Below are 230,686 nucleotides of genomic sequence, written 5' to 3'. Positions count from 1 at the left end.
AGTTGGGGCAGGGATTTTTGGTAACATTGGGCATTGCTATCCGGGGCGTTCTCTGCTACAATATATTCCTGTTGAGATTTGTTAGAAACACAATATATAGTGAAAGGTAGGGAGACGGGACACGCATATAGTATGGGGCAGGGAGGCCCTGTGCTGATGGGGCGTGCCCTTCGCAGCAGCATGAACCTAAAGACAGTGACCAAGCGTTCCGGGCTTATCGTTGATTATGACAGGTCAAAGATTCGCAATGCCATTGCCGGTGCCAACAGGGATTCTGTCCAGCAGATGAGCGAAAAAGATATCGACGCTGTGACGGAGCAGGTAGAGCGCGTCGTAGCGGACCGCGATTCCATCGGTGTGGAGGAAATCCAGGACGTGGTGGAACAGGAACTCATGAAGTTTGACTTCTATGAGGTGGCCAAGAAGTACATCACCTACCGCCAGAAGCATACTGAGCGCCGCAAAGCTCAGAAACACCTGATGGAAAGCTATCGGGATATTTTCTTTGCCGATGCGGTGGACTCTGATTTGAAGCGCGACAACGCCAACATCAATACTGACGCTTCCATGGGCATCATGCTGAAGCTGGGTGCCGAGGGTGCCAAGCACTTTGTGGACAACTATGTGCTGGATGAGGAGTTCCGCGAGGCAGACAAGGAGAACTGGATTCATATCCATGACAAGGACTTCTCCCTTATTACCTTCAACTGCTGCCAGATTGACCTGCTGAAGCTCTTCAAGGGGGGCTTCTCCACGGGGCACGGCTTCCTGCGTGAGCCCAACTCCATCCGTGCCTATGCAAGCCTTGCCTGCATTGCCATCCAGAGCAACCAGAACGATATGTTCGGCGGACAGAGCATCAACTGCTTTGACTTTGCCATGGCAGAGGGCGTGAAGAAGTCCTTCCGCAAGGCCCTGCTGGATGAGGCCTATCGTGCCCTGCGCTACCGTTGTGGCCTGGTGGGCAGGGAGACGGAGAAGGAGTTCAAGCGGCTGCTGAAGGAGAAGCTGGACTTTGAAGTTTGCTCTTATGAGGAGAGCCGGGAGGCTAATGCTGCCCATTACGATGCAGCTTTGAATGAGCTGGGGCGTGCTCTCAATGAGACTGTCTCTGCCATGGTGAGCCTGCCTGCCGGGGAGCTTGATGTGGAAGTCATCTATCAGCTGTCCTGCGAGGATGTGGTGGAGGAGACCCATCAGGCCATGGAGGCGCTGATCCACAACTTCAACACCCTGCACAGCCGTGCTGGTGCCCAAGTGCCCTTCTCCTCTATCAACTACGGTATGGATACCACCCCTGAGGGCCGTTTGGTGACCCGGGAGGTGCTGAACGCCATCTGGGCGGGACTGGGCAACGGGGAGACCCCGATTTTCCCCATTTCCGTGTTCCAGCTCAAGGCCGGGGTGAACTATAACCCCGATGACCGCAACTACGACCTCTTCATGAAGGCCTGCAAGGTCAGCGCCAAGCGCCTGTTCCCCAACTTCGTGAACCTTGACGCACCCTACAACCTCCAGTATTACAAGGAGGGGGACTATAATTCCTATGTGGCAACCATGGGCTGCCGCACCCGGGTCATGAGCAACGTCAATGGTCCGGAGGAATCCGGCAGCCGCGGCAACTTTGCCTTCACCACCATCAACCTGCCCAAGATGGCTCTGGAAGCCAAGGGTGATATGGAGACGTTCTGGGAGCTTCTGGACAAGTACATCCAGGTCAGCCATGATTATTTGCTGGCCCGCCTCAGTGTCATTCAGCAGAAGCATGTTTATAACTACCCCTTCCTTATGGGGCAGGGGGTCTGGATGGGCAGTGAGAACCTGCGTCCCGAGGACAGCATCAAGGAGGTGCTGAAGCACGCCTCCTACTCCATTGGCTTCTGCGGTCTGGCCGAGTGCCTGGTGGCCCTTACAGGCAGCCATCATGGCGAAAGTGCCGCAGCTCAGGAACTGGGGCTGAAAATCGTGGGACACATCAGGGAGAAGACTGATGCGTACAGCAAGGCAGAGCACATGAACTGGACCTGCTTCGGTACCCCTGCCGAGTCCACTGCCGGACAGTTCCAGCGTTCCAACCGCAAGAACTATGGCGTCATCAAGGGAGTTACTGACAGGCCCTATATGACCAACTCCAGCCATGTGCCGGTGTACTATCCCATCAAGGCTATCGACAAGATCAAGATTGAGGCGCCCTACCATGCCCTGGAGAATGCAGGCCATATCGCCTACATTGAAATGGACGGCGACCCCACCAAGAATGTCAAGGCTTTCGAGGCTGTGGTGCGGGCTATGCACGACAACGACATGGGATATTTCTCCATTAACCACCCCGTTGACCGTGATCCCGTCTGCGGCTATACGGGCATCATCGAGAATGAGTGCCCCCATTGCCACCGCAAAGAGGTGGAGACGGGCAGCTTCACAATCAAACGAATGAAGAAATGAAAAATGGCACTGAACTTCGTAAAAAGAGGTTCAGTGCCATTTTGTTTTTTGCGCACAAAAATGGCGGAGAGGGTGGGATTCGAACCCACGGTGCCTTGCGACATCACCGGTTTTCAAGACCGGCTCCTTAAACCACTCGGACACCTCTCCGCAATATTCATATTGTAGCAGGTAGGCGCAGGTTTGTCAAATTGTCCTTTTACTTGACAGATGTCATACGTCTTAGTAAAGTAGAAGTGACAATCGTAATATTGAAGATATGCAATCTGCCTGAGGAAGGGCAGTATTTAGAGGATTTAGGGGGGATTCTATGGGAAGTTTGTTCAAGAGGCTTCAGGAAATCGGCAAGGCGCTGATGCTGCCCATTGCTGTGCTGCCGGCGGCAGCTCTTTTGCTGCGTCTGGGAGCACCTGATGTTTTGGACATTCCTTTCATCACCAAAGGCGGTGGGGCGGTCTTTGACAACCTGCCCCTGATTTTCTCCATCGGCATTGCTGTGGGTATAGCCAGGGATAACAGCGGGGCTGCTGGCCTTTCTGGCGGTATTGGCTATCTGGTGCTGGTGGGGGCCATGGGGGCGATTGATGCCGAACTCAATATGGGAGTTCTGGCGGGAATCATTTCCGGTCTTGAGGCAGGTTATCTCTATAACCGTTTCCACAAAATAAGACTGCCAGAATTTCTGGGTTTTTTCGGCGGTGCCCGCTTTGTACCGATTGTAACTGCAGCCGCTTCCATTTTGCTGGCCTTGTGTTTTGGGACGGTCTGGGGGTCCTGTCAGGCAGTGATACAAGGCGTAGGTGAATGGATTATTGGCGCTGGGGCTGTAGGAACCTTTGTCTACGGCGTCTTGAACAGGCTGCTTATTCCCATGGGCCTGCACCATATCCTCAACAGCTTTATCTGGTTTGTTTTTGGGGAATATACCACGCCGGCTGGCGTGGTGGCCACCGGTGATCTTAACCGCTTCTTTTCCGGGGATCCCCATGCAGGTATGTTCATGGCGGGCTTTTTCATCATGATGATGTTTGGCATGCCGGCGGTGGCTCTGGCTATGTACTATGCAGCTCCTGCGGACAGGAGACCCCAGATTGCAGGGGCGCTGGCATCAGTGGCTTTTACGTCTTTCCTGACGGGCATTACGGAACCCATCGAATTCATGTTCATGTTTATTTCCCCGCTGCTGTTCGGCATTCATGCGGTGCTTACGGGGCTGGCCATGGCTGTGACCTATAGCTTTGGTATCCTGCACGGTTTTGGCTTTTCGGCAGGCTTCATAGATTATATCCTCAATTATGGCTTGGCTACCAGACCGCTCTTTATCCTGCCCCTCGGTCTGGTCTTTGGGGTGGTGTATTATGTCACTTTCAGCTGGGCAATCAGGCATTACGACCTGCCCACTATCGGGCGCTATGAGGAGGAAGAAGGAGAAGCCTTGCAGGAGCCAGCCAAGGCAAAGGATATTGAGACAGAGGAGCGCCGCCATGCCAGGCAGGTAGTTGCCGCGCTGGGAGGCTTTGAGAATCTCCTGACCATAGGCAACTGTGCTACCAGGCTCAGGCTGGAGGTGGCTGATCCTGCGGCGGTGGACGAAAAGGCCTTGAAGGCACTGGGGGCCAGAGGAGTTTTCCGGGCAGGGAAAAATCTACAGGTGGTAATTGGCACCCAGGTGGAATTCCTGGCAGGAGAAATGAGGAGTTTGAAGAATAGCTAAATAAGGTGTTGAGCAAAAGGCAGGAGGAGAGTCAATGTTAGCAATAGTGAATGGCAGGCTTATCCTGCCGGATGAGCGCGTAGGGGGCCATTTTGAGGCTATTTCCGGACTGGCCCTGCTGATAGAGGACGGGCGCATCAAGGATGTGGTGCCTGAGGTGCGGCTGCGGGCAGATTATGCCAAGTACCAGACCTGGGATGCTGGCGGGCGTTATGTATCTCCGGGCTTTATCAATATCCATATCCACGGCTGCTTTGGGGCAGATACCATGGACAAGAAGCCCGAGGCCATCAAGACCATGTGCCAGAATCTACCCGCTCATGGCGTGACTTCCTTCCTGCCTACTACCATTACCGCTTCCATGGATGATATTCAGGCAGCTTTGGATCGGGTGAGGGATTTCATGAAGAATCCCTGGCTGGCCAGGGGGGCAGAGGTGCTGGGGGCCAATATGGAAGGGCCCTTCATAAGTCCTGCCCACAGGGGAAGCCATCAGGTAAGGCATGTTGTCCCCGCTCGTTTCTCCCTGGTGGAGCCTTATGCTGATGTGGTGAAATATATCACGGTTGCCCCTGAGGAAATGGACGGCTTCAGCTTCGTGGATAAATGCCGGGAGGCAGGCATTATCGTCTCCATAGGCCATAGTGGCGCCATCTACGAGGAAGCGGTGGATTTCTTCCAGCAGGGAGTGTCCCATGCTACCCATCTCTACAATGCCATGAGCCCCCTGCATCACAGGGAGCCGGGGGTAGTGGGGGCGGTGCTGGATGTGGATAACGTGGTGGCGGAACTCATCACTGATGATGTCCACTGCCATCCTGCCGCCCAAAGGCTGGCCTGCCGTCTGAAGGGGGACAAGCTGGTGCTCATTACCGATTCCTGCCGGGCCTGCGGCCTGGGGGACGGTGTCTCAGAGCTGGGAGGACAGCAGATTTACGTGGAGGGCGGTCTTGCCACTCTGGCTGACGGCACCATTGCCGCCAGTGTAGCTTCCATGAATGAGGTGGTGCGGAACTTTGCCCGCAATACAGGCCTTAGTCTTCCCCGTGTGGTGGAACTGGTGACCAAAGTTCCTGCCCAGGAACTGGACTGCCTCTGGCAGCGGGGCGTATTGGAGCCGGAGCGCCTGGCCAATATCACGGTGTTTGATGATGATGTGAATATCTTTGCCACCTTCGTGAGAGGGCAGCTTTGTTATGGCAGCTGAAATAGGAAGATAAAAATAAGGCAGACAAGCCGCCGAAAAGGCGGCGGGTCTGCCTCATTTGTTTTTAGATACGCGAAGAGGGACTGCCGCATGCAGCAATCCCTCTTCAAAGCAGGGGTCCAAAATGCCGTTCGCTTTAAATGTCTAAAACCTGCGGATAGCAGGTGGGTGCCCTAAGCCTGACTTCAGCATTTCGCCGTGGCGAACCTCCACCAGGATCAAATCGGATTCCCTATGAAATATGTAGGTTAGACATTGTTAAAGCCCGCGCACATTCCAGGCTTGTCCTTCTTTATTGGTATGATAGCACAAAAAAACACGCCTTGCAAGACTTGACAAGCCTTGAAAAGGCAATATTAGAAAGAAAAATATAAATTTTTCCCAGATTTTTACGATTTGCAAGGCTATATAGCTGCCTGGCCTTTTTGCCTGTGGCAAAACTTGAACTATGGCCTTGAGTTGCGCTATAATAAGGAGGATAAAAGAGAAATTTGATCTTACGCATAAAGGAGAAATCAACATGGCAGTTACCTACAGCGTAGCCATCAGCTACGGCAAGGACCTGGGCTGGATAGATTACGATGCAGAGGCCAAGAAGGCTACTGTAAACCTGAATAACGAAGAAGGACGCAAGCTGACGGAGGAATATCTGAACCAGACCCACGAAATCAACGTGCCGCATCAGACCCTCATGGACTTCACGGCAAAGACCGTTGATCCCCAGGCTGACGAGGAAAGCTTCAAGCTGGCACTTACCCGTCTGTGGAACAAGACCAAGGTACACGTGGACTGGTCCAGGCCGGTAGACTATGTAAAAAAGAATCCCCGTTATTGATTTCAAGGCAGGCAGATTCCTTTGGGAATGCCTGCCTTTTGTGGAGATGAAGCTATGGCTGTAAAAGCACCAAATCCACCCACGCTGCCCACACCTCCCACGGTGCCAGGGGTGACGCTCTCTGAGGGGGGCTCTGTAACCCAGTCCAATGCACCTCCCGCTAATGGAACGACCAGCAAATCCACGGATAATGAGAAGCAGATGGAGGAGCAGGCTAAGGAAGCTGTGGTAAATGGCAGCGGCGGGCTATCCCGCACTACGCATAAAAATCCCACGGCAGAGGCCAAGGCAGCCAGGGAGGCACAGCAAAGCGGCCAGAATCAGGCTCAAGCCACCATTGACACAGGCCGCAGCCAGGCCGCTCAGGCGGCGAATCTGGGGGGGAGTGGAGGAGTTCCTCAGGAAAATGGCAGGAATTTGCAGGGACAGGAAACGGAGGCTGCTTCCCTGCAGGCCAATCCTGCTCCGAAGTTTGACTATCAGGGGCTCACCTATTGGCTGCCCATGCTGGTGGCGGCCTTTGTGGCAGCTGCCTTGCTGGTGAAGAAATTCCTGCACCGGCAGGGTCGGAAGGGCGAGCTGACCAGGGCAGATATAGAGGCTGATGTTTTGGGGGCAGTTGACAGCCGGGAACTGCGGGGGCTCACTCCGGATGAGGTGCTGGCAAGACTGGCCGTTGAAGAACAGCCCCCACCGACCAGGCCGACTGCACCTGCCAGACCGGCAAAGCTCAAGCCCAAAGAAGCAGCCTCTGTCCCCAAGGCAAAGAAAAAGCCTCCTGCTCCTGCCAGGGCCAAGGCGCCTGAGGAGGAGAGGAAGCATTTCGAGGTGCGTATTTAATTTGTTTTTGCCTGGGCCTTTTGCCATTTGGCAGCAGCACGGTCAGCCAGATGCTTGGCTCTGGCCAGCTTGGCACTCTGCTTGCGCCATAACTGCCAGAGCTGTTTTTCCAGTGCATCCCGCTCTGTATCAGCTGCATCAATCCATTCAAAGAGTTCCTCTGCGTCCTGCAGGGGGCCTTTTTTTTCGTTAAAGCTGGTGACGGCGGTGTCGTTTCTTTCAAAGGCTGTTTTCAAATCCTGAAACTCCGGGGTGTCTGCCTTAGCAGTGCAAAGGCGTAGATAATGGGCAGCGTGGCCCTTGGGGGAGTACATTTTGATAAGTTCCTGGGTTTCAGCATCTATCCGTTCATATTCGGCCTGCTTGTCGAGATAATCCTGGTACTCTTTGGTATCATGACTGCTGGAAACAGGCTGGCTAGTGATGACGCTGGGGGATTTTTCGTCATTTGCAGCCAAAGACTGGTTGCCTGCATTCAGAGAGGCGGCTGCCGGATGATTTTCAGCGGCTTCTTCTATGACGGCTTTTTCTTCAATGGCTGCAGTTTCCTTCTGCTCTGGAGTGACTGCAGGGGAAAGCGCGGCTTCGGTATCCAGCAAAGGTGCATAGAGGGAAGCAGAATTGGGGTCCGGGCGTCCGTCTGGCAGTGTCCAGCCGAAGCGGGCATAATCCCTGGCAAGACCGGTCACAGGTTCGTAAGCCTGGGCGGCAAAGATGCTGTCGCTTTTACCTGCAACTCCCATCGCATACAGGTAGGGCTTATAGATGGCCTGGTCGGCAGAGGCTGCCAGCTGCAGGGCCAGGCTGCCGGAGAGACCCTCGCCGCTGACTACGATGCGGTTGGTGTCCCCTGCAGGCAGGCTGCGCTGATTGCGGCGCAGGTAGCGGATGGCTGCCTTGTAAGAAAGGATGGGCTGGGGCGCCTTGCCCAGGCGTTCGCTGGCAGGCGGAGTGAGGCTCTGGGCGGCAGGGACTGCGACCACATAGCCGTGTGCCAGGGCCAGCAGGGCGAGATTGGGCTGGCCACTTTCGTTGCTGGCATCTGCCGGGGCGTCAAAAGTTCCCTCTGCTGCTCCATCTGCGGCCAGGGGCATGAAGATGGGGGCGGTTTTTGCGGTGAAGCGTCCTGTGCTCTTTTTCTGGAAGTAGGCTTCAGGAATGTAGATGTTCAGCTGTTCTTTATAGTCAGCAACAGGGTAAGCTGTGTAGTGGCAGCCTTCAAAGGCGCGGAAAGCCACGGGCTGACCATGCAGATTAAGTGTTTCCCGGGTGTAGCTGTCAGCATCGAAGTTCAGGTCATAGAAGGAAGGGGCAGCTGTTTCTGTGGAAGCTGCCGTGACGTCTTCGGCAGCCCAGGCAGGAATGGAGGAGAAAAGCAGGGAGAAGGTCAGCAGTCCTGCTATTTTTTTCTTGTTCAGATATTTTCGCATATTGAAAGTCCTTTCAAGCCCGTGAGCTATTTTTCATTATAGAACAATAAAGATTATACACTTTTATGGGGATTTTGTCGCGGGAAAATCTTTGCCTTTGGATTGACAATGGTTTTGACGAATGATATGATTAGTCCTGTAAATGAAAAGAGAATATGTTTGGATTGGGTGTCAATGACTTAATAGGGAAGCCGGTATAAGCCGGCGCGGTCCCGCCACTGTAACAGGGAGCGTTTCGCAAAGTATGTCACTGGGGGAAACCTTGGGAAGGCGCGAAGATGCTATGAACTGGAGCCAGGAGAACTGCCCAATCAACAGTCACCGCTTGACCTGCGAGCGATGGGGATGGGGACTTTGCGACATTCGCTAGATATAGCCGGGAAAGACCCGGCAGTACATAGAACTGAATGTTTTTGGCAGAGCCCTTCTTCCCCGCCGAAGAAGGGCTTTGTGGCGTGATTAGCAGTGTCGGAAGGTTTTTCCTTGTGGGGATTCCCATGGGGAGAAAGTTGCTCATACATTTCATTCAGTTCTATTAGCTGCTATTTTTGCGGCTGCCCCGGAGTGATAACCGGGGCTATTTTTTTTTTGACTTTTTGGGCTTGTACTGTCACTGTACTGTCACGGGTGTGGGAGTTTTTTCTGATGTTTTGTCGGTTTTTCCCATGAGTTCGGTGAGGCCTTTTTCCAACCACTGGCCGACTTTTTCCTGCTGGGCTCCTTCGTCGATGTGGGTGTAGATGTCCATGGTGATCTTGATGGAGCTGTGGCCCAGCTGTTCCTGGATGTCCTTGAGGTCGAAGCAGTCGGAGTTTTTCATGCGGCTGGCCATGTCGTGGCGGAGCATGTGGAAGGTGGAGCCTACGCCCAGCTTCTTGCGGATGCGGAGAAAGTAGTTGCTGAGGATGGTGGGGCGGATGGGGGTGCCGTCCCATTTGGTGAAGATGAATCCCTGTTCCTGCCAGTTGGGCACCAGCAGGCGGTGCTCAAGCTGGATTTTGCGGTAGCGCTGGATTTCCTGGCAGTAGTAGAGGGGGAGGGCCAGGATCCTGTTGCCCCGGGCGGTTTTTGTGTCGCCTAGGCAGACAGGGGGACGTGGTTCTCCCTCTTTTTTGGTGCCTGTGTAGAGGGCGTGGCGGATGTGGAGGGTGCCGCCTGTGACTTTGTTGCTGGCGTCGCGGGTGAGGGTGAGGTCTTCCCAGCGGAGGGCCAGAAGTTCGCTGAGGCGGGCACCGGTGATATATTCGGTGAGAATGAGCCAGTACCAGCAGTAGTAGACGTCACTTTTGTGTTCAAGGATTTTCTTCCAGTCCCCGGCGCTGGGCTTGACGAAGCTGCGTTTCCGGGGGCGTTTCGGCAGTTCGAGGTTTTCGGCGGGGGAGTAGCGCAGGAGGTGGCATTTCACGGCCCGCTTCATCATGGAGGTCATGAGCAGGCGGAAGATGGAGGCGGTGCGATATTTGTCCCGCAGAGGGCCGAAGATGATGGCCTGGATGTCCATTTCTGTGAGTCTGGAGAGGGGAATCTGGCCAAGGGCGGGGATGGCGTGCTTCGTCAGAACGCCCCGGTAGAGTTTCTGGGTGCTGGGGCGGACTTTGGGGATGACGTAGACGGAAAGCCATTTTTCAATCCACTGCCCGGTGGTCATCTTGTCTGCTTCAAGGCTTTCGGCAAAGGCGTATTTTTCCTTGAGCTGGGCCAGGGCTTCCAGCGCTCCCTGCTGGGTGTGGGCGTACTTGAATTTGCGGATGGCCTTGCCCTTTTCGTCATAGCCCAGACGGATGCAGGCGGCCCAGAGGTTCCGGGCCTTCATGAAGTAGATGGTTCCTTCGTGGTCGGCGCGTTTGCCGCCGCGTTTTTTGGTGGTTTTCTTTTTGAGGTCGCTAAGATTGGTTGTCATTTTCCTTCCACTCCTTTGATGTTCAAAGTGAGCTTCGGGAACGGTGTGATGTTTCTTTTTTGTGGATAAGTCTGTGGAAAAGCCTGTTTACAAGCTGTGGATAAAATGTGGATAACTTCGGTGTGGGTACATTTGCGGGTACTGATTCGGGTACACTTTCGGGTACAACTGCGGTTCTATTATATCCGCTGTGGACGGGGAAAGCCTTGCGGGGCAAGGGCTTCTGGGCTTCCTAAGATATAGAATAAGACATAGACAAAGACTTTTAGTAACCGTAAGGTCAGCTGCGTTTCTTTTCCAAGAGTTCGTCGATGAGGGCCAGGACGATGTTCCGGGATTTTTCGGACAGGCCCCCCATGCGCTCCATGAGTTCTTCGGCAGCCTGTTTTTTGGACACGCCCAGGAGGTAGTCTGCGCTCACGCCGAAGAAGTCCGCCAGGACGGGTATCTTGTTGATGGGAGGCAGGGCCCTGCCCTGTTCCCAGTTGGCATAGGAGGCCACGGCCACGCCGCAGGCTTTGGCCAGGTCGTTCTGGCGAAGGTCGCGGCTTTCGCGCAGTTCCTTGAGGCGCTTGCCGAAGGTGCTGCCGTAGCTGGCCTTTTCTGGTGAGTCTTTTTCGTTCAAGGTTTGCACCTCACTTTCTTTGCTGGTCCCACCCTTTGAGGCGGGGAGTGTATTCCTTGCTTACATTGTAACACAAGGCGGTACAAAAAGCTATTTGTTTAATAAATTATAGCAAGTTAGACTAGACAAAAGGGAACAATGGTGCTATTATCATAGCTAGTGAAGCTAATAAAAGCCTATATGAGTAGCAAGACATACTATACAACAAACCAAAAGCAAGGGCGGGGCGTTCATCTGAGTGTGTACGTTTGTTTTTTCAGCCTGAGAAATAAGGTCGTAGCCATGTGTACAATATCTAAGAAAATAAGGATTGTTGTGTAGTATGAAAGGACAACTTTAGTTTCACTGTTTCGGGAAGGGTGTGATTTCTGTGGAAGATGAAAAGATTTTGCTGACGGTGAAGGAGTTTGCGGCTCTTTCGGGGCTGGGGGTGAACTGTGTGCGGAGCCTTGTGCATGTGGACGGCTTCCCTGCCCTGAAGAATGGCAGGAAGTACATGATTCATCGCCGGGCCGCCTCTGACTGGCTGGAGCAGCAGGCCCGCTGCGCTTCGGTGGGCTGATGGATACGGTGGGCGGGTGGCTGAATGAAATCCGCTATTTCTACAAGCGTCAGGTGGCAGCTCCTATCTCACCTCACGCCCAGGCGCTCTGGCATTGGCTCATGTGGCGGGCCAACAATGTTTTCTGGCAGTTTCCGCTGCGGCTGTCGGTGCCGGAGATGGCCGGGGGCACGAAGATGAGCACGGCCATGGTGAAAAGGGCCAGGGCGGAGCTGGTGCAGGGAGGGTATCTTTTGCATGAGGCTTACGGGGGCAACCGTGCCGGGGGCTACTGGCTCATGTCCTGCGTGTGCCCCGGCAAGGCGCTGGCGGCAAAGTGCAGGATCAAGGAAGATGAAAAGGATTGAGAGGAGGTATGCGGTTGGAAATGTGTTTTCACGGGGGATACTAGAAAAGAGGGATACCAATGTTTTCAAAGGCTGACCCGGAGCTTGTCGGGGCTGATTTGATGGAAAGTCTTTTGCTGCTTTGCATGGCAGATTCGTCCGCTGTCTTTGAGCTTGATGAAAGAGGCGCGGGGCTTGATGGGAAATGTATCGTCCGCCGCGGGGATTCTGCGGCAGAGAGGAAGGGAGATGGCGGAAATGGGGAGTGCGTTGCAGGCAGGGGCGGAAGTCCCCGCAGGGCTGGTGGAAATGCGGCTGGACGCGGTGCAGGTGCTCACCCTTGACCGGGCGCTGGGGAAAGTGCCGGGGCGGGGGCTTATCCGTGCCAGCTGGTACAGGCTTGGCCTTGAGCACAGGCGGGAGCTTATGTCGGGAAAGCCTGTAGTGCTCACACTGCCCGCCCTGATGGGGGCGCCGCCCAGGGGATTGGGCGTGTTGCCTGACCTCAGGGCCGAGTGGCTGCCTGTCTTTATCCATGCGCTGGAGCAGGACGGAGAGGAGCGGCTGGCAGGGCTTCTGAGGGCGGTCTATGAGGCCGTGGCGTGGGGCTATGCGGAGGAACTTTATTTCTATGACGGTATCTTTGACCTTGCCACCATTGGAGGACGGCAGAGGATTCAGAGGCGGCAGAGGGTCATGGAGGAAATGCACGGTCTGCCCGCTTTGCCTTGCGGGCAGGGACTTGTGAAGGGGGCCTAAACAATGCTGTCGGAGAAAGCGGAAAGGCTTTTGCAGGATTTTCGGAAGAACGGGGGCGGGGCGCTGATGGAGTGGGAGATTCTGAAGCGCACGGGGCTGTCCCACGGCACCTTCAGCACTGCCAGAAAGGAGCTGGTGCAGGCGGGGCTGCTGGTATTGGGCAAGGACGGGAAGCAGACGGTCTACACGCTGAGGGAGGGCTGAGCATGAAGGTGTTCGTGAATCCGGGACACGCCCCAGGCGGGGAGCCTGACCCGGGGGCGGTGAATGGAGAACTGGGCCTGCGGGAGTGCGACCTTGCCCGGGCCATCGGGGAACGTGCGGCAGAGTTTTTGGAAATGGCAGGGTGTGAGGTGCGCTTGCTCCAGTCACATAATCTGGCGGGAGAAAGCCCGGGCTACCAGAATGTGACGGAGTGCGCCAACAGCTGGGGGGCGGACCTCTTTGTGTCCATTCACTGCAACGCCTCCAGGCTCCACAACGCCAGGGGCTTCGAGACCTTCTGCTATGACGCCGACGGGGAAGGGGGCAAGGCGGCCTTCTTTATCCAGCAGGAGATTTTCAAAGGAGTGCGGCCCTTCGACCCGGGCTTTTGGGACAGGGGGGTGAAGGTTAACCGCAGCTTTGCCGTGCTCAGGTGTACGGTCATGCCCGCGGTGCTGGTGGAGACTGGCTTTATCGACAACCCGCAGGACGCAAGGCTGCTGGTGGAGCACAGGGAGGAATTTGCCGCCGCCATCGCCAGAGGGGTGACGGACTGGGGGCAGGTCAAGGCTTGAAGCACGGGGGCGCAAGGCCCCTTTTTCCTTGCCTTTTCATGGGCAAAGTCATAGAATATAGGTAACGAAACAGGAGGAACCCACATGGCAGCATTTCGCATAAACCGCACCAATGACGCGGTATTCAAAGCAATTTTCGCAAAGTACCCCAAGATTACCCTGGCCCTTATCAACGCTTTCCTTGAGTTCCAGGGCACGGAGCAGCTGGTGGACATTGAGTTCATTGACCGGGAAATTGATTCTGACGAGTACGACGGCAAGGAATCCCGGCTGGACATTCTGGGGATTACCGCCAGTGGCGTGAAGGTCAATATCGAGATGCAGGTCAACTCCCTTGCCGCCATGGGCGAGCGTTCCCTGTTCTACTGGGCAAGGAATTATGCTGATCTGAAGCGTGGCGATGAATATGACCAGCTGAAGCGCACCATTGCCATCAACATTCTGGGCTTCAACCTTTTCAATGCAAAGCAGTACCCGGATATGCACAGCTGTTTCGGCATTTACGACATCAAGACAAAATGCCAGCTGACGGACAAGCTGGAAATACACTTCCTTGAACTGCCAAAGTTCAGGAGCAAGAGCGTGAAAGACATGAACCGTATGGAAAAATGGGCGGCCTACTTCTCCCCCAGCACCACTGATGAGGAACTGGAAGAAATCGCCGCCGGTGAAGAAGCCATTCGGGAAGCGATGGAGGTGGAGGACGTGTTCACCAAAGATGAAGTGGCAAAGAGGTCTTACGAGAAGGCCGAGAAATTCCGCCGCGACCAGGCGGCGCAGCTGAGCTTTGCACGACAGGAAGGCAGGAATGAGGAGCGGGTCAAGGCTGTTGCCATGCTCAAACGCCTTAAACTCACCAAAGACGCTGCAATACAGGAGATTATGGAAAGTTATTCCCTGCCCGATAAAGAAGCTGCGGCGCTGGTGAACAGCAACTGGTAAAATCCCCCTTGCAATCATAATGTCAACCTGCTAGGATAAACTCAACAATAAAACATTGCTGCGTGGAATGACAGCAACCCCATACTACGGTATCACGCCCCTGCAGACAGGGGTTGATATATTTGGTTGTCATTCCGTCAGAGGCCCGGGGCGAAGTGGCAGCCCCGGGCCTTTGGCATTCTATGGAATTCCCAGAAAGGAGAATCACGATGGCAGCAGTAGCAAATGGCAGCACCACCGAGCTGAAGCTCATGGTGGAAAACGGTATCGGCAAGTCCGGCCAGCCCCTCTATGCCACCCGCAGCATTTCCGGCATTTCTCCGGCACTCACGGACGATGATGCCTATGACATCGGCAAAGACCTTGCCAGCCTCCAGAGCCACACTCTGGGGAGCGTCAAGCGTATCAATGCTTATACCCTGATTGAAGCGTGAGGAGGGCTAGACCATGCGTACACTTACCATGACGTTCAAGCTGGAAGCAGGCGGCACCAAGACCTACTCCCTGCAGGATCCCGTAGAGGGTCTGACTGATGCAGAGGTCAGAAATGTTATGCAGAGGATGATTGACAAGAAAGCCGTGGTCTCCGGCGAGGACGTGGCCACGGAAATCAAGGAAGCCTATATCCGCATCAGCGACCGCGAGGAGCTGGCGTGAATTAGGAAGGGATAGCAGGGAGGCCCCGAGGAATCGGGGCTTTTCTTGTACGGGGGTGAGGAAATGGAGCAGACAGCACTCACGGCGATTTCCACGGTGGGATTCCCTATCGTGGTGACGTTCTACCTATTGACCAGCTTTCAGAAGTCCATGGACAGGCTGAGCGGGGAGATTGCAAGGCTCACGGAGTTCTTGCAAGTGATGGAGCGGGAGCACAAAGCAAAATAACGAGGCCGGGCAACCGGCCTTTGATTTTTATAGCCCTTAAAAAGACTTATCAAATGGTTCCATTCCTCCGATATATTAACTAGAGGGATTCTGTACGGAGAAAATCCAAGGAGGAAAATGCTATGTTTGAAGGAATCGGACGCATAGGTGCTTATACAGCACAGCAACAGCTGAGACTGGAAGCCAAATACAAAATCAAGAAAGGTCAAAGCCTAAAAGAAATGAAGGAGAGTATTGACCGAACCACAAGAGAAGCCTTGACTCCCAAAACCAGGAAAGCCTCTATGTCGGACTCCACCAAGATTTCAATTATAAGGCAGAAGCTTCGCCAGGGGCACAAGCTATCTGCGAGTGAACTGAAATTCCTCAAAGACACAGACGAGCGACTTTATGAAAAAGCAAAGAAAGCCGAAGAAGCCAGAGAAGAACTACAACATGCCCTGAAACATGCCAAAAGCAAAGAAGAAGCCCGCAGAGCGTTGGTACAGGCCCAGATGAAAGTGGCGTCTGAAGCCCAGCTGGACGCTAAGGGCGCAGGTGGCAATGTCAGCTTCGGTAGCGGAGGCGCAGGAGATTTTGGAGCAGCCTTGTCAGGTGCAGGGAATGAAGCAGCTTCCTTTGAAGGCGACAATATAAATGCCCAGACAGGCGGAGAAGAAAATGCTTCTGTTACTGTCCAAGACGCAACCGCCAATGCCAATAATAGCAGCACCGCGCCGAATGATAACAATGCCAACAATCTCAACCAAGCCAACCCAAACCTTGAAGCAAGATCAGACACGGCAGAAAAATATTCAGAAGAGAGCGCCCCAAAATCATCATTCAAGGAAAGTCCTATCGACACTGACCACAAATCAGACGGAGAACTCCCAGGAGAAAAATACCTCTTCATGTTGGCTGCTATCCAGGACGAGTGGAAAAAATTTGTCAACAGCAATGAATACGATGAACTGCAAGAATGGGATATAAACATGGACGAAGAAAAGAAGCAATCCGGGAAATCGCGCTACAGAGAAGAAAAAGCGGCAGCCGATAATATCATAAGCTATCGGAACAGTCCCATAGATTTGCTACCTGGAGACTTATTAGATTTACGTGTGACAAAGGATGATGAATAGCTAGTAGTACGCAATATCTTCCCATTGGCGTGGCTTTCTGTACTGAAACATGGGCAACATCTGTATTCGTACTGTCCCTGCCGTGAATATCAAAGATGACAAAGACAGAAACACAGGAGCACTTGTTCTTATAATGGCTATTGACAGTGCTGCTTGTTGGGGAAATGATACATCTAAAAGTGACTGTGAAGGCCAGGGCGTGGTGGTGCTTTAGGACAAATGGTTGAAACTCACACCGAAAATTTGTATGTTGGTGCCAAGCTACTTAAGTTTTTGCGAATTTTTCCGATATATAGAATAACGGTTAGAAGATTTTGGTATGTATATGTCGTAATAAAGAGAAGCGTCATATTGATATGAAAGCAGCTTCACTAGGCAAAAGCCCTGTTCGAGTAAAGTATTGACATGCCATTAAATGGGACGAAATCAAACAAGGAGTAACAAACTATGGTTACTATTCAAAGCATGGGAAGCGGTTATTATAATTACTACCATGATAAACATCGTTATGAAACTCCTGATGGAAAGGCCAGCGAAGTATGGTATCACCGCGATTTGTCCAAGGAAGAAATTGCAAGCACCAATTCAGGGGAGTGGAACCGCGAATCGAAAAACGCTGACCTGTTCAGAAAGTTAGAGTCCACCTACGCTGACATTGCTGTACGAAATCGGGCAAAATATCAAACGGTTGATGAACTGTATAGCGGAGTTTATTGGAAGTACTTCGACAAGGACTCTTCTTACTCTGGTTACAGCCATGAAGAAAAAATGGCTATGTTTAATAACGAGATGAGCATGACTAGATGGGGAACCATAAGAACTGAACACACGGACATTCCCACCTTGCTGAAAGACCCGCATTTGAATGGTGAAGTAACAACTAACAAGTCCACTGATACACGCGAGTTTAATTCCAGAATGCTTAGTGCACAGATTGGCAATGTATTCAAGAACAATGGCATTGACCTGTCGTTGTTAGGCAATAGTTCTTTTCGTTTCTCTGTCAACGGTATGACCAATATGCTTACGGTGTCTTTGCTGTCCGGGAATACAGGAAGTACAGCAGATGCCAATTTGTTGAAAAAGATGACAGAAGCGTTAAATTCAAATAACAACGCCCAAAAACTCTTTTACAATTTGTTGTATGACGGTACAAAGCAAGGAACAACCCCGAAAGACCAACTTGCAAAATGGGGGTTATGGAACAATTTCCAAAGTGTCACAGGCGAAGATATTCGCACTTATCAGCAAACCGCGGATGGTTTTGTGAACAAAAATGGCGAAAAGGCACGGGATATTTTCAAAGAAGGATTGAAAACAACAACCACGGTACCTGCACAGTTCAAAGGTGCAGCTTATGACTATTTCCTTGAACAGGAGAAAAAGGCAATGCAGTATGACATAGCCAGTACAGCCGATTTGACTTTCTCCATGATATATCAAAATGCAACGGCTATCTTGTCACCTTCATCAGATAGCCAATTTGAAGCCTTTGCTTAAAGCGAGGGGGAGTATGATATGAGTAATGCTTGCACCTATTACAGTGGAATTAACGGACTTAGTTCCATGCAGAATGTGGTATCGAGTTTGCAGAAGAAAACCGAAAATATTGTGGGTAAAGTATCTTATAAAGACATATTAGCTTCTTTGCAAACAGAGAATACTTCTAAAGTAGACGCTGTAAAATCTACTGCTGAAATGACCATGGAGGAATATCAAACCTACATTTGGGAAAAAATAGATTCCTTCCCGTTTAGTCCAACCCGGCCCTATGATGAAGAAACAATCAAAATATCCGATAAATGTTGGGAACGTATGAAAAATGACCCTAAGTATGAAGATAAAATGATGAACATCATCAAGGATGGACGCATGTACCAGGATCCATTCTTTGGCACGGGCATGAATAGTGGCGGAGTTTATTGGATTTTGGAATTTGATGGTGGCGAAGGTTGCTACTCTCACGGTTTTAGCAAAAATTTTGGTGGAAGTGCTTCGTCGGCTAGAAGCCAGTTTGACAGAGAATCAGAAGGTGGTTTTTGGAGCACAAGAAGCCAAAAGAGAAAAAAGCAAGCCGAAATGGATGAAATACTCTTTGCAAAACGCAAAATGTTGCAGGAAATAAACAACGAGATTGCCTATAATCGCCATATAAATCTAAAAGCAGCTTCTTTGGGAGAAAAATCGGAATATATTATTAGCGGTATGCCGGCAAAGTTTTTGTTAGATGGATTGATGGGACCATTATAATGGTTGCCCTCTTCCATGAGGGCATAGTATCAATAGTGCCCGTCCTTGGGCACGTCCGTCCATGGTGGCCTGTGGTGCCCCCGTCCCTGGGGGCACGCTGACGCACACCGCCACGCTTCTCACCGCAAAGCCTGGTCCGCCTCCGTCCTCCGATAATGTCCTTACGGCTATCATTGCCGGAACACAGAAGCGGAGGGGAGAGGGGGCAGCACCCGTCACCGATAGCCAACATTATCGTAGGACTAAAGGCGCTTCACGCTTAGGTTAGCCCTGCGAAGCCCACCGGCCCGCCATCACGGCGGGCCTTTTCTGCTGGCTGCGTTTCTTGCCGGACAGCACCCCAGCCATGACAGGGCTCCGGCGGCAGCATCGCTGCCAACTGCGCCCCGCCACGGCTGGCGTGCTTGCCGTATTTCACCCGGTCGCCTTCCTTCCGGCTTCGGTGGCCTGCCTGCCCGGGGGCTCCTTTGTCGCCCTCTTTCCGGGCAGGTAGGCCGCCTCCCCCTCCAGTCAGGTCTCCCTCATTACCCCTGCTCACGTTACCAGGGCACCGGTTCAGGGTGGGGTTCTGTCTCCGCTTCGCTACGCCATTCAGCCCACCATTCACCCGTGCCAGTACGCACCATCTTTCTATTGGTCGCGCATCGGCAAAGCGGGGAACGCTGGCCCTGCTGATCCAGAACGCCATAAAACTGATAAGCCCGGCGGAGGTGTCCGCCGGGGGCAGACCAGCTTATAGGTTACGGAGGCGAGAGGGGCGGGACCGTCAAGGGCTGCGCCGCCATTGGCGGTGGCTTTCAGCCACCCTTGACCGCCCCGCAGTTTCCCATAGATAGGTAGCGGCAGGGGGGTGAAATCACCAGCAAACCCTTGAAAAAAAAGGCTTCTGACATATTGACAGAACAAATGAAACCCGCCACCCTCACAAGGCGGCTCACCGCCATCGGCACCGTCCACGAAGAAGCGAAACTGCAAAATCCCGTCCATGCTTCCATCGTCCGCCTGACGCTGGCGGGCATAAAGCGGGAGAAGGGAACGCGGCAGACCGCTAAAGCCCCCATCAGAGTGGAAGACCTGCGCCGCCTCATGGCCATGAATGTTTTCCACGGCTTAACTGGCCTGCGGGACAGGGCACTCCTGCTCCTGGGCTTCGCGGCAGCCCTTCGCCGTTCTGAGCTTGCCAATGTGCGGGCGGAAGACCTGACCTTCACCGGCGCGGGGGCGGTGTTGCTCTTGCCACGCTCCAAAGCTGACCAGCAGGGGAAGGGTACGGAAATCGCCCTGCCATACGCTGAAGACCCAGCCCTTTGCCCCGTCCGCGCCCTCATGGCGTGGATGAGCGCCGCCCACCTCCAGCAAGGTCCCATCTTCCAGTCCATCGACCTGCGGGCCAATCTTAGCGGCAAGGCCATCAGCCCCCGCACCGTAGCGGAGATAGTGAAGCGCTACGCCGCAAAGCTGGGCTACGATGAAAGCCAGTTCAGTGGTCATTCCCTGCGGCGCGGTTTTGCCACCGAGGCCTCACGAAGCGGAGCCAGCCTTCCCGCCATCATGCACCACACCCGCCACAAGTCGGAAAGGCAAGCACTGAGATATGTGGAGACGGGCAGAAATTTCATGGATAGTCCCCTTAAAAGGATTATATAACCCCTTAGATTTGCCACCCTTTTCCTGTGGGTGGCTTTTTCTTTGGGCTGGTACCCCGCCCCCAGCCGAAGCCTTACAACGAGCCGAGCGGAGCGGTCAAGGGTGGCGTAGCCACCGCCAGAGGCGGCTTGCCCTTGACGGCACCGCCCTCCCCGATAGTAACGAACCCAAAAGCTATTTTGAACCCGGCGGATACCTCCGCCGGGCTTATCAGTTTTATGGCGACCTTCTGAGCCGTGCTCACAGATCAGCACAAGTGCCCCCTCTCCCGTCCCCCGATGGTGCGTATTGGCACGGGTGAAGGGCGGGCTGAATGGCGTAGCGAAGCGGAGACAGAACCCCGCCCTGAACCTGTGCCCGGCAACCTGTGAGTGCAGCTGAGTGAGACCCTCCTGCAGTGGGAGGCGGCCTACCTGACTGGAAAAAGGGCGACAAAGGAGCCCCCAGCCAGGCAGGCCACCGAGCACGGAAGGAGTGCGAACGGAGCAAAAACGGCAGCACTCCAGCCGTGGCGGGGCGTAGTTGGCAGCCATAGCTGCCGCCGGAGAACCGTCATGGCTGGTGTGCTGTCCGGCAAGAAAGCCATGAGGGAAGCCAGCAGGGAGAAACTGCAATGAGCACGGCAGAGGCCCGTCGTGATGGCGGGCCGTATAACTATGCGGGGCAACCTCAAGCGTGAAGCGCCAGCCGTCCGCCGATAATGCTGCCTATCGGGGGCGAATCGTAACTGGCCAGCGAAAGCCCCTGCACTCCCGCCTCTGATAGGCGTAAAGGCATTATCGGCGGACGAACCACAAAGCCGTGACGCGGAGGGAACTGCAATGCGCCGCCGCAGCCCCGTACCCCGGAGGGCATGAGGGCAAGCGACTGGACAGCAAAGCTGTCCTCAAAGTACGCCGTCATGCCCGGAGGCGAACTCCCGCCCTCCGAAGCGTGGCTATCGGCAGGGCTGTGACGGAGCGACGTGGGCGACGTGCCCACCAAAGCCCCGTGACAGCCCTGCCGCGGGCCAGCTGCGGGCCGTGCACCCCTCACCCGCTTCGCTCAGGAAGCGACTCACACACCGCTAAAGCGGTGGTTCGCTGCTTTACGGACGGGGGCACCAAAAGCCGTCAAGGATGACCGTGCCCACGGATGGGCACTATTCATAATCGCCCCTCAAGGACGAGGGCGACCATCGAACCCCATAGCGGGAGGCAGCTTCCCAAGGTGGTGAGATTTGGTAGGCTTTATTATGGTAGGTATTTATTGCATGGAGTGCTTCTTGCATAAATATTCAATAGACCTTTGTTCAAAAGAAAAAGGGGCTGTTGCACGTAATCCAAACGTGCAGCAGCCTCATTTTTTATGCAAAAAGATAATCCCGGGACATTCAAGCCCCGGGATTAGGTGTAGAATTTAGGTATGCAAAAACCAAATTCACAGAAAGAGTATACGTCTTTAGGAGAGAATTATCAACTGTTTCTCCCCTTAAATCTTGAATTTCAGGTTAGCAAAGATGACCCCGTCCGCCTGCTTCGCCACTGCATTGGAGGTATGGATATAAAGTCACTGGAGGAGACCTATCAAAGGATAGATCGAAATCTGGCGTCGCCCAGGCAGATGCTGGCCATCCTTGTTTATGCCGGAATGAACCATATTTTCAGCTCACGCAGGATCGAGACTGCCTGCCGAAGGGACATCAACTTCATGTACCTGCTGGAAGGCAAGCCGGCCCCTGACCATGTTACCATCTCAAGATTCCGTTCCAAACATCTGGCCCCCTGCATCAAGGAACTGTTTGCCCAGATGGACTTCCTGCTTGAACAGTTCGGTGTCATTTCCCTTAAAGACATCTTCATTGACGGAACAAAGATTGAGTCTTTCTCCAACAAGTATAAATTTGTCTGGAAGAAGGCTGTCCTTAAAAACAAAGCCAAGCTCATGGCAAAGCTTCCTGCCTTTGTCAGCAAAGCCAGGGAAGCGTTCACGCTTTCTCTGCATTACGGCGATGAAATCCATGTCAGGCACCTCAAAAAGCTCCGCCGCAAGCTCAAGGCATGCCAGAAGGCGCAGGACATCATCTTCGTCAAGGGAACGGGCAAGCGCAAGACTGCCCTGCAGAAAACAATGGAGCAGCTGGACGAGTTCATTGCCCGGCTCAAAAAATACAATACATATCTGCACATTCTAGGCAACCGCAATAGCTTTGCCAAGACAGACACGGATGCCACCTTCATGCGCATGAAGGAAGATGCCATGAAGAACGGCCAGCTTAAGCCCGCCTACAACATCCAGTGCGGTACGGACTCTGAATTCATCACATGGGCATCGGTCGGTCCCCAGCCTACAGATACAACCACACTCATTCCTTTCCTTCAGGATATGGAGAAACATCTGCAGCGCCGCTATCCCAATGTGGTTGCGGATGCAGGATACGAAAGCGAAGAGAACTACCTCTATCTTGAGACCAACGGGCAGCGCGCCTTCATAAAGCCCAGCAATTATGAGAAGAGCAAGACAAGAAAATGGAAAAAGGATATCGGGCGCAGGGAGAATATGACCTATCTGCCAGAAGAAGATGCCTATTTATGCGCCCAGGGCAGGAAGCTTGCAGCTGCAAAGGAATTCGTACGCAGCAGCCGGACAGGATTCAAAAGAAATATAACCCTTTACAGTTCTGCGGATTGCGGCAATTGCCCGCTGAAGAGCCAGTGCATACACGGAAACCATTGCAAGACCCCGCTGGAGGAGAGAACCAAGCACTTTGAAGTATCCAAACAGTTTCTGCGCCAACGTCAGGAAGATTTGGAACGTATAACCTCAAAAGAAGGAGTACAACTGCGCATAAACCGAAGCATACAGGCAGAAGGTGCATTTGCAATGATGAAGGCGGACATGAATTTCCGAAGGTTCCTGAGCCGCGGCACAGCAAATGTCCTTGTTGAGATCATGCTGGTGGCTATGGCTTACAATATTCAAAAGCTGCACTGCAAAATCCAGTCAGACAGAGCAGGCCAGCACCTGTTCCCTGTGAATAACGCAGCCTGAATACAAAATAAGAGCACAAGAAAAAAGGCGATTTTTAGACCGCCTGGTATCTTGTGCTCATTTTTAGTGGATTTTACAACGAATAGGAACTTCTTATACATCAACAAGGAAAAGGGGCTGTGCATAAGTGGAATTACACTCATGCAACAGCCCCCGTATATACATAACACCGTTTCCGAAGCAAAACCTGTACTGTCAGTGTACTGTCACCGACATATTAAACCATGTGAAAATGAGGTAAGCAATAAATTTAGAGATAGGTAAAAACCTACTGAATAAGGTGGGGCGGGAAGTGATAATAAATTACGTGACCTACAGAGTTAGCCCAATCAACAGTCACCGCTTGACCTGCGAGCGATGGGGATGGGGACTTTGCGACATTCGCTAGATATAGCCGGGAAAGACCCGGCAGTACATAGAACTGAATGTTTTTGGCAGAGCCCTTCTTCCCCGCCGAAGAAGGGCTTTGTGGCGTCATTACTTGTGTCGGAAGGTTTTTCCTTGTGGGAATTCCCATGGGGAGAAAGTTGCTCATACATTTCATTCAGTTCTATTAGCTGCCCATTTGGCGGCTGCCCCGGAGTGATAACCGGGGCTATTTTTTTGGACTTTCCTGGGAAAACTTGATATAATATAAGCTATGTGATTATTTATCCCCTGGCAGGGATTTATTAAAATATGGAGTGTGAGTATCGTGCTGGATATTAAATTTGTGCGTGAGCATCTGGAAGAAGTCAAAACCATGCTGAAGAATCGTTGCAACAGCCTGGACCTTTCTGAGTTCGAGGGACTGGAGCAGAAGCGTCGTGAGCTTTTGCAGGAGACTGAGACTTTGAAGGCCCGCCGCAACACTGTTTCCAAGCAGGTGGGCCAGATGAAGAAGAACGGCGAGGATGCCTCTGAGGTCATGGCTGAGATGCGCGAGGTGGGGGCCCAGATCTCTGCTCTTGACGCTGACCTGAAGGATGTGGAGGAGAAGCTTCGCGACATCATGCTGCACATCCCCAATATGCCCAAGGAAGATGTGCCTATCGGCAAGGACGATACGGAAAACCCCGAGGTGCGCAAGTGGGGCGAGCCTAAGTCATTTTCCTTCGAGCCCAAGGCTCACTGGGATATCGGCGTGGATCTGGATATCCTGGATGCTGACCGGGCAGCCAAGGTGGCTGGCGCCCGCTTCATGTTCTACAAGGGTCTGGGTGCCCGTCTGGAGCGTGCCTGCATTGCTTTCATGATGGATATGCACGCTGACAAGCATGGCTATACGGAGATGCTGGCTCCTTACATCGCCAACAAGGACAGCATGGTGGGAACCGGCCAGCTGCCCAAGTTTGCCGAGGATATGTTCAAGCTGGAGGGCCTTGACTACTATCTGGTGCCCACCGGCGAGGTGCCCATGACCAACTATCACCGCGATGAGATCCTGGACGGCAGCAAGCTCCCTGAGCGCTACAGCTGCTACACTGCCTGCTTCCGGGCCGAGGCCGGCAGCGCTGGCCGTGATACCCGTGGTCTCATCCGCCAGCACCAGTTCAACAAGGTGGAGATGATCAAGTTCACCAAGCCTGAGGAGAGCTGGGACGAGCTGGAGAGCATGGTGGAGGCTGCCGAGGATATTCTGAAGGCCCTGGAGCTGCCGTACCATGTGGTGATGCTCTGCACCGGTGACATGAGCTTCACCTCTGCCAAGACCTATGACCTTGAGGTTTGGTTCCCCAGCCAGGGCAAGTACAGGGAGATTTCTTCCTGCTCCAACTGCCTTGACTATCAGGCCCGCCGTGCCAACATCAAGTTCCGCCGGGATGCCAAGTCCAAGCCCGAGTTCGTTCACACCCTGAACGGCTCCGGTCTGGCTGTGGGCCGCACGGTGGCTGCCATCCTGGAGAACTACCAGCAGGAGGATGGCTCCGTGGTGATTCCGAAGGCACTGGTTCCCTATATGGGCGGCGTAGAGGTCATCAGGCCTGCAGAGTAAGCATACCTGTTAAGGCGTTCGGGCCACAGGCATAGCAACGCTTCACTTGGAATTTTACCATAGAATCTAAGCTCCCACTGCACCGCCTGTGGCGGTTTGTGCTCGCTAAGATTTATGGTAAAATTCCACACGTTCCGCTTATGCTATGCCTGTGGCCCTCACTTACTTACCGACTATAATAAAGGGGACGCTTTGAGCGTCCCTTTTCCTATAAATATTTAGCGAGCACAAGCCGAGGGGGCAATGGGGCTTGCTGTAAATTTGCGAAGGAGATATGAATGGCAAAAAAAGTTTATGCGGTGAAAGTGGGACGGCAAACGGGGCTTTTCAATACCTGGGCGGAATGCGAAGCTCAGGTGAAAGGTTTTATGGGGGCTAAGTTCAAAGGGTTTATGACAGCCCAGGAGGCTATGGCCTGGTTGGCAGGGGAGGAAACACCTGCGGCTGTGCCTTTGGGTGAGCAGTTCCTCTTCAGCCCGGGGGCTGCTCCTGTCAGGAAAAAGCCTGTTGCCGGAGTGAAGGAAGCTCCCGCTTTCGTGGGGGAAGCCGACTACATCATCTACACAGACGGCTCCTGCCTGCGCAATCCTGACGGTCCCGGGGGCTGGGCGGCGGTGCTGACCAACCAGGCTACGGGACATGTGCAGGAGCTCTCCGGGGGTGACTCTTCCACTACCAACAACCGCATGGAGCTTACGGCGGCCATCAAGGCCTTGTCTGCCGTGCCGGCAGGTTCAAAGATCGCCCTTTATACCGACAGCCAGTACATGAAGAACGGCTTTACCAAGCACTGGCTGGAGGGGTGGAAGAAGAAGGGCTGGATAACTTCCAAGGGGACACCGGTGCTGAACAAGGAACTTTGGCTGGCTCTTGATGAGGCGTTCCACGCTAGGCAGGTTGAGTTCCACTGGGTAAAGGGCCATGTGGGGGTGGAGGCCAATGAGCGCTGCGACCAGCTGGCCAAGGCGGAAGCTATGAAATTTATGTGATATTCAAATAGTAAATAAGACTTTACTATTCGGGATAAAATTGCTAGAATCGAAGGGTGAGAATGTGGAGGGAGGCCGGGCATGGCAACCAGGATACTTGAGACACTAGGTGCATTTATCATCAAGCGCTGTGCCGAGCTGGGCACTATGGTGCTCCTCTATGTGAGCATTGTGAGGCAGCTCAGGGGCCGCCTGCGCTGGCGTTCCATTATTGCCCAGATGTCACATCTGGGGGTGGACTCCCTCACCATCGTGAGCCTGACCCTGCTTTTTACCGGGGTGGTAATCACCCTGCAGACGGCGGCGAAGTTCATCGAGTTCGGCGCCCAGAGCACCATCGGCGGCGTGGTAGCTATGGCCATTGGCCGTGAGCTTGGTCCTGTGCTGGTGGGTGTGGTATGTGCAGGTCGGGTGGGGGCTGCCATTACGGCGGAGATTGCCACCATGAAGGTCACGGAGCAGATAGATGCCCTGAGGGTCATGGCGGTGAATCCAGAAGGATATTTGATCCTTCCCCGCATGATAGCCTGCATGGTGGTGGTACCCATCCTCACGGTTTTCGGAGACATCATCGGGGTGGCAGGAGGCTGGGCTACGGCGGTTTATTACTCTGGCATCAGTTCCTACACCTTTATGAACGGCATCCACACTTTCGTGGAGGTTTTTGACCTTACGGGGGGCATGGTGAAGGCCGTGTTCTTCGGCAACGTCATTGCTGTGCTGGGGTGCTATTACGGCCTTACCTGCCCCGAGGGGGCAGAGGGTGTTGGCCGGGCCACCACCCGCACGGTGGTGACTTCCATCATCGTCATCTTTATGCTCAATGCCGTATTGACTTTCATTTTATTTTGATGGATGTAAGTTATCATGATAGAATTAGTTGATGTCTGCAAGTCTTTTGACAAGAATATGGCTCTCTCCCATATAAATCTGAATATCAGGGAAGGGGAAACCCTGGCTATCATTGGCGGTTCAGGCTCTGGCAAGAGCACCCTGCTGCGGCTGCTGATCGGCCTTATCCGCCCCACCTCCGGCCAGATTCTGGTGCGGGGGCGGGATGTGGCAAATCTCAGCGAAGCGGAGTGGGACAAAATCCGCCTGCGCATGGGCATGGTGTTCCAGTATTCAGCTCTCTTTGACTCCATGACCGTGGGGGATAATGTGGCCTTTGGCCTTAGGGAGCACACGGATAAGAGCGAGGCAGAAATAGGCCGCATCGTCAGGGAAAAGCTGGCTTTGGTGGGCCTTGAGGGCGTGGAGCAAATGATGCCCAATGAACTTTCCGGTGGCATGAAGAAGCGGGTGGGCCTTGCCCGGGCTATTGCCTGTGAGCCTTCGGTGATTTTTTACGATGAGCCCAGTTCCGGCCTTGACCCCATCATGACGGCCCGCATAGATGAGCTCATTGTGAGCACCCAGCGGAAATTGGGTGTTACTTCGGTGGTGGTGACCCACGATATGGCCAGCGCCTGCCGCATTGCAGACCGCATAGCCATGATTTATGCAGGAGAACTCATTGCCGTGGATACGGTGGAAAAGTTCAAGAAGATACAGGACGAAAGGGTGCAGGCGTTCTTCAGAACACTTAGCACTGCGGAGAAGGAGGGGGCGGCATGAGTACAGAGGCCAAGGTGGGAGCCTTTACACTGGCGGGACTGGCACTTTTGGTGTCGGCGGTGCTGCTCCTCTCCGGCGTGAGTCTGGGAGGAAGCAAGGGGTACGCCCTCTATGCCGGTTTCCGGCAAGTGGTGGGCATAGAGCCACAGTCTACGGTGCGTCTTTCCGGTGTGCCGGTAGGCTCTGTGCGCAAGGTGGTCAATGATGGCGGCGGTGTCACTGTCACCATGGATATAAAGGGGGATGTGAAGATTCCCCGGGGGTCCCGGGTCACCATTGGTTCGGCAGGCGTCATGGGAGAAAAGTTCATCAATATCCTGCCTGCCGGGGCAGAAAACGGCTGGGTCTCTGATGGAGACTATCTCATCGGGGAAGATGAGAAGGGCATGGACACTCTCATGGCGGGCATAGACAAGACGCTGGCCCAGGTACAGGAGCTTCTGGGGTCTGTCAATGACGTTCTGGGCAACAAAGACCTGCAGCACTCCCTGGTGCAGAGCATGGTGAATATCCAGGATGTGACCAAGCGCATTGACCGCACCATGGCGGTGCTGGAAAATCTGGCTGTGAGCAATCAGGGACAGGTGAATGATATCATTTCCCAGCTGAACTCGGCCACGGCGGGCATGGACCGCACTATGCAGAGCGTGGAAGCCATGGTGGCTAATCTGGAAACTGTGGGAGCCGACCCCCAGACGGCTGAGAATCTGCGGCAGACCCTCAGCAATATGGCGGATGCCTCTGCCCGGGTGGTGCGCATCACCCAGGGGCTGGAAAATGTGGTGGCAGATGAAAAGACCCAGGAGGATCTGAAGGCGACCATCAGCAATGCCAGGAAGCTCACTGAGCGGGCCGATGGCATGCTGAAGAAGGTGAGCGAGATAGAGGTGAAGCCACAGGTTGATGTGCTCTACAGCGGCGGCGCCCATGACTGGAAGACTGATTTGAATGTAGATGTGGGCAAGAAGGATGGCCCCTATCTGAGGCTGGGGGTTGATGACATCGGTGATGAGAACAAATTCAATGCCCAGATTGGCAAGAAGTTTTCCAAGGGGCACTTCGGTGTCCGGGGAGGCGTCATAAACGGCAAACCCGGGGTGGGCCTTGATATTTATGGAGGCAAGCGCTTTCAGCTGGCGGTGGACGGATATGATCCAAATGACATGCAGCTGAGACTGGACGCATCCTACGATATTACGGGCAAAGGCACTGCCTTGGCAGCCCAGTGGGATCACGTCAATGATCATGAGCGTCGTCGTGCCTACTTCGGCATCAGGCAGAGTTTTTGAACATGATAATCCCGGTCGGCAGGAACCGGCCTTTTTATAGAGAACAATAAAATTGCAATCATTACAGTAATTCAAGGGAGGACATTGTCTTGAATAACAAGAGGAATTTCCATAAAAAACTTACGGCCCTGGTACTGGGCGGGCTGATGGCTATCAGCACTTCCCCTGCCCTGGCTGCCGATACGGTGCAGCTTGACCTGAAGGATACTGTGCGCATGGCCCTGGAGAACAATCTCACTCTCAAGCAGTATTATGCCAATGTGGACAATGCCCGTTGGAGCTTGTCAAAGGCCCGTCGCCAGATGGGGCCGACCCTTACCTGGAATACCGGGGCTAACCGTATCGGTGGCAGGGCGTACAGCGGCGCTTATGATCCTGCTTATGACTATAATTTCAGCAACACGGGCAGTGTTACCGTGCCCTTGTATAACGAGTCACTGCGGGCCAGCCGCGATTCTGCCAAGTATGCTCTGAATGCAGCAGATATGAATCTGGAGGACACCAAGCAGACTACTGTAAAAACTGCTACTACTCATTACTACAATATCCTGCAGTGCCGCAATCTCATCAAGGTATATCAGGATAATGTGGAGACCCTTCAGGCCCACTTGGATCAGGTAAATGCCCAGTACCGGGTGGGGACTGTGGCCAAGTCTGATGTGCTGGCCTCCGAGGTGCAGCTGGCCAATGCCCAGCAGTCCCTGGTGACGGCTCAGAACGATTACGATGTGGCAATGGCAACCCTCAATAACTATCTCGACCTGCCTACGGACACAGTGCTGGAAATCAAGGATGAGCTGAAGTACACCAAATATGATTTTGACATTGATGCCTGCACCAATTTTGCTCTGCTGAACAGAGCAGACGGTCTGGCTGCCTACTACAACGTGAAGCAGGCTGAGGCAGGTGTGAACTCTGCCAAAGCTGGCTTCCTGCCTACGATAAACGCCAGCGGCAGCGATGCCATTGCCGGTGAGCGTCCCTTCAAGACCAACCACACCAGCAGCGATGTATGGTCCGTGGGCCTTACTGCCACCTGGAATATCTTTGATAATGGCGTGACTTCTGCCAATATCCATGCGGCAGAGGCCAGCCTGCTGAAGGCACAGGAGGCATCTGCCCAGACTGACGAGCAGATCCGTCTTGATGTGCGCAAGGCTATTCTGAGCCTACAGGCAGCTGAGAAGAATATCCAGACTACCAAGGTATCCGTTACCAAGGCTGAGGAAGACTACAAGATTGCCCAAGTAAGCTATAATGCAGGTGTGGGCACCAACCTCAGCGTCATGGATGCAGAGGAGAAGCTCACCTCTGCCCGTACCAACTATTACACTGCTCTCTACAAGTACAACGTCAGCAAGGCCGAGCTGGACAAAGCTATGGGCATTCCCGTGGATCTTGATACAGTGAAGTACAGTGATGCTGCCATGGCCGGCGAGACGGCTGTCAAGGCACGTGAAGCAGGCCGCCTCAACGAAGGCGCTGTCTTTGAGACTCCGAAGGAGATCATCAAGGATGTATTGAAGGAAGGCCGGGCAGAGCGCAAGGCCAGGGAAAAGGCTGCCAAGGAGAAGTACAAGGAAGAAAAGGCTGCGGCCAAGGCCAAGAAGCAGAAGGAGAAGGCTGAGGCCAAAGAGGAAACCGTGGAAGAAAAGCGGGCAGAGGAAGCCAAGGCTATGGAGAAGAGGGCAGAGCCTGACACCGCAGAGATTGTGGCTGAATCCATGGCCAAGTAAGAGATGATGGCAAAAAGGGTGGGTTTATGAAGGGGTTATTGAAAGTCGGGATTGGGCTGGCCCTGTCTGCTGCGCTTTTAGGGGGAGGCGTGTTTTTTGCCGCCCGCACGGAAACTTTCATGCAGGAAGCAGGAAAGGCAGCAGGCAGCATAGCAGCCGACTCCCTGGGGACTGTGGCAGAGGTGGGCTCTGTTGAAGTCAGCTCCCTTCATGAACTTACCATACGCGACATAGATATTTATGACAAGCAGGCGGAAACCATGCTCCATGCCGATGAGGCGCGGGTGGGCTTCCGCCTGCTTGACGTATTTGAAGAGCCTGCTGAAGGTGTGAGCACTGTAACCCTGAAAGGCGTGGAGGCTGTGCTCACGGAAAAAGATGACGGCAGCTGGAATGTGCAGGAGCTAGTTTCCTCCACCGGAGAGAAAAAGAAATTCACTGGCAAGGTGCAGGTGGAGGATGCCCGTGTGCAGGTGAAAAGCTTCCACCTGCCCGAGGCACTTTCCTTTACGCAGGTGACGGGCTCTCTAGACTTTGGGGAATATCCTGTGCTGCAACTGGAGGGCAGGGCCTGCCAGGGAGAAACTGACTTGGAGTTTGCTGGCACCATTGGCAGCGACCGGCAGATTATCCGGGTGAAAGCAGGAGAGGCAGAGCTGGATAAATACCTGCCCCTGTTGCCGGCAGGACTTTTGCCCGAAGAAATAGAGCTTGAAGGCGGACATCTGAACCGGGGCGAGGCTGCGGTGGTCTATCAGGGGGGGCTCATAAGCCTTACTGGTTCCGCTGACATCAAAGCAGGCAAGCTGAAGGCTCTGGGTACGGAAGTGGAGGACATAGAAGGCACAGCCTTCTTTACCGACAGCCAGGTGATGTTTGATGCCAAAGCCCAGGCAGCAGGACAGCAGGCCAGGGCTCATGGCAAGGTGACCTTCCTTGAAGGAACTCCTTATCTTGACATAGAGGCATCCTCTGATGCCTTTGATCCATCTGCCATCCTGAAGGATATTCCCTGCCATGGCACGGCTGCCTTTGAGGCCAGGATTTCTGGTACGGCAGCCGCTCCGCTGGTAAACGCCCGGATAAGCAAGGCTTCAGGCGAGGCCTATGGCTTCTCTTTTGAGAATGGCGGCGCTAAAGTGCGCTACGAAGATGGCAGGGTCTATGTGCAGGAAGGGAAGGTCAGCTCCCTGGGGGGCACGGTACAGGGGGAACTGGAACTCAGTGCTGCTGACTGGTCCTTTACGGGACATGCCAAAGTCCAGGGCGTAGATCTGAAAAGTGCCGCCGCTGCCTTGCCGGAAGTTGCTGTCCTCAGGGACCTTACGGGCAGGGCCTCCCTGGATGTGGGCTTCAACGGCAAGGGGACTGACTATGAGAAAATGGCATATTATGGCAGCCTGAAGCTGGAGCAGGGTTCTTATCAGGGGCTGCCCATAGAGAGAGCAGGGACTTCCTTTGCCCTGCTGGGGGATGAACTCACCATTGATGCCCTCAGTGTACGTCTGCCACAGCATGGCGATGTGGGGCTGGAGGGAAAGATAACAAACCTTTACGGTGACTCCCGGCTGGAGATGGAACTTTACGGGGGACATGTGGAGCTGTCGCTCCTGCAGGCCCTTCTGCCTCAGGCAGATGTGAGCGGCTTCTCTGATTTCAAGGGCACTCTTTCCGGTACCCGGAGCAACCCCGACCTTGACCTTTCATTTTCTGCCACCCGGGGGGAGCTTTTCAAGCAGCCCTTTGATTCACTGCGCTTTCATGCTCTGGGGAGCCTGGACAGGGTAGCCATAGAAGACTTCTCACTGGAGAAAGATGGGAAGCAGACATGGTATGTGGATGGCTTCGTGGGCCTTACGGGGGAAAAGAAAATCAACCTTCGTGCCGATACGGTGGGTGTGCGCATGGAGGATCTGGCAGCCCTGGTGGCCCCGGACCAGCCCATCACCGGTAATGTGGACAATACCATCAGATTCACCGGCACGCTGGACAATCCCCAGGCTGTTGGCTACATTCATTTCTATCTGGGCAGCTATATGGGAGTATTGCTCTCCGGCATGGATGGCGACTACTATCTGCAGGATGGCAAAGTGCGGCTGCAGGATTTCCACATCTACTCACCTATGGTGGATATGGATGTAAACGGCATGGTGGACAGGTCTGGCAATCTTGATTTGCTGGCCCAGGTGCATGACATTGACATGAAGCGCATACAGCACAAGCTGCCTTATGAGGTCAGCGGTCATGGCACTTTTGACGGCAGCATCAGGGGCAGCCTGTCTGCGCCTGTTTTCCATGGCACCCTGAATGCGCCCAGCCTGACTTTGAACGGTCAGGAAATAGACAAAATCCACGGTTTGGTGGAATATGCTGCGCACAGGATATCCCTGTCGGAGTTTGGCTTTTTCCAGGGGGAGAATGGCTATTGCGGCCTGGAGGCCTCCTTCGGCACCGAGGATGAAAGCCTTTCCGGCAATGCCGTGGTTCAGGATTTTGACATCGAGGCCCTTTGCGACCTCCTGAATCAGCATAATGACAAGCTGGCAGGAAAGATTTCCATGGGAGTGAAGCTGGGAGGCTCATTGGGAAATCCTGATCTTACTATGCAGGGAGAAATTGCCCAGGGCACGGCAGCGGGCTATGATATCAGCAATGTGATTCTCAAGGGACATTTGCAGAACAGGGTGCTTTCCCTGAAGGAGCTTTCCGGCTCACAGGGGGAGGGCACGTTCTCTGCCAGGGGAACGGTTGATTTCAATCATGACGGTGAGATAGCTGCCAATCTTTCGGCCCAGGATCTTTCCTTGGGAATGTTTTCCAAGCTGGGGGGAATCAAGGCTGATATCACAGGTCGGGCTGATATTAAGGCGACTTTTGGTGGCTATCTGCATAATCCGTCCCTTGATGCAGAAATCAAGGGACGCGACGGCGGTGTGGCAGGTTCCACCTTTGACACGCTGGAGACAGTGCTGCAGGTGCGCAATGGACTTTGCGACATCAAGAGCATGCAGGTGCAGAAGACCGTGGGGGAGAGAACATATCAGGCCAGTGCCCGGGGCATTGTGCCCTCCAGGGCCCTTCAGGTGGATGATCCCGCTGCCCTGAATGACTATGAGCAGATAAGGCTGGAACTTTCCCTGGACAATGCAGATCTGTCCCTGCTGCCTGCCCTTTACAAGCAGGTGGATTGGGCCATGGGCCCCACCCAGGGCAAACTCCTTATTACAGGTACGGCAGCCCATCCCTTGTTTGATGGTGCGATGACCATCACTGGCGGGGCTGTGAAGCTGAAGGAGCTGCGCCTGCCTATCACCGAGATGACGGCGAAGCTTGATTTTAATGGGACTCAAATGACAGTCAGTGACTTTTCTGGTAAAATGGGCGAAGGGAGCTACCAAGGCTCTGGAGGCCTTCAGCTGGAAGGCTTGACGCCTGTTAATTACAATTTTGATTTTACGGCCAGCAGGCTGGATGTTCAAAGCAGTTTCTTCCAGGGACCTCTGGACGGGGAGCTCCACTTGCAGGAGGGTGAGATTTACGGCATGGTCATGCCCAAGCTCTCGGGCAAACTGGATCTTCATGACTGCACCGTCTCAGTGCCCACCATCCCTGATACCGAAGGGGAGCTGCCGGATGTCATTCTCGATTTCCAGCTGAATGTGAACAAGAAGGTTCATTTCTACAGCTCTTATCTCTATGATATGCACCTGAAAGGCGCTGTTCATTTTGGCGGCACCACCAGGCACCCCAGGACCAGCGGCAAGGTGGAGGTAGAGAAAGGCGGCACGGTCAGCTATCTGAAGACCCCCTTCAAGATACGCCAGGGAGTGGCATATTTCAATCAGGTGGATTCCTTCCTGCCCAGTCTGGACTTCGTGGCTGATGCCACAGTGGGGCGCACAAAGATTTTCCTGAATCTGGATGGTCCCCTGGGGGAGATGGAGCTGAAGCTTTCCTCCTTGCCGGAACTGAGCCAGACGGAAATCATGCAGGTGCTGACTCTGGGGCGTGACTACGAGGCGGGAAAGCGCAATATCACCGCCGGGGATATGCTTTCCCTGGGCCTCCAGCTGACGGTGCTTTCGGAGCTGGAGCAGGCAGTGAGGAATGTCTTTTTCCTTGACTACTTCAGCATACACCGGGGCGGGCCTATGTCCGATTTCGTGTCTTCGTCTTCTGAGAGCAACAGCCGGGAAGATGAGTACAGTGTGGAAATTGGCAAGTACGTCACCAAGGGACTTATGCTGAAATTCAGCCAGGGCATCGGCGCTGCTCACAAGCAGCGCTACGGTGTGGAGTATGATGTCAATGACCATTTCAGCCTGGTGGTAGAGCGTGAAGGCCACGATACTGTGGTTGGCTTTACCAGCCGTTTCCAATTCTGACTTTGAGAGAAAGGAGCAGGCTTATGAATTTCGGAGAATATCTGTCAGCTATCGCTGATGTCAAGCTGCTTGCTCCTGAGGAGGAGCGTCAGCTTTGGCGCCAGTGCAAGGCAGGAGACAGAAAGGCCAGGCAGCGTCTCATAGAATCATATCAGCCTTTGGTCTGTCGCGAAGCTATGCCCTGGCGCAGCCGTCCTGATATCATGGACGCTGTGCAGGAGGGGACGGTGGGGCTGATTGAAGCGGTGGAGACTTATGACCCTGAAAGGGGCGTGGCTTTCAGCCTTTATGGCATGCACCGCATCAGAGGCAGGATACTTGACTTCCTGAGGAAAGAGGGCGGGGCAGATACCCCCTGCCTGGAGTCCCTCGCCACAGAGGAGGGGGAAGAACTTAACCTCAAGGAAAGCCTGGCTGACAGATCTGCGCTGACGGTGCCTGAGCAAGTGGAAAACGCTGTTTTTTCCGAGCGCCTGCACCATGCCCTCGACCGGTTGCCAGGTAATGAGAAAGCGGTACTGGAAGGCATGTATCTGGGGACGGCTGATGCCAGGGAGATGGCGGCTGATCTCAGTGTCTCGCTGGCTCATGTCTACAGGCTGAGGGATAAGGGCATAAGAAGAGTCAGGGGAATGCTGGCCCGCTTCAAGAGCGGCTGGACATGAAAAAAGAAGGAAATGTGTTGTTTAGGCAAGAATAAAATAGTTTTCGCTGCCAGATAGAGCGCAAAGCCCGGATATGCTGATTTTTGCTTTGCAAAATCACTTTTGCTCCCTGGGATTATATAGATGAAAGGGGGCGGGAGCATGGATAAGGAAAGCAAGCGTGCGCGTATACAGGCGGCCCGGGACTGGCTGGGTCAGGCTGATGATTCGCTGGAGCGGGCCGATGAGCTGCAGGGGGACCTGAAGCTTATGCTGGCCAAGGCAGAGCTTGAAGGAGCTTCTCCGGGCAGGAAAACCCTCAGACTGCGCAAATGGTTATCCAGGGGGGCGGCCCTTGCTGTGGCGGTGCTTATAGTGCTGGCCATAGAAAACTGGCCCTTCGGGCTGGAGCCCGTGCAGGAAGATATTTCTCCGCCGGTGCCTGTCAGGAGTCTGGAAAGCCAGCCACAGGAGGATAAGACTGTTGCAGGGCAGGCTGAGGAAGAAATACATGGCACAGGGGAAAATCCCCCCTCCCCGGGGGAACCGGTGGAGGAAAGTGCTGCTGTGCCCCTTCAGGTGCAGGAGCGTGCTGAAGCAAGGGAGGGCACCTTTGAGGCTGGCACCCCCCAGTCTGCAGCCAGTCCTCACCTTACTTATGCGCCCTCAAGGGTGCCTTCTGCTGACCAGCAGAGATTGATGCAGGAGGCGGGGGAAGTATTAAGGCGATAAAAAGTTCTTTGTATTTCCAAGGAATTTTGATATATTATTATTGATTGCAGGGAGCAAGGGGAGAGAAAGGAAAACTTTTGGCCCCAAGGGAAATGTTTAGGAGGTCTGACTTTTGAAGAAAAAGCGATACAGATATTTGGCTGCTGCGGTGGCTATGGCCACTAGTGCAGCTGTGCTGCCCGGTTATGCCTATGCAGCGGAAGAAGTGGCTGCCCAGCAGGAAACGGTACCTGCAGAAGGCAGTGTTCAGGCTGATAATGTGGCTGCTGATATGGCAGCTGTCAGTCCGGAAGAAGCTGTGGAGACAAAGGCAGCAGACGGGGCTGAAAATGAGACGGCCGCAACGGAGGAAAGTGCTCAGGCACCGGTTCAGGTAGACGAGCGCACCGAAAATTGGAATAAGAACCGCCCGGATGAAAAGGCTATAGAGGACCTGCTGGGCCAGTTCGAAGGCCAGACAATCGTGGATATCCGCTTTGAAGGAGCTACGGAAAAGACGGAGCCCACGGCCAAGGCAGCTGTGTCCATGCATGCAGGTGATATGTTCACCTCAAAATTGCTCTATGAGGCCAGGGACACCATTTACAACACGGGCTATTTCTATGATATTTTCCCCTCTTTTGAGAAAGTGCCGGAAGGTGTCATTGTCACCTTCCATGTGCTGGAAAATCCCGTGCTGACGGATATTGAAATCACTGGCAACACCGTGGAGAAGTCTGAGGAACTCTATGATCGCATGGGCGTGAAGAAGGGGGAAATCCTCAACAGCCGCATCCTGCATGAAAATATCCAGGCCATTCAGGAGCTTTACCATAAGGATGGCTACATACTCATGAAGGTCTCCGATATGAATATAGATCCTTCTGGCAAGCTGGTCATCAAGATCAATGAGGGCAAGCTGGAAGGTTATGCAGTCAAGGGCAATAAGAAGACCAAGGACAGGGTTATCCTGCGTGAAATGCGTCAGAAGCCTGGTGAGCCCTTCAACTCCAAGCTGGCCCGTCGCAGCGTTCAGCGCGTCTACAACCTGGGGTTCTTTGAAGATGTGAACATCAAGATGAATCCAGGCGTGGAGCCCAACGCTGTGATCATGGAAGTGGATGTCAAGGAACAGCGCACGGGTACCTTCGGCGTGGGTGCCGGCTACAGCAGCTCTGATGGCATACTGGGTATGATAAATGTGGGGGACAAGAACTTCCTGGGCACTGGTGATGCTGTTACCCTTACTTATCAGAGGTCTGGCAGCGAAAGCGATGCTCAGGGCTTTGTGTTCTCTTACAGGCGTCCCTGGATTGATAAAAAAGAAACTGTGGGTACCCTGAAAATTTATAACCGCACTTATGAGTATTCAGATTATGATACTAACGGTGATAAGAAAGAGAGCTATATGCGCAAGTATGCAGGGGGAGAAATCACCTTTGGACGCCCTGCCAGCGAGTATTCTACCAATTACCTCACACTTAGGAACCGCAAGGACACATATGTAAGGCATGAGGATGACGGTAACGTGGTCTGGACAAATCCTGATGGCAGCATCCATTGGGGCTATCATGATGAGGCATGGAAGGAGTACAACTTCGGCACTACCCGTTCCATTACTTTTCAGCATGTGACGGATACCCGCGACAATGTCTATAACCCAACCGAGGGCGGCAAGGTCAGTCTTACTGCTGAGGTGGCAGGCTTTGGCGGAGACTTTGACTTCCAGAAGGCTTCCATTGAGGATACCCGTTACTTCAAGGTGAGCAGCAACCGCGTTATTGCTGTCCGGGGCATGTATGGCTACGGCCATGGGCATCTTTCTGAGTTCAACCAGTATCGCGTCGGTGGTCAGGATACCCTGCGCGGTTATCGTGATGACCAGTTCCGCGGTGACCGCATGGCACTTTTGTCCATAGAGTACAGATTCCCTCTGGCCAACAAAGTCCAGGGTGCTGTTTTTGCTGATGGCGGCGGTGCCTGGAGTGACAGATTCCTGCCGCACTCCAACGAGCTTCACGCCAGCGTGGGTGTAGGCATTTCCTTCAATACGCCTATCGGTCCTGTACGTCTCGACTACGGTCGTGGCGATCAGGGCGGCCGTGTCCACTTCACCGTAGGCGGTGCCTTCTAAGGCGGTGAATAGAGCCGTGCCATTGCAGGCGATAAGGTTATTTTGCGTTTGCCTTATGTTGGGCGTACTCCTTGGCGGCCGGGGGGAGGCTTCTGCCCGGGTGGAAACAGTACGGGCAGAGGTCACGTCACCACATTCCCTGCCGAAGCTTGCCGGGGAGCGCATGGAAAAGAGCGTAGAGGCCATTGCGGTTCAGCTGCTGGCAGGTCAGGATATAGCAGAGCTTCAGGGGAGAAAAGCTCAGGATGAAGCCCTGATCATGGAGGTATTTGACAAGGTGCTCATAGGCTACACTGTTGTGGGGGCAGCCATTGAGCCGGGAGAAAATACCGTTGTCAGGATAAGCCTGGTCCCCTGGGACGCAACTATCGAAAACGTGGAACCAGTCATCGCTGTGGAGGGGATGCCTCCCATGGTGGAAGAACTGGTGCGCCAGGATGCTGCAGGGCTGGGGGAGGTCTTCCAGCAGGCCCTGCTGGGGCTGCCTGTGGCGGCAGGTGACTGGACTGCGGGACTTATCCGGCAGGAAGTCAAAAGATATTTGGACAAGCACCTGCCGGAGTTCAGGGCGGATTTTGAAGTCAGCCCGGGCAGACAGACCAGGGTTGAGATTGTTCTTTATCCTCGTTTGCCGGTGGTGCGTACCATAGACCTTGCCATGCGCTCAGATACCATACCCAATATGACCTTGCTGGCCCATCGCAGCGAAATGCAGGATAAATGCAATATGCTGGTAGGGGTGCCCGTGAACTTTGTCGCAAGGCACAGGGATACTTTTGAAAAGGCCCTGGCCCGGGATTTGGACGCAAAGGGCGGCCTTGGCCGCTGGAAACTTGCCACCCAGGTTGAGATCCAGCCTGGGGAAAACACCCAGATAATGAGCCGTTCCAACACGGAACGATACAGGGTGCGTCTGGAAGGCTGGCTGGATGTGGGACACAGGACAGAGAAGGACCGCAACAGGGATTTGACCCTGCGGCTTCATGCGGGAGCTATGCTCTCAAGACAGGACGAGGTCTTTACCCTGCTTGATGTCTACCCGGAAAAGCCTGACTGGGGCTGGCAGCTGGGCTATGGACGCGGCCTGAGCTCCAAGGGGCGGGCAGAGATACGCTATGATATGCGTGACCATAACTGGCTCATGTTCGCAAGCCAGCAGCTGTCCAAACGCTGGCTCCTGCGCTATGAGTACCGCTGGGGAAGCCGCGTGTGGGAAACTGCCCTGCGCTACCAGCTCCATGATTTCATGGCTTTGGAGTATGTGGTGGACAGGAATGACAGCTGGGTAAGGGTGATAGGATATTTTTAGAGCACGAAACGCGTGTGAGGCTGCATTTGCCACTGGCAAAATTTCCTCACATGAGGTATAATATCCTTGTTTCTGTGCAAGTTTGATGGAAATTTTGCAGCCCTCAAAGGGTAAAGGAGAAATGAAACATGGTTAAATTGGAAAAGAAACAGGTTAAGATTGTAAGCGTACTTATCGCTTTGGCTTTCATCGGCTCTGTGGTGGCTCTGGCCCTGACCCAGTCCGGTTCCGGCCTGGCTTCCGCTGCCAGCTCCAGCGTGGGTGTGATTGACTACCGCACGGTTGCAGCTCAGCATCCCCAGCTCCAGCAGGCTGAGCAGACCATGCAGAACGAAGTGCAGAATGCTCAGAAGGATTTCGAGGAGAAATCTGCCAGCATGAACGATCAGGAGAAGGGCGACTATTATCAGCAGACCCAGCAGCGTCTCCAGCAGAAGAACAACGAGCTCATGGAGCCTATCCGCCAGAACATCGAGGAAACGGTGAAGAAGGTGGCCGAGGCCAAGGGCCTGCAGGTTGTCCTTGACAAGGGCGCTGTGGTTTATGGCGGCCAGGACATTACCCAGGACGTTGTGTCCAAGCTGGGCAAGTAAGGAAGATAGCCGAATGGCATAAGAGCAAATACCGGGCCTTGGTGCTCGGTATTTGTCGTAGTGGGTGCAATCAGAGGAGGGCAGGCTTTGAAGGATAAAGAAGATTCATCCCTCAAGGGAAGTTCTCCGGGCAGTGAGGAAGAAGTAAGTCTCAAGGGGCTTTGGCAGGAACACCGTCGCCAGGTACTGGCAGGGGCTGCTGTCCTCGTGCTGCTGCTGACGGCAGGCACGGGATTGGTGCTTAAAAGTGTGCTGGACAGAAATGAACCACAGGAAAATGTGGAGCCGGTCAGCGAAATAGCATTTGCGGATGCCCGCAAGGTGTGGCCGGCCCATCCGGATTACGAAAGGCTGCAGCAGCTCCGGGCACAGGCCCTCAGCCTGGAAATGGAACTGGAGGACTTGCAGGAGCTGCCATTGCTCACAGTGCAGCCCCCGGAAACTGACAGTCAGCCCTTCAAGGATTCTGTCTGGCAGAAGAACGCCCAGACCGTCATCGGCGGCCGGGTGCAGCTGGACAGGGAGCGCAAGGCCATAGAGCAGGATTATCGGGAATCGACCCGTGCTGCTTATGAGGCTCAGCGGGCAGCCCTTGATGATGAGTATCTAAATGCCATCCTCAACATCAATCTAAAGCTGGATAACCAGCAGCAGATGCACCATCCCTGGACCAAACAGGAGGAACTGGATGAGGAGCGGGCGGCCTGGGAGCAGGAAGCCCTGCAGCTGAAGCAGGAGCGCGGAGAGCGCCAGTATCAGCTGAAGCTCGCCTGGGACAAACAGGTGCAGGATTATGTGGATTCTGTCATGGCCCCCAAGCTGGCTGAGTGGGACAAGAAGTCCAAGGAGGCCCTGGAACAGCAAAAGGCTGAGGCTGTGGCTGCCGAGGCAGCGGCCCAGGCCAGGAATGCGGAGCTCATGTCAAGGCAGATGGCTCTTTCCCTGCAAGTGCAGCAGCACTTGGAAAAGCAGCGGCAGCTGGTGCAGGTGAAGCAGGAGCTGGCGGCGTTGGAAAACCACATAGCCAATGACATTGAGGGCAAGGGAGCGAAGGTAGCAATCCTTCACCACTACACCATGATACTTTCCGTGCCTATGCCCAAGCTGCAGGGGATTTTCCCCGGTGCCCTGGGCAGGGATTTTTCGGAATCCTTCTACGGAGAAGTCACGGGGAATCCTGATGATGTGACTGAGGAACTGGCGGCCGAGGTCCGTACCCTTGAGAGTTCGAGTAAATAGTAACAGATAAAGGAAGCTGAGCAAGAGATGAATTTGAAGAAAAAAGCCCTGCTGGCAGCAGGGATCCTGATGGCATCTGCCCTGCTGGGCGGCTGTGGTCAAGCCAAGATTGGTTATATAGATGCAGAGAGGGTGCTGAAGGAAGCTCCCCAGATCAAGGCCCTTGACGAGGAAGGAAGCCAGAAGTACAAGGAAGCTGTAGAAGAAGCAGAAAAGAAGCTGCAGGAGAGCCAGGACATGACACAGGAAGATGCCCAGAAGGCACAGATGGATGTGCAGAGGAAACTCCAGGGCATCAACCAGTCCTACGCTTTGCAGATGCGCCAGAAGCTGGATGTAGCTCTGGGCGACATTGCCCGTGATGAGAAATTGGATGCCGTGGTGCAGAATGTTCCTGATCAGCCTGTAGCAGTATCTGGCTGCATCGACATCACGGACAAGGCCATCGAGAAGTTGCAGTAAGAGCCACGGAGGAGCATGCCATGAAGAAGACTTTGCAGGAGATTGCCTCTCTGGTGGGGGGCCGGGTGGCAGGTGATGGGGAAATCCTCATTTCCGGTCTGGATAATATAGCCGGGGCCGGGGAAAGTGACCTGACCTTTGCTGTTGACCCTCATATCGAAGAAGCCAAGGAATCCCGTGCGGCAGCAGTGATGCTGCCGGAGGGGGAGGCTGCGGCGAAGGACTTCCCCAAGGCTGCCATCTATGTTGAGGACCCCAGGGCGGCTTTTGCGAAGCTGTTGGAAATTTTCACCCCGAAGCTGGATTTCCCTGTGGGAGTAAGCGATAAGGCGCATATCGGTCAGGATGTGAAAATCGGAGAAGGGGTCATCGTCATGCCCTTCGCAGTGGTGGATGACCATGCTGTGCTGGGTGACAGGGTTGTTATCTACCCTCACACTTATGTGGGGCAGTATGCTGAGATTAGCGATGATACAGTTATCTATTCTTCCGCTACTGTGCGGGAATATTGCCGGGTGGGCAAGCGCTGCGTCATTCATGCTTCTGCCGTCATCGGTTCCGATGGCTTCGGATTCACCACCAAGGATGGCATACACACCAAGGTGCCCCAGGTGGGCAATGTGGTGCTGGAAGATGATGTGGAGATTGGCTCCCATGTGGGGGTTGACCGTGCTGCTATGGGGTCTACGGTCATTGGCAAAGGCACGAAGATTGACAATCTGGTGCATATCGGCCACAACTGCAAGATTGGGGCAAACTGCCTTATTGTGGCCCAGACGGGCATCTCAGGCTCCACGGAAGTAGGACATAACGTGACCTTCGGCGGCCAGACAGGCACTGTAGGACATATCAAGATCGGTGCCAACTCTGTCTACGCGGCCCGCTCAGGTATCATCAGCGATATGCCCGAGGGACAGTTCTGTGCAGGTTTCCCGGTGCAGTCCCACACGGAATGGTTGCGTATGCAGGCAGCCATGAAGAAACTGCCGGAGCTTTTGAAGAAGGTCAAGAAACTGGAAAAAGAGCTGGCGAACAAGTAATTGATAAAGGAGCTGCCCGGGGCGGCTCCTTTTTTGAAGGACGGCGGAGGTTGCTGCTGCCGTTGTGAGTTGTAAGCACTGAGGTTGATTATGTTAGCATATTATCTGGTAAAGGCGTTAAGCCATATCCTGTGCCTTGTTCCCCAGGGTATGAGCGACAGCCTGGGCAGGGGGCTTGCTCTGATGCTCTGGCCCTTTGTGCCGAAGAAAAGGAAGCTGCTGGCCAAACAGCAGATCATGGACTGCTTGCAGGTGGATGAAAGGGAAGCAGAGCGCATTGCCAAAGAGAGCACCCTGCGTTTCGGCCCTATGCTATTTGAGGTGCTGCGCTCCCCTGTCATCAAGGAGCGTATGGACGAATATGTGACCCTCACCGGGGCGGTGGACGAGCTGAAAGCCCAGGCCGCCTCCGGGCAGGGCTGTGTCTTTGCTACCTCCCATTCCGGCAACTGGGAACTGGAGGGAGGAGCCCTGGCCCATCATGGCATACCCCTGGTGGCGGTGGCCAAGAAGCAGACCTCCCGGGGCATGGATAAGTTCATCAATGAGTACCGAGCTCTTATGGGCATGCACGTCACCTACAGCAAGGGGGTGCGGGAAATGTACGACATGCTGGGTCAGGGCTGGTTCATCGGCCTGCTCTCAGACCAGGACCCCAGCCGCAAAGACGGCATGGTGATGGATTTCTTCGGCCGCCCCACCAACTGCGTGGTGGGAGCCGCCACCATGGCCCGCTTCAAGGATGTGCCTGTCTTCATGGTGCAGATCCACAAGGAAAAGGACGGCCGCCACACCCTGCATATCTATCCTCCCCTGCGGGTGGAGAGGACCAAAAACAAGAAAGAGGATATCAGGAACACCACCCAGCAGTTGAATCACATGCTGGAAGAGCATATCCGCCGCTATCCCGAGGACTGGTTCTGGCTCCACGACAGATGGAAGTCCATGCGGGAGGAGTACTGAAAATATGAAAAAACCGCTTTCCCGAGTGAGGGAGGGCGGTTTTTTAGCAGGAAAATCCATTGTGTACTTGTGTGGCGCACAATGGATTTCGGCTACCATATCAAATCCCTGCTATACTTTTTCAAAATTTTCATGTATGATAGAATTGTCGTTAAAATATATTTTTAATAGCATTTTATATGGGTTCTCTGCCATGCGGGCCTGGGGAGGTCAGCTCGGCTTGTGCAAGAGAGGTCAGGTTCCAAGAAAGGATGTGGAGGTAATGAGGAGATTTTCGAGGCTTGTTTCCCTGTTGGCAGTAATGGCGGCGGTGCTGGTCTTTTCCGTGGCCAGCGTGCTGGCATCTCCGGCTGACAGCTTGAACTGGCAGGATTCCACCATCACTGTGACAGGCATGGGGGCACCCCCGGCCAATGCCAGGAACAGTGCCCAGGCCCGCATGATGGCCCGCCGGGCAGCTGTGGTGGACGGCTACCGCCAGCTGGCAGAAATCGTGAAGGGCGTCAATGTGGATGCTGAGAGCACCGTGGAAAACTTCATGGTTACCAGCGATGTAGTCCGCACCAAGGTCAGCGCCCTGGTGCAGGGCGCCCAGGTAGTTAGCGAGCGCGCCACTTCCGATGGGGGCTATGAAGTCACCATGAAGATCGCCATGTTCGGCGTGAGCAACTCTCTGGCCGAAGCCGTCATGCCCAAACCTCCTGTGCAGGAAGTTTTCCCGGAGCCGGTGCAATCCGTAGCTCCTTCCCAGCCTGCTTATGATGCCGGGGCTTCCGTCAGCGTGCGCATTGATGTGACTGCCAAGGCGCCTGCTCCCCCCGCTGCCAATTCCAATGCCATCGGCGGCTACACGGGCCTGATCGTTGACTGCCGCGGCCTGGGCCTCCGGCCTGTCATGAGCCCGGTCATTAAGAATGCTGGTGGCGAAAACATCTATGGACATAAGAATCTGAATCCTGATTTCGTCATTGCCAACGGCATGGCCAGCTATACCACGGATATTGCTAATGGCACCAGGCGTGCAGGCAGCAATCCCCTGGTGGTGAAGGCAGTTTCTCTGGATAGCCACAACAGCTATCCTGTGCTTTCCGTGGCAGATGCCAACCGTGTCCTCATTGAAAACAAGACCGCAGGCTTCCTTGAGAAGACCAACGTGGTGTTCATCCGCTGAGTTATGCTTCCCGCCTCCCCCTTTTTGGGGGAGACGGGATTTTTCCAAAAACGGGGCTGACCTTCCCAAGCTCGCATGATTATCACAAGGACGTATGGATGGCTCATTCCGAAAGGGGGATAAAGATGTACGCGGAAATTATTGGCAAAAAAATTGTTTCGTTGACAATGGCTGCAGCCTTGTTGCTGACGGCTCAGACCACCCTGGCCCAGAGCAGGGTGGACTGGGAGCGGCAGGTGGTGGCTGCTACAGGCACGGGCATAGCGCCGCCTACGGCCATAAATGCGGCCCAGGCTGAGATGCTGGCCCGCCGGGCAGCGGTGGCAGATGCCTACCGCCAGCTGGCCGAGGAAGTGGCCGGAGTGCAGGTGGATGCGGAGAGCACCGTGCAAAATTACATGGTGATGTCGGATGTGGTGCGCACGAAAGTCTCTGCCTGCGTACAGGGGGCAAGGGTGCTGGAGGAGAGAGCTATACCCGGCGGCGCCTATGAGGTGACCATGGAAGTGCCTATGTTTGGTGTGAGTAATTCCCTGGCCGCTGCCGTGCTGACCAGGAATACGGTGCGCCAGCCCTTCCCTGCGCCCAATTGGGGCTATGAGGAGGACTACGATTATGCCGGTCCTGCCGTGCAGCAGCCTGCAGCCGGTTCTGCTGTCAGCATAGAGGTGAATATCAATCAGACACCGCCTCTGGTCATGAATGCGGCAGCTTACGGCACTGGAGCTTATGGGGACTATGGCACTCCCTCCTCATCAAGCTACAGCCAGCCCCAGTCTGTCACGAATCCTGCCGCAGGGCAGACTGCTGCCATCAAGAAGAAAAAGAAGGAAAAGATGCCAAAGATTGAGGGGGACTACACCAGCCTGGTGGTGGACTGCACAGGCCTTAGCCTGCGCCCGGCCATGAGCCCTGTCATCAAGAATGAGCAGGGAGAGGCCATCTACGGCGCCAGCAATCTGGACTATGACCTGGTCTCCACCAAGGGCATGGCGGCCTATTGCAGGGGACTGGATGTTTCCGGGGTGTCGCGGGCAGGGGACAAGCCCCTGCTGGTGAAATGCGAGTCCCTGTCGGGCAACGGAGTCAATCCCGTGTTGGCCCTCGCAGATGCCAATCGGGTGCTGCTGGAAAATGAGCAGAGCCATTTCCTCGATTACATGAATGTGATTCTGGTGCGGTAACTTCCACGCTATTGCCAATCTGGGGGACGAGGGCGCCATATTTTACTGTCAATGACAGGTGATGTCGTATTCCTCTATCAGACATTAATGATGGCGGGGTTACTTGTCGCAGCTGACTCCTACGGCAAGAATCATGCCGGTGTATTTTTCAGCGCCTTGCCGTAGCGGCGGTCTTTTATTTGCCGCAGAGCTGCTGCCACATACAGGCGGCGGCTCTGCTTTTTTGCGGGCAGATGGCATAAGTGCTTGCATTTCTCATGGAAGTCTTATAAAATATATACGGAAAAATTTCGGATTTAATGGACACGCAGGGGCACCTGCGTGTTTTTATAGCAAGTCGGGAGGAATTACTGTTGCAGAAGCAGACAACGCTGGCCAGTGAGGCTGCCTATACGGGGGTGGGCCTTCATTCCGGGCGTGAGGTACATATGGTGTTATGCCCGGCCGGGGCGGATACGGGACTGGTTTTTGTGCGGACGGATTTGCCAGGGCAGCCGGAGATTCATGCGCTGGCGGAGAACGTCACTTCTACTCTGCGGGCTACCACCGTGGAGGAGAAGGGTTGCAAGGTATTTACCATCGAGCACCTCATGAGTGCCTTCCATGCAGCTGGCATTGACAACTGCCGCATTGAGATGGACTCGGAGGAGCCGCCGGTGGCGGATGGTTCAGCACTTGCTTTCTTTGAGCTTATCCAGGAGGCCGGGAAGAAGGAGCTTGATGCTCCCCGCCATGAAGTGGTGGTGGACAAGGTCTACCGCATTGACGATGAGAAGAAAGAGCGCTTTGTCATGGTCGTGCCTTACGATGGCTTCAGAGTGAGTTTCACCTCTGTCAATCCCCACAAGCTCATTGGTATCCAGTATGAGGACTTTGAGATTGACGAGGAGACCTATCATAAGGAAATCGCTCCTGCCCGTACCATTGCTTACGAAAAGGAAATCGAGGCTCTGCGGCAGATGGGACTGGGACTTGGCGGCACCATTGAGAGTGTCATCGTCTACAATGACGACGGCTGGGTGAATCCCCTGCATTTTGAAGATGAGCTGGTTCGCCATAAAATTCTTGATGTCATCGGGGATCTGCGGCTGGCAGGTCCTGTCCGGGGGCATGTCATTGCGGCAGCTTCAGGCCATGCCCTGAATACGGCTTTAGCAAAACTTCTTGCGGCAGCGCCGCGAGGCTGAGTATAGAAAGAGGGATATGTTTATGGAACTCGATATCAATGAAATCATGAAAATCCTGCCCCATCGTCCGCCCCTCCTGCTGGTGGACCGCATTGTGGAGATTGAGCCTTTCAAGTCTGCCACTGGCATCAAGTGCATCACCATGAATGAGCCCCAGTTCGGCGGCCATTTCCCGGGGCATCCCATCATGCCCGGGGTCCTGCTCCTTGAGGCTATGGCCCAGGTGGGCGGCGTGGCTATGCTCTACCCGAAGGAGCACCGCGGCAAGCTGGCTTTCTTCGGCGGCATGGACAACGTGCGCTTCAAGCAGCCCGTGGTGCCCGGCGATGTGCTGGTGACCAAGGCTGAGATCGTGAAGGTGCGTGGCAACTTCGGCGTGCTTCATGCTGACGGCTATGTCAATGACAAGCTGGTGGCTCAGGCTGACTTCAAGTTTGCCTTGATTGAGGATGAAAACCATAAAGCAGAATCCGGTGAAAGCACGGAAGCCTGAGCCTTCCAAAGCGCAAAACAGAGGATTTTGTTGTAAATAACTGATTTTAGCAAGTAAAACAGACCTAGTCTTTGTTCAATTCGAAGAATGCCCGGATTTGCTGTCATATTGCATACTAAGATTGAAAGTTTATTTGGGAGTATAAATAAAAGATGAGCAAAGCCGTTGGTGTCGGGAATTGCTCACCCTGGCACGTGGGTTTCGGGAACAGAGGAGTTGGAGCAGATGAGCGCTGAAAGCAAAGTAGTGGCTTATATACATGATACTGCTGTCATAGCACCGGGGGCACGGATTGCCAAGAATGTGGAGATTGGGCCGTACTCGGTGATTGGGGAGCATGTGGAAATCGGTGAGGGCACGAAGATTGGCCCCCATGTGGTTATCACTGGCTGGACCCAGATTGGCAAGGATTGCAAGATTTTCCAGGGGGCTTCCATAGGCGAGGAACCCCAGGATTTGAAATTCAAGGGTGAGAAGAGCTATGTCTTCATCGGTGACCGCACCACCATACGTGAGGGTGTCACCGTCCACCGCGCCACCGGCGAAGGGGAGGAAACCCGCATCGGCAATGACTGCCTGCTGATGGCACTCACCCATGTGGCACATAATTGTGTGATTGGCAATAATGTCATCATGTCCAACCTGGCCAGCGTGGCGGGTCATGTGGTGGTGGAAGACCGTGCCGTCATCGGCGGCATGGCAGGTGTGCATCAGTTCGTGAAGATTGGCCGCAATGCCATGGTGGCAGGTATGTCCCGCCTGGTGCAGGATGTGGTGCCGTACACTATCGTCGCTGGTCATCCGGCGAAGGCTGCGGGCCTCAACAGCGTGGGCATTGCCCGTGCGGGCATTCCCCTGGATGTGCGCCGCAATATCAAGCGGGCTTACAAGATACTCTACCGTTCGGGGCTGAGCCTCAAGGAAGCTATTTCTGTCATTGAACAGGATGTGGATTCCTGTGAAGAGATCGAGCATTTCCTCCGCTTCCTGCGCAATGCGGATCGGGGAATTTGCAGAGGCCGTCGGGATGGGGATAAAGAGCTGGACTAAAATTTAGAGATAGGGAGCAAAGTTTATGGAAAAGATTGGACTGCTGGCAGGCGTAGGCAAGCTGCCTGTGGAATGCGCAAGGGCTGCAAAGCTTTTGGGCTATGAGGTTTATGCTGTGGCCCTGCTGGACGAGACGGACCCTGAGCTGGACGAGGCAGCTACTGAGTGTGCCCATATCAGCATTGCCAAGCTGGGTGAACTGCTGGCTTACTTGAAGGAAAAGCAGGTAGAGAAGGTGACCATGATTGGCAAAGTCACCAAGGAACTGCTTTTCTCCGGGAAACTCATCCCGGATGCTATGGCCATGCAGCTTATCATGTCTCTGCCGGACAGGAAGGACGATACCATCATGCTGGCTTTCGTCCAGGCGCTGGCCCGGGCTGGCTTCACTGCCTTTGACCAGACAGCCCTTATCCATAAGCTGATGCCCCATCGCGGCACCCTCACCAGCCGTGAGCCGGATGAGCGGGAGAAGAAGGACATGGAGTTCGGCTTCCGCATGGCCAAGGAAATCGGCCGTTTGGATGTGGGACAGACCGTGGTGGTGAAGGAAGCCGCTGTCATGGCCCTGGAGGCCATTGAGGGCACCGATGCCTGCATCAGGCGCGGCGGCGAGCTGGCCCGTGGCGGCGCAGTGGTGGTCAAGGTGGCCAAGCCTGAGCAGGATAACCGCTTTGATGTGCCTACGGTGGGCAAGGCTACCATTGAGTCCATGATTGCTGCAGGCGCTACGGCCCTGGCTATCGAGGCTGACAAGACCCTGCTGGTAGAGCGGGAAGCTGTGGTAAAGCTGGCCGAAGAACACGGTATTGCTATCGTGGCTATGTGAAGATGAAGATATGAGATGCGGCAGTTACTTCGGTCTGCCGCATTTCTTTTTTGCGGGCTTCGGCGTTATATGATAAAATGATAGATTGATGGACGGAGGGATGGCCAGTGAAGATTATGCTCTCAGCAGGAGAGGTTTCGGGGGACTTGCACGGCAAGAAGCTGGCAGAGGCCCTTTTAAGCATTGACCCTTCCGTGCAGCTCATGGGCTTTGGCGGCAGGGAAATGGAGGGCGCCGGCGTGCGCCTGCTCAGAGACTTTGCCGACTACAATGTTATGGGAGTCTGGGAAGTCCTGAAGAATCTGGGCAGGATACTGGGGCTTTTGCGTGAGCTGGAAAATGCCATGCGGGAGGAAAAGCCAGACCTGCTGGTGCTCATAGATTACCCGGACTTTAACTGGCGGCTGGCGAAAAAGGCCAGAGCCCTGGGGATTCCGGTGTTTTCCTATATCCCACCTTCTGCCTGGGCCTGGCGCAAGGGACGAGCCAAAGACTGCGCTATGATCGCAGAGGAATTTGTGGCTATCTTTCCCCATGAGCTGCCGCCTTATGAAGCGGCCGGGGCGAAGATTTCCTTTGTGGGCAATCCCCTGGTGGATACGGTAAAGGCAGAGATCCCTCTGCAACAGGCTGAACGGGAGTTTGGCCTGCAGGAGGGAGAAGTGCCTATCCTGCTGCTGCCCGGCAGCCGCCGTCAGGAAATAGAGATGCTCCTGCCTGATATGCTGGGGGCGGCGAAGCTTTTGAGGGAAAAGCGGCCTGAAAGCCGCTTCTACCTGCCTGTGGCAGATGAGGGACTGAGGGAGCTGATAGAAGATAAAATCGCTGCGGCAGGTGTGCCAGTCACCCTTACGGGCACGGAACACCGCTATGCTCTCATGGGCATGGGGGCGGCGGCTATGGCCACCTCAGGCACGGTGGTGATGGAGGCGGCCCTTATGGGACTGCCCTGTGTGGTGCTCTATCGCTTGTCCAGGCTGTCAGCCTTCATTGGCAGGCGCCTGGTCCATGTGGATAATTTCAGCCTGCCCAATATTCTTTTGGGAGAAGGCTTCCAGCCGGAGCTGCTGCAGGAGCAGGTGACACCAGAGAATATAGCAGGAAAGATGCTGCCGCTCTATCCCGGTGAAGAAAAGAGGCAGGTCACCTGCGAAAAGCTCAGGGAAGCCTGCGCAAAGCTGGGGGCACCCGGGGCGGCTTATCGTGTAGCGGAAAAAGTAATGGCCTGTGCCAGACGATATATTTCATAGATTTTGAGGGAAGATCATCCATGAAGAATTACAAGCGGCTGCTGCAATATATGCGGCCTTATACAAGGCGTTTTATCCTGGCTGTTTTTTGCATCATCATGGCGGCAGCCGCCAATCTTTACTTGCCTTGGATCATCAAGGACATGGTGGACAAGGTGCTGACGGAAAAGGATATGTTCATGCTGAATGTCATTTCGGCAGGCATTGTCATAACCTTCCTCATCAGGGGTGTTTTCTACTATGGCCAGTCCTATCTGGTATCCTACATTGGCGAGCGTGTGATCATCGACGTCCGCGAGGTCATGTTCAAAAAGTTCCAGCGCCTGCCCATGTCTTATTTTGACAGGCATCAGACGGGCGAGACCATGAGTTATATCACCAACGACGTGGCGGCTATCCAGTCCGCTCTGGTGAGCCAGCTCATAGAGATGGTGACGGAAGGATCAATTCTCATCGGTTCCCTGGTCATGATGTTGTATCTTGACTGGAAACTCTCCCTGCTGACACTGGTGATTATCCCGCTGGTGGGACAGGCTATGAAGATTTTCGGCCGCAAGCTCAAGCGCAATGGTACGGTGATTCAGGAGCGCATGGCAGACATTACCTCCCTTTTGCAGGAAAGCGTGTCTTCTGTGCGGGTAGTTAAGACCTTTGTTCGTGAGGATTACGAAATCAACCGCTTCCAGAAGCAGAATATCCTGAACTTCCAGGCCGCCATGAAGAATGTGCAGCTAACCAGCTTGCTGACGCCGACGGTGGAGTTCCTGGCGGCGGTATCAGTGACCTTCATTGTCTGGTTTGGTGGTTATGAGGTGTTGAATGGTGAGCTCACTGCTGGTGCGCTCATAGCATTCCTTACTTACGCTGTGAATCTGGCCAATCCCGTCAAGCGCCTTTCCCGTGTCTACGGCTCCATGCAGAAGGCCATGGCGGCAGTGGACAGGGTGTTTGAGATCATTGACCTGCCTGAGCCACTTTCTGACAAGCCAGAGGCCAAGCCACTGCCTGAAATTCAGGGGCATGTGGTAGTGGACCATGTTTCCTTTGGCTATAAGAAGGATGTGCTGGCTCTGGATGATGTGACGCTGGAGGCAAGGCCTGGGCAGATGATTGCTTTTGTAGGGCCGTCAGGGGCAGGCAAGTCCACCATTGCTAATCTATTGCCGCGCTTCTATGAGATAGATAGTGGTTCCATCAGCATTGATGGCTATGATATACGGGATGTGACCATCAAGTCCCTGCGGGAGCAAATTGGCATTGTTCCACAGGAAACCATGCTTTTTTCTACCACGGTGCGGGAAAATATCCGTTATGGCAGACTGGATGCAACTGACGAGGAAGTGGAAGCAGCAGCCAGGGCAGCCAATGCCGATGGCTTTATACGTGAACTGCCCCAGGGTTATGACACTCCTATTGGGGAACGGGGACTTAATCTTTCTGGTGGTCAGCGTCAGCGCATGGCCATTGCCCGGGCTATACTCAAAAATCCTCGCATCCTCATCCTGGATGAAGCCACTTCGGCCCTGGATACGGAGAGTGAGAAAGTGGTGCAGGCGGCCCTCGACCAGCTCATGGTGGGGCGTACTTCCTTTGTCATTGCTCATCGCCTTTCCACCATTTTCAATGCCGACCAGATTTATGTCATTGACGGAGGCAAAATCAAGGAGCATGGCACACATGAGGAGCTTCTGAAGAAGAACGGGCTTTACAGTTATCTATATAATATTCAGTTTAGCAAGAAGAACGTTGAGTAAAGGGGATAAGACATGCAGTTGCTTTATAACATAGCGGCCATCATCGTCGTGGTGCTCATCATCCCGATGTTTATGATCCGCGCGGTGCGTGAACGGGGGTTCGTGGAGCGCATCAAGCAGAGCCTGGGCATTTTCCCGGACCATGTTCTTGAACCGGTGGCGAAAAAGGGCTGTATCTGGGTTCATGCGGCTTCGGTAGGGGAAATCGTAGCTACCAGCCCCCTGATCAAGGAATTCCGCAAGGAGTTCCCCACCAGCCCCATTCTTGTTTCTGTAGTCACTACCAGTGGCTATGAGATGGCCAACCGCATCATCAAGGATGCAGATGCCATCATCTACTTCCCCTTGGATCTGCCCTGGCTGGCTTCCCACGTCTTCAGGCGCATCGGGCCACGGGTTTTCCTGCCGGTGGAAACGGAGCTCTGGCCGAATTTCCTGAAGACCGCCCGCCGCTGCCAGGTGCCCGTGATGATGGTGAACGGCCGCATCAGCGACAAGAGCGTCAAGCGCTACAAGTATATGCGCGGCCTCCTGCGGGACATGATTGGCACGGTGAAGAAGTTTGCCATGCAGTCCCCCATTGATGCCGAGTATATCCAGCGGCTGGGCGCCCCTCCGGAACTTGTGACGGTGACGGGCAATACCAAGTTTGACCAGACCTATACAGATGTAAGCGCAGAAGAAAAGGCACAGATTCTCCAGGAGATGAACCTGGAGGATAACGGCGGCATCTTCCTGGCAGGTTCCACCCATCGCGGTGAGGAGGAGTTCGTGCTGCAGGCCTTCAAGGAGGTCAGGAAGAACCATCCCAGGGCCAGGCTGGTGATTGCCCCCCGCGAGTTGCTGCGCACTACGGAAGTCACGCATATTTGCAAGCGGGCAGGCTTCAAGGTGGCCCTGCGCACAGAGCTGCAGAAAGAGCAGCAGCACGGAGAGCCGGCTGACATTGTGATTCTCGACACCATTGGCGAGCTGGGCAGAGTTTACAGCATAGGCGATGTGGTGTACGTAGGCGGCAGCCTGATCACCCACGGCGGCCACAACATCCTTGAGCCGGCGGCTCATGGCAAGGCCATCATCGTGGGCCATTATATGTTCAATTTCAAGGACACCCATGCCCTCTTCAGGAAGCGCAATGCCTGCATTACTGTGGAGAACGCTGAGGGGCTGGCCAGGGAAACCGCCCGCCTTTTTGATGAGCCCGAGGAACGCCACCGCATGGAGGCGGAGACTCTGGCTATCGTGGCCGAGAACAAGGGGGCTTCCCGCAAGTCTGCCCTGATCCTGCGGGAGACCATCGAGCGCTTTGAGCGGGAGCAGGCTTCCAAGGGTTCCAGCGTCAAGTCCACCCAGAAGATTGCCAACCTCCAGACCTACTTCGTGGATCTGGTGCACAGCAAGGATGTGGACGGCATAGGGCAGAACATCCTCATGGGAATCCTCTATCTGCTGTCCCTGGTTTATCGCGGGCTGGTGAATTTCAAGCTGGCGCTTTTCAAGCTGGGGGTATTCCGCACCAGGAGCCTTGACTGCTTTGTCATCAGCCTGGGCAACATCACCGTGGGCGGCACGGGCAAGACGCCTACCGCCCAGAGATTGGCCCGGGATATCCGGGATATGGGCTACCGGGTGGTAATCCTCAACAGGGGCTACCGGGCTAAATGGCATGGCAAGGTGGGCATTGTGTCTGACGGCAGCAACCTGCACATGAGCGCTGCTGAGGCAGGCGACGAGGCCTTCATGCTTGCCAAGCATCTGCCCGAAGTTCCCGTGCTGATCGGTGCTGAAAGAGCTGAGACTGGCCGCTATGCCATCGAGCACTTCGGCGCTGAGGTGGCTATCCTGGACGACGGCTATCAGCACTGGCAGCTGGCAAGAGATATGGACATCATCCTCATTGATGCGGTGAATGTCTTCGGCAATGGCTATATGTTGCCGCGAGGCACTCTGCGCGAGCCTATGCCTCACCTGAACCGCAGCCATGTCTGCCTGATGACCAAAGTGGATCAGGCGGCGGCAGGTTCCCGCGAGTATATCCGGGAAACCATGGAGAGCTATAATCCTGAGGCCAAGATTGTGGAGAGCATCCATCAGCCCCGCTGCTTTATCCCCCTGCCGGACTGGTATGTGGATATTGCAGGTGATGGCATTCCGGTGACGGAAATGAAGGGCAAGCGCATCGTGGCGGTGTCAGCCATCGGCAATCCCGCTTCCTTTGAGCAGACCCTGGAGGATCTGGGCACGGAGATCATCGAGAGCCTCCGCTATCCCGACCACCACGATTACACCATGCAGGAAATGCAGGATGTGCTGAGGCGCGCTGAGAGCCAGGGAGCTGAAGCCATTGTCATTACAGAAAAGGATGCGGTGAAGATTCCCGCAGAAGTCATACAGTCCCGCTGGCCCATTCCCGTCTACGTCATCTGCGTGGAGGTCAATTTCCAGGAAGGCGGGGAGGAGTTCTACAGCCTGCTGAAGGCAAAATTGCAGGATAAATTGGGGAACCGCTAAAGGAGATATCAGTTATGAAGGTACTTTGCGTGATACCAGCCCGCTACGCCTCAACCAGGCTGCCGGGCAAACCGCTGAAGGATATTGCGGGCAAGCCCATGGTGGTGCGGGTCTACGAGAGGGCAAGTCTTGCCAGCCTGGTTGATGAAACCATGGTGGCAACCGATGATGAGCGCATCAAGAGCGCTGTGGAGGCCGCCGGCGGCAAGGCCATGCTCACCAGAGCTGACCATGCCACTGGCACTGACAGGCTGGCAGAGGTGGCAGAGGCTTACCCGGAGATTGACCTGATTGTCAATGTGCAGGGAGATGAGCCTTTGATAGAGCCGGGACTCATAGACGAATTGGCGGCGCTCTTCAAGGATGACCCGGCCCTTGCCATGGCTACGGTCAAGACCGAGATGAAAGACGCTGAGGAGCAGAAGAATCCCAACAATGTCAAGGTGGTCTGTGACAAGGAGGGCTACGCGCTGTACTTCTCAAGGTCGCTTATGCCTTATCCGCGCAAAAGCGGCTGCCCGGTTTACAAGCATATCGGCATTTACGCTTACCGCCGGGATTTCCTGCTGAATTATGCCAGGATGGAGCCGACTCCGCTGGAGCAGGCTGAGTCCCTGGAGCAGCTTCGCGCCCTGGAAAACGGCTATCGCATCAAGGTAGTGGAGACTCATGCCAGCTTCGTGGGCGTGGACACGGCAGAGGACCTGGAAAGGGTCAATGAAATTTACAGGAATATGTGATAAAATAAACACTAGGTTTGTGTTTATGAAATAATGGAAGGAGAATCATCATGAATAAAGTCAAGGTCGGCAGCTTCGAGATCGGCGGCGGCGAGCCTTTGGCCCTGCTGGCAGGCCCCTGCGTGCTGGAGAGCCTGGACCGTTGTCTCTACATTGGCCGCACCATCAAGGATATCTGCGGCAGGCTGGGGATTCCTTATGTGTTCAAGGCTTCCTTTGACAAGGCCAACCGTTCCTCCTTCCACAGCTTCCGCGGCCCGGGTATGAAGAAGGGCCTGGAGATGCTGGAGACTATCAAGAAGGAACTGGATGTGCCGGTGGTGACTGATATCCACGAGCAGAATCAGGCCAAGCCCGTGGCGAAAGTGGCTGATATCCTGCAGATTCCCGCCTTCCTTTCCCGTCAGACTGACCTGCTGCACGCTGCTGCCCAGACAGGCCGGGTGGTGAATGTGAAGAAGGGCCAGTTCCTGGCTCCAAAGGATATGCGCAATGTGGTGGACAAGCTCCACGAATCCGGTTGTGACCAGATGATGCTTACGGAGCGCGGCGCTTCCTTTGGCTACAATAATCTGGTAGTGGATATGCGTTCCCTGCCCATCATGCGTTCCTTTGGCTATCCCGTGGTTTTTGACGGCACCCATAGTGTGCAGCTTCCCGGTGGGGCAGGCACCACTTCTTCTGGCAACCGGGAGTATGTGGAGTATCTGGTGCGGGCTGCTGTAGGCGTGGGCATTGACGCACTCTTCCTGGAAGTCCATGACAATCCGGAAGAGGCACTGTCCGATGGTGCCAATATGGTATATCTGGACAAGCTGGAAGACCTCTTGAAGGATGCTCTGGCTATCCATGAAATCGTGCGCAAGAAACTTTAAGATATAGTCCTGTCATAGAAGGAGACACAGCCATGTCCATGATAACGGAGAAAGCTATAGAGACCCTTGAGATAGAGGCAGGGGCAGTGGAGGCTCTGAAGGAACGCATCGACGCTGAGTTTGAGGCAGCAGTCCAGTGCATACTGGACTGCCAGGCCAGGGTGGTGGTTACAGGCATGGGCAAGTCCGGCCATATCGGCAGGAAGATTGCCGCCACTCTCGCCAGCACCGGCACCCCCTCTTTCTTCATGCACCCCGGTGAGGCTTTCCACGGAGATCTGGGCATGGTGACGGAAAAGGACGTTGTCATTGCCATTTCCAATAGCGGCGAAAGCTCTGAGGTAGTGAATATCCTGCCCATTATCCGCCGCATCGGGGCCACCATTGTTGCCTTCTGTGGGCGCAGGGATTCCAACCTGGGCCGTCATGCCGACCATTTCATTGATATCGGTGTGGAAAGGGAAGCCTGTCCTCTGGGGCTGGCTCCCACGGCCAGCACCACGGCTACCCTGGCCATGGGTGATGCCATGGCCATGGCCCTTATGAGCGCCCGCAACTTCACCAGCCAGGATTTTGCCATGTTCCACCCTGGCGGGGCTTTGGGCCGGAAGCTCTTGCTGAAGGTGGAGAATGTCATGCACACTGGGGAGGACAATCCTATCATCACGGCGGACAAAACGGCCAAGGATGCCCTGTTCATCATGACGGACAAGGGCCTGGGGGCTGTTTCTGTGGTGGACGCAGATGGCAAGTTCATCGGCTTGATTACAGACGGCATTATCCGCCGTGCTCTGGCCAAGGATTACAAATTCCTGGATGAGCCGGTGAAGGCCATCATGTTTGAGACGCCTCTTACCATTTCCAAGGACAAGCTGGCGGCTGCAGCCCTCTCCGTCATGGAGAAGCACAAGCCCCGCCCGGTTACGGTGCTGCCGGTTATCGACAGCGACAACACACCTGTGGGCATTGTCCATCTGACGGATTTGCTGCGCCAGGGCGTTGTGTGATAAGTCTTGGTTACGCTAAGGCGTTCGGGAAAGGGGCATGACAACGCTTCACTTGGACTTTTTCCATAGAATCTAAGCTCCCGCTGCACTTTGCTCTGCTTCGCAGAGCGAAGCTTGCGCTCGCTAAGATTTATGGAAAAATTCCACACGTTCCGCTTATGCCATGCCCCTGTCCCTCACTTACTTTGGATAAGCGAGGCATAAAGCTATGGAAATAAAAGCAGAAGCTCTGGAAAGGGCAAAGAAAATAAAGATCATCATCTTCGATGTAGACGGCGTTATGACTGATGGCGGCATTTATGTGGGGGCCGAAGGGGAACTTTACAAGCCCTTCAACTGCAAGGATGGGCTGGGCATTACCCTGGCTCATCGCTCCGGACTGCGCACGGCCATAATCACCGGGCGCGAGTCTAAACAGCTGGCCTATCGGGCTGGCGAGCTCCATATAACGGAAGTCATGCAGGGGCACCGCAACAAGCGGGGGGCCTACAAGGAGCTCAAGGACAGGCAGGGGCTGAAAGATGAGGAAATCGCTTATGTTGGTGATGATCTCATTGACTTGCCCGTCATGCTCCAAGTGGGCTTGCCTATGGCTGTAGCTGATGCCGTGACTGAAGTGCAGGAGGCTTCACTGGTGATTTCCAGCAAGCCGGGAGGGCACGGTGCCATCCGCCAGCTCTTGGAGTTCATTTTGAAGTCTCAGGGAAAATGGGAAGCTATTGTGGCGTCCTTTCAGGATGTAAATGAACAGATTGATAATATTGCAACCCCTACGGAGGCGTTGCAGCAGTGATGGGAGAGTTCGGTCCATGCAGTATAAATTGGTAATGTTCATGAGCAAGGTCTGCTGTCACCTCCCCTATGGCCTGCTTATGGCAGTGGGAAGGGTGCTGGGGAACCTTTACTACCTCCTGATAAAAAAACAGAGGGAGCGTGCGGTGGCCCAGATGATGCCCGCCCTGGGAATAGATGAGGCGGCGGCAAGGCGTCTGGTCAGGGAATCCTTTGTGAATCTGGCCAGGAACGTGCTGGAAATCCTCTACATGCCTGCGCTGAAGAACAAGGAGAATTTTTCCAGGTTTGTGGAAATCGATCATCTTGAGCGTATGCAGGCGGCTATTGCCGAGGGCAAAGGTGTGGTAGTTCTTACTGGGCATATCGGCACCTGGGAGTGGCTGTCTGCTGCCTTTACCATGAATGACCTGCCCGTCACTGCCATTGCCAAGCCCCAGCCCAATATCCAGTACACCAATGCGCTGGATGACCTCAGAAAGACCATCAACGTGCAGATTTTTTCCCGTGGCACCAGCGAGCTCATGGCGGCAGCCAGGGCTTTGAAGGCTGGCAAGATTCTGGGGTTCCTGGCCGATCAGGACGGCGGCCCGGGCGGAGCGCTGATAGATTTTTTGGGAAAGCCTGCTGCCACTCCTATGGGGCCTGCGGTCTTTGCCCGGAAGTTCCATGCTCCTGTACTGCCAGCTTTTATCATCAGGCAGCCGAATGGCAAGCATAAGGTCATTATCAAAGAAGTCATGCGCTATAAGGATACGGGGGATCCTGATAAGGACCTCTATGATTTTACCGTTGAGATGACCAGGATCTTGGAGAGTGTCATTCGTGAGAATCCCACCCAGTGGCTCTGGTTCCAGAAGCGCTGGAACACTGCCCCGGAGCAGATGAAATCAGGCAAGCACCACACGTCTCTGTCCAAGGAGGAAAAGGCATGAATAATAAAGCCAAGGCTCTGGTGGCAGTCATTGCCATACTGGCAGTGGGGCTGATTGTGTGGGCGGTGGCCACGGTGCCGGAGGTACCCAAAGAAGTGCCCAAGCCTGAGAAAAAAGTTATGAGTTATGATGGCAACACCATCAGCGAGGAAAAGAATGGCAGGAAGCTCTGGGATTTGACCTCTGAGCATATTGAAGTGGATGTGGATACCCAGGATGTGACCATGCAGGGCATCACTGGCCACTTCTACGCCGAGGACGGCAAGGTGGCGGAGCTGAAGGCCGATGGCGGTGTCTATGGAGGCAAGTCTAGAGACGTAAAGCTCGCTGGCAATATTGTTATCACTTACAGTGACGGTGCCATTCTCACCAGCAAGGAATTGGAGTGGAAGAATAAGGAAGAGATCCTTACTGCTCTGGGAGATGTGAAATCTGTCCGTGAAGACCTGCTGATCACCGCTGACAAAATCGAGAGCAGCGAGAGCTTCAATAAAGTAAAGGCCATAGGTCATGCCCATTTGGAACGCAATGAGGAAAAGGCCAAAGCTATGGCGGAGGAAATGAAGAAGTCGGGAGGCAAAGCTGATGAATAAAATGAAAATAATAGGAGCAGGGCTGGCCTTCAGCCTGCTGGCAAGTTCCCTGGCGCTGGCGGCAGACAACAAGGAGCCTGCTTCCCTGGATGCTGATACCGTGGAATACGATATGCGCACCGGCGAAGTGGTAGCCACGGATAATGTGCTGATGAAGCGCGGTGATGCCAAGGTTACGGGAACAAAGGCCACCTACAATATCAAGACCATGGCCGGCTCTGTCATCGGCAATGTCATTGCTGTCAAGGGTGATATGCGCATTACCTGCGACCAATTGATTTCTGAGGGACAGGATCACATGATGGCAATGGGCAGCGTTCACGGCACACAGCAGGACAGGGAGTTCAAAGGGGAAAGGGTAGATTACTATCCCACCCAGAATGATTACATCAGGCTGGATAATGGCGGCACTGCCAGCAGCAAGGATGGCTTCTTCAGGGCAGATTTCCTGGAGGGCTGGCTGAAGGATGAGCACTATGTTGGGGTAGGCAATGCCTATGTCAACAGTCCTACCAAGGATTTGGAAGCCGGCGGCGACCGGGTGGATTATTATGGCAAGGATGAAGGCAAGGCCGTCATGACTGGTCATGCCTGGGCCGTGCAGGATAACAACACCCTGCGTGGCAACAAGCTGACCCTTTACATGGCAAAGGACGGCTCGGCCAAGGCAGCACAGTAACAGTATTGGAGTGGAGGACTTAGCTTTGCATATCGAAGCCAAGAACCTGGTGAAAAGGTTCAAGGACCGTACCGTAGTTGACCGTGTGTCCCTGCGGGTGGAAAAAGGCGAGATAGTTGGTCTTTTGGGCCCTAACGGTGCCGGCAAAACCACCAGCTTTTACATGATAGTGGGCCTTGAGAAGCCCGATTCCGGAGAGGTGAATCTGTCCGGGGTCAATATTGCCGGTATGCCCATGTACCGCCGTGCGCGGCTGGGCATTTCTTATCTGCCTCAGGAGGCGTCTATTTTCCGCAAGCTGACGGTTGAGGAAAATATCATGGCCATTCTTGAGACCACAGAACTTTCCAAGGCAGAACAGCGTCACAAGTACGAATCCCTTTTGGAGGAATTCCATATCGGCCATGTGCGGGAAAGGAAGGGCACAGAGCTTTCCGGTGGTGAGCGCCGCCGGGTGGAGATAGCAAGGTGCCTGGCCTTGGAACCGCAGTTTATCCTGCTGGACGAGCCCTTTGCGGGGGTTGACCCCCTGGCTGTGGCAGATATTCAGGAGATTGTCCAGTATCTCAAGCAGCGGGGCATGGGCATCCTCATTACGGATCACAACGTCCGCGAGACACTGCAGATTGTGGACAGGGCTTACATTCTCAACAACGGCAAGATCCTTCTGGAAGGTGACAGCGACACCATAGCCAACAGTCCCATCGCCAGGAAATTCTATCTGGGCGATAATTTCAGTATGTAAGGAGAGGCAGGATGAAGCTGAGAATATTAGACAAATACATATTCAGGGAGATCTTCCTGTCCTTCCTCTTTGGCATCTGTGCTTTTTCTGCCGTGTTCATCGGCTCAGGCACGCTCTTTAAGATTGCCAGGTTCATTACGGATTATGGTGCTTCCCTTTCGGCGGTGCTGAAAGTATTTGTGTTCAGCATGCCCAGTGTCATTATCTGGACATTTCCCATGTCCATGCTTTTGGCTACGCTTTTGACTTTTGGCAAGCTGTCCGGTTCTTCGGAAATAACCGCTATGAAATCCTGCGGTGTGGGCTTTACACGCATTGCTACCCCCGCTATTCTTATGGGGCTGGTGGTGAGCATTGGCGCAATTGCCTTCAATGAATACGTGGTGCCTTGGGCCAACAGCGCTTACCGCAATGTAATCTACTATGAGATTGAGGGCAATACTACCTTGCAATCCCAGGAGCACGTTATCCTGAAGGAAATCAGGGACGGTAAAATACAGCGCCTTGTCTATGCCCGCCTTTATGAAGCTGAGACGGAGCATTTGACAGGTGTCACCATGCAGGAATTCGGCGTGGACGGCAAGGTAACCCATGTGGAGAATGCTGAGTACGCTGAGTGGAATGGCCAGGAGTGGACCATGCACAACGGCATTATCTATGATATGGCCGAAGGCGAGGACAAGAAGGCGCATACCCTGCGCTTTGACAAGCAGACCCTGCCTGTGGCTTCCGCTCCCAAGCAGATAGTCAGGGCACAGAAGGAGCCTTCAGAGCTCACCATGAAGGAGCTGCGGGCTGAGATTGACATTATGAAGACCCAGTTTGTAAACACCAACAAGCTGGAAGCAGAGCTTTATCAGCGCGTAAGCGTGCCCATGGCGAGCCTGGTATTTGCCCTGGTCGGCATACCGCTGGGGCTGCAGCCTAACCGCAATTCTTCCTCTGCCGGTTTTGCTATGAGCGTCATCATCATCTTTTTCTACTATGCGCTCATGACTATGGGCAATGCCCTGGCAAGAAGCGGGGCTCTGGCTCCCATGCTGGCAGTCTGGATACCGAACATCGTGGGCCTGCTGGCAGGAGGATTCCTTATCAGGCGGGCTTCCAAATAACACAGCAAGATAAGCAGCAGGAAATCTAACCAGGAAAGGTGGCAATAGCAGATGTATGGCGTATTTCTCATAGCAGTCTTGATACTGACAGGTGGGGCTATTGCCTTTATTGGCGACAGACTTGGCACCAAGATAGGCAAAAAGCGCTTGTCTATTTTTGGTCTGCGTCCCCGGCACACCTCCATCATCGTCACCATCATCACCGGGGCCCTGATTACCACCATGACTTTTGCAGTATTGGCGGCTACCTCTGAAAATGTCCGCACGGCGCTCTTTGGCATGGAAAAGCTCAAGCGTCACATGGCGGAAATGCAGGCGGGCATTGAGCAGGCTACAGGCGAGCTGCAGGCTGCCCGGGTGGAGAAGGAAGCAGCTGACAGCGCTCTGGATAAGGCCAAAGTGGATGTGGAAAAACTCCAGAACCAGCAGAAGGAATTAGAGGCTGTATCCCGTGAACTGCAGGCAGGCAATGATCTTCTGCAGCAGGAAAAGGAAAACCTGCAAAGAGAGAGGGACAGCCTGAGCAGTGAAAACCAGTCCCTATTGGCAGATAATGACAGCCTGGCAGAGAATAATGAAAAGCTCAGCAAGGATAACAAGAATCTTGAGCAGAATGCAGAGCGTCTCAGGGATGGTCTCATTACCATGCGTGAGGGTGACATAACCTTCAGGGCAGGGGAAATCCTGGCCAGCGGAGTAATCCAGGGGGGCCGCAGCGAGGAAGCTGTGGAGGCAGACCTTCAGTCGCTGGCCCAGCTGGCTAACCGCAATGTGTCTGCCCGCCTGGGCATCAATCAGACAGATCAGGGCCTTTGGATATATCAGCCAGAAGCTGAGGCAGCCATCAAGGCTATTGCTGAAAGTTCCCAGGATATGGTAGTGCGCATCGTTGCCGCTGGCAATCTGGTGCGCGGGGAAGTTGTCCGCGCTTCTCTGGAACTTTATAAGAACAGCATCATCTATGGCAGCAAGGAGCTCATTCTCGCCAAACCGTATACTCTCAGGAAGCATGATGAGGAAGAGGCAGAGATGGTGGCCATGGATTTCTTGATGAATGTCAATCAGGCAGCGGTGGCCAAGGGCATACTGCCCGATCCTATCCGCGGTTCCGTAGGTGTCATCGAAGGGGCGCAGTTCTACAATCTGGTGGAAAACCTTCGGAGCTGCACTGACCACATCGTGCTTACTGCCTATGCCCGCGATGCCACGGATGCCCTGGGGCCGTTGAGACTTGACTTCAAGCTGGAGCCTGCCCAGGACAGTGATGGTATTTATACTGCAAAATGAAAGGTGTATCGAGCATGAATATCATGGCACTGGATCCGGGTCGGGATAAATGCGGTCTGGCAGTATTGAATGACCAGGGGGAAATCCTTTGGCGGCAGGTGATTGAAACAAAAGCCTTGGAAGAGTTTGCCATAGCCAGGGCCAGGGAACATGATCCTGTTTGTTTGATAATGGGCAATGGCACCACCAGCAAGGAGGCGGAGGGGCGCTTGAAGAAAGTTTTGCCGGGAATGACTCTGAAGGTGGTGGATGAATACCGCACCACGGAGGAAGCCAAAAAGCTTTACTGGCAGGTAAATCCGCCTAAAGGATGGCGACGGTTCCTGCCTGTCACCATGCAGGTGCCTCCGGAGCCAGTGGATGACCTGGTGGCGGTGATACTTGCCCGCCGGGAAATTGATAAAGGACCTGTGTGAGGAGGAAGCCAAATGGGAGAGCAGCAGAGCCGTCCTGACTGGACGGAGTATTTTCTTGACATTGCCAAAGCGGTTGGCCGCCGTGCCACCTGCCTGCGCCGGCGCTACGGAGCCATCATAGTCAAGGACAAGATCATCATCAGCACCGGCTACAACGGCGCCCCCAGAGGCGAGGCCAACTGCATCGATACGGGTCTCTGCGAGCGCGAGCGGCTGAAAGTCCCAAAGGGGCAGAACTACGAGCTCTGCGTGGCTGTCCACGCGGAGCAGAACGCCATCATCAATGCCGACCCGGCTCTCATGGAAGGTGCCACCATCTACATCGTAGGCTACAACGCCGACGGCACACTGGCCTCCGGCAAGCCTTGTCTCCTTTGCAGGCGCATGCTGCGCAATGCGAAGCTTTCCCAGGTGGTCTACTACGAGACAGACGGCAGCATCATCACTTGCAGGCCGGATGAAATTGCATAAGGAACTGTTCATAAGAATCTAAGGGAGTCCGCAGGACTCCTTTTTATATGCTTTCAGCTTTTTTTCATGCTTGTCAAGGGATAAGATACATTATTGACACTGCCATGGGCATGGGGTAGAATAGGATTGTTATTTAGGCAGGAGTGCCTTTTCGTTTGAATTTGAAGGAGTGCGACTTAAGTTATGCCGGATTATATGTTGGCGTTCATCATTGCCGCCGGAATGGCTCTGCTGGTGACGCCTGGGGTTATCTTTTTGGCAAAGAAAACCGGGGCTCTTGACAAGCCCGATGCCCGCAAAGTGCATAAGAATCCCATTCCCCGCATTGGGGGGCTGGGCATTTACCTGGCCTTCATGGCAGCTATGACGGCTGTGCTGGTGCTGGTGAGCGTGGATGCTGAGGTACAGCAGGAAATCATTGGCCTGATGGTCAGCGGCACGCTGATTGTGGTCATTGGCCTTATCGATGATTATACCAATTTGCCTGCCAAGGTGAAGCTCTTGGGACAGATTATCGCCGCCTGCGTGCTGGTGATTGGCTTTGATGTGAGGATTGATTTCATTACTGACCCCTTTGGGGATTATCTCTTCCTTGAGTATCTGGCTGTGCCTGCTACCTTGTTCTGGATTGTGGGCCTGACCAATACGGTGAATCTGATTGACGGCCTGGACGGCCTGGCAGCGGGGGTCTCCTCCATTGCGGCTGTCACCATCTTCCTGGTGGCCCTGCAGCAGGGCTTCATGCTGGTGGCCGTGCTGACGGCGGCTCTGGCCGGGGCTGCCTTTGGCTTCCTTTACTATAACTTCAATCCTGCCCGCATCTTCATGGGGGATTCTGGCAGCATGTTCCTGGGCTTTATGTTGGCTGGCATTTCCGTCATCGGGGCGGTGAAGAGCGCAGCTACCATCGCCCTCATCGTGCCCATCCTGGCATTGGGGCTGCCCATCATGGACACCACTTTTGCCATTGTGCGCCGCTACCGTGGGGGAGTGCCCATCTTCAAGCCGGACAAGGGTCATCTGCATCATCGTCTGCTGGATCTGGGCTTCACCCAGCGTCAGGCAGTGCTCTTGATGTACGTCATCAGCGCCCTGCTGGGTCTCAGCGCTGTGGCTCTCACGGAGGTCAGCCCCCAGATGTCCATCGCTATTGTGTGCGTGGTTATTTCGGCAGTGCTCTTTGGGGCCAAGAAAATCGGTATTTTCCATTTGAATGATTCTGCCCAGCAGCACTGAGCAGTTAATAGGGAATCCCAATGAAGGCAGGCTCGTTCCCTGCCTTTATCTGTATGGGGAAAGGTGATAGATTTATGGCAAACAAGAAAATCAAGGTGATGACTGTATTTGGCACCCGTCCGGAGGCCATCAAGATGGCTCCTATCGTGCTGGAACTCCAGAAGCACCCGGAGGAGATTACGCCGGTGGTGGCTGTGACAGCCCAGCACAGGGATATGCTTGACCAGGTACTGAACCTCTTCGAAATCAAGCCGGACCACGATCTGGACATCATGTCTGCCGGCCAGACCCTTTTTGACATCACCTCCAAGGCCATGATGGGCCTTGACAAGGTGCTGCAGGAGGAGAAGCCGGATATCGTGCTGGTACACGGTGATACCACCACTACCTTTGCAGGCGCCCTGGCGGCCTACTACCACCAGATTCCCGTGGGCCATGTGGAGGCAGGCCTCCGCACCCACAATATCTATTCTCCCTTCCCGGAGGAAATGAACCGCAAGCTCACGGGCTGCATCGCAGCTCTGGATTTTGCGCCCACGGAGACTTCTGAGCGCAATCTGCTGGCAGAGAATGTGCCTGCCGAGCAGATTTTCGTCACGGGCAATACGGTTATCGATGCCCTGCACCATACGGTGCGGGAGGATTTCCAGTTTGAAGATGAGCTACTGAAGAAAATCGACTTCCAGAACAAGCGCATCATCCTTGTAACTACCCATCGCCGTGAGAATCTGGGTGAGCCCATGCGTCATGTGTACAAGGCACTTAAGCAGCTCACCGAGGAGTTCGCCGATGTGGAGGTAGTCTTCCCCGTGCACAAGAACCCCAAGGTGCGGGAAGTGGTCAATGAAGAACTGGGGGGGCTTGAGAAAGTACACCTTATCGACCCCTTGGATTATGAGCCCTTTGCCAACCTCATGAGCAGGGCGCATCTGATCCTCACGGATTCCGGCGGAGTTCAGGAGGAGGCTCCGGCTCTGGGCAAGCCTGTGCTGGTGCTGCGGGATACCACCGAGCGCCCCGAGGCTGTGGCCGCAGGCACGGTTAAGCTCATCGGCACCGACCGTGAGCGCGTCTATGAGGAAGCAAAACTTCTCCTCACCGATGAAAAAGAATACAGCCGCATGGCTGAGTCCTGCAATCCCTATGGTGATGGCGAGGCCAGCCGCCGCATCATCCAGGCTATCCTCTATCATTATGGCCTGGCTGACGAGCGCCCGGACGTTTTCATGGGCAGCGATAAATAAGGTTCACTGGCTCCCTGCCCGGCAGGGGGCCTCTTTGTTGTGGAGGGAAAAAGATGAGCGAAGAACCCGGAAAGAATGAGGGCCTCAGGCAGGCTGTCAGAGCCTTTGCCCTGCTGTCCGGTGTAGGCATTTATTTTGTCGTGTTTGTGGGCATCTGCCTCTGGCTGGGCAATCTGGCTGACGAAAATCTTGGATTGGGGTACGCAGGGAAGCTGGTGGGAATCATCATAGGCTTTCCGGGGGCTATTTATACCCTTTACCGGCAAATCAAGGAAAACGGCGTGGTTTGAATTATGCTCATTTTATGTCAGGGCGTGTTGATTAATTCACTCACCCCATCTTTACTGGTCTTGACTGTCCCTGCTGCGTTGACAAATCCTCGACATAGCACCGCTATGCCTCCGGTTTGTCGCCTTGCAATGGACAGCCTATCCCAGCAAATCTGGGGCAAGCTCATTTAATCAACACGCCCTAGTTATGATACAATAGGAATAATTCATGGCGATTATGATAATCTTCACTTGCGATAAACAAAGTAATATCTTATAATAAAAACTGCGTGCAAGTGGGAAAATGCTTATTTTCTTTGCTGCAGGCAGGAATAAAGTGCATTGTGTAGAATAATGCACTTGTGGGAGAATTTGCGAATGGATACCTCTGTTTTGAAAGAAGCACTGGGAGAAATCAAAAGGCCCTTTTGCCTGACCCTGGCGGTCTTCACGGCCATGCTCTGCCTGAGCCTCATGGCATCCGGCGGGGCGCAGCTGATAGGAGCCCTGTTCATCGGGTATCTGGCAGCGGGAGCCTACCTTTGGACTTTGGTCTACCGCACCTTCCGCAGCGCGGGGATGAGCGCGCAAGGTGCCAAGAAGGAAATGCTCTTTGGCCTTATTCTGAGGCTTCTTACCCTGGCACTTATCTTTGGCGTAGCGGCCAGGATCGGCACCCAGGTCTTTGCGGTGACGGTGCTGGGATTTCTCACGGTCTATCTGACGGCTCTGGTGTTGATGATAGGCAATAATCTCAAGAAGGGAAAACGGAGCTGAAAGGCGCCGGTTCTCATAAGGAATTGAAAGTAAGTAAAGCAAAAATTTACGGACAGTTCCAAATGGCGGAGCAATCCGCCCTAAAAATATTGGGGCAAAGCCCTGGAGGAGGTAGAGGTTTATGCATGAAATCGGTGTTCGCGAAGTTGTGCAATGGGCTGGTATGACCTTTAACTGGGAAACCCTCTGCATGACTTGGCTCACCATGGCGATCGTCCTCATCATTGCCTTCCTGGCTGTTCGGAACCTTTCTTTGGTACCCAGCGGCTGGCAGAATGTGATAGAGATGGTCGTTGAAGGTCTGCAGGCGCAGATGAAAGGCACCATGGGCAAGGGCGGCATGTTTTTGGCTCCCTTCATCATCTCGCTTTTCATGTTCCTGCTGGTGTCAAACTGGCTGGGACTCATCCCTGGGATGGCGTCTCCTACCAATGACCTGAACACCACTTTGGGCCTGGCCCTGCTGGTCATCGTGATGGTGCACGTGCTGGGTGTGGCAAGGAAGGGCGGCCATTATATCGGCCATTTCTTCAAGCCAACGCCGGTCTTTGTCATCATCAACGCCATTGAAGAGATTGCGAAGCCAATCACATTGTCCTTCCGTCTCTTCGGCAACATCCTGGCAGGTGAGATCCTCATCATCATCCTGCTGAAACTCATGCCGATCTGGATGCCGGTGCCGTCAGTTATCTGGTTGGCTTTCAGTATCTTCATCGGTGCCGTGCAGGCGTTCATCTTTACGATGCTGTCCATGGCGTATTTCGCCAACGCAGTCAAAGAGGATGAAGAGTAATTTTCTTATCTTTCATTATTTAAGGAGGATTTTTTCATGGAAAACGCAATTATGGTAGCCGCTGCTCTGGTTGGCGCAGGTATTACGATGGGTCTTGCCGCTATTGGCGCTGGCGTAGGTGATGGTCTTGTCACCAGCCGTTTCATCGAGGGTCTTTCCCGTCAGCCTGAGGCAGGCAGCAAGCTCTTCACCAATACCCTGATCTCCGTCGGCCTCATCGAGTCCATGGCCATCATCGCAACGGTCGTGGCTCTGATCATGCTCTATGCTAACCCGCTGATCAAATAAGACTCTTATCTTGTTTGATGATTGAAGGGAGGCATAGGAATTGATAGATCTGAACATGACGCTGGTTGCGCAGATCCTGAACTTCCTGATCCTGGTGGCCCTGCTCCACTGGCTGGCTTACAAGCCGGTCGTGAGCATGCTGAAGGCCCGTGAGAACCGCATTGCCGACAGCATTCAGCGTGCTGATGACGATGCGGCAGCTGCTGAGGCTGTGCTGGCTGACTACAAGGCAAAGCTTGCAGAAGCCAGCGCTCGTGCCCAGGAGATACAGGCGAGAGCCGAGGAACGTGCGGAAGAGTACCGTGCAGCCCGCAAAGCCGATACGGAGCGGGAGATTGAGCAGATGAAGAAGGCCGCCAAGGCTGAGATCGAGCGCGACAGGGAGCGTGCAGTGGAAGAGCTGCGCACCCAGATGGTGGCTCTGTCCATGGCTGCTGCTGGCAAAATCATCTCCAAGAACCTGGACGCTGCCGAGAACGAGCAGCTTATCGGCGATTTTGTGGCAAAGCTCGATAAAAATAAGATTGGTGATTTGTCATGCTGAATTTACAGTTAGCGCGCAAGTACTCCAAGGCTATGTTCGAGCTGGCGCAGGAAGAGGGAAAGCTCATCCCCTACGGTGAGGAGCTTGCCTCTGTGCGAAAGGACCTGGACAGCGCTCCGCAGCTGAAAAGCTATCTTGCCAATCCCCAGATTCAGAGGGAGGACAAGAAGGAACTGCTGCGGAAGCTTTTTGACGGGGAACTTTCCAAGACTGTACTTAATTTCCTCTACCTTTTGGTGGACAAGCGTCGCATAGAGCTCTTCGAGGCTATCGAGGATATCTACCGCAGCCTGTCCAATGAGGCCCGGGGCATTGTGGTGGCTGATGTTACCAGCGCCCAGGAGCTGACCTCCTCACAGCAGGAGAAGATCCAGAAGAAGTTGGCTTCCGTCACGGGCAAGGAGATCACTCTCCGCACCCACAAGGACGAGAGCCTGATCGGCGGCGTGGTGGTGCGCATTGGCGACAAGCGCATTGACGGCTCCGTGAAGGGACGCCTGCAGGAAATGACAGCACAGCTCCTAGGAAGCTGAAATAAATAACGTGCTAGATATGCGCAGGATAAATTTTCTCAGTCAAGGCGAAGGAGCGAGACGTAGCGGTGCTACGTCGAACGACGACAACGCAGGCTGAGGAGATTTAGACAAGCATAGCAGCAGGTTATTTATGGAAGGTTCCGTGGCCAATTGAACTGTTCGTGTTTTGTGCGGACAGAGGATAAAGAAACTGGGGTGACAGCGAAATATGAAAATGAATCCGGAAGAAATAACCGCGATCATCAAAGACCAGATCAAGAACTACAATGTAGATCTGAATGTGGATGATGTTGGCACGGTTATCGAAATCGGCGACGGCATCGCCCATATCCATGGCCTGGACAAGGCTATGGCAGGCGAGCTCCTCGATTTCGGCAATGATATATATGGTTTGGTCCTGAACCTTGAGCAGGACAACGTCGGTGCCGTTATCCTGGGCGGCGACGTGGAAATCAAGGAAGGCGACACCGTCAAGCGTACGGGCAGGATCATGCAGGTGCCCGTGGGCAAGGCCATGATTGGCCGCGTGGTGGATGCCCTGGGCCGTCCCATCGACGGCAAGGGCCCCATCAAGACTACGGAGTCCCGCCCTGTAGAGTTCAAGGCACCGGGCATTGCAGACCGCAAGTCCGTCCATGAGCCTCTCCAGACCGGCCTCAAGGCTATCGATGCCCTGGTGCCCATCGGGCGCGGCCAGCGCGAGCTCATCATCGGCGACCGCGGTACCGGCAAGACGGCTATCGCCACCGATACCATCATCAACCAGAAGGGCCAGAACTGCATCTGCGTCTACGTGGCTATCGGCCAGAAGGCCTCCACTGTAGCTCGTGTGGTGAAGACCCTGGAAGACCACGGCGCTATGGAGTATTCCATCGTGGTGGCAGCTACCGCTTCTGACAGCGCACCGCTGCAGTATCTGGCACCTTATGCCGGCGTAGCCATGGCTGAGTACTTCATGTACACCAAGGATGAGAATGGCCACGGCGGCCACTGCCTCTGCGTGTACGATGACCTTACCAAGCACGCTGCAGCTTACCGTGCCATGTCCCTGCTGCTTCGCCGTCCCCCCGGACGTGAGGCATATCCGGGCGATGTCTTCTACCTCCACTCCCGCCTCCTGGAGCGCGCAGCCAAGCTCTCCGACGAGCTGGGTGCAGGTTCCATCACGGCGCTGCCCATCATCGAGACTCTGGCAGGCGACGTTTCGGCCTACATTCCTACCAACGTCATCTCCATCACCGACGGCCAGATCATGCTGGAGACGGATGCTTTCTATTCCGGTATCCGCCCGGCTATCAGCGTGGGCCTTTCCGTCTCCCGCGTAGGCGGTTCCGCCCAGATCAAGGCCATGAAGCAGGTGGCTGGTACCATGCGTCTGGACCTGGCCCAGTACCGCGAGCTGGCAGCTTTCGCCCAGTTCGCCTCCGACCTGGACAAGGCTACCAAGGCACAGCTGGACCGCGGCGTGCGCATGGTTGAGACCTTGAAGCAGGCCCAGTATTCACCTCTTTCCGTTGAGGATCAGGTGCTGACCATCTTCACCGCTGTCCGCGGCTTCCTGACGGATATCCCCGTGGACAAGGTCGTGAAGTTCCAGGATGACTTCATCAAGTTCATGCACACTTCCCATCCCGACACCGGCAAGAAGATTGCAGAGCAGAAGAAACTGGATGATGCTCTTGAGAAGGAAATCTCCCAGGCTATCGAGGAGTTCAAGGAAACCGTGGACTACAAGATGGCGTAAGGAGGGATTTTCATGCCTAGCTTACAAGACATCAAGCGCCGTACCAAGAGCGTCAAGAGCATCCAGCAGATCACCAACGCCATGGACATGGTGGCTACGTCCCGTATGCGCCATGCCAAGGAGGCAGCCCAGGCCAACCGTCCCTATGCGGAAAAGGTGTCTGAGGTGGTGAAGGAGATTGCCGTGACCGTGGGTGGCGAGTTCTCCCATCCTCTGCTTGAAACCCATGAGGAGGGACACCGCCTGGTGCTGGTGATGGCAGCTGACAAGGGCCTGGCTGGAGCATATTCCAGCAATGCCTGCAAGGAAGCTCTCCAGTCCATCGAGGATAAGGCGACCACCGAAGTAGTCACTGTGGGCCGCAAGCCCCGGGATTTCTTCAAGCACAGAAATTATAACGTGGCCGAGACCTTCACGGGCTTTTCTGAGAAGCCTCATTTTGAGCATGCCCAGAAGATTGCCCGCCACATCATAGAGAGATTCGAAAGCGGAGAAATCTCTGATGTGCAGATGGTCTACACCCGCTTCGTATCGGCTATTTCCTGCGTGCCCGAGACAGTGCAGCTGCTGCCTTTCGTGGCACCGGAGGGGGAAGCCGGTGAGGCGAAGGGCCCCGGCACCGAGTACATCTATGAGCCTTCGGCGGAGGCGGTGCTTGGGCACATGCTGCCCCAGTACCTCTACACTACTGTCTATGCAGCCCTGCTGCAGGCGGCAGCCAGTGAGTTGTCCTCCCGCATGAATGCAATGAGCAACGCTACCGACAATGCGGCAGAGCTTATCTCCAAGCTGGAGCTGCATTACAACAAGGTACGTCAGGCAGGCATCACCACGGAGCTCAACGAGATCGTCAGCGGCGCAGAAGCCCTGAAGTAATTACGGTGCACAATATTATCCTCAGGAGTGGAAACTCCGGAAGGAGGAGGTTTTACATTGGCAAAAGGTAAAGTCGTACAGGTCATCGGACCTGTCGTAGATATCGAGTTCCCGGCAGGCGAGCTGCCGGAGATACTCAATGCAATCACCATCAAGGGCAAAGCCGACAAGGTGGATATCGACCTGGTGGTAGAGGTCATGCAGCATCTGGGTGACAGCGTCACCCGCTGCATCGCCATGAGCTCCACCGATGGTCTCCAGCGTGGCATGGACGCTGAGGATACCGGCGCTCCCATCAAGGTGCCCGTGGGCAACGAGTGCCTGGGCCGCGTGTTCAACGTGCTGGGACAGACCGTTGACCACAACCCGAAACCAGTTGGCAACAAGGAGTTCTGGCCCATCCATCGCCCGGCTCCGAAGTTCGACGAGCAGGAGACTGCCACCAGCATCCTGGAGACAGGCATCAAGGTGGTTGACCTGATTGCTCCCTATTCCAAGGGCGGCAAGATCGGCCTCTTCGGCGGCGCAGGCGTGGGCAAGACCGTGCTTATCATGGAGCTGATCCACAACATCGCCACCGAGCACGGCGGCTACTCCGTCTTCGCAGGCGTGGGCGAGCGTACCCGTGAAGGCAATGACCTTTGGAACGAAATGACCGAGTCCGGGGTTATCGACAAGACGGCCCTCATCTACGGCCAGATGAATGAGCCCCCCGGAGCACGTATGCGCGTGGGCCTCACGGGCCTCACCATGGCAGAGTACTTCCGCGATGTGCAGCATCAGGATGTGCTGCTCTTCATCGACAACATCTTCCGTTTCATCCAGGCAGGTTCCGAGGTGTCCGCATTGCTGGGCCGCATGCCTTCCGCAGTTGGTTATCAGCCCACCCTGTCCACGGATATCGGTGCCCTTCAGGAGCGCATCACCTCCACCAAGGAAGGCTCCATCACTTCCGTGCAGGCAGTATATGTGCCGGCAGACGACCTGACTGACCCGGCACCGGCAGGCACCTTCACCCATTTGGATGCCACCACGGTGCTTTCCCGCCAGATTGCAGAGCTGGGCATCTATCCGGCAGTGGACCCCCTGGATTCCACTTCCCGTATCCTTGACCCCCATGTCATCGGCGAGGAACATTACGAAGTGGCCCGCGGTGTGCAGGCTGTGCTGCAGAAGTACAAGGACCTGCAGGATATCATCGCCATCCTGGGTATGGAAGAGCTTTCCGACGATGATAAGCTCACCGTGTCCCGCGCCCGCAAGATCCAGCGTTTCCTCTCCCAGCCCTTCGCTGTGGCAGAGGTCTTCACCGGCACCCCAGGCAAGTACGTGCCCCTGAAGGAGACTATCCGCGGCTTCAAGGAAATCCTTGAGGGCAAGCATGACGAGCTGCCCGAGGCTGCTTTCTACATGGTAGGCGGCATTGACGAGGTCATTGAGAAGGCCAAGAAGCTGAAAGCGGAGGAGGCCTGATTTAGATGGCGTTAGCTACAACCAGGCTGGAGATAGTTTCCCCTGACAAGGTGGTCTATTCAGAGGACGTCCGCATGGTCATCGTCCGTTCCACTGGCGGCGAGCTGGGCATCCTGCCCAAGCACGCCCCCCTGGTCACCGGCCTTGAGCCCCACGCCCTGAGGGTGAAGTTCGAGGACGGCAGGGACGAGCAGCTCATAGCCTGCGCCGGCGGCTTCATGGAGGTAACTCCTGAAAAAGTCACGGTACTGGCAACGGCGGCAGAAGCCCCCGTGGACATTGACGTAAACCGCGCCCAGCGGGCTTTCGACCGCGCCAGGGAGCGTCTGGAAAAATTCAAGACCGGCACTCCCGAGGTCAAGCAAAGCATTGACGAAAAGCGCGCCGAACTGGCTCTCATGAGAGCCATGGCCAGACTCAAGGCCAGCGGAACTGAATATAGCCTTTAAGACGATTAAAATGGCTGTTGCATAATAATTGCACAGCCATTTTTTAGTGGAGAAGTGTTGTTTTTCAAAAGGCAAAGTCATAAAATAAAAGAAGAAATGGGAGGAATGACCATGGCGGCTTTTCGCATCAACCGCACCAATGATGCGGTTTTCAAAGCAATCTTCGCAAAGTATCCTAAGATTACTCTTGCACTTATCAATGCTTTCCTTGAGTTTCAGGGCACTGAGCAACTGGTGGACATTGAGTTCATCGACCGGGAGATTGACTCTGATGAGTATGAGGGCAAGGAGTCGCGCCTTGACATACTGGGGCGTACGGCTTCCGGCACTAAGGTCAATATCGAAATGCAGGTCAATGCTCTGGCTGCCATGGGGGAGCGTTCCCTGTTCTACTGGGCGCGAAACTATGCCGATTTGAAGCGCGGCGAGGAATACGACCAGCTAAAGCGTACCATTGCCATCAACATTCTGGGCTTCAACCTGTTCAATGAAAAGCAGTACACCGATATGCACAGTTGTTTTGGCATCTACGATATCAAGACCCAGTGCCAGCTGACGGACAAGCTGGAAATACACTTCCTTGAACTGCCGAAGTTCAAGAGCAAGAGCGTAAAGGACATGAACCGCATGGAAAAATGGGCGGCATATTTTTCTCCTGCTACCTCTGATGAGGAACTGGAGGAAATAGCCGCCGGTGAAGAGGCCATAAAAGAGGCAATGGAGGTGGAAGACATGTTCACCAAAGACGAAGTGGCCAGAAGGTCTTATGAGAAGGCAGAGAAATTCCGTCGCGACCAGGCAGCACAATTGAGTTATGCCGAAAAAAGGGGCGAAGAACGAGGCGAAAAGAAAGGCATCAGGGGCACGGTAGTTGCACTGAAAAGCCTTAACCTGGACAAGAAAACCATTGCCCTCAAGTTGGCAGAAGTTTTCGGACTCGATGACAAAACGGCAAATAAGTATGTGGAAGCAAATTGGTAAGGCAAGTCGGTAAGCGAAAAATACTTTCATGACATTTTGTACGTCTGGCATTCATTCTGCCAGCCGTATTTCAGATCCAGCGACAGGAGGCAAAACATGGACATACGCATGGACGCTGACCTGGGGGCAGCTTACCACAGTCCACAACAGCAAGCCAGAGTCATTACGGAAGCCTGGGCCGCTGAAAACATGTACTGTGTCATGTGTGGAGCGCCCCGCCTTGAGCATCTGCAAAACAACAAGCCCGTGGCAGACCTCTGCTGCCCCCATTGCCGGAACACCTTCGAACTGAAAAGCCATAATGGGCGCTTCGGCTCGGTAATTGCAGACGGAGCCTATGAAACCATGATGGGAAGGCTCAGGGATGACAATAACCCGCACCTGTTCGTCATGGAATACACGCGCCCTGAATACATGGTAGAAAACCTCTGGATAATCCCCAGCTACTTCTTCACCTCGGAAATCATCATCAAGAGGAAGCCCCTGCCGCCTACAGCCCGCCGGGCGGGGTGGACAGGGTGCAATATCGCCTGGAAGAATATTCCCGCTCAAGGAAAAATCTCTGTCATCAGTCAAAGAGAAATCCTTGACCCTAAAGCCGTTTGTGAAAAAGTCTCCGCCACCACAGCCCTTGCCACCAGCAGAATACAGGCTAGGGGCTGGCTCATGGACGTACTCTACTGCTTAGAGCAAATAGGCAGGGAACACTTCACCCTGCAGGACGTGTATGCCTTCACCGATTATCTGCAAGAGCGCCACAGGGAAAATCACAATGTTCAGCCAAAAATCCGCCAGCAACTACAATATCTGCGTGACAAGGGCTTTGTAGAATTCTTGGGCCGAGGCGAGTATAGATTAAAACAATAATAAACAAGAAAGAGACAACAGCAATATAAAAACCATCAAGGTCAGTTTTCCAGCTGGCCTTTTTTAGTGCACAACGCTAATAAAATCAAGCTTCTAAGCCGTTTTGAAATATGCGGGAGAATTGCCCGCAAAGGGGAAAGATGAAACAATACTTGCCAAGATTTGTGATCCTGTGCTATATTATTCAATACAAAACGATCGAAAATGATCGAAAATAATAATTATAGGAGGATTGCTGTTGGACACAATTACGGCTGAAAAGCCTGCAAATAAAAAGCCAAAAAAGATTATAAAATGGGAGCCAGAGGACTTTGAACTTAGAATGACCACCCACTGGACATTCCCAAAACGTGGCGACTGGGCCACACATGACGCAAAATGGCGGGGTAACTGGTCGCCCTATATCCCCCGCAACATCATGCTCCGTTACTCCAAAGAAGGAGATTGTGTCCTTGACCAATTCGCCGGAGGCGGCACTACGCTGGTGGAAGCAAAACTTTTGAACCGCAACATTATTGGCGTGGACGTCAATGATATGGCCCTGGAAAGATGCCGTGAAAAGACAGACTTCGAGCACGAAGGGGCAGAGGGCAGGGTTACCCTGCAAAAAGGAGACGCCAGAAACCTTGACTTTCTGAAAGACGAACAAATAGACTTGATATGCACCCACCCGCCCTATGCTAACATTATTCAGTACAGCGAAGATATTCCGGCAGACCTATCCCGCATGGCAATAGCAGACTTTCTGGAGGAAATGAAAAAGGTGGCGAAAGAAAGCTACAGAGTTCTGAAAAAGGACAAATTCTGCGCTATCCTTATGGGAGACACCAGAAAGAAAGGGTGCATGGTGCCAATGTCCTTCGATGTAATGAAAATCTTCGAGGAAGCAGGCTTCACCCTGAAGGAGCTTATTATCAAAGAACAGCACAACTGCAGAGCCACAGGCTACTGGAAAACTAACAGCGTGAAATATAATTTCTTGCTCATTGCCCATGAATATCTTTTTGTATTTAGAAAATAATGTATATGAGTCCTGCAGGCGTGCATCACCTTCGCGTCCTCTCCCAGCCCTTCGCTGTGGCAGAGGTCTTCACTGGCACTCCGGGCAAATACGTGCCTCTGAAGGAAACCTTCGCGGCTTCAAGGAAATCCTTGAAGGCAAGCATGACGACCTGCCTGAGGCTGCTTTCTACATGGTAGGCGGCATTGACGAGATCATTGAGAAGGCCAAGAAGCTGAAAGCGGAGGAGGCCTGATTTAGATGGCTTTAGCTACAACCAGGCTGGAGATAGTTTCCCCTGACAAGGTGGTCTATTCAGAGGACGTCCGCATGGTCATCGTCCGTTCCACCGGCGGCGAGCTGGGCATCCTGCCCAAGCACGCCCCCCTGGTCACCGGCCTTGAGCCCCACGCCCTGAGGGTGAAGTTCGAGGACGGCAGGGACGAGCAGCTCATAGCCTGCGCCGGCGGCTTCATGGAGGTAACTCCTGAAAAAGTCACGGTACTGGCAACGGCGGCAGAAGCCCCCGTGGACATTGACGTAAACCGCGCCCAGAGAGCCTTTGACAGGGCCAGGGAGCGCCTGGAAAAATTCAAGACCGGCACGCCGGAAGTCAAGCAGAGCATAGACGAAAAGCGCGCCGAGCTTGCCCTCCTGCGCGCTATGGCCAGACTCAAGGCTAGCGGAACTGAATATAGCCTTTGATTCAAACAGCAAGCCCCTCGGAAGAAACCTTTCGAGGGGCTTATTTTGGACGCAATTTTTGTTACCAGCCACCCGAGGAGCCGCCGCCGCCGGAGCTGCCGCCGCCGTAGCCGCCTGAGCTGCTGGAGCTGCTGGAGCTGCTGGAACTGTCGCTTGAACTGTAGCTTGAGCTGCCACCGGAACCGCCGCTCCAGAAGTTGTCATCATTGTCGTCATTATCGTTATTGGTATAGGATTGCCATTTCAGGCTGCCCAGGTGTCCCATTGTGATGATATAAAGCAGGACGCCCAGGATATTCATAAAGATATTTATGGCAAGAAGCATGGCCATGCTGACCAGTGGACCGATTACACCGTAGAACAGGAAAGCTACCACCAGAACCAGAATGATTGATATGCCCCAGTAGAGTATATCCTCCCACCATTCTGTTTCCATCTCTGCTACCGGTGGCGTTTCTGCCGGTATAGCAGGTTGGGGAGCAGTGAGCACACTGGACGGTACCTCTGTCCCGTAGTTTTCATAGACCTTGCGGGCAAGTTTTTGATAGGCTTCATAGATGCCGGCAGAATACGCTTCGCTGCGGAATTTGCCTTTCATGCCGTCCAGCACTTCCCCGGCATAGCCATCGGTGATGGCGCCCTCCAGCCCGTAGCCCACCTCGATGCGAAACTTCCGGTCACCTTTGGCAATGAGCAACAGTACGCCGTTGTTTTTTTCTGCATCGCCAATGCCCCAGGTGCGGAACAGGCGATTGGCGTAGCTTTCTATATCTTCCTCGTTCAGCGTGTCGATAGTCACCACCACCAGTTGTGCCCCAAAATGGTTATCCAGATCCTGACCGATGGAAAGGATTTTTTGTCGTTCCGCAGGCTCTACCATGTTCTCGAAGTCTGCCACATATATATCCTGGGTGGGGGCTGAAGGGATATCAGGGGGTGTGGTGTCCTCGTTCAGCCACAGGAAAGCCATGCAAGCTATGACTACTAGGCAGACGACTGCCCGTACTGCCGCCTTCAAAATGCCACCTGGGGCACGCTGTGTGCCGCCTCATCAGCCGCAAAGGGGGCAAGAGGACCATAGCCCATCATGCCTGCAAAGATATTGCCAGGGAAGGTGCTGACGGTGATATTGTACTCACGGACGGCGTTGTTGTAGTCGCGCCTGGCCACGGCAATGCGGTTCTCTGAACCGGCAATTTCCCGCATAAGTTCTGTGAAATGAGCATCTGACTTCAGGGTGGGATAATTTTCCACCACAGCCAGCAGCCTGCCAAGGGCTCCAGTAAGCTCCTGGTCTGCCACTGCCATTTCCTCTGGCGAAGCGGCACCTGCCACTTTGGCCCGGGCTGCTGTTACCTCAGTCAGGACCTTTTCCTCATATTGCATATAGCCCTTGACGGTGTTCACCAGATTGGGAATCAGATCCGCCCGCCGTTGGATTTGGTTTTCCACTTGCCCGTATTGGGTATCTACTTCGATTTTGGCACTTTTTACGGAATTGTACAAGCCGATGCCGCTGAAGACCATGATAAGGGCCAGAACAAGCGGGATTATTGCTAAATTTTTCATGTGTTCCCCCTAAACAAAAAATATATATAATGACTTTGCAAATATTCGTCACCTGTTCTGATATTCCTGCTGGAGTTTAGGAAAATAGCGAATTGATATGAAATTACAGTTCTGTTTCTCCCTTTCTGCAAAAGAAGGGGATTTTCTTTTGCACAGCGAATATCATGGGCAAAGAGGGGGCGGGAGTATGAGGATTTCGGCTTGCTATATTGTAAAGGATGAGGCGGCAGAGCTTAGAAAGTCGCTTGAAAGCATAGAGGGTCAGGTGGATGAGATAATCGTGGTACAGACGGCGGTGTGCTCTCCTGTCAAGGCTGTGGGAGAGGAGTTTGGGGCGCGGCTGCTGTTTTTTGCCTGGGAGAATGACTTTGCCAAGGCTCGTAATGCTGCCCTGAGGGAAGCAACAGGGGATTGGCTGGTGCTTTTGGATGCGGATGAGTATTTCACTGAGGATACTTCTCGAAATTTACGAAAAATCGTGGAAAAGTATGGGGAAAACGAAGCATTGCTGGTGCCGCTTACCAATCTGGGCACGGATGGTATGGACGTGACGGCTCCGGCCTTGCGCTTGGTGCGGAACCAGCAAGGGCTTGCCTATGTGGGACGCATACATGAGGAATTGTGCATCAATGGCCGTCCTTTGCAGTCCTTGCAACTTCTGGGGGAGCAGGAACTTCACATAGAGCATACGGGATATCGTAAGGAACTCAGCCGGGAGAAAGCCGAGAGAAATTATGCCCTTTTGCAGGAGGAGATGAAGCAGCGGCAGGCGGAGGGGAAGGAGACGGGGAGCCTCTATATGTACCTGGCCGAGGCTGCTTATGGGCTGGATGATACTGCTGAAGCGGAGCGCTATGCCAGGCTGGATATTGCCCAGGGGCGCAGGCAGGTGGTGTATGCCAGCCGCTCTTATCATCTGTTGCTGGAAATCCTGGGGCAGGATCCTTTGCGCAGGGAGGAACGGGCAGCTGTGGCCAGGCGGGCGGTGCAGGACTTCCCGGAACTGCCGGAGCTTTGGGCAGAGCTTTCCCTGAGCCTGGGGGCAGTTTATGATATTCGGGGGGCGGAGGAAGCCATGACAAGAGCTCTGGACCTGCCTGAGCCACAGGGACTGGAGCCTGTGCTTTTTACTGATGAGTTAAGGAAAACAGCGCAGGCACAGCTGAAAGTATGGCGGGAAGTTTTGGCAGAGGCGGAGATGCTTGATATTTCCGCTTGTGTAATTGTGAAGAATGAGGAACGGGAACTGCCACTTTGGCTGGAAAAGAGCAAGGTTTATGCAAATGAAATGATTGTAGTGGACACGGGCTCCACCGACAGGACGAAGGAAATTGCACAGGAAGCCGGTGCCAAGGTATTTGATTTTGTCTGGTGCGATGACTTTGCCGCTGCCAAGAATAGGGCTATAGATTGTGCCCAGGGAGATTGGCTTGTCTTCCTTGATGCGGATGAAACCTTTGACCGTCCGGAGCTCTTGCGGAATTTCCTGGCTATGAGAAACCGGGAAAATTTCAGCGGGGCCATTTCCGTGCTGGTGCGGGCGGTGGATGAGGAGGCGGGGGAGCAGCCTATCCTGGATTATCCTGCCGTACGAGTATGGAAGAATCTGCCTCAGCGCCGCTATGTGGGCAATATCCATGAAATGCTGAAGGATGGTGAGAAGGAAGTGCGCCTCTATGACGGCAGTTTCCTCACCGTGCGCCATACGGGGTATTCCTCGGGACGGGTGCGGGCAAAGTATGAGCGCAATTTGAAATTGCTTTGGCAAAAAATTGAAAAACAGGGCGGTGAGCAGCCGGAGGATTACCGCTACCTCATGGATTGTTGCTATGGCCTGGGGGAGTTTGCTTTGGCAGAGCACTATGGGAAACTGGCTCTTGAGAAAGGCCCCATGGCCATAGATGGCAACAGGGAAGTGTACTGGCGCTTGCTGGACTGCCTAAAGGAGCAGGGGAAGGACCGGGAGGAAAAGCTGTCCTGGCTCAGGCATTGCGAAGCAGCGTTTCAGGAAGATGGGGATTTCAAGGGTGAAGAGGGGCTGTTGCTGACGGAAGAGGGCTGGCAGGATGATGGCATCAAGCTCCTGATGGATTTTGCCGGGGGCGGCCCTTGCCAGGGAGGTCAGCTGGTCAAGCACGTGATGAAGCGTGCCCTGCCACGTCTGGGTCTGCGGCTGGCAGAGGCGGGCCGCAGGGAGGAGGCGCTGAGTTGGCTGGAGCCTGTCTTATCAAGCAATCCTTATAATCCTGAAATGTGGCAGGGACTGCGCCTGCTTATGCCACCGGGGGCGTTCATGACGAAAATTATGCCGAACTTCAAGGAACGTGCACAGGCCTTGCGGGAGCTTTGGCACTGGGCAGGAGAGAAGATGGATTTGGAACTGCTGGCAGCCTTGCAGGAAGAGTTCAGTGTGGCAGGAATTCCTGTGCCACAGCAGGAGCTTTGGGGCAGGGTGCTGGCAGGTGATAAAGCAGGAGCGTTGGAGGCGGCCGGGAAGATGGAAAATACGGCGGCAGAAACGCTTTTCATCTCGCTGATGCAGCTGCCTGCGGGAAGCAAGCTGGAAGGAATAGAGTTTTTGCCTGAAGGGCTGGCGGCTGTAATCAAGGCTTACCGTGGTGAAGGTGGAATGCCTCATGACAAGAGAGCGGTTGTGCAGGGGCTGCTGACCTGCCGGAAGTATTGGCACAGCTGGCAGGAGGAGTACAGGCATTACTTGCAGGTGTTCGGCATAGATGAAGGCGGCAGGCTGTACTGAGCTATCCCTGAATCCGCGAAGTTGGCATAGATTCCCTATGGCAGCTTCGCTGCTGCTTCCCTCTGGGAGGGGCGTTTAATGACTTCCTCTTAGGAGGGAATCATCGATGGAAAACGTTTACAAAAAATCATTGACAAAGGAGTAAATCGGTAGTAAACTTATATACAACAAGAGGAAATACAGTGCAAGTTCGGACAGTTTTTGGCTTGCACTATATTTTAAAGCAAACAGGAAAACGTTTACGATAAAGCGGGAGGAAATGTCATGGCACAAGAGATTCTGGCAGAGATGAAAAAGGTTTTTGAGGAGAAGTTTGGCAAGGCTGAGACTAGGGCGTTCTTTTCTCCGGGCCGGGTTAACCTGATTGGCGAGCATACGGACTACAACGGCGGGCATGTTTTCCCCTGTGCCATTTCCCTGGGCACCTACGCTTTGGTGGCTGACCGCGCAGATAATATGACCCGTATCTACTCCATGAATCAGGAAGGGGCGGGCATTATCGAGTTTGAGATGTCAGGTCTTGCATATGACAGGGACAAGGGGTGGGCTAATTATCCCATGGGGGTGGTAAAGGTTTTCGAGGATGCAGGGCATAAATGCGCCCATGGCTTCGATATCCTCATTTATGGCACCCTGCCCAATGGATCCGGCCTTTCTTCCTCCGCTTCGCTGGAAGTGCTGACAGCAGTGATCCTGAATGATGCTTTTTGCTTTGGCCTGGATATGGTGGAGATGGTGAAGCTGAGCCAGAAGGCTGAGAACACCTTCGTAGGAGTGAACTGCGGCATCATGGATCAGTTTGCCGTGGGCATGGGCAAGAAGGATTGCGCAATTCTCCTTGACTGCAGCACCCTTGAGTACCGTTATAGCAAGCTTGCTCTGGATGGTGCCAGCATTGTCATCACTAATACCAACAAGCCCCATTCGCTGGCTTCTTCTGCTTATAATGTGCGCCGTGCCCAGTGCGAGCACGCTCTGAATGAGCTGAAGGAAGTGCGCCCTGAGCTGGCAACCCTTGGTGAAATGACCAATCTTGAGTATGACAAGCTGGCCGGGCATATTTCCGACCATGTGGAGCGCCAGCGGGCCCGCCATGCGGTCTATGAGAACCAGCGTACCATGGAGGCTGTGCAGGCTTTGGAGGCCGATGATGTGCAGCGCTTTGGCGAGCTCATGTATATGAGCCATGTTTCCCTGCGTGATGATTACGATGTGACGGGAGTGGAGCTTGACACTCTGGCAGAGCTGGCCTGGGAGCAGGAGGGCGTGATTGGCTCCCGCATGACCGGGGCAGGCTTCGGCGGATGCACCGTTAGCCTGGTGAAGGATGAGTGCATCGAGGCATTCAAGAAGAACGTCGAGGATGGTTATGAGAAGAAGATAGGGTATAAGCCTAGCTTCTATGTGGCTAATATCGCTGATGGAACGCATAAGCTGAACTGAATCGTGTTATAATATTATAGCCGTTAAGATTTAATATTGAAGGGAGTTTTTAACATGGCTATTCTGGTTTGCGGTGGTGCAGGCTATATCGGTTCTCATGCTGTCCATCAGTTGGTGGAGAAGGGAGAGGAAGTTGTCATCGTGGACAACCTCCAGACTGGGCACCTGGATGCAGTGAATCCTGCCGCAAAATTCTATGAGGGGGATATCCGCGAGGCTGCGGTGCTGGACAAGATTTTCACGGAAAACAAGATTGAGGCGGTTATCCACTTCGCTGCCAATTCCCTGGTGGGGGAGAGCATGGAGAAGCCCCTGAAGTATTTCAACAACAATGTCTACGGTATGCAGGTGCTGTTGGAAGCTATGGTGCGCCATGGGGTGGACAAGATTGTTTTCTCCTCCACGGCGGCTGTGTACGGCGAACCCAAGCGGGTGCCCATCATGGAAGATGATGAGACCAACCCCACCAATACTTACGGTGAGACCAAACGCACCATGGAGCGCATGATGAAGTGGGTCAGCAAGGCTGACGGCATACGCTTTGTGTCCCTGCGTTACTTCAACGCGGCTGGTGCTCTGCCGGATGGTTCCATCGGCGAGGACCATCACCCGGAGACCCATCTGATTCCCCTGATTCTCCAGGTTCCTTTGGGCAAGCGCGACCATATCACTGTGTTCGGCGATGATTATGACACTCCGGATGGCACTTGCCTGCGGGACTACATCCACGTCATCGACCTGGCAGATGCCCATGTGCTGGCGCTCGATTATCTGCGCAAGGGCGGCGAGAGCAATATCTTCAATCTGGGCAATGGCCAGGGGTTCTCTGTGAAGGAAATGATTGAGGCAGCCAAGGAAGCCACGGGCCTTGATATCAAGGTGGAAATGGGGGCCCGCCGTGCTGGTGACCCGGCCCAGCTCATTGCTTCCAGCGAGAAGGCTCGCAAGATCCTGGGCTGGCAGCCGAAGTTCACCGATGTGAAGCAGGTCATCGGCACTGCCTGGAACTGGCATCAGAAGCATCCGGAAGGGTACGAGAAGTAATAACTTGCTAAGGCGTTCAGGGCACAGGCATAGCAACGCTTCACTCGGAATTTTACCAAGGAATCTAAGCTCATCTGCGCCCTGTGGGCTTGATTCGCTAAGATTCATGGTAAAATTCCGAACGTTACGCTTATGCTATGCCTGTGCCCTTCACTCAATGGGGCAGGATAAGGCATACTCAATTTGGGAAGGAAGACCATAGATGTCCATTAACTACGAAATAAACCGCCTGCTGAATTTTGCTGTGCAGCAGGAACTGATGAATGCAGAGGATTTCTACTATAGTGTCAACCGTCTGGTGGATGTGCTTAGACTCTCGGAGTTTGAGCCGGAGGAAATGGCAGAGGAGCTGGCTTCTCCCATGCCTATCCTGGAAAATATGCTGGACTACGCTGTGGAGCAGGGGCTGATTGAGGACACGGTGAATGAGCGCGACCTTTTCGACACCCGCCTCATGGACTGCGTCATGCCCCGTCCGTCTGAGGTTATCCGCCGCTTTCATAGCGACTATGCCCGCAGCCCCAAGGCGGCTACTGACAGGTTCTACAAAATGAGCCGCGCCTCCAATTACATCAGAAGCGACAGGATTGCCAAGAATCTCCAGTGGAAGACCCCAACTGAGTATGGCGATTTGGACATCACCATCAACCTTTCCAAACCAGAGAAAGATCCCAGGGATATTGCCAAGGCCAAACTGGTGAAATCCACCAGTTACCCCAAGTGCCTGCTGTGCCGTGAGAATGAGGGCTTTGCAGGCCATGCCGGGCACCCGGCCCGTGAGACGCACCGCCTTATCCCTCTGAGGCTTTCCGGGCACCGCTGGTTCCTGCAGTATTCCCCTTACACTTACTATAATGAGCATTGCATTGTGCTGAACCGCAAGCATGTGCCCATGAAGATTTCCCGCCGCAGCTTTGAGAACCTGCTGGATTTTGTCACCATCTTCCCCCATTATTTCGTGGGGTCCAATGCTGACCTGCCCATTGTGGGTGGCTCCATTCTCTCTCATGACCACTATCAGGGAGGGCGGTACGACTTCGCCATGGCCAAGGCTCCCATCGAGAAGCACTATAAGTTTGAGGCCTTCGAAAATATTGAAGCTGGGCGGGTGAAGTGGCCTATGTCCACCATACGCCTCCGTGGTGAAGACCGTGAGGAACTTATAGAGCTGGCTGACAAGATCCAGCTGGCCTGGAGGGGCTACAGCGATGAGAAGGCAGAGATTTTGGCTGAGACAGAGGGCAATCCCCACAATACGGTGACCCCCATTGCCCGCCGCAGAGGCAGTCTCTACGAGCTTGACCTGGTGCTCAGGAACAACCGTACTACGGAGGAGCACCCTCTGGGCTTGTTCCATCCCCATGCGGAGGTGCACCATATCAAGAAGGAAAATATCGGCCTTATCGAGGTCATGGGACTGGCGGTGCTGCCTGCCCGCCTGAAGAGTGAAATGAAGCGGGTGGGCGAGGAACTGTCCAAAGGCACGGAGGATATTTCTGGCATTGAGGAAGTCAGGAGCCATGCTGACTGGTACAGGAAGCTCCGCAGCAAGTATCCTGCCGTGAAGGCTGAGGAAACGGAAAAGATCCTCCAGCGGGAAATCGGCAAGGTCTTTGAGAAGGTGCTGACCCACGCCGGTGTTTACAAACGCACAGAGGAAGGCATGGCAGCCTTTGACCGTTTTGTGGCAGCAGTAAAATGATTTTGAAGAAAAGACAACACGGCTCACCCCGTATTGTCTTTTCTTTTATTTACTGCTATGCTAGTAGAAAAGAAAACGTTGAAACTCTCTAAGGAAGGGTGTTCTATATGATGGGAAAGAAAAACGCCACCATTGTGGATGTGGCGAAGGAAGCCGGGGTGTCTGTGGCTACCGTGTCCCGGGTGGTGAATGGCAACTATCCCGTGAAGCCGGAGACCAAGGTGGCGGTATCTGCTGCCATTGAAAAGCTCCACTATGTGCCCAATGTGCAGGCCAGGGAGCTGAACCAGAGGCGTTCCACCACCATCGGCGTGGTGGTGCCCAGTCTATACAATATGTTCTTTGCAGAAGTTATTGACGGCATTGAGGCCACGGTGAGGAAGGATAAATACTCACTGCTTCTAAATTGCGCCCAGAATGACCCGGAGCAGGAGCAGGCCTGCATCAGGGCTCTGGTAGCCCGCAATGTGGCGGGGCTTATCGTCATTAGTCCCAATACCAGCAATATGCAGGAGGACTTTTACCAGCGTTTGGCAGAGCGCACTCCCCTTGTCTTCATCAACGGCTATCATCAGATAGAGGGGGCTTCCTATGTCAGCAATGACGAGGCAGGAGGCATGAGGACGGCCCTGACCAGCCTCAGGAAACTGGGGCATGAGCGGATCCTGCTGGTGCGGGGCAGCCATTCCGATTCCTACGAGGTGAAGGAAAAGGTCTACAGAAACTTCATGGAGGAACAGGGCTGTCTGGATGAAAACCTTATCCTGGACATAGGTGCAGGCAACAGCGTGGACACGGTGGACAATACGGCTGACTACCTGCTGGCCAGGCTGCCTGAAGTCAGGCCTACGGCGGTCTGCTGCTGCAATGACTTGATGGCAGTGGGGGCGCTGAACGCCTGCAAGGCTTTGGAACTTTCTGTGCCAGAGGATATTTCCATCATGGGCTTTGATAACATATCCCTTTCCCGTTATGTGGCGCCCAAGCTCACCACCATGGATCAGAACATGTTCCAGCTGGGGGAGAGCGCCGCAGCGCTGGTGGTGGAAAAAATCCGCTATGGCAGGAGCAAGAAGATAGTGCTGGGCAATATGCTCATTCAGCGCGAGTCTGTGGCTGAGGCAAAAAAGTAAAGATGGCATACGTCCCCTGTCCTTATGGACGGGGGATTTTTCATGAGAATTTCATTAAAAATATTTAAGTGCACAGGCTTATACAGGGCAGGAAAATAAGCTGTAGTGGCGAACTAAAGCACCAAGAGTTATGCTCCTAAAAAAATGGTTATGTTCAAAGAGGAGAAGTAAGTTTAATTTGGCACGGATGGCCGTAGCCGGGCAAAGGAGAGTGAGGCAAGTGGAAGAATTGCTAAGCAGGTTAAGCGTCCGCAAGAAAATCATGGTGCTCATTTCAGGGGTATTCATCATTGTCATGCTTGTGCTGGGAATTGTGCTTGACCGGGTCATCACCAGCAATACACTGGCCTCCTTCCAGGAGGAAACGGATCTGCAGGCCAGCCAGGTGGACAATACCATGAATATCCTCCTCACGACTTTGAGGGATGAGTTGGTGAACATGGCTGAAGACCCGGTGCTGAAGGCCGGGGGGCAGATTACCGTCTACAAGGATGGCGTGACTGATGGGGAAGGCATGATTGCCATGGACCCACAGGCCAAGGGCGGTTTTGAACTGGCGGCTTACAACATTTTCGAACGCTTCGGAAAGGCCAACAAGTCAAGTGTTTCCGTCATCAGCTATGGCACCCCGGACGGAGGCTTCCTCCAGTATCCTGCTGTCAAGCGCAAGAAGGGCTACGATTCAACCAGCCGCGACTGGTATAAGGAAAGCATGGCAGACGTCAATGCCGTGCGCATCACCAAGCCTTTCAAGACTTCCAAGGGAACTCCCACCGTGGGCATCTTTGCCGTGGTGAAATCCGAGAGCGGCACCCCGCTTGGCGTCCTGGGCTTCAACATCGACCTGCCTGTGGTAACTGACATGATAGGCAAGATCAAGCTGGGGGAGACCGGCTACATCATGGTGCTGGACAGCGACAATGTGATCATCGCCGACCCCAGGCACCCGGAAGCAGACTTCAAGAAGCTGTCAGAGGCGGAACTGGGAGAACTGTCGTCTTTGAACATTGATAATGTGAATGATGAACTGGTACAGGTTGATGTAGATGATACTGCCAAATATGTGAATGTCTATAAGTCTGAGAAGACGGGTTACAAGTATCTGACGCTGGTAGACAAGTCACAGCTGATGGCCAGTGTCAATAACATGCGGCTCTTGCTGCTGGCAGCCTTTGTGATTGCCCTGGTGCTGATTTTCCTGGCCACCTTCAGCATTTCCAACATGATTGCCAAGCCCTTGAAGGCTCTGGAACGTTCCGCTGGCAAGATTGCCGAGGGAGATTTGCGGGATTCTGAGCAGGTGGTGGAGACAGACGATGAAATCGGCTCCCTGTCCGAGTCCTTCCACAAGATGACTACGGAGCTCACAAGCTTGTTGAAGCAGATCAAGGGCAGCAGCGACGAGGTAGCCAACACCGCCTCCACCATGACCCAGGGGGTCACCCAGGTGGCAGAGACCATTACCCATGTGGCCGAGCAGGTGGGCGACATCTCCGAGGCAGCTACCCGCCAGAATGAAACCCTGGGCCAGGTGGTAGACCATGTGCGGAATATGTCCGAGGATGTGGCAACTATCGCCGAGGCATCCAAGAATATCAGCGAGGCGTCCGGCAAGGCGGGCAAGGCTGCGGATGAAGGCGGCCTGGCTGTCAGCGGTGCCGTGGAGCAGATGGAAAAGATCCGCCAGGCGGTGGCAGAGTCTGCCCAGGCCGTCACCGACCTTGGCAAGAGCTCTGAGCGCATTGGCGAGATCATCGGTACCATCCAGAGCATTGCCGAGCAGACCAACCTGTTGGCCCTGAACGCCGCCATTGAGGCTGCCCGGGCCGGTGAGCATGGCCGTGGCTTTGCCGTAGTGGCAGACGAGGTGCGGAAGCTGGCCGAGCAGTCCGGCACCGCCGCCACGGAAATTGCCCAGACCATCAGCACCGTCCAGCAGGTTACGGGAGTGGCTGTGTCCACCATGCAGGCAGGTTCCGAGGAAGTCACCACCGGTTCCAAGGTAGTGAATCAGGCCGGCCAGCAGTTCAAGGAAATTGCCCAGTACATCTCAGAAGTTGACCGTCTGGTGAAAGATGCCACGGTCAATGCCCAGCGGGTGGCCGAGCGCGGACAGGATGTGCTGAAAGCTTCTGAGCAGGTTTCCGGCGCCACCAGGCAGGTCACGGAAAACATCGCCTCCATCTCTGCCGCCACCGAGGAACAGTCCGCCTCCATGCAGGAACTGGCTGCTTCCAGCCAGCATCTGGCCAGGATGGCAGACGACCTCCAGCAGGAGTCGGCAAGGTTCAAGTTCTGAGCTTAGATAAAAAAGATAAAGCAAGGGCTTCCGAAGGTTCATGTTGAACGCTTCAGAAGCCCTTGCATGTTTTGCAGGTTTCTTTTTGGGAAACCTACTCTAAGCAGGCTTCAAACACATACTGGTTACCCAGTACGGTCATATTGGTGTTGTTGATTTCTGCGGCCCTGTGCAGGAGTTTCCAGGCCTCCTCATATTTCCCCTGTGCCACCCGGCAGAGGGCGAGGTTGCTGCAGGCATCGGCCTGCTGGGGAATGAGTTCCAGCACCTTTTCGAAGTCTTTGGCGGCTTCTTTGTGCTTGTTGGCCTTCAGGAGCAAGAGCCCCCGGTTGTACCAGGCCTGAGGAAGGGTTGGGGTGTCCTTGATGAGCTGATTATAGGTTTTGAGAGCATCTTTTTCCCTGCCCTGCTGAGTCTCCATAAGGGCCAGGTTGTATCTGGCGGCGGTGCTTTTGGGGGCGTGCCTGAGGGCTGAAGTGAAGTCTGCCATGGCCTTGTCAGTCTCACCGCGCTTGCTGTAGACTATGCCCCGGTAGACATAGGCACTGGCGTCTTTGCTGGCTTTGAGCTTCTGTTCTGCTGCCCGCATGGAGGTGTCGCTTCCGTCAGGGGCCTGGGCTTGCTGCCAGAGGTTCAGGATATCCTCTCCGTAGGTAGTGCCGGGGACGGCCCAGTTGCCGTTGAGTCCCGTCCAGTATTTGATCTTGCCGTAGAGGTCCGGGCGGCTCTGGATCAGAAGCTCATAGCGGGGGTCGACGATCTTCTCCTGGGGACGCTTGGTGCTGGTGTAGGCCAGGAGGTGCTGTATATGGGCCCGCACGCCGATGGCGGCAGTGGGGAAGGCAGCGCCTTTCACCTTGTTGCCTGTGGCTCCCAGGCCGCAGTAGTTGTTCTGGCTGGGCAGCACATCCCCGCCGTAGGCAAAGAAGCCTGTTTCCTTCAAGGCCTGGCATAGGGCGACATCCGGGCGTATGCCCTCCCTGCCAGCTTCTTTATAATAATTGCTCACTATCTCTTCCACAGAGCAGGTGAGTTTGGGGCTGGGATTGCGCTTCTTGATAAAGGCAACCATCTGCTCTTGGGTGGCTTCCGCCTGCCCCAGGATGGTGATGCTGGAAGCCTGGGCGGCAGTTTCTGTCAAAGGTTCCGCATAGGCGGGGGCAAGGAGGAAGTGGACAGCTTTGATGGCTTTCTGGTTTGCCTTGCCAGGCATTTTCTCTGGGAAGACAGGGCGTGAAAGCGTGAGGTTTTGGGCGGGCAGGTTGTTCTCATGATAGGAGGGAGCCGCCTCTTTGGCGCAGGCCGTGAAGGAGGGCAGGATAAACAGGCAGGCAAGGCCTGCAGCCAGATGTCTTGCGTTTGAGTTCATGGGCAAATCTTCCTTTCTTGTGAGTATGACTATATTCTACGCCTTTTCCTCTTGTTTGTATATGTGTATTCAAGGGGGATTCTATTGCCCGTGAACGGTTCCCTGTGATAGAATAGACATAAGAATCTCTATTTTTTGTTATTTATTGGCATTGGTTAGGGTGGGATAAATATGAAACAAATGCCATATCTTATACATGAGGAAGCTGATTATCTGGCCATGCAGTGGGAAGTTCGGGTGGCCCTGGGGGAGATGGAGGTCAGCCAGCTGCTCATCTCCGTCTTTGGCACGGAGCGTGATGAGGAGAGCACGGAAGTCATCATGCGGCGGCTTCACAGGGATTTTCCCAATGCGGAAATCCTGGCCTGCATGGCGGCGGAAGCGGTGATGGAGGGCAGCGTGGCCTGTGACGGGATTCTCGTGGGCTTTTCTGCTTTTGAAAGTGCCCAGGTGGAAATCCTGGGGATGCCCGCAGATAAAATGACGCCCAAGGAAATGGGACAGAAGCTGCTTGCCCGACTGGATGAGATAGAGCACCCCAAGGCCGTGTGGGTGCTGCTTTCCGATGTGACCCTGGATATCACTGATTTTCTGGCAGAGGCCAGCAAGTGCAGCCCGGAAATCAAGTTTTTCGGCGGGATTTCCGATGAGGGGCGGATGGGTACCAAGGGAAAGTTTTTCCTGACGGATGGCTCTTTTTCTTCGGGGCTGGCCCTGGTGATATACTCCGGCGAGAACCTGCATGTGGATACTTTCTACAGTTTCGGCTGGCGTCCTTTGGGACGGGCCATGACCATCACGAAACTGGAGACGCCCTATATTGTGCAGGAAATAGACCGGCGGCCTGCCGTGGAGGTCTATGAGAAATATCTGGATATCCACAATAGCGATAATCTCTTCTGGGATGCCCTTACTTTCCCCATCTGTGCCCAGCGTGACGGGGAAATGATGGCCCGGCATCCCCGCAGTGCCCGGAGCGATGGTGCTTTGGTTTTTGGTGCGGATTTCCGCCTGGGGGAGCAGGTGCGCCTGACTTATGGCGATCCGGAGGGCATCATCAAGTATGCCCGGGTTCTGAGAAAGGAAATCCAGGCTTTCCAGCCCCAGGGCATCTTCATTATTTCCTGTGTGGCCCGCTGGCTGCTGCTGCAGCATGATGTGGCCTTTGAGCTGGAAGCCTGCCGGGGTGTGGCACCAGACTTTGGCTTCTATGGCTATGGAGAATTCGTGCGCAAGGGCAAGGAACTGGTGCTGGCCAATATGAATCTGGCTGTTGTATGCCTACGTGAAGGTGAGGCTGGAGAGCCCCGGGAGTATGAGGAGCTGGGAGAGGAACGCCAGCTCACCAGCCAAACCAGCATCATGCGTCATTTGGTGTATTTCGTCAATGCCATGTCCTATGAGACAGAGAAGACCACGGCGCGGCTGAAGAATCTTGCCACTACCGACTGGTTCACCAATCTCATGAACAGGAATGAGATGGAAAAGGCCATCAAGAAAGGCCTGTCCTATGTCCAGTCCTCTGGCCAGCAGCTGGCTGTCATCATGCTGGATATGGATGATTTCAAGGCCCTCAACGATAAATATGGGCATGACGTGGGAGATCAGATCCTGCAGCAGGTGGCTGCCATTCTCCGCTCCAAGATGAGGAAGGTAGACAGTCCAGGCCGCTGGGGCGGCGATGAGTTCTTCGCCATCCTCATTGGCACCACGGTGGAAAAGGCCTATGCCCTGGCTGAGGAAATCAGGCAGGAGATAAGCAGCCTGGAGATTGTCGCCGGGGGTGAAAAACTCACTGTCAGCCTGGGGCTGACGGTGTCCGGCCAGGAGGATGATGAGACAGATGTCTTCAAGCGGGCAGACAAGGCCCTCCATATGGCCAAGCGCAAGAAGGGCAAGGACTGCACGACGGCCTTGGACGAAACGGGGCTGAAGTGGGTGCCAAAGAAGAAGGCTGCCAAAAAGGAGGCCGGGGCGGAAGACAAGCCCAAGAAAGCAGGCCGGAAGGAGACAGCAAGAAAGAACAAAGATGCATGAATTTCAGGGAGTCGCAGACGCTGCAGCCAAGTGTTTGCAACTCCCTTTAATTTTGTCCTGTTTGGAAGTGGACAAAGGCGTATTTCTTCCGCTTGCTTTAAGTTTATGCTCAATCTATAATGAATTCATCGAAAGCAAGAAGAAAGACTTGCGATTAGATATTGCTTCTGAGTGATCATAGGAGGCAGCCATGATAGCTATCAAAGAACGCACAGCATCTATCCTTTCCCTGCTGGCAGAGGCCAAGGCTTATCTGCCGGTGGGGGAAGTAGCCGACAGGCTCCGGGTCAGCGCCAAGACCGTGACCCGGGACCTGCCGGAGGCCGAAGAGTTCCTGGCATCTTTCAGCCGGAACCTTCGACTGGAAAAGAAAAAGGGAGCAGGTCTCAGGCTCGAGGGAAGTCCCGAAGCACTTGAGGAGCTCCTGGCAAAACTTGGGAAGGTGAAAAATCACAACTACACCCCGGAGGAGAGGCTTGCCATCATCGTCAGCCGCCTCCTGCCGGAAAGTGAGCCTGTGAAACTCTTCTATCTTTCCTCCCTGCTGGGCGTGACGGACAGCACCGTCAGCAACGACCTTGATAAGCTTGAGGGCTGGTTTAAGGGACACGGCCTGAAGCTCATCAGGAAGCCCGGGCTGGGCGTCTACGTGGCAGGGGAAGAGAGAAGGATTCGCCAGGCTATCGTAGCTTTCATCTACGATCACGTCACAGAAGAAGAACTCTTGGAATTAGTACAGGAGAGCCTGCAGGAGGACGAAAGCGCACGGCATGTCAGCCGGGCGGGAGCCTACCTGCTGGACCTGGTAGATAAGGAAATAATTCATTCGTTAGAAATAATCATCAGAAAAGCTGAAAGAGAGATGGACCGGCGCCTGTCGGACCAGGCTTTCATCGGCGTGCTGGTACACCTGGCCCTGGCTGTGCAGCGCCTCCGCAAGGGGGAGCGCATCGCCCTGCAGCCGGAGTATCTGGAAAAACTTAGCAAGAAGCAGGAATTTGCTGTGGCTTCCCGCATGGGAGAGGCCATCAGCGGGGAGTTCGGCCTCACCGTCAGCGAAGATGAAGTTGGCTATATTGCCATGCATCTCTTAGGCGCCCGCAGCCGCTATCAGGAAGAAAGCATGGCGGGCACGGTGCTGGACAACTTCCATCTGGTACGTCTTTCAAAGTCAATCATGAAGGCTGCAGAGGAAAGGAGCGGGGAACCGCTCTACCGCAATGGCGAACTGCTGGCAGGGCTGGTTAATCATCTGGGCCCTTCCATCAGCCGCATGGAGCTGCATATGGCCATCAGGAATCCCTTGCTTTCGGAAATGAAGGAAAAGTTCCCTGAGCTTATGGAGCTGGCCAGATACAGTGTCCGGGAAGTGGAAAAGGAACTGGAACTGGAATTTCCCGAAGCGGAGATTGCCTACATCGCCATGCATCTTTCTGCCGCCCTTATGGGCACCAATCTTTTGGAAAAACTCACCGCGAGAGTCATCGTGGCCTGCCCCACGGGGATGGGCACCAGCCGCCTGCTGGCGGGCCAGCTGAAGAAGTATTATGCCGAAAGCCTGGTTATCGTGGACCAGGCAGCTGCCTTGCAGCTGGCGCCCGGCTATTTCGAGCTGCACAAGGCAGACTTCATTATCTCCACCGTGCCGGTGCCTGAGGTGCCGCTGCCAGTGGTGACAGTGAATGCCCTGCTGACAGAGGCTGACCGCCGGGAGATTGACGAGGCTGTGCGCCTTATCGGCGAGAAGCAGGTGGAGAAGAAGGCTCAGCACAAGAAGGTGCAGGTGGATTTCCAGTCTGCCCTGCGGGTGCTCTCCGTTTATAGCGGTGCCATCCTGAGCCTGCTGGACAATTTCTTTTTCCTGGATGAGCAGAAGGCTATGACCGTACAGGAAGCAGCCGCTGCCATCGGCAAGAGGGTCGCGGAAGACCATGCACAGGCAAAGGAAATAGAAAAGGCCCTGCTGGCCCGTGAGGATCAGGGCAGCACTGCCATCCTGGGCAGCCACATGATCATGCTTCATTGCAGGAGCAAGGCGGTGGAAAGCCTGCGGTTGGGCATCGTGCACCTGGGGGAGTATTTCCTCTATCCCGCAGAGCCGGGGGAGAAGATCCGCACCGCCATCGTGTTGCTGGCGCCGGAGTCCTGCTCCTGCTATGAGCTGGAGACCATCGGCCATCTTTCCTCCATCCTGCTGGAAAGATGGGGACTGCTGGAAGTGCTCCACGAGGGAGACGAAAGGCATATCCACGGGGAGCTTATCCGTATCTTCAAGGAATTCTATGAGGAAAAGAGTCGAGAATTGATAGATAGTTAGTTGATTACTGGAGGTTTGACATATGAGCGCAAACGCAGCAACGGCTGCCAGCGGCGGCTTTCAGGAAGCCATGCAGAAATTCGGACGTTTCCTGTCCGGCATGGTGCTGCCCAATATCGGTGCCTTCATAGCCTGGGGCCTGCTCACGGCCCTCTTCATTCCCACGGGCTGGCTGCCCAATGAATACCTGGCCCAGGTGGGCGGGCCCATGAGCAAGTGGCTCATCCCCCTGCTGCTGGGCTACAGCGGCGGCGCGGCTGTCTACGGCCATCGCGGCGGCGTGCTGGGGGCCATTGCCACCTCCGGTGTCATCGCTGGCGCAGACATTCCCATGTTCCTGGGAGCCATGATCATGGGCCCGCTGGGAGGTTTTGTCATCAAGAAGTTTGATGCTTTCATTGAGGACAAGATTCCCACAGGCTTTGAGATGCTGGTGAACAATTTCTCCGCCGGCATCATCGGCGGCATTCTTTCAGTGCTGGCTTTCGTAGCCGTAGGCCCTGTGGTGCTGGCTGCCAATGGCGTGCTCCGGGCAGGGGTTGAGGGCATTGTGGGCGTAGGCCTGCTGCCCTTGGCCTCCATCATCATCGAGCCTGCCAAGATCCTCTTCCTGAACAACGCCATCAACCACGGGGTGCTGAGCCCCTTGGGCATCCAGCAGGCTGAGGAATTCGGCAAGTCCATGTTCTTCCTGCTGGAAGCAAATCCCGGCCCCGGTCTGGGCATTCTCCTGGCTTACTGGTTCTTCGGCAAGGGCGCAGCCAAGGAATCCACTCCCGGCGCCATCATCATCCACTTCCTGGGAGGCATCCATGAGATTTACTTCCCCTATGTGCTCATGAAGCCCGTGCTGCTGCTGGCTGTCATCGCCGGCGGCATGGCAGGTGTCTTCACTCTGAATCTCCTGGGAGGCGGCCTCATTGCTCCCTCCTCTCCCGGTTCCATTCTGGCAGTTCTGGCCATGACTCCGAAAGGCGCTTTCCTGGCCAATATAGCTGATGTTATCGTTTCCACCTGCGTTTCCTGCGCTGTGGCTTCCGTCTTCGTGAAGGCTTCTGCTGAGGAAGGGGCCGAGGAGCTGGAAAAGGCTCAGGCTGAGATGAAGAGCATGAAGAATCGTGGCAAGGTTGTTCCCCAGCCACAGATTGTGGGCAGCGAGCTTCGCACCATCGTCTACGCCTGCGATGCAGGCATGGGCTCCAGCGCCTTGGGGGCCGCTTCCCTGCGCAAGAAGCTGAAGAAGGCTGGCGTAGAGGGCATCACCGTGGCCAACTTCGCCATCGGGAATATCCCCAAGGATGCCCAGATTGTGGTTACTCATGAGAAATTGGCTGAGCGTGCCCGTGAGGACGCACCTCAGGCCGAGCATATCCTGGTGAGCAACTTCACCCAGAACGATGTCTTCGAACAGATTATGGCCCGCCTGCAGGGGGGCGCTGTGCAGACGGCTGAGGCCAGCCTGTTGGAACTGAAAGATGTGAAGCTGGGCCTCAAGAGCGTCAGCAAGGAAGAGGCTATCCGCTCCGCAGGCGAAGCTCTGGTAGCTGCAGGCTGTGTGGACCATGACTATGTAGAGGGCATGCTCCGCCGTGAGGAGGACATCAGCACCTATGTAGGCAAGGGCATCGCCATCCCCCACGGCGAGAACGCTGTGAAGGAATCCATCCACCGCTCCGGCATCGTGGTGCAGCAGTATCCTGAGGGCGTGAAGTTCGGCAAGGATACAGCTCACATCATCGTGGGCATCGCCGGCAAGGACAATGACCATCTCTCCATCCTGGCAGGCATCGCCTCCACCATGGACGAGTGCAGCGATGAAGAACTGGAAGAGCTCTACACTACTGATGATCCGGAGAAGCTCTACAGCATGTTCGTTACTACCTGATAACTTGATATTTGATTGATGAATGTCCCTTTTCGTCAAAAACTGCTCTATGGCAGTCTTTTGGCGGGGAGGGACTTTTTCTTGCGAAATTATGGAGGATTTGAACTTGGGACATATCATCACAGGACGAGTTTTGTGGTTTGGGTCATTGGTCTTGGGTTCGGTAATGTTTTTGGGCTTTAACGTTTATCTGATGATGGCTGGTTTGGCCAGATATATACGGAGGTTTTGACAATGAAGAAAGCAGTGCATTTTGGGGCAGGAAATATTGGCCGCGGTTTTATCGGTGAGCTTTTGGTGCGCTCCGGCTATGAAGTGGCCTTTGTAGATGTGAACAAGGAACTGGTAGACCTTATCAACGAGAAAAAATCTTATAATATTGAAGTGGTAGGGGAGGAGCCCAAGAAAATCCATGTGGAGCATGTCCGGGCCATCAACAGCAATGAGCACCCGGAGGAGCTTTTCCAGGCTATTGCCGAAGCGGATATCGTCACCACCGCCATTGGCCCCAATATCCTCAAGTTCATTGCGCCCAACATTGCCAAGGGCCTTGCTGAAAGGCTTAAAACTAACAAGCAGCCTCTGAACATCATCGCCTGCGAGAACATGGTGGGGGGCTCCACGGTGCTGAAGGGCTTTGTCTATGAGCATCTGCCTGAGGATCTGAAGGCAGAGGTGGAGGATTTCATTGGCTTCCCGGATGCTGCCGTGGACCGCATCGTGCCTTTGCAGAAAAATGAGGAGCCCCTGCTGGTGAAGGTGGAGCCCTATGCGGAGTGGGATGTGAACGCCAAGGGGGCCAAGGGAGAGTTGCCCCGGATTGAGGGACTGACCTGGGTGGACAACCTTGAGGCCTATATCGAGCGCAAACTCTTTACTGTCAACACCGGTCATGCCTCTATTGCCTATCTGGCCTACCGCAAGGGCATCACGGACATCTACAGCGCCATGCAGGATGAGGAAATCGTGGAGCAGGCCAGGAAGGTCTGGGCAGAGACAGGGAGCCTCTTGGTGCAGAAGTTCGGCTTCGACCCCAAGAAGCATGCTGAGTACGTGGCAACCACGGAGCGCCGTTTCCACAACCCTCATCTCTCCGACGCCGTCACAAGAGTGGCAAGAGGCCCCAAGCGCAAGCTGGGCAGGAAAGACCGTCTGGTAAGCCCCGCCCTGCAGCTTATGTCTGAAGGGCGCAAACCCAGCGCTCTGGCTGATGTCATCGGTGCCGCCTTGCACTTTGACTATCAGGAAGATAAAGAAGCCTGCGAGGTGCAGGAAACCATTCAGAGCGAAGGCCTTCACAAGGCCATTATCAAGCTCACGGAAATCCCCGAGGATTCGGAACTTTTGAGGCTGGTGGAGAACAAAGCAGCAGGATTTTAAAGGATAACAAACATAAAGCAGGCATAGGAAGCTGTCATGACTTCCTATGCCTGCTTTTACGCTATATCGCCAAACAGTGGCTTCTGTGGTACCATCTTAGTCTGGTACTCTTCCTGACCATTATTCTTGATGATGGTGGGCCGTGAAAGGTCTGGCTTTTCCACCATGATGGGCTTGGTGCGGTGTTGGTCGATGATTTTCCCGTCCTGGTAGGTAAGGACCAGGAAGGAGCCGTCCGGCATATACTTCCTGATGATTTCCGTGTCGGTGCTCATCTTTTTGGCTGCCTTGTTCTCTTCGGCGGTGTTCTCATCCTTGGTGAAGAGGGAGGAGCCGCTTTCCTCCAGATCCTTCTTGGCCTGAAGGGCTTCCTCGCCTCCGGCAGCCTTCAGGGCCTGTTCGCTGGCAGTCAGTCCCGTTTCCCGGTAATCCTGCCACATCTGTGTGAGCTGGCTGGCGAAAAGGGCCTTGAAGTCCTTCATTTCTTCTTTGCTGCCCGGCATATTCAGCACGTTGCCTGAAGCCGAGGCCGCAGCTTTGAGATTGGGCCAGTTGATATTCATGAAAATCCTCCTTTCCGAAGATATCTCTAGTTGATATATCGTAAGAAAAGGAGGATTGCTTAACTTATTTTCTGAGAATATGGGGAATATATCCCACATGGGGCACAATAACCCTGTGGGGCAGTCCCTGGAACGCATAACTGTTGGTATTTCCCGTCAGCACCGCCGCAAAATCCACCCCTGCCGCCTGGGCGGCCTTGGCATCCACCAGATGGTCCCCCGTGTAGAGGGTGTCTTCCTTGGGCACGCCGAAATATGCCAGAGCCTTCAGCAGCCCCTCTGGGTCTGGCTTGTGGGCAGCCACCTCATGACAGCCTATCACATGGTCAATCAGGTCTTCGCATTGGGAGAGTTTGAGCCTTTCTTCAATGCGGCTGGCAGTCTTGCTGGACACAATGCCGACTTTTGCCCCCTGCGCTTTCAGTTTACTGAGGGCGGGCAGGGACTCAGGATAAAAGTGGGTGCCGGCAGTCATGTATTTGTCGGCAATGCCGGTATAAATCTGGCAGAAGCGGTCAATCAGCTCTTCGTCCTGAGTGTTAAGAGCGATGCCCACGGCTTCTTTCATAGGCAGGCCAATGAGCCTGGCCAGTGCCTTGTTATTGTTCCTGGGAAATCCCATGCTTTCCATGGTCTTGTGGAAGCATTTGACGATGACGTCTCTGGTATCCACCAGGGTCAGGTCGAAGTCAAAGAGGTAGAGGGAATATCTTTTCATGTTATGCTCCTTCAAAGAAAGTAATAGCTATTTCAACAGTATATCACGTTTGGCAAATGAGATTATCCCAGCATGTCCTTTTCTCCCAGGCTGTAAAGCAGGTTGTTGGCATCCTTCACGGAAAGACCGCGTTCCAAAGCGGAGATGATGATTGAATCCCAGGGATGACGCGGATAGAGGAGGCCAAGCCCTGCATAGCGCAGGAGATATTGCGTTTCTGCCAGGCTGAGGTGCATGGCCATAGCTAGAGCCAGCAGCTTGGGGCGGGAGGGATTTTTCTTGTCGCCAGAGAAAATATGGTAGGCATAGGTTCTTTCCAGAAGGGAAGCCTGCACCACTTCACTCTTGTTGAGTTGTTTTTGGGTAAGCAGGTCTTCCAGATAAACATGGAGCGGTTGGGCCATTTCTCCTTCGTTTTCTGACAGGAAGCGGCTGATGTCTGCGTCCTCCTTCAGCTGGGAAAAGAGTTCTTCTGTTTCTTTTTCGTACATAATTGCCCACACCTTTCCTTTCTGCTAGAATCATCATAGTGTATTGTGCGGGGAAAGGCAAGGTTATCATGGAAAGATGGGAGCTGGCTTTAGGCAGCCTTTACGAACCAGTGGACAAGTTGGAAACCAGTGGGGGCAGTGCCAACTGGCTTATATATGATAAGCTTGGCAAGCGTGTCTGCCTGCTGAAGCAAAGAGGGCTGGCTGCCAAAGCTGTCTACGAAAAGCTGAAGGACATGAAAAATCCCCACCTGCCGGAAATCTACCGTTTGGTGGAACTGGATGGGAAGCTTTGGGTCATAGAGGAATATATTGAGGGAAGCACGCTGGCTGAGAAACTGGAGCAGGAACGCTGCCTGGAGGAAAAGCTGGCCCTGTATATACTGAAAGAGCTGTGTACCTGCTTGGGCCATTTGCATGATGCAGAGATCATTCACAGGGATATCAAGCCTGCCAATATCATGCTGACGAAAACCGGGCAGGTAAAGCTCATCGACTTCGGCATTGCCCGCCAGACGAAGGAAGGCGGCGCCAGAGATACAGAATCTCTGGGCACCAAAGGCTATGCGCCGCCGGAGCAGTATGGCTTCGGGCAGACAGATGCCAGAAGCGACATCTATTCTCTGGGGGTGACCCTGCAGAGGATGCTGGGCAAGGATTACCGGGGAGTGCTAAAAGGAATAATCGCCAGATGCACGGCCCTTGATCCTGCTGACCGTTATGGCTGCGTAGAGGAAATAATGGCAGATCTGAGCCGCAGGCAGAGGGGCAGGGCACTGCAGCGAAAGACAGCAGCGGCAGCTCTGGTATTGGCAATTCTGCTGCCGATATTTTGGTGGCAGCAGCAGTCTGCTGAGAAAATGCTGCCTGTGCAGGAGGTCGTTGTGATGGAAGACGGGCAGAAAGAAGATGAAGCAGCGCAGCCTGTCACAGCAGACAGGCCTTATCTGCCGGAGCCAGAGCCGTTGGCAAAGGAACCAGAGAATCCGGTGGCAAATGATAGTCCTGCCGAACATCCAAAGGAAAAAGACCCGCCATCTTTCACCTACCCCTTCCTGCAGAGATCACAATGCACCTTCTACCTGAACGGCAGTCCTTTTGAAGAAGGACTTGGCATACCAGCATCCATCTGGCAAAATTGGGCAGGCAATGAGGAGAGCAGAACTTTCCCTGATGAATGGACGCTCAACCTGCACATAGAGAACGAATCCGCTGCAGATTTTGTTTCCCCAAGATTGGAAATAACTTACGATAGAGAGGTCGCCAGCCAGACGCTCCCTACTATCCCTTCCGGCGTAGCCCGTGATATCGCCATTCCTCTGGGAGGTAGAAACATTCGCGGCAGGTTCTGCAATATGGGAGTGCGGCTGGAGGATGCCGGGGGAACGTCTATGTACTGGAATTTCCAGTTTTATTTGGAGAGGTGAGGTTTTCTTCTACACATGAAAGAAGGAAAAGCATCAGGCATTACTGCGGAAATCTTTTTCTGGTCTGTCATGGCGAGCGTAGTCGGCTACTACATCTGCAAGTGGTTGGACAGGCTTTGAGGATTACGGCTAGCCCACAAGTGCATGGAATACAGGTCTGGTTAACCTTGTCAGGCGTGCGCAGCCGCTCTTCGGAGCGGCTTTTTTGCGATTGTGTATACTGTGTCTGCATTTTAGGTGTGTCCTGGCAGGACACCAAAAATTGGAGGGATTGTGGTACTATAAGCAAATACAACTGTGGAGGTGGGGAAAAATTTTCTGGAAATGAAAAATTGATACTGTGAGTGATAGTTTTATAACTGAAAGTCACAACAAGATATTTTGAAATGTTCTATAATGTAAATATCTATACATTGGAGGGATGGAAAGATGGAGCCAACTGTTGACGAGAAGAAAGCTATGGTAGGGCTGAATATAGGCTACTATCGTAGGTCTCGTAACATGACGCAGGCTGAACTGGCGGAGCAGATAGAGGTTAGCAGCAATTTCTTATCTCAGGTTGAGCGTGGATTGAAGCATCTTTCTATGGACAAATTCTTCAAGGTAGCAGAGATTTTGAAGATTGATGAGCGATTACTGCTGGATTTCAGTAGGAAGCAGGATTTTGTTTGATGTGTCCAGCCAAAGGTATGTTATTGAAGTTGTAGTTGTTTTTTGTAACCATAAAAGTCAGAAAAAATATCTAATTCAAAAAAATATAGCAATGCGAGGTGAATTGACAAGCAGTGTGGTTGATAGGACTTTGAGGTTTTATGAATTAGGGAGCTGTGCTTAGAAAGCGCAGTGTAACATCAAGGAGGGGCTTATCATGAGTGATTCATACGTAAAAGTTTCATTAAGCGATTCGCTTTTACAGAATTATGATACCGGGAGCACTGTAAACTTCTATTCTGAATATCCAAATGGAGATTATAAAGATAGTTCATTGACAGTTTCTTCTTCGTCTATAACTGAAGCATTTCCCTCATCTAGTTCTCATAATAGTTATTATAGAACTGGAGAAATGACACGCTATAAGAATTATGATTATTATAGACTAAGTAACGACGACTTATCCTCATATAATAAACAGCAGCCCAAGTATAAAGTATCTCAATATATCACAACTAATGATAGAAATTGGACTGTTCGTAACAGCTCATATCATACTACTAAAGATACAGTAGTTAGTGGTGCTGGTAACGATTTGATTATATATGCCGATGTGGTTTTTGCAGGTGCTGGCAATGATGAAATCGTTGTGTGCGGAGGAACTGTACGTGGGGGATTAGGCAATGACTCCATCCAGTGTTATAGTACAAATTCTATCAACAATCCTAATACTGTAGTTTTTGAGGCTCAAAATGGTAATGATATTATAACCGGTAGTGTTGATGTAATACAATGGGAGGCTGGATATACAGGAATATCAGTAGGAAGATATTATGATAGTTGCTATAAAAGTTATTTAGGACTGCATTCAGGCAATGATTCTATACTGCTGGGAACAAATGATCAATTTGTAAAAATAGTAAGTAGTACTGGCGATGAAATTGCTCAAGTTTATCTTGAAAGTGACAGTGACTACATAAATTCACGTTCTATTGATGGAAGTAAGTATAGCTCTCTGGAAGTATTGATAGGAAACAAAAGAAGTGATACAATCACGGCAGGGACTGGTGGCTCATCTCTTTGGGGTGGTGTAGCCGGAGACGACAGTCTGATTGGCGGAGCAGGATCGGATTATTTCTTTTATGGTGACAATGATGGCATAGACTACGTTATGAATAGCAATGCTGCTGATCGAGTTGTCCTATATGGTTCTTTGTCATTTCAGTCTATATCGCAGACAGGTAACGACCTTGTTATCCAGTATGCACCTGACAGAAAACTAACTGTCCAAAACTGGTCGGAAAATGGCATGAACAGTTTCCAGATTTTTGATGGCAGCGTCTGGGGAATCCATTTTGAGAATGGTACCCCCACATATTATCGTAAAGGTTAATAACAAATCAAACTTCCCACATATAAAATACAATGCTATTTTATGGTGTGGGAAGTTTGAATTATGCAGTTTTGTCGTAGAAATTGCCTGTGTTTGTCAAGCTGATGTGATAGTGGGAGAGGTTGAAATGAGTGAACTCAAAGGTATAGTACAAGCGGATTTGACTGGTATAGAGAATAAACTAAAAGATATCCATGGACGTTTAGGTAATATAGATGCAGGCATAGATACTGTAGATGACCATGTTAAAGTGGTCGATAAGCATATTGACAGGTTAACGCAGGACTTACATCATTTCATTGCCTATCAAATGGGCAGAAATAATGTGCAGGAAGCAAAAGCGGATCTTATTGATATAAAATTGGAGCTGGAGCAGAAATTTGGCAAATACAAAACAGTGCGTGAACATGCATTGGGGATTCTGCAGGCAGATGACTTGGGAATTGTTAGAAAAGAAACCATAAGCACAGCTACGGAAGAGTTGATGCTGGCCACGCCAGGGTATTGGTTGGCTCCCTGTTTGGTGGCACTTGCTGCTTGGATTAGCAATCAGCAGGATTTGGCGGACAAGGCGGTAAAAGAGGGACTTAGACGCAATGATGAAAAAACATCATTATTTTTTGCCTTGGTATGTAGGCGGGCAAATCGTAAAAATGCGTGTTTGAAATGGGCACAACGATATTTGGCAGGTCAGAATGAAGAAAGTTTGGACAGGAATGCAATTATCATCTTAGATGCTTATGCAAGTGGATTATTGGGGGCAGATTCAGAAGGCTTGATTGCCAAGCAGATTGATAAGTGGCTGGAGCACTTGGCTGAAAAAACGGGATTCGTTGAACAACAAAGGGAGCAGTGGTCAAAGGCAATTTTGGCCAAACGTGAACCTGTGGATACATCTTCGTATACTTATTTGCGGAGGTATAGCCCCACATGGCCGGTATTAGAGGATATTTTAGAAGGGGCAAATCTACATGAGCATATTTTTGATTATTTTGCAAACATATTTGAACAGGAAGCAACAAATAATTCTCTCAAGGAGCAATTAGATGATATTTTGCATAGTTTAGTGACGGATTTCGATGATGAGGAATTACCGTTAAAGAAAAGAGAACGTTATAATGAATTGGTCATACAATTTGAGGGTGATAAGGAGCGGGCTAAGAAAAATTTGGACATAGAGGAAAAGTTATTTGAAACCCACAAGGATTTTACGCAACTGTTGACAGAGGCGGCCATGAATCCAGAGGAATCACATGCTAGTGTATCTACGCAGAAATTTGCTATTGCTTTGTCACGTGATTGGATAAATGAGGCCTATAACGATGTTATTGCCAAGAATCGCATGAAAATTCCTCATAAAATATTAATTCAAGTGGACGTATTAGACGATAATACCATAGCAGGTGAAAATGAAGAGAAACTGTTAGAAAAGTATCGGGATTTATTATTAGATGAAAAAAAGAAAGCTCTAGAAAAATGTGTGCTGACAGGGTTTGATACTTTTTGTCTTTATGGAGGCGGTGCCATAGCGGCAATGGGCGGAATTATGGCGTTGACCGGCAGCAAGGGGATGGGCATAATTGCTGTTATAGCTGGCATTGGTTGCGTGATTCGTCATTTTAGTCGAAAAAATGAGATTGTGGAATTGAAGAATAAGATTGAGACAGATTTCGCCCAAAGATTAGAGACGGGGCTGGAGGTTATACGTGCCTTCATGGCAGAAGTTGTTGATTTTCGGGAAGAGTTTACTGAAAAAGATAAAAATAGTCAGGATGTATTGGATTTCTTAAATCAAATCACACCAGAACAGTATGTCAGAAAACTGACAGATAGCAATCGTAAGATTATGTTGTAAGGGAGAGTGGATTTATGGCTGAATCGTTAAATGACAACGAAACTGATATGTTGAAAGAGAGCAATAAAATTATATGCCCTAATTGTTCAAGTGAGAATGAAAGTGATTGGGCTTTTTGTTATTCCTGTGGGACAAAATTACCCAATGGGAATGAGGAGCAGTCAGGTACACAGATAAATATGGCAGGAATGACTGTTCCACAAGTGGCAGTAAATAAGTATAAGCCATTAAAGAGACATATAGAAATACACGTGCCTACGATAGAGGTGGAGGAAGAAAGTGTTTTTGCCAAGGATCTTCCAAGCTGGAGTATAGAGCCACCACAATTACCAGTGAGGAGGGTGAGAGACAAATGATAGCAATACCAAAAAGCTATGCTGAATGGATAAATCTTCTGGCAATGATTAAAGAGAAAAAGGAAGATAATGAAGTGCTGGAAGCAATGCATCAAGGAGAACTGATATGGCAGCCAGGCATAGCGGAAAGATTTATGAAGAAGTTTATAGAAGTGATTAATTTTCGTATGAATGCTGCTACAGACAGGTTTCAGCTGGAAATGAAACGATCAGGCAATAGTGACAGTATGATTGTGCAGTCAATTTTGCATTTGAGAAAGGAAATGCAGTTCCTTCTTAAGTTGTCTGATTTGAATGTACTACCTGAGGTACAGCGCAATACGCTTAGGGATATGATAGATGAGCAGATTGTGAGCATGCAGAAATCATTGGAGGACTCTGCTAAGAGCGACCGCACGGGGAAAATGCTGAGTATCGTAAGAAAGAACAGATTGGACAGTATTATTAGGGAGAGAAGAAAATGAGTGATGCAATAAAAAGTAGAGAATTATTGAAAAAATATTCCCTAGCTAGAATTCCATTGATTACAATCAATACCATTGAGCATGGACGTACATTAGATATATTAAAGGAAACGGCGATAGAGTTGCAATTACCCTTTTATGTGCATACTTCTTCTAAAGGTGTATATGATATTGTCACAGAAAAAATTGTAAACGAAGACAAATCCTTTTATGGGGCAATTGATTATATGACAGAACAGATGCAACGCAGACAATACTTGACAATTGTATTGACAGAAACCCCGGATTTAAGTTCGGAGAATAACGAATCGAAACAGATTTTGGCATTAGTAAATCTAGCCAATGAATCTGGCGGTGTTGTTATTATTATGACTAATAATACGGTTTGGAATCAGTTGCAGCGTCAGGGGTTGATTGTAAAGATAGGCTTGCCTGATGAAGAAGAGATGTATTCCATTATCAAGGAATATATAGATGATTATAGAAACGAGATTACGATAGAGTGGGATAATTCGGATATCAGAGAGGCGGCTTCGGCCTTAGCCGGAGTCAGTAAGATTGAAGCGGAAAATGTAATTGCGGTTTTAATAGCGAATAAATGTATTAAAAAGTCTGATATGGATGAGATAAGGTTTGCCAAGAACAGGTTGTTTTCAGATATTTCAGGCTTGGAAAAAATAGACGTTGACCGCAGTGTGGAAAATGTCGGCGGATTAGAGGGGCTACGCAGGTGGCTGGAAGAAAAGAAAGAATTATTGAAGCCGGAAAAACGAGATATGCTGCGTGCGAAGGGGCTTCAGCCACCGCGGGGAATATTATTGGTAGGTGTGCCTGGTTGCGGCAAGTCATTGTCTGCTAAATCAATTGCTGCTAATTGGCATTTGCCGCTCTATCGCTTGGACTTTGCCACGGTGCAGGGGAGCTACGTTGGTCAGTCTGAGCAGCAGTTGAAAGATGCTCTGACAACGGCAGAGAATGTGTCTCCATGTATACTGTGGATTGATGAGATAGAAAAGGGATTATCTGGCGCAACAGGTGGTGCAGGTGATGGCGGAGTATCTACTAGAATGGTAGGCCAGTTCTTATTTTGGATGCAGGAATGTAAAAAACAGGTGTTTGTAGTAGCCACTGCGAATGATGTATCAATGTTACCGTCAGAATTGTTGCGTAGAGGACGTTTCGATGAGCTGTTTTTTGTGGACTTGCCTACTGCAGATGAAAGAAAAGATATTTTGTCATTATACATGAAGAAATATTTGAATGTGGATTTTAGTGGGGATTTGGCTGATAAAATAATTCAGCTCACTGATGGGTTTACTGGTGCTGATTTAGAGTCGACAGTAAGGGATTTGGCTTATCGTACGATAGCGAATCCTAATTTTATTATGACTCCAGAGCAACTGATTACAGCATTCAATAATGTGGTTCCTTTATCCCAGACAAGCCCTGAAAAAATAGAATCTATACGTGAGTGGGGAAAAGAGAGAGCAGTACCTGCTTCTGGCAAGCCAATCGGTGGTGAAAAACTGGCGCAATCATCAGGTGTTAAGACAAGAAAGGTGCTTTTGTGATACTTAATTTCGCAGGGAGGTAACAATAGATGCCGAAACCTTTATTTATGCAAAAGCAGGCAGAGCAGACAATAAATACGTTGGACCTAAAAAGAAAAGAGCCAGTAAAAAAGCAATATACGGAAATGCAAATGGCCAAAATATTGCGCCAAAGAAGATCGAAAGAATACATGGAGACATTGCACAATTTGGATGCAGGTGGACATGTGCACAATCAGGAAAAGGTTAGCCGCGTGCTGGAGGCCTTGAGTAAAGAATTTCCTGAAGTAGAATTAGCGGGAATTTTGCTAGGAGTTGTTGCTGTATGCTATTTGGGGAAACCATATGAAGTACATATGCTGGATTTTGTAGGTAATATAATAGAACATTATAAGACAGGGGAAGAATTGCCACAAGGTCTGGAGAGGGTACGCGGGATTGCTATTCATGGCGGTTATGAATATATAGAGGTTTATACTGATTGCTGTCGTGCAATCAGTGCAGACGGAACTGTTTCACTGATTGCTAATTAGGGAAATGGGGGACAGTGGTTATGGAAACAAAGGACAAGGCAGTTGGTGGCAATGGAAAGGATGCGAATTGGCTTTGTGAATGTGGAAGGGTTAATTTTGGAAATTTTTGTGTTGCATGTGGCAAGCCGAGGCCGGTAGTGTCAGCTGAGCAAGAGCAGGCAGAGGAGCAAGCTTTGGAGGTGAAGGAAGAGAATAATAGTCCGCAATTGGAAAGACCATTATCTATAGAGGATACGCAGCAAATGTCAGTGGTACAACCCACAAAAGCTACATCAAGTGAAGATAAGTCTAAATCAAGAAAAAACGCAATCATAGCTGCAGGTATTGTTATTAGTTTATTCGCTTGTATAGCTTTAGGGGTGTTCTTGGCTAATATGTCGGGAAAAGGTGCCAATGAACCACAGGCAGTAGAAGAAAATGTTCAGGAAAACAAGGAGAATAATTTTTTTTCGATAGAGGAACAGGCTGCCAAAGCCTCTGAATTGTCCATAAATGGTCTGGATTTGGGAGCTGATATAGAGAAAATGCATGCCTTGTTTGGACAAGAACGCAGTCTCCAAGCTAAAGGTGAGAAACAATATTATCAGTATGATGATGTGAGAGTAGTGGTAAATAATAATGTGGTTATAGGTTTGGTGTCGGAAAGTGCTCATGCATATTCTAAGCGCGGCCTGCATGAAGGTGCTACATTGCAGGATGTTCGTTTGATGTATGGCGATAATTTTATCAAATCAAAATATGAAAATTTGGAGCTTTATGAGTATAAATTTACAACAGTGAACAATAAAGATGGATTGTTGAGGTTTGCTTTTAACAAAGGAGATGATAAGGTTCAGTATATAAGTGCCAGGATGGATGAAAAAGCATCAGCTAATAAGCCGACCAAGGCTGAAGCACAAAATCCTGCCATACAGGTGCTATATAACTATCATGCAAATATTACTAACAAGAAGTATAGGGAGGCGTATGATTGTCTAAGCGAGAATTTCAAAAAGCGTATGTCATATGAAGGTTGGGTTCCTGGCTTCAAGACGACAGTAAGTAGTGTGCCTTCTGATGTAATGATTTATTCCCAAACGGCAAAAAAAATAATTTTAACATTTAATCTTAGAGCTGTAGATAATCCGGGTGGCACTAGAGATTTTAGCGGTACTGCTGAAGTGATAAACACAAAAAACGGATGGAAAATAGATAAACTTTATCATAACTTGAAATGACTTGTGTTAGTTGTTTGGGAGGTGGGAGAATGGAAATACTAAAGACAATCGCTGGCATATTTGAGTTGATTATTTTTGTTATTTATATATATGCTGGTGTCAAGGCTATATATTATCTCAAGTATCATATTTTGAACACCAGGGCAGAAATATACAGTAATACTGGTGACTACATCATAAGCAGGATAATATGGGCGTTGCTATTAGGATGGGTGGCAATACCGTTAGCATTGTTGCATAGAGTCCTAACACAAAAGTGAAATCAGCAACCATTAGAACATGCTAGAGGAAAAAATTATTGTAGTGAGTTGGTATGGGATTTAGGAGGAATTTAATATGAGAATAATTGCAAGATATATTGGTACTATGATTGTTGCCTTTGCAATAATCTTTCCTGTTCAGAAAATTGCAGTTGCATCTGATTATTATCTGTGTGCCTATGGTAATGGTAGTTATTATGTGGTGACTGAAACAGTTTCTCCTACAGAGGCGGCTGCATCTTATGCTTATGAAGCTAAAGTTAAATTTGTTCCTGCAAATTATCCAAGTGAATACCGTCTTTTAGATGCAACCATTTTATATAAAAATAACCAATGGCTGATATTAAGGTGGGATTCGTCTAGTGGCTGGAAAACTTCGAGGGTAACGTATGATTACGACTACTCTGGATACTTAAAAGACTATATCGTAAATACATATAATATACGTGTTTAAGTGGGCGGAGGAATGTAAAAGTTATAGTGTTTAGTAAAATTCCAGGTCACATGTCCTTTCCATTTTTCTGATAATCCCATAAAATAATAATAAACAATTAAAATAAAGATAGAGGGGATTGTATGAGACAGTTGGGAAAGGCTATTCTTGATATCAATCAGACGGATTTCGTGGTGGCGGGTGTTTCGGCGCTGGCTTGCCTGGGGACTTTGGCAGGGATGCCGGTGTGGGCGCTTTTCATTGGCTGGGCGTGGTATCTGGCCATTGGGGCAAATAAAACGGCCATCAGGGAAGGTTCTGTCACCTGCGTGGCGGCGGCAGTCCTGGCCCTGACGGCTGTGGTTCTGACGGATGCGTTCGCTGTGTTCATGCCAGGGATGCAGGCTTCCATGCTGGCGGTGTTCCTGATGATCATGGCCTTGATGGTAGCCCTGAAGCTGCCCTGTATCAAGCATTCACTGGTGGGTTTTAATTCCTTTTCCTGCATCTTTGCAGGCTATTACCTGGGCGCTTTTCCCGCTCAGTCTGACTATATTTTGAACCTGGTTGTTGCTTTCGTCTACATCACCGGCGCCAACATCCTGGGCCTTTTTGTAGGCTGGGCCAGCCAGCAACTGGCAGGTTTTTCCTTCCGCAGGCGTGACCAGCAGGGGGATTTGGAAATATCGTAAAAACAGCCCGCCAAGGCTTTGCGTAGCCTTGGCGGGCCATTTTTATCCTTTTATGTTGTTCTTACACCAGCCCGTGTGCCAGCATGACGTTGGCCACCTTCAGGAAGGCGGTGATGTTGGCGCCAGCTACGAGATCATCAGGATCTGCGTATGCTTCAGCGTTCTTCTTGGACTGTTCGTAGATGTTCTTCATGATGCCCTGGAGGCGGCCGTCAACTTCTTCGAAGGTCCACTGGAGACGCTCGGAGTTCTGGGCCATTTCAAGGGCGGAGACTGCCACGCCGCCGGCGTTGGCTGCCTTGGCGGGGGCGAAGAGGACGCCGTGGCTCTGGAAGTAATCGATGGCCTCGATGACGGAAGGCATGTTGGCGCCTTCGCCTACGGCCTTGACCCCGTTCTCCACCAGAATCTTGGCGGATTCCAGGCTGATTTCACCCTGGGTAGCGCAGGGGAGGGCCACGTCGCACTTCACGGTCCAGACGCCGGAGCAGCCCTCATGGTACTCGGCATTGGGATGAGTCTCCACATATTCCTTGATGCGGCCGCGGCGCACCTGCTTGATTTCCTTCACAGCATCCAGGTCGATGCCATTGGGGTCATAGACATAGCCGTTGGAGTCGGAGCAGGTAACCACCTTGGCGCCGAAGGACTGGGCCTTCTCGATGGCATAGGTGGCCACGTTGCCGGAGCCGGAGACTACCAGCACCTTGTCTTTCAGGTCGATGCCCTTGGCATCCAGCATGTTCTTGACGAAATACAGGAGGCCGTAGCCCGTAGCTTCGGGGCGGGCCAGGCTGCCCCAGTAATCCACGCGCTTGCCCGTGAGGACGCCTGCGTCGTAGGAGTTCCTGATGCGCTTGTACTGGCCGAAGAGATAGCCTACCTCGCGGCCGCCTACGCCGATATCACCTGCCGGTACATCCACATCCGGTCCGATATGGCGGTAAAGCTCAGTCATGAAGCTCTGGCAGAAGCGCATGACCTCTGCATCGCTCTTGCCGTGGGGGTCAAAGTCGGAGCCGCCCTTGGCACCGCCGATGGGCAGGCCCGTGAGGGCGTTCTTGTAAACCTGTTCGAAGGCCAGGAATTTCAGGATATCCAGGTTCACGCTGGGGTGGAAGCGCAGACCGCCCTTATAGGGGCCGATGGCAGAGGACATCTGCACGCGGAAGCCGCGGTTGATCTGGATCTCGCCCTTGTCATCTGTCCAGGGAACACGGAAGGAAATGACGCGCTCCGGTTCTACCATGCGCTCGAGGATTTTGTTTGCCTGGTATTCGGGATGCTGCGAGAGCACCGGTTCGACGGATTCCAGGACTTTGCCTGCGGTGTGGAGGAACTGGGGCTGGTCAGGGTCACGCTTTGCCACCAGGTCCAAGACTTCTTTGACGTACGCTTTGCTGTCTGCCATTTGGATCTCTCCTTTGCCTGCGGCCTGCTGCCGTTTTTGTAATTTGACGGCATCTTTGGCCGGTTTACAATGTTATATATGTTTCACAAGTTACAGTATACTATATTATCAGAGAATTGTATACAGGGGAGGTGAAAGTATTCACAGGATAAATATCCTATCAGATATGTCATGTTTCTTATTGATAAAGTTTATAATCAATCTTTTAATATTATTGTTGCAAAATTAGGAGGGTGCAGGTATAATACTAATATAGGACTATGTACCTATTTGAGTTGGTCAACCAAAGGAAATCAAGCAATGGAGTGAGCGCAAGTTCTAAGGAAAGTGGGGGATTACTATGGGCATGAGCATCAGCAATGTTCCAAGCTTCCCTGAGCTTAACAAGCAGGTAAGTGTTACAGGGCAGCAAAAAGCCGCAGAGGGGTTTGCCAAGGCGAGTTCTTATTATGAGTCTTCGAACCTGGGCAATGACACCAAGGTGGGTACGGGAGCTATTTCCCGGGAGAGCCGTACTATTGTGAGCATCGGTGAGCAAAAGACCGCCGAAATCATGGACAGGGCGAAAGCTATCTATTCGGTATCCAATTTTGGCAATCAGACCAAGATAGGTACCAGCAAATTCCAGCAAGGCAACAAGCAGACTACTGCGATTGGTGAACATCAGACCTCGAAGATTATGGATAAGACTCGTTCCTATTACGAGGTTTCTAATTTTGGCAATGAGACCAAGGTTGGCAAGAGCAGATTCCAGCAGCAGATTCGCCAGGATTACAATCAGGGCATGCAGAACATGGGCAAGGGCATGAGCGCTGCCCGTAAGAATGGCACCACTGGTTCTAATTTTGGCAACAGCACTAAATTGGGCAGCAGCGCCTTCCAGCAGGTGAATGCACAGATCAAGCAGCACAATGCACATGCGGCTTATGCTGCTCAGAAGAAGGCTGCCGGATCATCTATGGAAGTAGCAGCATAATTGTGTATGTAGACCGCACAGGTTTTGAAGAGACTGTGCGGTCTTTTCGTTTGCTTAAAAAGGAAAAGAGGGGGCGGATATAGAATAATTGCAACTTGATAGGCAATGGGGGAGGTGGGCTCATGGCAGAAAAAAAACTCTTGCCTTATCAGAAGGTACATAAGTGCTATCTGGCTCTGATGGATGCTCTGGAAAGATGCCGCTACCAGGAAGCGGTGGCTCTAGCAGAGGAAATCCGGGAGATTGGCACCCGGGACAGGAAAATTTGGCATACGGTATTGGCGGCTTACATAGACGGCAACGATAAGGATGGGGCTTTAGCTGCTGCAGCTGACTACGAAGGACTCTTTGATATGAAGGAAGATGGCACAGGTCATTTCCTTCTGGGGCGCATAAAGATGCTTAGTGGGGACTGGGAAAGTGCGGAAGCGGAGGTGCGCCATGCCTTGAACCTGCCCATGGAAGACTGGTATCGGGGGGCGGCCTACAGCATCCTGGCCAATCTTGAACGGAAGCTGGCCCGGCCCCGGGAGGCAGCCGGTCATTATCTGAAATCCGTGGAGTACAAGACTTTGGCCACGGGTAGTCTGGCAGATTACAGCAATTATCTCTTCAATCTGCACTATCTGAATGAGCCTCAGTCCTTTATGCTGGCAGAAGCCCAAAAGTATGGGGAAATGCTCTCTCGGGTGGAGCAGTACAGCCACAAGCCCCATGGCCGTGCGAAAATGCGCATCGGCTATATATCCCCGGACTTACGCTTTCATGTGGTAGCTTTTTTCAGCTATGCCTTGCTTAAGGATTACAACCGGGAACGATTTGAGGTCTATTGCTACACCAACTGCATAGAGGACAGTGCCAGTGCCGAGTTTGCCTCCTGGGTGGATGGCTGGCGCAATGTGCGAGGGATGGCTCCGGTGGAGATTGCCCAGGCCGTGTACGAGGATGAGATAGATATACTCTTTGACCTTGCAGGCCACACTGCTCAGAATATGCTGCCTGTGCTGGCCTGCAAGCCTGCTCCTGTGCAGCTTTCAGGCATTGGTTATTTTGATACCACGGGCCTGCCGGCAGTGGATTACTTTTTGACTGACCACTATCTTGACCCGGAGGACGGGGGAAATGAACATTATTTTACAGAAAAGCTTCTGAGGCTTCCCAAGTCTCATTTCTGCTATATGTGGCATGATGCTCCGGGAGAGGTGGGGGAAGCCCCCTGCCTTGCCAAAGGCTTTGTCACCTTTGGCTGTCTGAATAATTTTGCCAAGGTCACGGACGAAGTCCTGCGGGTTTGGGCGAAGATTCTGCGGCAGGTACAGGGCAGCCGTCTCCATCTGCGGGCTCAGATTTTCAACAGCGAGTATGGCAGGAAGCTGGCCTTTGCCCGCATAGAAGCGGCAGGGATTGACCTGGCACGGGTGGAAGCATATCCCTTTGCACCTGATTATTTAAAGGACTACCATGAGATTGATATTGCCCTTGATACCTGGCCTTATCCCGGTGGGGGCACCACTTGCGATGCGCTTTACATGGGGGTGCCTGTAGTGACTTTGGCAGGCGAGCGGCACAATTCTCGTTTTGGTTACAGTTTGCTTATGAATATGGGCTTGGCGGAGCTGTGCACCTTTTCTGAGGGGGAATATGCAGAGCGGGCTGTGTCACTGGCAGAAGACAAAGAGTGCCTGAAGGCCCTGCATAAGAAGCTGCGTCCGATGATGGAGCGTTCTCCTGTTATGGCAAGCGGTCCTTATGTGGCGGCGGTGGAGCAGGCTTATGCGGAAATTTATGTCAAGTGGCTGGAGAAGTCCGGCTTTACCATAGAGGAATCCGGGCTTCTTTGGTTGAATACTCCTGTAAAGGAAAATAATGAGGCAGCCGAGCCTGTGGGTGATGCTGCGGGAGAAAGGACGGTAAATATGAGCAAGAGCAGCCGCAAGCTGAATAAAAAGAAAGAAAAGGCCAATAAGATGGAAATCCGCCGCAGGGATGCGGGTTTGCGGGAGCAGATGAAGGAACAGATGGAGGCAGGTGACTACGCCGAGGCACTGGGCTCTTTGGCAGAACTTGTCAAGGACAACAGCTATGACCCGGATCTTCTGTATGACGGGGCCTACTGCTATTTCATGGTGGGGGATTACGAAAGGTCTACCAAATGGGTGGACATGGTGATGGACCTGGCTCCTTACCATATCCCTGCCCGCATTCTTCTGGCCCGTCTCTGTATTCTCAATGAGCGTGAGGAAGGAGCTCTTTCCCTGTCAGATGTCCTGCTGGCCAGCAACAGGGAACTGCTTACGGAAGAACAGTCCCAGGATTTGAATGATATTTTGGAATATTATTATAGGTGCGAGCCTGAGCGCATCAGGGCTGAATATCCCCATGTGGCAGCTTTTGTGGCAGGGGAGGACGAAGAAAAGACACCTGTGGTGGAGAAAACTGCCCCGCCTGCAGCTCCGGCAGCACCTGCTCCTGAGCCGCATGTGGTGCAGGAAATTGCTCCGCAGGAAGTACCGGCTTGTGAGGCTCCTGCGCCGGCAGCACCAGTGGCAGATATTGAAGCAGAGCTGAAGGCCATTGCGGAAAAGCCCGTGCCGCTGCAGGCGAAAATCCATCTTTACAATGTCTTTGCAGGCGGATATTTCTACCAGAAAAATTATGGGGAGGCACGTCGTTTCCTTGAGGAAGCCTTGAAGATTGATCCGCTGGACGGAGAAAGCCTGCGGAATATGGCTGTGCTCTGCCATGAGCAGGGGGAGAAGGAAAAGGCTCAGGAGTTTGCTTCCAGGCTGCCCCAGACGGATTTCCTGCTGCTGGCTGCCCTGCGCTGAGGTTTTTATTATGAGTCTTATTGCAGTAGTTTCCATGGTCCGCAATGAAGCGGATGTAATAGAAAGTTTTGTGCGCCACAATCTGGGTTGGGCTGATAAGCTTTATGTGGCTGTGCACGAGAGCAGTGACGAGACCCTGTCCATCCTGCAGGCCCTCCAGCAGGATGGCTTGCCTATTGTCCTTTCTGAGGTTAAGGGGGCGGCCCAACTCCAGTCCGAAGTGGTGACAGCGCTGATGCGGCAGGCGGTGGCTGAGGGGGCAGGTTTTGTGGTGCCACTTGATGCTGATGAATTTCTGCTGCCGGATGGGAGTGGCAATGCAGGACAGAGCGTAGGCAATTATTGCCGCTCGGTCTTTGCCGCCATGGACGAGGGAAAAGTCTATGCCATCCCCTGGGTCAGGTATGTGCCCAGAAGCGGCCAGGGCTTCCTGCTGTCCCGGCGTGCATATCGGGAGAAGTGGCCCGACAGCCTTACCAAGGCCGTGTTGGGAGCCGGGGCGGTGAAGGAAGCCCAGCTGGAGATTTCCCAAGGGAGCCATCGGGCTCTGCTGCCTGGCAATGAGGGGGACAGGCAGGCTGTGGTGCCGGAGGTGGTAAAAGGCGTCCACATCGCTCATTATCCCTGGCGCAGTGAGGAACAGGCTGCCAAGAAAGCCGCCGTGGGTTGGCTGGGCAATGTGGCAAAGTATACCCGCTACACCCGCACCGCCCATCAGTGGCGGGAGGGATACAGGGAGCTTATGAAGGGCAGGAGCCTGCAGCCTGAAAACCTCAGACAGCCGGTGAAGGCGCCACGGCTGCCCGGCAGTGATGTGGTGAGGCTTTGCTATACGCCGGACTACGACAAGGAAAGCCTGCTGGAAGTTGTCATGCTGGCAGCAGAGCAGCTGGCAGAGGAATGTGCAGAACTTAGAGCCAGGCTCTTTGTCCAGCCTGTCAGCATTGTCATGCAGTACAGGGGAAATCTTGAGCTTTTTGCCAGGACCATGGCATCTGCCCTGTCTGACGACTATCCTTTCAAGGAATACATTGTGCTGGCTCCGGAAATTTCGCCAGAGGGAGAAGCTGCGCTGGTAGAGCTTTTGGAGCAGCAGCCTGTGGAGTGCATTTCCCTGCTGTCAGGGCCTGAGGCCTGGGAACTTCTGCCTGAGGGCATGAAGGGGGAGTTTGTGCAGTGGCTGCCTGAGGGCTTCATTATGCTGCCGGACAGGCTTATCAAGATGGTCTCTGCCCTTTCTGCCCAGGAAGAACTGAGCCTGATGGTGTCGGCGGTGGAGGAGGGGGATTACCTCTCAGACAAGATCATGCGGCAGGAAGTTTTCGATATTGACACAGGCAAGGAAATCTTTATGCCCGGTGATGGCAGCCAGGCGGCCCAGAGCATCTGGGATGCCCGTCAGTGCTTCCCCGGTGGGCTGGCCTCCGCCATCTTCCGCAGGCGGCAGCTGGAGGCGCTGAAGTGGCCTCCAGGGAAGGAATGGCAGGAATATGAGGGCAGGGAGCTTTTGGCTTCCCTTTTGGCAGGTCATGCTTACGGCTACATAGCGGAACCGCTGCTTAGGGTTGAAAGATAGAAAAATTTTGCCGGGCAGCAGGTTTTTTTCCTTGCTTGTGGAATAAGAACAAAAGGAATTTATCAAGGGAAATGGACCCGAAGGGCATAATCAACAATATTCATGATTGAGGAGGAATATCTATGGCTGAGGAATTCAAGCAAAATGAGGAGGTAACCAACAAGCTGGCTGCTTCTATCGAGGAAATTGCAACATCCACACAGACGGTCTATGAGGCTGTTGAGCAGGTGGCGAAAAGCGCCAGCGCCCTCGCCAAGGCCGGGCAGGAGTCCGTGGAGCAGGCGAAATTCCTGCAGGAGAAGAATGCTGACACTATCAAGGTCATCGACTTCATCACGAATATTGCTGGTCAGACCAACCTTCTGGGCCTCAATGCCGCCATCGAGGCAGCCCGTGCCGGTGAGCAGGGCCGCGGCTTCGCTGTGGTGGCTGAGGAAGTGAGAAAACTTGCCGAGCAGTCCCGTGAGGCAACTGAGAAAATCCAGTCCACTCTGACTGAAATGAACAAGGCAGTTGAAGGCATCTCCAAGTCCATTGAGAACACCGGCTCCATCAGTGAGGAGCAGGCCGCTTCCACCGAAGAAATCACGGCCAACCTCTCCCGCGTCACCAAGGCGGCAGAGGAACTCAAGCGCTATGTGGAGTCCTTGAAATAATAACAGACACAAAAGCAGGGCAGTCCCTCGGGGGGCTGCCCTTTTAGCGTCTGTATTGCAGGTATGATTTTAAGGTTCGTTTTTCCACACAGCTCTGAGACGGGCCTGCTGCTCACGGTTCAGGGTAATCTTGCCGTGGAGCAGGGAGAGGTCACCGTCATCCCGCATCTTGGTGACGCAGCGGTTGACGGTTTTGACGCTGGTGCCGATGTCATCGGCTATCTGCTGGCGGCTGGTGTGGAGGATGAAGAGGTCTGTCTCGATATCGCCCAGGCGCTTGGCCAGGTATTCCTCGAAGCGCTCCTGGCTGGGCTGGAATTTTACCCGGCCAGCCTCGTTGGAAGTGGGGTACATCTTGGCAGCCAGCAGCTTTGCCACTGCTACGGCAAAGTCATTGTCGGTTTTCATCCAGTGCAGGAAGGTGTCAGCTGTCAGTGACAATACCTGGCACTCAGTGACGGCCTCATTAGTGGCGGCAAAGTGTTCCTGTTCTGCCAGGACTTCCAGATCTCCAATCATATCCGGCACTTCCAAAGAGGCAAATGTATAGCGCTGGCCGCTTTCAAACTCATTGCTGACCCGGAGCTTGCCTGCTGTCAGTATGTATACATGGTCGGCCTTTTCACCTTTCCTCACCACCACATCCCCTGGCTGGAAGGTGCGTTTGGTGGTATGCTGCCGGATATTTTCCGGAATATGATCCAGCATATAGTCCAGTTTCATATCTATATCCCTTTCTGTTGACAATAATCCTATGAGGAGATTATAGCACATTGGTTATGCCTTGTGTAGCTGTATAAATCTGAATATTTAATTTTGAAAGTAATTGGGACATTAACGGACGGATGTCCTTTTTTTGTACGGAAGAAAGGAATAGAATATGGGAGCAATATGGATAAAAGACTCAGGGAGGCGTTAGCCATGGATAAGCTCTTTGGCGGAGCACTAAAGGACAAGAAAATTTTGCAGAGGGAAATACTGGCAGGCATTACCGCTTTTTTTGCCATTTCCTACATCATCATCGTCAATCCGTTGATTTTGGCAGATGCTGGCATTCCTGTGGGGATGAGCGTCTTTGCCACCATCTTTTCTTCGGTGATTGGCTGCCTCATCATGGCCTTTGTGGCAGATGCGCCCATCATACTTACCCCGGGCATGGGCATCAACGCCTTCTTCACCTATACGGTCTGCGCCCACATGGGACTTAGCTGGCAGGAAGCCATTGCCATTTCCCTGGTGTCCGGCCTTATCTTTGCCTATGTGGCCTGCACCAGATGGGCAAAGCGGCTTTCGGAGGCGGTGCCTCCTTCCATCAAATGTGCCATCACCGCAGGCATTGGCCTGTTCCTGGTGGAAATCGGGCTGGAAAAAGCGGAGCTTATCCGCCGCGGCAGCAGCTCCATCATCGAGCTGGGCAGCCTGACTAATCCTGTGGCTCTGCTTTCCATCTTCGGACTGGTGCTGAGCCTGGCCCTTTATCTCAGAAATGTGATGGGCAGCTTCTTCATCGCTATTATTGTTACCAGCGTAGTTGGCAATATCCTGGGCATTGGCATTGGCGCGCCTTTGGAAATCAGCGTGAGAGGGCTGGTGGATTATCCCTCTATGCTGCTTCAGGCGGATTTCAGCCATATCCTGAGCATTCCTTTCCTGCTGTCTGTGTTTTCCATGTCCATGATCATGATCTTTGAGACCATGGGGCTCCTGCAGGGAATCTTGCCAGAGAAAGAGAAGTTCGGCAGGACTTACAAGGGGTCGGCTTTCACTACGCTCATTTCCAGTGTGCTGGGCACCAGCCCCACAGTGGCGGCGGCGGAAAGTGCCGCAGGCATTGCCAGCGGCGGGCGCACCGGGCTGATGGCTCTGGTGAGCGCTCTGCTTTTCAGCGTGTCAGTCTTCCTCATACCCTTCCTTTCCTATGTACCCCAGGCGGCCATTGCCCCGGTGATCATCATCACTGGCGCCATGATGATGCAGCAGTTGCAGTTCGTGGAGTTGCAGGATTTTGCTGAGTGGTTCCCGGCCTTTCTCATTGTGGTGCTGATTCCCCTGTCCGGCAGCATTTCCACGGGCCTGGCCTTTGGTTTCACTGCCTATCCCCTGCTGAAGCTGATGGATGGCAGCAGGAGGGAAGTATCCTCTTTGGGCTTCGGCCTGGGGGTCCTGTTCCTGATGAACCTGGTATTCCAGGCAGGGTTCTGATATAGCTTTCCCAAAAATCATCATATATACAAAAACACGTTGCTAGAATTGGCAACGTGTTTTTGCATGAGTGAGAGGGGGGCGGCAGCCCGAAGGGCTGACGGAGGGAGTCTTCAGCTGAGTCTTCCTATAATCTGCAGCACAAAGTAGGTCACGCCCCCGGCAATCAGCGGTCCTACGGCCACTCCGTGGAAGAAGATGACCCCTGCCATAGTGCCGATGATGAGGGCCGGAATCACATCAGGAGTGCTCTTGAGTAACTCCACACCGCTGCCCCCGGCCAGCGCCGCCAGGAGGCCTGCCACAATAGCTATGATGCCCGCATGGGTGCGGAAGGCATCAATCATGGTGTGGATGGTGATGGTGCCGTTGGCAATGGGCACCAGTATGGCAGCGGTGAGGATGATGATGCCCCAGTTGAGGCCCTGGGTGCCCAGGGCTTCGAGGGCCGGGGTGAGGCCAAGCACCTTCAGCAGCAGCACGATGCCTGTCGCATAGACTACGGTCATATTGTGTCCGAAATAACTAAGCAGCAGGACAGCGATGAGGGTGATATATTCTATGTACAATGCAAATCCTCCTTATCATGGCTTGCTAAGATTTTCTAATTATAACGCCAATGCACATTCCTTGTCGACATAAAAGCTGAACGATATAGTGGAAAATGTTTGACAAAATGAAATACGTGCTATAAAATGAAGGTGTACTTGAGTGCTTATGCTTATAATGGTTTAATAGCCCCATGGTAGTACGCCCTCCGATTATACAGGAGTGGAGGAATCCTTGGGGCTCTTATATTTTGGGTGATAATCATGATAAAGACAGCGATTTTGGTTGATGGTGGATTTTACAGGAAAAGAGCCAAGCATCAGTGGGGAATGAAGACTGCTGAGGAACGTGCCAGAGAATTGAACGCCTATTGCTTGGCACATTTGGATAAGAAAGATGGCAATGTAGAGCGTCAGCTATATAGAATTTTTTATTATGATTGTGCTCCAAGCAGACGAAGTGTCTATCATCCACTTACGAAGAAGAATGTAGATTTAGAAAAATCTGATACTAGTACGTGGACAACTTCTTTTATGGATGAACTGAAAAGAAGACGCAAGTACGCACTTCGATTAGGTGTTTTGGCAGAACGACCTAATTATAATTTGCGGGCAAGCGTTACCAAGGATTTATTGGCAGGAAAGCGTACGCTTGAAAGTTTAACTGAAGGTGATTTTGAATTCAATGCCCAGCAAAAGGGTGTTGACATGCGCATAGGGATAGATATAGTTTCGTTGGCACTTAAAAGACTGGTTGATCAAATAATCTTAATTGCTGGTGACAGTGATTTTGTTCCCGCTGCAAAACTTGCAAGAAGAGAGGGGATAGATTTTATTCTAGACCCTATGGGAGCGGATATAAAGGCAGATTTATTTGAGCATATTGATGGTTTGGAGACTCCATGGAAAAAAAATAACCAGGATTCGTTAAATGAATTAGCCTAAATGAACTAGCCGCTGACGGGGACAGCAATGCCCTGCCAACGGCTGGTGCTGTATATGTGACGTGGATGCATGTAGTATATTAGGGGGATATGCGATGAGAACGCTGTTTGATCTGTGCAAGCCTCGTCAGAGTGTGTTTGACGAGAATAAACGGGATGATGTACTTCATCTCATGAATCTCATCGAAAAGAAGATAGACCCAGAGGATTTTTTTGCAGAGAACTATCTGACTGATGGCATGAAAGAACTGCTGACGGTTGCTTTTCAGCGTTTTATGGGCATTGGCGCTACAGGGCTGGTTAAGCTCACGCAGGCTATGGGCGGCGGCAAGACACATAATATGATAGCGTTGGGGCTTCTCTCTATGTATCCCTCTTATCGTGCTGAGGTACTGCCCGAGGCAGGTGAATACAGGAAGCTTGGGGCTGTTCGTGTGGTAGCTTTCAATGGACGTGAATCTGATGCCAAGTTTGGCATTTGGGGAGCTATAGCAGAGCAGCTGGGGAAGAAGGATGTTTTCAGGGATTATTATTCACCATTGCAGGCTCCGGGGGAAACAGCCTGGGTGAATTTGCTGCAGGGAGAGCCGTTGCTGATTCTGCTGGATGAAATTCCCCCTTATTTGGAGAATGCCAAGGCTACTACCGTGGGCAATTCTGACTTGTCGGTGGTTACAGCTACAGCCTTGTCTAATTTGTTTTCGGCTCTGAGCAAGGACAAACTGACCAATGTCTGTGTGGTTATCTCGGATTTGGAGGCGACCTATGAGAGTGGCAGTGAACTGATTCGCAGTTCTTTCAAGAACCTTTCCAATGAGGTGAATCGCACAAGCCGAGATATTGAGCCCGTGGGCAGCGCTTCTGATGAAGTTTACCACATATTGAGGAAGCGTTTATTTGCAGAACTTCCGGTGGATGAAGAAGTCAATGAAATAGCCATAGCCTATCAAAAGGCTGTGCTGGAAGCCAAGCAGATGGGCTATACTAATGAGCAGCCCGACAGAATCTATACGGGTATCAAAGAGGCATATCCTTTTCACCCCGCTATGCGGAACCTCTATGCCCGATTCAAGGAAAACCCAGGTTTTCAGCAGACACGAGGCCTTATTCGCTTTATGAGGCGTATTGTGGCAGGGCTTTATGAGAACGATGGGGAACGGGCTAAGAAAAAATATCTCGTACACGTTTATGACTTTGACCTCAACAACAGGGGGATGTTGGGAGAGATTCAGGGAATCAAGAGTTCGCTGACCCAGGCTATAGCTACGGACATAGCTTCCGGCGGCAAGGCTTTTGCGGAGGAGATTGACCAGCAGTACCAAAATACCAATGCCAGCGATGCCGCCAAGCTTATCCTTGTAGCTTCTCTGGCTGATGTGCCCAATGCCCTTTTGGGACTTGATCCCAAGGAAGTGGTAGGGTATCTCTGCTCTCCTGACCGTGACATAACTCTGCTGAAACGTGCCATGGACGACTTCAGCATGAAGTCTTGGTATATGCAGAATGACAAGAAGGGACATATCTTCTTCCAGAATACCCGCAATATGATTGCTGAGATGCAGTCCCTGACAGGCAGTTATAGCAACGAGGACATCAAGGCAACTACTCTGCGGAAATTCCTGCAGAACTGCTTTCAGCCCAAACAGGGGAATTGCTATCAAAAGCTGCTGATATTCCCGGCAGTGGACGAAATACAGCTTTCCCGTGATGAGGTTACTTTGGTAGTATTTGAGCCACATAGGGGTGGTCTGCACCCTGAGTTGCAGGCTTTTTATGAGGCGACCAATTACAAGAACCGCGTCATGTTCCTCTCTGGCAATCGTGATACTATGGAGAGGCTTTATACCTCTGCCAAGGAGTTGAAGGCCATAGAGCAGATAATAAGCAATATCCGCGCCCAAGGCAATGTGGCGGAGGACAATCCCCAGTTGCAGATGGCTAAGGATACCCAGATAAAGAAGAAGACTGCTATCCTGAGTGCGGCACGGGAGACTTTTACTCTGCTCCATTATCCTTTGAAGGAGAGACTGCGGGATGCGGCTTTCATGATGGAGTTCAGGGATAATGATTACAATGGAGAAGAGCAGGTCATAAACACGCTCTTAGCCAAGCATAAATTTTCCAATGACCAGGTTTCAGAAAAGGTGCAGGGGCTTTGCGAAAAAAATATCTTCACCCGCAAGCAGATGATGATTAGCGAGATAAGGGAGCGCACGGCTACAGAAACAAGCTGGCTGTGGTATTATCCTGGTATGCTGGACGATTTGCAGGAGTATTGCTTTGAGCGTGATTTGTGGCGACAGGATGGCGAATATATAGAAAAAGGACCTTTCCCCAAGGAGCCTACCAGCCTTAACGTCACTATGCAGAGCGATGAACATGAGACAGGGCCAGCACATCTGAAACTGCGTCCTCAATATGGCGACAGAGTTCTTTATGATGAGGGAGCGCAGGCTACTGAGAGTTCCCTGACTGTGGAAAACCTCAATGATTTTGTCACGGAGGCGTTGGAAATATCCTTCCTCTGTGTTGACAGCACAGGTGAGCACCCTGCTGGAGACCCGGTGAAATGGCAGCGGCCCATTACCATCAAACATAAGATAAATCAACTGAACACGGTCTATGAGTGCACACTGGAAAGTCAGAAGGGGGTAGAGCTTCGCTATACCACCGATGGCTCCGAGCCTGGGGAAAATGGCGGTCTTTATGACGGTACCTTTGCTATGCCGGACACCTGCCAGCACGTACTGGTTGCGGCCATGGTAAAGGGGGAGGTGCGCGCCAGAGATGATATAAAGGTGGAGCAGGCTGCGAAGAAGCAGGGAATTGTGGTAAAAGAAGCCTCTCCCCTGTATCTTTCCAAGTCCGTCAGGTATAGCAGCACCCGAGAATGCTATGAGGAATTGGGCTACCTGAAAAAATACAATATTGATGTGGAAGATGTGAATGTGGTCATCTCCATCATGGAAAATGAGGGGGACGGCGGCTATATAGAGCTCAATATTGGCGGTGGCAGTAAGGTGACGGCAGAGGTGTTGGAAAATACCATAAATGAGTTGCGCCGCACTCTGGCTACGGAGAAAGATGTCAATATCTCTATGGGTATTGAGAAGAAGATTTTTGGCACTGGCCGCAACTTCATTGATTACAATCGAGAGAAGAAAATAGGCATAGACACTTATTCCCCGGGAGAAATAAGACAAGATGACTAAGGAGAAAAGCATAGGGTTTGGCTTCCTGCCAGGTGAGAGCCAGCACCATTTTCTTGCTTTGAAGAAGAGTAAAGAAGATAAGGTTACTATATATGAGCGTTTCCGCTGGCAGGATGGGGTGGCCGTGCAGAAGATAGACATATTCAGTGACAAGGCCAAGGTGGAGATTTCACTGGCGAAGTGGGAGCAGGTGCAGGAGACAGTCAAGACGGAATTCAATGTCAGGTTGCAGAAGAAAAAGCGTGCGGCAGGGAAGTTTTTGACCCGTCAGACAGTTTTTGGGGAGCTTTTCGGCAAGGAACTGATGGTGCTCATATGGGCTATCGAGGACTGCGACCCGACGAATATCCCTAGAGCCATGCAGAACTGGCTGGGCTTGCAGCCGGAGGAACGTTGGTGGCTCTACACTATGACCAATGCTGCCACGGGGGGGATTGATGACCACCGTGGCTGGCGCAAGGCGCTTCGCTATGCCTTGACGGAAAATCCCATCAACGAACCGAAGCAGCAGTCGCTGTTTGATTATGCTCTGCGACAGGAAGATGAAGAGTAAGGATGGACGAGGTTGCTTCATCGTGTCAAACCGCATAAGCAAAGAGCATAGGGAAATATATGAGCCGTCCGCACATTGCAGACGGCTTTATGTATAGATAGTAGGAGAGTGCAATTACATGAAGCAGCAATCATTTATCGAAGCCCAGTTTCCTGTATCCAAGGTGAGCAAGGAGAGTTATAAAGAACGGAAAGCTAATTTGGGGCAGACATTGACAGGCTTAGGGAAGTGGTGGGGGCGGAAGCCGCTTGTTCTTGTGCGTGCGGCAATACTGGCGGCCCTTCTGCCTGCTACTGACCAGCCGAAGCAGGACTTGGCTAATTTTCTGAGATTGATGATGATGGATGCAGATGGCTTGTGGCAGAGAAAAAAGCAGAAGCCTCCCCTAAAGGTCTTGGCAGAGCTGATGACCGAGGAAGAGAAAGCTTTGTATCTGGCGAATACTTATAACCTGAAATGGAAAACTACCATGAAGGCCGATGATAAAGAGCGGGTTATAAAAAAATTGTGGCCTCGTTTTTCGTATGATGAAATGCTGGGGTATTGCCTACGTCCTGAAGAAGCTGAAGTGGCACCAAGTACCTGGGCGAAGATAAATGATTACTACGGAGTGGAGGCACATAGTCTGCCGGAGTTCGTAGATGCTATGAGCAAAAAACGCTTTGGGCATAGGCTGACGGTGGGAGACTGCTTTGCCGGGGGCGGTTCTGTGCCTTTTGAAGCAGCTAGGATTGGTTGTGATGTGTTTGCTTCTGACCTCAATCCTATTGCAGGGCTTTTGACTTGGGCAGATTTGCACATTGCAGGAGCCGGCGATGAAGAGGTAGCGAAACTGCGGCAGTTCCAGCATAAGGTTTATGATGCTGTGGATAAGCAGCTTAAAGAGTGGGGCATAGAAACCAACGAAGCGGGAGACAGGGCGAATTCTTATCTTTATTGTACTGAGATAACTTGCCCGGAATGTGGCTATCGTCTGCCCTTGGCACCCAGCTGGATTATTGGCAAGGGCACGAAGACAGCAGCTATTCTGAAGGATAATGGCGAAGATGGTTTTGATATTGAGATTAAGAGTGGCTTGACATCTAAGGAGTTAGCTGAAGCCGATAAGCTTGCTACGGTGAGAGACACGAATGTTTACTGCCCCCATTGCCGACAGACGGTGCCCATTGCGGCAGTCCGTCATGATACAGCTGAAAAATCTGGTCTGCGCTTGTGGGAGAAGAAGGATTTCTTGCCTCGGCATGATGATGTATTTAGGGAACGGCTATACTGTGTGAAGTATGAGCATGTGGAACTGTCTTCCAGTGGCAAGGAGAGCAAATATCGTTATTATGTAACGCCAAGCCAGGAGGATATTGCTAGAGAAGCAAAGGTCGTTGAACTGCTGGCTGAACGTTTCGATGAATGGCAGGAAAAGGGCTATATTCCCAGCGGAGAAATTGCGGAAGGTGAAAAGACAGATGAACCTATAAGAGTTCGTGGTTGGAAATATTGGCACCAGTTGTTTACGCCCAGGCAGTTGCTGGTTCATGGTTTGTTTATGAAAAATATTGACAAGCTGGCAATAAAAGAGGAAGAAGTAGTCATTGGTTTGTTGGGAATGAATAAACTAGCTGATTGGAATGCAAAATTATGTAGTTGGATAAATGCTGCTGTTAATGAAAATATAGGGCATACTTTCTATAATCAAGCATTGAATACATTTTATAATTTTGGTAGTAAAGGATTAGAAAATAATTCAAGCTATTGGTTCTATCCCATAAATAACAAACAGGTAACAGGGAAGAGTAGTGTATCATTGATGGATGCTAGGATTAGTGACAATACGGCTGATTTATGGATAACGGATCCTCCTTACGCTGATGCCGTCAACTATCACGAACTGACGGAATTTTTCCTAGCTTGGGATAAAAACTTGCTGAAAAAAGCTTTCCCTGATTGGTATACAGATTCCAAGCGTGTATTGGCTGTGAGGGGGAGGGATGAAAGCTTTAATAAGTCCATGATTGATATTTATCGCAACCTTGCCAGCCATATGCCAGACGATGGCATGCAGATTATTATGTTCACTCACCAGGACGTGGCTGTATGGGCAGATCTGGCCATGGTGGTCTGGTCTGCGGGCTTGCAGGTGACGGCGGCTTGGAATATCATAACGGAGACAGATGCCAGCGGGCTTAAGAACGGCAATTATGTGAAGGGCACAGTGCTGCTGGTGCTCCGCAAGCAGCAGGGCACGGAAACAGCCTATCTTGACGAACTGGCTCCAGATATTGAAGATGAGGTGAAGGAGCAGATTAAGAGCATGCAGAGGCTGGATGACAAAGAAGACCCCAATTTCACAGATGCAGACTATATTCTGGCTGCCTACGCTGCTGCTCTCAAGGTTCTTACCTCCGTAAGGAAAATCGAAGATATTGACGTGGAATATGAGCTTTCCCACAAACGTCCCAAGGGCGAGGTATCTCCCATTGTGCAGATTATCGAAGAAGCCAAGAAAATTGCCTATGACCAGCTGATTCCTCGTGACTTTGACAACTTCCTTTGGCGGATGCTTGCCCCGGCGGAGCGGTTCTATATCAAGGGCCTGGAGGCAGAGCAGAATGGCATTTACAAGATTTCTACCTATCAGGAGCTGGCCCGTGGCTTTGGGGTGATAGATTACAAGGACCTGCTGAAGGATACCAAGGCTAATTCTGCGCGTCTCCGTACAGGCGGTGAGTGGGCAAGGCGCAATATGGAAGGCGACGGTTTTGGTGGCAGTTTGCTGAGGCAAGTGCTCATGGCCCTTTATATTGCTACCAAGGTTAGCGAGAGCACGCCACAGGAAGGGCGAGCTTACCTCAAGACCGAAGTGCAGGATTATTGGAATCGCCGTGATCTGATGCAGGAAATGTTCGCCTTTATCGCCACTTTCCGTTCTATCGAGAATATGAAGGCCTGGCACAAGGAAGCCGCCGCAGCTTTTGTCTTGAAGGAGTTGATAGCAAATGACGGCGTGTAAAGGGGAAGGCTTCATTAGGCGCTATTCTTCCCGCTGTTCAAAGCTGGATGCTGCCTTTTTGACGGTCAAGCTGCAAAATGCCAGAAGCTATGACCGTATTGCGGGCTACTTTAGTTCGTCGATTCTGGAAGTGGCCGGAGAAGCCTTGGAAAGCGTGAACGGCAAAGTGCGGGTGGTATGCAATGCTGCGGTGGAAGCCTGTGATGTGGAAACTGCTAGTGCTGCTATGAATGCCCAGCACAGGGAATGGTGCGCTACTGACCCGGAAAAGAGATATGGCGCGAATCCGCAAAGATTGGAAAAGCTCTATAATCTGCTCAAAATCGGCAGGCTGGAGGTCAAGGTTATCCCCAATGATGTTTTTGGCTTGATTCATGGCAAGGCCGGGGTGATAACTTTGGCTGATGGTAGCCAGACGTCTTTCCTGGGTAGTGTAAATGAAACTTATTCCGCCTGGAAGTTGAACTACGAGCTTATGTGGGAGGACAGCTCCCCGGAGGCTGTGGAGTGGGTGCAGGCGGAATTTGATTACTTCTGGCACCACCCTAAGGCCATGCCGTTGGCGGATTTTGTGGTGGAAGATATCAAGCGTATTGCCCACAGGAAAATCTTAGGCGGTGTGGAAGACTGGCGCAAGGCCCCGGAACCTGCCGAGGTGGCGGTGGAGTCGGCTGTCTATCGCCGGGAATTGGGATTGTGGGAGCATCAGAAGGCATTTATCAGTCAGGTGTTCCATGACCACAAGAAGCAGGGGGCACGCTATGTACTGGCTGACCAGGTAGGTCTGGGGAAAACCGTACAGCTGGCCATGAGTGCACAGCTGATGGCCCTTTATGGAGATAAACCGATTTTGATTCTCGTACCCAAGACACTGATGCGCCAATGGCAGGATGAAATGCTGACACTGCTGGGGCTGCCTTCAGCCGTTTGGTTGGGGAAGAACTGGCAGGATGAAAACGGCATAAGCTATCCTGAAGGAGATATATGCAAATGCCCCCGTCGTATCGGCATTGTCTCGCAAGGCATCATCACCAATGGGCGGACTGAACTGAAAGAAAAGCTGCTCAACCAGCATTATGAGTGTGTGATTGTGGACGAGGCCCACAGGGCAAGACGGTCAAATCTGGGGGAGGGCAAAGAAGAGGAAAAACCTGTCAGCAACAATCTGCAAGCCTTTTTGCTTGCTATTTCTCCTAATGCCAAGAGTATGCTGTTGGCCACTGCTACCCCGGTGCAGATGTATCCCATTGAGGCGTGGGATTTGTTGAATATATTGTCCCAGAAGGATGACGGCGTATTGGGGAACCGCTTCAGCAACTGGCGTACCAAAAGAAAAATGGCGTTAGATTTGGTTACGGGCAAGAAGAGCATGAAATTTACAGGGGACAATATTTACCAGATGGTTGAATGGCTGCGTAATCCTTTGCCCCCAGCGGAGGAAGATAAGATTTCCTTTGGCCAGCTTCGCAGGGAGCTACATATGCAGGATGAGAAGTTTGTAGCAAGCGCTGAGAATTTCAGAGAGCTTATGGCAAGCCACCGTAACTTTGACCGGGTGAAGCGAGTGTTGCAGGCGGATTTTATGACACAGCACAATCCTTTCATACGTCACATTGTCCGCCGCACCAGGGAATTTTTGGAACGGAATGGCCAATTGCCACGCATTGAAGTGGTACTGTATGGGGAAAGTGATGCCGAAGCCTTGCCATTGTATGGTTATCTTAAGCAGGCGTACGAACTGGCAGAAGAATTTTGCCAGTCTCTGGGGCAGCGTGTCAGAGGGGGCGGCTTCATCAAGACTATGCTTTTGAAGCGCATGGGAAGTACGATGCTGGCAGGCAAGTTAACCGCTGAAAAAATGCTCCAATGGAATGAGGAAGAGCCGGAGCTGCTTATCGCTGATGAAGAGGATTATGAGGAATCTGAGTTTCAATTGATTCTTATGCCAACCATTAAAGAGAGCAAGGGGATGACCATACTTCCTGAGGAACGGCAGATCCTGCAGAATTTGGTGAAATTGTTGTCTGAGCATATAGCAGATGATCCTAAGTATGAGAATATGTTGTCATATTTGACAGGGAATGGCTTTGCAGACCTTGGCTGCATTATTTTTTCCCAGTATTTTGATTCCATCAATTGGGTGGCAGAAAGACTTTCTAAGGAACCGCAGTTTGCTCAAGAAACCATAGGCCTTTATGCGGGCAGCAACAAGTCCGGTGTCTATAAGAACGGTATTTTCCGCAAGGTAAGCAAAGACGATATCAAACAGATGGTGCGCCGTCATGAAATCAAAATCCTCACTGGCACTGATGCTGCTTCTGAAGGATTGAACCTGCAAACTTTGGGAAGCCTCATAAATCTGGACTTGCCATGGAACCCCACCCGTCTGGAACAGCGCAAAGGCCGTATCCAGCGTATCGGTCAAGCGCATGAGAAGGTGCATATATACAATATGCGTTACAAAGGCTCTGTAGAAGATCGTGTTCACGCATTGCTGTCTAAGAGGCTGAAGGAAATCAGCAGTATGTTCGGTCAGTTGCCGGATGTGCTTGAGGATGTATGGATAAAGGTGGCCATGGATGATATAGAGCAAGCTAAGAAAATCATAGATAACATCCCCAAAAAGCATCCCTTTGAACTGCGGTATGAAAAGCAGACCACTGAGCACGTTGACTGGGAAAGTTGCGCGGTGGTTCTGGACGATGAGGAAAGACGGCGGTTTTTAATGAAGGGGTGGAAGTAGTACGAGCTATAGGAAGATTGTAGCATCCCGATAGAGAAGACTGGGTATAGATGGCTGAAGCAGAGGAAAAGAAAAGTCTGAGGACTGCATTTTGGAATAGAGGAACTTTGCCCCTGTTTGGCGAATGAGAAAACAGATAGGTGTACTATTTTGGGGGAAGTAGGCGATAAGATGGACAATAAACCGGTAATGCTCATTGTTGATGATGTGAATATCAACCGTACCGTGCTGGCCCAGTTCTTTCACGATGAATTCCGCATTGTAGAGGCGGAGGATGGCAAGGAAGCCTTGAAGATGCTGGAGCAGGAGGCGGCCCATATTGTCCTGGTGGATTTGATGATGCCGGTGATGGGCGGCCTGGAGTTCATGGGCGTGCTCAAGAGCAATGACCAGTATAAGGGAGTGCCCGTGGTGGCCATGACCACCAACGGCGACCAGGATGGCCAGACCTGGGCGGTGGAGCTGGGGGCGGCTGATTTTATCACCAAGCCTTTCAACCCCGCTATTGTCAGGAGCCGCATCAAGAATGTCATGGGCTCATCGGAGAACGAGTGGCGCCGGGTGGCCCAGCTGGCGGCAGACAAGCAGCTGGCTGAGGTGGCAAGTTATGTGGACAATGACAGTCTCACGGGGCTTTACAACAGGGAAGCTTTCTACAGGAAGGCCTCCCGCCTTATCAGGGACAATGTTGATGTCAAGTATGAGATCATCTATCTGGATGTGTACTGCTTCAAGGTCATCAATGATCTGTTCACCATGGAGACGGGCAATCTGGTCCTGAAGACAGCTGCTTACTATTTCAATGTGCTTACTAGCAGCGGAGGTCTCTGCGGCCGGGTGGAGTCTGACCACTTCGTGCTCTGCGTGCCCAAGGGGCAGGTGCGTATTGAGCATTTGCTGGAAGGCATTGACAGTACAATGGTGTCATTGGGCATCAGTCACAATATCGTCTTCTATGCGGGCATCTATGAGGTGGAAAACACCTATATGGCAGTGGACCAGATGTGCGACAGGGCACGCCTGGCCATGAATACGGTGAAGGGCAGCTACCTGCACCGCTATGCCTATTATGACGAAAAGCTCAAGCAGCTCATGCTGGAAGAGCAGATGATTGTGCGGGATATGGAGTTTGCCCTGCAGGAAAGGCAGTTCAGTATTTACCTCCAGCCTGTGTACAATGCTGAAACAGGGAAAATCGTCAGCGCCGAAGCGCTGGTGCGCTGGCAGCACCCCTCCCAGGGGCTGATTTCCCCGGGCAGGTTCATTCCTGTCTTTGAACGCAATGGCTTTATCGTGCGCCTGGACCGCTATGTCTGGGAAATGGTCTGCGATTTCATGGCTGAGCTCAGGGATGCTACGGGGCTTTTGCTGCCGGTTTCCGTCAACGTTTCCCGGCTGAATCTCTACAATCTTGATTTGCTGGACTTCCTGATGGGACTTATCAGGAAGCACAATCTTTCCCCTGAGTACCTGCATCTGGAAATTACGGAGGAGGCCTATACCCAGGATTCCTATCAGCTCATAGAGGAAGTGGAGCTTTTCCGCCAGAACGGCTTCAAGGTTTCCCTGGATGATTTTGGCAAGGGCTATTCTCCTCTCAGTATGCTGAAGGAATTGCCGGTGGACACGCTGAAGCTGGACATGGGCTTTGCCAGGCGGGGAGCGCAGGCTGCCCGCGGCGCACGCATCATGGGCGGCCTGGTGGAAACGGCGAAGGACCTGGGGCTGAGGGTGGTAGTTGAAGGGGTGGAAACGAAGGAGGACCTGGAATTTGTCACCGGCATGGGGGCAAACCTCATCCAGGGATATTATTACGCCAAGCCCATGCCCCGGGAAAATTTTGTGGAGCTCTGCACCAAGGATTTCCTGGGAACAGATAAAATCTAGTTAGAATTTTTGATTACAGTGGTGAAGAAATTGAGTGAAAAGAAACTGCAAGCCTTTATTTTCGACATGGATGGGGTCATTATCGACAGCGAGCCTGTTCACAGCAGGGTGAAGATGGACACTTTCCGCCATTTTGGGCTGGATTTTGACGAGGCCCGGCTGAAGGATTATATGGGGGGCACCAGTGGCCTGATTTTCCGTGATGTGGTGGCAGAGAGCGGCCGCACGGACATTACTCCGGAAATGCTGACTGATTACAAGCATGAGCATTATCTTGAGGTGCTGAAAAGCGGCGGCATTGGACCAGTGGCCGGCACCAGGGAACTGATCCGCGCCCTGCACGAGGCGGGCGTGCCGCTGGGGCTGGCCACCTCCTCACACCCTCCGGTGATGAATACGATACTGGATAGTTTTGACATCAGGAAGTATTTCACTTCCGTCATCTCCGGGGGAGAATTGCCGGAGAGCAAGCCCAATCCCGCCATCTATCTGATTTCGGCAGAGCGGCTGGGAGCAGCGCCTGAAAGCTGCTGCGTGCTGGAAGATACGGCCAACGGCATCCTGGCTGCCAAGCGGGCGGGAATGTACTGCATCGCCTTCCACAATCCCAATTCCGGGGAGCAGGATTTGAGCCTTGCCGACCGGGTGGTGGAGAGCATAGAGGAGATAAAGGTGCCGGAGCTTCTGGCGCAGTTTGCAACTTGACTTGAAAAGATGGGATAGCTAGAATATGGAATGGGGGTAACTGTAGTGGAAAATCTGGAAAAGAAATTCACGGTATGGCTTCTGACCCGCAAATTTGCCCGCAATCTGGAGGAGGCCCAGGCCTTTGCCAAGGCGGTCATGGAGGGGAACTGTTCTGAGGAAATAGCCTCACAGATGGCTGAGTCCAACAGGAGCAATATGGATGTGATGATGGAGATTGGCAAGGTTACCCCGGAAAAGATTGTGCCCTTCATGCAGGGGAAGCTTGAGCTTGCCCAAAAGTGCATCGTCTTTTGGGAGGAACACGTGAAGGACACCAATGCTATCTTTTTTCGTCGGAAGTATGAGGAAAATTACGGCAGTTACGATTAAGAAGGGAAGACAGAGGGAATGCAGGTAGTGGTGCTGGCCAGCGGCAGCAAAGGCAATGCGGTGATGGTGGAAATGGATGAGGTGAAGATCCTCATAGACGCCGGCATCAGCGCCACCCGCATCAGGAAGGGGCTGGCCTCCTTTGGCATCGAGCCTGAGGAACTTTCCGGCATTCTCATCACCCATGAACACCGTGACCATATAGCAGGGCTTACCACCCTGAGCAAGTGGTATCACTTGCCCATCTTTGCGCGGCGGGGCACCCTCGCCGCCCTTTCCTGTGCTGTAACGGTGCCCCGGGAGCTCCTGCATCCCGTGGCAGGGGATTTCGTTCTTGAGGGGCTGAAGGTAGAGAGCTTTGCCACTTCCCATGATGCGGCTGAATCTGTGGGCTGGCGCATAGGCGGTTCGGAGCAGTTTGTGCTGGCCACGGATTTGGGCTTTGTCACCAGCAATGTCCAGCAGGCGCTGGAGGGGGCGGATATCCTTGTGCTGGAGGCTAACTACGATCCCGATATGCTGCAGGATGGCTCCTATCCCTGGCCTCTCAAGCGGAGAATCATGTCCAACCGCGGGCATCTTGCCAATGCTGATGCTGCCTGGGCCCTGGCCAGATTGAAGGATCGCCCGGGACAAGTGGTGCTGGCTCATCTTTCTGAGGAAAATAACAGGCCGGAAATGGTGGAGGAAACCGTGAGGAAAATCCTGCACCGCCAGGGCATCGACCTGCCCCTCTCTGTAGCCAGACAGACAGAGCCCCTGGTTCTGAGCACGGAGAATGTAATGTATCAGTGTTCTTAAAGAAAGATTATAAAGTTGATTCTTGCATTTATTTTTCAGAAATTAGATTTAAGATACAGACAGGAAAGCTTGATAAGAGAAACTATTTTTCCTGGCTATGTTTATAAAGTGGAGGGATTCTCATGCAATCACTGATGTCACTTTTGAACCATAAGAAGAAAGCTGCTGTCGTAGCTTCTGTGCTGGCGCTGTCGGCTCTGACCTTTTCCGGGTGCGATGCCAGCAAGGAGGGCTCCGGGGCAGCTGCCAGTTCCGGCACGGCTGCAGTGGCCCAGACTGAGAACGCCCCTGCTGCCAAGGCAGATACAGCAGGCCTTTCTGCTGCCCGCAACACTCCTGCTGTGCGCGCCGCCAAGGTCGTAGGCCCGTCCGTGGTGGGCATCACTAATAAGGCAGTGGTCAGGGACTGGTTCAATAATCCCGTGGAAACCGAGGGGGCAGGTTCCGGCGTGATCTTCAGGGCTGACGGCTATATCGTCACCAACAACCATGTGATTAGCGGGGCCAAGGAAATCATCGTCTCCCTGGCAGATGGACGCAGCCTCAAGGGCAAGCTCATCGGTGCCGATGAGGTGACAGACCTGGCCGTGGTGAAGGTGGAGGCAAGCGACCTGCCGGTTGCTTCCTTTGGCGATTCTGATGAGATCGTGGTGGGTGAGCCTGCCATTGCCATCGGCAACCCTCTGGGGCTGGAATTCCAGGGCAGTGTCACCAGCGGTGTCATCAGCGCCTTGAACAGGACTCTGGATATCAGCGACAAGCGGGTGAAGCTCCTGCAGACTGATGCAGCCATCAATCCCGGCAACTCTGGCGGCGCTCTGGTGAACGCTGACGGCCAGGTCATCGGCATCAACAGCGCCAAAGTGGCAGCCAACGGCGTAGAGGGCATGGGCTTCTCCATTCCCAGCAATACCGTCCAGGCTATCATCAAGGAACTGATGGAAAAGGGTTATGTGGCCCGTCCCTATCTTGGCGTCACTATCTTCGACCCCAATACTGCTGCCCGCTATGGCTATCAGCTGAACATTGACAAGGGTGTCTACATCTTCCGCCTGACCCTGGGCGGCCCCGCTGATAAGGCCGGCCTCCAGCGCGGGGACATCATATTGAAGATTGATGACAAGGAAGTGAATTCCGTCTCTGAGCTGCGCCAGCAGGTAGGCGAGCACAAGGTGGGCGACAGCGTGAAGATCACCTTTGACCGCAACGGCAGCACCCACACCGCTGATATCGTTCTGGAAGAGATGCCCCAGGAGGATAGATGAAGATAAATATAGTTTGCGCGGGCAAGCTCAAGGAAAAATACCTGACAGCAGGCATAAGCGAGTTCCTGAAGCGTCTGAAGCCCATGGCCCAGGTGGAAATCCTGGAAATCCACGAGGAAAAGATGCCTGATAATCCTTCTGAGGCAGAGAAAGAACTGGTGCTCCAGAAAGAAGGGGAAAAACTCCTGAAGCTGGTGCCATCTGGTTCGTACCTCTTCGTGCTGGATGTGTACGGGGAGGAGCTGTCCTCTGAGGAGCTGGCGGCCAAAATCGACAAGCTGGGCCTCAGCGGCAAGAGCAATCTGACCTTCCTGATCGGCGGTGCCTTTGGCCTTTCGCAGGAAGTGCGGCAGGCTGCGGATATGAAGCTCTCCTTCTCCCGCATGACCTTCACCCATCAGATGGTGAGGCTCCTGCTGGTGGAGCAGATTTACCGGGCCTTCAAGATCAACCGCGGCGAAAAGTATCACTGGTAAATGAAGTCCTGTCCCTGTGCAGAAAATGCGTGGGGACAGGGCTTTTTTGCCGGGCAAAATTGAGTTTGCACTATCCCTGTGATAAGATTAGGATATAGATTTAGAGAGAACGGGGCGGTGATTGAGTGAACGGGGATTTTATCCGGGAGCACAGGCTCCTTTGGCTGATCATGGCGGCATCTTTTCTCACGCCTTTTACGGGCAGCGCCCTGTCCCTTTCCCTGCCGGATATAGGCAGGCAGTACGGTCAGGGGCCGGAGTCCCTGTCCTGGGTACTGGGGAGTTTTCTCATCTCCGCCTTTGTGTTCCTGCTGCCCATGGGGCGGCTGGCAGAGAGGTGGGGGAAGGCCCGATTGTTCATGCTGGGAGCGGGGATTTTCGCCCTGACGTCCTTCACCTGTATTTTTGCCGACTCCCTCTCTTTCCTCATCGGGGTGCGGGTAGTGCAGGGCATGGGTTCGGCCATGAACTTTGCCACCAACAATGCCTTGCTGATGCTGGCTTATCCTAAGGAAAAGCGGGGGAGCGCCATGGGCTGGATGATTGCCATGGTATATGTAGGGCTGTCCCTGGGCCCCGTGGTGGGGGGCGGCCTCAACCACTATCTGGGCTGGCAGAGCATCTTTGTCTTTATCGGCTTCATAGCTCTGGGAGTCTTCCTGGCGGCGCCTGTAGTGCTCAGGGAGGTGCCGGGAGCTGATGAGCGGGGAGGCAGGGCTGGGCTGCTGCCTTTGGAGGCTTTCAAGGAACGCACGTTCACTTATTCTTCCCTGGCGGCCCTGCTCAATTATATGGCTACTTTTGCCGTAAGTTTCCTGCTGTCCTTCTATTTGCAGGATATTTTGGGCTACCCGTCCCATGAGTCGGGGCTTTTCCTGCTGTTGCAGCCCGTGATGATGGCGCTTTTGTCTCCTGCCATGGGGGCATTATCCGACAGGATACATCCCCAGACTTTGGCGGCCTGGGGCATGACCTTGATTGCTGCTGGCCTGTTGGGGCTGGGGGTTCTGGTGCACTTTGGGGGCTTCTACGGGCTCTTTCCCTGTCTGCTGCTTTTGGGGGTGGGCTTTGCCCTCTTTGCGGCGCCCAACAACAACGCCGTCATGGGCAGCGTGCCAAAGAAATTTTACAGCTTTGCTTCCTCCTGGCTGGGCATGGTGCGGCTTTCGGGCCAGGTAGTCAGCATTCTCATCGTGACGGCCCTGCTGTCTCTGAGCCATGGCAGCCTGGCAGGAGCAGAGCTCCTGTCCCTGAATATGCAGATATCTTTTGGAGTGCTGAGCTTTATCTGCCTGCTGGGGGTATGGGCGGCCCGGGTGCGCTGAGGTGAAAGAGAAAGGAATAAGCGATGACGAAATCGAATCTCACTACCCTCTGCTATCTGGAAAAAGACGGCAAGTATCTGATGATGCACAGGGTGAAGAAGGAAAATGACATAAACAAGGATAAATGGGTGGGCATCGGCGGTCACTTTGAGGCTGACGAGTCCCCGGAGGAATGCCTTTTGCGGGAGGCCCGGGAGGAAACGGGCCTCACCCTTGCGAATTATAAACTAAGGGGCATTGTCACCTTTATCTCCGACAGGTGGCAGACGGAGTATATGTTTCTCTATACCGCAACCGAGTGGGAAGGTAAGTTATCGGAATGCAATGAGGGGACATTGGAGTGGATTGCCAAGGATAAGGTCTACGACCTGCCACTTTGGGAAGGAGACAAGATCTTCTTCCGTCTGCTGGAAGAGGAGCACCCTTATTTTTCACTGAAACTCAGGTATGTGGGAGAGGAACTGGTGGAAGCAGTACTGGATGGGGAGAAATTAAAGTAGGGCACGCTTTTTCTTTCCTCCTGCAATGTGATATGATATATATGTGAAATTATTCGTACAAAGGGATGCACGGTGTGGATTTTTTCTTTGAGGTGTTTGCGAATCTGATATTCTTGCTGGGGGTGGATTTGGTTGTGTTTTTGGTTGAGAATTATGAATGGATTATAGGAGGGGCCATGGCCATGGCGGCGGCTTCCTATGGCTATAAGCGCTACAAGCTGGGAAAGGACAAGGCGCCTGCTTTTGATTTGGCGGCTCTGTCCGAGGAACAGCAGGCCCTGGCTGCGGAGCTTTTTGACAAGGCAGTGGCAGATTATAACGCTATCGAAGCCTTGCGGGATACGCTGAAGGACGAGGCCCTGGGCACCCAGCTGGCCACCATGCAGGTGACGGCTTACCGCCTCTTGAAATATCTGGAGGAGAACCCCATGAAGGTGATTCCTGCCAGGCGGTTTGTGGACTACTATCAGGACAGGGCCCTGACGCTCACAAAGCAGTTTTGCGACCTTGAGAAAACCGGCCTTGAAACAGCCCAGGTTACGGAAACCAAGCAGAAGGTGCGCCAGACCCTCATGACCTTTGACGAGGCCTATGAGGCAGAGTTCGAGAAGGTCCTGTCCGACCAGCTGATGGATATGGAAGCGGAGCTGGCGGTGCTCAGGCAGAACATGAAGGCCGAGGGCATACAGGATGTGGAGGGGGAGGTCATCTCCTCCGAGACGCTTTCGGCCATGGACGCGGCCAGAGCTGAGGCCAATGCAGGAAACCTGCCCGAGAAGCGGGAGCGCCCTGTGAACCGGGCAGGTCGTGGCAAGGCACGGCTCAGGAAGCGCGAGGATATTGAAAGGGAAAGAGCTGTAGCCAAATCCATGCGCATGCCGGAGGCTGTGAGGGGCGAGGTCATCAAGCAGAAGGTCATCAATGCGGGACTGGCTGCTGTCCTGGGGACTGTAGGTGCTCATAAATTCTACCAAGGCAAGACTTTCCAGGGGGTCATGTATGCTGTTTTCTGCTGGACGGCCCTGCCCACGCTGATCAGCTGGGTGGAAGCTATCCGCTACGCGGTGATGCCCATGGATGATTTCTATAAGCAGTATTTTAGGGATTGACTATTAAGGATGGCAGGGAAGAGGAGGCTTTATCATGGCAGAGATAAATCTTGATGATTTGCTGAAGGCAAAAAAGGCCCAGGAAGGGGCGGCATCTGCCGAAACGGGCAAGGAAATGGTGACGGTGGAGCAGGTGACTGCGGCAGTGGAGACCATCAGCCCAGAGGAGCGGGCACAGATTGTGAAGATCAAGGACGAGCTGGACCTGACGGATTCCACGGCGGTGCTTTCCTATGGTGCGCCTGCCCAGAAGCGCATTGCAGAGTTTTCCAACAACGTGCTATCCCAGGTGCGTACCAAGGACAGCGGCCAGGTAGGAGAGCTCCTGCAGGGACTGGTGGCCCAGGTGAAGGGCTACAATCCTGAAGGCGGCTCATCATCTGGCAGTTTCCTGAAGAAGATTCCCATTGTGGGCAGCCTGGTGGAAAAGGCTGAGGATGTGAAGGAAGGCTACACCAAGCTCTCCGTGCAGGTGGACCGCATTCAGGGGGGCCTGGAACAGGCCAAGCTGAAGATGATGAAGGACATCGCTCTTTTCGACAACCTCTATGAGCAGAATTTGGAGTATTTCAAGAACCTCCAGCTTTATATCCAGGCTGGTGAGGAAAAGCTCAAGGAGATGCAGGAAGTGACCCTGCCCAAGCTCCGGGCCCAGGCCCAGGCCAGCGGCGACCCCATGGCAGTGCAGGTGGTGGCAGATTTCGAGGGCAGCGTCCAGCGCTTTGAAAAGAAGGTCCATGACCTGAAGGTCAGCAAGACCATTGCCATTCAGACCGCACCCCAGATCCGCCTGATCCAGAACAATGACAAGGCTCTGGTGGACAGGGTGCAGACGGCTATCTACAACACCATTCCCCTGTGGAAGAACCAGATGGTCATTGCCCTGGGGCTCAAGGCCCAGCAGGATACCCTGCGGCTGCAGCAGGCGGTTACCAATACTACCAACGAACTTCTGAAGCGCAATGCAGAACTTCTGAAGCAGAATACGGTGGAAGTAGCCAAGGAAAATGAACGCAGCATCGTGGATGTTGAAACCGTGCGCGAGGTGAACGACAAGCTCATCTCCACCATCGAGGAAACCCTGCGCATTCAGCAGGAGGGACGTCAGAAGCGTGCCGCTGCCGAGCAGGAGCTGGTGCAGATTGAGGGCAGGCTGAGAGATACGCTTTTGAAGCACAGCGGACGCACGGAGTGAATTTGGGGGCATTTAAGCAATGAAGATGGATAGGCATAAGGCCCAAAGGAATATTGGTTTGTTGGGCCTTGCCATGCTGGGGGTACTGGCCCTGGTAGTTTTCCGCTATGCCTGGCTCCAATTGGTGCAGGGCAGTGAACTTTCCGAACGCATGAAGGCCCAGGTGGGGCAGAGCTATCTGGCCCAGTCCACCCGGGGGGCTATCCTGGACAGGAGCGGCAGGGAACTGGCTGTGAGCACCATGACCAAGTCCCTCTATGTGGACCCCAATCATGTGAAGGAACCGGAGGTGCTGGCCAGCGAGCTGGCACCCCTGATTGGCCTCTCTGAGCAGCAGATCCTGGATGATATTGCTGAGGGGGGCGGCTTCCAGTGGGTGAAGCATCACCTGGCGCAGGATGAGTACGAGGCTGTGCGCCACCTTATGAAGGAAAAAGAGTATACGGACTGCCTGAACTTCGTTGATGAAGCAAAACGATATTATCCCAATGATGTGCTGGCAGCCAATGTGCTGGGTTTTGTTGGTACTGAAGACAAGGGCCTGGACGGGGTGGAACAGGCCTTGGACGGACTGCTCAAAGGAGAAGTGGAGGAGGAATACCTTCAGACAGACCGCAGCTCACGTCCCATACTTAGTTCTATCTTCAGCCGTCAGAAGCGCTACAAGGGGGACTATTGCAAGACTGTTACCCTGACTATTGACAGCTCCATTCAGTTCATGGTGGAGCAGGAGCTGGACAGGGCTATGGCAGAAAATGGCCCTCAGGCCATCACCTGCATAGTCATGGACCCCAAGAATGGGGAAGTGCTGGCTATGGCGGGACGCCCTTCTTACAATCCCAACAAGTTCTGGGATTATTCGCCGGAGAGCTGGAAGAACCGGGCTGTGTCCTTCATCTATGAGCCGGGCTCTACCTTCAAAGCCATGGTGGCCGGGGCGGCCCTGCAGGAAAATGTAGTGAGCCCCAACCAGGTCTTCGTGGACCCGGGCTATGTCATGGTGTCCGGACGCCGCATTCAGAACTGGAGCGGTGAGAGTTTCGGCACCGTCACCTTCACCGATGTGGTGAAGCAGTCCCTGAATACAGGCTTTGCCCAGGTGGGACTGTCTTTGGGGGCGGAAAAGCTCACGGAATATGCCAAGCGCTTTGGCTTTGGCGAGCAGACAGGCATTGACCTGCCCGGCGAGGAGTACGGCATACTCTTCAATCCAGATGACATGAGGGATTCTGATATCGCCACCATGTCCATCGGCCAGAGTATTGCTGTGACTCCCCTGCAGCTGGTGACAGCCATGTCGGCGGTGGCCAATGACGGGGTGCTCTTGAAGCCCCATATCGTCAAGGAGATTCGCAATGCCGATGGCTCCGTGTATCTGGAGAATCAGCGCACGGAGGTGCGGCGGGTCATTGAGTCCTCCACGGACAAGACTCTCATGGGCCTCCTGGAGCAGGTGGTTGCCACCGGCGGCGGTCACAAGGCGGCAGTGAAGGGCTACCGCATTGCGGGCAAGACCGGTACTGCCCAGAAGATCCGGGAGGACGGGGCCGGCTATATGGATGGGCGTTATATCGCTTCTTTTTGCGGCTTTGCCCCTGTGGAAGACCCCCAGGTGACTGTGCTGGTAATCATAGACGACCCCACTTTGGGCAGTTACTATGGCGGCCAGATTGCAGCTCCTGTGGCGGGCAGGATTTTTGCCCAGCTCATGCGTTACCTGCACATCGAACCTACCAGCGAAACTCTGCTGGAGGTGGAGACTGTTCCCCATGCTCAGGAGCGGCCCAAGCCGAAGAAGGTCTTCCAGGGTGAGGTGCCCAACGGCAAGGTGGTCGTGCCTGACTTCATAGGGCTGAGTCTCCGTGAGGCTGCCCGCAAGGCGGCAGAAAGCGGCCTCACTTTTGAGGGAGAAGGTTCTGGTGTGGCTGCATATCAGAGCATAGAGCCCAATACGCTGGTGGATGCAGGTACGGCGATTACCGTACACTTCCAGCCCTAAATCATATCAAGCAGGATTTTTTCCTTTTGTGTTGTATAAATAACACATAGAAGCGAGGTGCATGTATATATGTCAGATTGTATTTTTTGCAAAATAGCTGCCAAGGAGATTCCCTCCACCGTGGTCTATGAAGATGAGCAGGTAGTGGCTTTCAAGGATTTGGAGCCTCAGGCGCCGGTGCATGTGCTGGTGATTCCCAAGAAGCATGTGGAAAGCGTGGCGGCGCTCAAGGCAGAGGACAAGGAGCTGGCAGCTCATATCCTGGTGGATGTGATCCCGCAGCTGGCCCAGGAACTGGGGGTAGCTGAGAAGGGCTTCCGGGTGGTGGCCAATACGGGTGACGAAGGCGGGCAGACCGTGAAGCACCTGCATTTCCATTTGCTGGGAGGACGCTCCATGCAGTGGCCGCCGGGCTGATTCTGTCCTGAAGGCATTTGATGGGGCGTGAAAGTTTCCATCTTTCCCAGAATGACATGTTGACATGGGGCAAGACCCTTACTGTATGTCGAGGCCTTGGCCTCGACGAAACGCTAAAAGGAGATTTTGTCTGTTGACAAAATCTGAACAATGGCGTTATAATATCATGGTGTGATTGTGAAAATCATGATTATACAGTACGAAACTCCCAAGTCAAGTGGAGGGGGGGAAAATAGATGGCAAACGAAATCAAAGTTGGTAAAAACGAATCAATCGATAGTGCTCTCCGCCGCTTCAAGCGTATGTCCCAGAAGGCTGGTACTCTGGCTGAAGTAAGGAAACGTGAACATTACGAGAAACCGAGCGTTCGCCGCAAGAAGAAGTCTGAGGCAGCTCGTAAGCGCAAGTTCAGATAATGAATGAGCGAGGCGTCTGTGAGTCTATGGATTCACAGGCGTCTTTTTTTACAAGTAAGTGCCCTCAAGGGCTTTAGATATAAAGGAGGCGGCATACATGAGCCAGCGTCCCAAGGACCCGCAGCGGTCCCAGGAGGATTACTGGGACTCCCTGTGGGATAAGATGATACTGAAAGATCAGCTCACCACGAATCAGGGCTATGTGAGTGCCACGCCCCAGGAAGGTCTGGTGGGCAAGACCGGCAAGACTACCACGGATCTCAGACCTGCGGGCACTGCTTGGATAGAGGGGCGGCCTGTGGATGTGGTGGCCGAAGGGGTTTTCCTGAAAAAGGGGGAGATGGTCAGGGTAATCGCCGTGGAAGGCATGAGAGTTGTGGTTCGCAGGATTGATGAGAACTGATAGCATGCTAAGGCGTTCGGGGCACAGGCATAGCAACGCTCCACTCGGTATTTTACCAAGGAATCTAAGTTCATCTGCGCCCTTGAGGGCTTGATTCACTAAGATTCTTGGAAAAATCCCGAACGTTCCGCTTATGCTATGCCTGTACCCCTCACTTAATGGTTGAATACTAAGGAGGCATCATCATGGAAGCAATTTTTGGTTCTGGCATTTTGTTTCTGGTTGTACTGATTTTTGCGGGCATCTTCCTGCACTTCGTACCCATAGGGCTGTGGATTTCTGCTATGGCGGCTGATGTGCGGGTTAGTATCATCACGCTGGTGGGCATGGGCATGCGCCGGGTTACGCCCTCCAAGATTATCCTGCCCCTTATCAAAGCCAACAAGGCAGGTCTTGATGTGAATGTCAACCAGCTGGAGGCCCATTATCTGGCTGGCGGCAACGTGGATAAGGTGGTGGATGCCCTGATTGCTGCCCACCGCGCTCAGATTCCCCTGCCCTTCGAGCGCTCCGCTGCCATCGACTTGGCAGGCCGCAATGTGCTTGAAGCTGTGCAGATGAGCGTCAACCCCAAGGTCATTGAGACCCCGGTGGTTTCTGCCGTGGCCAAGAACGGCATCGAGTTGAAGATCAAGGCCCGTGTTACTGTCCGGGCCAATATTGACCGGCTGGTGGGTGGTGCTGGCGAGCCTACCATCATCGCACGCGTAGGCGAGGGCATTGTCACTACGGTCGGTTCCTCTGAGAGCCACAATGACGTGCTGGCCAACCCCGATGATATTTCCAAGACCGTGCTGGGCAAGGGGCTGGATGCAGGTACTGCCTTTGAGATTCTCTCCATTGACATTGCGGATGTGGATGTTGGGCGCAATATCGGCGCTGAGCTGCAGACTGACCAGGCTGAGGCCGACAAGCGCATTGCCCAGGCCAAGGCTGAGGAGCGCCGCGCCATGGCTGTAGCCAAGGAGCAGGAAATGAAGGCTTATACCCAGGAGATGGAGGCCAAGGTGGTGGAAGCTCAGGCAGAGGTGCCTCATGCCATGGCAGATGCCCTGCGTCAGGGCCGTCTGGGTGTGATGGATTACTATAACCTCAACAATGTGCAGGCCGATACGGAGATGCGCAAGGCCATCAGTACTGCAGGGGAAGCCGGCCAGCTGACTGCGCCCAAGGCTCCCCGGGCACCTCAGGGAGAGGCGTAAGGAGGGATTCGCATGGATTCCTTTTGGTCAATACTAGTTCTGGTGGCCATCGTTGTCATCTCCGACCAGCTGGGGGGCAAGAAGAAAAAAGTCCCCCAAAGACCTCTGCCCCAGCCGGGACAGAGGCAGGGCAGGCAGAAACTGCCTATGCCCTGGCCTGATATCAAGCCGCCTGTGCCAGAGACACAGGAGCCTGAAATCTATGCCGAGCCGGAGCCTGAGCCTGAGTTGCCGGTGCTGAAGCAGCCTGTGCTCAGAAGGGCAGAGGTAGCAGAAAGGGAGCCGGAGCACAGGGCAGAAGAGCGACTGGCGCCGATTCAGACCAAGACCTCTAATCTGGGCCTGACGCCAGAGCAGGCCATTTCGGCCCTGGCCTGGTCGGAGATATTGGGCAAGCCTAAGGCGTACAAGAATGGCCCGTTTCGCAAGTAAGCACAATTAAGTGAAAGCACCCCTGGCGGGTGCTTTTTTGCTGGACTGAATTTGCACAATGTAGTAAACTTACTGGACACCTTCGGTGTCCACACGCCCTTACATGAATTCTAATCTCACGCCGCGCTCAGCTTGCGTTCAATAAGAATTCATAGTAAAATAATAGAATGTGTCAAGCAATTATGATTGTTGTAGGTGATGGATTTGCCAAACGCTATGTTTGATGTGATAAAAAAGGATTTGGAGGTACTGGAAGAGGAGCTTTTGCAGGCTGTTTCTTCTGAGGAGGAACTGGTCAATGAGGTGGGCACCCATCTGGTGACTTCCGGGGGCAAGCGGCTGCGGCCTGCTTTGTGCCTGCTGTCTGCCCGGGGGGGGAAGGAATTTGACCTCAAGCGCACTTTGCCCCTGGCGGTGGCTTTGGAGCTTATCCATACGGCTTCCCTGGTGCATGATGATGTGATAGATTCTTCCGATACCCGCAGAGGAGAGCCTACTGCCAATGCCAAGTGGGGCAATCAGGTGGCAATTTTGTCCGGTGACTATATTTTCGCCCGGGCTTTCAGCCTCATCGCTGCTGCCGGCTACAGCAACAGGGTATCTGTGCGTCTGGCAGAGCTGGTCTGCAATCTCAGTGTAGGTGAGATCATTCAGGACAATGCAGTGTACCAGGCCTCCCGGGGCTATGAGGATTACTTCTGCCGCATCCAGAAAAAGACAGCTGACTTCCTGGAAATCTGCTGTGATTTGGGCGCAGAAGTGGGCGGCCTTACCCCCGAGGAAGGGGCAAAGCTGGCTGAATATGGCCACTGCATAGGCATGGCTTTCCAGATCACCGACGATTTGCTGGATATTCTTCAGACTGAAGAAACCATGGGCAAGCCTGCGGGCAATGATATCCGCCAGGGCATTGTGACCCTGCCGGTGATCCGTGCCCTGGAAGTCAGCCCCGAGGCTGAAGTCCTGCGGCAGATTGTCACTGACCCGGAAATGGGTACCGCAGATGTGGAAAGGGCGCTGGAAATCGTCAAGGCCACTGATGGCATCGACAAGGCCAAGGAAAAGGCTGACGAATATCTGGAGCGGGCTAAGGCAGTGCTGCCGGACACCCTGCCCAAAGAAGTGAAGGAAGCATATATCATGGTGGCAGATTTTATCGGTGACCGTGATTACTGAGTAAGAGCAAATGGAGTGAGTGCAGATGTTTGGTATCGGCGTACCAGAACTTATTCTTATACTGATAGTGGGACTCATAGTCTTTGGTCCCGGCAAGCTGCCGGAAGCAGGCCGCGCCCTGGGCAAGGGACTGCGTGAGTTCAAGAAGGCTTCCAATGCCCTGACCCAGGCTCTGAATGCCGAGCCATCCCCCAGTCAGAGCCAGCCCCCTGTGCAGAATGCGGCAGCTCAGCCCGTAGCTTCCCAGCCTGCCCCGGCAGCAACTGAGCAGGCTGCTCCTGCCCAGACGGCAGAGGCTGAAAAGCCGGCTGTACCTACCTATCAGCCTCCTACTCAGGAGTCCGTACGGGAGCAGATTGCCGCCAGCCAGGCAGCAGCTCAGGAGAAAATTGATAAGGCGTAGATAAATCTAGCGAGTCTTCTCCGGAGGAGAAGGCTTTTTTGATAGACGAATGGAGAGATTGGCCAATGGAAAATAATAATCCAGCAGCTAAAGCCATGGAAAATTTTTTGGATAATGTGGGCCTTGATTTGACAAGCTTGGGCATGGAAAAGACGCCGGAGCGGGTTGCCAAAATGTATGGGCAGTTGTTCAGCGGACTGGGACCGGTAGAGCAGGAAGAATGGGGGGAGCTCTTTGAGTCTGATGCCGCAGGGCTGGTGGCGGTAAGGCATATTCCCTTTTACTCCATGTGCGAGCATCATCTGGTGCCCTTCTTCGGGGAAGTGGACATTGTCTACCAGCCCCATAAGGGTTTGGTGGCAGGCTTCAGCAAGTTCACTAAAGTGGTGGAGCACCTGTCCCGCCGCCCCCAGCTGCAGGAGCGTTTCACCCGACAGATTGCCGGGGCTGTGGCCGAGGGAGTAGGCGCGGAAGGTGTGCTGGTGACAGTGGAAGCACAGCAGCTCTGCATGATGATGCGGGGTGATCTGGCACCTGGTGCACGTACTGTCACCACAGAGTGCACCGGCAACTTTCTGAAGGACAAGGGGCTTTATCAGCAGGCCTGGCTGCTGCTGGGAGGAGAGAAGAAATAGGGGGCGTTCTGATGAAAAGAAGGACTTTGGTGGAAAGGCATTATGACCTGCGCAAGGGAAAAAAATTGGAACTAGGCAAGCGTACGCTCATCATGGGCATCCTGAACGTGACTCCCGATTCTTTTTCCGACGGGGGCAGGTGGGTGGAGATTGAGGAGGCTCTGGCCCATGCCCGGCAGATGGAGGCAGAGGGAGCGGATATCATCGACATCGGCGCCGAGTCCAGCCGTCCCGGCTTCGTGCCCATGCCTGCTGAGGAGGAGATAGCAAGGCTCACGCCTTATCTGAAGGCCCTGTCTGCCGAGTGTCGGCTGCCTATTTCCGTGGACACCTTCAAGGCGGAGACAGCTGAAGCGGCCCTGGAAATGGGGGCGGATATCCTCAATGATATCTGGGGGCTCCAGTACAGGGAAGAACCGGGAGAAATGGCCAAAGTGGCGGCTCAGTACCAGGTGCCTGTCATCGCCATGCACAACCAGAAGGGCACGGATTATCAGGCTTATGAAGGCGATGTCATAGCGGCAGAGCGTGATTTCTTCCGCCGTACCATCGAGATAGCGGAAGCTGCGGGACTTCCACGGGAGCTGTTGATTCTTGACCCCGGTGTGGGCTTTGGCAAGACGGTGGAGGATAACCTCATGGTCATGAACCGTCAGGAGGAACTGACGGAGATAGATGGTTTTGCCTATCCCTTGCTTTTGGGCACCAGCCGCAAGAGCGTGATTGGCAAGACCCTTGACCTGCCTGTGGACGAACGTTTGGAGGGAACTCTGGCCACTTCGGTGATAGGCGCCCTGAAGGGGGCGGATATTGTGCGTGTGCATGATGTGAAGGAAAATCTGCGGGCCATCAGAATGGCGGAGGCGATCATCAATGGATAAGATTGTGCTGACGGGGATGGAATTCATTGGCTATCACGGCTGCCTGCCGGAGGAACGGCAGACGGGACAGCCCTTTATCGTGGATGCGGCGATGTACCTTTCCCTGCAGGAGGCGGGGCAAAGCGATGATTTGTCCAAGACTGTGAACTATGCCGAGGTCTTTGCCAAAGTGCAGGAAATCGTGGAGGGAGAGCCGATGAATCTCATCGAGACGGTGGCAGAGCGCATTGCTGCCGCTATCCTGCAGGATTTTTCCCTGGTGGAAAAGGTGGAGATCACCCTGCACAAGCCGGAAGCTCCCATCAAGGGCCTCTTCAAGGATGCGGCAGTGTCCATTGAAAGGTCACGGGCATGAGGAAGGCCTGCTTGAGCCTGGGGGCTAATCTGGGAGAGCGGGGCGAGACTATCCGTGAGGCCCTGCGCCGGCTGGCTTTGGCGGAAGGAACGGAACTCCTGAAAGTTGCGCCCTTTTACGAAACTGCTCCCTGGGGCAAGACTGACCAACCTGGCTTTATCAATACCTGCGCGGAAGTTCGTACAGAACTGGAGCCGCTGCAGTTCCTGCATCTTTGCCAAAGGATAGAGAGGAACCTGGGACGGGTGCGCCATGAGCATTGGGGAGCCCGCACCATAGACATAGATATGCTCTGCATGGAGGGCGTGGAGTCCTGCACTGAGGAATTGTGCCTGCCGCATCCTTATCTGACAGAGCGGGCCTTTGTGCTGGTGCCCCTGGCAGATATCGCTTCTGAACTGGTGATCAAGGGGCGTTTCGTGGGGGAATGGCTGAAGCTTCTTCCCAGGGAAGGTCAGGAAGTTTTTCCCGCGGCAGAGTGCTCTGATCCCTTTCCCTTGAAGCTTATTGCCTGCATTGATGAAGAGCGGGGCCTGGGCCGGGAGGGCAGGCTTCTTGTCAGCCTGCCTGAAGATATGGCCCGCTTCCGCCAGCTGACCATGGGGGGCGTGCTCATCATGGGCAGGAAGACCATGGAGTCACTGCCGGGGCCTTTGCCAGGCAGGAGGAATCTTGTGCTGTCCCGTTCTTTGACGGGAGCGGCCAGGGAAGGCTTTGAACTGACAGGAGGCCTTGAAGACCTTTGGCATCGCCTTGGGGAATTGCAGCTGCAGGGGGAGAAGGAGTTCTGGTGCATAGGCGGGGCGGAGGTTTACCAACTCTTGCTGCCATACACGGGAGAAGCTTATATAACCAGAGTGAAGGGAACTTATGGAGCAGATGCCTTCCTGCCGGTCCTGGAGGGCTTTGCCCTGAAGGAGCAGGCGACAGGGGAAGGCTGTCTCTTTGAGCGTTACGTCAGAGAAAAGTATATACGGTAAACCTCTTTAAAATATAAGGTTGACGCTTTGCTTGCAGTTGGGTATAATCGAACTGTAAGCAAAGCGTTTTTTATATTCAGGGAAGACCTTTCTATGGGGGTATCGGGATGGAATCTACGAAGAAGATAACTATGGTGGCCATGTGCGTGGCCTTTTGCTGCATTTCAGCTTATATCACGTTTCCGCTGCCTTTCACGCCGGGAATGGTTACAGCGGTGACTCTGGCCTTCGGTGTCACCGCTTTCGTGCTGCCGCCCAAGGAAACGGCTCTGGCCATCTGCCTCTATCTGGCCCTGGGTGCCATAGGCATACCGGTCCTGCCGGGAGGAACGGCAGGGCTGGGCAGGATCTTGGGGCCCACGGGAGGTTTTTATCTGGCCTGGCCTGTGGCTTATTATCTGGTGAGCCTGCTGAAGGGCAGGGACATCAGCTTCAAGCGCTACGCTGTGATGAATATCGTCATAGGCATTCCCCTCACCTACCTTGGCGGCCTCATATCCATGATGATGCTGATGGATGTTGATCTCATGGCCGGTCTGGCCATGGCAGTGCTGCCCTTTATTCCTGGGGACATAATGAAGTCTCTGGGGGCAGCTTTTTTAGGCGTGAAAGTCAACAAGATGTTGGCAAAGCAGGGCGGTTATACTGTTTCTGTGAATAGGAATTGAGAAGATACAAGCTTCATTGTGGCAAAAAATCAGACGCAATGAGGCTTTTTTGTGTTAAACGGTTACTCCCTATGGCAAAATAGGAGAAAATGCGTTATACTGATAAAGGTTATAGAATGATAACTTGCAGATATGTTGTTTTGTGTTATATAAGCTAAGGAGTGTTGAGCAAGATGAGTTTGAAGCTGAAGTCTGGCTTTACTTTCGACTATGATAACCTGTACGGTGAAGGCAAGGTCACCGAGGCTGATCTGAAGAGCTATGAGGAAGACCTGAAGAAGGCTCATGAGGCCATGAAGGTCATGCGCGAGAAGGGCTTTATCCGCGCTCATCTTTCCAAGGACGGTGAGCCGGAGAAGGTCCTTTTCTCCCAGCTTCCGTACATCGAAGAGGGCCATCTCAACAGCCCCAGCTCCTTGAAGCACCTGCAGGAGCTCACTGACCATGTGAAGGACAATGTGGACTTCGTTGTTTCTCTGGGTATCGGCGGTTCCTTCCTGGGTGACAAGGTTATCTTTGATGTGCACTGCGGCGAGTTCTGGAATGAGCTGCCGAAGGAGGAGCGCAAGGGCTTCCCGAAGATCATTTTCAGCGGTCAGAATATCGACCCCCGCCGCACCGGCGATATCATCCATTATCTGGAGAACAGCGCCAAGGTCACCACTTCCCATGAGAAGCGCAACCTGAAGGTGCTCCTGCTGGTCATCTCCAAGTCCGGCGGCACCTTGGACACTATGTCCAACTTCATGGTCATCTACGATGCCCTGCAGAAGTTCGACAATATCGATGTGGAAGTGGTGGCTGTCACCGACCCCAACATGGAAAAGCAGACCCTGCTGAAGAAGTTGGCCATCGAGAAAGGTTGGCCTCAGTATGCAGTACCCGATGGGGTGGGCGGACGCTTCTCCATCTTCTGCGAGGTGGGCCTCACCCTGGCTGCCTGTGTGGGCTTCGACATCGAGAAGTTCCTGGAAGGCGCCCGTGATATGGACAAGGCCTGCCAGAACGAGGACCTGTGGCAGAACCCGGCTATGCTGAACGCTGCCCTGAAGTTCGCTGCTTCCGAGAAGCACGGCCGTGATATCGAGGTCATGATGCCTTATGGCGATTACCTGAAGTCTGTGTCCGAGTGGTACATCCAGCTGCTGGCTGAGTCCCTGGGCAAGCAGTTCAACAAGGATGGCAAGGAAGTGTGCTACGGCCGTACTCCGCTGGTGGCTGTGGGCACCACGGATATGCATTCTCAGACCCAGCAGCATCAGGAAGGCAAGCTGAACAAGGTGGTGCAGTTCATCCGCCTGGAAAACTGGGAGAAAGACCTGACCATCCCGGATATCTTCCCGGATGTGAAGAAGCTTTCTGATATCTCTGGCGTGACCATGGGCCAGGCTTTGGAAGTGGCCCGCAAGTCCAACGAGGATGCATTGGCTTCCAACAAGCGCTACAACGCTTGCTTCACTCTGCCTACTCTCAATGCCTATCATTTGGGCGAGCTTCTTTACATGCTGGCTATGAGCGTGGCTTACGAGGGCGAGCTTGCCAATGTGGACGCATTCGACCAGCCCGGTGTCGAGGCTTACAAGCGCATCATGGGCCCGAAACTGGCTGAGGTCAAGGCTGCCAACCAGAAGGGCTAAGGCGCTTTAGGGGAGACTCACAAAGCTTCATTAGTGCAGAAATCTCAAGGGATGCCTCTAAGCTGCCAAAAGGCTTAGGGACATCCCTTTTCCTATGCAGGAAATGGAGGTGGGGCCTTGCAAGATTGGAAAAAATCCGGACTGGCAGCCCTGTTGCTGATAATAGTTTTGGCAGGAGGCATCTTTGCTTCGGAGCCTGAGGAAGAAGCGTCCCTGGCATTGCCGGAAAAGGCGGCACTTCCAGAGGAAAGGCCTGCCCACCAGGCCATAAGGGGCAGTGAACAGGCGGCAGCCTCAGAGGGACTGAAAGACCCCTTTACGCTGACTCATGAGACACGGGCGGAAAGGAGCAAGTCTGCGGAGGGAAAAAAGCCTGCTGTGCCAAGGGGCGGGCAGGAGGCAAGGCCTGCTGCGCTGCCGGCCCCTCCACCTGTGCCGGCACTCAAACCGCCGTCAGTGCAGGAACCGAAACTTACGGGGATAATTTCAGGAGCTTCGGGACAGTTGGCGCTGGTGGAGTACGGGGGCAAGTCACTGACTCTGGCTGCAGGCGAGGGAACAGAAGGGCTGACGGTGACAGCCATTGAAGCCAGGCGGGTGCTGGTAAGCACTCCCCAGGGAGAAAAATGGCTGGAATTGCCATGACAAAGAGGGATGATGAAATATGGGAAGACCATTATGGAGATTCATGCTGGGATTTTTGCTGGTCTTTTCCTTTTGGTCAAGCAGTGTGAAGCTGGTGTCTGCTTCCCCTATGACCATACAGGCTGCCGAGGGCAGTGTCCGCTCCCTGCTGCTGGGGGCGGCCCGCATGGGCGGGCTTGACCTGGTGATGGACGATGCTGTAGGGGGCACGGTTACCTTAAGCATCACTGCCGAGCCGGAGGAAATCATCGAGCATATCGCTGCTGCCAAGGGACTGGTGCTCCTGAAGGAGCAGGGGGTCTACCTCATCACCCTGCCTGGCAGGGGCAGCCGCAGCATTCATGTTTATACCCTGCGCCATGCCGACCCCAGGGTAATTGCCCGCATGGCAAAAATCTCTTTAGAAGAAAAAGGAGAAACGGCAAGTACAGCGAATGATAAAAATGAGGGCAAAGGGAAAAGTAGTCAAAAAGACCCGGAACCTAAGGCAAATGATGCAGAAGGGTTGAGGGTCATGGCAGACCCGGCTACTAATTCTGTCGTGCTTTACGGCACGCCTGCCGAGGCACGGGCCATGGAAGAAATCCTGAAACGCCTTGATGTGCCTGCCAGACAGGTTTCCCTTGAGGCCAAGATCGTGGCTATCTCCAAGGACGCCTCCAGGGATTTGGGGGTGGAATGGAGCTGGCAGTCCCATCGTCAGCCTCTTGAGCGCAGCTGGCGCCAGCGCTGGGAGCAGGAAAGCTATATCAAGGACCCCGGTGGCAGCACCATCCGCTACGGCATAGGACCGGGAGTTTTGGGGTATAATGTTTATCTTGATGCCAAGATAGATGCCCTGGTAACTTCGGGCAAGGCGAAACTATTGTCCCGCCCCAATATCACCACCCTGCAGGGCCATGAAGCGGTGATTGAGATTGGCGGGGAAGTGCCGGTGCCGGAGCAGACCACTGCCAACGATATCACCACCAATTCCATCAAGTACCGCAAGGCAGGCATCATCCTGCGCTACACGCCGCGGGTCAATGATGATGGCGATATCACGGCCTCTGTGCATACGGAGGTCAGCTCCCCATTATACGTGGAGGATATAAAGGCCTACCGCTTCCAGACCCGCAGTGCTGATACCAATGTGCGCCTGAAGGACGGGGAGACCATGGTCATAGGGGGACTCATTGGCAGCGAGGAAGCCCAAAGGCTTTCCAAGATACCTTTCCTGGGGGATTTGCCCGTGTTGGGACATTTTTTCAGGCATACTTCCAGAAGTCATACAGAATCGGAGTTGCTGATTTTCCTCAAAGCCCGTATACTGGATGATAAGGATATGATAGTAACTGATGCAGAAAGAATAGAGGAAGAAGCAAATGGCAATAAGAGTATTGATAGCAGATGACCATACCCTGTTCCGCCAGGGCATCAAGCGGGTACTTAGTTTCGAGGACGATCTGGAAATCGTGGGCGAGGCTGAGGATGGCCAGGAGACACTGGCCCGCACCTTGGCCCTGCAGCCAGATGTGCTGCTGCTGGACATCAATATGCCCGGCACCACGGGCCTGGAGGTCACCAAGCAGCTGCTGGAACTGGGCAGCAAGACCAAGATCATCGCCCTGACCATCCACGACAGCGACAACTACGTGCTGGAAATGCTGAAGAACGGCGCCCTTGGCTACCTGCTGAAGGATGTGGAGCCCAGCGTATTGGTGCGGGCCATCCACGTGGTGAACGAAGGCAATGCCTTCATCTACCCCCAGCTTTCCGAGCGTCTGTTTGGGGACGTGCCCGAAGGAGAGGATTTCGGCACGCTGGCCAAGGAGATGTGGGACGCCGGTCACAAGGAACGCATCACTGCCCGCGAGATGGATGTGCTCCACTGCATGGTGAAGGGCCTGTCTAACCAGGACATCGCTAAGGCCCTGGGGATTTCCGAAAAGACGGTGAAAAACCACCTGTCAGGCCTGTTCCACAAGCTGAAGGTCAAGGACAGGACCCAGGCGCTTATCTATGTGCTGAAGAATAAGATCGTGTCCCTGGAGTGAAGGAACCACTGATAAATTCAGCAGCCCATCTTGACGCATCTTGTTTGTCCTCACTGCGTTGAAAAATCCTCGACATAGCGCCGCTATGCCTGCGGTTTGTCGCCTTGTGAAGAACAAACAATCTACGCCAATCTGGACAACTTCATTTTATCAGCGGTTCCTAAAGAGAAAAGCTCTGTCGATGGTCATGTTTTCCATAGGCAGAGCTTTTTAGTGGTATGATTTACGCATGAATATCACGGAAGAACGGGGGGATGAGCAATGAGTGAAGCTAGAAGGATGCTTCCCATCGGAGTGCAAAGTTTTTCCGGACTTAGGGAAGATGGTTTTGTCTATGTGGACAAGACAAGCTATATATATGAGCTGGCTCACAGCAACAAGCAGTATTTCCTAAGCCGTCCCAGGCGTTTCGGCAAGAGCCTGTTTCTTTCTACCCTGCGGGCTTATTGGGAGGGGAAAAAGGAGCTTTTTGAGGGACTGGCTATTGCAGAGTTGGAAAAGGGAAATAAGGATGCCTGGCAGGTGTATCCTGTGTTCTATTTTGATTTCAACGGGCAGAATTATCAGGCCAGACCCTTGGAAGATGTGCTGGACAGTATGCTTTGCCACTGGGAAGAGAAATACGGCTGTGAGAAGCAGGGGGCACTGAGTGACCGTTTTCAGAGACTGCTGAAGTTGGCAAAAGAAGAGACTGGCAAGGGCTGCGTGGTCTTGGTAGATGAGTATGACAAGCCGCTCTTAGAGGTGTTGGAGAACGATGCCATGGAAGAGCACAACAAAGCTGTGTTCAAAGGGTTCTTTGGTACGTTGAAAAATAATGACGATTACCTGCGGTTTGTCTTTATCACTGGTGTCACGAAGTTCAGCAAGGTCAGTATTTTCAGCGACCTCAACCAGTTGGAGGATATTTCTCTTGACGAGGCATATAGCGGCATTTGCGGCATGACGGAGGAGGAAATTCGTGCTGCTTTCCAGCCTGAACTTCTGCGGATGGCTGAAAAGAACGGCCTGACTGAAGAGGCGTGCCTGCAAAAGCTGGCTCGTATGTATGATGGTTACCACTTCTATCCGGGCAGCCCTGGAGTTTACAATCCCTTCAGTCTGCTCAATGCCTTGAAGAAGGGCGATTTCGGTGCTTACTGGTTTGGCACGGGGACTCCCACTTTCCTGGTGCGGCGGCTCAAGAATATGCACTTTGATGTGCAGCAATTTGCCAAGCACACTATATATGCAGAGGCTGTTTCTATCACTGATTACCGGGCGGACAATCCCGATATAGTGCCCCTCCTTTACCAGACGGGGTATCTTACCATAGTGGATTATGATCGGGCGGCAGGGCTTTATATTTTGGGCTTTCCAAATAAAGAGGTCGAGTATGGTTTACTGAAGAGCCTCTTTCCTGAATACGTGCCGGATGCCGTTCCCGGCAGCGGCAAGGACATCTACACTTTGCGCCTCAGGCTCCTGGAGGGGGATACGGAGAGCATACGGGATATCCTCACCGCGCTTTTTGCTGGTATACCATATACCACGAACGATGCCCCCTTCGAGCATTACTTCCAATCGGTGCTCTATATTCTCTTTACCTTGCTGGGGCAGTTCGTGCAGTGCGAGGTAAGGAGCAGTAAGGGACGGGCCGATTGTATTTTGGAGACTGAAAAGTTCGTCTATATCTTCGAATTCAAAGTGGACAAATCCGCCGCCGAGGCGCTGCAGCAAATCGAAGAACAAGGCTATGCCCTGCCCTACAAGGCCGACAAGCGGCAAGTGTTTAAGATTGGTGTGGGCTTCGACTCCAAGGAGCGGTGTCTGGCTGAGTGGGAGATAGTCCGATAACAGCAAATATAAAAAGCTGATGCGTACTCAAGTGAGCATGCATCAGCTTTTTGGCGTTGCATCATTTTATTTCTATTTGATGTAGTTTAGCTACAAATTCCTGGGCGAAGTCGAGGACCTGTGCACGGGTTTCAGGAGGGAAGGAAAGGAAGGTCAGCAGCAGATGATGCTCCCTGTCAGAGAGGGAAAGCTCGTCAGCCAGCTGCCGGACGAGCTTTGGCGTCTGATCGATGAACATATCTCCGGTTCCATGACGCAGGTATTCTTCATTTATATGAAATTCGCTGACCAGCTGTGAAATGACACGCTCCGTAAGGGGGCGTGTTTCTTTTTCGTATTGGCCAATGGTGGTTTGGCTAAGACTGATGCGGGCCCCGAAATCTGTTTGGTTAAGGGCAAGTGCCTTGCGTATAGACTTTAGTCGTATTCCTATGCTCATCGTATCCCTCCTTTGTATAACAGTATAGGTTATAGCATAGTGAAATGCAATAAAATGGGAAAATACATTGCAATTTGAAGTGAAAAACACTATAATTATATCAGAAACATAATTAAATTACAGAAAATCACTATTTTGCAATGACATGCACAATAAAAGCATATACTTGATGTAATACGGCGACTATATGCCAAACCGAGAGCCGAAGAAATGCGATAATTATTATAGGCAAAACGTAAAGAGGTGGAGACTGTGGGAATTCGTCGGGACATTTTCTTTCGGCAAATTGGAGCAAAAATAGCATATTATCGCATATTGTACGGCATGGAGCAGAACCAGTTGGCAGAGAAGGTGCATATTAGCCAGAGCACCCTGAGCCGAATTGAGCGTGGCAAGTACGGCGACAACATATCCCTAGCGCTGCTTCTGGATATAGCAGAGGGACTGGAGATAGATCCTTCCCTGCTGACGACCTTTTCAAGCATGGAGAAAAGAATGTGGGTGTATCAGGCGTATCCTGATGGTTTGCAGTGAAAATAGGCGGAAAGCCTAGGGAGGGGCGGCCAAGGAGGTAAGGAACATGGCTATGACGGTGGTTAATAATCCTTCGGCGAATATGACATTAGGGGAACTTAATAAAAATGTGTCTAAGCTAGGCAAGCAATTATCCAAGGTAGCCAGTGGCCTAAAAATCGTGAGCGCAGGGGACGGAACTGCGGATTACAGTATCTCTGAGAGAATGCAGGCGCAAATAAGGAGCCTGCGGCAGGATATTGATAATACGCGCACAGGACGCTCTATGTTGAAGGTGGCAGAGGGTGGTATTCAGGGGATTGTAGATGAACTGCGAGAAATGAAGCAGCTGGCCATCAATGCGGCTAATGATAGCAATACGGATGCGGACAGGGCTACCATACAGAAAGAATTCGATGAGAAGCTGAAGCAGATTGATGATATTGTGGCGACTACTCACTATAATGGGAAGTTGCTGTTGAACGGTGAATACGAGCGGTGGCAGACGGCTATGGTTATCGATAACGGCAGTGGCAATAGCAGTGGTGTAAGTACGGGGGTAGTGGAACCCAGCGGTACACCCGTTACTCTCGCCAGTGGTAACCATACTATCACCACCGCTGGTGTTTATGTACTAGGGGCGGGCTTTTCTGGTGACATCACTATTGCGAATGGGGTGTCAGGGGTTAAAATCAAGCAGGCTAATTCTGCTCAGCTTACGGATGTGCATATCATAGGACCTGCTGCTGGAAATGCTAATCTGTGGATTGAAGGATTGAATGTCAAAAATACCACTGACCAGTCTTGGATAAGATTCTCTGGCCGTGATAATGTGTTGTCAATCAAGGGGCGCAATTTTTTTGACTCTACAGTAAACAGTTTTAGAAATGCCATTATCAACATTGGCGCTGGACTTACTGTTGAGGGAGACGGCTCTATGGAAATGCACATTCTGAATGGCAGCGGGGCTATGATTGGTACAGATGGTGGTGAGCGTAGCAATGCTAATTTGACTATCAACAGTGGCACATATAAGCTGAAGGGGGAGCAACGTCTTTATAACGGTGCCTGTATTGGATCTGGAGGCAGCGGGAGCATAGGAGATATTTATATAAATGGCGGTGTTTTTGATATTTCAACTAAAGGCTTTGGGGCTAATCTTGGTAGCGGCGCATATTCTCATTCTAAAGTCGGTGATATAGTAATAAAAAATGCCAGATTTACCGGTACTAGGGGTTCCGGTACTGAAGGTGCCTGCATTGGTGGTGGTATGATCGGCATTGTAGGAAATATCACCATTGAAGAGTCTGTAATCCATGCTGAGTCTGTATCTGTTGGAGCTGGGATTGGCGGCAGTGGCAGTAGTTTGGCTGGTTCTTCTGCTGACTTCAGGGCTGGAGATATAAGCATAAGGAATTCTATAGTATATTCTTCCAGTATTTCAGGTGCGGGTATCGGTAGTGGGTGTTACACTGGTGCGGGCAATATAACTATTGAAAACATGACTGGCTTTGTAACTAGTGAGTATGGCGAAGATATTGGCAAAGGTCAGGCGGGAGCAGTTGGTACGGTTACCATCAATGGCTATACGGTAATACCTGAGTCCGATTATAAGCCTAATCTGCGCGAAGCTAGTATTGACGGCAATCCCCTCATGATTCACACTGGCACCAAGGCTAATCAGCGTATCAACTGCTATATCGAAAACCTCGGCACCAAAGCACTGTTCAGCGTCAAGACAGATGAAGAACTGGCAGAATTGGCCAATGTCTGTACCCGTGCTTCAGCCCAACGCCTGTTGGGGAGCCTCACTGATCCCAGCGTTGATGGCCCTCTGGACAAGGCCATTAACTATGCGCTAAACGAAATGACACAGGTAGGCTCCTATATCAATCGCTTGGAGCAGACGGAGGATACCCTCACCATCAGCCATGAGAACACCACCAGTTCCGAGAGTACCATCCGTGATGCGGACATGGCCAAGGAAATGATGGAATACACCAAGAGCAACGTCCTCACCCAGGCAGCCCAGTCCATGCTGGCCCAGGCCAATCAGAATAGCAGCAGCGTCTTGTCGCTGCTGCAATAAACGAAACCACCTCCATCAGTTGTCCTTTAGCGGGGCTGATGGAGGTGGTTTTCATTTCATTAGGTAAGCAATGATATCCAGAAACTCTTGAGGACTCCAAACATTGATTTCCGCTTGATGAAAGTCATCTTTGTTGCGGGTGATAATGCCGTCCATTTCATAAGAGGAAGCAACGGCAGATTGGACTGCGTCCTCGAAGTCTTTCCATGACAGGTGAAGTGCGTTTTTTATGTCATCTTCCGTTACAGCAGATATATGAATCGTTTTGAGCATTTGGTTGAGAAGATTGCGGGTGGCCTGCGCGTCCTTGATGTTTTTGCTGGTGATGTAGTAGATATCTGTTACGGTTGAGGCAGAGACGTATTCATCGAATTGCTCAAATTTTGACAAATCCATAATGGTTTTGCTGGCCTCGTAAAATGGCTGGCGTTTGAGGAATACATCTAGAACAATATTGGTATCAAGCAATAGTCTCATATTTTGCCAGCCTTTCCGCCCTGTATTCCTCCAAGCTCATACCGGTGTCTGGCACGGCTCCTGAAATTGCATTGAGCGCCTGCTCTATTTCATCATAGTTTTCTCTTTTGGTCAAATGGAGGGGGAATTGTGCAGAGGCATGAGGGATTTCCCGGGGGCGGGAAATTCTCTGTATATTTTCTAGAATGGCAAGAACATATGCAATATGTTCTTCCGGCAGTTCACTGATGATGTCCATAGCCTGATTTCTGAGGGCAGTCATTTTAACGTCACCATCCTTTGCAAAAATTCTGATTTCTACTCTCAATATACCACTAAAGCCCAGGCGTGGCAACTGTTGGAAATATTTATGTCCGTCTTGTGAAATCTCTTTAATTTCCTAGCAGGAAAGGTTATAATAAGTAGAGAATATAAAGAGTGAATCGGATTCGTAATTGACAGTCGTTCACAAGTTCGAAAGTTGAGGCGTTGGAATTTTGTTTTATCCTATGAACCTGGACCTGACGGGCAGGCGCTGCATCGTGGTTGGGGGCGGCAGGGTGGCTGAGCGGAAGGTGATGGGGCTGCTGCAGGCGGCCGGGAAAGTTACCCTGGTGGCCCCGAAGCTTACGGAGCGGCTTTTGGAACTGGCCCATGCAGGACTGGTAGACTGGTATGAGCTTCGGTATATGAAGGGCATGCTGAAGGACATGAAGCCTCTTTTGGTCTTCTGCGCTACGGACAACAGAGACGTAAATGAGCAGGCGGCAGAAGAAGCCAGAGAGGTGGGGGCGCTGGTCAATGATGTGACCGAGCCTGAGCAGACGGACTTTACCGTGCCTTCCAGTTTCAGGCGGGGTGATTTGCTGGTGACCCTTTCTACGGAGGGAGCCAGCCCCGGTTTTTCCAGAGCCCTGCGGCGGGAGCTTGAGCAGGAGTTCCCGGAGAGCTTTGGACTTTGGCTTGAGCGGCTGAAGGAAATGCGCGCGGAGATGAAGGAGCGCTTGTCTGACAGCAGTGAGCGGCAGGATTTTTGGCGGCAGGCTTTGTCGCCCGGTGTATTGGCTTTAGTGAGAAGTGGGGAACTTGAGCAGGCGGAGGCTGAGATAAGAAATGCAATTACTGATGTTGGGGCTGAATCATAAGACGGCACCTGTGGAGGTGAGGGAGCGTTTTTCCCTTGCCAAGGGCGCAGTGCGTCAGGGTCTCATGAATTTGTCAGAATATGACGGTCTTCAGGAAATGGTGGTGCTTTCCACCTGCAACCGCAGCGAGATCTATGCGGTGGTGGACGATGCTGCCTCTGATGAGGTCACCCTCAAGCAGTTCCTCTTTGACCTCACGGGCAATGAGGAAGATATTGACGAGTATCTTTATAAATATGTGGACGAGGAGTGCATCAGGCATTTGTTCCTGGTGGCTTCCAGCCTTGACTCCCTGGTGTTGGGGGAGGGGCAGATCCTCTCCCAGGTGAAGGAAGCCTATGCCCTTGCCCGGGAGGCCGGCACCACCAGCACTGTCATCAATACCTTGTTCCACCGGGCCATCGCCACGGGCAAGCGGGTGAGGACGGAGACCCGCATTGCTTACAATTCCGTGTCTGTCAGCTATGCAGCTGTGGAGTTGGCCCGTCAGGAACTGGGGAATCTTGAGGGAGCCGGAGCCCTGATTTTCGGTGCAGGCAAGATGGCTGAGCTTACCGCCCAGCATCTGGTGGCCCGTGGGGTGAAGAAAATCATGGTGGCCAACCGCCATCTGGACAAGGCTGAGACTTTGGCCGCGGAGTTTGGCGGGGAAGCAGTTCCCTGGGATCAGGCTATGCGCAGGGCTGTGGAGGCAGATGTGATTGTCACTTCCACCGGCGCGCCCCACTATGTGGTGAAGCCCTGGGAGACCCAGCAGCTTATGGCAAAGAGGAAGGGAAGGCCCCTGTTCTTTATCGATATTGCTGTGCCCCGGGATGTGGACCCTGAGGTGGCGGATATCAAGGGGGTCACCCTTTACAATATAGACTCTCTGGAAGCAGTGGTTGATGAGCATGTGGAGGAGCGCCGCAGGGAGGCCAAGGCCGCCTATGCCATTGTAGAGGAGGAAGCAGCCGCCATCGAGAAGCGGTTCCAATACCTTTCCTTCCAGCCCATTATGGCCCTGCTGTCCAATCGCTGCGAGCGTATCCGCGCCCGTGAGGTGCGCCGGGCCTCCTCCAAGCTGCCGGAGCTGACGGAAGCTCAGTGGCGGCAGGTGGAACACATGAGCCGCATGATAGTGCGCAAGATCCTGCGCATGCCCATGATGAAGCTCACGGCCGCTGCGGGCACTGAGCAGGAGGAATTCTACATTGAGGCCATGAGGGCCCTCTTTAAGCTGGATACCATAGGAGAGACCAAGAGTGAGGAAAAAGATTGTTATCGGTACGCGCAGCAGTAAGCTGGCCCTTTGGCAGGCTGATTATGTGGCGGAGTGCCTGAGAAAAGAATATCCCGGCCTGCAGGTGGAGAAGAAACTCATGACCACCAAGGGTGACAAAATCCTTGATGCCCCCCTGGCCAAGATTGGGGGCAAGGGGCTCTTTACCAAGGAACTGGAGCAGGAAATGCTGGACGGGGGCATAGACCTGGCTGTGCACAGCCTCAAGGATATGCCCACGGAGGTTCCCAAGGGACTTGTCATTGCAGCCATTACCAAGAGGGCTGACCCCGGCGATGCCGTGGTCAGCCTTAAATACGGCCATTTTGAGGATTTGCCCCAGGGAGCCAAGGTGGGCACCTCCAGCCTGCGCCGCAAGGCACAGCTCCTGCATGCCCGTCCTGACCTGAATATTCAGGACCTCAGGGGCAATGTGAACACCCGCCTGCGGAAGCTGGAGGAGGAGAACTTCGATGCCATCGTGCTGGCGGTGGCAGGGCTGACCAGGCTGGGCTTCAAGGACAGGATTGCCGAAGTGATGCCCAGGGAAATCATGTTGCCTGCCGTGGGGCAGGGGGCTTTGGCCATTGAGGCACGGGCAGAGGATGAAGAAATCCTTGAGATGATCGCTTTCCTCAATGATGGGGATATGGCAGCCTGTGCCAAGGGCGAGAGGGCTTTTCTGGCCAAGGTCGAGGGGGGCTGCCAGGTGCCTGTGGGTGTCTTTGGCTCTGTTGAAAATGAGAAATTGCAGCTGGAAGCGGTGATCGCCTCTCTGGACGGCGCCCGCTTGTACCGTGACAAGCTGACAGGGGCCAAGAGTGAAGCTGAGCAGCTGGGCAGCGAACTGGCAGAGAAATTGCTGGCTGCCGGGGGACTGGAAATCATGCAGGAACTGGGGTTGCTGTTGGATAAATAAGGAGTTTTGATTATGGCAGGAATGGTATATTTAGTGGGGGCAGGCCCGGGAGATTACCGGCTTATCAGCTTGAAGGCAGTGGATTGCCTGAAGATGGCAGAGGTTGTAGTCTACGACAGGCTGGCAGATCCCCGGATTCTTCAGTGGGCGCCGGAGGAAGCGGAGTACATCTATGTGGGCAAGGCTTCCAGTAACCACACCATGAAGCAGGAGGATATCAACCAGCTTTTGGTGGACAAGGCCAAAGAAGGCAAGGTCGTGGTGCGCCTGAAGGGCGGCGACCCCTTTGTCTTCGGACGGGGCGGGGAAGAAGCCCTGCTGCTGCGGGAGAACCATCTGCCCTTTGAAATCGTGCCGGGGATTACCTCTGCCATTTCTGTGCCCGCCTATGCGGGGATTCCCGTGACCCATCGGGCGGTAGCTACCTCTTTTGCGGTGGTGACGGGCCATGAAGACCCCACCAAGGGCGGCTCCAATATGCGCTGGGACAAGCTTTCCATGGGGGTGGACACGCTGGTGTTCCTCATGGGGGTGGCTAATCTGCCCCATATCACCGAGGAACTTATCAAGCATGGGCGCAGCGCTGATACTCCGGCGGCAGTGATCCGCTGGGGCACCAAGGCTGAGCAGCGGGTGCTGGAAACCACCGTGGGCACCGCAGCCGAGGATGTGAAGAAGGCCGGTTTGAAGCCGCCTGCTATCTTTATTGTGGGTGAGGTCGTGAAGCTCCGTGAAAGCCTCAAGTGGTTTGATGACCTGGAGTACCGCCCCCTCTTTGGCAAGACTGTGCTGGTTACCCGGGCAAGGAGCCAGGCTTCCAAGCTGACGGCGGCCTTGGAGGCTCTGGGGGCGGGAGTGATTGAGGCTCCTGCCATCGAGCTCAGGGCTCCGGAAGATGACTATAAAGCACTGGACGAGGCCCTTGCACATGTGCAGGATTACCACTGGCTGATTTTCACCAGCACCAACGGGGTGGAGCATTTCTTCTCCCGCCTGTTCGGTGCCGGGAAGGATACCCGGGCGCTGGGCTTTGCCAAGGCAGCAGCTATTGGTTCCGCTACGGCAGAGAAGCTCAGGGAATACGGCATCAGGGCAGATGTGGTGCCCCAGGAATTCAGGGCTGAGGGCATACTGGAAGCCTTGAAGGGCAAGCTGCCTCCCCATGCCAAGATCCTTCTTCCCCGGGCCCAGGAGGCCAGGGAAATCCTGCCGGAGAAGCTGCGGGAGCAGGGGCATACGGTGGATGTGGTGCCGGTTTATCAGACGGTGACTGCTGAAGGCAATGCTGAGGAATTGAAGGCGAAGCTGGTTGCAGGAGAGATTGACCTGGTGACCTTCACCAGTTCCTCCACGGTGACCAACCTGCTGAAGCTCTTGGGCAGCAAGGAATTGCTCAATGGCGTAAAGCTGGCCTGCATCGGTCCCGTTACGGCAGAGACCGCCAGGAATAACGGCCTGGAGCCGGATATGGAAGCAGCAGAATACACCATCAACGGCTTAGTCAAGGTTATAAGCGAACATTTTCAGGCATAAGTTAACATAATTGAAAGGAAGCCATACTATGCTCAATCAGGTACTGCGGCCACGCCGTATGCGCATTTCCAAGAACATCCGCGCCATGGTGCGGGAGACGTCTCTTTCTGTGAAGGATTTCATCTATCCTCTGTTTCTTGTACCGGGCACCAATGTAAGGGAGGAGATTCCTTCCATGCCCGGCTGCTACCATCTGTCTGTGGACCAGGCAGTGGAGGAGGCCAAGCTGGTGGCTTCTTTGGGGATTCCTGCGGTGGAGGTCTTCGGCATTCCTGAGTACAAGGACGAGATCGGCTCTTCTGCCTGGGATATGAAGAGCCCTGTGCAGCGGGCCATCGCAGCCATCAAGCAGGAAGTGCCGGAACTGGTGATCATTGGCGATGTGTGCCTTTGCGAGTATACCAGCCACGGACACTGCGGGGAGCTTTGCGGTCATTATGTGGACAATGATGCTACTCTGAAGCATCTGCAGAAGGTGGCGGTGAGCCAGGCTGAGGCCGGGGCTGATATCGTGGCGCCTTCTGACATGATGGACGGCAGGGTGGCGGCTATCCGTGAGGCTTTGGACGAAAAGGGTCATATCAACACCGCCATCATGAGCTATGCCATCAAGTACGCCTCCGGCTACTATGGACCCTTCCGCGATGCGGCTGACAGCGCTCCCCAATTCGGTGACCGCCGCCAGTACCAGATGGACCCGGCCAACCGCCGTGAGGCCATGAAGGAACTGGCTCTGGATATGGCCGAGGGGGCAGACATGATCATCGTGAAGCCTGCCCTTGCTTACTTGGACATTGTGAAAGAGGCCAAGGAGAAGTGCGACCTGCCCCTGGTCACCTACAATGTCAGCGGCGAGTATGCCATGGTGAAGGCGGCTGCTGCCAATGGCTGGATCGACGAGCCCCGCATTGTGCTGGAGTCCCTGAACTGCATGAAGCGGGCCGGGGCAGAAATGATCATCACCTATCATGCCCTTGATGCTGCCCGCTGGCTGGAGGAAGGAATTGTTTATTGAAGGATAATTGAAACAGGGCTGTAAATATGTTACAATACATATAACGAGGAACAAGGTATACATCACCTCTATAGGTGGGAGTGCAAACTACTAACATGTGGCGAGCTAATATTTCCTGCCTCGTTGAAACGCTAAGAGGAAGTTTTGCCTACGGCAAAACCGGAACAATGGCGTTATAGAAAAAGCCTCCTGCGCTAACAGGAGGCAGGCTACTGGTAAACGGTTAGCCCTCAAAATTTCAGGTCAATACAAGATTAACCGCCAAAGTTGGGGAACTGGGGCGGTTATTTCTTTCTGCTGTTGACAGCGAGGATGATTAACAAGATCAGCAACAGCTGAAGCGTCGTATCATTCATGCTATCACCTCCCATCATCTGCCGATCGACCGCGCGCTTTTAACGCCAGCTTTGATGAGAGGGCTAACCGCCTACCGTTTTGTAGCTTGGTTAAAGTATACCACAAGAACTATGAAGAGAGCAAATGTTCTACAACAAGGAGTGGCTTGTATATGCTGAATTTGTCTAAATCTCTTGAAGCCTTCAATGAAGCCAAAACCTTGATGCCCGGCGGGGTGAACAGTCCGGTGCGTTCCTACAGGAGCGTGGACTGCAACCCTCCTTTCATCGCCCGGGCTGAGGGGGACAAGATATACGATATTGACGGCAATGAGTACATAGATTATGTAGGTTCCTGGGGTCCCATGGTGGTGGGCCATGCCCATCCCCAGGTAGTGAAGGCCCTGCAGGAGGCTGCTACCCGGGGCACCAGCTACGGTGCGCCCACGGTGATTGAGAGTGAGCTGGCGAAACTTGTCCAGTCCGTCTATCCCTCCATGGAAATGCTCCGCATGGTGAACTCCGGCACGGAGTCCACCATGAGCGCACTGCGCCTGGCTCGTGGCTATACGGGCAGGGAAAAAATCCTCAAGTTTATCGGCTGCTACCACGGCCACAGCGACAGCCTGCTGGTGAGCGCTGGCAGCGGCATGGCCACCTTTGGCGTGCCCAGCTCTCCCGGTGTCACCAAGGGAACGGCGGCAGATACCATCACCATTCCCTACAATGACGAAGAGGCTTTCAAGGAAATCATGGATAAATGCGGTGATGAGATTGCAGCCGTTATCGTAGAGCCGGTGGCTGGCAACATGGGCTGTATTCCTCCCAAACAGGGCTATCTGCGCCTGCTGCGGAAGCTCACGGAGGAACACGGCACCCTCCTGATTTTCGACGAGGTCATGTGCGGCTTCCGTGCATCCTTGGGTGGGGCTCAGGCGGCCTACGGCATCGTCCCTGATCTCACCTGTCTGGGCAAGATCATCGGCGGCGGCCTGCCGGTGGCAGCTTACGGCGGCAAGCGGGAGATTATGTCAAAGGTTTCTCCCTCCGGTCCCGTGTACCAGGCAGGCACCCTCTCCGGCAATCCCCTGGCCATGACGGCTGGGCTGGAGACTCTCAAAATCATCACCGCCGAGCCGGAAGCAGGTGAGCCGGACTACAGCCGGAAGCTCACCTTGAAGACGAAAAAACTCCTGCTGGGCTGGCAGGAAAAGGCCAGGGAAGCGGGCGTCTCCATTCAGGCCCATCAGGCAGGCTCCATGTTTGGCATCTTCTTCAGCGAAAAGGAAGTTTATGACTACGCTGATGCAGAAGCCGCCGACCAAGAAGCCTTCAAGGTCTGGTTCAAGGCCATGCTGGAGCAGGGCATCTATCTGGCTCCTTCCCAGTTCGAGACATTGTTCATGAGCGGCGCCCACAGCGAGGAGGACATTGACCGCACTATAGAGGCGGCAGGCAGGGCCTTTGCTGCGGTGGCGGCGTTATGATAGGAAAAGCGTCCAGTTTCCTGCTGACGAAGGAAACCTTTGGGAGCGAACAGGGCAAAATTGAAGAAAAGCTCGTGCAGATGGGCATAGAGCATGCGGCAGTCATACGCTCCAGCCTCTTGCTGGAAGAAATCTGCTACCGCCTTTTTGAGCATAAAAGCAAGGAAGTCAAAGTGGGCATACATCGCCGCTTTGGCGCGGTGAGCTTGCGTCTGACCTCAGAGGGCGAGGCGTATAATCCTTTGAGCGAAGAAAATTCCTGGACAGAGGAAGAGGTGGATTATTTCCGTCACATCATCCTGACCAGCAATCGCGAGTGGCTGGGGTATTCCCGCAGGAACGGCAAGAACTGCCTTTCCATCGAGGTGCGCAAGGACAAGAAGAAGCAGGTGCGCAATACCCTGATGGGTATGGCATTGGGCCTTCTGGTCGGTTCTGTGCTGGAGGAAGTGCTTTCGCCTGACCTTGTGAGCATGATTGATACTTACGCTCTGCGCAGCGCCCGCACCATGTTCCTGAATGCCATGAACATGATGCTGGCACCGGTGGTGCTCTTCTCCATCATGGCAGGAATCATGAATCTTTCCAATGTCTCAGATGTTGGGAAAATGGGCAGGCACATGATGGGGCTGTACTTGGTGACCTCCCTTTGTGCTGCTGGTGGTGCCCTTTTCCTGGGCGTCCATATCTTTTCAGGGGAATTCGCGCAGATAGGGACAGCCGGGGATACTGCTGCTGCCCATATGTCACTGCTGGATATGATCGTGGGGATTGTACCGCATCAGTTTGCGGAGCCGGTGATTTCCGGCAATATGCTGCAGGTGATTTTTTTGGCGTTGCTCTTTGGCCTGACCATAAACAGCATGGGGGAAAAAGCGCGTCCTTTGATTGATATCGTGAATGCCATGGACACTCTCTGCCTGCGGGTGATAAGGACCATCGTGCGGCTGGTTCCCCTGGTGGCTTTCTTGTCTATGGCTTCCCTTGTCTTCCAGGTGGGGCTGGAGTCCCTTTGGGCTTTTATGGAGGCACTGCTGGCCCAAGGGCTGATGCTGGTTTTCATGCTGGTGGTGTACGGTGCTTTGGTGGCTGCGGCGGGACACCTGCCGCCCTGGATCTTTTTGAGAAAGTTGGCTGGCTTTCTGCCGCTGCCGGCCTCTCTGGGCAGCACCAACGCTGCTATGCCCTTTTCCATGGAGCTATGTGTCAAAAAGCTGGGGGTACAGGAAAAGCTGGCTGGCTTTGCCATACCCATGGGGGCTTCTGTGAAGATGGACGGCAATTGCGCGTTCCTTATCCTGCAAAGCATCATGCTGGCCAAGCTGTACGGGATTGAGGTCAGCTCAGGCTTCCTGATGACGCTGGCGCTTACTTCTGTGGCCCTTTCCTTTGGCTCTCCAGGAGTGACGGGAGGGGCGGTCATCTGCCTGGCCTCGGTGGCTGTATCTGTGGGGATTCCCATAGAGGCCATCGGCATGGTGCTTTCCGTGGACCCGCTGGTTTCTATGCTGCGGACGCCCCTCAATTCTGCAGGGGGCATTACTGTTGCCTTGTTGCTGGCCAGGCATGAGCATGCTGTTGATGAGTCGGTCTATCGGGCAGAGTGAGGTTCGCCTGCGGTGCTGGAACAAAAATTGGCATGTTTTTTTAGAAGGAAATAAATGACTTTTGTAGAATAAGACAGGTAAGCTAGAAGAAAATGATGGTGCGTCAAGGGGGAATTGAGATGGAATTGAAGAAGGAAGTTTTTGGGGTATGGATTCTTTTTACGTTGAAGGGACGTCTGGATGCTCAGACTGCGCCGGATTTGGATAAAGAGATGTTGCCGGAGATTTCCAAGCGCCTTGATATCGTGCTGGATGTCAGTGAATTGGAATATATAAGCAGTATGGGGATTCGTTCGCTGGTGCAGGCGGCCAAGAAAACAGCTGAAGTGAACCATCATGTGGCAATCTGCGCCATGCGCCCGGAAGTAAAAGAGATAATCGAGGCTTCCGGTGTCAACGCATTCCTGGAGGTTTATGACAGTGTTTCAGATCTTCCCTTTGCAGCTGATATCCATAGGTCCAGAAGCTGACAGGGGTATAAGTTGTGTGAGAAGGCAGGCGGTTTTTCGCCTGCTTTTTGTTTGCAGATATTGTGTGAAAGTTTTAATTGCAATATCAAATTGACTTATGTCCACTTTCATGATACTCTAATCGTTGTCGTTATTACTGTATAAGCTCGCAGATAGGGTGCGGGCGTTTCTACCAGGCGGCCGTAAACCGCCCAAGGCTATAGGAGGAAATTTTTCGTATGCAAGCTGAAATGAAGCAGTCGGCAGGGCAGCCAAATTTCATTGAGAAGTTCTTTAAGATCAGGGAGAAGGGAAGCTCCATCAGGACGGAGATGATAGCGGGCTTCACCACCTTCATCGCCCTGGCCTACATCATGTTCGTCAACCCCAATATCCTGGCCGAGGCCGGGATTCCCAAGGAAGCAGCCATTGCCTCCACCATCTGGATTGCGGCTCTGGCCACTACCATGATGGGCGTCTTTGCCAACTATCCTGTGGCTCTGGCGCCGGGCATGGGCCTGAACGCCTTCTTTGCCTTCTATGTGGTAGGTGTGCTGCACCTGCACTGGACGGTAGCTTTGGGCGCTGTGTTCTTCTCCGGCGTGATTTTCTTTATCCTGACCCTGGGAGGTATCCGTCAGGCCATCATCAACGCTGTGCCGGCGGACCTGAAGGTAGCTATTGGTGTGGGTATCGGTACCTTTATCGCCTTTATCGGTCTCAAGGGTTCCGGCCTCATCGTGGCTGATGCTGCCACTTTCATCACTTTGGGTTCTGTGGTGGCTCCTACTACCATGCTTTCCCTGTTCAGCCTGTTGCTGACGGGCGCACTCATGGCCCGCAATGTGCAGGGCTCTATCCTTATCGGCATTGTGGTGACTACTGTGATTGCCATGGTGATGGGGTATACCCCGGCACCGCACAGCCTCACTGATGTCATCAGCACCAGCGTGCCCAGCATGAGCGCCACTTTTGGCCAGCTTGACCTGGCAGGTGCCTGGAACTACGGCATTGTTTCCATTATCTTCACCTTCACGGTGGTGGAACTTTTCGATAATATGGGTACACTGATAGGTCTCACCAGCAAGGCCAAGATGGTGAAGCCGGACGGCCAGATCGAGAACATCGACCGGGCCCTCACTACGGATGCTGTGGGCACCATGGCTTCTGCTGTGTTCGGTACTTCCACGGTTACTTCCTATATAGAGAGCGCCGCAGGTATCGCTGCCGGCGGCAAGACGGGTCTCACAGCTGTGACGGTGGCTGTCCTCTTCCTGGTTTCTCTGGCCTTTGCACCCCTTATCGGTCTGGTGCCGGGCTTCGCCACCACTCCTGCCCTGATTCTGGTAGGTGCTATGATGATGGCTGATGTGGGCAAGATCAACTGGCAGGATTACACCGTGGCTCTGCCCGCTTTCCTCACCATTCTGATGATGCCCATGACTTCCTCCATTGCCAATGGCTTTGCCTTCGGCTTTGTGAGCTACGCAGTGCTCAAGACCTGCGCAGGCAAGCACAAGGATGTAAGCTGGATCATGTGGCTGGTGAGTATCGCCTTTGTGGTGAACCTGGTTATGAGGTCCTAAAAAATATATAAAAACTCAAGGCTCTGCTGTTGACAGCAGGGCCTTTTCTATGTTAAGCTTTGCTAGTGAATGCGCAGAGCATTCCAGAGGGCGCTCAGGCGTCCTTCCCCAACCGCGCAGTGCAGGTTTTGAAAGTGAAATCAGCCTTTGGCTGTACCGAAGCTGGCGAGTAACTATCAGGGAGGTGTTTTCATGTACGCAATTATCAAGACTGGTGGCAAGCAGTACAAGGTTGCTGAGGGTGATGTCATCACCGTTGAGAAGCTGGCTCAGGCTGAGGGCGAAGCAGTTGTCTTCGACCAGGTTCTGGCAGTGGTGAACGATGGCGATGTCAAGGTCGGCAAGCCTGTTATTGAGGGTGCCAAGGTTACGGCTAAGGTCGAGGCTCAGGGCAAGGAGCGCAAGATTCTTGTCTTCAAGTACAAGGCGAAGTCCAACTATCGTCGTCGTCAGGGCCATCGTCAGCCGTTCACGAAGGTTGTCATCGAGAAGATCGAGGCTTAATCAAAATTGATTAAGGTAGAGATCTTTAAAAACGGAGAAGGGAAGATATCCGGCTACGAGGTCACCGGCCATAGCGGCACGGCGGCACACGGTGAGGATATTGTCTGTGCAGGGGTTTCGGCTCTGGCTCAGACCGCCCTCCTGGGCATAGGAAAGCATCTGCATCGCGAGACAGATTATGAGGTCGCGAGTGGTAAACTTTCGATGAAGCTCAAGGGCGCTCCCGATGATCTCACAGAGGCTGTATTACAGTCAATGCTTTTGGGGCTGAGGGAAATCGAGAAGCTCACTCCCAAGGCAGTTCGCATCAATGAAAGGCGATGAAAGTTGGCCTTTCACGCAATGGAGGTGAACTTGATGTTTACTTTTGACTTACAGCTGTTCGCTCATAAAAAGGGCGTTAGCTCCACCCGTAATGGTCGTGACAGTGAGTCCAAGCGCCTTGGCGTGAAGGAGCATGCTGGCACGATTGTGACCGCAGGCAGCATCCTGGTTCGTCAGCGCGGCACGCACTTCCATCCGGGTCATAACGTTGGCAGAGGCAAGGACGATACCCTCTTCGCAAAGGTCGCCGGCAAGGTGGCTATCGAGCGCAAGGGCCGTTACCAGCGCCAGATCAGCGTTTACACTGCTGAGGAAGCTATGTAATCTAAAAATATGGGGTACCTGCGCAGGGATACATCGGCGCAGGTATTCTTTATATTGTTGAAAAGAAGACGTTAGGTTGCGTTGTCAGGAATGAAAAGCCGGTGTTCATCGCAACGCCGGTTTTTCATTTTTGACAACGAGTTTAAGTTTGAAGGAGGAAATATGCAGTTCATTGACAGAACCAAGGTCATAGTCAAGGCCGGGGACGGCGGTCATGGCAAGAGCGCCTTCCGCCGGGAGAAGTTCGTGCCCAAGGGAGGTCCCGCTGGCGGCGATGGCGGCCGGGGCGGTGACGTGATTTTCATCGTGGACCAGAATATGAATACCCTGCTGGACTTCCGCTATCACAGGAAGTTTGCGGCAGAAAACGGAGAGAACGGGGATATCAAGAACCAGTATGGCGCTAATGCCCCTGCCTGCTTCGTGAAGGTACCTCCCGGAACCATCGTCAAGGACGAAGCCACGGGAGAGGTGCTGGCAGACCTGACGGAAATCGGCCAGCAGGCTGTGGTGGCCAAGGGCGGCCGCGGCGGCCGCGGCAATGCGAAATTCGCCAATTCTGCCAACCGTGCCCCGACTTTCGCCGAGTTTGGCGAGCCGGGTGAGAGCAAGCGCCTGATTTTGGAGCTGAAGCTCTTGGCTGATGTGGGACTGGTGGGCTATCCCAGTGTGGGCAAGTCCAGCCTGGTGGCCAGCTGCTCTGCGGCCCGTCCTGAGATTGCAGAGTATCACTTCACCACCATTACCCCTGTGCTGGGCGTGGTGAAGACTGATTATGAGAAGAGCTTCGTCATGGCGGACATTCCGGGCCTTATCGAAGGCGCTGCTGACGGCGTGGGCCTGGGCCATGACTTCCTGCGCCATGTGGAGCGCACGAAGCTGATCCTGCACATCGTGGATGCTTCTGGCCTGGAGGGCCGGGATCCTGTGGAGGATTATTACAAGATCAATGTGGAGCTGAAGAAGTACAGCGAGAAGATTGCCCGCCGTACCCAGATCCTGGTGGCCAACAAGATGGACCTGCCGGAAGCTCAGGAGAATCTGCCGCGCCTGAAAGAGCTGGCAGAGAAGGAAGGGCTGAAGCTCTTTGCCATTTCTGCTGCTACCCGGGAGGGGCTGACAGAGCTCATCTCCTATGTGGGCGAGTGGCTGGACAACTATGTGCCGGAAATCGAGACCGAGGAAGAGGTCAAGGTTTACGACGAGAACAAGGAAGATCCCGAGAAGATTACCATCAAGCGTGATATTTCCGGTGATTTCGTGGTGTCCGGCAAGGCTCTGGAGAAACTGGTGGCCATGACCAACTTCCTCAATGATGAGGCTCTGCGCCGCTTCCAGTACATCTGGCGCATCAAGGGCATTGATGAAAAGCTCAAGGCCCGGGGCATCAAAGAGGGCGACACGGTGCATATCGGCTCTATGGAATTTGAGTGGAGAGAGTAATTTTCAATAGATATCGGAGGTAAATTTTTTGATTCGCAATTCACTTACAGGCAAGCAGAAGAGTTTCCTGCGCTCCATGGGCATGAGTGAGGAGCCCATTGTGCAGATTGGCAAAGAAGGTGTCACCCCCACAGTGGTGCAGGCAGCCAGGGAAGCCATCAAGAAGAGGGAGCTCATCAAGGTGCGGGTGCTGCAGAATTCCCCGGAGGAGCCGGCAGATGCCATTGAGCTGCTGGCAGAGCGGGCAGACGCCAATCTGGTGCAGGTAATAGGGCGCAATGGGCTGCTTTTCAAACGGAACTTTGAGAAGCCGAAGATTGTGCTGCCGAAGTAAGGCGGTCTTGCTTAGGCGCGGGCGACTGATATTATGTCAACGCTCCGCATGGGAAATTTGCTAAAAATATTTTTTTCCTTTAACTAAGCCTTCATGCTCAGAATAACGCCCTTCGGTTGAACGTATTCTTCGCATAAAGGAAATGCGAAGGAAAAAAATATTTTCTTAACGCAAATTTTCCAAAGCTGCGCTTATGACATAATATCAGCCGCGCTTACGTTGGCTTTAGGGGAGGGGCTTTATGATTGCACGGGAAAGGCTGAAAGAAGCAAAACGTATTGTGGTTAAGGTGGGCACCAGCTCTCTCACTCACAGTACGGGCCGCCTCAGCTATGAGAATATCGAACGCCTGGTGCGCCAGATTGCTGACCTGCAGAATGCGGGCAAGGAAATGATACTGGTGACTTCCGGCGCCATGGCGGCGGGGCTGGGGCGCATGAATATGACGGAAAAGCCGGCGGAACTGCCCAGGAAGCAGGCGCTGGCTGCTGTGGGGCAGGGGGTGCTCATGCACATCTATGAGCGCTTCTTTGCCGAGTATGGGCAGACGGCGGCCCAGGTGCTCTTGACCCGGGAGAATTCCCTGCGGCACAGCCAGTACACCCATTCCCGCAATGCCTTGCTGGCACTTATCCAGATGGGAGTTATCCCTGTCATCAATGAGAATGACGCCGTAGCGGTGGATGAGTTCAAGATTGGTGACAATGATACCCTGTCGGCGGTGGTGGCGGCGCTGGTGGATGCTGATGCCCTGATTATCCTGTCGGATATAGAAGGGGTCTACACAGCCAATCCCAATACCAACCCTAAAGCAAAGTTGATGTCTGAAATCAAGGAAATCACCCCGGAGATAGAGGCTCTGGCTGGGGGCGCTGGCACGAAGCTGGGCACCGGCGGCATGATGACGAAGATTGAAGCCGCCAAGATTGCCGGCGGTGCAGGCATTACCCTGGTGATTGCCCCCGGGGCACGTCAGCAGGTATTGCGGCAGGTGCTGGAGGGGGAGGAAATCGGCACGGTTTTCCCCGCCAAGGAGGAGCATCTGCGGGTGCGGAAGGGCTGGCTGGCCTTTGGCAAGCGGCTCTCAGGCGACATCACTGTGGACAAGGGCTGCGAGGCGGCCCTTTCCCGTGGCTCCAGTTTGCTGGCGGCAGGGGTTACCTCCTGCGAGGGGGATTTCGAGGCGGGCAGCAGTGTCCGGGTGCTTTCTGTCGATGGCAGGGAGATAGCCCGGGGACAGGTGAGCTACGGTTCGGAAATCCTCAGGAAGCTGGCAGGACACAGAAGTGAGGATTTCAAGGCGCTTTTGACAGATACTGACATTAAGGATTTACCTGAAGAAGTCATACACAGGGATAATCTTGTTTTGATGGTTTAAGAGGCAGGGGGAATCAGCATGTTGGCAGCAGGTATTGAGACAGTGGTAAAGAACAAGGCCAGGATGGCCAAGCAGGCAGCGGCAGCTCTGGGAGTGCTTTCCAGCAGCGTGAAGGACAAGGCCCTGCTGGCTATGGCTGATGCTTTGCTCACGCACAGCGCGGAAATTCTGGAGGCTAATGCCAAGGATATGGAGGCAGCTAAAGCCAAGGGGACCAAGGCATCTTATCTCGACAGGCTCCAGCTTACGGAAGTCCGCATTGAGCAGATGGCAGAGGGCCTGCGCCAGACGGCTGCCCTGCCTGACCCGGTGGGTGAGTGCGAGTATGGCGCCCAGCGTCCAAATGGCCTGGAAATCCGCCGGGTGCGGGTGCCTTTGGGCCTTATCGGCATCATCTATGAGGCCCGTCCCAATGTGACGGCAGATGCGGCTGGGCTTTGCCTGAAGTCCGGCAATGCCGTGCTGCTGCGGGGCGGTTCCGAGGCCATCAATTCCAATACTGCCATCAGCAGGGTTCTGGCTGCCGCTGCCTATGAAGCAGGTATTCCCCAGGGGGCTTTGCAGTTCATTGAGGATACTGACCGGGAAGCAGTCACTGCCATGACCCATCTGAACGGCATCCTGGACGTGATCATCCCCCGGGGAGGGGCAGGACTTATCCGCCATATTGTGGAGAACAGCTCCGTGCCTGTGATAGAGACTGGCACCGGAGTCTGCCATACTTTTGTGGACGAGTCTGCGGACCTTGACAAGGCCATAGACATTGCCATCAACGCCAAGACCTCCCGTCCCTCTGTGTGCAATGCCATGGAAACCCTGCTGGTGCATCAGGCAGCAGCAGGGAAGTTCCTGCCCTTGCTGAAAGAGTCCATGGAAGCCAAGGGAGTTGAACTTAGAGGCTGCGAAAAGACTCTGGCTCTGCTGCCGGGGCTCAAGGCTGCCACGGAGGAGGACTGGAGCACGGAGTACGGCGACCTTATTCTCTCCGTCAAGGTGGTTGACAGCCTTGACGAAGCCATAGAGCATATAAACCGCTATAACACAGGCCATTCCGAGAGCATCGTCACGGAAAATCTGGTGAGTGCCCACCGCTTCCAGCAGGAAGTTGATGCGGCGGCGGTGTATGTGAATGCTTCCACCCGCTTTACCGATGGCTTTGAGTTCGGCTTCGGGGCGGAAATCGGCATCAGCACCCAGAAGCTTCATGCCCGTGGCCCCATGGGTCTCAGGGAGCTGACCAGCACGAAATACCTCATCTATGGGGAAGGACAGGTCAGAGGGTGATAAAGGGCTGGTACAGGGCCTTCCGGGAATATCTGGCCACCCCTAAAGGGGCCTTTGACTTCAAGGATTATGCCCGGGCTTTGCTGATGGTCATGCTGACCTGCGTTTTGCTGATTTTGCTTTTATACTGGGGAGGTGCATGAACCCATGAGAAAGAAAATAGGTATTATGGGGGGCACCTTTGACCCCATCCATGTGGGGCACCTGCTGACGGCGGAAGCCGTGCGGGAGCAGTTCGGACTGCACAGGGTGCTCTTCATTCCCGCGGCCCAGCCTCCTCACAAGCAGGGGCGGAAAGTGGCTCCTGCCTACTCCCGTCTGGTGATGACGGAAATGGCAGCGGCTGACAATCCCTGCTTTGAAGTATCGCGGATTGAACTGGAGCGCAAGGGCCCTTCCTATTCTGTGGACACCCTGCAGGATTTGCAGGCGGCCCACGGGCAGGAAGCGGAGTTCTACTTTATCACAGGCGCCGATGCCATCAATGAGCTTTCCACTTGGCATGAGGCACAGCACTTGCTGGAAATATGCCACTTCATCGCCGCCACCCGCCAGGGCTGCGCCCTGGATCTGCCCAGATTGCGGCGGGAGTTCGGCGAGGATCTGGTGGCAAAGCATATCCATGAGCTGCCCACCCCGGAGCTGGAGATTTCCTCCACGGACATCCGCAGCCGGGTGCAGGAGGGGCGTTCCATCAAGTATCTGGTGACGGCAGAAGTGGAAGCATATATCTATAAGGAAGGTCTGTATAGCTGATGTCAGGGATGAACTACGAAGAGATGAAAGCGGAGCTGCAGAAGCGGCTGAAGCCAGGCCGTTTCCGCCATTCCCTGGGGGTGGCAGAAACCGCCGTGGAACTTGCCCGCCGCTTTGGGGTGGATGAGGAGAAGGCCCGCGTGGCAGGACTCCTGCACGACTGCGCCCGGGAGTTTCCCAATGACTCCATGATAGCAGAGGCAGAGGCCCGGGGCATCGTTGTGGAGCCTTTGGAGCGTTCCATGCCCTTGCTCTTGCACGCCTATATTGGGGCTCAGCGGGTGCGGGAAATCTATGGGATAGAGGACGAAGAAATCTGCCAGGCTATCTACCGCCATACGGTGGGGGGCAGCAAGATGACGCCCTTGGACAAGATTATCTGGTATGCGGATATGATAGAGCCTTCCAGGGACTATCCGGAGGTGGAGTACCTGCGTCAGCTGGCCCGGGAAGCCAACCTTGACGAAATGGTGCTGGTGGGGCTCAGCGAGTCCATCATCTTTGTGGTGCGGAAGGGCCATCTGGTTCACCCTGCCACGGTGCAGGCAAGAAATGAGATTATTTTGGCCCGGGGGGTCAAGGGCAGTCAGGGGATGGGCTGATGAACAGAAACGATGGCGGGGACAGGCCAAGGACCAGAGTCCCCAAGAAAAGTACCACTCGTGACAATATCATCAAGAAGCGCAAGGCACTGGCCCGCAGGCGCAGAAAGGCCCTGTTCCGCCTATTGCTGATCTTGATTATCCTGGGGGCGGTGCTGACGGGGGTGGCTTTTGCGGGGCTGACTCTGGTGAGCTGGGGCCAGCACATCTACGGTGAGTACCAGAAGATGTATGCCGGCTACACAGAGAGACAGGAAGCACGCCGGGGCGCGGTTGACCCCCGCTTTGACGGCTACACCAATGTGCTGATCCTGGGACTTGATGACGGTGCAGGCGGCATGGAGGCACCTCTGGATGCAGAGGGGCAGCCCATCAGGATCAAGAAGGCTGACACCATACTGGTGGTGAGCATGGACAATGGCTCAGGCCGGGTGCGCTTCATCAATATTCCCCGGGATACCCTGGTGACGGTGCCTGTGTCCGGGGTGCAGGCAAGGTTGTCTGATGTTTACCCAGCCGGGGGAGCGCCGCTCATGGTGCGGCAGGTGAACAGCCTTTTGGGCATCTCCATCCACCAGTATGTGGTCATGGACATGAAGGCCTTTGCCCACTTCATAGACGCCCTGGGGGGCATTGATGTCTATGTGGAGACCAATATGGACTACCAGGACCCGGAGGCAAACCTGACAATCCATCTGGAGCAGGGCTACCGCCATCTGGATGGGGCAAAATCCCTGGAATACCTGCGCTATCGCGGGGAAGAACTGGGAGATGTAGGAAGGGTCCAGCGACAGCAGAAATTCGTCAAGGCCGTCTACAGCAAGATCCTGCAGTTTGAGACTTTGCCGAAGCTGCCCGCCATTGCTGATATATTCAAGAATGAGGTGGAGACCAGCGCCGAGGTCTTTGATTCGGCCCACCTTGCCAATGTCCTCAGGGGCATCAGCAGCGAGCAGCCCATCAGCGTCATGCTGCCGGGCACTACAGCAGAAAATGATTATACCATCTGGATTCCCGATGGAGCAGGCATCCAAAACAGGATGCAGGAGCTCTTTCGGCCCAGTGATATAGAGCAAGGAGAAAGTTCTACCGATAAGGAGGAAGCAAATTGACTGAGAAAGAAATGAGCCAGGCCATCTGCGCTGCAGCCAGCGACAAGAAGGCCAGGGATATCGTGGTCATGGATATGAAGAATCTTATGTCTTCTACGGACTACTTCATGGTATGTTCGGCACCTACCGCTACCCAGGTGCGGGCCATTGCCGACAACATCGAGGAAAAGATGGACGAGGCGGGCATCCACTTCAACCACAAGGAAGGCTATCGCGAGGGTGAATGGGTGCTGCTGGACTACGGCGATGTGGTAGCCCATATCTTCCGTCAGGAAGCCCGTGAATATTACGCTCTAGAGCGCCTGTGGGGCGAGGCTCCCCTCACCCCCTATGAGGACTGAGGATGTATAGCGACAAGCAGAGAAATGAAAGGCCCCGCCGCAAATACGGTCCCAGCACCGTAGCTGTCATGAAGGTGGCGCGCTTAGGGGAAATGGGTGCCTTTTTGGACGCAGAGACCGGAAATACCTCCGATGACATCCTGCTCCATACCACCCAGCAGACCCGTCCTGTGCAGGTGGGGGAGGAAGTAGAGGTATTCCTTTATTTGGATCCCAAGCGCCGTCTTACCGCCAGCATGAGAACTCCCAAGATGAAGGAGGGGCAGATTGCCCGGCTGAAGGTCATCAACACCAGCCGTGATGGTGCTTTCCTGGATGTGGGAGCCGAGCGCGGCATCTTCATGCCCTACGCTGGCATGAGGGGCCGTCCCCAGGTAGGGGAAGTGGTCTGGGCCAAACTCTACACCGACAAGAGCGGCCGCCTGGCGGTTACCATGGAGGTAGAGGATGAAATGCGCCGGGCCTCCCGCCCTGCTGAGGGAGTGAAGAAGGGTGACCTGGTGACAGGCGCCATCTACAACTTCACCGATGCAGGCGCCTTCCTCTTTTCCGAGGAGCGCTATATCGTCTTTATCGCCAACAAGGAAATGTCCGTGCGTCCCAGAGTGGGCGAGGTAGTCACCGCCCGCGTCACTTACATCAGGAATGACGGCAGGCTCAACGCTTCCCTGCGGGAAGCCAAGGAAAAGGCGCTGGTGACTGATGCGGAGCAGATCATGGAACTGCTCAGGAGCCGCGAGGGCCGCATGCCCTACAGCGACAAGACCTCCCCGGAAGTCATCAAGGACAAGTTCGGCATCAGCAAGGCCGCCTTCAAGCGTGCCCTGGGACATCTGCTGAAAGCAGGGCTTATCCGGGAAGAGGAAGGCTGGACTTACCTTACGGAGGCAGGCAGGGAGGCTTGACCGCTTCTTTACAAAAGTCATACTGATGTGGTAAAATATATGTGTTGCCTTGTGCAATAAACTGGAGAGGTGTCCGAGTGGTCGAAGGTGTCGCACTCGAAATGCGATAGGGTTAACAGCCCTCGTGGGTTCGAATCCCACCCTCTCTGCCATTGAAATCAAAGCCCTGCGGATTCCGCAGGGCTTTTTCTTGACAGTCAAACTCCAACCACTTAATATCAGTATCAAAGGTATTGATACTGATGGCGAGGTGTGGGCTATGGATATACGTGAGAGGCTGTTTGCCTTGCAGGATACAGGGTATCGGGATTTTCACAGCAAGCTGGTTCCTACGGTGCCTTTGGAGCGGATCATCGGTGTGAGGACTCCTGCTTTGCGGCAGCTGGCTAAGGAGATCATGAGGGAGGGCGGCATGGAAGATTTTCTTGCCGGACTGCCTCATGCATATTACGATGAGAACCAGCTGCATGCCTTCATTGTTTCCAATATCAAGGACTATGGGGAGTGCATGGCGCGTCTGAAGGAATTCCTGCCCTATGTGGACAACTGGGCTACCTGCGACCAGATGTCTCCCAAGGTTTTCAAGACGCACAGGCGGGAACTCTTAGGGGAGATAAGGAACTGGCTGGTCTCCCCAGAAACATATACCGTCCGCTTTGCCATAGGCATGCTCATGCAGCATTTCCTGGATGAGGATTTTGACGAGGAATATCTTTCCCTGGCAGCAGATTTGCGCTCTGAGGAATATTACATCAACATGATGACAGCCTGGTACTTCGCCACAGCCCTGGCCAAGCAGTACGAAGCGGCCCTGCCTTTCATAGAGGAAAAGCGTCTGGCTCCATGGACGCATAACAAAGCTATCCAGAAAGCCATCGAGAGCAGGCGGGTCAGCGTGGAGCACAAGGAGTATCTGCGGGGATTGAAGATAAGAAAAGGGTGAGATTTTGAAACGCAGCGAGAAGATATATGAGTATATACGGGAGTATTCACTGAGCCAGAAGAAGGAGGAGCTGCAGGGGGCTATCGGCCTGGATGCCCAGGAGATAGCTGATGCCCTGGGCATCCTGCGCAATAATGTTTCCAAGGAGCTCAATGAATTGCACCGTCTGGACAGGATTGTAAAGTTCCGGGGGCGGCCGGTGAAGTATTTTGACAAGGCTGCCCTGGAGGAAATCCTGGGGACGGAGCTGGGGGAGGGGCCCTGCCAGTATCTTGATGTGTCCGAATGCCAGAGCCCTGAGGCAGCAGAGGAGGAGGCCAATCCCTTTGCCCGGCTGATTGGGGCGGAGCGCAGCCTCTCCAAGCAGGTGGAGCAGGCCAAGGCGGCTATCCTCTATCCACCTGACGGACTGCACACTTTGATTGTGGGCCAGACCGGCGTGGGCAAGACCCTCTTTGCCCACATGATGTTTGCCTATGGCAAGGCCATGCACCGCTTCTCCGAGGAAGCTCCATTCGTGACCTTCAACTGCGCCGATTACTATAACAATCCCCAGCTGCTCATTTCCCATGTGTTCGGGCACCAGAAAGGGGCTTTCACCGGGGCGGACAAGGACAAGGCTGGACTGGTGGAAGAAGCGGACGGTGGCGTCCTGTTCCTGGACGAGATTCACCGCCTGCCTCCCGAGGGCCAGGAGATGATATTCTACTTCATGGATACGGGCACTTTCAACAGATTGGGCGAAACCACCCGTTCCCGCAGGGCCAAAGTGTTGATTATCGGCGCCACTACTGAGGACCCGGATTCTGCCCTCACCAAGACCTTTGTGCGGCGCATTCCCAACATAATTAAAATAAAGCCCCTGTCTGAGCGCAGCCTGTCGGAGAAAATCGACATCATCAAGCTGCTCTTCCGGGAGGAGGCCCAGCGGGTGAAGAAGCCCGTGCGCATTACCGTGGAGTCGGTGAAGGCCCTGATCGGCAGCATCGGCAGCGGCAACGTGGGACAGCTGAAGTCCAATATCAAGCTGCTCTGCGCCCAGGCCTTCCTAAATGGCATTGATAACCCGGATTTCATCGAGGTGGATTTCAAGATGCTGCCGGAGGGGGTGAAGGACGGTCTTTTGACCCTGTCCTCCAACCGCCAGGCTTTGGCAGAGCTGGCCCAGTATATAGCCGAGCCCCTGGTGATTTCCCCGGCAGGGGGCAAGAAGGCTGCCGCAGACGAGGAGCAGGGGCCGGCCTCCTTCAATCTGTATCAGGTGGTGGAGGACAAGGTGGCCCTGCTGCGGAACGAGGGCATCAGCGCCGACCTTATCAAGCAGATTGTGGCTACGGACGTGAATGTCTATGTGAAGGAACTGTATAATAAGAAGCATTCCGTCAATATGACCACCCGGGAGCGCCTGCTGAAGATTGTGGACGCTTCCCTGGTGGACTTTGCGGAGCAGATTGCCCTCTTCGTGCAGAAGCGCATGAATCGCAGCTACCGTGACCGCTTCCTCTACGCCTTCAGCCTGCATCTTTCGGCCTTCCTCAAGCGCATCAAGGCCAAGGAGGCTATTCCCTATACCACGGAAATCGAGGGGGCGGTGCCCCAGGATTCCCTGTGCCTGCAGGTGGCTATGGAGATAGGAGAAAAAATCGAGAGCCATTATTTCCTGAAAGTGCCCCGGGTGGAGATAGAGTATATCGCCCTGCTGCTGGAATCGGCGGAGGATGATGACCTCAGCGACAGGGTTTCCATCATCGTGGCTACCCATGGCACCAGCACCGCCAGCTCCATGGTGGAGGTGGCCCAGAAGCTCTTCAGCTCTGCCGATACTAATATCATTGCGGTGGACATGCCCCTGGAGACGGGCCCCCAGCAGATACTGGAGCAGATGACTGCCATGCTGCGGGCCATGGACTGCCGCCGGGGGGTGCTGATCCTGGCGGATATGGGGTCTCTCTGCAATATCGGCTCCATTATTTCCGAGCGGCTGAAGATTCCCGTGCGCACTCTCGATATGGTATCAACCCCTTTGATACTGGAGGCCATGCGCAAGGTGGATATCGCCGGCATGGATCTTGACAGCATCTATGAGTCTTTGCGCAGTTTCAAGGGATATGACAGCGTGGATGCAGGCGGCCAGCGCCGGGAGGTGGATGGCAAGCCCGAGGCCATTGTCACAATCTGCAGTACGGGGCAGGGGGCGGCCATGAAGCTGAAGGCGCTGGTGGAAGATATCCTGCATCATGCGGGCCGGGCCATCGAAGTCCTGCCTGTGGGACTGGTGAAACTGGATGAACATCTGGAAAATCTGGCCAAAGAGTATCACATCATCGCCTCTGTGGGCATGAAGAAGCCTGTTGCGCCTATCCCCTTCATACCTCTGGAGCAGCTCATAGATGGCAGCGGGGAGAAAATGCTGACGGAACTGGTGCTGGGCTCTGAGATTGCCATGGTGCCCGAGGAAAAGAGCAATATGGTGGTGCAGAAGCTCTGCGAGGAATCCTTGCAGAAGTTCCTTACCTATTTAAATCCTGCCAAGGTCATGGGTGTCCTGCTTGAGTTTGACCGGCAGATAGAAGCGGACCTGAAGCTCCATCTGTCCAATCCCCTGCGTATCCGCCTCCTTGTACACTGTGGCTGTGCCCTGGAGCGTATCGTTACCCGCACGCCTCTTGAGTATAAGGAAGATAAGGGCAAGGTTGATACAGTAAAATTGGCAGCGGTAAAAAAGGCCGCAAAAGTGTTCGAGGACAGCCTGAAACTGCATTTCTCCGAGGATGAGTATTACTTTATGGCCAATATGCTCTAGGATAAGATGCATAAATGAGGCTGATAAGGCGAAAATATGATACAGAAAATACACTATGCCATGACAAATGTCATAGTGTATTTTTTTATTGCGATACAAAAAAGAGCGTATCAAAAGAGCTTTTTTTAGTATCAAAGTGTATCAAAAACGAAATTACTGTATTGACGGCGGTTTTTGAAGCATGAAAAGAATCTGTAAATTCAAGGCTTTACAGACTTTTTTCGTTTAATACACAAAGTTGGCACGCTGCTTGCAATATATAAGGGCGTAAGGCAAAAAAAGGCCAAAAGCAATCATATTCATTCAATGATGTAGGTTTTGTGTTTATTTCAAGGAGGTAACAAAATGTTTGGAATCATTGTTGGTACCCACGGCATTTTCGCTCAGGAACTGGTTAAGTCTTGCGAGATGATTTGCGGCGAGCAGAAGAACGTTCGCGCCGTGACCCTTATCCCCGGTGAGGGCCCCGATGATGTGGTGACCAAGTATGAAGCTGCTATCAAGGAGCTTGACTGCGATGGCGGAGTGCTCTTCCTGAACGACCTGTTCGGTGGCAGCCCCTACAATGCAGCTTGCCGTCTGGTAATCAGCAACGAAAACTATGGCATCGTCACTGGCGTGAACCTGCCCATGCTCATCGAGATGTGCAGTGCTCAGCTCATGGATGATGGTTCTGATATCAAGGATCTCATGCAGAAGGCTGTGGATGCCGGCAAGAACGGCACCCAGACTTTCCATGCCAGCTCTATTTCCGATGATGACGAGGAGGAACTTTAATCATGAATATCGTACTTGCACGCATTGATGACCGTCTTATCCATGGTCAGGTGGCAACTGTCTGGTCCAAGGTTACCGGCTGCAGCCGCATCATCGTCTGCGATGATGACGTTGCCAAGGACACCATCCGCGCAACTCTCCTGAAGCAGGTTGCTCCTGCAGGCATCAAGAGCCACGTGGTTGACCTGGAGAAGGCTGTACGCGTTTACAACAACCCCAAGTATGAGAACGAGAAGTGCCTGCTGCTCTTCACCAACCCCACCAGCGTTCTCTACATGGTTGAGCATGGCGTTGACATCAAGAGCGTCAACATCGGCGGCATGAGCTTCAAGGAAGGCAAGCACCAGATCACTGGCGCTGTCTCCGTGGATGACAAGGACATCGAAGCTTTCAAGAAGCTCAACGAGAAGGGCATCGAGCTTGAGATCCGCAAGGTTGATACGGATTCCAAGGTTATGCTGATGGATGTGCTGAAGTAAGCCTGGCGAGTCGTTCGGGCCACAGGCGCAGCAACGCTTCACTTGAAATTTTTCCTTCGGAAATATTTCACGCGTTTCGCTTATGCTGTGCCTGCGCCCCTCACTTGCAAGGTAGTGCTAACGCAAGCGAGCAGCTGATATTGTGTCAAAAGCGTAGCGTTGACATAACGTCAGATGTGAGCGAATTAGCAAGGTTTCTGAGAGACATAGTCTCTTGAAATATGGGAAGTTATATATAATGTAAGAGAATCAATGGAGGGAAAACACAATGGAAATCAGTGGAATCCAAATTCTTCTAGTTTTCATCTTCGCAACCATTGCCGGTATGGGCAGCTGCTTGGATGAATTCCAGACTCACCGCCCCTTGATTGCCTGCACGGCAACCGGTCTTATCCTTGGTGACATGACTTCAGGTATTATCATCGGTGGTACCCTTGAGATGATGGCTCTGGGCTGGATGAACATCGGCGCAGCTATCGCTCCTGACGCAGCTCTGGCTTCTGTCATTTCTACCATCCTGGTTGTGGCTGGTCATCAGGACATCTCCACCGGTATCGCTATCGCTATGCCTATCGCTGCTGCTGGCCAGGTTCTGGCTATCATTTGTAAGACTGTATCCGTGGTCTTCCAGCACTGGGCTGACGGCTATGCTGAGAAGGGCTCTACCTTCGGCATCGACCTCTGCCATTATCTCGCTCTGGTCTTCCAGGGCCTCCGCGTTGGCGTTCCCGCTGTCATCGTTGCTATGACTGTCGGCACTGATGCTGTCCAGAGCATGCTGGCAGCTCTTCCCCCGGTCATCACCGGCGGTCTGCAGGTTGCTTCCGGCTTCATCGTGGTCGTAGGTTATGCAATGGTCATCAACATGATGGGCGCAGATTACCTCATGCCTTTCTTCTTCCTCGGTTTCGTTGTCGCTGCTTTCACGGATTTCAACCTGGTTGCTCTCGGCGTTATCGGCCTCGTGGCTGCTATCGTCTACATCCAGCTCAATCCTAAGTATCAGGCTGTGGAAGCTGCACCTGCTGCCGCTGCTGCTGCATCTGCCAGCGACATGGACGACGAACTTGATTAATGGGGAGGTAGGAAGATAATGGAAAAGAAACTTACTAAGTCTGATTTTTTCTGGGCTTTTGTCCGCTCTAACTTCCTGCAGGCTTCCTGGAACATGGAACGTATGCAGGGTCTGGGATACTGCTTCGGCATGGTCCCCATCCTGAAGCGCCTCTATGAGGGCGAGGAACTCAAGCAGGCTCTGAAGCGCCACCTGGAGTTCTATAACACCCAGCCTTTCGTAACTGCTCCCATCATCGGCATCACCGCCGCTATGGAGGAGAAGAAGGCCAACGGTGCTGACATTCCCGACGGCGTTATCAACGGTATCAAAGTCGGTATGATGGGCCCTCTGGCCGGCGTGGGCGACCCGATTTTCTGGGGTACTCTCCGTCCTATCACTGCAGCTCTCGGTGCTTCCATCGCTATGAGCGGCAGCCTCCTCGGTCCTATCATCTTCTTCGTGCTCTTCAACCTGGTCCGCCTGCTGGTTCGTTGGTACGGCATCAGCTACGGCTATTCCAAGGGTACCGATATCGTGCAGGACGTGGCTGGCAACAAGCTGCAGAAGCTCACTGAGGGTGCTTCCATCCTGGGCCTCTTCGTCATGGGCGCACTGGTCAACAAATGGACCAGCGTCAACATCCCCATCGTGGTTTCCGAAATCACCAACGCCAAGGGCGAGCACGTGGTCACCACTGTTCAGGGCATCCTGGACAGCCTGATGCCTGGCCTCGTTCCCCTGCTCCTGACCTTCATGTGCATGGGTCTTCTCAAGAAGAAGGTCAACGCTATCTGGATCATCTTCGGTCTCTTCGCTCTGGGTATCATCTGCTTCGCTCTGGGCATCATGAACGTGAAGTAATTCTGGCATAAAACAGAATATCCGGAAGGGATTTTATGGGCGGCGGGCGAATGCCTGCCGCTCTTTTAATGTAGACTTCGCACGTGGGTTTGCCCATTTAGGCATTTACATTTCCTGTCTGTTTTTGTAAAATAGAGGCAAGGGAAAGAAACAGCAACCAATCAATCAGTTTCTATAATATAGGGAGAGATGTTTCAAATGATCAAGAAAGCGATTGCCGTAATGACTTCTGGCGGTGACAGCCCGGGCATGAATGCTGCTGCCCGCGCTGTGGTCCGCACTGCTCTCAGCGAGGGCGTGGGTGTCTACGGCATCTATAACGGCTATCAGGGCATGCTGGACGATGAAATCGTGGAGCTGGACAGCCGCAGCGTCAGCGACATGATCCAGCGTGGCGGTACCTTCCTGGGCACTGCCCGTTCCATGGAGTTCAAGACTCCCGAGGGCCGCAAGAAGGGCTTTGACAACCTGATGAAGCACGGCATTGAGGGCCTGGTCATCATCGGCGGTGACGGCAGTCTCACCGGCGGCTCTCTCCTGTCCAAGGAAACGGGCATTCCCATCGTAGGCCTGCCGGGCACCATCGACAACGATGTCTGGGGCATGGACTACACCATCGGCTGCGACACTGCTGCCAACACCATCGTGGATGCCATCAACAAGCTCCGCGACACGGCTTCTGCTCACCGCCGCATCATGGTGGTAGAGGTCATGGGCCGCAACTCCGGCTGGCTGGCCATGATGGCAGGCATCGCCGGCGGCGCCGAGTATGTGCTGGTGCCTGAGGTGAAGTACGACCTGGATGAGATGTGCCATGAGCTCAAGGCCATGTACGATGCAGGCAAGCGCTACAGCATCATCGTCATCGCGGAGGGCGCAGGCTCCGGTGTGGGCCTGGGCAAGGTGGTTGAGGAGAAGACGGGCATCGACACCCGTGTCTCTGTGCTGGGCCATATCCAGCGTGGGGGCTCTCCTACGGTGGAGGACCGCATGAAGGCCTCCATGCTGGGCGAGAAAGCTGCTCTGGCCATCATCTCCGGTGCTACCAACCTGGTCTTCGGCTTCAACGAGGGCAAGGTAGTAGGTGTCAACCTCTTCGATGCTGTCAACAACACCAAGACCCTTGACCCTGAGCTTGTGCGCCTGTCCCGCGTGCTGGCGTAAGCATACGTGAGTGAGGGACACAGGCACAGCATAAGCGGAACGTGTAAAACTTTGCCGCAGGCAAGATTTCAAGTGAAGCGCTGCTGCACCTGTGCCTCGAACGCCTTAGCATAGCATACAGTTTAGACATAGCAATTTTTGCCCTCGGCGGTTTATTCCCTGAGGGCAAAAATTTTTTATCAAACACTTAACTTTTCCTGGCAAGGTTACGATATAGATAGTGAGTGAATGTGCTTTTCAGCATTTTTCCTATGGGGCCTGTGGGGAGTTCGGGAAAATCTACTGCTTTCAAGGGAAGAAAAGGAGGTTATTAACATGGATGTTAATACGATGGTGAACGTATCCACCAACCTAAGCACCCTGAATGTGAAACAGGGGAGCAATGGGGCGGCAGCAGGCATGAAAGCCGTTGAGACTCAGCAAGAGACTCAGGCTCCTGCCGGCGCTTATGAGGTGAATGTATCGGATGCGGCGAAAAACCATGGGGAGGCTGTGAAGGGCCTGACTGCGGAGCAGATCGATATCCTGCAGCAGGGCATTGACAACTCCTACAAGATGATGATTTCCGTACTGACTGAGAACAACGCCAAGCTTCAGGGCTGGCTGGACGAGGGCATTGGCAAGCTTGCTTTTGGCGACCTGCAGATTGACAGTTCCAAGTTCGGGCTGCCCGCCGTGGGCACCACCCCCGAAGAAGCGGCTGCAGCTGTGGCCGAGGGCGGCGAGTATTCTGTGGATGCCGTGGCTGACCGCATCTTTGACATGGCCAAGGCTATCGCAGGGGATGACCCTGAAAAGCTCAAGGCTATGCAGGATGCTGTAGAAGAAGGCTTCAAGCAGGCAGGCGTTGCCTGGAAGGACACTATGGGCACCGACAAGATGCCTCAGATCACCCAGGATACCCATGATGCGATAACCAAGCGCTTCGATGAACTCTATGCCAAGCTCACGGGCACGGCAGAAGATGAAGGCAAGTCGGAGTAGCAGCCATATCAATCAAAAATCCAGGGAAAGGAGGTATGATTTATGGCTACCATCAGCTCAATGGCAAACAACACCTACACGATGCTGACCATGGCCCAGAACAACGGCCTGTCCCTGTTTGGCACAGATTATGCCAGCAGCTCGAAGTCCAGTGATATCTGGAGCAATTATGGCAGCAGTGCCAGCAGCAGCGCCAGTGCCATGATGGCCGGAGTTTCCGAGGTCAGCAGCAGCAAGCGTGAGCTCCTTGCCAGCTACGACAGCGCTGCCAAGGAATTCAAGGCAGAGTTCGGTTCCACCATGAAGGATCTCTCTGAATCCATCAAGGATATGAAGAAACTGAATCTCGATGTAGGAGAAAATGCCATCACCCAGAAGACCGTCACAGCAGAGGACGGTACCACGAGCCAGAAGACCGAATACAGCAAGTCAATGCAGGAAGCCTTGGATACTGTGGGCAAGTTCGTGGACGACTACAATTCTGCCATTGGTCTCTTCAAGGAGTATGGTGATGTGTCCAAGCGCATGTCCCACATGGCTTCTGTCTTTGGTGACACCACTGCCCGGGCAGAAAACTATGCCAAGATCGGCCTCACTGTGGGCAGCGATGGCAAGATCACCGTGGATGAGGAAAAGCTGGCCAAGGCTATTCAGGACACCCCCGGCCGGGTGGAGAATATCCTGGGCAAGGACGGCCTCACCGGCAAGGCGGAGAACCATGTGAACTTCGCCAAGGGCCAGGAAGACAAGCTCTTCCCCTCCGTAGACAGTATGTTTGGCAAGCAGCTCAAGCAGGCCAGCGTCTACAGCGGCAATTCCCTTCTCCAGCTTCATAGCTATGCGAACATGGGCAACTTTGTCAATATGATGTTTTGAATACTTCCCCAGCCCCAAATCATATTCCCGGCTGTTTCCAGCCGGGATATTTTTTGTCAGATGCAAAAGGTTTAAGGACATATATCCTTGACTTTGCCGCTGGATAAGAGTAGACTAAGAGGAAATAAAATGAAATCGATTAGGACTTTTGTCCTAAATAGAAGCAGAGGTTTTTGGATGAATGTGAGATGGCATAAAAGCATAGCGAAAATAGTGCCGCTGATGGTGCTGATAGCAATGGTGTGCTGTCTTGCAAGAGCAGAGGCGGCAGCCTGGCAGGGACCGTGGCTCTATCGTCCCGGTATGGTACCACAGGCTTACGAGCGCATTACTGATAAAGACTGGCTGGCTGAACCGGGATTGGTCTCCGAGTGCTGGCAGCCCTTTGACTGCCCGGGGAGCAGCACTCCTGTCAGTGGGGATTTGCACTGGGCGACTATCTCCCGCACCATCTCTCCTGCAGATGTGAAGAACAACACCCTGACCTTTTCTACCACCAATGAGTCTGTGAGGCTGTGGCTGGGGGAAAGGCTTATCTATGAATACGGCCATTTCAGGGATGTGCCCCTGGGGGATGGCTATCGCTGGCACATTGTAGTGCTGCCGGAGTTCTATGCTCCAACCCAGCTTACCTTTGAGCTCTATTCTAATTCCCCTTATCAGCTGGGCAGGGTGGAGAATCTTGAGCTAACTACGGAAATGGATGCGGTGCAGACCCTCTTTTGGCATGATGTGCCCAATCTCATGGCCATTCCCGTGTGCCTGCTGCTGATGGTCATCATGCTGCTTTACCATCATTTCACTTCCCGGAAGGCCAGGAAGCTTTACTTTGCCATTGTGGGCTTCCTCGGGGTGTTTGCCCTGTGGCTGCTCTGTGCCACCAAGCTCACCATGTTCATTTTTGATGCGCCGGTGTTCTGGTGGTATTCTCTGAGCATACTGGCCTATCTGCTGCCCATTTCTGCCAACCTCATTGTCTATGAGATGCTGAAAGGGGAGCCTGGTACCCACATGGATCTGGTGGTGGGGGTACAGGTCCTGCTCTTCGTCATTGCCATGACAGGGGAGGCTTTGGGGTTCCACTTGATGAACAGGATGATGGCGGTGTATTATCCCCTGCTGCTCATCTGTGAGAGTGCAGCAGCCTGGTGGCTCTGGCGCAAGGGGAAGAAGGGTGACTACCGGGCCAGGGCTCTCCTGGCCTCTGTGGCAGCCTTCACTCTCTGCGGCGTGGCAGATGGATTGGCCGGGCATTTCCGCCTTTGGAACAGTTACAGCTATGTGACTCCCTTTGCGGTACTGGCTTTCTGCTATTTCATCTTCGTGATTATCGGCAGGCAGCTGGCTTACCAGCGGGAGATGGCTGCCCGGCAGGCCGACCTGGAATATGAGGCTGCTGTGGCGGCAGAACGAGCAGAAAGGGATCCCCTCACAGGCTGCTACAACCGCCAGCGCCTGGAGGAACTGGCCAGGGAAAGCCTGGCTGCAAGCCAGAAGGAGCATCTGCCCATGTCTGTGCTGCTGCTGGATATTGACCATTTCAAGCGGATAAATGACGAGTTCGGGCACAGCACAGGTGACAAGGTGCTGAAGGATTTCACCGCCGTCATACGCCAGGTTCTGGACAAGAACAAGCCCTTTATCCGCTGGGGGGGCGAGGAATTCCTGGTCTTCTGTCCTCATCTCAGCATGAAGGAGGCCATGGACTTTGCAGAGAAGCTGCGCCGCCTGGTTTCCAGCCGGAAGCTGGGCGGGCTGGACGTGACCTGCAGCATTGGCGTGGCCGTCTGGCACGGCCGGGTGGACAGCTTCCAGGCCATCTTCAAGCGGGTGGACCAGGCCCTCTATATGGCGAAGAACGCCGGGCGCAACTGCGTCAGGCTGGAGGGCGGCAAGCTGCCGGAACTGTATTGCTGATATCAAGCCGTTTCTTCCTTCGGGAAGGGACGGCTTTTTTTGCATGCCTGCAGGGGGAGCTTTATTTTTCTCTGCGGCAGGTTTTAATCACCAAAGGTAGAATTATACCCTAAAAGAAGGGCGGATTTTAGGAGGGGATTTATCGTGCGTGCAGTATCAGTGGAAGATCTGAAGCCTGGCATGACGTTGGCAAGGACTGTGACCAATGACGAGATGATTGTGGTGCTGTCTGAAAATACCTTGCTGACCAAGGCGCATATCACCCGCCTGGGGTTTCTCAATATACCTGTTGTCTATGTGAAGGACGAATATGAACTGAGCCAGAACTATCTGGTGGCCACTTCCATCTTCAATCAGAGCAATGCCTTCCTGCAGGAGTATGAAGGGGTGGTGGACAGCGCCAAGCGCATTTTCGAGGACACCAACAAGACTGGTGCGGTGCCTGTGGAGGAAACTCATGCCATCATTGAAAATGATGTGGCGCCCATGGCCAAGAACAGCGGGGCCATTGACTATCTCTATGAGCTGAATCATCTGGCCAGCGACATTTACAACCATTCCCTGAGGGTGTCTATTCTGGCCGGGGTCATTGCCAAGTGGATGCGTTTTGACAGGGCCAAGACCCAGGATATCATTCTGGCGGGCTTCCTGCACGATATTGGCAAGACCAGATTCTCCCAGAAGCTTCTGGACAAGCACGTTTCCAAGCTTTCTGCTGAGGAGTACGAGGAGTATATCAGGCATACAGTGGATGGCCAGCAGGTGGTCAATTCTATTCCCAACCTTTCTGACGGCGTGAAGCTGGCGGTGCTGCAGCACCACGAGCGCATGGATGGCTCAGGCTTCCCCTTTGGTTCTACGGGGCAGGATATACATGAGTATGCCCGCATCATCGCCGTGGCGGATATCTACGACAATATCACCACGGAGCGGGAGGGCTTCGTGAAGGAAACTCCTTTCACTGCCATCGCCTATATCACTGAGCATATGTTCACCACCCTTGACCCCGGAGTATGCATGCCAGTGCTCACTCATATCACGGATGCTTTCCTGGGGTCCAGGGTCATGCTGAATGACGGCACAAAGGGGGTCATTGCCGCTTATCCCAAGGATTATGCGGGGCTGCCCATCATCAGCAATGAGGAGGAGCAGCTGGTGAACCTCAATGAGCACCCGGAGCTGAAGATCATTGAGTATAATCCGAAGTGAATGCAAAAAGCCTGCTTTGTGCAGGCTTTTTGCATTCGCTCTTGACAACTTTACAACCCTTAGGTATAATACGTTTATATTAATACTTTAATGTGATAAAGCAAAGAGATGGGAGCGATACTTATGAAATGGCAGAGATTACTGGCCGCAGGCCTTGCAGTGATGATGATGGGACTGGCTGGCTGTGGCAGCCAGCAGCAGGCAACTTCTGGTTCGTCGGGGTCTGGTTCTTCCAGCGTCGGCAAGGCTATTGTAGTGGGTCTCGATGATAATTTCCCGCCCATGGGCTTCAAGGGCGAGGACGGGCAGATCACTGGCTTTGATATTGACCTGGCAAAGGAGGCTGCCAAGCGCCTGGGCCGGGAGGTAGAGTTCAAGGCCATTGACTGGTCCAGCAAGGAGGCCGAGCTCAAGAGCGGCCGGGTGGATGTGCTCTGGAACGGCCTGGATATCACCGAGAAGCGCAAGGAGAATATGCTTTTCTCCGACCCCTATATGGACAACCGCCAGATTATCTTCGTGAAGAAGGGGGAGACCTCCATCAAGGATGAGAAGAGCCTGGCTGGCAAGGTGGTAGGCACCCAGAGCGCCAGCACCTCCGAGGAATACATGGACGGCAACGAGTTCTTCAAGAAGGACGTGAAGGAAGTCAAGAAGTATTCCGACTTCGTTTCCGCTTTCATGGATTTGGAGAACGGCCGCATTGATGCTGTAGTGGGTGACGAGATTGTGGGCCGCTACTACATGAGCAAGCACGCTGACAAGATTGACGCCGTGGATGTGGCTGTGGGCCCCGTGAGCACCTTCGGCATTGGCTTTGCCAAGGACAACCAGGCGCTCAGGGATGAGGTGCAGAAGGTCTTGAATGATATGAAGGCCGACGGCACCATGGGCAAGATTTCCGAGAAGTGGTTCGGGAAGAACATCACCAAATAAGGCTACGCTTACTTTTTCTCTGTTGCAGAGAAAAAGTAACAAAAAGAGACTGCGGACCTGGATCGCTTCACGCGAGTCCAAAGGTCCGCGGGAGCGGCCCATCCTTGGGCCGCCGACTCAATTGTTAGTTTTGTATCTTTAAGGGCAGGCTGATTAGCCTGCCTTTTTTGTGTGTGAATCTGGCGGAGGTCAGGTCGGTGAGTTCGGTCAGGCGCTGTTCGACTTCGCCGGGGGAGAGCAGCAGGGGGATGGTCACGTTCTCTGCATATTCCGTCTCGCCAGTGCGGATTGATTCTTTCCTCAGGTAATTCTCGACGGTGGCCAGCAGGTCGTAGCTCAGGGTCACGTTGATTTCCTGGAAGGGAGTTATCTCCAGCTTGGTGGCGGCTTCCAGTCCCAGGACGGCAGCATGGCTGTAGGCGCGGATCAGCCCTCCTGCTCCCAGCTTGATGCCGCCGAAGTAGCGAGTGACCACCACCACGATGTCCGTGAGGCCATTCTGTTTGATGGCTTCCAGTATGGGGGCCCCGGCAGTGCCTCCGGGTTCGCCGTCATCGTTTGACTTCTGCTTGTCCCCCCGCTCCCCCAGGATATAGGCGGAGCAGTTGTGCCGGGCGTCATAGTAGCGCTTCTTCATGGCCTGGATGAAGTCCCGGGCCTCTTCTTCGCTGTCCACATGGCGCAGGTGGGTGATGAATTTTGATTTCTGTATCTCATAGAGAGTCTCAAGGCTCTCGTCTGTTTCTTCAATAGTGCGGTAAGTTTCCATATAGGCCTCCTGTTCTGGGAAAGTATATTGGTATCATACTCCATGGAAACAATTTTTGCCACAGAAAAAATGCAGTGATAAAATTTTTCAAAACTATAGTATTTGGAAGCTGTTTGTAGTATTCTTTAGGGAAGCAGTCAATTGCTATTTTAAGTCCCGCGGATGACCAGGATTTTCTGGTATGCAAGACGCATTACAGCAGCGGGGCTGGAAAGGTTGTGTTAATGAGGCCATGAACGAGTCGAAAATGAACAGAGGGCTGAAGAACCGCCATCTGCAGCTGATTTCCCTGGGGGGAGTCATCGGCAGCGGTTACTTCCTCGGCACAGGGTATGTGCTGGAGCAGGCTGGCCCGGCAGCGATACTTGCCTATCTTTTGGGAGGGCTCATCGTGCTGTGCGTCATGCTGTGCCTGGCGGAGCTGGCAGTGGAAAAACCCATTTCCGGTTCCTTCGTAAACTACGCCCGGGACAATATTTCCCCAACCTGGGCCTGTGGGGTGGGCTGGGCTTACTGGCTTACCTGGGTTTCCTACGTCCCTTCGGAGATGATTGCGGCGGGCATCATCATGGAGAATTTCCTGCCTCAGATCAGTCAGCTCTGGTGGGCGGTACTCTTTGGTTTGATTGTTACTGCCGTGAACCTCTTTCATGTGGACAAGTTCGGTGAAAGCGAATTCTGGCTTTCCCTCATCAAGATAGTGGCATTGGTGGCGTTCAGCATTGTGGCAGGCCTTATCTGCCTGGGGCTGATTGGCGACCAGGGTTATATCGGCTCACTGGTGCTTTTGGGCAGCGGCGGTTTTGCCCCTAATGGCTACTGGGCTATCGTCATGACCATGGTGATTATCCTGGTGAACTTCCAGGGTACGGAAATCATCGGCTTGGCAGCCGGGGAGTGCGAACGTCCTGAAAAGAGCATTCCCATTGCGGTGCGGAATGTGACCTGGCGCATCATTGCCCTCTATATCATTCCCATTACCCTGCTGATCAGCATTTTGCCTTGGGATAAGGCAACCCTGGAGGAAAGCGTCTTTGCGGCGGCTATGGCTGAGTATGGGCTGAACGGCTTTGCGGCTCTCTTTGCCATGGTAATCCTCACGGCTGCCATTTCCTGCTCTAACTCCGGCCTGTACGGGGCCGCCCGCGCCCTGTATGCCCTGGGCAAGATGGATATGGCACCCAAGTCCCTGTCCCATATCAGCAGGAAGGGCATGCCTTCCCATGCCATCGTGCTTTCCATCTGCACCTGCTGGCTGGTGATCCTCCTGTACGCTTTCAATCCCGATTCCGCTCTCTACACTTATCTTTTGGCAGTGTCGGGCTTCACGGGAGCCATTGCCTGGATTTCCATCTGCTGGAGCCAGCTCAGGCGCCGCAGGGCACTGGAGGCAGCAGGAGAGGTGGAGAAGCTGGCGTATAAAATGCCCCTGTTCCCCTATGTGACCTATTTCGGCATCTGGGCCCAGGTTTTCTGCCTGGCGGTGATGGCCTTCACCCCCGATTTGCGTGAAGCCCTTTACGCCGGTGTGCCCATGCTGCTGCTGCCTATGGCCTGGTATCGCCTGAGAGCCCGTTTGAGGGCACGGCGTGCGGCCATGGCAAGATAAATGAGATGAAGAAAACTGCCGGCCTGTGCTCGTTGGGGCACGGACCGGCAGTTTTTTGATTTTCCTTCAAGGGGAAGGCTGGGCAGTTTCTTCTGGCAGGGGAGTCTTTTCCTTGGGCAGTTCCAGCTGGTGCCTGATGGCTTCGATTTCATCGGCGATGAAGAGCTTCACCGGGGATTCACGTATCATCACCGTCTGCAGGAGCTGGCTCTGCTGAGGCTGCTCGGCAGTGGGCATCAGGGCAGGGTCAGCTGCGGCCCGGGTGAGTGAGATGGCACGGCATTGAGCTCCTATGTAGTCATTTGTCTTGGACAGGAGCTGGGCTGTCTGGTCGTAGGTGTAGTCGGAAAGCTCCAGGGGCACCTTGCGGGCAGCCATGCGCTCTTTCAGCTGGTTGCTGTCCAGCTCCAGCTGCTTCAGGAGGGCGTAGGTGGTTTGCAGGCTGATGTTGTCTTCTTTGAAGCTTTCCAGGATGTGGTGGTACCACTGCCAGTTCCGGTCCAGCTCGTTGAGGTCCTTCTGGTAGCCTTCGTACCAGGCGGCAAAGACTTGCTGCTCCTGCATGACGGCATAGCGCTGCTCGTCAGTGATGCCCTCCTGGGGAGATTGGGCGGCAGGCCAGGCGAAGTAGGCAATGGCTCCTGCCAGTCCGATGGTAAGGGTGAAGCCGTAGAAGGCCTTGCGGCTGCGGGTTTTCTTGTATAAGATGAAAAGAAGTACAAGGGCAATGGCCCCTAAAGAGTAGATAATCATAAAAACCTCCTTGGAGGATAGATGTTACAATAGATATTCTATCATAAAGGCGGGAAAAGGGTAAGGAGTGGATGTTCGTGGCTAGGGAAAAAATCAGCTATTTCAAGACCTTCTGGCATTTGTGCCGGGGGTACTGGAAGTCGGAGGAGAAGTGGAAGGCTATAGGGCTTCTGGGGGTGGTCATTGCCCTGAACCTGGCCGCCGTGTATCTGCTGGTGCTGCTCAACGACTGGTACAACACCTTCTACAATGCCCTGCAGGGCTATGATGAGGATAGTTTCCTGCCGCTGGTGGGGCAGTTTACCGGCCTGGCTATGCTCTACATCATCATTGCGGTGTACGCTATTTACATCAGGCAGATGCTGCAGATCAAGTGGCGCAGCTGGATGACGGACAGGTATCTCACCGCCTGGCTGGCAGACCAGTCCTACTACCGCCTGCAGGTGCTGGGCAGTGACACGGACAACCCTGACCAGCGAATCAGCGAGGATATCAATCAGTTTGTCAGCCTTTCCCTGCAGCTCTTCGTGGACCTCTTGAAGGAACTCACCACTCTGGGGGCTTTCTCGGTGGTGCTCTGGAACCTTTCCGGAGCCCTCACGGTACCCTTTGGCGGGCATGAGTTCGTCATCTATGGCTATATGTTCTGGTTCTCCCTGATATATTCTGTTTTGGGCACCGGGGCTGCTCATCTGGTGGGCAGGAGGCTCATCGGCCTGGATTTTGACCAGCAGCGCTATGAGGCAGACTTCCGCTTCAACATGATGAGAGTGCGGGAAAACAGCGAGAGCATTGCTTTCTACCGTGGGGAAACTCCCGAGGGGGCGGGGTTCCGGGAGAGGTTTGGCAAGGTCATCGGCAATTTCTGGCAGCTCATGCGCCAGACGAAGCTGTTGAACTTTTACATCAACGGCTATGCCCAGCTGGCCATCATCGTGCCCATTGTGATGGCGGCTCCCCAGTATTTTGCAGGTACCATCGCTTTGGGCGGCTTCATGCAGACTTTGTCTGCTTTTGGCCGTGTGCAGGATGCCCTTTCCTATTTTGTCACCTCTTATGACAGCATCGCACAGTTGGCGGCGGTCATTCGCCGTCTGGGTACCTTCAGCCGCCACATGGAGGAAGTTGCGGCGGTGGAGAACGGTGTCAGGCGCCAGGAAAGCGGCGGGGAGATGCTGGCTCTCAAAGAGTTGACGGTGGCCCTGCCGGATGGCAGGCAGCTGGTGCAGGAGCTGGGGGCGGACTTTGCTGCCGGCAGCCGGGTGTTGGTCATGGGCAGCTCCGGCTGCGGCAAGAGCACTCTCCTGCGCACCCTGGCGGGCATCTGGCCCTATGGTACAGGGGCGCTTTCCCTGCCTGCGGATAAGGTGCTTTTCCTGCCCCAGCGTCCCTATCTGCCCCTGGGCAGCCTGGAACAGGCTCTTTCTTACCCTGGGGAAGTGACGGCTGACAGGGATACGCTGCAGCGGGTGCTGGAGAAGGTGGGCCTTGCTGCGCTGGCTGGAAAACTTGGGGAGACAGATGACTGGAGCCGCATACTCTCTCTGGGTGAGCAGCAGCGGCTGGCCTTTGCCCGGGTGCTCCTGGCAAAGCCCCTGTGGGTCTTCCTTGACGAGGCTACTTCTGCTCTTGACGAGGACAGGGAGCAGGAAATGTATGACCTTTTGAAAGATGAGCTGCCCGATTTGGGCATAATGAGCGTAGGCCATCGCTCCACTTTGCTCAGGCAGCATGAGGAAAAACTCCTGCTGGACGGCAGGGGAGGCTGGCAGCTTTCTCCTATTTGAAAGGAGAGAGGGGCAAAAGAATAAATTAGAAAAAGTTTATACGCACATAGAAATTCTTTCGGAAAAAACGTCAAGAATATGACTTTTTTCACTAGATTTTTTGCTTGATTTTGCCTATAATATATCTGTTCGTTGATAGGCGGTTGATAATGAAGCGTAGAGAATTCCTGAAAAACATTACATTTTTCACCCTGGGCGGCCTATTGCTGCCAGGGGCCATGGGAAGCGTGGAAGCTGCCTGGCAGGCCAGGAACCCATGGCTGGGGCTTCGCATCAAGCCAACCTATCTGCAATTCGGTTCGCTGGAGAATCGCGAGCAGACAGATGCCATCGTCATTCACCATATCGGCAACACTGACAAGGATGTTTCTGCCGCTACAGTGCATGGGTGGCATCAGGCTCAGGGATGGTCCGGCATAGGCTACCATTATCTGATTCGCAAGGATGGAACCATTGAGCAGGGACGCCCCCGGGATACGGTGGGAGCCCATTGCTACGGGGAGAACTGGCATACAGTGGGGGTGAATGTAGTAGGCAATTTTGAGGAAGCGGAGCCAGAGGCGGCGCAGCTTGATTCGGCTGCGAAGCTGTTGGCGGCCCTCTGCAAGAATTACGGTCTGGAGCCGGGAGGAGATACCATCTTCGGTCACCGGGATTTCAATTCTACCGCTTGTCCGGGCAGGAACCTTTACAGGCAGCTGCCGGAGCTTATTGCAGAGGCCAGGAAGGTGTACTTTGGAGGTGCTTCCTGATGCGCTACAGATGGTTTGCCCATGAGGATGAAAAGGACGAGTTTGGCGAGCATGTCTCCCGGGCTCTCTGGCATGACAGGGAGGAAGGGGACAAGCAGGAAAAAGGCAGGTTTTCCATCGGAAAAGGAGCAGGCACTTTTCTTGCGGCTGCGGCTGCCTGCTATGCCCTCTGGTCGGAGGACTTGCAGCTCTTTCTTTTTTCTCTGGCGGTATTGCTTTATTTGCTCCATCCTCTGGCCAGGGGCCTGGGAGGGAAGCGGGGAACTTTTCTTGCCAACTTTTTGAAGGGATTCAGTCTGGCACTGGGCTGGGGAATCCTGATATGGATATTTCTTTGATGGCATAATTGTCAAAAAATAGCTTTTTTTCCAATCAGTTGCTTGATAGTGGCAGAATGGAAAAAAATGCGAAAAAATTTCTTCAGAAGGCAGGAGATTCCTGCCAAAGCTAGAATAAGTATTTATGCAGTAAAGCTGTTATCTCGTAATTTAGGGCTAAGGAAAACCTTGGATTATCGGCTGATATACGCAAAAGGATTACAATTTAAAATTAGATACTGTATACAATGCTTTGGTTGTGTAAATTATGTATACTAACAGAGAGTTTTCTGTTATTATAGAAGTATAAAGGCGAATTGGTCAAAATGGGGAGCCAGTCGTCACAAGATATCCAAGGGGGATTTTTTATGAGAAAGACAGAATGCTTAGCAATGATTCTAGCAGGCGGCCAGGGCAGCCGTCTGGGGGCTTTGACGAAGAAAATCGCCAAGCCGGCCGTGCCTTTTGGCGGCAAATATCGTATTATCGATTTTCCGCTGAGCAACTGTGCTAACTCGGGAATCGATAAGGTGGGCGTGCTGACTCAGTACCGTCCGCTGGAGCTGCACAACTACCTGGCTTCCGGCAGTGCCTGGGATCTGGATAAGAGTGACGGCGGCATCTTCATCCTGCCTCCCTATGCCCGCGAAAAGGGAGCAGACTGGTATCAGGGTACGGCAGATGCCATCTACCAGAACCTGAACTTCATTGACCTGGCAGATCCTGAGTATGTGCTCATTCTGTCCGGTGACCACATTTACACCATGGATTATTCCTGGATGCTGGAATCCCATAAGATGAACAAGGCAGAAGCCACTATCGGTGTCTTCGAGGTTCCTTGGGATGAGGCTCCCCGCTTCGGCATTATGAACACGGACAAGTCCGGCCGCATCCTCGAATTTGAGGAGAAGCCGGCTAAGCCCAAGAGCAACCTTGCTTCCATGGGCATCTACATCTTCAACAAGAGCTACCTCAAGAAGTACCTTGAAGAAGATGCCAAGGATGAGACTTCCGCTCATGACTTCGGCAAGAACATCATTCCGAAGATGCTCGCCGACAAGGGCCGTCTCTATTCGTACGCTTTTGATGGCTACTGGAAGGATGTGGGAACCATTGAGAGCCTCTGGCAGGCTAATATGGACCTTCTGCAGGACAAGCCACCGTTTGAGCTCAATGGCGACTGGAAGATTTATTCTTCCAACCAGCCCTTCCCGCCTCATTATATCGGCAAGGATGCCAAGATCAAGAAGGCTATGGTAAGCGAAGGCTCCATGATTCTGGGCGAGGTGGAGAACTCCATCATCTTCCCCGGAGTCCGCATTGGCAAGGGAGCCAAGGTCACCAATTCTGTCATCATGCCCTCCACCGTCATCAAGGACGGCGCTGTGGTGGATTACGCCATTGTGGCTCAGAACTGTGAGATTGCCGAAGGTGCAAAGGTCACGGGCGAGCTGGGTGCCATCACGGTTGTGGCTGAGGGCGAGACGGTTGAGGCAGCTGCCAGCGGCAAGCAGGCAGGCTGAGCCTTCTCACACAGGAAGACCATGAGATCGGAGTGAATAAAAATTGAAAACAGTAATGGGGATTATCAATCTTCAGGAAGAGAACAAGCTGATTCGCGAACTTACGGACCGTCGTGCTGTTGAGTCATTGCCTTTTGCAGGTCGTTACCGCTTGATTGATTTCACGCTTTCCAGCATGGTGAACTCCGGCATCCAGAATGTCGGTGTCATGTTGCCGGATAAGCCCCGCTCCGTGCTTGACCATCTGAGGTCCGGCAAGGATTGGGATCTGGCCCGCCGCCATGATGGACTATTTTATCTCCCTGCCCCACATGATGAAGCAATAGCAACACGCAAAGGCGATCTCAAGAACTTTTACCACAATCTGGATTTCTTTGAACACAGCTCCCAGAAGTATGTGCTTCTGACCAGCGGCAGTTTTGTTTACAATGTTGACTTCAGCCAGCTCCTCCGTTTCCATCAGAATACGGATGCTGACATCACCATGGTTTACTATACTTCCACCCATGAGACCCCGGGCCGCAATGTGGTCATTGAGACGGCGGAGAACGGCCTGGTGGAGGATATCTCTGAGAAGCAGGCTGTCTATGACGGCTCCAAGGTGGCCATGAGCGTCTACCTCATGGAGAAGCGCATTTTCGCCGAGATGGTGCGCTATACCTTCGAACATGGCGGCCAGGACCTCATGATGGATGGCCTTATCCGCAGGGCTTCCGAGTACAACATCTATGCCTGCGAGCATGATGGCTATGTAGCTCATGTGGATTCCACCACGGCTTTCTACAAGGCCAATATGGACCTCCTGGAGCCGGAGAACTGGGAAGAGCTCTTTATGGGCCGCAATTCCATCTACACCAAGGTGAAGGATGAAGTGCCTGTCCAGTACAAGGAGAGCGCTGATGTGAAGAATTCCCTCATTGCCAATGGCTGCGAGATTCGCGGCGAGGTGGAGAACTCCATCATCTTCCGCGGCGTCAAGATTGCCAAGGGCGTGAAGGTCAAGAATTCCATCATCATGCAGAAATGCGACATTCAGGAAGGTTCTCTTATCGAGAATGTCATCTGCGACAAGAATGTGGTCATCACCAAGGACAAGTGGCTCAAGGGAGCCCCCAATTATCCCCTCATCGTCACCAAGAATGTAGTTATCTAAAGATAAGGCAAGCCGTTGTAAAGAGGTTCCAGCCTGCTTTTGGCGGGGCCCTTTATGACGGCTCTTTATATTGTGCAGTGAAAGTCCAGCAAGCCGGAAAGCGGCTGATGGGCTTTTTCACGCACTCAAGCTGTGCGAAATTTCGCACGAGGCTTTCCCAGAGGATGAATATGGCCTGGTTTTAGTTACACCGAAGGAGAGTGTTTTTGTTGGCAAAGGAAAAGAAAGTCAATAAGGTCAAGGATAAGGCTTATGAAAAGCTGAAGAACGAGCTCAAGACGCGTTTCATAACCACGGTGCACATCATGTGGGGGCGTGAGCTCCATGATCTGACCAAGAATGAGATTTACCAGACTGTGGCCTCTGTTGCCAAGCAGTACATTTCCGACAACTGGATCAAGACCAATCGCACTTATGACGAGCGTCAGGAAAAGCAGGTTTATTACTTCTCCATCGAGTTCCTGCTGGGCCGTCTCCTGAAGTCCAACCTCATCAATCTGGGTATTGAGGAGGCGGTGCAGGAGGTGCTCCAGGACGATTTCAAGCTGGAGCTTTCTGAGATTTACGAAGAAGAGCCGGATGCAGGTCTGGGCAATGGCGGCCTCGGGCGTCTGGCGGCCTGCTTCATAGATTCCATGGCAGCTCACCGCCTGGCAGGCCATGGCTGCAGCCTGCACTATCAGTTCGGCCTCTTCGAGCAGAAGATAATTGACGGCCAGCAGGCAGAGATCCCCGACAACTGGCTGAAGAACGGCTTTGCCTGGGAGTACCGCAAGGCTGATAAGGCTATCGATGTGAAGTTCTTCGGCAATGCCTATATGAAGGACCTGGGCAATGGCGAGCTGGAGCTGGTGTATGAGAACCCCACCACGGTCATGGCTGTGCCCTATGATGTTCCTGTGGTAGGCTACCATAACAATACGGTGAACAACCTGCGCCTCTGGAACGCAGAAGTAAACCGCGACTTCTCAGATTACGGCTTCATCACCCATGAACAGCTGCAGCAGAAGGAGCAGTACAGGCATTTCGTAGAGAATATAACCCGCTATCTGTATCCGGATGACAGCAGCTATGAAGGCCGCCAGCGTCGCCTGATCCAGGAGTACTTCCTGGTGTCTGCAGGGGTGCAGAGCATTGTCCGCCACTATAAGAAGACGGGCTCGGCTCTCAGCAACTTCCCCCAGAAGATCGCCCTGCATATCAATGATACCCATCCGGCTCTCATTGTGGCAGAACTCATGCGCATCTTTGTGGATGAGGAGAAGATGGAATGGGATGAAGCCTGGGCAATGGTGCGGAACACCGTGGCTTACACCAACCACACTATCCTGCCGGAAGCACTGGAAACCTGGCCGGTGGATATGTTCAAGGAGCTGCTGCCCCGCATCTACATGATCATCGAGGAGATCAACCATCGCCATCTGAACTTCGTGCGCAAGCGCTATCCAGGCGATGACAACAAGGTCCGGGCTATCTCCATCATCGAGGGTGGTCTGGTGCACATGGCGAGACTTGCCATCATCGGCTCCCACAGCGTCAACGGCGTGGCAGAGATTCATTCCATGATTCTGCAGAATACCACCCTGCGCGACTTCTATGAGCTCTATCCCCGCATGTTCAACAACAAGACCAACGGCATTACCCATCGCCGCTGGCTCATGGGGGCAAATCCAGAGCTTTCGGATCTCATTGATGAGACCATCGGCAGCCGCCGCTGGCACCGCTATCCGGAGCAGCTGGACCTTTTGAACGACTATGTGGAGGACAAGCCTTTCCTCACCAAGCTGGGGGATATCAAGACCATCAGGAAGAAGAGGCTGGCTGACTACATCAAAGAGCACAACAACGGCCTGATCCTGGATACCAATTCCATTTTCGATATCCAGGTGAAGCGCATCCATTCTTACAAGCGCCAGCTCATGAATATCCTGCATATCATGTATCAGTATGAGCGCTTGAAGAATGACACCACCTATGATATGGTGCCCACCACCTATTTCTTTGGCGGCAAGGCGGCTCCCGGCTACTTCATTGCCAAGGAAACCATCAGGCTCATCAACGCCGTAGGGGCAAAGATCAACAATGATCCCGTCACCCGTGACAGGCTTAAGGTGGCCTTTATCGAGAACTTCGGTGTGTCTTTGGGCGAAATCGTCTATCCTGCTGCCGAAATCAGCGAACAGATTTCCACTGCTTCCAAGGAAGCATCCGGCACCGGCAACATGAAATTCATGATGAACGGCGCTGTTACCCTTGGTACCCTGGACGGGGCCAACGTGGAAATCCGCGAAGCGGTGGGCGGTGATGACCACTTCATCCTCTTCGGCCTAAGGGCTGAGGAAGTGCTGGCTTACTACGCCAACGGCAGCTATTCCGCCTGGGATGAGTTCAACCAAAATGAAACTGTGCGCAATGTCATGAATCAGCTGGTGGACGGCAGGTATGGCGACTTCCGTTCCCTCTATGACTATATCCTGCAAAGCAATGATGAATTCTTCATCATGAAGGATTTCTGCGCCTACAGCGAGGCACATGAGGAAGCTATGCGCCGCTATGAGCAGCGCTTTGACTGGCTGAAGTCCTCGGCGGTGAATATCGCCAACTCCGGCAGGTTCTCCTCTGACCGCACCATTGACGAGTACGCCAATGAAATCTGGCGCGTGAAGCCCTGCATGATCAACTGATGCCAAGGTTAGCCGGTCCATACAAGGGGGATTATCCGTGAAGACTTCCGAACTCAGCGAGTTTGACCTGTACCTGTTCCATCAGGGAACCAACTATCATGCTTATGAGATGCTGGGGGCTCACTTTGAGACCCGGGAGGGGAAGGCCGGAGTGCGCTTTGCCCTCTGGGCTCCCCATGCCAAATCAGTCAGTGTGGTGGGGGATTTCAACGGCTGGGATACCCGGGTGAACCACATGGAAAAAGTGGGGGACGGGGAAATCTGGCAAGTCTTCATAGCAGGGCTGTCTGAAGGCGGCATTTACAAGTACGCCATAGAGCCGCAGTGGGGGGGACCTCATATCATGAAGGCCGACCCCTACGGCTTCTATGCGGAAAAGAAACCCCGGACAGCTTCCCGCCTGTATGATATGAGCCACTACGACTGGCAGGATGGGGAGTGGCAGGAGCAGAAGAAAAATGAGTCTTCTTACAGCCGCCCCATGCTGACCTATGAGGTTCACGCCGGTTCCTGGCGGCGCCGGGAGGACGGGGAGTACCTCTCCTACCGGGAGATGGCAGATGAGCTCATTGAGTATGTGCGCGATATGCACTATACACACATTGAGTTCATGCCCCTTTGCGAGCATCCTTTTGACGGCTCCTGGGGCTATCAGGCCACAGGTTACTATGCGGTGACCAGCCGCTATGGCACACCTGATGATTTCCGGTACCTGGTGGACAAGGCCCACCAGCATGGCATCGGCATCATCATGGACTGGGTGCCCGGCCATTTCTGCAAGGACGAGCAGGGACTCAGGCACTTTGATGGCATGAATCTCTACGAGTCTGACAATGAACAGCTGGCTGAGAACTGGGAGTGGGGCACTACCAATTTTGACTACGGCCGCACGGAGGTACAGAGCTTCCTGATTTCCAATGCCATGTTCTGGTTTGAGGAATTCCATATTGACGGCCTGCGCATAGACGCGGTGGCCAATATGCTCTATCTGGACTACGGCAGGAAGGAAGGGGAATGGCAGCCCAATAAGTACGGAGACACCGGCAATCTTGAAGCCATGGATTTTTTGAAGAAGCTCAATGAAGCCATCTTCAAATATCACCCCCAGGCCCTCATGATTGCTGAGGAGTCCACGGCCTGGCCAAATATTTCCAAGCCTGTCTACATGGGAGGCATGGGCTTCAACTACAAGTGGAACATGGGCTGGATGAACGATATGCTCAGGTATGTCAGTCTGGACCCTATCTACCGCAAGTGGAACCATGACAAGGTGACTTTTTCCTTCATGTATGCCTTTTCGGAGAATTTCGTGCTGCCCCTGTCCCATGATGAGGTTGTGCATGGCAAGTGCTCGCTGATTTCCAAGATGCCCGGGGATTACTGGCAGAAGTTTGCGGGCCTCAGAGTTTTCTTTGGCTACTGGATTGCCCACCCCGGCAAGAAGCTGCTCTTCATGGGGGGCGAGTTCGGCCAGTTCATCGAATGGAACTATGATGAGGAATTGGACTGGCATCTGGTGCAGAAGTATCCCATGCACGAAGCCATGCAGACTTATTCCAGGACCCTCAACAAGTTCTACTGTGATACCAAGGCACTCTGGCAGGTGGACTTTGATTGGGAAGGCTTCAAGTGGATTGACTGCGATGACAATGAGAACAGCGTCATTTCCTTTATCCGCAAGGCCAAGGATAGCAACGACTTCATTATCGTGCTCTGCAATTTCACCCCTGAACTCCGTGAGAGTTACCGGGTGGGGGTGCCTTCCAAGGGAATTTATGTAGAGGTATTCAACTCCGATGACAAGGGGTATGGAGGCGGCGGTGTGAGAAATGCCGGTGACCTTCAGACAGAGGATGTGCCCTGGCACGGACGTGAGCAGTCCATCACTTTGACTCTGCCGCCTTTGGCTGCGATTTTCCTCAGGGTCAAGGGCCAGGCCGGAGCGGGCTACATAGCTCCGGAAATAGAGCAGGTCACAGAAGTGAAGGGACGGGAAGATAAGGAAGCCGTCAAGGTTTCCACCGAAGCTGCCCGGAAAGAAAGCGGCGGCAAGAAGATAAAGAGTGCTTGATGAAAAAATAAATTATACCAAGGTTTACCATAAAAGGAGGACACAAGGCATGAATGTACTGTATGTAGCATCGGAAGCGGTGCCTTTTGCTAAAACCGGCGGATTGGCTGATGTGGCAGGTTCCCTTCCCAAGGCTCTGCGCCTGGAGGGAGTTGATGTTCGGGTCATTATGCCCAAGTTTGGCAAAATCCCCGAGGAATACCGCTCCAAGATGGAACATGTCTATGATGGCGAGATAAACGTGGCCTGGCGCACGAAGTTCGTGGGCCTGGAGAAGCTGGAATACGAGGGTGTTACCTATTATTTTGTGGATAATGAGGAATACTACAACCGGGAAGGCTTCTATGGCTACGATGATGATGCAGAAAGGTTCTCCTTCTTCTGCCGTGCGGTGCTCTGCCTCCTGCCTGCCATGGATTTCTGGCCGGACATCATCCACAGCAATGACTGGCACGCAGGCCTTATCAGCGTGTTCCTGAAGCTGGAGCATAAGGATGATGAGCGCTATGAGAGGATTCGCACCCTCTACACTATCCACAACCTGAAGTATCAGGGTGTCTTCCCCAAGGATGTCATGGCCGATGTGCTGGCGCTGGACTGGAAGTATTTCAACAATGGCGACCTGGAGTTCTACGATGCGGTGAACTTCATGAAGGGCGGCATCATTTATTCCGACTTCATTTCCACCGTCAGCAAGACTTATGCCCAGGAAATCCAGTACGGCTATTTTGGCGAGCATCTGGACGGCCTGCTGCGCAGCCGCAAGGATGACCTCTTTGGCATCGTCAATGGCCTTGACTATGATACTTACAATCCCCGCACGGACAAGAATCTCTTTGAGACTTACGATGTGGAGGATCCTTCCCGCAAGGCTGACAACAAGACGGAGCTCCAGAATCTCTTGGGCCTGCCCAACAAGCGTCAGGTGCCCATGGTAGCACTTGTTTCCCGCCTGGTGGCTGCCAAGGGCATGGATCTCATCGTGCGCATGATGGATGAGATACTCCTGCATGAGGATATCCAGTTCGTGCTGCTGGGTACTGGCGACAAGGTTTACGAGGACTGGTTCAAGGGGCTGGCATGGCGCTATCCCAACAAGGTTTCCGTGAACATTTATTTCTCCAACCAGCTGGCTCAGCGCATCTATGCGGCAGCTGATATCTTCCTCATGCCTTCCAACTACGAGCCTTGCGGCATTGGCCAGCTCATAGCCCTGCGCTATGGCGCTATTCCGGTGGTTCGTGAAACGGGCGGTCTCAAGGATACCGTAGTGCCTTATGATAAATATACCAAGCAGGGCAACGGTTTTGTCTTCTCGGATTACAACGCCCATGAAATGATGTATTCACTTAAACGTGCACTCTCAGCTTATGAGAATCCTGGGGAATGGCGCCAGATCGTGAACAACGCCATGACTTCCGACTACAGCTGGGCAGAGTCGGCCAGGGAATACAAGCAGCTCTATGAGAAGCTGCTGGCCAAGGAAGCTCCCGGGGGCAAGACGGAGTAAGTGAAGCAGTGAAATACGGGGCGGTCTGCAGGCCGCCCTTTTTCGCATAAAGGTACCTGGCAGAGGTCTGGATAAGATAAGGGAGGGTGAGAGAATGCTGGATAGACATAATGTCGAGCATAATTCCCATAACGTCTATTATCGTTCAACCATCGGGGCGGCGGAAGCCGGTTCCAAGGTGAAGCTGGGGATAAGGATACATACGGAGCTTGCCATCAAGCAGGTGCTGCTGCGCCTGTGGCAGGAGCGCAAGGGAGAGACTCTTGTCACTTTGCAGGACAAAAACCATGCAGAGGGTTCGGCGGATCATTTCTACAGCACAGAGCTGGAAATGCCCGAAAAGGGCTGTCTCCTCTGGTATTATTTCATTATCAATACCTCACAGGGTACCTGTTACTATGGCAACAATCCGGAGATGCTGGGGGGCAAGGGGGACGTCTATGACACGGTGCCCTACTCCTATCAGATCACGGTTTATAACAAGGGGGCAAAGACGCCGGACTGGTTCAAGCACAGTGTCATGTACCAGATTTTTCCGGACCGCTTCCACCGCCACGGGGACAAGCTAATCCCCAAGAAGGGGGCGGTATACCATGCCAACTGGGAAGACGAGCCATGTTACTACAAGGATCCGGATACAAAGGAAATCGTGGCCTATGATTTCTTCGGCGGGAATTTCAAGGGCATAGAGGAGAAGCTTGACTACCTGAAGGAACTGGGGATTTCCGTCATTTACATGAACCCGGTCTTTGAGTCGGAGAGCAATCATCACTATGATACTGGCGACTATCATAAGGTAGATCCGATTCTCGGCACCAACGAGGATTTCAGGCATCTCATCGAGGCTGCCAAAGAGAAGGGCATCCGCATCATCATTGACGGTGTTTTCAGCCATACGGGCAGCAACAGTCGTTATTTCAACCGCAAGGGTGAATATGATACAGTGGGGGCTTATCAGTCCAAGGATTCGCCCTATTATGACTGGTTCTGCTTCCGCAACTGGCCCCATGAGTATGACAGCTGGTGGGATTTCAATACCCTGCCCAATGTGCAGGAAACCACGCCTTCCTATATGGACTTCATTATCACAGGCAAGGACAGTGTGCTCCATCACTGGATGAAGGAAGGGGTAATGGGCTGGCGCCTTGATGTCATCGACGAGCTGCCGGAGCCTTTCTCCCAGAGCTTCTATGCGGAGCTCAAGAAAACAAATCCTGAGGCCGTGATGATTGGCGAGGTCTGGGAGGATTGCTCCCACAAGGTAGCCTATGGGGTGCCCAGGGAATACCTCTGCGGTCAGGAAATGGATTCTGCCATGAACTATCCCTTCCGGGAAATCATCTTCGATTTCCTGATGGGGCGGGTGGACGGAAATCTGGCGCTTCGCAGGCTTACCAGCATGATTGAGAATTACCCCAGGGAAAATCTATACGCCATGATGAACCTCATTGGCAGCCATGATGTGCACAGGGCTATCACCTATCTGGGCGAAGCTCCTTACTATGACGGCATGCCTGCCGTCGAGCAGTCCCGGGCCAAAATGGATCATGTCCACTATTCCCTGGGCAAGGCACGGCTCCTCATGGCAGCTGCCTGGCAGATGACCTATCCCGGGGTGCCCTGCATCTACTACGGGGATGAGATAGGCATGGAGGGGTTCAAGGATCCCTACAACCGCCGTCCCTACAAGTGGAGCGGGGGAGATGAAGAGATACAGGACTTCTACAGGAAGCTCATCAAGCTGCGCAATGAGAATCAGGTTTTGCAGACAGGGATGATCCTGCCTCTTTACGCTTCCGGCAACGTCATTGCTTATACCCGGGTCATACGGGGAGGCAAGGATGTGTTCGGGGCACCGGCAGAGGATGGCGTCTTCATCATCGCCTTCAACCGCAATGCAGAGTGGGAGCACATAGATATCGATGTCAGCGATTTCGTGTCCGGGGAACTGGAGGATGTGCTCTCGGAACGCAGGGAGCGCTATACCGTGGTGCGGGGACGTCTCCACCTGAAGCTGCAGGATCTGAAGCCGCTGGTGCTCAAAGCGGTCAAGCCTGTCAGGAAGTATCCCCGCCAGGCTGGCGTGCTCCTGCATCCCACCTGCCTGCCCTCAAAGTATGGCATCGGTGATTTTGGCAAGGAGGCTTACAAGTTTATCGATTTCCTGCATGAAGCGGGCCAGACTGTCTGGCAGATACTGCCGCTGGGGCCTGTGGGCTTTGGCTATTCACCCTATCAGTCACCCTCGGCTTTTGCAGGCAATCCCCTGCTGATTGACATCGATGAGCTTATTGAGAAAAAGTGGATTACTGCCAGCGAGGCCAAGCTTCCTTATGCCGGAGGAAGTTCCTTCGTGGACTTTGAGCGGGTGCAGGCTTTCAAGGCCAAGTGCCTGAAGAAAGCCTATGCCAAGTTTGCCAAGGAAGCAGCCAAGGACGGGGAGTATGAAGCTTTCTGCCAGAGGGAGGCCTACTGGCTGGATGATTATGCCCTCTTCATGGCCATCAAGAAGGACCAGAAAGGAGCTTCCTGGATTGATTGGCCCAAGACACTGAAACACAGGGACAAGCAGGCTATGAAGGTCATAGCCGGAAAACTTCACGAGACTGTGGGCTACGAGAAGTTCCTGCAGTATATTTTCCATACCCAGTGGCAGAAGCTCCATGATTACGCCCGTGACCACGGCGTCTCCATCATGGGAGATATGCCCATCTTCATTTCCCATGACAGTGCTGATGCCTGGGCCAACCAGAAGCTCTTTGACCTGAATCCCGATGGCACGGCCAAGACCGTGGCGGGAGTACCGCCTGATTACTTCAGCGCCACAGGCCAGCTCTGGGGCAACCCCCAGTATAACTGGCAGGCCATGGAAGCTGAGAATTATGACTGGTGGAAGAAGCGCTTCAGGAAGCTTTACGGGCTGGTGGATATCGTGCGCATCGACCACTTCCGTGGCTTTGAGTCATACTGGGAGGTGGATGGCAAGGCGGAAACTGCCATCAATGGCCGTTGGGTGAAGGGACCATGCAAGCCTTTCTTTGATGAAATCAAAAGCAGCCTGGGCCATATGCCTATCGTGGCAGAGGATTTGGGCATCATCACCGATGAGGTGGAGGCCCTGCGGGATGCCTGCGACTTCCCGGGCATGAAGGTGCTGCACTTCGCCCTCCACTTCGGTGAGATGGGCCGCTTTGGCTTTGTGGCTCCGGAGAACAGCATTGTCTACACCGGCACCCACGACAATAACACCACCGTGGGCTGGTACAATCATGATATTGATGATGCCATGAAAGTCGCCGTGGCATACCTCTTGGAGGCACGTCCTGACAGGCCCAGGGAAATCTGCGAGCGCCTGGTGGAGTTTGCCTACGCCAGCGATGCCCGCCTGGCCATGGTGCCCATGCAGGACCTGCTGGGACTTGATGAGCGCAACCGCATGAACACGCCTGGCACGGTGGGCTTCAACTGGAAGTGGTGCCTGAAGCCAGGCTATCTGATGGAAGTTGATGTAGAAAGGCTCAAAGAGCTCTGCGTGCGATATGAGCGCTGACAGGCTCCGGGCCTAAAGGACAGAGGATTGCTGCCAGCAGCAATCCTCTAATGCTCTCTAATTCAATTTTTCATGAATATGTGGTATGCTATTATGGCGGTGAAAATTTAATAGATGGGAGGTTCTTTTGATGAGCGAATATACCTTTGTGGTGGAGAAAAAATGCCCTATCTGTGGCAAGATGACCCGGGTTTCCAAGACCAAGGCACGGCTCATTACCCTCAGCACTGATGAGGATATGTGCGTCCACTATAGAGACTTCAATCCCTACTATTACAAAATCTGGTTCTGTGAGCACTGCGGCTTTGCGGCTGAGGAAAAAATCTTTGTGGGCAATATGCCTGCCAAGCACAAGGAAAAGATAGCTGAGTTCCTGGCCAACAAGAGGATGGCGCTGGAATTCATGGAGGAGCGGGGCAAGGCTGAGGCGGTGGCTTCCTTCAAGCTGGGTATCTTCTACGCGGAAATGCTGGAGGCTTCCCTGAATCGCCGGGCAGGCCTCTATCTCATGCTGGCCTGGATCTACCGCGATGCCGGCGAACGTGAGAACGAGGTAGAAATGCTGGGGCGGGCGGCGGAACTTTACGACAAGTCCCTCACCACGGAAATGTATCCTCTGAATGGCATGTCAGACGGTCTCTGCATGTACCTCATTGGAGCTATTTATTACCGCATGGGTGAGATTGAGAAATCCACCCAGTATCTCTCAAGGATTATCGGAGATAATAATATCAGGTCTAATGACCCGAAACTCTACGACAAGACCCGCAACCTCTGGGAGGATGTGCGGGCTGCCAAGAAGGAGAGCAAGGAGGAAGGCAGTTAATGGATTTACCAGCAGCCTGGGTGGAGCAGGTTCAGAAGATTGATTGGGGAGAACTCAGGGAAAAGGTGCAGGATTACGGCCCCGCCCTCAAGGTGGTGCGCGGCACCTGGTCCAGGGAAAGTCTGAAGGAAATCAGCGAGGGCAAGCTCTTCGTGCCTGATGAGGTCATCAATGAAGCCCTCATGCAGGGATTGCAAAAGAAGCCTCAGCAGGGACTGGACAGGCTGGCGCTTCATTCTCACGAGAATGGGAAGCTGGATATCGAAGCTTCTACCCAAAAGGGAGAATTGAAGCTGTCCGGGAAAATCAAAGAGTTCATTCACCAGGGAGACAAGACCTATATGGTCTACCAGGTGCAGCAGAAAAAAATGCCGGGCCATGGCCTCATGTCCTGGATTTTCTCCCGGGTTTCCCTGTCCATGGTGGAGCGCATGGTGGGGAAGGCAGATGCCTTTGACAATCTGCCTGTGGACATCCGCCACAATGATGTGAAGGTGGACTGCGGTCAGGTGCTGGCTGCTTCTACTTTTGGCCAGACCCGCTTCCACGGCCACAGGCTGCTGGATATGATTGAAATAAAAGGTGCCACTCCCAAGGAAAACGGCATAGAGTTCCAGACGGAACTGCATATACCGGATGATGTGAAAGATGACCTGAAGGGCCTTCTCAAAGGCAAAGGGGAGGAGATAAAGGCAGGAAATGATGGGAAGTAAAATGAGGATTACAGCAGGGAAAAATTTCATGAAAGCAGCGGCAGCACTGGTGGGGGCTGCCCTGCTTATGATGCCTTTGGCAGGTGAGGCGCGGAAGAAAGTAGAAAACCCCGTGCCCAAGATCATCTATGTGCCCCACGACAATCGCCCCATTTCCAACAAGCAGACGGCGGAAGTGGTGGAAAAAATCGGCTATCAGGTGGTGGTGCCGCCGGATGAAAAGCTGGGGAACCGTACCAATCTGGGGAATCCTGAAGTGCTCTGGCAGTGGCTGGAGGAAAACTCTGAGGAAGCAGATGCGGCAGTGATTTCCTCTGATGCCATGCTTTACGGCAGCCTGGTGGGCTCCCGCAAGCATAATTTCTCCCAGGCAGAGGTGGAGGCCAGAGTAAAACGCTTCAGGGAATTTCGCGCGAATCATCCCAACATGCAGCTCTATGTCTTCAGTTCCATCATGCGCACTCCCAGGAATGGTGAGGCCTCAGGTCATGAGGAACCGGATTATTACAGGCGTTATGGGGCTGACATCTTCAGGTATACGGGGCTGAAGGACAAGGAAGAAACGGAGGGCCTTACTTCCCGGGAACGCAAGGAAGTGTCATTCCTGGAGCGGCTGATACCCAAAAAAGACCTTCAGGACTGGCTGGGACGCCGGAAGAAGAACTACGCTGCCAATGAAAGCCTGATGAAACTGGCAGGCAACAACACCTTCAATTATCTGGTGCTGGGCAGGGATGATAACGCCCCCCTGTCCCAGACTCATCTGGAGAGCCGTCATCTGTTGGCTGCGGCCGGAAAGCTGGATGCATCCAAGTTCCAGGCCATGGCAGGCATTGATGAGATAGGCATGCTCCTCATGGCCCGGGCGGTAAATGACATCAGGCGTGAAGTTCCCTTTGTTTACGTTCGGTACAACTGGGGTCGTGGCGCAAAGACCATCCCCGCCTATTCTGACGAAACCATGGGGGCTTCCATTGATTCTGCCATCAACGCAAGCGGCGGCTTGCAGGTGAATTCCCCGGAGAAGGCCGACCTGGTGCTGGTGGTCAATACCAATCCCAATGGCAAGACTTATGAGGCCAACTGGCGCAGCAATGACGGCAGTTCCCGGGAGGGCACTGACTACTTCATGGACCTGGTGAGTGACTATGTGGGCAAGGGATATCCGGTAGCCATAGCTGATGTGGCCTATGCCAACGGTTCTGACAACGCCCTGATGGAGAATCTCAGGAAGAAGGATATGCTCTTCAAGATCAAGGCTTATGGAGGCTGGAACACTCCTACCAACAGCTCAGGCTTTGTCATCGGCGAGGGCATGCTGGTGAAGTACATGAAGGAAGATGCGGTGACTGACCTGTTGCTGACCCGTTATCTGGATGATTGGGCTTATCAGGCCAATGTCAGGAATACCATTGCCCGCCAGCTCACCTGGCTGCGGGGTGACGGGGTCTACGGCAGTTTGGACAGCAAGCGCCAGGCAGTATCTGAAAGGTCCGCCCGCATGATGCAGCGCTTTGTGGATAGCAATTTTCCTCCCTTTGAATCCCTCAGGGAGATTGAGGTGCGCTTCCCCTGGAACCGCATGTTTGAGGCAGATGTCGTCCACGCCAAAGAACTTTATCCTATGGATTATCTGAAACATTGACGGAATTAAGGTTGTTCTCTTTGAGAATGGCCTTATTTTTTTACAAAAAAGGGATAAATCAAATATCAACAGGAAAAAAATCTTGCCTTGGGCAGGATAAAAGGGCATCGTGTAGAAAATAAATCCTTAGAAGTCTATACATGGGGGCACTTATGCGCTAAGATGAGAGGAAGTGAAGCTTGTCATGCTGGAACAGATCACCAATTCCCCCAATATGAACTACCTGTCCCGGGGGATGCAGGCAGCGACCATGAGGCATGAGGTAATCAGCGACAATATAGCCAACGTCAATACGCCTAAGTTCAAGCGCAGCTATGTGCGTTTTGAGGAGCTGCTGGCCAAGGAGCTTCATCTTGACGACGAGCAGGGAAAGCTGGATATAGTCCGCACCCATGACCGTCACCTGCCCATTCCCATGCGGGGGGCAGCGCAGCCTGTCATAGAGCGCGATGATACCACCACTATGAGAGTGGACCACAACAATGTGGACATCGATGTGGAAATGGCCAACATGGCCAAGAACCAGCTGTATTACAATGCCATGGCAACCCAGCTGGGAGGTTTTGTCACCAAGATGAAGAACGTCATTACCAGCGGGCAGAACTAAGCTGTAAGAAAGCAAGAGGTACTATCATGAGCATGTTCCTGGGGATAGATACGGCAGCCTCCGGCCTCACCGCCGAGCGGCTGCGCATGGATGTGATTTCCAACAATATCGCCAATGCCAACACTACCAGGACGGAGCGGGGAGGAGCTTACCATCGCCGCTTCGTGGTCTTTGAGCCCCGGGGGACGGGGAAGAAGACTTTCAATGATTTCCTGGAAAGGTCAATGGACAAGCTGAAAGCCGGCGAAGGCGTCAGGGCCGTGATGATCAGGGAGGATAATGAACAGGGGCCCCTGGTGTATGACCCCGGCCACCCGGATGCCAATGCTGAGGGGTATGTGGAAAGGCCCAATGTGAACGTGGTGGCGGAGATGGTGGACATGATTACCGCCTCCCGGGCCTATGAAGCTAATACTACCAGTATCAACGCCGCCAAGTCCATGTACAGCAAGGCTCTGGATATGAGCAAATAACAGAGTTCCTAAGGTCCGAAGGGGGAGGGGATAGTTATGGAAATAGAACCTTTGCAGATGACACCGGTGAGCATGCACGCCACCAGCCATTTAGGGGAAATGGAAAAGCCTGAGGAAGTGAAGAGCTTTGCCGAATACCTGAAGGGGGCCTTGAAAGAGGTAAACAATCTGCAAATAGAATCCGACCGCCAGAACGCCCTTCTGGCCGCTGGCAGAGCAGAGGATATATCGCAAGTCGTAGTAGCGGCCCAAAAGGCCGAGCTTGCCCTGCAGCTGACCCTTCAGCTGCGCAACAAGGCTACGCAGGCCTATCAGGAAATCATGCGCATGCAGGTTTGACCTTGTATAGGGCTTAAATGATGACGCGAAGGGATTGAGACCATGGGAGATTGGAAAGAGCGGTATCTGGCGCTGTGGGAGAAATTCACCAAAAGACAGCGTTATATCATGTTAGGATCCGCTTTGGCTCTCCTCTTTGTCATACTGGGGATAAGTTTCTGGTATGGCAGCAAGCCGGATATGGTGCCTTTGTTTACAGGCATGGAAACCAAGGATGCCGGCGAGGTGGCAGCAAAGCTTAAAGAAAGCAAAATAGAATATGAGATACAGGAAACGAAGCTGGGAACCAATATCCTTGTACCGTCCAAGAATGTGCATGATGCAAGGCTTGATCTGTCCACCCAGGGCCTGCCCCGGGGACAGAAGGGCTTTGAAATCTTTGATGACAGCAAACTGGGAGTCACAGAGTTCCAGAACAAGGTGAACTATCTGCAGGCCCTCCAGGGGGAGCTCACCCGCACCATCGAGCAGATTGCAGCGGTGGAAAAGGCCCGGGTGCACATAGTGCTGCCGGAGGACAGCCTCTACAAGAAGAATGAGAAGCCTGCCACGGCTTCCATCATGTTGAGGCTCCGTCCCAACATCGAGCTTTCCAAGAAGGAAATCAAGGGCATTGTGAACCTGGCTGCCCACAGCATTCAGGGCTTGCAGCCTGAGAATATCACCATTGTGGATGATACTGGGCAGATTCTCAATGACCCTGATGAAAATGAAGAGCAGAGCGTCAAGCAGAAAACCATGACCCAGCTGGAAATGACCAGGAAGGTCCAGGACAACATCCAGAAGAATGTCCAGAGCCTTTTGGATCAGTCCCTGGGCGAAGGCAGGGCTTTTGCCAGGGTCAGTGTGGAGCTTGACTTCGATGACAGGCAGACGGACCGCCAGACTTTCACCCCTGTGGTGGACGAATCCGGCATCATCCGCAGCCAACAGGATATCAACGAGACATATGAGGGTACTTCCAACAATCCGGGAGGCCCTGCCGGCGTTGAATCGAATGTGCCGGGCTATGTAGCCCAGGAAGGCACGGCCAATGCCAACTATGAGAAAAAGGAATCCACGAAAAATTACGAGATAAATGAAGAGAAGCAGCGCACAGTGGCTTCTCCCGGCTCCATCAAGCGCCTGACGGTGGCGGTGCTGGTGAATGATGACATCAATACCACTCAGCAGGAGAGCATCATGCGCAGCGTGTCCAGCGCAGCCGGCATCAATGCCGAGCGCGGTGACACCATCTCCGTGGAGCCCCTGCCCTTCAGCACCGAGGCCGCAGACCGCAGGGCTGCTGCCGAACAGGCTGAGAAGGACCGTCAGGACCGCATCTTCTACATGCAGGTGGGCATTCCCCTCCTCATCATCGTCCTCATTGCCTTCGCCCTTTACATGCGGCGCCGCAAGAGGCTGCAGGAGGAGGCAGCAGCTGCAGAAGCTGCCCGTCTGGCTCAGGAGGAAGAGGAGAAGCGGATTGCTGCAGAGAGGGCGGCACTGGTGGAAGCAGGAGAAATCGAGGAAGAAGAACTTACCGAGGAGGAGCAGAGGCAGCTCTCAGAAAAGCAGACGCTGCAGCAGCTTATCGACCAGAAACCGGCGGAGGTTGCTATGCTCATCAAGACCTGGCTTGCGGAGGAATGATGGCTTATGGCTGGCATGTATGATGATGAAGATGAAGGCGAACTTTCCAATCAGGAAAAAGCTGCCATCTTATTTATAGCGTTGGGGCCGGAGTACTCGGCCAAGCTGTTCCAGCATATGGATGATGAAGAAATCGAGAGGATCACCCTGGAGATTGCCAACCATAAGCAGGTCAGCGCAGAACAGAAGGCCGAGGTCATCAGCGAATTCTACCAGATGGCCATGGCCCGTGACTACATCTCCAGCGGTGGCCTGGAATATGCCCAGAACGTGCTGGAGAAGGCCCTGGGGGCCGACAAGGCCATGGATATTATCAACCGCCTTACTACCAGCCTCCAGGTGCGTCCCTTTGATTTCCTCAGGAAGACTGACCCGTCCCAGCTCATGAACTTCATTCAGAATGAGCATCCCCAGACTATAGCCCTCATCATGGCATATCTGGATCCGGACCAGGCCAGTACCATCCTGGGGTCCCTGCCACCGGAGTCTCAGGCTGATGTGGCCCGGCGCATTGCGGTCATGGATCGCACATCACCGGACATTGTCAGGGAGGTGGAGCGCGTGCTGGAAAGGAAGCTGTCGGCTCTGGTTACCCAGGACTTCACTACCGCAGGCGGCATCAAGGCTGTGGTGGAAGTCCTCAACCGGGTGGACCGCACTACAGAGAAATCCATTATCGAGACCTTGGAAGTGGACAATCCGGAACTGGCCGAGGACATCAAGCGCCTCATGTTCGTGTTCGAGGATATTGTCCAGCTGGACGACCGCTCCCTGCAGATGGTGCTCAGAGAGGTGGATACCAAGGATTTGTCCCTGGCGCTCAAAGGCACCCAGGGGGAAGTGGCAGACAAGGTCTACAGGAATATGTCCAAGCGTGCAGCAGATATGCTGCGTGAAGAAATCGAGTTCATGGGCCCTGTGAAAATCAGGGATGTGGAGGAAGCACAACAGAAGGTCGTCAATGTCATCAGGGCGCTGGAGGACAAGGGCGAGATTGTGATTTCCCGCGGACAGGGAGACGAGATGATTGTCTAAGGTCATCAAGTACGCCCAGTGGAAGGAGACTCCCCGATCCATAGAAGCGCCGGCGGCTCCCCAAAAGCCTTTGGAAGCAGAGGCGGAGCCGGAAGTGGATGAGGAGGCTCTGGCCCGTATGCTGGAGGAAATATCTTCCAGGGAACAAAGGGCTAAGGACTTAGTCAAGGAAGCCGAAAAACAGGCTGCGCTCTTAAAACAGGAGGGACAGGCTGAGTATGACCGGCTGATGGAAGAAGCCAGGGCAGAGATAGAGGCTGAGAAGGAAGAGGCCAGAAGTCGTGGCTATGAAGAAGGGCTGAAGCAGGGCAGGGAAGACGGTGAGAAGGAAATCCGCCAGAGCCTGCAGGACGAGCTGAACGCTGCCAACGCCAGGGCAGAGAAAACCCTGCGTGATGCAGAGGAAGCCACCTTTGACTACCTGCAGAAAGCCGAGGATGATGTGGTAGCTATAGCCATGGGGGTAGTTGAGAAGGTGCTGCCGCAGCACTTCATCGATGTGCCTCAGATGGTGCTCCCCCTGGTGAGAGAAGCTATCCTGAAAGTAAATGACCAAAAGAGGCTGGTGGTAAGTGTGCCACCCGCTTCTTATGATTTTGTGCTCATGGCCAGGGATGAGCTCAGGCAGATTCTCACTGCTGGCGATGCTGTGCTGGAAATCCATGCCGATGAAGCTCTGAAGCCAGGCGACTGTCTGGTGGAGACGCCAAATGGCAGTGTGGATGCAAGACTGGCTACTCAGATGGAACTTATCCGCCAGGCCGTGCTGGAAGTGAAGATGTAGATTTTCGGTATAAGGGGGGCTGGGCATGCAGGGGCCGGTGCAGGTCAATATAGCCAAGTTCAAGGAAGCCATTGCAGATTGCCACAGCATGAAGCTCACAGGCAAGGTTACTCAGGTTATCGGCCTGGTCATAGAATCACAGGGGCCCACCGTCAGCGTGGGGGAATTGTGCTATGTCAGTTCCCACTTCCCTGATGTGCCCCCCATACCGGCAGAAGTAGTAGGTTTCAGGGAAGGGTATGTCATGCTGATGCCCGTAGGGGAGATGCATGGCATAGGCCCTGGCTGCGAAGTGGTATCTGCCCAGAAAATGCTGCAGGTGAAAGTTGGCCCGGAGCTTTTGGGCCGGGTGCTTGACGGCCTGGGCAATCCCATGGATGGCAAGGGACCGCTGCTGATGAAGAAGGAGTATCCCCTGCAGGCGCCGCCGCCACCTCCTCTTACCCGCCCCCGTATCAAGGACAGTCTTTATGTGGGAGTCAGGGCCATAGACGGCCTCATTACCATGGGGGAAGGCCAGCGCATCGGCATCATGGCAGGTTCCGGGGTGGGCAAGTCCACCCTGCTTTCCATGATTGCAAGAAATACCGAAGCTGATATCAGCGTCATCGCCCTGGTGGGAGAGCGCGGCCGTGAGGTGCGCGATTTCATTGAAAGGGATTTGGGAGAGGAAGGCCTCAAGCGCTCTGTGGTGGTAGTGGCTACCTCGGATACACCTGCTCTTGTGCGCATCAAAGGAGCTATGACCGCCACGGCCATTGCGGAGTATTTCCGCGACCAGGGCCACAAGGTCATACTCATGATGGATTCCGTCACCCGCTTTGCCATGGCCCAGCGTGAGGTGGGGCTGACTATCGGAGAGCCGCCTGCTACCCGTGGATATACCCCTTCGGTCTTTGCATTGCTGCCAAGACTTTTGGAGAGGGCGGGTACCAGCGAAAAGGGCTCTATCACTGGCATCTACACAGTGCTGGTAGATGGTGACGACATGAATGAGCCCATTGCTGATGCTGTGCGAAGCATCCTTGATGGACATATTGTCCTTTCCAGGGCTATTGCTGCCCAGAACCACTTTCCGGCTATAGATATCCTGGGCAGCGTCAGCCGTGTCATGAATGAAGTGGTGGAGGAAAGGCATCTGAAGGCTGCCCAGTCCATGCGGCAGCTGATGGCTGTCTATAAGGAGGCAGAGGACCTCATTCACATCGGGGCTTATGTGAAGGGCTCCAGCAAGAAGATAGATGAAGCTGTGCAAAAAATCGACAGCATCAATGATTTTCTCTGCCAGGGCATTTTTGAAGTTGATTCTTTTGAAGTAACGGAACAGAAGCTGACAGGCATCTCAGGGTGATGTGCCATGAAAAAATTCAAGTTCCAGCTGGAGACTTTGCTGAAAGTAACCCGCATGAAAAAGGAAGATGCTGAGGTCAAGTTTGCAGAGGTTTCCAGACGGCTGGAGGAACAGAAGGAACAGCTCCAGCTCCTTATAAATGAAATGGAGCAGGGCCAGCGTGACTATGAGAATATCTCCCAGGAGGGAACCAGGGTCACCATTGGCAGGCTTATGAGCTTTAACCGCTTCTTTGCCTGGAAGCGGGAGCAGATAGAGATTCAGAGGGGCATCATCCTTCAGACACAGGGGGAGAAGCAGAAGAAGCTCAAGATCCTGATGGAGGTTATGACCTACCTGAAGAGCATTGAGCAGCTCAAGGAAAAACGCCTGCGGGAATACAATGAGCAGGTGATGTTTGAGGAGCAGAAGTTCCTCGATGAGCTGGGATTGCAGCTTACTATGAGGGCCCGGAGGGAGGCAGCTTCATGATTTCGATGGACTTGTCAGGTGTAAGGCATATACAGGCCCGCATAGCGGATATTCAGGAGAGGTTCGGCATTCCAGGCGGTGTGCCGGGGCTGGACTTTGACAATGTGCTGAATAAGGCCATGCATAAGGGAGAGAAGCCGGGCCAGGCTGCCCAAAAGGAGGAGACAGCTGCTGCGGCTGTGGTGGAAGCAGCCAGTGCCGGGACAGGCGCGGAAAAGCAGCAGGAAGCAAGGGCCACCAGAGAGGTAAAGCTTACGGGCTATGCTCCTCATACCAAAGGCGGGGGAATCCTTCTTTCTGATGCCTCCCTTAGCCAGATGGTGAAGGCGGCTTCGGAGAAGTATCAGGTGGACCCCAAACTTGTTTCTGCTGTGGCAGAGGTTGAATCAGGCGGCAATCAGGGGGCGGAATCTCCGGCAGGCGCCATAGGCGTCATGCAGCTGATGCCTGATACGGCAGCTTCCCTGGGGGTAAATCCCTATGACAAGCAGCAGAATATCGAAGGGGGAGCCAGATATCTCAGACAGATGCTGGACAGTTTCGGGGGAGATGTGAAGAAGGCTGTGGCAGCCTATAATGCAGGCCCCAATGCCGTGAAGAAGTACGACGGAGTGCCTCCCTATCCGGAGACGCAAAATTACGTGGACAAGGTTCTCGATTTGTATCGCTGAAGCAAATACACTATGAATGAAGGCAGGAGATAAGATGGCAGAGAAAAAAGGCGGGGGAAAGAAAATCTTCAAGGTCATACTGATGCTTTTCCTGCTCCTGGTGCTAGTCATAGGCGGCTTTGCTCTGGGAGTTTATCTGCGCATCTTTGATACAGCGGAAATGAATGAAAAGCTGGGGCTTTATAACCTGCCGGTGGTGGGCCAGTATTTCGTGAAGCCCCCTCCGGAACAGGAGGAAATGGAAGAAAAGCCTGTGGAGGATGTGAAGCCCAAGGCTGAGGACAAGAAGCAGTCCAAGAAACTGACCCTGTCCAAGAAGGAAATAGAGGAACAGATGCAGCAAAGAGAAGCTGCGGAGAAGAAAAGGGTCTCAAAGCTGGCCCGGCTGTACAATGGCATGAAGCCCAAGGATGCGGCAGAGGCTCTTGATGCCCTGGATGACGACCTGGCTGTGACTATTCTCCAGAAAATGGATGAGGGTACGGCTGCCAAAGTCCTGTCGGAATTTGAGCCGGCCAAGGCTGCCAGACTGACCCAGATTATCTACGAGGGCACCAAGAAGAATCTCCAGACTGCGGCGGATATTGAAAAGCAGCTGGAACTAGAGGCTCGTCAGGGTGAAGGAGCAGAGAACAAGAATGGGGAGGCTCCTTCTGAATAAAATGAGAAATAAGTGGCAAATTCAGGGACGGATTCCATTTTAGGCTTAAGGAATCCGTCTTTTTTGTCGATACATAATCTGAGAGGAGGTGTGAGCCGGATGACTAACACAAATGTTATGGCCATGGGGATGCAGGCAGAGGCTGCTTCTAAGGGTGGCAGCAGGAGCATACTCAAGGGTCCGGACACATCGAAAGGGAATTTCGATGAAGCATTGGGTCGTCTGCAACAAGAGGCCCAGGGAGAAATCACGTTAAGTGACAAGGATGAAGCTCCACAGGATATGGATGCACGGGATGGCGGCAGCGGCAGGGAAGGCGCACCCCATCACTCGTTGGTTATGGGGGCGGTGCTGCCAGTGCAGCAGCTTTTATCTGAAGATGTGCCTGTCGAGGCACCGGCTGCTGTGATAGAATTTTCCAGTGAAGCACCCCTGAGTGGAGATTTGATAAAGGCACAGGATATCATGCCGGAGAAATCTGGGCAGAGCCTTAGAAGCCTTTTGCCCCAAAGCGAAGAATCGGCAGTGAAGAATAGCGATTTTCTGGCCATGCTCTCGGGAGATCTTACCTCCAGCCAGAGGCAGGAAGCCAGGGGCAGGCTGTCAGCTGCCTGGCAGGTGCCGCAGGCACAGGAAGAAGGTGTGGCAGAAGGCATCAGGCAGCAGTCTGAACCAGTGCCAGGCAAGATGTTTCAGCAGCAGGCGCTGCCCACAGATGTTCAGAACAGGCAGAATATACAGATCCTTGGTCGGTCATTGCAGGAAGCAGAACCAACAGATCCGCTGGCTCTGGCATTGAGACAGACCGCAAGAACCTGGCAGCAGGCTTCCCAGCCTGAGATGCAAGGACAGATGGAGCAGTCTGAGAGGGTGATTGCTTCTGCATTGCCGGACCGGACTGTGCAAGTTGGCCAAACCAGTCAGACTGTGCAGATGACTCAGCAGATGCCCCCGCAGGTTACCCCGCAGGTGCTCCAGCAAGTGACTTTGCGGATGTCTCAGCAAATAATGCAGCAAATACCCCAGCAAGCAACGCAGCAGGTATCCCAGCAAGTAATGCAACAAGTAGCGCAGCCGGAACCCAAGCAAGTAATGCAGCAGGTGCCCCAGCAAGCAACGCAGCAGTTACGCCTACAAATGACGCAGCAGGTGTCCCACCAGCAAGTGACGCAGCAGATGTCCCCGCAAGCAGCGCAGCAGGTACCCCAGCAAACAACGCAGCCGGTGTCCCAGCAAGTGACGCAGCAGATGCCCCAGCAAGTGACGCAGCAGATACCCCAGCAAGTGACGCAGCAGATGCCCCAGCAAGTGACGCAGCAGATGCCCCGGCAAGTGACGCAGCAGATGCCCCAGCAAGTGACGCAGCAGATGCCTCAGCAAGTGACGCAGCAGATGCCCCAGCAAGTGACGCAGCAGATGCCCCGGCAAGTGACGCAGCAGATGCCCCAGCAAGTGACGCAGCAGATGCCCCGGCAAGTGACGCAGCAGATGCCCCAGCAAGTGACGCAGCAGATGCCTCAGCAAGTGACGCAGCAGATGCCCCAGCAAGTGACGCAGCAGATGCCCCGGCAAGTGACGCAGCAGATGCCCCAGCAAGTGACGCAGCAGATGCCCCAGCAAGTGACGCAGCAGATGCCCCAGCAAGTGACGCAGCAGATGCCCCAGCAAGTGACGCAGCAGATGCCCCAGCAAGTGACGCAGCAGATGTCCCAGCAAGTGGAGCAGCAGATGCCCCAGCAAGTGACGCAGCAGATGCCTCAGCAAGCAGCGCAGCCGGACCCCCAGCAAGCAATGCATCAGATGCCCCAGCAAGTGGTGCAGCCGGTACATCAGCAAGTAACCCAGCCGGTAACACCGCAATTAATACAGCAGGTAACGCAGCATATGTCTCAGCAGGAGATTCCACAGGTGCAGATGGCATCTTCTGCTGCTGAGAGTGTGGCGCCGAGACAGGAGGGGCAGCATGTGCTTCTGGGCAGTGAGGTGCATGCAGAACAGGCAGAGGCTGAACTTGAGCCTTTGCGGGTAATGCACAATCAGACAGCTCAGGGAGAGAGTTCTTTCCAGCAGAATCAGGACGACAGTGCCAGGTCTTTCGAAAGGGCACAGCAGCTGGCAGCACCTGTGGAAAACGAGGAAGGGGCAGTTCCTCTTCAGGCTGCGCAGCATAATGCAGGGGCTGTGCAGGGAAGCAATTTCCAGCAACAGCTGCAGGAAGCAGCTGCTCCTGCAGATACACCTCAGGCAACTTCGGAGTCCCAGACAGACTTTGAGGTGCCCAGGCAGATTGTGGAGCAGGCCCGGCTGATTCGCAGCGGCGACAGCACGGAAATGGTGATCCACTTGAAGCCGGAGCATCTGGGTGACCTCACCTTGAAGATTTCTGTGACTGAAGGCGGAGCTGTGACAGCATCATTCCACAGCGACAATGCCCAGGTGCGCACCATCATCGAAAACAGCCTTGTGCAGCTCCGGCAGGAGTTAAGCGACCAGGGCCTGAAGGTGGACAGCGTGGAGGTCTTTTCCGGACTGCCGGATGGGCAGCTGCCTCAGGGACAGGGACAGCAGGCCTGGCAGCAGGGCTCCCAGGGAAGATTCAGCGGGGAGAGAAAGCCTGAAGACTATGCAGAAGAAGCAGATGATCTGGCCGCAGCAGCGCTGGCCCAGGGACAGGAAAACGTGGCTGATGATGGCGTGGATTACCGCGTGTAGAGAAGAGGGATATTATGTCGGATTCAACAGCGCTCAATACCATTACCGTGGATGGCATAACTTATGACGCCGCCAAATATGCAGCTGAGAAGGCAGCAAAGACCGTTAAGGATAACTCTGCTTTGGGCAAGGATGCTTTCTTGCAGCTTCTGGTAACCCAGATGCAGTATCAGGATCCCCTGGATCCACAGGATAACGGTGAATACCTGGCCCAGCTGGCTCAGTTCTCTGCCCTTGAGCAGATGACCAATGTGTCAGACGGACTGTCTGAAGTTTCCAAGCTGGTGGGCAATATCGATACTTCTGTGCTGGTGGGACAGCTTAGCCACATGATTGGTCAGGACTTGCAGTGGAGCGAGTCTACCAGCTATACAGATGAGGAAGGCAATCTGAGGGTAGATTCCGTGAAGCATGAGGGGAAAGTCACGGGGGTCAGCATTTCCGATGGCAGTCCCACCATCATTGCCGAAGAAGGCGGCAAGACCTATCAGGTGAAGGTAGGCGATATTACCCGCATAGGGGCGGGGGCAGCAGCAAGTGACGGCTGACTAGGTTTTTAGATGGTCGCAGGGCAGTTTTTCGGCTCGCAAGAGCCGGCTGCCTTTTTTTCATGGGAAAAATGAGAAGAAAAAAAGGGAAATGGCCTGCTTATGACGAAAAGTACAGGACAAGAGCATTTCTGAGGAGCCTCAGGGGGCTTTTAGGAGAGCAGTGGGATTGCTTAAAGTCAGGGGGATGCAAAAAATGATAAAACTCACAAGATTTAATTCCCAGACAAATAAAAAAGGAGAATTTGTACTCAATGCCGAAATAATAGAAACTGTGGAAGAGACGCCGGACACAGTCATCACCCTTCTAAACGGCAAGAAGCTGATTGTGGAGGAGCCCATGGACGAAATCGTCCGCCGGGTGATGAAGTATCGCAAGGCGCTTAAATTCTAATGGATATT

At 53.3% G+C, this 230,686-nt stretch carries 216 protein-coding genes, 2 tRNA genes, 1 other RNA gene, 1 pseudogene and 2 riboswitches; of the genes and pseudogenes, 198 read left to right on the top strand and 22 right to left on the bottom strand.

Annotation, left to right across the window (positions count from 1 at the left end; genetic code table 11):
* Nucleotides 1-180: 180 nt before the first annotated feature.
* A complete protein-coding gene (locus P159_RS0116995) occupies nt 181-2,445 on the top strand; it encodes an anaerobic ribonucleoside triphosphate reductase (protein ID WP_029546049.1) in 2,265 nt (754 codons plus the stop codon).
* 61 nt (nt 2,446-2,506) lie between these two features.
* Here the strand turns inward: P159_RS0116995 and P159_RS0116990 are convergent.
* Nucleotides 2,507-2,595: transfer RNA gene (locus tag P159_RS0116990), tRNA-Ser, on the bottom strand.
* 160 nt (nt 2,596-2,755) lie between these two features.
* Here P159_RS0116990 and nagE point away from each other — a divergent pair.
* Together nagE and nagA are read left to right on the top strand one after the other, a co-directional pair.
* Nucleotides 2,756-4,159, top strand: a complete 1,404-nt coding sequence (gene nagE, locus P159_RS0116985; RefSeq protein WP_029546047.1) for an N-acetylglucosamine-specific PTS transporter subunit IIBC — start codon at nt 2,756-2,758, stop codon at nt 4,157-4,159.
* 34 nt (nt 4,160-4,193) lie between these two features.
* Entirely contained in the window at nt 4,194-5,366 is a 1,173-nt protein-coding gene (nagA, locus tag P159_RS0116980; RefSeq protein WP_029546045.1) for an N-acetylglucosamine-6-phosphate deacetylase, read from the top strand.
* Nucleotides 5,367-5,478: 112 nt separating this feature from the next.
* On the opposite strand, the gene ssrS is transcribed toward nagA, so the two are convergent.
* A non-coding RNA gene (ssrS, locus tag P159_RS20090) (6S RNA) lies at nt 5,479-5,652 on the bottom strand.
* A 234-nt stretch (nt 5,653-5,886) separates the two neighbouring features.
* Between ssrS and P159_RS0116975 the strand changes: the two genes are divergently transcribed.
* A complete protein-coding gene (locus P159_RS0116975; RefSeq protein WP_029546043.1) occupies nt 5,887-6,201 on the top strand; it encodes a hypothetical protein in 315 nt (104 codons plus the stop codon).
* A gap of 54 nt (nt 6,202-6,255) precedes the next feature.
* Nucleotides 6,256-7,041, top strand: coding sequence for a hypothetical protein (locus P159_RS0116970; RefSeq protein ID WP_029546041.1), 786 nt, complete (start codon nt 6,256-6,258; stop codon nt 7,039-7,041).
* On the opposite strand, the gene P159_RS19695 is transcribed toward P159_RS0116970, so the two are convergent.
* The 3 genes from P159_RS19695 to P159_RS19690 form a co-directional block, all read right to left on the bottom strand.
* A complete protein-coding gene (locus tag P159_RS19695) occupies nt 7,038-8,471 on the bottom strand; it encodes a hypothetical protein (RefSeq protein WP_051650441.1) in 1,434 nt (477 codons plus the stop codon). The two genes, P159_RS0116970 and P159_RS19695, sit on opposite strands and share 4 nt — an antisense overlap.
* Before the next feature lie 149 nt (nt 8,472-8,620).
* Nucleotides 8,621-8,797: riboswitch (cobalamin riboswitch) on the top strand.
* Nucleotides 8,798-9,081: 284 nt separating this feature from the next.
* Nucleotides 9,082-10,371 carry a site-specific integrase gene (locus P159_RS0116960; RefSeq protein ID WP_029546037.1) on the bottom strand — a complete coding sequence of 430 codons (1,290 nt, stop codon included), beginning with the start codon at nt 10,369-10,371 and terminating at the stop codon, nt 9,082-9,084.
* A gap of 280 nt (nt 10,372-10,651) precedes the next feature.
* The gene (locus P159_RS19690) at nt 10,652-10,996 is read right to left on the bottom strand and encodes a helix-turn-helix transcriptional regulator (RefSeq protein ID WP_051650440.1); all 345 of its coding nucleotides are present in this window, start codon (nt 10,994-10,996) and stop codon (nt 10,652-10,654) included.
* Nucleotides 10,997-11,366: 370 nt separating this feature from the next.
* Between P159_RS19690 and P159_RS0116950 the strand changes: the two genes are divergently transcribed.
* From P159_RS0116950 to P159_RS0116895, 13 genes are all read left to right on the top strand, one after another.
* On the top strand, nt 11,367-11,558 hold the full coding sequence (locus P159_RS0116950) for a helix-turn-helix domain-containing protein (protein ID WP_185753779.1): 192 nt from the start codon (nt 11,367-11,369) through the stop codon (nt 11,556-11,558).
* Nucleotides 11,558-11,905, top strand: a complete 348-nt coding sequence (locus P159_RS0116945; RefSeq protein ID WP_029546032.1) for a helix-turn-helix domain-containing protein — start codon at nt 11,558-11,560, stop codon at nt 11,903-11,905. Before P159_RS0116950 ends, P159_RS0116945 begins: the two co-directional genes overlap by 1 nt.
* Before the next feature lie 59 nt (nt 11,906-11,964).
* Entirely contained in the window at nt 11,965-12,228 is a 264-nt protein-coding gene (locus tag P159_RS20825) for a hypothetical protein (protein WP_185753778.1), read from the top strand.
* Nucleotides 12,143-12,643 carry a hypothetical protein gene (locus tag P159_RS0116940; protein WP_185753777.1) on the top strand — a complete coding sequence of 167 codons (501 nt, stop codon included), beginning with the start codon at nt 12,143-12,145 and terminating at the stop codon, nt 12,641-12,643. Before P159_RS20825 ends, P159_RS0116940 begins: the two co-directional genes overlap by 86 nt.
* Before the next feature lie 3 nt (nt 12,644-12,646).
* Nucleotides 12,647-12,847, top strand: coding sequence for a hypothetical protein (locus P159_RS0116935; RefSeq protein ID WP_029546028.1), 201 nt, complete (start codon nt 12,647-12,649; stop codon nt 12,845-12,847).
* Nucleotides 12,848-12,849: 2 nt separating this feature from the next.
* On the top strand, nt 12,850-13,422 hold the full coding sequence (locus tag P159_RS0116930) for an N-acetylmuramoyl-L-alanine amidase (RefSeq protein WP_029546027.1): 573 nt from the start codon (nt 12,850-12,852) through the stop codon (nt 13,420-13,422).
* An 84-nt stretch (nt 13,423-13,506) separates the two neighbouring features.
* Complete coding sequence (locus P159_RS18870; protein WP_051650439.1) at nt 13,507-14,364, top strand: Rpn family recombination-promoting nuclease/putative transposase; 858 nt, start codon at nt 13,507-13,509, stop codon at nt 14,362-14,364.
* 209 nt (nt 14,365-14,573) lie between these two features.
* Nucleotides 14,574-14,798: a DUF1659 domain-containing protein gene (locus P159_RS0116920; RefSeq protein WP_029546023.1), complete on the top strand. Its 225-nt coding sequence runs from the start codon at nt 14,574-14,576 to the stop codon at nt 14,796-14,798.
* 13 nt (nt 14,799-14,811) lie between these two features.
* Nucleotides 14,812-15,021, top strand: coding sequence for a DUF2922 domain-containing protein (locus tag P159_RS0116915; protein ID WP_029546021.1), 210 nt, complete (start codon nt 14,812-14,814; stop codon nt 15,019-15,021).
* A gap of 63 nt (nt 15,022-15,084) precedes the next feature.
* Nucleotides 15,085-15,249 carry a YvrJ family protein gene (locus P159_RS18865; RefSeq protein WP_072004187.1) on the top strand — a complete coding sequence of 55 codons (165 nt, stop codon included), beginning with the start codon at nt 15,085-15,087 and terminating at the stop codon, nt 15,247-15,249.
* A gap of 122 nt (nt 15,250-15,371) precedes the next feature.
* Nucleotides 15,372-16,367, top strand: a complete 996-nt coding sequence (locus P159_RS19685; RefSeq protein ID WP_051650438.1) for a hypothetical protein — start codon at nt 15,372-15,374, stop codon at nt 16,365-16,367.
* A gap of 447 nt (nt 16,368-16,814) precedes the next feature.
* The gene (locus P159_RS0116900) at nt 16,815-17,867 is read left to right on the top strand and encodes a DUF4885 family protein (RefSeq protein WP_029546017.1); all 1,053 of its coding nucleotides are present in this window, start codon (nt 16,815-16,817) and stop codon (nt 17,865-17,867) included.
* An 18-nt stretch (nt 17,868-17,885) separates the two neighbouring features.
* Nucleotides 17,886-18,617, top strand: a complete 732-nt coding sequence (locus P159_RS0116895; protein ID WP_029546016.1) for a hypothetical protein — start codon at nt 17,886-17,888, stop codon at nt 18,615-18,617.
* Between the two features lie 259 nt (nt 18,618-18,876).
* On the opposite strand, the gene P159_RS0116890 is transcribed toward P159_RS0116895, so the two are convergent.
* Nucleotides 18,877-19,305: a hypothetical protein gene (locus P159_RS0116890; RefSeq protein ID WP_185753776.1), complete on the bottom strand. Its 429-nt coding sequence runs from the start codon at nt 19,303-19,305 to the stop codon at nt 18,877-18,879.
* 206 nt (nt 19,306-19,511) lie between these two features.
* On the opposite strand from P159_RS0116890, the gene P159_RS0116885 reads away from it, so the two are divergent.
* Together P159_RS0116885 and P159_RS0116875 are read left to right on the top strand one after the other, a co-directional pair.
* Nucleotides 19,512-20,264 (top strand): site-specific integrase, encoded by a 753-nt coding sequence (locus P159_RS0116885; RefSeq protein WP_185753775.1) that lies wholly within the window; start codon nt 19,512-19,514, stop codon nt 20,262-20,264.
* A gap of 371 nt (nt 20,265-20,635) precedes the next feature.
* Nucleotides 20,636-20,881 (top strand): hypothetical protein, encoded by a 246-nt coding sequence (locus tag P159_RS0116875; RefSeq protein ID WP_029546008.1) that lies wholly within the window; start codon nt 20,636-20,638, stop codon nt 20,879-20,881.
* Between the two features lie 52 nt (nt 20,882-20,933).
* On the opposite strand, the gene P159_RS0116870 is transcribed toward P159_RS0116875, so the two are convergent.
* Complete coding sequence (locus P159_RS0116870; RefSeq protein WP_029546006.1) at nt 20,934-21,167, bottom strand: hypothetical protein; 234 nt, start codon at nt 21,165-21,167, stop codon at nt 20,934-20,936.
* A gap of 501 nt (nt 21,168-21,668) precedes the next feature.
* On the opposite strand from P159_RS0116870, the gene P159_RS0116865 reads away from it, so the two are divergent.
* The 19 genes from P159_RS0116865 to P159_RS0116775 all read left to right on the top strand — a co-directional run bounded on the left by P159_RS0116865 (nt 21,669) and on the right by P159_RS0116775 (nt 46,735).
* Nucleotides 21,669-23,294, top strand: a complete 1,626-nt coding sequence (locus P159_RS0116865; protein WP_029542724.1) for an IS1182 family transposase — start codon at nt 21,669-21,671, stop codon at nt 23,292-23,294.
* Nucleotides 23,295-23,988: 694 nt separating this feature from the next.
* Nucleotides 23,989-25,269 carry a serine--tRNA ligase gene (serS, locus tag P159_RS0116860; protein ID WP_029546004.1) on the top strand — a complete coding sequence of 427 codons (1,281 nt, stop codon included), beginning with the start codon at nt 23,989-23,991 and terminating at the stop codon, nt 25,267-25,269.
* A gap of 278 nt (nt 25,270-25,547) precedes the next feature.
* Nucleotides 25,548-26,258, top strand: coding sequence for a ribonuclease HI (rnhA, locus tag P159_RS0116855; protein WP_029546003.1), 711 nt, complete (start codon nt 25,548-25,550; stop codon nt 26,256-26,258).
* An 81-nt stretch (nt 26,259-26,339) separates the two neighbouring features.
* A complete protein-coding gene (locus P159_RS0116850; protein ID WP_029546001.1) occupies nt 26,340-27,110 on the top strand; it encodes an ABC transporter permease in 771 nt (256 codons plus the stop codon).
* A gap of 15 nt (nt 27,111-27,125) precedes the next feature.
* On the top strand, nt 27,126-27,875 hold the full coding sequence (locus P159_RS0116845) for an ABC transporter ATP-binding protein (RefSeq protein WP_029545999.1): 750 nt from the start codon (nt 27,126-27,128) through the stop codon (nt 27,873-27,875).
* Nucleotides 27,872-29,164 carry an MlaD family protein gene (locus P159_RS0116840; protein ID WP_029545997.1) on the top strand — a complete coding sequence of 431 codons (1,293 nt, stop codon included), beginning with the start codon at nt 27,872-27,874 and terminating at the stop codon, nt 29,162-29,164. Before P159_RS0116845 ends, P159_RS0116840 begins: the two co-directional genes overlap by 4 nt.
* A gap of 89 nt (nt 29,165-29,253) precedes the next feature.
* On the top strand, nt 29,254-30,900 hold the full coding sequence (locus P159_RS0116835) for a TolC family protein (protein ID WP_037377080.1): 1,647 nt from the start codon (nt 29,254-29,256) through the stop codon (nt 30,898-30,900).
* Nucleotides 30,901-30,926: 26 nt separating this feature from the next.
* The gene (locus P159_RS0116830; protein ID WP_029545994.1) at nt 30,927-35,285 is read left to right on the top strand and encodes a translocation/assembly module TamB domain-containing protein; all 4,359 of its coding nucleotides are present in this window, start codon (nt 30,927-30,929) and stop codon (nt 35,283-35,285) included.
* A 23-nt stretch (nt 35,286-35,308) separates the two neighbouring features.
* Entirely contained in the window at nt 35,309-35,950 is a 642-nt protein-coding gene (locus P159_RS0116825) for a sigma-70 family RNA polymerase sigma factor (RefSeq protein ID WP_029545992.1), read from the top strand.
* 141 nt (nt 35,951-36,091) lie between these two features.
* Nucleotides 36,092-36,661, top strand: a complete 570-nt coding sequence (locus P159_RS0116820; protein WP_029545990.1) for a hypothetical protein — start codon at nt 36,092-36,094, stop codon at nt 36,659-36,661.
* A gap of 112 nt (nt 36,662-36,773) precedes the next feature.
* On the top strand, nt 36,774-38,774 hold the full coding sequence (locus P159_RS0116815) for an outer membrane protein assembly factor (protein WP_029545989.1): 2,001 nt from the start codon (nt 36,774-36,776) through the stop codon (nt 38,772-38,774).
* Between the two features lie 100 nt (nt 38,775-38,874).
* A complete protein-coding gene (locus P159_RS0116810; RefSeq protein WP_318253619.1) occupies nt 38,875-40,083 on the top strand; it encodes an acylphosphatase in 1,209 nt (402 codons plus the stop codon).
* 128 nt (nt 40,084-40,211) lie between these two features.
* On the top strand, nt 40,212-40,676 hold the full coding sequence (locus P159_RS0116805; RefSeq protein WP_029545985.1) for an OmpH family outer membrane protein: 465 nt from the start codon (nt 40,212-40,214) through the stop codon (nt 40,674-40,676).
* Nucleotides 40,677-40,763: 87 nt separating this feature from the next.
* On the top strand, nt 40,764-41,915 hold the full coding sequence (locus tag P159_RS18860; protein ID WP_051650435.1) for a hypothetical protein: 1,152 nt from the start codon (nt 40,764-40,766) through the stop codon (nt 41,913-41,915).
* Between the two features lie 27 nt (nt 41,916-41,942).
* Entirely contained in the window at nt 41,943-42,377 is a 435-nt protein-coding gene (locus P159_RS0116795) for an OmpH family outer membrane protein (protein WP_029545982.1), read from the top strand.
* A 20-nt stretch (nt 42,378-42,397) separates the two neighbouring features.
* Complete coding sequence (gene lpxD / locus P159_RS0116790; protein WP_029545980.1) at nt 42,398-43,417, top strand: UDP-3-O-(3-hydroxymyristoyl)glucosamine N-acyltransferase; 1,020 nt, start codon at nt 42,398-42,400, stop codon at nt 43,415-43,417.
* 90 nt (nt 43,418-43,507) lie between these two features.
* Nucleotides 43,508-44,380, top strand: a complete 873-nt coding sequence (locus P159_RS0116785; RefSeq protein WP_029545978.1) for a lysophospholipid acyltransferase family protein — start codon at nt 43,508-43,510, stop codon at nt 44,378-44,380.
* A 262-nt stretch (nt 44,381-44,642) separates the two neighbouring features.
* Nucleotides 44,643-45,551, top strand: coding sequence for an LPP20 family lipoprotein (locus tag P159_RS0116780; protein WP_037377078.1), 909 nt, complete (start codon nt 44,643-44,645; stop codon nt 45,549-45,551).
* Nucleotides 45,552-45,676: 125 nt separating this feature from the next.
* Nucleotides 45,677-46,735 (top strand): LPP20 family lipoprotein, encoded by a 1,059-nt coding sequence (locus P159_RS0116775; RefSeq protein WP_029545974.1) that lies wholly within the window; start codon nt 45,677-45,679, stop codon nt 46,733-46,735.
* 99 nt (nt 46,736-46,834) lie between these two features.
* On the opposite strand, the gene P159_RS20820 is transcribed toward P159_RS0116775, so the two are convergent.
* The gene (locus tag P159_RS20820) at nt 46,835-46,987 is read right to left on the bottom strand and encodes a hypothetical protein (RefSeq protein WP_185753774.1); all 153 of its coding nucleotides are present in this window, start codon (nt 46,985-46,987) and stop codon (nt 46,835-46,837) included.
* 101 nt (nt 46,988-47,088) lie between these two features.
* On the opposite strand from P159_RS20820, the gene lpxC reads away from it, so the two are divergent.
* The 36 genes and pseudogenes from lpxC (at nt 47,089) to atpC (ending at nt 79,243) form a co-directional block, all read left to right on the top strand.
* The gene (gene lpxC, locus P159_RS0116770; RefSeq protein WP_029545973.1) at nt 47,089-47,922 is read left to right on the top strand and encodes a UDP-3-O-acyl-N-acetylglucosamine deacetylase; all 834 of its coding nucleotides are present in this window, start codon (nt 47,089-47,091) and stop codon (nt 47,920-47,922) included.
* Nucleotides 47,923-47,944: 22 nt separating this feature from the next.
* The gene (fabZ, locus tag P159_RS0116765) at nt 47,945-48,415 is read left to right on the top strand and encodes a 3-hydroxyacyl-ACP dehydratase FabZ (RefSeq protein WP_029545971.1); all 471 of its coding nucleotides are present in this window, start codon (nt 47,945-47,947) and stop codon (nt 48,413-48,415) included.
* Nucleotides 48,416-48,640: 225 nt separating this feature from the next.
* Nucleotides 48,641-49,465: an acyl-ACP--UDP-N-acetylglucosamine O-acyltransferase gene (gene lpxA, locus P159_RS0116760; RefSeq protein ID WP_029545969.1), complete on the top strand. Its 825-nt coding sequence runs from the start codon at nt 48,641-48,643 to the stop codon at nt 49,463-49,465.
* Nucleotides 49,466-49,490: 25 nt separating this feature from the next.
* The gene (lpxI, locus tag P159_RS0116755) at nt 49,491-50,294 is read left to right on the top strand and encodes a UDP-2,3-diacylglucosamine diphosphatase LpxI (RefSeq protein ID WP_029545967.1); all 804 of its coding nucleotides are present in this window, start codon (nt 49,491-49,493) and stop codon (nt 50,292-50,294) included.
* Between the two features lie 107 nt (nt 50,295-50,401).
* Nucleotides 50,402-51,544 carry a lipid-A-disaccharide synthase gene (lpxB, locus tag P159_RS0116750; protein WP_029545966.1) on the top strand — a complete coding sequence of 381 codons (1,143 nt, stop codon included), beginning with the start codon at nt 50,402-50,404 and terminating at the stop codon, nt 51,542-51,544.
* Nucleotides 51,545-51,564: 20 nt separating this feature from the next.
* Nucleotides 51,565-53,298, top strand: a complete 1,734-nt coding sequence (gene msbA / locus P159_RS0116745) for a lipid A export permease/ATP-binding protein MsbA (protein ID WP_029545964.1) — start codon at nt 51,565-51,567, stop codon at nt 53,296-53,298.
* Nucleotides 53,299-53,310: 12 nt separating this feature from the next.
* Nucleotides 53,311-55,809 (top strand): tetraacyldisaccharide 4'-kinase, encoded by a 2,499-nt coding sequence (gene lpxK / locus P159_RS0116740; protein WP_029545962.1) that lies wholly within the window; start codon nt 53,311-53,313, stop codon nt 55,807-55,809.
* A gap of 14 nt (nt 55,810-55,823) precedes the next feature.
* A complete protein-coding gene (gene kdsB, locus P159_RS0116735) occupies nt 55,824-56,549 on the top strand; it encodes a 3-deoxy-manno-octulosonate cytidylyltransferase (protein WP_029545960.1) in 726 nt (241 codons plus the stop codon).
* Between the two features lie 50 nt (nt 56,550-56,599).
* Nucleotides 56,600-57,424: a 3-deoxy-8-phosphooctulonate synthase gene (gene kdsA, locus P159_RS0116730; RefSeq protein WP_029545958.1), complete on the top strand. Its 825-nt coding sequence runs from the start codon at nt 56,600-56,602 to the stop codon at nt 57,422-57,424.
* 38 nt (nt 57,425-57,462) lie between these two features.
* Nucleotides 57,463-58,431 carry a KpsF/GutQ family sugar-phosphate isomerase gene (locus tag P159_RS0116725; RefSeq protein ID WP_029545956.1) on the top strand — a complete coding sequence of 323 codons (969 nt, stop codon included), beginning with the start codon at nt 57,463-57,465 and terminating at the stop codon, nt 58,429-58,431.
* Nucleotides 58,432-58,639: 208 nt separating this feature from the next.
* On the top strand, nt 58,640-59,224 hold the full coding sequence (locus P159_RS0116720; RefSeq protein ID WP_029545954.1) for an HAD-IIIA family hydrolase: 585 nt from the start codon (nt 58,640-58,642) through the stop codon (nt 59,222-59,224).
* Nucleotides 59,225-59,240: 16 nt separating this feature from the next.
* Complete coding sequence (locus P159_RS0116715) at nt 59,241-60,158, top strand: lysophospholipid acyltransferase family protein (protein WP_029545953.1); 918 nt, start codon at nt 59,241-59,243, stop codon at nt 60,156-60,158.
* Nucleotides 60,155-60,751 (top strand): LPS export ABC transporter periplasmic protein LptC, encoded by a 597-nt coding sequence (gene lptC, locus P159_RS0116710; protein WP_072004168.1) that lies wholly within the window; start codon nt 60,155-60,157, stop codon nt 60,749-60,751. The genes P159_RS0116715 and lptC overlap by 4 nt, the downstream gene beginning before the upstream one ends.
* Nucleotides 60,744-61,430: an LptA/OstA family protein gene (locus P159_RS0116705; RefSeq protein ID WP_029545949.1), complete on the top strand. Its 687-nt coding sequence runs from the start codon at nt 60,744-60,746 to the stop codon at nt 61,428-61,430. The genes lptC and P159_RS0116705 overlap by 8 nt, the downstream gene beginning before the upstream one ends.
* Nucleotides 61,431-61,455: 25 nt before the next feature.
* Nucleotides 61,456-62,175, top strand: coding sequence for an LPS export ABC transporter ATP-binding protein (gene lptB, locus P159_RS0116700; protein WP_029545947.1), 720 nt, complete (start codon nt 61,456-61,458; stop codon nt 62,173-62,175).
* Nucleotides 62,176-62,186: 11 nt separating this feature from the next.
* Nucleotides 62,187-63,287: an LptF/LptG family permease gene (locus P159_RS0116695; RefSeq protein ID WP_029545945.1), complete on the top strand. Its 1,101-nt coding sequence runs from the start codon at nt 62,187-62,189 to the stop codon at nt 63,285-63,287.
* Between the two features lie 51 nt (nt 63,288-63,338).
* Nucleotides 63,339-64,574: a DUF3084 domain-containing protein gene (locus P159_RS0116690; protein WP_029545943.1), complete on the top strand. Its 1,236-nt coding sequence runs from the start codon at nt 63,339-63,341 to the stop codon at nt 64,572-64,574.
* A gap of 14 nt (nt 64,575-64,588) precedes the next feature.
* Nucleotides 64,589-64,990: a resolvase gene (locus P159_RS0116685; protein WP_029545941.1), complete on the top strand. Its 402-nt coding sequence runs from the start codon at nt 64,589-64,591 to the stop codon at nt 64,988-64,990.
* A 12-nt stretch (nt 64,991-65,002) separates the two neighbouring features.
* A complete protein-coding gene (locus tag P159_RS0116680; protein ID WP_029545939.1) occupies nt 65,003-65,461 on the top strand; it encodes a dCMP deaminase family protein in 459 nt (152 codons plus the stop codon).
* Nucleotides 65,462-65,644: 183 nt separating this feature from the next.
* The gene (locus tag P159_RS0116675) at nt 65,645-66,697 is read left to right on the top strand and encodes an MraY family glycosyltransferase (RefSeq protein ID WP_029545937.1); all 1,053 of its coding nucleotides are present in this window, start codon (nt 65,645-65,647) and stop codon (nt 66,695-66,697) included.
* A 74-nt stretch (nt 66,698-66,771) separates the two neighbouring features.
* Nucleotides 66,772-67,941 (top strand): UDP-N-acetylglucosamine 2-epimerase (non-hydrolyzing), encoded by a 1,170-nt coding sequence (wecB, locus tag P159_RS0116670; RefSeq protein ID WP_029545935.1) that lies wholly within the window; start codon nt 66,772-66,774, stop codon nt 67,939-67,941.
* A gap of 53 nt (nt 67,942-67,994) precedes the next feature.
* Nucleotides 67,995-68,231, top strand: a complete 237-nt coding sequence (locus P159_RS0116665; protein ID WP_029545933.1) for an AtpZ/AtpI family protein — start codon at nt 67,995-67,997, stop codon at nt 68,229-68,231.
* 357 nt (nt 68,232-68,588) lie between these two features.
* Complete coding sequence (locus P159_RS0116660; RefSeq protein WP_051650434.1) at nt 68,589-68,987, top strand: hypothetical protein; 399 nt, start codon at nt 68,589-68,591, stop codon at nt 68,985-68,987.
* 121 nt (nt 68,988-69,108) lie between these two features.
* Nucleotides 69,109-69,780 (top strand): F0F1 ATP synthase subunit A, encoded by a 672-nt coding sequence (gene atpB, locus P159_RS0116655; RefSeq protein WP_029545929.1) that lies wholly within the window; start codon nt 69,109-69,111, stop codon nt 69,778-69,780.
* Nucleotides 69,781-69,816: 36 nt separating this feature from the next.
* Nucleotides 69,817-70,068 (top strand): F0F1 ATP synthase subunit C, encoded by a 252-nt coding sequence (atpE, locus tag P159_RS0116650; RefSeq protein WP_029545927.1) that lies wholly within the window; start codon nt 69,817-69,819, stop codon nt 70,066-70,068.
* 40 nt (nt 70,069-70,108) lie between these two features.
* Nucleotides 70,109-70,612: a F0F1 ATP synthase subunit B gene (atpF, locus tag P159_RS0116645; protein ID WP_029545925.1), complete on the top strand. Its 504-nt coding sequence runs from the start codon at nt 70,109-70,111 to the stop codon at nt 70,610-70,612.
* Nucleotides 70,606-71,145 carry a F0F1 ATP synthase subunit delta gene (locus P159_RS0116640; protein WP_029545924.1) on the top strand — a complete coding sequence of 180 codons (540 nt, stop codon included), beginning with the start codon at nt 70,606-70,608 and terminating at the stop codon, nt 71,143-71,145. Before atpF ends, P159_RS0116640 begins: the two co-directional genes overlap by 7 nt.
* Nucleotides 71,146-71,356: 211 nt before the next feature.
* Nucleotides 71,357-72,892: a F0F1 ATP synthase subunit alpha gene (atpA, locus tag P159_RS0116635; RefSeq protein ID WP_029545922.1), complete on the top strand. Its 1,536-nt coding sequence runs from the start codon at nt 71,357-71,359 to the stop codon at nt 72,890-72,892.
* Between the two features lie 12 nt (nt 72,893-72,904).
* Nucleotides 72,905-73,768, top strand: coding sequence for an ATP synthase F1 subunit gamma (atpG, locus tag P159_RS0116630; RefSeq protein WP_029545920.1), 864 nt, complete (start codon nt 72,905-72,907; stop codon nt 73,766-73,768).
* Nucleotides 73,769-73,825: 57 nt separating this feature from the next.
* The gene (gene atpD, locus P159_RS0116625; RefSeq protein ID WP_029545918.1) at nt 73,826-75,241 is read left to right on the top strand and encodes a F0F1 ATP synthase subunit beta; all 1,416 of its coding nucleotides are present in this window, start codon (nt 73,826-73,828) and stop codon (nt 75,239-75,241) included.
* A 5-nt stretch (nt 75,242-75,246) separates the two neighbouring features.
* Complete coding sequence (locus P159_RS0116620; protein WP_029545916.1) at nt 75,247-75,690, top strand: F0F1 ATP synthase subunit epsilon; 444 nt, start codon at nt 75,247-75,249, stop codon at nt 75,688-75,690.
* 111 nt (nt 75,691-75,801) lie between these two features.
* Complete coding sequence (locus tag P159_RS0116615; RefSeq protein WP_051650433.1) at nt 75,802-76,671, top strand: Rpn family recombination-promoting nuclease/putative transposase; 870 nt, start codon at nt 75,802-75,804, stop codon at nt 76,669-76,671.
* A 96-nt stretch (nt 76,672-76,767) separates the two neighbouring features.
* Nucleotides 76,768-77,538: a DpnI domain-containing protein gene (locus tag P159_RS0116610; RefSeq protein ID WP_029545912.1), complete on the top strand. Its 771-nt coding sequence runs from the start codon at nt 76,768-76,770 to the stop codon at nt 77,536-77,538.
* Nucleotides 77,539-77,776: 238 nt separating this feature from the next.
* Nucleotides 77,777-78,559 carry a DNA methyltransferase gene (locus P159_RS0116605; protein WP_318253616.1) on the top strand — a complete coding sequence of 261 codons (783 nt, stop codon included), beginning with the start codon at nt 77,777-77,779 and terminating at the stop codon, nt 78,557-78,559.
* A 38-nt stretch (nt 78,560-78,597) separates the two neighbouring features.
* Nucleotides 78,598-78,794 (top strand): annotated as a pseudogene (locus P159_RS0116600) (F0F1 ATP synthase subunit beta); the annotation flags it as partial.
* A gap of 5 nt (nt 78,795-78,799) precedes the next feature.
* On the top strand, nt 78,800-79,243 hold the full coding sequence (gene atpC / locus P159_RS0116595) for an ATP synthase F1 subunit epsilon (protein ID WP_029545906.1): 444 nt from the start codon (nt 78,800-78,802) through the stop codon (nt 79,241-79,243).
* Nucleotides 79,244-79,304: 61 nt separating this feature from the next.
* Here atpC and P159_RS19680 read toward each other — a convergent pair whose 3' ends face one another.
* Together P159_RS19680 and P159_RS0116585 are read right to left on the bottom strand one after the other, a co-directional pair.
* Entirely contained in the window at nt 79,305-80,261 is a 957-nt protein-coding gene (locus P159_RS19680; protein WP_051650432.1) for a TPM domain-containing protein, read from the bottom strand.
* A complete protein-coding gene (locus tag P159_RS0116585; RefSeq protein ID WP_029545902.1) occupies nt 80,258-80,812 on the bottom strand; it encodes a LemA family protein in 555 nt (184 codons plus the stop codon). The genes P159_RS19680 and P159_RS0116585 overlap by 4 nt, the downstream gene beginning before the upstream one ends.
* A gap of 187 nt (nt 80,813-80,999) precedes the next feature.
* On the opposite strand from P159_RS0116585, the gene P159_RS0116580 reads away from it, so the two are divergent.
* The 6 genes from P159_RS0116580 to P159_RS0116555 all read left to right on the top strand — a co-directional run bounded on the left by P159_RS0116580 (nt 81,000) and on the right by P159_RS0116555 (nt 91,191).
* Nucleotides 81,000-83,570: a glycosyltransferase gene (locus P159_RS0116580; protein ID WP_051650431.1), complete on the top strand. Its 2,571-nt coding sequence runs from the start codon at nt 81,000-81,002 to the stop codon at nt 83,568-83,570.
* 264 nt (nt 83,571-83,834) lie between these two features.
* Nucleotides 83,835-85,013, top strand: a complete 1,179-nt coding sequence (locus P159_RS0116575; RefSeq protein WP_029545898.1) for a galactokinase — start codon at nt 83,835-83,837, stop codon at nt 85,011-85,013.
* 54 nt (nt 85,014-85,067) lie between these two features.
* Nucleotides 85,068-86,057: a UDP-glucose 4-epimerase GalE gene (gene galE / locus P159_RS0116570; protein ID WP_029545897.1), complete on the top strand. Its 990-nt coding sequence runs from the start codon at nt 85,068-85,070 to the stop codon at nt 86,055-86,057.
* A 202-nt stretch (nt 86,058-86,259) separates the two neighbouring features.
* On the top strand, nt 86,260-87,759 hold the full coding sequence (galT, locus tag P159_RS0116565) for a UDP-glucose--hexose-1-phosphate uridylyltransferase (RefSeq protein WP_029545895.1): 1,500 nt from the start codon (nt 86,260-86,262) through the stop codon (nt 87,757-87,759).
* 107 nt (nt 87,760-87,866) lie between these two features.
* Nucleotides 87,867-88,892 carry a LacI family DNA-binding transcriptional regulator gene (locus P159_RS0116560; protein ID WP_029545893.1) on the top strand — a complete coding sequence of 342 codons (1,026 nt, stop codon included), beginning with the start codon at nt 87,867-87,869 and terminating at the stop codon, nt 88,890-88,892.
* A gap of 220 nt (nt 88,893-89,112) precedes the next feature.
* On the top strand, nt 89,113-91,191 hold the full coding sequence (locus P159_RS0116555) for a methyl-accepting chemotaxis protein (protein WP_029545891.1): 2,079 nt from the start codon (nt 89,113-89,115) through the stop codon (nt 91,189-91,191).
* A 94-nt stretch (nt 91,192-91,285) separates the two neighbouring features.
* Here the strand turns inward: P159_RS0116555 and P159_RS0116550 are convergent, their stop codons facing one another.
* Nucleotides 91,286-92,560 carry a tetratricopeptide repeat protein gene (locus P159_RS0116550; protein WP_029545889.1) on the bottom strand — a complete coding sequence of 425 codons (1,275 nt, stop codon included), beginning with the start codon at nt 92,558-92,560 and terminating at the stop codon, nt 91,286-91,288.
* 171 nt (nt 92,561-92,731) lie between these two features.
* Here P159_RS0116550 and P159_RS0116545 point away from each other — a divergent pair, with 171 nt between their 5' ends.
* The 4 genes from P159_RS0116545 (at nt 92,732) to P159_RS0116525 (ending at nt 100,179) form a co-directional block, all read left to right on the top strand.
* Complete coding sequence (locus P159_RS0116545) at nt 92,732-94,597, top strand: diguanylate cyclase (RefSeq protein WP_029545887.1); 1,866 nt, start codon at nt 92,732-92,734, stop codon at nt 94,595-94,597.
* 190 nt (nt 94,598-94,787) lie between these two features.
* A complete protein-coding gene (locus tag P159_RS0116535; protein WP_029545883.1) occupies nt 94,788-96,914 on the top strand; it encodes a PRD domain-containing protein in 2,127 nt (708 codons plus the stop codon).
* A gap of 22 nt (nt 96,915-96,936) precedes the next feature.
* Entirely contained in the window at nt 96,937-98,799 is a 1,863-nt protein-coding gene (locus P159_RS0116530; RefSeq protein ID WP_029545881.1) for a PTS mannitol transporter subunit IICBA, read from the top strand.
* A 234-nt stretch (nt 98,800-99,033) separates the two neighbouring features.
* Nucleotides 99,034-100,179 (top strand): mannitol-1-phosphate 5-dehydrogenase, encoded by a 1,146-nt coding sequence (locus tag P159_RS0116525; protein ID WP_029545879.1) that lies wholly within the window; start codon nt 99,034-99,036, stop codon nt 100,177-100,179.
* Between the two features lie 56 nt (nt 100,180-100,235).
* Here P159_RS0116525 and P159_RS0116520 read toward each other — a convergent pair whose 3' ends face one another.
* From P159_RS0116520 to P159_RS0116510, 3 genes are all read right to left on the bottom strand, one after another.
* Nucleotides 100,236-100,742 carry a hypothetical protein gene (locus P159_RS0116520; protein ID WP_029545877.1) on the bottom strand — a complete coding sequence of 169 codons (507 nt, stop codon included), beginning with the start codon at nt 100,740-100,742 and terminating at the stop codon, nt 100,236-100,238.
* 64 nt (nt 100,743-100,806) lie between these two features.
* On the bottom strand, nt 100,807-101,460 hold the full coding sequence (locus P159_RS0116515) for an HAD family hydrolase (RefSeq protein ID WP_029545875.1): 654 nt from the start codon (nt 101,458-101,460) through the stop codon (nt 100,807-100,809).
* A 62-nt stretch (nt 101,461-101,522) separates the two neighbouring features.
* Nucleotides 101,523-101,951, bottom strand: coding sequence for a hypothetical protein (locus P159_RS0116510; RefSeq protein ID WP_029545873.1), 429 nt, complete (start codon nt 101,949-101,951; stop codon nt 101,523-101,525).
* A 68-nt stretch (nt 101,952-102,019) separates the two neighbouring features.
* Here P159_RS0116510 and P159_RS19675 point away from each other — a divergent pair, with 68 nt between their 5' ends.
* From P159_RS19675 to P159_RS0116450, 12 genes are all read left to right on the top strand, one after another.
* Complete coding sequence (locus P159_RS19675; protein WP_051650430.1) at nt 102,020-103,378, top strand: serine/threonine-protein kinase; 1,359 nt, start codon at nt 102,020-102,022, stop codon at nt 103,376-103,378.
* A gap of 429 nt (nt 103,379-103,807) precedes the next feature.
* Nucleotides 103,808-104,050 (top strand): helix-turn-helix transcriptional regulator, encoded by a 243-nt coding sequence (locus P159_RS0116500; RefSeq protein WP_029545869.1) that lies wholly within the window; start codon nt 103,808-103,810, stop codon nt 104,048-104,050.
* Between the two features lie 196 nt (nt 104,051-104,246).
* Nucleotides 104,247-105,422: a hypothetical protein gene (locus P159_RS0116495; protein WP_185753773.1), complete on the top strand. Its 1,176-nt coding sequence runs from the start codon at nt 104,247-104,249 to the stop codon at nt 105,420-105,422.
* Nucleotides 105,385-107,277, top strand: a complete 1,893-nt coding sequence (locus P159_RS0116490; protein WP_221174101.1) for a DUF456 domain-containing protein — start codon at nt 105,385-105,387, stop codon at nt 107,275-107,277. Before P159_RS0116495 ends, P159_RS0116490 begins: the two co-directional genes overlap by 38 nt.
* A 14-nt stretch (nt 107,278-107,291) precedes the next feature.
* Complete coding sequence (locus P159_RS0116485; protein ID WP_029545864.1) at nt 107,292-107,633, top strand: zinc ribbon domain-containing protein; 342 nt, start codon at nt 107,292-107,294, stop codon at nt 107,631-107,633.
* Nucleotides 107,630-108,097: a hypothetical protein gene (locus tag P159_RS0116480; RefSeq protein ID WP_029545862.1), complete on the top strand. Its 468-nt coding sequence runs from the start codon at nt 107,630-107,632 to the stop codon at nt 108,095-108,097. Before P159_RS0116485 ends, P159_RS0116480 begins: the two co-directional genes overlap by 4 nt.
* Nucleotides 108,094-109,668, top strand: coding sequence for an AAA family ATPase (locus P159_RS0116475; protein WP_029545860.1), 1,575 nt, complete (start codon nt 108,094-108,096; stop codon nt 109,666-109,668). The genes P159_RS0116480 and P159_RS0116475 overlap by 4 nt, the downstream gene beginning before the upstream one ends.
* Nucleotides 109,669-109,697: 29 nt before the next feature.
* Nucleotides 109,698-110,180, top strand: coding sequence for a hypothetical protein (locus P159_RS0116470; protein ID WP_029545858.1), 483 nt, complete (start codon nt 109,698-109,700; stop codon nt 110,178-110,180).
* Nucleotides 110,181-110,200: 20 nt separating this feature from the next.
* A complete protein-coding gene (locus P159_RS0116465; protein ID WP_029545856.1) occupies nt 110,201-111,397 on the top strand; it encodes a hypothetical protein in 1,197 nt (398 codons plus the stop codon).
* Nucleotides 111,398-111,426: 29 nt separating this feature from the next.
* A complete protein-coding gene (locus tag P159_RS0116460; protein ID WP_029545854.1) occupies nt 111,427-111,657 on the top strand; it encodes a hypothetical protein in 231 nt (76 codons plus the stop codon).
* 76 nt (nt 111,658-111,733) lie between these two features.
* Nucleotides 111,734-112,111 (top strand): hypothetical protein, encoded by a 378-nt coding sequence (locus P159_RS0116455; protein WP_029545852.1) that lies wholly within the window; start codon nt 111,734-111,736, stop codon nt 112,109-112,111.
* Between the two features lie 122 nt (nt 112,112-112,233).
* The gene (locus P159_RS0116450; RefSeq protein ID WP_029545850.1) at nt 112,234-112,782 is read left to right on the top strand and encodes a DUF1097 domain-containing protein; all 549 of its coding nucleotides are present in this window, start codon (nt 112,234-112,236) and stop codon (nt 112,780-112,782) included.
* A gap of 61 nt (nt 112,783-112,843) precedes the next feature.
* Here P159_RS0116450 and gdhA read toward each other — a convergent pair whose 3' ends face one another.
* Entirely contained in the window at nt 112,844-114,193 is a 1,350-nt protein-coding gene (gene gdhA, locus P159_RS0116445; RefSeq protein ID WP_029545848.1) for an NADP-specific glutamate dehydrogenase, read from the bottom strand.
* 346 nt (nt 114,194-114,539) lie between these two features.
* Here gdhA and P159_RS0116440 point away from each other — a divergent pair, with 346 nt between their 5' ends.
* The 4 genes from P159_RS0116440 (at nt 114,540) to P159_RS0116425 (ending at nt 120,229) form a co-directional block, all read left to right on the top strand.
* Nucleotides 114,540-115,169, top strand: coding sequence for a hypothetical protein (locus tag P159_RS0116440; RefSeq protein WP_185753772.1), 630 nt, complete (start codon nt 114,540-114,542; stop codon nt 115,167-115,169).
* A gap of 122 nt (nt 115,170-115,291) precedes the next feature.
* On the top strand, nt 115,292-117,997 hold the full coding sequence (locus P159_RS19670) for a tetratricopeptide repeat protein (RefSeq protein WP_051650429.1): 2,706 nt from the start codon (nt 115,292-115,294) through the stop codon (nt 117,995-117,997).
* A 10-nt stretch (nt 117,998-118,007) separates the two neighbouring features.
* On the top strand, nt 118,008-119,573 hold the full coding sequence (locus P159_RS0116430; protein ID WP_029545843.1) for a glycosyltransferase family 2 protein: 1,566 nt from the start codon (nt 118,008-118,010) through the stop codon (nt 119,571-119,573).
* A 122-nt stretch (nt 119,574-119,695) separates the two neighbouring features.
* Nucleotides 119,696-120,229 carry a methyl-accepting chemotaxis protein gene (locus tag P159_RS0116425; RefSeq protein WP_029545841.1) on the top strand — a complete coding sequence of 178 codons (534 nt, stop codon included), beginning with the start codon at nt 119,696-119,698 and terminating at the stop codon, nt 120,227-120,229.
* Between the two features lie 69 nt (nt 120,230-120,298).
* On the opposite strand, the gene P159_RS0116420 is transcribed toward P159_RS0116425, so the two are convergent.
* On the bottom strand, nt 120,299-120,952 hold the full coding sequence (locus P159_RS0116420) for a Crp/Fnr family transcriptional regulator (protein WP_029545839.1): 654 nt from the start codon (nt 120,950-120,952) through the stop codon (nt 120,299-120,301).
* 198 nt (nt 120,953-121,150) lie between these two features.
* Between P159_RS0116420 and P159_RS0116415 the strand changes: the two genes are divergently transcribed.
* Nucleotides 121,151-122,431 (top strand): NCS2 family permease, encoded by a 1,281-nt coding sequence (locus tag P159_RS0116415; RefSeq protein WP_221174100.1) that lies wholly within the window; start codon nt 121,151-121,153, stop codon nt 122,429-122,431.
* A 113-nt stretch (nt 122,432-122,544) separates the two neighbouring features.
* Here P159_RS0116415 and P159_RS0116410 read toward each other — a convergent pair whose 3' ends face one another.
* Complete coding sequence (locus P159_RS0116410; RefSeq protein WP_029545835.1) at nt 122,545-123,000, bottom strand: DUF441 domain-containing protein; 456 nt, start codon at nt 122,998-123,000, stop codon at nt 122,545-122,547.
* A gap of 243 nt (nt 123,001-123,243) precedes the next feature.
* Between P159_RS0116410 and P159_RS0116405 the strand changes: the two genes are divergently transcribed.
* The 33 genes from P159_RS0116405 (at nt 123,244) to P159_RS0116240 (ending at nt 159,191) form a co-directional block, all read left to right on the top strand.
* Nucleotides 123,244-123,924 (top strand): NYN domain-containing protein, encoded by a 681-nt coding sequence (locus P159_RS0116405; RefSeq protein ID WP_029545833.1) that lies wholly within the window; start codon nt 123,244-123,246, stop codon nt 123,922-123,924.
* 94 nt (nt 123,925-124,018) lie between these two features.
* On the top strand, nt 124,019-127,135 hold the full coding sequence (locus tag P159_RS0116400) for a DUF499 domain-containing protein (protein WP_029545831.1): 3,117 nt from the start codon (nt 124,019-124,021) through the stop codon (nt 127,133-127,135).
* A complete protein-coding gene (locus P159_RS0116395) occupies nt 127,128-127,688 on the top strand; it encodes a DUF3780 domain-containing protein (protein WP_029545829.1) in 561 nt (186 codons plus the stop codon). Before P159_RS0116400 ends, P159_RS0116395 begins: the two co-directional genes overlap by 8 nt.
* Nucleotides 127,689-127,806: 118 nt before the next feature.
* Nucleotides 127,807-130,692 carry an anti-phage-associated DUF1156 domain-containing protein gene (locus P159_RS0116390; RefSeq protein WP_029545827.1) on the top strand — a complete coding sequence of 962 codons (2,886 nt, stop codon included), beginning with the start codon at nt 127,807-127,809 and terminating at the stop codon, nt 130,690-130,692.
* Nucleotides 130,679-133,435: a phospholipase D-like domain-containing anti-phage protein gene (locus tag P159_RS0116385; protein ID WP_029545825.1), complete on the top strand. Its 2,757-nt coding sequence runs from the start codon at nt 130,679-130,681 to the stop codon at nt 133,433-133,435. The genes P159_RS0116390 and P159_RS0116385 overlap by 14 nt, the downstream gene beginning before the upstream one ends.
* A gap of 171 nt (nt 133,436-133,606) precedes the next feature.
* Nucleotides 133,607-135,322 (top strand): EAL domain-containing protein, encoded by a 1,716-nt coding sequence (locus P159_RS0116380; protein WP_029545823.1) that lies wholly within the window; start codon nt 133,607-133,609, stop codon nt 135,320-135,322.
* A 30-nt stretch (nt 135,323-135,352) separates the two neighbouring features.
* Complete coding sequence (locus P159_RS0116375; protein ID WP_318253614.1) at nt 135,353-136,027, top strand: HAD family phosphatase; 675 nt, start codon at nt 135,353-135,355, stop codon at nt 136,025-136,027.
* 45 nt (nt 136,028-136,072) lie between these two features.
* Nucleotides 136,073-136,399 carry a hypothetical protein gene (locus P159_RS0116370; protein ID WP_029545819.1) on the top strand — a complete coding sequence of 109 codons (327 nt, stop codon included), beginning with the start codon at nt 136,073-136,075 and terminating at the stop codon, nt 136,397-136,399.
* 18 nt (nt 136,400-136,417) lie between these two features.
* Complete coding sequence (locus P159_RS0116365; RefSeq protein WP_037377075.1) at nt 136,418-137,200, top strand: MBL fold metallo-hydrolase; 783 nt, start codon at nt 136,418-136,420, stop codon at nt 137,198-137,200.
* A 134-nt stretch (nt 137,201-137,334) separates the two neighbouring features.
* The gene (locus tag P159_RS0116360; protein WP_029545815.1) at nt 137,335-138,465 is read left to right on the top strand and encodes a trypsin-like peptidase domain-containing protein; all 1,131 of its coding nucleotides are present in this window, start codon (nt 137,335-137,337) and stop codon (nt 138,463-138,465) included.
* Nucleotides 138,462-138,941, top strand: a complete 480-nt coding sequence (gene rlmH / locus P159_RS0116355) for a 23S rRNA (pseudouridine(1915)-N(3))-methyltransferase RlmH (protein ID WP_029545813.1) — start codon at nt 138,462-138,464, stop codon at nt 138,939-138,941. The genes P159_RS0116360 and rlmH overlap by 4 nt, the downstream gene beginning before the upstream one ends.
* Nucleotides 138,942-139,066: 125 nt before the next feature.
* The gene (locus P159_RS0116350) at nt 139,067-140,266 is read left to right on the top strand and encodes an MFS transporter (protein WP_029545811.1); all 1,200 of its coding nucleotides are present in this window, start codon (nt 139,067-139,069) and stop codon (nt 140,264-140,266) included.
* A gap of 23 nt (nt 140,267-140,289) precedes the next feature.
* Nucleotides 140,290-140,766 carry an 8-oxo-dGTP diphosphatase gene (locus tag P159_RS0116345; RefSeq protein ID WP_029545809.1) on the top strand — a complete coding sequence of 159 codons (477 nt, stop codon included), beginning with the start codon at nt 140,290-140,292 and terminating at the stop codon, nt 140,764-140,766.
* A gap of 74 nt (nt 140,767-140,840) precedes the next feature.
* Entirely contained in the window at nt 140,841-141,875 is a 1,035-nt protein-coding gene (locus P159_RS20330; RefSeq protein WP_051650428.1) for a 5-bromo-4-chloroindolyl phosphate hydrolysis family protein, read from the top strand.
* Between the two features lie 34 nt (nt 141,876-141,909).
* Complete coding sequence (locus tag P159_RS0116330; protein WP_029545807.1) at nt 141,910-143,070, top strand: toxic anion resistance protein; 1,161 nt, start codon at nt 141,910-141,912, stop codon at nt 143,068-143,070.
* A gap of 19 nt (nt 143,071-143,089) precedes the next feature.
* Nucleotides 143,090-145,069 carry a penicillin-binding transpeptidase domain-containing protein gene (locus P159_RS0116325; RefSeq protein ID WP_029545806.1) on the top strand — a complete coding sequence of 660 codons (1,980 nt, stop codon included), beginning with the start codon at nt 143,090-143,092 and terminating at the stop codon, nt 145,067-145,069.
* Nucleotides 145,070-145,138: 69 nt separating this feature from the next.
* Complete coding sequence (locus P159_RS0116320) at nt 145,139-145,486, top strand: histidine triad nucleotide-binding protein (protein WP_029545804.1); 348 nt, start codon at nt 145,139-145,141, stop codon at nt 145,484-145,486.
* A 236-nt stretch (nt 145,487-145,722) separates the two neighbouring features.
* The gene (rpsU, locus tag P159_RS0116315) at nt 145,723-145,902 is read left to right on the top strand and encodes a 30S ribosomal protein S21 (RefSeq protein ID WP_014425320.1); all 180 of its coding nucleotides are present in this window, start codon (nt 145,723-145,725) and stop codon (nt 145,900-145,902) included.
* Between the two features lie 97 nt (nt 145,903-145,999).
* Entirely contained in the window at nt 146,000-146,305 is a 306-nt protein-coding gene (locus P159_RS0116310) for an NfeD family protein (protein ID WP_029545802.1), read from the top strand.
* A gap of 185 nt (nt 146,306-146,490) precedes the next feature.
* The gene (gene floA, locus P159_RS0116305) at nt 146,491-147,507 is read left to right on the top strand and encodes a flotillin-like protein FloA (protein ID WP_029545800.1); all 1,017 of its coding nucleotides are present in this window, start codon (nt 146,491-146,493) and stop codon (nt 147,505-147,507) included.
* Nucleotides 147,508-147,519: 12 nt separating this feature from the next.
* Complete coding sequence (locus P159_RS0116300) at nt 147,520-147,939, top strand: hypothetical protein (protein WP_029545798.1); 420 nt, start codon at nt 147,520-147,522, stop codon at nt 147,937-147,939.
* A gap of 204 nt (nt 147,940-148,143) precedes the next feature.
* Nucleotides 148,144-149,115 carry a polyprenyl synthetase family protein gene (locus P159_RS0116295; protein WP_072004184.1) on the top strand — a complete coding sequence of 324 codons (972 nt, stop codon included), beginning with the start codon at nt 148,144-148,146 and terminating at the stop codon, nt 149,113-149,115.
* Between the two features lie 25 nt (nt 149,116-149,140).
* Nucleotides 149,141-149,518, top strand: coding sequence for a twin-arginine translocase TatA/TatE family subunit (gene tatA, locus P159_RS0116290; protein WP_029545795.1), 378 nt, complete (start codon nt 149,141-149,143; stop codon nt 149,516-149,518).
* A gap of 65 nt (nt 149,519-149,583) precedes the next feature.
* Nucleotides 149,584-150,153, top strand: coding sequence for a GTP cyclohydrolase I (folE, locus tag P159_RS0116285; RefSeq protein WP_029545793.1), 570 nt, complete (start codon nt 149,584-149,586; stop codon nt 150,151-150,153).
* A gap of 11 nt (nt 150,154-150,164) precedes the next feature.
* Nucleotides 150,165-151,034: a dihydropteroate synthase gene (folP, locus tag P159_RS0116280; RefSeq protein WP_029545791.1), complete on the top strand. Its 870-nt coding sequence runs from the start codon at nt 150,165-150,167 to the stop codon at nt 151,032-151,034.
* Nucleotides 151,027-151,389 (top strand): dihydroneopterin aldolase, encoded by a 363-nt coding sequence (folB, locus tag P159_RS0116275; RefSeq protein WP_029545789.1) that lies wholly within the window; start codon nt 151,027-151,029, stop codon nt 151,387-151,389. Before folP ends, folB begins: the two co-directional genes overlap by 8 nt.
* A complete protein-coding gene (folK, locus tag P159_RS0116270) occupies nt 151,386-152,369 on the top strand; it encodes a 2-amino-4-hydroxy-6-hydroxymethyldihydropteridine diphosphokinase (protein WP_029545787.1) in 984 nt (327 codons plus the stop codon). Before folB ends, folK begins: the two co-directional genes overlap by 4 nt.
* Nucleotides 152,370-152,476: 107 nt before the next feature.
* Nucleotides 152,477-153,037, top strand: a complete 561-nt coding sequence (locus P159_RS0116265; RefSeq protein ID WP_029545785.1) for a biotin transporter BioY — start codon at nt 152,477-152,479, stop codon at nt 153,035-153,037.
* Nucleotides 153,038-153,210: 173 nt separating this feature from the next.
* On the top strand, nt 153,211-154,674 hold the full coding sequence (locus P159_RS0116260) for a glucose-6-phosphate isomerase (RefSeq protein WP_029545783.1): 1,464 nt from the start codon (nt 153,211-153,213) through the stop codon (nt 154,672-154,674).
* 117 nt (nt 154,675-154,791) lie between these two features.
* Nucleotides 154,792-155,319 (top strand): hypothetical protein, encoded by a 528-nt coding sequence (locus P159_RS0116255; protein WP_029545781.1) that lies wholly within the window; start codon nt 154,792-154,794, stop codon nt 155,317-155,319.
* 19 nt (nt 155,320-155,338) lie between these two features.
* A complete protein-coding gene (locus P159_RS0116250) occupies nt 155,339-156,712 on the top strand; it encodes a type II secretion system protein GspD (RefSeq protein WP_080706034.1) in 1,374 nt (457 codons plus the stop codon).
* Nucleotides 156,684-157,355: a response regulator transcription factor gene (locus P159_RS0116245; protein WP_029545777.1), complete on the top strand. Its 672-nt coding sequence runs from the start codon at nt 156,684-156,686 to the stop codon at nt 157,353-157,355. Before P159_RS0116250 ends, P159_RS0116245 begins: the two co-directional genes overlap by 29 nt.
* A 261-nt stretch (nt 157,356-157,616) precedes the next feature.
* Nucleotides 157,617-159,191, top strand: a complete 1,575-nt coding sequence (locus P159_RS0116240) for an ATP-binding protein (RefSeq protein WP_029545775.1) — start codon at nt 157,617-157,619, stop codon at nt 159,189-159,191.
* Between the two features lie 61 nt (nt 159,192-159,252).
* Here P159_RS0116240 and P159_RS19660 read toward each other — a convergent pair whose 3' ends face one another.
* On the bottom strand, nt 159,253-159,630 hold the full coding sequence (locus tag P159_RS19660) for a helix-turn-helix transcriptional regulator (RefSeq protein ID WP_051650427.1): 378 nt from the start codon (nt 159,628-159,630) through the stop codon (nt 159,253-159,255).
* A gap of 252 nt (nt 159,631-159,882) precedes the next feature.
* Here P159_RS19660 and P159_RS0116230 point away from each other — a divergent pair, with 252 nt between their 5' ends.
* Complete coding sequence (locus P159_RS0116230) at nt 159,883-160,164, top strand: helix-turn-helix transcriptional regulator (RefSeq protein ID WP_029545772.1); 282 nt, start codon at nt 159,883-159,885, stop codon at nt 160,162-160,164.
* Between the two features lie 46 nt (nt 160,165-160,210).
* Nucleotides 160,211-162,232 (top strand): flagellin, encoded by a 2,022-nt coding sequence (locus P159_RS19655; protein WP_051650426.1) that lies wholly within the window; start codon nt 160,211-160,213, stop codon nt 162,230-162,232.
* A gap of 51 nt (nt 162,233-162,283) precedes the next feature.
* Here the strand turns inward: P159_RS19655 and P159_RS0116220 are convergent, their stop codons facing one another.
* Nucleotides 162,284-162,709, bottom strand: a complete 426-nt coding sequence (locus P159_RS0116220) for a PIN domain-containing protein (protein ID WP_029545768.1) — start codon at nt 162,707-162,709, stop codon at nt 162,284-162,286.
* Entirely contained in the window at nt 162,693-163,016 is a 324-nt protein-coding gene (locus P159_RS0116215) for a M20 family metallopeptidase (RefSeq protein ID WP_139283548.1), read from the bottom strand. Before P159_RS0116215 ends, P159_RS0116220 begins: the two co-directional genes overlap by 17 nt.
* A 169-nt stretch (nt 163,017-163,185) precedes the next feature.
* Here P159_RS0116215 and P159_RS0116210 point away from each other — a divergent pair, with 169 nt between their 5' ends.
* From P159_RS0116210 to P159_RS0116040, 35 genes are all read left to right on the top strand, one after another.
* Complete coding sequence (locus P159_RS0116210) at nt 163,186-163,833, top strand: bifunctional precorrin-2 dehydrogenase/sirohydrochlorin ferrochelatase (RefSeq protein ID WP_029545764.1); 648 nt, start codon at nt 163,186-163,188, stop codon at nt 163,831-163,833.
* A complete protein-coding gene (hemA, locus tag P159_RS0116205) occupies nt 163,802-165,115 on the top strand; it encodes a glutamyl-tRNA reductase (RefSeq protein ID WP_029545762.1) in 1,314 nt (437 codons plus the stop codon). The genes P159_RS0116210 and hemA overlap by 32 nt, the downstream gene beginning before the upstream one ends.
* Nucleotides 165,078-166,013 carry a hydroxymethylbilane synthase gene (hemC, locus tag P159_RS0116200; RefSeq protein WP_029545760.1) on the top strand — a complete coding sequence of 312 codons (936 nt, stop codon included), beginning with the start codon at nt 165,078-165,080 and terminating at the stop codon, nt 166,011-166,013. Before hemA ends, hemC begins: the two co-directional genes overlap by 38 nt.
* A 12-nt stretch (nt 166,014-166,025) precedes the next feature.
* A complete protein-coding gene (cobA, locus tag P159_RS0116195; protein ID WP_029545759.1) occupies nt 166,026-167,546 on the top strand; it encodes a uroporphyrinogen-III C-methyltransferase in 1,521 nt (506 codons plus the stop codon).
* A gap of 28 nt (nt 167,547-167,574) precedes the next feature.
* On the top strand, nt 167,575-168,561 hold the full coding sequence (hemB, locus tag P159_RS0116190; RefSeq protein WP_029545757.1) for a porphobilinogen synthase: 987 nt from the start codon (nt 167,575-167,577) through the stop codon (nt 168,559-168,561).
* A gap of 508 nt (nt 168,562-169,069) precedes the next feature.
* Nucleotides 169,070-170,383, top strand: coding sequence for a glutamate-1-semialdehyde 2,1-aminomutase (gene hemL / locus P159_RS0116185; protein ID WP_029545755.1), 1,314 nt, complete (start codon nt 169,070-169,072; stop codon nt 170,381-170,383).
* Nucleotides 170,380-171,990, top strand: a complete 1,611-nt coding sequence (locus P159_RS0116180; protein ID WP_029545753.1) for a dicarboxylate/amino acid:cation symporter — start codon at nt 170,380-170,382, stop codon at nt 171,988-171,990. Before hemL ends, P159_RS0116180 begins: the two co-directional genes overlap by 4 nt.
* Before the next feature lie 119 nt (nt 171,991-172,109).
* The gene (locus tag P159_RS0116175) at nt 172,110-172,460 is read left to right on the top strand and encodes an STAS domain-containing protein (RefSeq protein ID WP_051650425.1); all 351 of its coding nucleotides are present in this window, start codon (nt 172,110-172,112) and stop codon (nt 172,458-172,460) included.
* Nucleotides 172,461-172,576: 116 nt separating this feature from the next.
* Nucleotides 172,577-172,680, top strand: a riboswitch (purine riboswitch).
* Complete coding sequence (locus P159_RS0116170) at nt 172,679-174,025, top strand: NCS2 family permease (protein WP_318253612.1); 1,347 nt, start codon at nt 172,679-172,681, stop codon at nt 174,023-174,025. Its footprint overlaps the riboswitch before it by 2 nt.
* 192 nt (nt 174,026-174,217) lie before the next feature.
* Entirely contained in the window at nt 174,218-174,529 is a 312-nt protein-coding gene (gene rplU / locus P159_RS0116165) for a 50S ribosomal protein L21 (RefSeq protein WP_029545747.1), read from the top strand.
* 6 nt (nt 174,530-174,535) lie between these two features.
* On the top strand, nt 174,536-174,853 hold the full coding sequence (locus tag P159_RS0116160; RefSeq protein ID WP_029545746.1) for a ribosomal-processing cysteine protease Prp: 318 nt from the start codon (nt 174,536-174,538) through the stop codon (nt 174,851-174,853).
* A 33-nt stretch (nt 174,854-174,886) separates the two neighbouring features.
* Nucleotides 174,887-175,177: a 50S ribosomal protein L27 gene (gene rpmA / locus P159_RS0116155; RefSeq protein ID WP_029545744.1), complete on the top strand. Its 291-nt coding sequence runs from the start codon at nt 174,887-174,889 to the stop codon at nt 175,175-175,177.
* A gap of 162 nt (nt 175,178-175,339) precedes the next feature.
* Nucleotides 175,340-176,620 carry a GTPase ObgE gene (gene obgE, locus P159_RS0116150; RefSeq protein WP_029545742.1) on the top strand — a complete coding sequence of 427 codons (1,281 nt, stop codon included), beginning with the start codon at nt 175,340-175,342 and terminating at the stop codon, nt 176,618-176,620.
* A 28-nt stretch (nt 176,621-176,648) separates the two neighbouring features.
* Complete coding sequence (gene yhbY, locus P159_RS0116145; RefSeq protein ID WP_029545740.1) at nt 176,649-176,954, top strand: ribosome assembly RNA-binding protein YhbY; 306 nt, start codon at nt 176,649-176,651, stop codon at nt 176,952-176,954.
* A 241-nt stretch (nt 176,955-177,195) separates the two neighbouring features.
* A complete protein-coding gene (gene proB / locus P159_RS0116140; protein WP_029545739.1) occupies nt 177,196-178,332 on the top strand; it encodes a glutamate 5-kinase in 1,137 nt (378 codons plus the stop codon).
* An 18-nt stretch (nt 178,333-178,350) separates the two neighbouring features.
* Nucleotides 178,351-179,616 carry a glutamate-5-semialdehyde dehydrogenase gene (locus P159_RS0116135; RefSeq protein ID WP_029545738.1) on the top strand — a complete coding sequence of 422 codons (1,266 nt, stop codon included), beginning with the start codon at nt 178,351-178,353 and terminating at the stop codon, nt 179,614-179,616.
* Nucleotides 179,613-179,759, top strand: a complete 147-nt coding sequence (locus P159_RS20815; RefSeq protein ID WP_175463358.1) for a hypothetical protein — start codon at nt 179,613-179,615, stop codon at nt 179,757-179,759. The genes P159_RS0116135 and P159_RS20815 overlap by 4 nt, the downstream gene beginning before the upstream one ends.
* 4 nt (nt 179,760-179,763) lie before the next feature.
* Nucleotides 179,764-180,372, top strand: coding sequence for a nicotinate-nucleotide adenylyltransferase (nadD, locus tag P159_RS0116125; RefSeq protein ID WP_029545737.1), 609 nt, complete (start codon nt 179,764-179,766; stop codon nt 180,370-180,372).
* Nucleotides 180,373-180,380: 8 nt separating this feature from the next.
* A complete protein-coding gene (gene yqeK / locus P159_RS0116120; protein WP_029545735.1) occupies nt 180,381-180,974 on the top strand; it encodes a bis(5'-nucleosyl)-tetraphosphatase (symmetrical) YqeK in 594 nt (197 codons plus the stop codon).
* Nucleotides 180,974-182,086: an LCP family protein gene (locus P159_RS0116115; RefSeq protein ID WP_051650424.1), complete on the top strand. Its 1,113-nt coding sequence runs from the start codon at nt 180,974-180,976 to the stop codon at nt 182,084-182,086. The genes yqeK and P159_RS0116115 overlap by 1 nt, the downstream gene beginning before the upstream one ends.
* Complete coding sequence (rsfS, locus tag P159_RS0116110) at nt 182,083-182,427, top strand: ribosome silencing factor (RefSeq protein WP_029545731.1); 345 nt, start codon at nt 182,083-182,085, stop codon at nt 182,425-182,427. The genes P159_RS0116115 and rsfS overlap by 4 nt, the downstream gene beginning before the upstream one ends.
* A gap of 2 nt (nt 182,428-182,429) precedes the next feature.
* Nucleotides 182,430-183,332, top strand: coding sequence for a S1-like domain-containing RNA-binding protein (locus P159_RS0116105; protein WP_029545729.1), 903 nt, complete (start codon nt 182,430-182,432; stop codon nt 183,330-183,332).
* 63 nt (nt 183,333-183,395) lie between these two features.
* Nucleotides 183,396-183,484, top strand: a tRNA-Ser gene (locus P159_RS0116100).
* 107 nt (nt 183,485-183,591) lie between these two features.
* A complete protein-coding gene (locus P159_RS0116095; protein WP_029545727.1) occupies nt 183,592-184,275 on the top strand; it encodes a DNA alkylation repair protein in 684 nt (227 codons plus the stop codon).
* A 4-nt stretch (nt 184,276-184,279) separates the two neighbouring features.
* The gene (locus tag P159_RS0116090) at nt 184,280-187,078 is read left to right on the top strand and encodes a sigma-54-dependent transcriptional regulator (protein WP_029545726.1); all 2,799 of its coding nucleotides are present in this window, start codon (nt 184,280-184,282) and stop codon (nt 187,076-187,078) included.
* Between the two features lie 345 nt (nt 187,079-187,423).
* The gene (locus P159_RS0116085; protein WP_029545724.1) at nt 187,424-187,855 is read left to right on the top strand and encodes a mannose/fructose/sorbose PTS transporter subunit IIA; all 432 of its coding nucleotides are present in this window, start codon (nt 187,424-187,426) and stop codon (nt 187,853-187,855) included.
* A gap of 2 nt (nt 187,856-187,857) precedes the next feature.
* Complete coding sequence (locus tag P159_RS0116080; protein ID WP_029545721.1) at nt 187,858-188,334, top strand: mannose/fructose/sorbose PTS transporter subunit IIB; 477 nt, start codon at nt 187,858-187,860, stop codon at nt 188,332-188,334.
* A 268-nt stretch (nt 188,335-188,602) separates the two neighbouring features.
* Entirely contained in the window at nt 188,603-189,409 is an 807-nt protein-coding gene (locus P159_RS0116075; protein WP_037377074.1) for a PTS mannose/fructose/sorbose transporter subunit IIC, read from the top strand.
* Nucleotides 189,410-189,427: 18 nt separating this feature from the next.
* Nucleotides 189,428-190,252: a PTS mannose transporter subunit IID gene (gene manZ, locus P159_RS0116070; RefSeq protein ID WP_029545718.1), complete on the top strand. Its 825-nt coding sequence runs from the start codon at nt 189,428-189,430 to the stop codon at nt 190,250-190,252.
* 198 nt (nt 190,253-190,450) lie between these two features.
* Nucleotides 190,451-191,416 (top strand): 6-phosphofructokinase, encoded by a 966-nt coding sequence (gene pfkA, locus P159_RS0116065; RefSeq protein WP_029545716.1) that lies wholly within the window; start codon nt 190,451-190,453, stop codon nt 191,414-191,416.
* A 315-nt stretch (nt 191,417-191,731) separates the two neighbouring features.
* Nucleotides 191,732-192,400: a hypothetical protein gene (locus P159_RS19650; RefSeq protein ID WP_051650423.1), complete on the top strand. Its 669-nt coding sequence runs from the start codon at nt 191,732-191,734 to the stop codon at nt 192,398-192,400.
* Between the two features lie 42 nt (nt 192,401-192,442).
* The gene (gene fliD, locus P159_RS19645) at nt 192,443-193,276 is read left to right on the top strand and encodes a flagellar filament capping protein FliD (RefSeq protein WP_051650422.1); all 834 of its coding nucleotides are present in this window, start codon (nt 192,443-192,445) and stop codon (nt 193,274-193,276) included.
* A 177-nt stretch (nt 193,277-193,453) separates the two neighbouring features.
* Nucleotides 193,454-195,193: a GGDEF domain-containing protein gene (locus tag P159_RS0116050; protein ID WP_029545711.1), complete on the top strand. Its 1,740-nt coding sequence runs from the start codon at nt 193,454-193,456 to the stop codon at nt 195,191-195,193.
* Between the two features lie 144 nt (nt 195,194-195,337).
* Nucleotides 195,338-196,402, top strand: a complete 1,065-nt coding sequence (locus P159_RS0116045; protein WP_029545709.1) for an HD domain-containing phosphohydrolase — start codon at nt 195,338-195,340, stop codon at nt 196,400-196,402.
* Nucleotides 196,403-196,525: 123 nt separating this feature from the next.
* Entirely contained in the window at nt 196,526-197,338 is an 813-nt protein-coding gene (locus P159_RS0116040; RefSeq protein ID WP_029545707.1) for an amino acid ABC transporter substrate-binding protein, read from the top strand.
* 124 nt (nt 197,339-197,462) lie between these two features.
* On the opposite strand, the gene P159_RS0116035 is transcribed toward P159_RS0116040, so the two are convergent.
* Nucleotides 197,463-198,107 (bottom strand): YigZ family protein, encoded by a 645-nt coding sequence (locus tag P159_RS0116035; RefSeq protein WP_029545705.1) that lies wholly within the window; start codon nt 198,105-198,107, stop codon nt 197,463-197,465.
* Between the two features lie 232 nt (nt 198,108-198,339).
* On the opposite strand from P159_RS0116035, the gene P159_RS0116030 reads away from it, so the two are divergent.
* Nucleotides 198,340-199,716, top strand: coding sequence for an amino acid permease (locus P159_RS0116030; RefSeq protein ID WP_029545703.1), 1,377 nt, complete (start codon nt 198,340-198,342; stop codon nt 199,714-199,716).
* Between the two features lie 66 nt (nt 199,717-199,782).
* Here the strand turns inward: P159_RS0116030 and P159_RS0116025 are convergent, their stop codons facing one another.
* Complete coding sequence (locus P159_RS0116025; protein WP_029545701.1) at nt 199,783-200,469, bottom strand: hypothetical protein; 687 nt, start codon at nt 200,467-200,469, stop codon at nt 199,783-199,785.
* 77 nt (nt 200,470-200,546) lie between these two features.
* On the opposite strand from P159_RS0116025, the gene P159_RS0116020 reads away from it, so the two are divergent.
* The 25 genes from P159_RS0116020 to P159_RS0115900 all read left to right on the top strand — a co-directional run bounded on the left by P159_RS0116020 (nt 200,547) and on the right by P159_RS0115900 (nt 230,678).
* Complete coding sequence (locus P159_RS0116020; RefSeq protein WP_318253611.1) at nt 200,547-202,256, top strand: ABC transporter ATP-binding protein/permease; 1,710 nt, start codon at nt 200,547-200,549, stop codon at nt 202,254-202,256.
* Nucleotides 202,257-202,405: 149 nt separating this feature from the next.
* On the top strand, nt 202,406-203,008 hold the full coding sequence (locus P159_RS0116015; RefSeq protein WP_037377073.1) for a peptidoglycan recognition family protein: 603 nt from the start codon (nt 202,406-202,408) through the stop codon (nt 203,006-203,008).
* Nucleotides 203,008-203,346: a hypothetical protein gene (locus tag P159_RS0116010; protein ID WP_029545696.1), complete on the top strand. Its 339-nt coding sequence runs from the start codon at nt 203,008-203,010 to the stop codon at nt 203,344-203,346. Before P159_RS0116015 ends, P159_RS0116010 begins: the two co-directional genes overlap by 1 nt.
* Before the next feature lie 347 nt (nt 203,347-203,693).
* Entirely contained in the window at nt 203,694-204,848 is a 1,155-nt protein-coding gene (locus P159_RS0116005) for a glucose-1-phosphate adenylyltransferase (protein WP_029545694.1), read from the top strand.
* A 43-nt stretch (nt 204,849-204,891) separates the two neighbouring features.
* On the top strand, nt 204,892-206,001 hold the full coding sequence (gene glgD / locus P159_RS0116000) for a glucose-1-phosphate adenylyltransferase subunit GlgD (protein WP_029545692.1): 1,110 nt from the start codon (nt 204,892-204,894) through the stop codon (nt 205,999-206,001).
* Between the two features lie 209 nt (nt 206,002-206,210).
* Nucleotides 206,211-208,685 carry a glycogen/starch/alpha-glucan phosphorylase gene (locus P159_RS0115995; RefSeq protein WP_029545690.1) on the top strand — a complete coding sequence of 825 codons (2,475 nt, stop codon included), beginning with the start codon at nt 206,211-206,213 and terminating at the stop codon, nt 208,683-208,685.
* A gap of 37 nt (nt 208,686-208,722) precedes the next feature.
* A complete protein-coding gene (gene glgB / locus P159_RS0115990; RefSeq protein WP_029545688.1) occupies nt 208,723-210,756 on the top strand; it encodes a 1,4-alpha-glucan branching protein GlgB in 2,034 nt (677 codons plus the stop codon).
* A gap of 49 nt (nt 210,757-210,805) precedes the next feature.
* Nucleotides 210,806-212,266 (top strand): glycogen synthase GlgA, encoded by a 1,461-nt coding sequence (gene glgA / locus P159_RS0115985; protein WP_029545687.1) that lies wholly within the window; start codon nt 210,806-210,808, stop codon nt 212,264-212,266.
* Between the two features lie 94 nt (nt 212,267-212,360).
* Entirely contained in the window at nt 212,361-215,816 is a 3,456-nt protein-coding gene (malQ, locus tag P159_RS0115980; protein ID WP_029545684.1) for a 4-alpha-glucanotransferase, read from the top strand.
* Between the two features lie 130 nt (nt 215,817-215,946).
* Nucleotides 215,947-216,642, top strand: a complete 696-nt coding sequence (locus P159_RS0115975; protein WP_029545683.1) for a DUF2225 domain-containing protein — start codon at nt 215,947-215,949, stop codon at nt 216,640-216,642.
* Nucleotides 216,642-217,355 (top strand): hypothetical protein, encoded by a 714-nt coding sequence (locus tag P159_RS0115970; protein ID WP_029545681.1) that lies wholly within the window; start codon nt 216,642-216,644, stop codon nt 217,353-217,355. Before P159_RS0115975 ends, P159_RS0115970 begins: the two co-directional genes overlap by 1 nt.
* Nucleotides 217,356-217,422: 67 nt before the next feature.
* Nucleotides 217,423-219,000 (top strand): DUF4127 family protein, encoded by a 1,578-nt coding sequence (locus P159_RS0115965; protein ID WP_318253650.1) that lies wholly within the window; start codon nt 217,423-217,425, stop codon nt 218,998-219,000.
* A gap of 184 nt (nt 219,001-219,184) precedes the next feature.
* Nucleotides 219,185-219,607, top strand: a complete 423-nt coding sequence (gene flgB, locus P159_RS0115960; protein WP_029545677.1) for a flagellar basal body rod protein FlgB — start codon at nt 219,185-219,187, stop codon at nt 219,605-219,607.
* Nucleotides 219,608-219,633: 26 nt separating this feature from the next.
* A complete protein-coding gene (flgC, locus tag P159_RS0115955) occupies nt 219,634-220,080 on the top strand; it encodes a flagellar basal body rod protein FlgC (protein ID WP_029545675.1) in 447 nt (148 codons plus the stop codon).
* A 36-nt stretch (nt 220,081-220,116) separates the two neighbouring features.
* Nucleotides 220,117-220,419: a flagellar hook-basal body complex protein FliE gene (fliE, locus tag P159_RS0115950; RefSeq protein ID WP_029545673.1), complete on the top strand. Its 303-nt coding sequence runs from the start codon at nt 220,117-220,119 to the stop codon at nt 220,417-220,419.
* 42 nt (nt 220,420-220,461) lie between these two features.
* On the top strand, nt 220,462-222,051 hold the full coding sequence (fliF, locus tag P159_RS0115945; RefSeq protein WP_029545671.1) for a flagellar basal-body MS-ring/collar protein FliF: 1,590 nt from the start codon (nt 220,462-220,464) through the stop codon (nt 222,049-222,051).
* Between the two features lie 15 nt (nt 222,052-222,066).
* Complete coding sequence (fliG, locus tag P159_RS0115940; RefSeq protein WP_029545669.1) at nt 222,067-223,086, top strand: flagellar motor switch protein FliG; 1,020 nt, start codon at nt 222,067-222,069, stop codon at nt 223,084-223,086.
* Nucleotides 223,079-223,870 carry a FliH/SctL family protein gene (locus P159_RS0115935; protein WP_029545667.1) on the top strand — a complete coding sequence of 264 codons (792 nt, stop codon included), beginning with the start codon at nt 223,079-223,081 and terminating at the stop codon, nt 223,868-223,870. The genes fliG and P159_RS0115935 overlap by 8 nt, the downstream gene beginning before the upstream one ends.
* Nucleotides 223,871-223,895: 25 nt before the next feature.
* Nucleotides 223,896-225,221, top strand: coding sequence for a flagellar protein export ATPase FliI (fliI, locus tag P159_RS0115930; protein WP_029545665.1), 1,326 nt, complete (start codon nt 223,896-223,898; stop codon nt 225,219-225,221).
* A gap of 6 nt (nt 225,222-225,227) precedes the next feature.
* Complete coding sequence (gene fliJ / locus P159_RS0115925) at nt 225,228-225,692, top strand: flagellar export protein FliJ (protein ID WP_029545663.1); 465 nt, start codon at nt 225,228-225,230, stop codon at nt 225,690-225,692.
* 5 nt (nt 225,693-225,697) lie between these two features.
* Nucleotides 225,698-226,363, top strand: coding sequence for a lytic transglycosylase domain-containing protein (locus P159_RS0115920; protein ID WP_029545661.1), 666 nt, complete (start codon nt 225,698-225,700; stop codon nt 226,361-226,363).
* Between the two features lie 34 nt (nt 226,364-226,397).
* A complete protein-coding gene (locus P159_RS0115915; protein WP_029545659.1) occupies nt 226,398-227,024 on the top strand; it encodes a magnesium transporter MgtE in 627 nt (208 codons plus the stop codon).
* Nucleotides 227,025-227,123: 99 nt separating this feature from the next.
* A complete protein-coding gene (locus tag P159_RS19640) occupies nt 227,124-229,736 on the top strand; it encodes a flagellar hook-length control protein FliK (RefSeq protein WP_051650419.1) in 2,613 nt (870 codons plus the stop codon).
* Between the two features lie 14 nt (nt 229,737-229,750).
* The gene (locus P159_RS0115905) at nt 229,751-230,284 is read left to right on the top strand and encodes a flagellar hook capping FlgD N-terminal domain-containing protein (RefSeq protein WP_029545655.1); all 534 of its coding nucleotides are present in this window, start codon (nt 229,751-229,753) and stop codon (nt 230,282-230,284) included.
* Nucleotides 230,285-230,480: 196 nt separating this feature from the next.
* Nucleotides 230,481-230,678, top strand: a complete 198-nt coding sequence (locus P159_RS0115900; RefSeq protein WP_029545653.1) for a flagellar FlbD family protein — start codon at nt 230,481-230,483, stop codon at nt 230,676-230,678.
* Nucleotides 230,679-230,686 lie beyond the last annotated feature (8 nt).

The sequence above is a fragment of the Selenomonas sp. AB3002 genome, from assembly GCF_000702545.1.
GTDB classification, from domain to species: Bacteria; Bacillota; Negativicutes; order Selenomonadales; family Selenomonadaceae; genus Selenomonas_B; species Selenomonas_B ruminantium_A.
This window is presented reverse-complemented; position numbering and strand designations above follow the sequence as displayed.

Excerpts from the sequence above, each read along its gene's own strand:
- P159_RS0116085 (WP_029545724.1), top strand. The coding sequence starts at position 187,424 with ATGTTTGGAATCATTGTTGGTACCCACGGCATTTTCGCTCAGGAACTG.
- P159_RS20820 (WP_185753774.1), bottom strand. The coding sequence starts at position 46,987 with ATGCAAGCACTTATGCCATCTGCCCGCAAAAAAGCAGAGCCGCCGCCT.
- P159_RS0116585 (WP_029545902.1), bottom strand. The coding sequence starts at position 80,812 with ATGAAAAATTTAGCAATAATCCCGCTTGTTCTGGCCCTTATCATGGTC.
- P159_RS0116485 (WP_029545864.1), top strand. The coding sequence starts at position 107,292 with ATGGCTGAATCGTTAAATGACAACGAAACTGATATGTTGAAAGAGAGC.
- P159_RS0116005 (WP_029545694.1), top strand. The coding sequence starts at position 203,694 with ATGAGAAAGACAGAATGCTTAGCAATGATTCTAGCAGGCGGCCAGGGC.
- P159_RS0116510 (WP_029545873.1), bottom strand. The coding sequence starts at position 101,951 with ATGTACGAAAAAGAAACAGAAGAACTCTTTTCCCAGCTGAAGGAGGAC.
- P159_RS0116940 (WP_185753777.1), top strand. The coding sequence starts at position 12,143 with ATGGGGAGTGCGTTGCAGGCAGGGGCGGAAGTCCCCGCAGGGCTGGTG.
- P159_RS0116850 (WP_029546001.1), top strand. The coding sequence starts at position 26,340 with ATGGCAACCAGGATACTTGAGACACTAGGTGCATTTATCATCAAGCGC.
- P159_RS18870 (WP_051650439.1), top strand. The coding sequence starts at position 13,507 with ATGGCAGCATTTCGCATAAACCGCACCAATGACGCGGTATTCAAAGCA.
- P159_RS0116780 (WP_037377078.1), top strand. The coding sequence starts at position 44,643 with ATGAGGAGATTTTCGAGGCTTGTTTCCCTGTTGGCAGTAATGGCGGCG.
- P159_RS0116405 (WP_029545833.1), top strand. The coding sequence starts at position 123,244 with ATGATAAAGACAGCGATTTTGGTTGATGGTGGATTTTACAGGAAAAGA.
- wecB (WP_029545935.1), top strand. The coding sequence starts at position 66,772 with ATGGCAAACAAGAAAATCAAGGTGATGACTGTATTTGGCACCCGTCCG.
- P159_RS0116395 (WP_029545829.1), top strand. The coding sequence starts at position 127,128 with ATGACTAAGGAGAAAAGCATAGGGTTTGGCTTCCTGCCAGGTGAGAGC.
- lpxK (WP_029545962.1), top strand. The coding sequence starts at position 53,311 with ATGCAGTTGCTTTATAACATAGCGGCCATCATCGTCGTGGTGCTCATC.
- P159_RS0116945 (WP_029546032.1), top strand. The coding sequence starts at position 11,558 with ATGGATACGGTGGGCGGGTGGCTGAATGAAATCCGCTATTTCTACAAG.
- floA (WP_029545800.1), top strand. The coding sequence starts at position 146,491 with ATGGAAGCAATTTTTGGTTCTGGCATTTTGTTTCTGGTTGTACTGATT.
- P159_RS0115920 (WP_029545661.1), top strand. The coding sequence starts at position 225,698 with ATGGACTTGTCAGGTGTAAGGCATATACAGGCCCGCATAGCGGATATT.
- lptC (WP_072004168.1), top strand. The coding sequence starts at position 60,155 with ATGAATAATAAAGCCAAGGCTCTGGTGGCAGTCATTGCCATACTGGCA.
- P159_RS0116240 (WP_029545775.1), top strand. The coding sequence starts at position 157,617 with ATGAGTGAAGCTAGAAGGATGCTTCCCATCGGAGTGCAAAGTTTTTCC.
- P159_RS0116400 (WP_029545831.1), top strand. The coding sequence starts at position 124,019 with ATGAGAACGCTGTTTGATCTGTGCAAGCCTCGTCAGAGTGTGTTTGAC.
- P159_RS19650 (WP_051650423.1), top strand. The coding sequence starts at position 191,732 with ATGGATGTTAATACGATGGTGAACGTATCCACCAACCTAAGCACCCTG.
- flgB (WP_029545677.1), top strand. The coding sequence starts at position 219,185 with ATGCTGGAACAGATCACCAATTCCCCCAATATGAACTACCTGTCCCGG.
- P159_RS0116095 (WP_029545727.1), top strand. The coding sequence starts at position 183,592 with ATGGATATACGTGAGAGGCTGTTTGCCTTGCAGGATACAGGGTATCGG.
- P159_RS0116695 (WP_029545945.1), top strand. The coding sequence starts at position 62,187 with ATGAAGCTGAGAATATTAGACAAATACATATTCAGGGAGATCTTCCTG.
- P159_RS18865 (WP_072004187.1), top strand. The coding sequence starts at position 15,085 with ATGGAGCAGACAGCACTCACGGCGATTTCCACGGTGGGATTCCCTATC.
- P159_RS0116025 (WP_029545701.1), bottom strand. The coding sequence starts at position 200,469 with ATGATTATCTACTCTTTAGGGGCCATTGCCCTTGTACTTCTTTTCATC.
- lpxI (WP_029545967.1), top strand. The coding sequence starts at position 49,491 with ATGGAAAAGATTGGACTGCTGGCAGGCGTAGGCAAGCTGCCTGTGGAA.
- P159_RS0116015 (WP_037377073.1), top strand. The coding sequence starts at position 202,406 with ATGAAGCGTAGAGAATTCCTGAAAAACATTACATTTTTCACCCTGGGC.
- P159_RS19685 (WP_051650438.1), top strand. The coding sequence starts at position 15,372 with ATGTTTGAAGGAATCGGACGCATAGGTGCTTATACAGCACAGCAACAG.
- P159_RS0116310 (WP_029545802.1), top strand. The coding sequence starts at position 146,000 with ATGAGCCAGCGTCCCAAGGACCCGCAGCGGTCCCAGGAGGATTACTGG.
- P159_RS0115900 (WP_029545653.1), top strand. The coding sequence starts at position 230,481 with ATGATAAAACTCACAAGATTTAATTCCCAGACAAATAAAAAAGGAGAA.
- P159_RS0115965 (WP_318253650.1), top strand. The coding sequence starts at position 217,423 with ATGATGCCTTTGGCAGGTGAGGCGCGGAAGAAAGTAGAAAACCCCGTG.
- tatA (WP_029545795.1), top strand. The coding sequence starts at position 149,141 with ATGTTTGGTATCGGCGTACCAGAACTTATTCTTATACTGATAGTGGGA.
- P159_RS0116325 (WP_029545806.1), top strand. The coding sequence starts at position 143,090 with ATGAAGATGGATAGGCATAAGGCCCAAAGGAATATTGGTTTGTTGGGC.
- P159_RS0116475 (WP_029545860.1), top strand. The coding sequence starts at position 108,094 with ATGAGTGATGCAATAAAAAGTAGAGAATTATTGAAAAAATATTCCCTA.
- P159_RS0115970 (WP_029545681.1), top strand. The coding sequence starts at position 216,642 with ATGGATTTACCAGCAGCCTGGGTGGAGCAGGTTCAGAAGATTGATTGG.
- rpmA (WP_029545744.1), top strand. The coding sequence starts at position 174,887 with ATGTTTACTTTTGACTTACAGCTGTTCGCTCATAAAAAGGGCGTTAGC.
- P159_RS0116075 (WP_037377074.1), top strand. The coding sequence starts at position 188,603 with ATGGAAATCAGTGGAATCCAAATTCTTCTAGTTTTCATCTTCGCAACC.
- P159_RS19675 (WP_051650430.1), top strand. The coding sequence starts at position 102,020 with ATGGAAAGATGGGAGCTGGCTTTAGGCAGCCTTTACGAACCAGTGGAC.
- P159_RS0116865 (WP_029542724.1), top strand. The coding sequence starts at position 21,669 with ATGCAAAAACCAAATTCACAGAAAGAGTATACGTCTTTAGGAGAGAAT.
- P159_RS0116345 (WP_029545809.1), top strand. The coding sequence starts at position 140,290 with ATGACGAAATCGAATCTCACTACCCTCTGCTATCTGGAAAAAGACGGC.
- P159_RS0116265 (WP_029545785.1), top strand. The coding sequence starts at position 152,477 with ATGGAATCTACGAAGAAGATAACTATGGTGGCCATGTGCGTGGCCTTT.
- glgA (WP_029545687.1), top strand. The coding sequence starts at position 210,806 with ATGAATGTACTGTATGTAGCATCGGAAGCGGTGCCTTTTGCTAAAACC.
- yqeK (WP_029545735.1), top strand. The coding sequence starts at position 180,381 with ATGAACTACGAAGAGATGAAAGCGGAGCTGCAGAAGCGGCTGAAGCCA.
- P159_RS0116460 (WP_029545854.1), top strand. The coding sequence starts at position 111,427 with ATGGAAATACTAAAGACAATCGCTGGCATATTTGAGTTGATTATTTTT.
- P159_RS0116525 (WP_029545879.1), top strand. The coding sequence starts at position 99,034 with ATGAAGAAAGCAGTGCATTTTGGGGCAGGAAATATTGGCCGCGGTTTT.
- P159_RS0116960 (WP_029546037.1), bottom strand. The coding sequence starts at position 10,371 with ATGACAACCAATCTTAGCGACCTCAAAAAGAAAACCACCAAAAAACGC.
- P159_RS19670 (WP_051650429.1), top strand. The coding sequence starts at position 115,292 with ATGGCAGAAAAAAAACTCTTGCCTTATCAGAAGGTACATAAGTGCTAT.
- P159_RS0116495 (WP_185753773.1), top strand. The coding sequence starts at position 104,247 with ATGAGTGATTCATACGTAAAAGTTTCATTAAGCGATTCGCTTTTACAG.
- P159_RS0116830 (WP_029545994.1), top strand. The coding sequence starts at position 30,927 with ATGAAGGGGTTATTGAAAGTCGGGATTGGGCTGGCCCTGTCTGCTGCG.
- P159_RS0116360 (WP_029545815.1), top strand. The coding sequence starts at position 137,335 with ATGTCACTTTTGAACCATAAGAAGAAAGCTGCTGTCGTAGCTTCTGTG.
- P159_RS0116050 (WP_029545711.1), top strand. The coding sequence starts at position 193,454 with ATGAATGTGAGATGGCATAAAAGCATAGCGAAAATAGTGCCGCTGATG.
- atpB (WP_029545929.1), top strand. The coding sequence starts at position 69,109 with ATGCATGAAATCGGTGTTCGCGAAGTTGTGCAATGGGCTGGTATGACC.
- P159_RS0116785 (WP_029545978.1), top strand. The coding sequence starts at position 43,508 with ATGTTAGCATATTATCTGGTAAAGGCGTTAAGCCATATCCTGTGCCTT.
- galT (WP_029545895.1), top strand. The coding sequence starts at position 86,260 with ATGTCCATTAACTACGAAATAAACCGCCTGCTGAATTTTGCTGTGCAG.
- P159_RS0116575 (WP_029545898.1), top strand. The coding sequence starts at position 83,835 with ATGGCACAAGAGATTCTGGCAGAGATGAAAAAGGTTTTTGAGGAGAAG.
- P159_RS0116180 (WP_029545753.1), top strand. The coding sequence starts at position 170,380 with ATGATAGGAAAAGCGTCCAGTTTCCTGCTGACGAAGGAAACCTTTGGG.
- P159_RS0116920 (WP_029546023.1), top strand. The coding sequence starts at position 14,574 with ATGGCAGCAGTAGCAAATGGCAGCACCACCGAGCTGAAGCTCATGGTG.
- P159_RS0116705 (WP_029545949.1), top strand. The coding sequence starts at position 60,744 with ATGAATAAAATGAAAATAATAGGAGCAGGGCTGGCCTTCAGCCTGCTG.
- P159_RS0116430 (WP_029545843.1), top strand. The coding sequence starts at position 118,008 with ATGAGTCTTATTGCAGTAGTTTCCATGGTCCGCAATGAAGCGGATGTA.
- P159_RS0116545 (WP_029545887.1), top strand. The coding sequence starts at position 92,732 with ATGAAACAAATGCCATATCTTATACATGAGGAAGCTGATTATCTGGCC.
- P159_RS0116610 (WP_029545912.1), top strand. The coding sequence starts at position 76,768 with ATGGACATACGCATGGACGCTGACCTGGGGGCAGCTTACCACAGTCCA.
- P159_RS0116550 (WP_029545889.1), bottom strand. The coding sequence starts at position 92,560 with ATGAACTCAAACGCAAGACATCTGGCTGCAGGCCTTGCCTGCCTGTTT.
- P159_RS0116115 (WP_051650424.1), top strand. The coding sequence starts at position 180,974 with ATGAACAGAAACGATGGCGGGGACAGGCCAAGGACCAGAGTCCCCAAG.
- P159_RS0116530 (WP_029545881.1), top strand. The coding sequence starts at position 96,937 with ATGAGCGCAAACGCAGCAACGGCTGCCAGCGGCGGCTTTCAGGAAGCC.
- P159_RS0116260 (WP_029545783.1), top strand. The coding sequence starts at position 153,211 with ATGAGTTTGAAGCTGAAGTCTGGCTTTACTTTCGACTATGATAACCTG.
- fliI (WP_029545665.1), top strand. The coding sequence starts at position 223,896 with ATGCAGGGGCCGGTGCAGGTCAATATAGCCAAGTTCAAGGAAGCCATT.
- P159_RS0116220 (WP_029545768.1), bottom strand. The coding sequence starts at position 162,709 with ATGAGACTATTGCTTGATACCAATATTGTTCTAGATGTATTCCTCAAA.
- P159_RS0116465 (WP_029545856.1), top strand. The coding sequence starts at position 110,201 with ATGGAAACAAAGGACAAGGCAGTTGGTGGCAATGGAAAGGATGCGAAT.
- folE (WP_029545793.1), top strand. The coding sequence starts at position 149,584 with ATGGAAAATAATAATCCAGCAGCTAAAGCCATGGAAAATTTTTTGGAT.
- hemL (WP_029545755.1), top strand. The coding sequence starts at position 169,070 with ATGCTGAATTTGTCTAAATCTCTTGAAGCCTTCAATGAAGCCAAAACC.
- lpxD (WP_029545980.1), top strand. The coding sequence starts at position 42,398 with ATGAAGAAGACTTTGCAGGAGATTGCCTCTCTGGTGGGGGGCCGGGTG.
- fabZ (WP_029545971.1), top strand. The coding sequence starts at position 47,945 with ATGGAACTCGATATCAATGAAATCATGAAAATCCTGCCCCATCGTCCG.
- nagA (WP_029546045.1), top strand. The coding sequence starts at position 4,194 with ATGTTAGCAATAGTGAATGGCAGGCTTATCCTGCCGGATGAGCGCGTA.
- hemA (WP_029545762.1), top strand. The coding sequence starts at position 163,802 with ATGCAATTACTGATGTTGGGGCTGAATCATAAGACGGCACCTGTGGAG.
- fliG (WP_029545669.1), top strand. The coding sequence starts at position 222,067 with ATGTATGATGATGAAGATGAAGGCGAACTTTCCAATCAGGAAAAAGCT.
- manZ (WP_029545718.1), top strand. The coding sequence starts at position 189,428 with ATGGAAAAGAAACTTACTAAGTCTGATTTTTTCTGGGCTTTTGTCCGC.
- P159_RS0116935 (WP_029546028.1), top strand. The coding sequence starts at position 12,647 with ATGCTGTCGGAGAAAGCGGAAAGGCTTTTGCAGGATTTTCGGAAGAAC.
- pfkA (WP_029545716.1), top strand. The coding sequence starts at position 190,451 with ATGATCAAGAAAGCGATTGCCGTAATGACTTCTGGCGGTGACAGCCCG.
- atpG (WP_029545920.1), top strand. The coding sequence starts at position 72,905 with ATGCCTAGCTTACAAGACATCAAGCGCCGTACCAAGAGCGTCAAGAGC.
- P159_RS0116175 (WP_051650425.1), top strand. The coding sequence starts at position 172,110 with ATGGAATTGAAGAAGGAAGTTTTTGGGGTATGGATTCTTTTTACGTTG.
- P159_RS19660 (WP_051650427.1), bottom strand. The coding sequence starts at position 159,630 with ATGAGCATAGGAATACGACTAAAGTCTATACGCAAGGCACTTGCCCTT.
- nadD (WP_029545737.1), top strand. The coding sequence starts at position 179,764 with ATGAGAAAGAAAATAGGTATTATGGGGGGCACCTTTGACCCCATCCAT.
- P159_RS0116615 (WP_051650433.1), top strand. The coding sequence starts at position 75,802 with ATGGCGGCTTTTCGCATCAACCGCACCAATGATGCGGTTTTCAAAGCA.
- P159_RS0116690 (WP_029545943.1), top strand. The coding sequence starts at position 63,339 with ATGTATGGCGTATTTCTCATAGCAGTCTTGATACTGACAGGTGGGGCT.
- P159_RS0116470 (WP_029545858.1), top strand. The coding sequence starts at position 109,698 with ATGCCGAAACCTTTATTTATGCAAAAGCAGGCAGAGCAGACAATAAAT.
- P159_RS0116030 (WP_029545703.1), top strand. The coding sequence starts at position 198,340 with ATGAACGAGTCGAAAATGAACAGAGGGCTGAAGAACCGCCATCTGCAG.
- P159_RS0116640 (WP_029545924.1), top strand. The coding sequence starts at position 70,606 with ATGCTGAATTTACAGTTAGCGCGCAAGTACTCCAAGGCTATGTTCGAG.
- rlmH (WP_029545813.1), top strand. The coding sequence starts at position 138,462 with ATGAAGATAAATATAGTTTGCGCGGGCAAGCTCAAGGAAAAATACCTG.
- P159_RS0116500 (WP_029545869.1), top strand. The coding sequence starts at position 103,808 with ATGGAGCCAACTGTTGACGAGAAGAAAGCTATGGTAGGGCTGAATATA.
- P159_RS0116840 (WP_029545997.1), top strand. The coding sequence starts at position 27,872 with ATGAGTACAGAGGCCAAGGTGGGAGCCTTTACACTGGCGGGACTGGCA.
- folB (WP_029545789.1), top strand. The coding sequence starts at position 151,027 with ATGGATAAGATTGTGCTGACGGGGATGGAATTCATTGGCTATCACGGC.
- P159_RS0116450 (WP_029545850.1), top strand. The coding sequence starts at position 112,234 with ATGAGACAGTTGGGAAAGGCTATTCTTGATATCAATCAGACGGATTTC.
- P159_RS19695 (WP_051650441.1), bottom strand. The coding sequence starts at position 8,471 with ATGCGAAAATATCTGAACAAGAAAAAAATAGCAGGACTGCTGACCTTC.
- malQ (WP_029545684.1), top strand. The coding sequence starts at position 212,361 with ATGCTGGATAGACATAATGTCGAGCATAATTCCCATAACGTCTATTAT.
- P159_RS20825 (WP_185753778.1), top strand. The coding sequence starts at position 11,965 with ATGTTTTCAAAGGCTGACCCGGAGCTTGTCGGGGCTGATTTGATGGAA.
- P159_RS0116480 (WP_029545862.1), top strand. The coding sequence starts at position 107,630 with ATGATAGCAATACCAAAAAGCTATGCTGAATGGATAAATCTTCTGGCA.
- P159_RS0116440 (WP_185753772.1), top strand. The coding sequence starts at position 114,540 with ATGAGCATCAGCAATGTTCCAAGCTTCCCTGAGCTTAACAAGCAGGTA.
- P159_RS0116720 (WP_029545954.1), top strand. The coding sequence starts at position 58,640 with ATGGAAATAAAAGCAGAAGCTCTGGAAAGGGCAAAGAAAATAAAGATC.
- P159_RS0116035 (WP_029545705.1), bottom strand. The coding sequence starts at position 198,107 with ATGGAAACTTACCGCACTATTGAAGAAACAGACGAGAGCCTTGAGACT.
- P159_RS0115905 (WP_029545655.1), top strand. The coding sequence starts at position 229,751 with ATGTCGGATTCAACAGCGCTCAATACCATTACCGTGGATGGCATAACT.
- P159_RS0116080 (WP_029545721.1), top strand. The coding sequence starts at position 187,858 with ATGAATATCGTACTTGCACGCATTGATGACCGTCTTATCCATGGTCAG.
- P159_RS0116425 (WP_029545841.1), top strand. The coding sequence starts at position 119,696 with ATGGCTGAGGAATTCAAGCAAAATGAGGAGGTAACCAACAAGCTGGCT.
- P159_RS0116930 (WP_029546027.1), top strand. The coding sequence starts at position 12,850 with ATGAAGGTGTTCGTGAATCCGGGACACGCCCCAGGCGGGGAGCCTGAC.
- atpA (WP_029545922.1), top strand. The coding sequence starts at position 71,357 with ATGAAAATGAATCCGGAAGAAATAACCGCGATCATCAAAGACCAGATC.
- rnhA (WP_029546003.1), top strand. The coding sequence starts at position 25,548 with ATGGCAAAAAAAGTTTATGCGGTGAAAGTGGGACGGCAAACGGGGCTT.
- P159_RS0116970 (WP_029546041.1), top strand. The coding sequence starts at position 6,256 with ATGGCTGTAAAAGCACCAAATCCACCCACGCTGCCCACACCTCCCACG.
- P159_RS0116245 (WP_029545777.1), top strand. The coding sequence starts at position 156,684 with ATGGCAATAAGAGTATTGATAGCAGATGACCATACCCTGTTCCGCCAG.
- atpC (WP_029545906.1), top strand. The coding sequence starts at position 78,800 with ATGGCTTTAGCTACAACCAGGCTGGAGATAGTTTCCCCTGACAAGGTG.
- hemB (WP_029545757.1), top strand. The coding sequence starts at position 167,575 with ATGCTCAATCAGGTACTGCGGCCACGCCGTATGCGCATTTCCAAGAAC.
- P159_RS0116775 (WP_029545974.1), top strand. The coding sequence starts at position 45,677 with ATGTACGCGGAAATTATTGGCAAAAAAATTGTTTCGTTGACAATGGCT.
- P159_RS0116820 (WP_029545990.1), top strand. The coding sequence starts at position 36,092 with ATGGATAAGGAAAGCAAGCGTGCGCGTATACAGGCGGCCCGGGACTGG.
- P159_RS0116455 (WP_029545852.1), top strand. The coding sequence starts at position 111,734 with ATGAGAATAATTGCAAGATATATTGGTACTATGATTGTTGCCTTTGCA.
- msbA (WP_029545964.1), top strand. The coding sequence starts at position 51,565 with ATGAAGAATTACAAGCGGCTGCTGCAATATATGCGGCCTTATACAAGG.
- P159_RS0116560 (WP_029545893.1), top strand. The coding sequence starts at position 87,867 with ATGATGGGAAAGAAAAACGCCACCATTGTGGATGTGGCGAAGGAAGCC.
- P159_RS0115975 (WP_029545683.1), top strand. The coding sequence starts at position 215,947 with ATGAGCGAATATACCTTTGTGGTGGAGAAAAAATGCCCTATCTGTGGC.
- kdsB (WP_029545960.1), top strand. The coding sequence starts at position 55,824 with ATGAAGGTACTTTGCGTGATACCAGCCCGCTACGCCTCAACCAGGCTG.
- P159_RS0116135 (WP_029545738.1), top strand. The coding sequence starts at position 178,351 with ATGTTGGCAGCAGGTATTGAGACAGTGGTAAAGAACAAGGCCAGGATG.
- P159_RS0116660 (WP_051650434.1), top strand. The coding sequence starts at position 68,589 with ATGGATACCTCTGTTTTGAAAGAAGCACTGGGAGAAATCAAAAGGCCC.
- P159_RS0116380 (WP_029545823.1), top strand. The coding sequence starts at position 133,607 with ATGGACAATAAACCGGTAATGCTCATTGTTGATGATGTGAATATCAAC.
- P159_RS0116320 (WP_029545804.1), top strand. The coding sequence starts at position 145,139 with ATGTCAGATTGTATTTTTTGCAAAATAGCTGCCAAGGAGATTCCCTCC.
- P159_RS0116805 (WP_029545985.1), top strand. The coding sequence starts at position 40,212 with ATGGTTAAATTGGAAAAGAAACAGGTTAAGATTGTAAGCGTACTTATC.
- proB (WP_029545739.1), top strand. The coding sequence starts at position 177,196 with ATGATTGCACGGGAAAGGCTGAAAGAAGCAAAACGTATTGTGGTTAAG.
- P159_RS0116665 (WP_029545933.1), top strand. The coding sequence starts at position 67,995 with ATGAGCGAAGAACCCGGAAAGAATGAGGGCCTCAGGCAGGCTGTCAGA.
- obgE (WP_029545742.1), top strand. The coding sequence starts at position 175,340 with ATGCAGTTCATTGACAGAACCAAGGTCATAGTCAAGGCCGGGGACGGC.
- P159_RS0116535 (WP_029545883.1), top strand. The coding sequence starts at position 94,788 with ATGATAGCTATCAAAGAACGCACAGCATCTATCCTTTCCCTGCTGGCA.
- fliJ (WP_029545663.1), top strand. The coding sequence starts at position 225,228 with ATGAAAAAATTCAAGTTCCAGCTGGAGACTTTGCTGAAAGTAACCCGC.
- atpE (WP_029545927.1), top strand. The coding sequence starts at position 69,817 with ATGGAAAACGCAATTATGGTAGCCGCTGCTCTGGTTGGCGCAGGTATT.
- P159_RS0116250 (WP_080706034.1), top strand. The coding sequence starts at position 155,339 with ATGGGAAGACCATTATGGAGATTCATGCTGGGATTTTTGCTGGTCTTT.
- P159_RS0116580 (WP_051650431.1), top strand. The coding sequence starts at position 81,000 with ATGAGGATTTCGGCTTGCTATATTGTAAAGGATGAGGCGGCAGAGCTT.
- P159_RS0116365 (WP_037377075.1), top strand. The coding sequence starts at position 136,418 with ATGCAGGTAGTGGTGCTGGCCAGCGGCAGCAAAGGCAATGCGGTGATG.
- P159_RS0116330 (WP_029545807.1), top strand. The coding sequence starts at position 141,910 with ATGGCAGAGATAAATCTTGATGATTTGCTGAAGGCAAAAAAGGCCCAG.
- cobA (WP_029545759.1), top strand. The coding sequence starts at position 166,026 with ATGGCAGGAATGGTATATTTAGTGGGGGCAGGCCCGGGAGATTACCGG.
- P159_RS0116010 (WP_029545696.1), top strand. The coding sequence starts at position 203,008 with ATGCGCTACAGATGGTTTGCCCATGAGGATGAAAAGGACGAGTTTGGC.
- P159_RS19655 (WP_051650426.1), top strand. The coding sequence starts at position 160,211 with ATGGCTATGACGGTGGTTAATAATCCTTCGGCGAATATGACATTAGGG.
- P159_RS0116170 (WP_318253612.1), top strand. The coding sequence starts at position 172,679 with ATGCAAGCTGAAATGAAGCAGTCGGCAGGGCAGCCAAATTTCATTGAG.
- folP (WP_029545791.1), top strand. The coding sequence starts at position 150,165 with ATGAAAAGAAGGACTTTGGTGGAAAGGCATTATGACCTGCGCAAGGGA.
- P159_RS0116675 (WP_029545937.1), top strand. The coding sequence starts at position 65,645 with ATGCCGGATTATATGTTGGCGTTCATCATTGCCGCCGGAATGGCTCTG.
- P159_RS0116715 (WP_029545953.1), top strand. The coding sequence starts at position 59,241 with ATGCAGTATAAATTGGTAATGTTCATGAGCAAGGTCTGCTGTCACCTC.
- P159_RS0116845 (WP_029545999.1), top strand. The coding sequence starts at position 27,126 with ATGATAGAATTAGTTGATGTCTGCAAGTCTTTTGACAAGAATATGGCT.
- flgC (WP_029545675.1), top strand. The coding sequence starts at position 219,634 with ATGAGCATGTTCCTGGGGATAGATACGGCAGCCTCCGGCCTCACCGCC.
- P159_RS0116995 (WP_029546049.1), top strand. The coding sequence starts at position 181 with ATGAACCTAAAGACAGTGACCAAGCGTTCCGGGCTTATCGTTGATTAT.
- P159_RS0116685 (WP_029545941.1), top strand. The coding sequence starts at position 64,589 with ATGAATATCATGGCACTGGATCCGGGTCGGGATAAATGCGGTCTGGCA.
- P159_RS0116415 (WP_221174100.1), top strand. The coding sequence starts at position 121,151 with ATGGATAAGCTCTTTGGCGGAGCACTAAAGGACAAGAAAATTTTGCAG.
- P159_RS0116680 (WP_029545939.1), top strand. The coding sequence starts at position 65,003 with ATGGGAGAGCAGCAGAGCCGTCCTGACTGGACGGAGTATTTTCTTGAC.
- P159_RS0116515 (WP_029545875.1), bottom strand. The coding sequence starts at position 101,460 with ATGAAAAGATATTCCCTCTACCTCTTTGACTTCGACCTGACCCTGGTG.
- rplU (WP_029545747.1), top strand. The coding sequence starts at position 174,218 with ATGTACGCAATTATCAAGACTGGTGGCAAGCAGTACAAGGTTGCTGAG.
- fliE (WP_029545673.1), top strand. The coding sequence starts at position 220,117 with ATGGAAATAGAACCTTTGCAGATGACACCGGTGAGCATGCACGCCACC.
- P159_RS19640 (WP_051650419.1), top strand. The coding sequence starts at position 227,124 with ATGACTAACACAAATGTTATGGCCATGGGGATGCAGGCAGAGGCTGCT.
- P159_RS0116040 (WP_029545707.1), top strand. The coding sequence starts at position 196,526 with ATGAAATGGCAGAGATTACTGGCCGCAGGCCTTGCAGTGATGATGATG.
- P159_RS0115915 (WP_029545659.1), top strand. The coding sequence starts at position 226,398 with ATGGCAGAGAAAAAAGGCGGGGGAAAGAAAATCTTCAAGGTCATACTG.
- nagE (WP_029546047.1), top strand. The coding sequence starts at position 2,756 with ATGGGAAGTTTGTTCAAGAGGCTTCAGGAAATCGGCAAGGCGCTGATG.
- fliF (WP_029545671.1), top strand. The coding sequence starts at position 220,462 with ATGGGAGATTGGAAAGAGCGGTATCTGGCGCTGTGGGAGAAATTCACC.
- lpxA (WP_029545969.1), top strand. The coding sequence starts at position 48,641 with ATGAGCGCTGAAAGCAAAGTAGTGGCTTATATACATGATACTGCTGTC.
- P159_RS0116975 (WP_029546043.1), top strand. The coding sequence starts at position 5,887 with ATGGCAGTTACCTACAGCGTAGCCATCAGCTACGGCAAGGACCTGGGC.
- P159_RS0116895 (WP_029546016.1), top strand. The coding sequence starts at position 17,886 with ATGAGTAATGCTTGCACCTATTACAGTGGAATTAACGGACTTAGTTCC.
- galE (WP_029545897.1), top strand. The coding sequence starts at position 85,068 with ATGGCTATTCTGGTTTGCGGTGGTGCAGGCTATATCGGTTCTCATGCT.
- P159_RS0116870 (WP_029546006.1), bottom strand. The coding sequence starts at position 21,167 with ATGACGGCGTACTTTGAGGACAGCTTTGCTGTCCAGTCGCTTGCCCTC.
- P159_RS0116385 (WP_029545825.1), top strand. The coding sequence starts at position 130,679 with ATGACGGCGTGTAAAGGGGAAGGCTTCATTAGGCGCTATTCTTCCCGC.
- fliD (WP_051650422.1), top strand. The coding sequence starts at position 192,443 with ATGGCTACCATCAGCTCAATGGCAAACAACACCTACACGATGCTGACC.
- P159_RS0116620 (WP_029545916.1), top strand. The coding sequence starts at position 75,247 with ATGGCGTTAGCTACAACCAGGCTGGAGATAGTTTCCCCTGACAAGGTG.
- P159_RS0116105 (WP_029545729.1), top strand. The coding sequence starts at position 182,430 with ATGTATAGCGACAAGCAGAGAAATGAAAGGCCCCGCCGCAAATACGGT.
- P159_RS0116915 (WP_029546021.1), top strand. The coding sequence starts at position 14,812 with ATGCGTACACTTACCATGACGTTCAAGCTGGAAGCAGGCGGCACCAAG.
- rpsU (WP_014425320.1), top strand. The coding sequence starts at position 145,723 with ATGGCAAACGAAATCAAAGTTGGTAAAAACGAATCAATCGATAGTGCT.
- folK (WP_029545787.1), top strand. The coding sequence starts at position 151,386 with ATGAGGAAGGCCTGCTTGAGCCTGGGGGCTAATCTGGGAGAGCGGGGC.
- P159_RS0116300 (WP_029545798.1), top strand. The coding sequence starts at position 147,520 with ATGGATTCCTTTTGGTCAATACTAGTTCTGGTGGCCATCGTTGTCATC.
- kdsA (WP_029545958.1), top strand. The coding sequence starts at position 56,600 with ATGAATAAAGTCAAGGTCGGCAGCTTCGAGATCGGCGGCGGCGAGCCT.
- gdhA (WP_029545848.1), bottom strand. The coding sequence starts at position 114,193 with ATGGCAGACAGCAAAGCGTACGTCAAAGAAGTCTTGGACCTGGTGGCA.
- P159_RS0116420 (WP_029545839.1), bottom strand. The coding sequence starts at position 120,952 with ATGAAACTGGACTATATGCTGGATCATATTCCGGAAAATATCCGGCAG.
- P159_RS0116825 (WP_029545992.1), top strand. The coding sequence starts at position 35,309 with ATGAATTTCGGAGAATATCTGTCAGCTATCGCTGATGTCAAGCTGCTT.
- P159_RS0116725 (WP_029545956.1), top strand. The coding sequence starts at position 57,463 with ATGATAACGGAGAAAGCTATAGAGACCCTTGAGATAGAGGCAGGGGCA.
- P159_RS0116900 (WP_029546017.1), top strand. The coding sequence starts at position 16,815 with ATGGTTACTATTCAAAGCATGGGAAGCGGTTATTATAATTACTACCAT.
- P159_RS0116520 (WP_029545877.1), bottom strand. The coding sequence starts at position 100,742 with ATGAATATCAACTGGCCCAATCTCAAAGCTGCGGCCTCGGCTTCAGGC.
- P159_RS0116795 (WP_029545982.1), top strand. The coding sequence starts at position 41,943 with ATGAATTTGAAGAAAAAAGCCCTGCTGGCAGCAGGGATCCTGATGGCA.
- P159_RS0116390 (WP_029545827.1), top strand. The coding sequence starts at position 127,807 with ATGAAGCAGCAATCATTTATCGAAGCCCAGTTTCCTGTATCCAAGGTG.
- P159_RS0116890 (WP_185753776.1), bottom strand. The coding sequence starts at position 19,305 with ATGGCGTTCTGGATCAGCAGGGCCAGCGTTCCCCGCTTTGCCGATGCG.